At 50.3% G+C, this 230,686-nt stretch carries 168 protein-coding genes, 3 tRNA genes and 3 rRNA genes (1 of these 174 cut by a window edge); 62 read left to right on the top strand and 112 right to left on the bottom strand.

Annotation, left to right across the window (positions count from 1 at the left end):
• Window positions 1-339: 339 nt before the first annotated feature.
• From IEV98_RS19170 to IEV98_RS19195, 6 genes are all read left to right on the top strand, one after another.
• A 16S ribosomal RNA gene (locus IEV98_RS19170) occupies window positions 340-1,861 on the top strand.
• A 117-nt stretch (window positions 1,862-1,978) separates the two neighbouring features.
• Window positions 1,979-2,052: transfer RNA gene (locus tag IEV98_RS19175), tRNA-Ile, on the top strand.
• Between the two features lie 8 nt (window positions 2,053-2,060).
• Window positions 2,061-2,134: transfer RNA gene (locus IEV98_RS19180), tRNA-Ala, on the top strand.
• Between the two features lie 153 nt (window positions 2,135-2,287).
• A 23S ribosomal RNA gene (locus IEV98_RS19185) occupies window positions 2,288-5,166 on the top strand.
• 66 nt (window positions 5,167-5,232) lie between these two features.
• Window positions 5,233-5,344 (top strand): 5S ribosomal RNA (rrf, locus tag IEV98_RS19190).
• The 16S, 23S and 5S rRNA genes sit together here with 2 tRNA genes alongside, the layout of an rRNA operon.
• 159 nt (window positions 5,345-5,503) lie before the next feature.
• The gene (locus IEV98_RS19195; protein ID WP_229738854.1) at window positions 5,504-6,619 is read left to right on the top strand and encodes a formylglycine-generating enzyme family protein; all 1,116 of its coding nucleotides are present in this window, start codon (window positions 5,504-5,506) and stop codon (window positions 6,617-6,619) included.
• A gap of 104 nt (window positions 6,620-6,723) precedes the next feature.
• Here IEV98_RS19195 and cobA read toward each other — a convergent pair whose 3' ends face one another.
• The 3 genes from cobA to katG form a co-directional block, all read right to left on the bottom strand.
• Complete coding sequence (gene cobA / locus IEV98_RS19200; protein WP_188507664.1) at window positions 6,724-7,527, bottom strand: uroporphyrinogen-III C-methyltransferase; 804 nt, start codon at window positions 7,525-7,527, stop codon at window positions 6,724-6,726.
• A 333-nt stretch (window positions 7,528-7,860) separates the two neighbouring features.
• Window positions 7,861-8,547 carry a DUF2490 domain-containing protein gene (locus IEV98_RS19205; protein ID WP_188507665.1) on the bottom strand — a complete coding sequence of 229 codons (687 nt, stop codon included), beginning with the start codon at window positions 8,545-8,547 and terminating at the stop codon, window positions 7,861-7,863.
• Between the two features lie 131 nt (window positions 8,548-8,678).
• Window positions 8,679-10,964, bottom strand: coding sequence for a catalase/peroxidase HPI (gene katG / locus IEV98_RS19210; RefSeq protein WP_188507666.1), 2,286 nt, complete (start codon window positions 10,962-10,964; stop codon window positions 8,679-8,681).
• A gap of 276 nt (window positions 10,965-11,240) precedes the next feature.
• Between katG and IEV98_RS19215 the strand changes: the two genes are divergently transcribed.
• Window positions 11,241-13,190, top strand: a complete 1,950-nt coding sequence (locus IEV98_RS19215) for an alpha-L-fucosidase (protein ID WP_229738855.1) — start codon at window positions 11,241-11,243, stop codon at window positions 13,188-13,190.
• Window positions 13,191-13,224: 34 nt separating this feature from the next.
• Window positions 13,225-15,540, top strand: coding sequence for a glycoside hydrolase family 95 protein (locus tag IEV98_RS19220; protein WP_229738856.1), 2,316 nt, complete (start codon window positions 13,225-13,227; stop codon window positions 15,538-15,540).
• A 5-nt stretch (window positions 15,541-15,545) separates the two neighbouring features.
• Here the strand turns inward: IEV98_RS19220 and IEV98_RS19225 are convergent, their stop codons facing one another.
• From IEV98_RS19225 to IEV98_RS19255, 7 genes are all read right to left on the bottom strand, one after another.
• Window positions 15,546-17,012: a glycine--tRNA ligase gene (locus IEV98_RS19225; protein WP_188507668.1), complete on the bottom strand. Its 1,467-nt coding sequence runs from the start codon at window positions 17,010-17,012 to the stop codon at window positions 15,546-15,548.
• Between the two features lie 88 nt (window positions 17,013-17,100).
• Window positions 17,101-19,062: a hypothetical protein gene (locus tag IEV98_RS19230; protein WP_188507669.1), complete on the bottom strand. Its 1,962-nt coding sequence runs from the start codon at window positions 19,060-19,062 to the stop codon at window positions 17,101-17,103.
• Window positions 19,063-19,065: 3 nt separating this feature from the next.
• Entirely contained in the window at window positions 19,066-19,755 is a 690-nt protein-coding gene (locus tag IEV98_RS19235; RefSeq protein WP_229738857.1) for a hypothetical protein, read from the bottom strand.
• Window positions 19,756-19,858: 103 nt separating this feature from the next.
• Window positions 19,859-20,899 (bottom strand): AI-2E family transporter, encoded by a 1,041-nt coding sequence (locus tag IEV98_RS19240; RefSeq protein ID WP_188507670.1) that lies wholly within the window; start codon window positions 20,897-20,899, stop codon window positions 19,859-19,861.
• 38 nt (window positions 20,900-20,937) lie between these two features.
• The gene (locus IEV98_RS19245) at window positions 20,938-21,714 is read right to left on the bottom strand and encodes an enoyl-CoA hydratase/isomerase family protein (RefSeq protein WP_307726871.1); all 777 of its coding nucleotides are present in this window, start codon (window positions 21,712-21,714) and stop codon (window positions 20,938-20,940) included.
• Complete coding sequence (locus IEV98_RS19250; RefSeq protein WP_188507671.1) at window positions 21,714-24,254, bottom strand: DUF5686 and carboxypeptidase-like regulatory domain-containing protein; 2,541 nt, start codon at window positions 24,252-24,254, stop codon at window positions 21,714-21,716. The genes IEV98_RS19245 and IEV98_RS19250 overlap by 1 nt, the downstream gene beginning before the upstream one ends.
• A gap of 205 nt (window positions 24,255-24,459) precedes the next feature.
• Window positions 24,460-24,531: transfer RNA gene (locus IEV98_RS19255), tRNA-Arg, on the bottom strand.
• Between the two features lie 211 nt (window positions 24,532-24,742).
• On the opposite strand from IEV98_RS19255, the gene IEV98_RS19260 reads away from it, so the two are divergent.
• The 6 genes from IEV98_RS19260 (at window position 24,743) to IEV98_RS19285 (ending at window position 30,843) form a co-directional block, all read left to right on the top strand.
• The gene (locus tag IEV98_RS19260) at window positions 24,743-25,387 is read left to right on the top strand and encodes a peroxiredoxin (RefSeq protein ID WP_188507672.1); all 645 of its coding nucleotides are present in this window, start codon (window positions 24,743-24,745) and stop codon (window positions 25,385-25,387) included.
• Between the two features lie 109 nt (window positions 25,388-25,496).
• Window positions 25,497-25,811: a thioredoxin family protein gene (locus IEV98_RS19265; protein WP_188507673.1), complete on the top strand. Its 315-nt coding sequence runs from the start codon at window positions 25,497-25,499 to the stop codon at window positions 25,809-25,811.
• Entirely contained in the window at window positions 25,792-26,052 is a 261-nt protein-coding gene (locus IEV98_RS19270; RefSeq protein ID WP_188507674.1) for a DUF6952 family protein, read from the top strand. Before IEV98_RS19265 ends, IEV98_RS19270 begins: the two co-directional genes overlap by 20 nt.
• A gap of 327 nt (window positions 26,053-26,379) precedes the next feature.
• Window positions 26,380-28,818 carry a PIG-L family deacetylase gene (locus IEV98_RS19275; RefSeq protein ID WP_188507675.1) on the top strand — a complete coding sequence of 813 codons (2,439 nt, stop codon included), beginning with the start codon at window positions 26,380-26,382 and terminating at the stop codon, window positions 28,816-28,818.
• 12 nt (window positions 28,819-28,830) lie between these two features.
• Window positions 28,831-29,031 carry a YtxH domain-containing protein gene (locus IEV98_RS19280; RefSeq protein WP_188507676.1) on the top strand — a complete coding sequence of 67 codons (201 nt, stop codon included), beginning with the start codon at window positions 28,831-28,833 and terminating at the stop codon, window positions 29,029-29,031.
• A gap of 105 nt (window positions 29,032-29,136) precedes the next feature.
• Entirely contained in the window at window positions 29,137-30,843 is a 1,707-nt protein-coding gene (locus IEV98_RS19285) for a sodium:solute symporter family protein (protein WP_188507677.1), read from the top strand.
• A gap of 36 nt (window positions 30,844-30,879) precedes the next feature.
• Here IEV98_RS19285 and IEV98_RS19290 read toward each other — a convergent pair whose 3' ends face one another.
• From IEV98_RS19290 to IEV98_RS19345, 12 genes are all read right to left on the bottom strand, one after another.
• The gene (locus tag IEV98_RS19290; protein WP_188507678.1) at window positions 30,880-32,007 is read right to left on the bottom strand and encodes an endonuclease/exonuclease/phosphatase family protein; all 1,128 of its coding nucleotides are present in this window, start codon (window positions 32,005-32,007) and stop codon (window positions 30,880-30,882) included.
• A 3-nt stretch (window positions 32,008-32,010) separates the two neighbouring features.
• On the bottom strand, window positions 32,011-32,886 hold the full coding sequence (locus tag IEV98_RS19295) for a rhomboid family intramembrane serine protease (protein ID WP_188507679.1): 876 nt from the start codon (window positions 32,884-32,886) through the stop codon (window positions 32,011-32,013).
• A 78-nt stretch (window positions 32,887-32,964) separates the two neighbouring features.
• Window positions 32,965-33,699, bottom strand: a complete 735-nt coding sequence (locus IEV98_RS19300) for a rhomboid family intramembrane serine protease (RefSeq protein WP_188507680.1) — start codon at window positions 33,697-33,699, stop codon at window positions 32,965-32,967.
• 15 nt (window positions 33,700-33,714) lie between these two features.
• The gene (gene mutL, locus IEV98_RS19305) at window positions 33,715-35,538 is read right to left on the bottom strand and encodes a DNA mismatch repair endonuclease MutL (protein WP_188507681.1); all 1,824 of its coding nucleotides are present in this window, start codon (window positions 35,536-35,538) and stop codon (window positions 33,715-33,717) included.
• 14 nt (window positions 35,539-35,552) lie between these two features.
• Window positions 35,553-38,408: an excinuclease ABC subunit UvrA gene (uvrA, locus tag IEV98_RS19310; protein ID WP_188507682.1), complete on the bottom strand. Its 2,856-nt coding sequence runs from the start codon at window positions 38,406-38,408 to the stop codon at window positions 35,553-35,555.
• Between the two features lie 187 nt (window positions 38,409-38,595).
• Window positions 38,596-39,348 (bottom strand): zinc ribbon domain-containing protein, encoded by a 753-nt coding sequence (locus IEV98_RS19315; protein WP_188507683.1) that lies wholly within the window; start codon window positions 39,346-39,348, stop codon window positions 38,596-38,598.
• Window positions 39,349-40,446, bottom strand: a complete 1,098-nt coding sequence (locus tag IEV98_RS19320; protein ID WP_188508036.1) for a Nif3-like dinuclear metal center hexameric protein — start codon at window positions 40,444-40,446, stop codon at window positions 39,349-39,351. It abuts the gene before it with no gap.
• A gap of 2 nt (window positions 40,447-40,448) precedes the next feature.
• On the bottom strand, window positions 40,449-40,910 hold the full coding sequence (locus IEV98_RS19325; RefSeq protein ID WP_188507684.1) for a hypothetical protein: 462 nt from the start codon (window positions 40,908-40,910) through the stop codon (window positions 40,449-40,451).
• Between the two features lie 70 nt (window positions 40,911-40,980).
• Window positions 40,981-41,454 carry a GNAT family N-acetyltransferase gene (locus tag IEV98_RS19330; RefSeq protein WP_188507685.1) on the bottom strand — a complete coding sequence of 158 codons (474 nt, stop codon included), beginning with the start codon at window positions 41,452-41,454 and terminating at the stop codon, window positions 40,981-40,983.
• Between the two features lie 8 nt (window positions 41,455-41,462).
• Window positions 41,463-42,209 carry an alpha/beta fold hydrolase gene (locus IEV98_RS19335; RefSeq protein ID WP_188507686.1) on the bottom strand — a complete coding sequence of 249 codons (747 nt, stop codon included), beginning with the start codon at window positions 42,207-42,209 and terminating at the stop codon, window positions 41,463-41,465.
• A 54-nt stretch (window positions 42,210-42,263) separates the two neighbouring features.
• Window positions 42,264-43,880 carry an FAD-dependent oxidoreductase gene (locus IEV98_RS19340; protein ID WP_188507687.1) on the bottom strand — a complete coding sequence of 539 codons (1,617 nt, stop codon included), beginning with the start codon at window positions 43,878-43,880 and terminating at the stop codon, window positions 42,264-42,266.
• A gap of 3 nt (window positions 43,881-43,883) precedes the next feature.
• Window positions 43,884-44,591 carry an SAM-dependent methyltransferase gene (locus IEV98_RS19345; RefSeq protein WP_188507688.1) on the bottom strand — a complete coding sequence of 236 codons (708 nt, stop codon included), beginning with the start codon at window positions 44,589-44,591 and terminating at the stop codon, window positions 43,884-43,886.
• 116 nt (window positions 44,592-44,707) lie between these two features.
• On the opposite strand from IEV98_RS19345, the gene apaG reads away from it, so the two are divergent.
• The 6 genes from apaG (at window position 44,708) to IEV98_RS19375 (ending at window position 52,371) form a co-directional block, all read left to right on the top strand.
• A complete protein-coding gene (gene apaG, locus IEV98_RS19350) occupies window positions 44,708-45,094 on the top strand; it encodes a Co2+/Mg2+ efflux facilitator ApaG/CorD (protein WP_188507689.1) in 387 nt (128 codons plus the stop codon).
• A 298-nt stretch (window positions 45,095-45,392) separates the two neighbouring features.
• Window positions 45,393-46,145: a hypothetical protein gene (locus tag IEV98_RS19355; protein ID WP_188507690.1), complete on the top strand. Its 753-nt coding sequence runs from the start codon at window positions 45,393-45,395 to the stop codon at window positions 46,143-46,145.
• A 51-nt stretch (window positions 46,146-46,196) separates the two neighbouring features.
• Window positions 46,197-46,853: an oxidoreductase gene (locus tag IEV98_RS19360; RefSeq protein WP_188507691.1), complete on the top strand. Its 657-nt coding sequence runs from the start codon at window positions 46,197-46,199 to the stop codon at window positions 46,851-46,853.
• Entirely contained in the window at window positions 46,850-48,706 is a 1,857-nt protein-coding gene (locus IEV98_RS19365; RefSeq protein WP_188507692.1) for an ABC-F family ATP-binding cassette domain-containing protein, read from the top strand. Before IEV98_RS19360 ends, IEV98_RS19365 begins: the two co-directional genes overlap by 4 nt.
• 60 nt (window positions 48,707-48,766) lie before the next feature.
• Entirely contained in the window at window positions 48,767-50,626 is a 1,860-nt protein-coding gene (gene mnmG, locus IEV98_RS19370) for a tRNA uridine-5-carboxymethylaminomethyl(34) synthesis enzyme MnmG (RefSeq protein WP_188507693.1), read from the top strand.
• Between the two features lie 80 nt (window positions 50,627-50,706).
• Window positions 50,707-52,371 carry an Ig-like domain-containing domain gene (locus IEV98_RS19375; protein WP_188507694.1) on the top strand — a complete coding sequence of 555 codons (1,665 nt, stop codon included), beginning with the start codon at window positions 50,707-50,709 and terminating at the stop codon, window positions 52,369-52,371.
• 3 nt (window positions 52,372-52,374) lie between these two features.
• On the opposite strand, the gene IEV98_RS19380 is transcribed toward IEV98_RS19375, so the two are convergent.
• Together IEV98_RS19380 and nadB are read right to left on the bottom strand one after the other, a co-directional pair.
• Window positions 52,375-52,884 carry a gamma carbonic anhydrase family protein gene (locus IEV98_RS19380; RefSeq protein ID WP_188507695.1) on the bottom strand — a complete coding sequence of 170 codons (510 nt, stop codon included), beginning with the start codon at window positions 52,882-52,884 and terminating at the stop codon, window positions 52,375-52,377.
• Window positions 52,885-52,925: 41 nt separating this feature from the next.
• Entirely contained in the window at window positions 52,926-54,512 is a 1,587-nt protein-coding gene (gene nadB / locus IEV98_RS19385) for an L-aspartate oxidase (RefSeq protein ID WP_188507696.1), read from the bottom strand.
• Between the two features lie 448 nt (window positions 54,513-54,960).
• Here nadB and nadA point away from each other — a divergent pair, with 448 nt between their 5' ends.
• From nadA to IEV98_RS19400, 3 genes are read left to right on the top strand one after another with little or no spacing between them, the layout of a single operon-like run.
• The gene (gene nadA, locus IEV98_RS19390; protein WP_188507697.1) at window positions 54,961-55,956 is read left to right on the top strand and encodes a quinolinate synthase NadA; all 996 of its coding nucleotides are present in this window, start codon (window positions 54,961-54,963) and stop codon (window positions 55,954-55,956) included.
• A gap of 35 nt (window positions 55,957-55,991) precedes the next feature.
• On the top strand, window positions 55,992-57,032 hold the full coding sequence (thiL, locus tag IEV98_RS19395; RefSeq protein WP_188507698.1) for a thiamine-phosphate kinase: 1,041 nt from the start codon (window positions 55,992-55,994) through the stop codon (window positions 57,030-57,032).
• A gap of 41 nt (window positions 57,033-57,073) precedes the next feature.
• Complete coding sequence (locus IEV98_RS19400; protein WP_188507699.1) at window positions 57,074-57,886, top strand: tetratricopeptide repeat protein; 813 nt, start codon at window positions 57,074-57,076, stop codon at window positions 57,884-57,886.
• On the opposite strand, the gene acnA is transcribed toward IEV98_RS19400, so the two are convergent.
• The 6 genes from acnA to IEV98_RS19430 all read right to left on the bottom strand — a co-directional run bounded on the left by acnA (window position 57,875) and on the right by IEV98_RS19430 (window position 63,426).
• The gene (acnA, locus tag IEV98_RS19405; RefSeq protein WP_229738858.1) at window positions 57,875-60,595 is read right to left on the bottom strand and encodes an aconitate hydratase AcnA; all 2,721 of its coding nucleotides are present in this window, start codon (window positions 60,593-60,595) and stop codon (window positions 57,875-57,877) included. The two genes, IEV98_RS19400 and acnA, sit on opposite strands and share 12 nt — an antisense overlap.
• A gap of 100 nt (window positions 60,596-60,695) precedes the next feature.
• Entirely contained in the window at window positions 60,696-61,799 is a 1,104-nt protein-coding gene (locus IEV98_RS19410) for an AI-2E family transporter (protein ID WP_188507700.1), read from the bottom strand.
• Window positions 61,796-62,026 (bottom strand): 4a-hydroxytetrahydrobiopterin dehydratase, encoded by a 231-nt coding sequence (locus tag IEV98_RS19415; protein WP_188507701.1) that lies wholly within the window; start codon window positions 62,024-62,026, stop codon window positions 61,796-61,798. Before IEV98_RS19415 ends, IEV98_RS19410 begins: the two co-directional genes overlap by 4 nt.
• Window positions 62,027-62,116: 90 nt before the next feature.
• Window positions 62,117-62,839 (bottom strand): DNA repair protein RecO, encoded by a 723-nt coding sequence (gene recO, locus IEV98_RS19420; RefSeq protein WP_188507702.1) that lies wholly within the window; start codon window positions 62,837-62,839, stop codon window positions 62,117-62,119.
• 1 nt (window position 62,840) lies between these two features.
• Window positions 62,841-63,206 (bottom strand): diacylglycerol kinase family protein, encoded by a 366-nt coding sequence (locus tag IEV98_RS19425; protein ID WP_229738859.1) that lies wholly within the window; start codon window positions 63,204-63,206, stop codon window positions 62,841-62,843.
• Window positions 63,199-63,426: a signal peptidase gene (locus tag IEV98_RS19430; RefSeq protein WP_188507704.1), complete on the bottom strand. Its 228-nt coding sequence runs from the start codon at window positions 63,424-63,426 to the stop codon at window positions 63,199-63,201. The genes IEV98_RS19425 and IEV98_RS19430 overlap by 8 nt, the downstream gene beginning before the upstream one ends.
• Window positions 63,427-63,526: 100 nt before the next feature.
• Here IEV98_RS19430 and IEV98_RS19435 point away from each other — a divergent pair, with 100 nt between their 5' ends.
• Window positions 63,527-64,573 carry a LacI family DNA-binding transcriptional regulator gene (locus tag IEV98_RS19435; protein ID WP_229738860.1) on the top strand — a complete coding sequence of 349 codons (1,047 nt, stop codon included), beginning with the start codon at window positions 63,527-63,529 and terminating at the stop codon, window positions 64,571-64,573.
• Here IEV98_RS19435 and coaBC read toward each other — a convergent pair.
• The 3 genes from coaBC to IEV98_RS19450 are packed head-to-tail and all read right to left on the bottom strand — an operon-like array spanning window position 64,551 to window position 67,002.
• The gene (gene coaBC / locus IEV98_RS19440) at window positions 64,551-65,756 is read right to left on the bottom strand and encodes a bifunctional phosphopantothenoylcysteine decarboxylase/phosphopantothenate--cysteine ligase CoaBC (protein WP_188507705.1); all 1,206 of its coding nucleotides are present in this window, start codon (window positions 65,754-65,756) and stop codon (window positions 64,551-64,553) included. The genes IEV98_RS19435 and coaBC overlap by 23 nt on opposite strands.
• On the bottom strand, window positions 65,756-66,091 hold the full coding sequence (locus IEV98_RS19445; protein WP_188507706.1) for a DNA-directed RNA polymerase subunit omega: 336 nt from the start codon (window positions 66,089-66,091) through the stop codon (window positions 65,756-65,758). The genes coaBC and IEV98_RS19445 overlap by 1 nt, the downstream gene beginning before the upstream one ends.
• Before the next feature lie 20 nt (window positions 66,092-66,111).
• Entirely contained in the window at window positions 66,112-67,002 is an 891-nt protein-coding gene (locus tag IEV98_RS19450) for an outer membrane protein assembly factor BamD (RefSeq protein ID WP_188507707.1), read from the bottom strand.
• A gap of 190 nt (window positions 67,003-67,192) precedes the next feature.
• On the opposite strand from IEV98_RS19450, the gene IEV98_RS19455 reads away from it, so the two are divergent.
• Together IEV98_RS19455 and IEV98_RS19460 are read left to right on the top strand one after the other, a co-directional pair.
• Window positions 67,193-67,477: a NifU family protein gene (locus IEV98_RS19455; RefSeq protein ID WP_188507708.1), complete on the top strand. Its 285-nt coding sequence runs from the start codon at window positions 67,193-67,195 to the stop codon at window positions 67,475-67,477.
• A gap of 69 nt (window positions 67,478-67,546) precedes the next feature.
• Window positions 67,547-68,191 (top strand): hypothetical protein, encoded by a 645-nt coding sequence (locus IEV98_RS19460; protein WP_188507709.1) that lies wholly within the window; start codon window positions 67,547-67,549, stop codon window positions 68,189-68,191.
• 7 nt (window positions 68,192-68,198) lie between these two features.
• Here IEV98_RS19460 and IEV98_RS19465 read toward each other — a convergent pair whose 3' ends face one another.
• The 6 genes from IEV98_RS19465 to IEV98_RS19490 all read right to left on the bottom strand — a co-directional run bounded on the left by IEV98_RS19465 (window position 68,199) and on the right by IEV98_RS19490 (window position 73,725).
• Entirely contained in the window at window positions 68,199-69,419 is a 1,221-nt protein-coding gene (locus IEV98_RS19465) for an ABC transporter permease (protein ID WP_188507710.1), read from the bottom strand.
• A 3-nt stretch (window positions 69,420-69,422) separates the two neighbouring features.
• On the bottom strand, window positions 69,423-70,064 hold the full coding sequence (locus IEV98_RS19470) for an MBL fold metallo-hydrolase (protein ID WP_188507711.1): 642 nt from the start codon (window positions 70,062-70,064) through the stop codon (window positions 69,423-69,425).
• Window positions 70,065-70,100: 36 nt separating this feature from the next.
• Entirely contained in the window at window positions 70,101-70,685 is a 585-nt protein-coding gene (gene gldD, locus IEV98_RS19475) for a gliding motility lipoprotein GldD (protein WP_188507712.1), read from the bottom strand.
• Window positions 70,682-71,434: a shikimate dehydrogenase family protein gene (locus IEV98_RS19480; protein ID WP_188507713.1), complete on the bottom strand. Its 753-nt coding sequence runs from the start codon at window positions 71,432-71,434 to the stop codon at window positions 70,682-70,684. Before IEV98_RS19480 ends, gldD begins: the two co-directional genes overlap by 4 nt.
• 2 nt (window positions 71,435-71,436) lie before the next feature.
• Window positions 71,437-72,192, bottom strand: a complete 756-nt coding sequence (locus tag IEV98_RS19485) for a phosphosulfolactate synthase (protein ID WP_188507714.1) — start codon at window positions 72,190-72,192, stop codon at window positions 71,437-71,439.
• 129 nt (window positions 72,193-72,321) lie between these two features.
• Complete coding sequence (locus tag IEV98_RS19490; RefSeq protein WP_188507715.1) at window positions 72,322-73,725, bottom strand: tetratricopeptide repeat protein; 1,404 nt, start codon at window positions 73,723-73,725, stop codon at window positions 72,322-72,324.
• 339 nt (window positions 73,726-74,064) lie between these two features.
• Between IEV98_RS19490 and amaB the strand changes: the two genes are divergently transcribed.
• The 4 genes from amaB to IEV98_RS19510 all read left to right on the top strand — a co-directional run bounded on the left by amaB (window position 74,065) and on the right by IEV98_RS19510 (window position 78,547).
• Entirely contained in the window at window positions 74,065-75,612 is a 1,548-nt protein-coding gene (amaB, locus tag IEV98_RS19495) for an L-piperidine-6-carboxylate dehydrogenase (protein ID WP_188507716.1), read from the top strand.
• Between the two features lie 145 nt (window positions 75,613-75,757).
• The gene (gene kduI, locus IEV98_RS19500; protein ID WP_188507717.1) at window positions 75,758-76,600 is read left to right on the top strand and encodes a 5-dehydro-4-deoxy-D-glucuronate isomerase; all 843 of its coding nucleotides are present in this window, start codon (window positions 75,758-75,760) and stop codon (window positions 76,598-76,600) included.
• 16 nt (window positions 76,601-76,616) lie between these two features.
• Window positions 76,617-77,750, top strand: a complete 1,134-nt coding sequence (locus IEV98_RS19505) for a BT3233 family polysaccharide utilization protein (RefSeq protein ID WP_188507718.1) — start codon at window positions 76,617-76,619, stop codon at window positions 77,748-77,750.
• Between the two features lie 29 nt (window positions 77,751-77,779).
• Entirely contained in the window at window positions 77,780-78,547 is a 768-nt protein-coding gene (locus IEV98_RS19510; RefSeq protein ID WP_188507719.1) for an SDR family NAD(P)-dependent oxidoreductase, read from the top strand.
• Here the strand turns inward: IEV98_RS19510 and nadD are convergent, their stop codons facing one another.
• Genes nadD through dnaN form a run of 6 tightly spaced genes read right to left on the bottom strand, consistent with a single transcriptional unit; the run spans window position 78,548 to window position 83,041 of the window.
• The gene (gene nadD, locus IEV98_RS19515) at window positions 78,548-79,126 is read right to left on the bottom strand and encodes a nicotinate (nicotinamide) nucleotide adenylyltransferase (RefSeq protein WP_188507720.1); all 579 of its coding nucleotides are present in this window, start codon (window positions 79,124-79,126) and stop codon (window positions 78,548-78,550) included.
• A gap of 4 nt (window positions 79,127-79,130) precedes the next feature.
• The gene (gmk, locus tag IEV98_RS19520; protein WP_188507721.1) at window positions 79,131-79,709 is read right to left on the bottom strand and encodes a guanylate kinase; all 579 of its coding nucleotides are present in this window, start codon (window positions 79,707-79,709) and stop codon (window positions 79,131-79,133) included.
• A gap of 4 nt (window positions 79,710-79,713) precedes the next feature.
• Window positions 79,714-80,592, bottom strand: coding sequence for a YicC/YloC family endoribonuclease (locus IEV98_RS19525; RefSeq protein ID WP_188507722.1), 879 nt, complete (start codon window positions 80,590-80,592; stop codon window positions 79,714-79,716).
• Window positions 80,593-80,642: 50 nt separating this feature from the next.
• The gene (locus tag IEV98_RS19530; RefSeq protein ID WP_188507723.1) at window positions 80,643-81,236 is read right to left on the bottom strand and encodes a CAP domain-containing protein; all 594 of its coding nucleotides are present in this window, start codon (window positions 81,234-81,236) and stop codon (window positions 80,643-80,645) included.
• A 21-nt stretch (window positions 81,237-81,257) separates the two neighbouring features.
• The gene (locus IEV98_RS19535) at window positions 81,258-81,911 is read right to left on the bottom strand and encodes a DedA family protein (protein ID WP_188507724.1); all 654 of its coding nucleotides are present in this window, start codon (window positions 81,909-81,911) and stop codon (window positions 81,258-81,260) included.
• 5 nt (window positions 81,912-81,916) lie between these two features.
• Window positions 81,917-83,041: a DNA polymerase III subunit beta gene (gene dnaN / locus IEV98_RS19540; RefSeq protein WP_188507725.1), complete on the bottom strand. Its 1,125-nt coding sequence runs from the start codon at window positions 83,039-83,041 to the stop codon at window positions 81,917-81,919.
• Between the two features lie 115 nt (window positions 83,042-83,156).
• Between dnaN and IEV98_RS19545 the strand changes: the two genes are divergently transcribed.
• The 7 genes from IEV98_RS19545 to ybeY all read left to right on the top strand — a co-directional run bounded on the left by IEV98_RS19545 (window position 83,157) and on the right by ybeY (window position 90,002).
• The gene (locus tag IEV98_RS19545; RefSeq protein ID WP_188507726.1) at window positions 83,157-83,357 is read left to right on the top strand and encodes a hypothetical protein; all 201 of its coding nucleotides are present in this window, start codon (window positions 83,157-83,159) and stop codon (window positions 83,355-83,357) included.
• A 489-nt stretch (window positions 83,358-83,846) separates the two neighbouring features.
• Window positions 83,847-84,341: a T9SS type A sorting domain-containing protein gene (locus IEV98_RS19550; protein WP_188507727.1), complete on the top strand. Its 495-nt coding sequence runs from the start codon at window positions 83,847-83,849 to the stop codon at window positions 84,339-84,341.
• A 17-nt stretch (window positions 84,342-84,358) separates the two neighbouring features.
• Window positions 84,359-85,525, top strand: a complete 1,167-nt coding sequence (porV, locus tag IEV98_RS19555) for a type IX secretion system outer membrane channel protein PorV (RefSeq protein WP_188507728.1) — start codon at window positions 84,359-84,361, stop codon at window positions 85,523-85,525.
• Between the two features lie 36 nt (window positions 85,526-85,561).
• Window positions 85,562-86,008 (top strand): hypothetical protein, encoded by a 447-nt coding sequence (locus IEV98_RS19560; protein WP_188507729.1) that lies wholly within the window; start codon window positions 85,562-85,564, stop codon window positions 86,006-86,008.
• A gap of 30 nt (window positions 86,009-86,038) precedes the next feature.
• Window positions 86,039-89,095 (top strand): collagen-like domain-containing protein, encoded by a 3,057-nt coding sequence (locus IEV98_RS19565; RefSeq protein WP_188507730.1) that lies wholly within the window; start codon window positions 86,039-86,041, stop codon window positions 89,093-89,095.
• 18 nt (window positions 89,096-89,113) lie between these two features.
• Window positions 89,114-89,533, top strand: coding sequence for a Holliday junction resolvase RuvX (gene ruvX / locus IEV98_RS19570; RefSeq protein WP_188507731.1), 420 nt, complete (start codon window positions 89,114-89,116; stop codon window positions 89,531-89,533).
• Between the two features lie 34 nt (window positions 89,534-89,567).
• Entirely contained in the window at window positions 89,568-90,002 is a 435-nt protein-coding gene (gene ybeY, locus IEV98_RS19575; RefSeq protein ID WP_188508039.1) for an rRNA maturation RNase YbeY, read from the top strand.
• An 85-nt stretch (window positions 90,003-90,087) separates the two neighbouring features.
• Here ybeY and IEV98_RS19580 read toward each other — a convergent pair whose 3' ends face one another.
• The 3 genes from IEV98_RS19580 to IEV98_RS19590 all read right to left on the bottom strand — a co-directional run bounded on the left by IEV98_RS19580 (window position 90,088) and on the right by IEV98_RS19590 (window position 93,101).
• Entirely contained in the window at window positions 90,088-91,764 is a 1,677-nt protein-coding gene (locus IEV98_RS19580; protein ID WP_188507732.1) for an IPT/TIG domain-containing protein, read from the bottom strand.
• A gap of 12 nt (window positions 91,765-91,776) precedes the next feature.
• Complete coding sequence (locus IEV98_RS19585) at window positions 91,777-92,517, bottom strand: outer membrane beta-barrel protein (RefSeq protein WP_188507733.1); 741 nt, start codon at window positions 92,515-92,517, stop codon at window positions 91,777-91,779.
• Between the two features lie 161 nt (window positions 92,518-92,678).
• On the bottom strand, window positions 92,679-93,101 hold the full coding sequence (locus IEV98_RS19590; protein WP_188507734.1) for a nucleoside-diphosphate kinase: 423 nt from the start codon (window positions 93,099-93,101) through the stop codon (window positions 92,679-92,681).
• Between the two features lie 141 nt (window positions 93,102-93,242).
• On the opposite strand from IEV98_RS19590, the gene IEV98_RS19595 reads away from it, so the two are divergent.
• From IEV98_RS19595 to IEV98_RS19635, 9 genes are all read left to right on the top strand, one after another.
• Window positions 93,243-93,851: an RNA polymerase sigma-70 factor gene (locus IEV98_RS19595; protein ID WP_188507735.1), complete on the top strand. Its 609-nt coding sequence runs from the start codon at window positions 93,243-93,245 to the stop codon at window positions 93,849-93,851.
• 67 nt (window positions 93,852-93,918) lie between these two features.
• Window positions 93,919-95,079 (top strand): FecR family protein, encoded by a 1,161-nt coding sequence (locus IEV98_RS19600; protein WP_188507736.1) that lies wholly within the window; start codon window positions 93,919-93,921, stop codon window positions 95,077-95,079.
• A gap of 91 nt (window positions 95,080-95,170) precedes the next feature.
• Entirely contained in the window at window positions 95,171-98,386 is a 3,216-nt protein-coding gene (locus IEV98_RS19605; RefSeq protein WP_229738861.1) for a SusC/RagA family TonB-linked outer membrane protein, read from the top strand.
• A gap of 18 nt (window positions 98,387-98,404) precedes the next feature.
• Window positions 98,405-100,006, top strand: a complete 1,602-nt coding sequence (locus tag IEV98_RS19610) for a RagB/SusD family nutrient uptake outer membrane protein (protein ID WP_188507737.1) — start codon at window positions 98,405-98,407, stop codon at window positions 100,004-100,006.
• A gap of 160 nt (window positions 100,007-100,166) precedes the next feature.
• Window positions 100,167-101,690 carry a TPM domain-containing protein gene (locus IEV98_RS19615; RefSeq protein WP_188507738.1) on the top strand — a complete coding sequence of 508 codons (1,524 nt, stop codon included), beginning with the start codon at window positions 100,167-100,169 and terminating at the stop codon, window positions 101,688-101,690.
• 66 nt (window positions 101,691-101,756) lie between these two features.
• Complete coding sequence (locus IEV98_RS19620) at window positions 101,757-102,914, top strand: serine hydrolase domain-containing protein (protein WP_188507739.1); 1,158 nt, start codon at window positions 101,757-101,759, stop codon at window positions 102,912-102,914.
• Between the two features lie 26 nt (window positions 102,915-102,940).
• Complete coding sequence (locus IEV98_RS19625; protein WP_188507740.1) at window positions 102,941-103,789, top strand: 4-hydroxy-3-methylbut-2-enyl diphosphate reductase; 849 nt, start codon at window positions 102,941-102,943, stop codon at window positions 103,787-103,789.
• A 95-nt stretch (window positions 103,790-103,884) separates the two neighbouring features.
• Window positions 103,885-104,967 carry a ferrochelatase gene (gene hemH, locus IEV98_RS19630; protein WP_188507741.1) on the top strand — a complete coding sequence of 361 codons (1,083 nt, stop codon included), beginning with the start codon at window positions 103,885-103,887 and terminating at the stop codon, window positions 104,965-104,967.
• Between the two features lie 7 nt (window positions 104,968-104,974).
• Window positions 104,975-106,246 (top strand): metallophosphoesterase, encoded by a 1,272-nt coding sequence (locus IEV98_RS19635; RefSeq protein ID WP_188507742.1) that lies wholly within the window; start codon window positions 104,975-104,977, stop codon window positions 106,244-106,246.
• Window positions 106,247-106,248: 2 nt separating this feature from the next.
• Here IEV98_RS19635 and IEV98_RS19640 read toward each other — a convergent pair whose 3' ends face one another.
• The 7 genes from IEV98_RS19640 to IEV98_RS19670 all read right to left on the bottom strand — a co-directional run bounded on the left by IEV98_RS19640 (window position 106,249) and on the right by IEV98_RS19670 (window position 118,053).
• The gene (locus tag IEV98_RS19640) at window positions 106,249-107,424 is read right to left on the bottom strand and encodes an FG-GAP-like repeat-containing protein (protein ID WP_229738862.1); all 1,176 of its coding nucleotides are present in this window, start codon (window positions 107,422-107,424) and stop codon (window positions 106,249-106,251) included.
• A 45-nt stretch (window positions 107,425-107,469) separates the two neighbouring features.
• Window positions 107,470-108,984 carry a glycoside hydrolase family 32 protein gene (locus tag IEV98_RS19645; protein WP_188507743.1) on the bottom strand — a complete coding sequence of 505 codons (1,515 nt, stop codon included), beginning with the start codon at window positions 108,982-108,984 and terminating at the stop codon, window positions 107,470-107,472.
• Window positions 108,985-108,995: 11 nt separating this feature from the next.
• Window positions 108,996-110,645: a glycoside hydrolase family 32 protein gene (locus tag IEV98_RS19650; RefSeq protein ID WP_188507744.1), complete on the bottom strand. Its 1,650-nt coding sequence runs from the start codon at window positions 110,643-110,645 to the stop codon at window positions 108,996-108,998.
• A gap of 23 nt (window positions 110,646-110,668) precedes the next feature.
• A complete protein-coding gene (locus tag IEV98_RS19655) occupies window positions 110,669-112,393 on the bottom strand; it encodes a RagB/SusD family nutrient uptake outer membrane protein (RefSeq protein ID WP_188507745.1) in 1,725 nt (574 codons plus the stop codon).
• A gap of 88 nt (window positions 112,394-112,481) precedes the next feature.
• On the bottom strand, window positions 112,482-115,577 hold the full coding sequence (locus IEV98_RS19660) for a SusC/RagA family TonB-linked outer membrane protein (RefSeq protein WP_188507746.1): 3,096 nt from the start codon (window positions 115,575-115,577) through the stop codon (window positions 112,482-112,484).
• Window positions 115,578-115,742: 165 nt separating this feature from the next.
• Window positions 115,743-116,666, bottom strand: a complete 924-nt coding sequence (locus tag IEV98_RS19665) for a carbohydrate kinase family protein (protein WP_188507747.1) — start codon at window positions 116,664-116,666, stop codon at window positions 115,743-115,745.
• Window positions 116,667-116,724: 58 nt separating this feature from the next.
• Window positions 116,725-118,053: a sugar porter family MFS transporter gene (locus IEV98_RS19670; protein WP_188507748.1), complete on the bottom strand. Its 1,329-nt coding sequence runs from the start codon at window positions 118,051-118,053 to the stop codon at window positions 116,725-116,727.
• A gap of 276 nt (window positions 118,054-118,329) precedes the next feature.
• Between IEV98_RS19670 and IEV98_RS19675 the strand changes: the two genes are divergently transcribed.
• The 3 genes from IEV98_RS19675 to IEV98_RS19685 all read left to right on the top strand — a co-directional run bounded on the left by IEV98_RS19675 (window position 118,330) and on the right by IEV98_RS19685 (window position 123,351).
• Complete coding sequence (locus tag IEV98_RS19675; protein WP_188507749.1) at window positions 118,330-121,173, top strand: hybrid sensor histidine kinase/response regulator transcription factor; 2,844 nt, start codon at window positions 118,330-118,332, stop codon at window positions 121,171-121,173.
• Between the two features lie 130 nt (window positions 121,174-121,303).
• Window positions 121,304-122,044 (top strand): carboxylesterase family protein, encoded by a 741-nt coding sequence (locus tag IEV98_RS19680; protein WP_229738863.1) that lies wholly within the window; start codon window positions 121,304-121,306, stop codon window positions 122,042-122,044.
• Window positions 122,045-122,103: 59 nt separating this feature from the next.
• Window positions 122,104-123,351, top strand: a complete 1,248-nt coding sequence (locus tag IEV98_RS19685; protein WP_188507751.1) for an ABC transporter permease — start codon at window positions 122,104-122,106, stop codon at window positions 123,349-123,351.
• Window positions 123,352-123,373: 22 nt separating this feature from the next.
• Here IEV98_RS19685 and IEV98_RS19690 read toward each other — a convergent pair whose 3' ends face one another.
• The 6 genes from IEV98_RS19690 to IEV98_RS19715 form a co-directional block, all read right to left on the bottom strand.
• Window positions 123,374-124,078, bottom strand: a complete 705-nt coding sequence (locus IEV98_RS19690; protein ID WP_188507752.1) for a 3-keto-disaccharide hydrolase — start codon at window positions 124,076-124,078, stop codon at window positions 123,374-123,376.
• Between the two features lie 69 nt (window positions 124,079-124,147).
• On the bottom strand, window positions 124,148-125,512 hold the full coding sequence (locus IEV98_RS19695) for a Gfo/Idh/MocA family protein (RefSeq protein ID WP_188507753.1): 1,365 nt from the start codon (window positions 125,510-125,512) through the stop codon (window positions 124,148-124,150).
• A 10-nt stretch (window positions 125,513-125,522) separates the two neighbouring features.
• Entirely contained in the window at window positions 125,523-126,230 is a 708-nt protein-coding gene (locus IEV98_RS19700) for a 3-keto-disaccharide hydrolase (protein WP_188507754.1), read from the bottom strand.
• Between the two features lie 99 nt (window positions 126,231-126,329).
• Window positions 126,330-127,904 (bottom strand): RagB/SusD family nutrient uptake outer membrane protein, encoded by a 1,575-nt coding sequence (locus IEV98_RS19705; RefSeq protein WP_188507755.1) that lies wholly within the window; start codon window positions 127,902-127,904, stop codon window positions 126,330-126,332.
• A gap of 26 nt (window positions 127,905-127,930) precedes the next feature.
• Window positions 127,931-131,377: a TonB-dependent receptor gene (locus IEV98_RS19710; protein WP_229738864.1), complete on the bottom strand. Its 3,447-nt coding sequence runs from the start codon at window positions 131,375-131,377 to the stop codon at window positions 127,931-127,933.
• A 240-nt stretch (window positions 131,378-131,617) separates the two neighbouring features.
• A complete protein-coding gene (locus IEV98_RS19715) occupies window positions 131,618-132,790 on the bottom strand; it encodes a FecR family protein (RefSeq protein ID WP_188507756.1) in 1,173 nt (390 codons plus the stop codon).
• A 153-nt stretch (window positions 132,791-132,943) separates the two neighbouring features.
• Here IEV98_RS19715 and IEV98_RS19720 point away from each other — a divergent pair, with 153 nt between their 5' ends.
• Window positions 132,944-133,534, top strand: coding sequence for an RNA polymerase sigma-70 factor (locus IEV98_RS19720; protein ID WP_188507757.1), 591 nt, complete (start codon window positions 132,944-132,946; stop codon window positions 133,532-133,534).
• An 8-nt stretch (window positions 133,535-133,542) separates the two neighbouring features.
• Here IEV98_RS19720 and IEV98_RS19725 read toward each other — a convergent pair whose 3' ends face one another.
• The 20 genes from IEV98_RS19725 to dxs all read right to left on the bottom strand — a co-directional run bounded on the left by IEV98_RS19725 (window position 133,543) and on the right by dxs (window position 170,488).
• Window positions 133,543-135,102: an arylsulfatase gene (locus tag IEV98_RS19725; RefSeq protein WP_188507758.1), complete on the bottom strand. Its 1,560-nt coding sequence runs from the start codon at window positions 135,100-135,102 to the stop codon at window positions 133,543-133,545.
• A 5-nt stretch (window positions 135,103-135,107) separates the two neighbouring features.
• Complete coding sequence (locus tag IEV98_RS19730; RefSeq protein ID WP_188507759.1) at window positions 135,108-136,643, bottom strand: sulfatase family protein; 1,536 nt, start codon at window positions 136,641-136,643, stop codon at window positions 135,108-135,110.
• A 15-nt stretch (window positions 136,644-136,658) separates the two neighbouring features.
• A complete protein-coding gene (locus tag IEV98_RS19735; RefSeq protein ID WP_188507760.1) occupies window positions 136,659-138,182 on the bottom strand; it encodes a sulfatase family protein in 1,524 nt (507 codons plus the stop codon).
• A 7-nt stretch (window positions 138,183-138,189) separates the two neighbouring features.
• On the bottom strand, window positions 138,190-139,584 hold the full coding sequence (locus IEV98_RS19740; protein WP_188507761.1) for a sulfatase: 1,395 nt from the start codon (window positions 139,582-139,584) through the stop codon (window positions 138,190-138,192).
• A gap of 10 nt (window positions 139,585-139,594) precedes the next feature.
• Window positions 139,595-141,052: an alkaline phosphatase D family protein gene (locus IEV98_RS19745; protein WP_229738865.1), complete on the bottom strand. Its 1,458-nt coding sequence runs from the start codon at window positions 141,050-141,052 to the stop codon at window positions 139,595-139,597.
• On the bottom strand, window positions 141,039-142,628 hold the full coding sequence (locus IEV98_RS19750) for a sulfatase family protein (RefSeq protein WP_188507762.1): 1,590 nt from the start codon (window positions 142,626-142,628) through the stop codon (window positions 141,039-141,041). The genes IEV98_RS19745 and IEV98_RS19750 overlap by 14 nt, the downstream gene beginning before the upstream one ends.
• Entirely contained in the window at window positions 142,625-145,192 is a 2,568-nt protein-coding gene (locus IEV98_RS19755) for a DUF4962 domain-containing protein (RefSeq protein ID WP_188507763.1), read from the bottom strand. The genes IEV98_RS19750 and IEV98_RS19755 overlap by 4 nt, the downstream gene beginning before the upstream one ends.
• Window positions 145,182-146,963, bottom strand: coding sequence for a DUF1961 family protein (locus IEV98_RS19760; RefSeq protein ID WP_188507764.1), 1,782 nt, complete (start codon window positions 146,961-146,963; stop codon window positions 145,182-145,184). The genes IEV98_RS19755 and IEV98_RS19760 overlap by 11 nt, the downstream gene beginning before the upstream one ends.
• On the bottom strand, window positions 146,960-148,357 hold the full coding sequence (locus IEV98_RS19765) for a hypothetical protein (RefSeq protein WP_188507765.1): 1,398 nt from the start codon (window positions 148,355-148,357) through the stop codon (window positions 146,960-146,962). Before IEV98_RS19765 ends, IEV98_RS19760 begins: the two co-directional genes overlap by 4 nt.
• The gene (locus IEV98_RS19770) at window positions 148,354-149,700 is read right to left on the bottom strand and encodes a sulfatase family protein (protein ID WP_188507766.1); all 1,347 of its coding nucleotides are present in this window, start codon (window positions 149,698-149,700) and stop codon (window positions 148,354-148,356) included. Before IEV98_RS19770 ends, IEV98_RS19765 begins: the two co-directional genes overlap by 4 nt.
• Before the next feature lie 14 nt (window positions 149,701-149,714).
• Window positions 149,715-153,419, bottom strand: coding sequence for a GH92 family glycosyl hydrolase (locus IEV98_RS24535; RefSeq protein WP_229738866.1), 3,705 nt, complete (start codon window positions 153,417-153,419; stop codon window positions 149,715-149,717).
• A 113-nt stretch (window positions 153,420-153,532) separates the two neighbouring features.
• Window positions 153,533-155,173: a RagB/SusD family nutrient uptake outer membrane protein gene (locus tag IEV98_RS19780; protein WP_188507767.1), complete on the bottom strand. Its 1,641-nt coding sequence runs from the start codon at window positions 155,171-155,173 to the stop codon at window positions 153,533-153,535.
• Window positions 155,174-155,242: 69 nt separating this feature from the next.
• Window positions 155,243-158,440: a TonB-dependent receptor gene (locus tag IEV98_RS19785; protein ID WP_188507768.1), complete on the bottom strand. Its 3,198-nt coding sequence runs from the start codon at window positions 158,438-158,440 to the stop codon at window positions 155,243-155,245.
• Window positions 158,441-158,626: 186 nt separating this feature from the next.
• A complete protein-coding gene (locus IEV98_RS19790) occupies window positions 158,627-159,832 on the bottom strand; it encodes a FecR family protein (RefSeq protein ID WP_188507769.1) in 1,206 nt (401 codons plus the stop codon).
• Window positions 159,833-159,922: 90 nt separating this feature from the next.
• Window positions 159,923-160,510 carry an RNA polymerase sigma factor gene (locus tag IEV98_RS19795; RefSeq protein WP_188507770.1) on the bottom strand — a complete coding sequence of 196 codons (588 nt, stop codon included), beginning with the start codon at window positions 160,508-160,510 and terminating at the stop codon, window positions 159,923-159,925.
• 82 nt (window positions 160,511-160,592) lie between these two features.
• Window positions 160,593-162,530: a gamma-glutamyltransferase family protein gene (locus IEV98_RS19800; RefSeq protein ID WP_188507771.1), complete on the bottom strand. Its 1,938-nt coding sequence runs from the start codon at window positions 162,528-162,530 to the stop codon at window positions 160,593-160,595.
• Window positions 162,531-162,649: 119 nt separating this feature from the next.
• Window positions 162,650-165,454, bottom strand: coding sequence for an excinuclease ABC subunit UvrA (gene uvrA, locus IEV98_RS19805; RefSeq protein WP_188507772.1), 2,805 nt, complete (start codon window positions 165,452-165,454; stop codon window positions 162,650-162,652).
• A gap of 116 nt (window positions 165,455-165,570) precedes the next feature.
• Window positions 165,571-167,220, bottom strand: a complete 1,650-nt coding sequence (gene pafA, locus IEV98_RS19810) for an alkaline phosphatase PafA (RefSeq protein WP_188507773.1) — start codon at window positions 167,218-167,220, stop codon at window positions 165,571-165,573.
• A 113-nt stretch (window positions 167,221-167,333) separates the two neighbouring features.
• Window positions 167,334-168,449 carry an acyloxyacyl hydrolase gene (locus IEV98_RS19815; protein ID WP_188507774.1) on the bottom strand — a complete coding sequence of 372 codons (1,116 nt, stop codon included), beginning with the start codon at window positions 168,447-168,449 and terminating at the stop codon, window positions 167,334-167,336.
• Between the two features lie 110 nt (window positions 168,450-168,559).
• A complete protein-coding gene (gene dxs, locus IEV98_RS19820) occupies window positions 168,560-170,488 on the bottom strand; it encodes a 1-deoxy-D-xylulose-5-phosphate synthase (RefSeq protein WP_188507775.1) in 1,929 nt (642 codons plus the stop codon).
• 200 nt (window positions 170,489-170,688) lie between these two features.
• On the opposite strand from dxs, the gene IEV98_RS19825 reads away from it, so the two are divergent.
• Complete coding sequence (locus IEV98_RS19825; RefSeq protein WP_188507776.1) at window positions 170,689-171,435, top strand: segregation and condensation protein A; 747 nt, start codon at window positions 170,689-170,691, stop codon at window positions 171,433-171,435.
• Between the two features lie 47 nt (window positions 171,436-171,482).
• Window positions 171,483-172,775 carry an alpha-hydroxy-acid oxidizing protein gene (locus tag IEV98_RS19830; protein ID WP_188507777.1) on the top strand — a complete coding sequence of 431 codons (1,293 nt, stop codon included), beginning with the start codon at window positions 171,483-171,485 and terminating at the stop codon, window positions 172,773-172,775.
• A gap of 51 nt (window positions 172,776-172,826) precedes the next feature.
• Here the strand turns inward: IEV98_RS19830 and aat are convergent, their stop codons facing one another.
• Complete coding sequence (gene aat, locus IEV98_RS19835) at window positions 172,827-173,468, bottom strand: leucyl/phenylalanyl-tRNA--protein transferase (protein WP_188507778.1); 642 nt, start codon at window positions 173,466-173,468, stop codon at window positions 172,827-172,829.
• 5 nt (window positions 173,469-173,473) lie between these two features.
• Window positions 173,474-173,845 carry a 30S ribosome-binding factor RbfA gene (rbfA, locus tag IEV98_RS19840; protein WP_188507779.1) on the bottom strand — a complete coding sequence of 124 codons (372 nt, stop codon included), beginning with the start codon at window positions 173,843-173,845 and terminating at the stop codon, window positions 173,474-173,476.
• A gap of 308 nt (window positions 173,846-174,153) precedes the next feature.
• On the opposite strand from rbfA, the gene IEV98_RS19845 reads away from it, so the two are divergent.
• Window positions 174,154-174,609 carry a 3-oxoacyl-ACP synthase gene (locus tag IEV98_RS19845; protein WP_188507780.1) on the top strand — a complete coding sequence of 152 codons (456 nt, stop codon included), beginning with the start codon at window positions 174,154-174,156 and terminating at the stop codon, window positions 174,607-174,609.
• A 142-nt stretch (window positions 174,610-174,751) separates the two neighbouring features.
• Here IEV98_RS19845 and IEV98_RS19850 read toward each other — a convergent pair whose 3' ends face one another.
• Window positions 174,752-175,972, bottom strand: a complete 1,221-nt coding sequence (locus tag IEV98_RS19850) for an FG-GAP repeat domain-containing protein (RefSeq protein ID WP_188507781.1) — start codon at window positions 175,970-175,972, stop codon at window positions 174,752-174,754.
• 4 nt (window positions 175,973-175,976) lie between these two features.
• A complete protein-coding gene (locus IEV98_RS19855; RefSeq protein WP_188507782.1) occupies window positions 175,977-177,413 on the bottom strand; it encodes a sulfatase family protein in 1,437 nt (478 codons plus the stop codon).
• A 165-nt stretch (window positions 177,414-177,578) separates the two neighbouring features.
• On the opposite strand from IEV98_RS19855, the gene IEV98_RS19860 reads away from it, so the two are divergent.
• Window positions 177,579-178,136: a DUF4833 domain-containing protein gene (locus tag IEV98_RS19860; RefSeq protein ID WP_188507783.1), complete on the top strand. Its 558-nt coding sequence runs from the start codon at window positions 177,579-177,581 to the stop codon at window positions 178,134-178,136.
• On the opposite strand, the gene bshC is transcribed toward IEV98_RS19860, so the two are convergent.
• From bshC to rpmB, 6 genes are all read right to left on the bottom strand, one after another.
• Window positions 178,130-179,719, bottom strand: a complete 1,590-nt coding sequence (bshC, locus tag IEV98_RS19865; protein ID WP_188507784.1) for a bacillithiol biosynthesis cysteine-adding enzyme BshC — start codon at window positions 179,717-179,719, stop codon at window positions 178,130-178,132. The two genes, IEV98_RS19860 and bshC, sit on opposite strands and share 7 nt — an antisense overlap.
• A 48-nt stretch (window positions 179,720-179,767) precedes the next feature.
• The gene (gene rimO, locus IEV98_RS19870) at window positions 179,768-181,102 is read right to left on the bottom strand and encodes a 30S ribosomal protein S12 methylthiotransferase RimO (RefSeq protein WP_188507785.1); all 1,335 of its coding nucleotides are present in this window, start codon (window positions 181,100-181,102) and stop codon (window positions 179,768-179,770) included.
• 13 nt (window positions 181,103-181,115) lie between these two features.
• Complete coding sequence (gene ftsY / locus IEV98_RS19875; RefSeq protein WP_188507786.1) at window positions 181,116-182,078, bottom strand: signal recognition particle-docking protein FtsY; 963 nt, start codon at window positions 182,076-182,078, stop codon at window positions 181,116-181,118.
• A gap of 89 nt (window positions 182,079-182,167) precedes the next feature.
• Window positions 182,168-182,353, bottom strand: coding sequence for a DUF4295 domain-containing protein (locus IEV98_RS19880; protein ID WP_188507787.1), 186 nt, complete (start codon window positions 182,351-182,353; stop codon window positions 182,168-182,170).
• A 46-nt stretch (window positions 182,354-182,399) separates the two neighbouring features.
• A complete protein-coding gene (rpmG, locus tag IEV98_RS19885; protein WP_079718388.1) occupies window positions 182,400-182,582 on the bottom strand; it encodes a 50S ribosomal protein L33 in 183 nt (60 codons plus the stop codon).
• A gap of 49 nt (window positions 182,583-182,631) precedes the next feature.
• Complete coding sequence (gene rpmB / locus IEV98_RS19890; protein ID WP_188507788.1) at window positions 182,632-182,865, bottom strand: 50S ribosomal protein L28; 234 nt, start codon at window positions 182,863-182,865, stop codon at window positions 182,632-182,634.
• 199 nt (window positions 182,866-183,064) lie between these two features.
• Between rpmB and IEV98_RS19895 the strand changes: the two genes are divergently transcribed.
• Window positions 183,065-183,961, top strand: a complete 897-nt coding sequence (locus IEV98_RS19895) for a hydroxypyruvate isomerase family protein (RefSeq protein WP_188507789.1) — start codon at window positions 183,065-183,067, stop codon at window positions 183,959-183,961.
• A 181-nt stretch (window positions 183,962-184,142) separates the two neighbouring features.
• Here the strand turns inward: IEV98_RS19895 and IEV98_RS19900 are convergent, their stop codons facing one another.
• Complete coding sequence (locus IEV98_RS19900; protein WP_188507790.1) at window positions 184,143-184,442, bottom strand: Rdx family protein; 300 nt, start codon at window positions 184,440-184,442, stop codon at window positions 184,143-184,145.
• 132 nt (window positions 184,443-184,574) lie between these two features.
• Here IEV98_RS19900 and IEV98_RS19905 point away from each other — a divergent pair, with 132 nt between their 5' ends.
• Window positions 184,575-184,835 (top strand): hypothetical protein, encoded by a 261-nt coding sequence (locus IEV98_RS19905; protein WP_188507791.1) that lies wholly within the window; start codon window positions 184,575-184,577, stop codon window positions 184,833-184,835.
• Window positions 184,836-184,899: 64 nt separating this feature from the next.
• Here IEV98_RS19905 and IEV98_RS19910 read toward each other — a convergent pair whose 3' ends face one another.
• The gene (locus IEV98_RS19910) at window positions 184,900-185,799 is read right to left on the bottom strand and encodes an IS3 family transposase (protein ID WP_188507792.1); all 900 of its coding nucleotides are present in this window, start codon (window positions 185,797-185,799) and stop codon (window positions 184,900-184,902) included.
• Entirely contained in the window at window positions 185,796-186,347 is a 552-nt protein-coding gene (locus IEV98_RS19915; protein ID WP_188507793.1) for a helix-turn-helix domain-containing protein, read from the bottom strand. The genes IEV98_RS19910 and IEV98_RS19915 overlap by 4 nt, the downstream gene beginning before the upstream one ends.
• Before the next feature lie 168 nt (window positions 186,348-186,515).
• On the opposite strand from IEV98_RS19915, the gene IEV98_RS19920 reads away from it, so the two are divergent.
• A complete protein-coding gene (locus IEV98_RS19920; RefSeq protein ID WP_229738867.1) occupies window positions 186,516-187,778 on the top strand; it encodes an alpha/beta hydrolase family protein in 1,263 nt (420 codons plus the stop codon).
• Between the two features lie 84 nt (window positions 187,779-187,862).
• Here IEV98_RS19920 and IEV98_RS19925 read toward each other — a convergent pair whose 3' ends face one another.
• The 5 genes from IEV98_RS19925 to IEV98_RS19945 all read right to left on the bottom strand — a co-directional run bounded on the left by IEV98_RS19925 (window position 187,863) and on the right by IEV98_RS19945 (window position 196,200).
• Entirely contained in the window at window positions 187,863-188,837 is a 975-nt protein-coding gene (locus IEV98_RS19925) for a glycoside hydrolase family 43 protein (RefSeq protein WP_188507794.1), read from the bottom strand.
• 10 nt (window positions 188,838-188,847) lie between these two features.
• On the bottom strand, window positions 188,848-190,806 hold the full coding sequence (locus IEV98_RS19930) for a RagB/SusD family nutrient uptake outer membrane protein (protein ID WP_188507795.1): 1,959 nt from the start codon (window positions 190,804-190,806) through the stop codon (window positions 188,848-188,850).
• A gap of 5 nt (window positions 190,807-190,811) precedes the next feature.
• Window positions 190,812-194,120, bottom strand: coding sequence for a TonB-dependent receptor (locus IEV98_RS19935; protein WP_188507796.1), 3,309 nt, complete (start codon window positions 194,118-194,120; stop codon window positions 190,812-190,814).
• Window positions 194,121-194,323: 203 nt separating this feature from the next.
• A complete protein-coding gene (locus IEV98_RS19940; RefSeq protein ID WP_188507797.1) occupies window positions 194,324-195,499 on the bottom strand; it encodes a FecR family protein in 1,176 nt (391 codons plus the stop codon).
• A 77-nt stretch (window positions 195,500-195,576) separates the two neighbouring features.
• Entirely contained in the window at window positions 195,577-196,200 is a 624-nt protein-coding gene (locus IEV98_RS19945) for an RNA polymerase sigma factor (RefSeq protein WP_188507798.1), read from the bottom strand.
• Window positions 196,201-196,331: 131 nt separating this feature from the next.
• On the opposite strand from IEV98_RS19945, the gene IEV98_RS19950 reads away from it, so the two are divergent.
• The 5 genes from IEV98_RS19950 (at window position 196,332) to IEV98_RS19970 (ending at window position 208,086) form a co-directional block, all read left to right on the top strand.
• Complete coding sequence (locus IEV98_RS19950) at window positions 196,332-199,253, top strand: two-component regulator propeller domain-containing protein (protein ID WP_229738868.1); 2,922 nt, start codon at window positions 196,332-196,334, stop codon at window positions 199,251-199,253.
• A gap of 131 nt (window positions 199,254-199,384) precedes the next feature.
• Window positions 199,385-202,252, top strand: coding sequence for a TIM-barrel domain-containing protein (locus IEV98_RS19955; protein WP_229738869.1), 2,868 nt, complete (start codon window positions 199,385-199,387; stop codon window positions 202,250-202,252).
• Window positions 202,253-202,298: 46 nt separating this feature from the next.
• Window positions 202,299-205,520 (top strand): SusC/RagA family TonB-linked outer membrane protein, encoded by a 3,222-nt coding sequence (locus IEV98_RS19960; protein ID WP_188507800.1) that lies wholly within the window; start codon window positions 202,299-202,301, stop codon window positions 205,518-205,520.
• Window positions 205,521-205,531: 11 nt separating this feature from the next.
• The gene (locus IEV98_RS19965) at window positions 205,532-207,223 is read left to right on the top strand and encodes a RagB/SusD family nutrient uptake outer membrane protein (RefSeq protein ID WP_188507801.1); all 1,692 of its coding nucleotides are present in this window, start codon (window positions 205,532-205,534) and stop codon (window positions 207,221-207,223) included.
• A 20-nt stretch (window positions 207,224-207,243) separates the two neighbouring features.
• On the top strand, window positions 207,244-208,086 hold the full coding sequence (locus tag IEV98_RS19970) for a hypothetical protein (RefSeq protein ID WP_188507802.1): 843 nt from the start codon (window positions 207,244-207,246) through the stop codon (window positions 208,084-208,086).
• 127 nt (window positions 208,087-208,213) lie between these two features.
• Here IEV98_RS19970 and IEV98_RS19975 read toward each other — a convergent pair whose 3' ends face one another.
• The 13 genes from IEV98_RS19975 to IEV98_RS20030 all read right to left on the bottom strand — a co-directional run.
• Complete coding sequence (locus IEV98_RS19975; RefSeq protein WP_188507803.1) at window positions 208,214-210,547, bottom strand: hypothetical protein; 2,334 nt, start codon at window positions 210,545-210,547, stop codon at window positions 208,214-208,216.
• The gene (locus IEV98_RS19980; protein ID WP_188507804.1) at window positions 210,532-211,569 is read right to left on the bottom strand and encodes a hypothetical protein; all 1,038 of its coding nucleotides are present in this window, start codon (window positions 211,567-211,569) and stop codon (window positions 210,532-210,534) included. The genes IEV98_RS19975 and IEV98_RS19980 overlap by 16 nt, the downstream gene beginning before the upstream one ends.
• A gap of 51 nt (window positions 211,570-211,620) precedes the next feature.
• Window positions 211,621-213,489 carry a RagB/SusD family nutrient uptake outer membrane protein gene (locus tag IEV98_RS19985; RefSeq protein ID WP_188507805.1) on the bottom strand — a complete coding sequence of 623 codons (1,869 nt, stop codon included), beginning with the start codon at window positions 213,487-213,489 and terminating at the stop codon, window positions 211,621-211,623.
• A 12-nt stretch (window positions 213,490-213,501) separates the two neighbouring features.
• Window positions 213,502-216,906 (bottom strand): TonB-dependent receptor, encoded by a 3,405-nt coding sequence (locus IEV98_RS19990; protein WP_229738870.1) that lies wholly within the window; start codon window positions 216,904-216,906, stop codon window positions 213,502-213,504.
• Window positions 216,907-217,039: 133 nt separating this feature from the next.
• Window positions 217,040-218,173 (bottom strand): FecR family protein, encoded by a 1,134-nt coding sequence (locus IEV98_RS19995; RefSeq protein ID WP_188507807.1) that lies wholly within the window; start codon window positions 218,171-218,173, stop codon window positions 217,040-217,042.
• Window positions 218,174-218,276: 103 nt separating this feature from the next.
• Entirely contained in the window at window positions 218,277-218,858 is a 582-nt protein-coding gene (locus IEV98_RS20000; protein WP_188507808.1) for an RNA polymerase sigma factor, read from the bottom strand.
• Between the two features lie 209 nt (window positions 218,859-219,067).
• Entirely contained in the window at window positions 219,068-219,580 is a 513-nt protein-coding gene (locus tag IEV98_RS20005) for a TlpA family protein disulfide reductase (RefSeq protein WP_188507809.1), read from the bottom strand.
• Window positions 219,581-219,684: 104 nt separating this feature from the next.
• The gene (locus tag IEV98_RS20010) at window positions 219,685-221,448 is read right to left on the bottom strand and encodes a RagB/SusD family nutrient uptake outer membrane protein (RefSeq protein ID WP_229738871.1); all 1,764 of its coding nucleotides are present in this window, start codon (window positions 221,446-221,448) and stop codon (window positions 219,685-219,687) included.
• 13 nt (window positions 221,449-221,461) lie between these two features.
• Window positions 221,462-224,122 carry a SusC/RagA family TonB-linked outer membrane protein gene (locus tag IEV98_RS20015; RefSeq protein WP_229738872.1) on the bottom strand — a complete coding sequence of 887 codons (2,661 nt, stop codon included), beginning with the start codon at window positions 224,120-224,122 and terminating at the stop codon, window positions 221,462-221,464.
• 8 nt (window positions 224,123-224,130) lie between these two features.
• Complete coding sequence (locus tag IEV98_RS24540; protein ID WP_229738873.1) at window positions 224,131-224,724, bottom strand: carboxypeptidase-like regulatory domain-containing protein; 594 nt, start codon at window positions 224,722-224,724, stop codon at window positions 224,131-224,133.
• A 201-nt stretch (window positions 224,725-224,925) separates the two neighbouring features.
• Window positions 224,926-226,968, bottom strand: a complete 2,043-nt coding sequence (locus tag IEV98_RS20020) for a family 20 glycosylhydrolase (RefSeq protein WP_188507811.1) — start codon at window positions 226,966-226,968, stop codon at window positions 224,926-224,928.
• Between the two features lie 5 nt (window positions 226,969-226,973).
• Window positions 226,974-228,752, bottom strand: a complete 1,779-nt coding sequence (locus IEV98_RS20025; protein WP_188507812.1) for a RagB/SusD family nutrient uptake outer membrane protein — start codon at window positions 228,750-228,752, stop codon at window positions 226,974-226,976.
• 13 nt (window positions 228,753-228,765) lie between these two features.
• On the bottom strand, window positions 228,766-230,686 hold the 3' portion of the coding sequence (locus IEV98_RS20030; protein ID WP_229738874.1) for a SusC/RagA family TonB-linked outer membrane protein. The gene runs 1,307 nt beyond the window's last position; the window shows 1,921 of its 3,228 coding nt (coding positions 1,308-3,228); its start codon lies beyond the right edge, outside the window; its stop codon occupies window positions 228,766-228,768.

The raw sequence follows: 230,686 nt of genomic DNA on the forward strand, positions 1-230,686 counted from the left end.
CAATAACGAAAAAGGTTTCTACCTTTGCAGACCCAAACGGAACGGGGTTCAGCGATGAAGAGGTTCCGGCCCACCGGCGCGATGCGGGTGGGGATTGAAAGCAGAGAGTTTGGCCGGTATAATCTGCCGGTTGGATATAAGAGCCGAAGCGCGAGCGGATGGCGGGAGAGTTCTTGAAAGTTATTGATATTCATGTAGCGTAGCGAGTAGTCTGATTTGATCGGGCGAAAGCTTGAGAAGAGAAGACCTAAGCCGGTCGGGGTCGATAGACATAATTAATTTAAGATCGGTTCTAAGGATTGAGTTTTTTAGGGTCGGCGATCTTAACGATTCATTTTTACAATGGAGAGTTTGATCCTGGCTCAGGATGAACGCTAGCGGCAGGCCTAATACATGCAAGTCGAACGGGATCCACCAGCTTGCTGGTGGTGAGAGTGGCGCACGGGTGCGTAACGCGTGAGCAACCTACCCATATCAGGGGGATAGCCCCTCGAAAGAGGGATTAACACCGCATAAGATTATAAGATGGCATCATCAAGTAATTAAATATTCATAGGATATGGATGGGCTCGCGTGACATTAGCTAGTTGGTAGGGTAACGGCTTACCAAGGCGACGATGTCTAGGGGCTCTGAGAGGAGAATCCCCCACACTGGTACTGAGACACGGACCAGACTCCTACGGGAGGCAGCAGTAAGGAATATTGGTCAATGGGCGAGAGCCTGAACCAGCCATGCCGCGTGCAGGAGGACGGCCCTACGGGTTGTAAACTGCTTTTGCACGGGAACAAACCCCGGTACGTGTACCGGTTTGAGTGTACCGTGAGAATAAGGATCGGCTAACTCCGTGCCAGCAGCCGCGGTAATACGGAGGATCCAAGCGTTATCCGGATTTATTGGGTTTAAAGGGTGCGTAGGCGGCGCGCTAAGTCAGTGGTGAAAGACGGTGGCTCAACCATCGCAGTGCCGTTGATACTGGCGCGCTTGAATGCGGATGAGGTAGGCGGAATGTGGCAAGTAGCGGTGAAATGCATAGATATGCCACAGAACACCGATTGCGAAGGCAGCTTACCAAGGCGATATTGACGCTGATGCACGAAAGCGTGGGGATCGAACAGGATTAGATACCCTGGTAGTCCACGCCCTAAACGATGATGACTCGGTGTCGGCGATAGAATGCCGGCGCCCAAGCGAAAGCGTTAAGTCATCCACCTGGGGAGTACGCCCGCAAGGGTGAAACTCAAAGGAATTGACGGGGGCCCGCACAAGCGGAGGAGCATGTGGTTTAATTCGATGATACGCGAGGAACCTTACCCGGGCTTGAAAGTTAGCGACGGCGCCAGAGATGGCGCTTCCCTTCGGGGCGCGAAACTAGGTGCTGCATGGCTGTCGTCAGCTCGTGCCGTGAGGTGTTGGGTTAAGTCCCGCAACGAGCGCAACCCCTATGAATAGTTGCCAGCATGTAATGGTGGGGACTCTATTCAGACTGCCTGTGCAAACAGTGAGGAAGGCGGGGACGACGTCAAGTCATCATGGCCCTTACGTCCGGGGCTACACACGTGCTACAATGGGCGGTACAGCGGGCAGCCACCTGGCAACAGGGCGCCAATCCCGCAAAGCCGTTCACAGTTCGGATCGGGGCCTGCAACTCGGCCCCGTGAAGTTGGATTCGCTAGTAATCGCGTATCAGCAATGACGCGGTGAATACGTTCCCGGGCCTTGTACACACCGCCCGTCAAGCCATGAAAGCCGGGGGTGCCTAAAGCATGTTGCCGCAAGGAGCGTGTTAGGGCAAAACTGGTGATTGGGGCTAAGTCGTAACAAGGTAGCCGTACCGGAAGGTGCGGCTGGAATACCTCCTTTCTAGGGTACCCCATCGGTACTCGCCACGCACATGGATCATCAATTGACTTCAAAAAGGAAAAAAGAAGAATAGGACACCGTTCCCTTACACGGTATCCGACAGGCAAGAGATAAGCTAGTCCCGTAGCTCAGTTGGTTAGAGCACTACACTGATAATGTAGGGGTCAGCAGTTCAAGTCTGCTCGGGACTACCGATTTCGGGGAATTAGCTCAGCTGGCTAGAGCACCTGCCTTGCACGCAGGGGGTCAACGGTTCGAATCCGTTATTCTCCACGGTTTTCGTTGGATGTGCGGATGCACAGGTAAACGGAAAAAAAGTTCTTTGACATATTGGAAGAAAACAAGAAGAGAGAAGAGAGGGCAACAGAAGCCGTCCGCGCGAGCGGCGGCAAGAGCAGCCGCATGGTAGCAAAAGGCTATGCGGTGAAGAAAGTCAATAAGGGCACACGGGGGATGCCTAGGCTCTCAGAGGCGATGAAGGACGCGACAAGCTGCGATAAGCGCCGGGGATCCGCAAATGGGAATTGATCCGGTGGTTTCCGAATGGGGCAACCTGATGTACTGAAGGTACATCGTATAATACGCGAACGCGCTGAACTGAAACATCTAAGTAGGCGTAGGAGGAGAAAACAACAGTGATTCCGTAAGTAGTGGCGAGCGAACACGGATTAGCCCAAACCGGATATGTTACGGCATATGCGGGGTTGTAGGACCACGACATGGCATTTGCATAGCGAAGTGGAAACCGGAAGGGAAGCCGGTACCGTAGGGGGTGATAGTCCCGTACACGTAAGCGAAGCAAGCCTAGTGGTATCCTGAGTACCGCGGGGTCGGAGACGCCCTGTGGGAATCGAGCGGCACCATCCGCTAAGGCTAAATACTCCTGAGAGACCGATAGTGAACCAGTACCGTGAGGGAAAGGTGAAAAGAACCCCGAACAGGGGAGTGAAATAGAACCTGAAACCGTGTGCTTACAAGCGGTCGGAGCGGACCTGTTCCGTGACGGCGTGCCTTTTGCATAATGAGCCTACGAGTTACTCTTCATTGGCGAGGTTAAGTGGTTCAGCCACGCAGCCGAAGCGAAAGCGAGTCTGAACAGGGCGCACAGTCAGTGGAGGTAGACGCGAAACCTTGTGATCTACCCTTGGGCAGGTTGAAGGTGCCGTAACAGGTACTGGAGGACCGAACCGATAAACGTTGAAAAGTTTCCGGATGACCTGAGGGTAGGGGTGAAAGGCCAATCAAACTGGGAAATAGCTCGTACTCCCCGAAATGTTTTTAGGAACAGCGTGGCGCTTAGTTCCATGGAGGTAGAGCTACCGATTGGGTGCGGGGGAGTCACATCCTACCAAATCCAGACGAACTCCGAATGCCATGGGATATGCGCCGCAGTGAGGCTCTGGGTGCTAAGGTCCAGGGCCGAGAGGGAAAGAACCCAGACCATCAGCTAAGGTCCCCAAATACACGCTAAGTTGGACTAACGAGGTCCGGCTGCACAGACAGCTAGGATGTTGGCTTGGAAGCAGCCATCCATTTAAAGAGTGCGTAACAGCTCACTAGTCGAGCGGCCGGGCGTGGATAATGAACGGGCATCAAGCGTGTTACCGAAGCTATGGGGTAATTAATTACCGGTAGGGGAGCATTCCGGCGGGGGCGAATCCGCAGCGCGAGCTGCGGTGGACTTTCCGGAAAAGCAAATGTAGGCATAAGTAACGATAAGGGGGGTGGGAAACCCCCCCACCGAAAGACCAAGGTTTCCTGATCAACGCTAATCGGATCAGGGTCAGTCGGGGCCTAAGGATAAGCCGAAGGGCGATTCCGATGGACAACGGGTTAATATTCCCGTACTTTTGATGGTTGCGACGCGGGGACGGAGAAGTGACACCACCGCGCACTGACGGAATAGTGCGTTGAAGGGCGTAGGTATACGTATCCCAGGCAAATCCGGGATATGTGCTGAAACCCGATAGTACGGCAAACCTCCGGGGGCGCCGATAGCGTGGGTAATCAGGCTTCCGAGAAAAACCGCTAAGCTCCAGACCATCAAAACCCGTACCGCAAACCGACACAGGTGGTTGGGGTGAGAATCCTAAGGTGCTCGAGTGAATCATGGCTAAGGAACTCGGCAAAATGGCCCTGTAACTTCGGGAGAAGGGGCGCTGCCAGCAATGGCAGCCGCAGTGAAAAGGCCCAGGCGACTGTTTAACAAAAACACATGGCTTTGCGAAATCGAAAGATGAGGTATAAGGCCTGACACCTGCCCGGTGCTGGAAGGTTAAGAGGGGATGTCAGTCCGCAAGGGCGAAGCATTGAATCGAAGCCCCAGTAAACGGCGGCCGTAACTATAACGGTCCTAAGGTAGCGAAATTCCTTGTCGGGTAAGTTCCGACCTGCACGAATGGTGTAACGATCTGGGCGCTGTCTCAGCCATGAGCTCGGTGAAATTGTGGTATCGGTGAAGACGCCGGTTACCCGCAACGGGACGGAAAGACCCCATGAACCTTCACTACAGCTTAACATTGGGACTGGGTGCGTGATGTGTAGGATAGGCGGGAGGCTTCGAAGCGGGTTCGCCAGGATCCGTGGAGCCGACCTTGAAATACCGCCCTTTGCGTATCCGGTTCCTAACCCCGCTGAAGCGGGGGACACTGTTTGGTGGGTAGTTTGACTGGGGTGGTCGCCTCCAAAAAGGTAACGGAGGCTTTCAAAGGTAAGCTCAGTACGCTTGGTAACCGTACGCGGAGTGCAATGGCATAAGCTTGCTTGACTGTGAGGCATACAGGCCGAACAGGGTCGAAAGACGGACATAGTGATCCGGTGGTTCTGCATGGAAGGGCCATCGCTCAAAGGATAAAAGGTACTCTGGGGATAACAGGCTGATCTCCCCCAAGAGCTCATATCGACGGGGAGGTTTGGCACCTCGATGTCGGCTCGTCACATCCTGGGGCTGGAGAAGGTCCCAAGGGTTCGGCTGTTCGCCGATTAAAGTGGCACGCGAGCTGGGTTCAGAACGTCGCGAGACAGTTCGGTCCCTATCTGTTGCGGGCGTGGGAACATTGAGTGGGGCTGGCCTTAGTACGAGAGGACCGGGCTGGACCGACCGCTGGTAAACCAGTTATGCCGCCAGGTGTACCGCTGGGTAGCTACGTCGGGTTTGGATAAGCGCTGAAAGCATCTAAGTGCGAAACCGGCCACGAGATGAGTGTTCCATTGAGGGTCCCCGTAGACTACGGGGTCGATAGGCCGCAGGTATAAAGGTGGCGACACCAAAGCCGAGCGGTACTAATAGCCCGAAGCTTTCTCAAGCAGCAGAATCTGGCGCCCTCTCCGATCACTCCCTGTTTTCTTCCAGTAATATGTCATAATGATCTTCAGGTGCCTATATCGGCGGTGACCACCTCTTCCCATACCGAACAGAGAAGTTAAGCCCGCCAGAGCCGATGGTATTGCCGTAACAGGCGTGAGAGTAGGTCGGCGCCGGATTTTATCCAAAAGCCCCGTTGCAGCAGCAAACGGGGCTTTTTTTGTGCGCATCAATAAGAACCTTACCAGACAAATTCCGTAACTTGCAACCTTTATTAATCAAGTTATATTTTAACACTTTATCGGATTCTTAAAAGTCCGCTAGATAAAGAGAAAATCATGGCATTGGGTATGAATCGACAAAAGAACTGGTTTTCTGCTGGTATCACACTACTGCTGATAGCTGCCTGCTCATATCAAAACGAAAAAGGCCAATCAAATAACGCTTTTGACGTGGACAGCGCGGCTACCTGTGTAGCACATGGAATTCCCTCCCGTGCAGCCGCCATCGCAGAATCCAAAAATACTCATACCTTCCTTGGCGCTGATGACGCACCAATGGTCTATATTAAGGGTGGGACTTTTCGAATGGGTGCTGAGGGCCTTCCTGACGCAAGCCCAATACACGACGTGACTATAGACGGCTTCTGGATGGACGAACATGAGGTGACCAACACTCAATTCTCCCGTTTTGTGGCGGCTACCGGCTATCAAACTGTAGCCGAGCGTCCATTGGATCCCAAAGACTTTCCTGACGTACCTCTCGACGCTCTACAGCCCGGTTCAGCGGTATTTACACCTCCTAATCAAGCGGTAGGATTAAGTAACCACCTCCAATGGTGGCGCTATGTGGTTGGGGCAAGCTGGAGGTCTCCTGAAGGGGCCGGAAGCAGCATCGTAGGCAGAGAAAATGAGCCCGTTGTACACATCGCCTACGAAGATGCCCTGGCTTTTGCTAAATGGGCCGGCAAGCGGCTCCCAACAGAAGCCGAATGGGAATATGCCGCTCGCAGCGGCCAATCAGATACTAAATATTACTGGGGTAATGAATTGAAGCCTAGTGGGAGATGGGCGGCCAATGTGTATCAAGGCAATTTTCCTGTAAAAGATGCCGGGGAAGATGGATACAAAGGAGCAGCACCCGTCAAATCTTTTGCTCCAAACGCCTTTGGATTGTATGATATGGACGGTAATGTGTGGGAATGGTGTTCAGACTATTACCGCCCTGATTATTACAAAGACAGCGCGACCAAAAATCCCACCGGACCGTCGGACAGCTATGACCCTATGGAACCGAATGTGGTAAAACGTGTACAGCGTGGGGGGTCTTTCCTTTGTAACGAGCAGTATTGTGAACGATACATCGCCGGAAGCCGCGGTAAGGGAGAAGTGAGCAGCGGAAGTAACAATCTTGGTTTTCGATGTGTGAGTGACGAGCCGCCACCCAAAAAGTAGCCCTAGCCATTCAAAAAAGCAAGAACGCCCGTGGGGCGGGCACTCCTACTCACTAACCCAATTTGTAAACATTAATATGAAGGGAAAATCGTTATTCACTAAAACTAATCTTCATACTCGCGTAGCTCAAAAAATTGCCGTATAGGCTGAAACCTGCGATGTAATTCTACCGCAAAGCCGAATACAAGCAGTACAGGACCGGTGTTATCGATTTGTTGTTCTTCCGCAACCTCAACAATGGTATTTACCAAGCCGATTGCGACTTTCTCATTGACCATGGAACCATTTTGGATTATAGCGGCCGGCAACCTCCCCCTACCCGCTTCCTGATAAATTGCTACAATCTCCTGAAGCCTATCGAAACCAAGCAAAACTACTACTGTAGCCCTGCTCCGCGCGGCATCCTTTAGCTCACCGGATAATTTACCGCTCTCGTCAGTGCCCGAGAGTATCCACAAACTATCGCTCAGCCCACCATGGGTAACAGGAATCCCCTGCAAACCTGGAACGGAGATAGCGCTCGATATACCTGGCACAATATCCGTCTCGATACTGTAGGACTCCGCGAAGCTTAACTCCTCATATCCCCGACCGAAAACAAACAGATCTCCTCCTTTCAGCCTAACAACATGTCCAAAATTCAACGCGTAATCGACCATTAATTGATTAACTACATCTTGGGAAAAGTTTTCATCCCCTGATGGGTTCCCAACATACACCTTAATTGATTCCCGAGGAGCATAGTCCAATAACCTTTCATCCACTAGTGCGTCGTATAGGACAACATTTGCCGCCTTCAATGCGTTCACGCCTTTAATGCTAATTAAATCGGGATCTCCCGGTCCAGCGCCGACAATCGTGATCTTGGGATCAACATATTGCTTTTTAGAAGCGATTTCTACTGCCATGTCTATGTTCTATTATGTGTTGTCTTTAAAAAAAGCCTCTTCGATGTTTGATGTGTCGAAGAGGCTTCCTATCACTGATAATCCGTACAAAGCACCTTCGACAATATAGCTAACACATTGTGTTTTTGCGCATACACGCCGTGCTGCTGAACAATAGTCTATATGGATTTTTTGTTTGCATGATGCAAATATACACAAAGTCTACTTGCTAAGTAGATATTTTTTCCGGAACAACCTCAAATTCATCGTAAGTTTTTGTATATGAGGCGTATAAATTCGTATTGCCTCGAATTAAAGAAACAGCGTAGCTGTATGTAGTTCTTTTATTACCAGCTATAGTCGTGTGTATAGCGCGATTTGTGCAATATGCGTAAATGCATTAGGCATAGCGTTCCGTAGTAAAAATTGATTCATGTAGCCCGCCTCGATATCATACCGGCTCGAAATCCGAAAGCCAACGGATGCATATGCACGATTCTGGTCTAATAAACGTCCATTCAGGGCAGCTTTATTATGAATATTAAAGAAAAGTTCATTCTGCAAGGATATAAATGCTCCTCGTTCAAAGCGCTCGCCCAATGGCCGACTAAGTGGAATCATACCCCTGATAAAATACCGGGCACGTTGAGCAAACACGGTTTCATCCGGCCGTCTAAGGAAGCGCTGCTCCAACCGGAAGCGATGCTGTGTTGGCATACGGAGCAAATCGCCATTAATGATGTATTGTTGCCAAATGCGGTGCTCAGTCAGACGATTCCCGGCGACGGGCAGTTGGGAAGTCACTAGTGTCGCCGCGTATCCAACTGACGCAGTTTGTCGGGTGTTGACATAATAATTTACCCCAGGCCGTATAAGAAGGAGCGAGTTGGTATTCCAATCCTTGCCGGTCCTGAATTGGATATCATTATTCATCCCCCAGTTTTCGGAAAAACGCACATTGTTGAACCAGCCGGCCCAGCCGCCGAATACGTGATCTTGTGCATGACCAAATTCCGGTGTTAGCGATAGTGTGGTTAACACTAATAGATAGTTTAAGCGCAGATGTTTCATTTTATTTTCTTTAGTTTCGGAAATTTGCGGGCATAAGATAACAAAAAAGGAGGACTGAGGCCCTCCATGTTGGTTGATTCAATATTATTCGAACAAAAAAATTACACTAAATCAAAGCGATCTAGGTTCATCACTTTATCCCATGCTGACACAAAGTCCTTTACAAATTTTTCCTGTGCATCCGAACTTCCGTAAACTTCGGCAAGGGCCCTAAGCTCTGAATTTGAACCAAAGATCAGGTCTGCGCGGGTCGCGGTCCATTTCCGTTCGCCGGTTGCACGATCCAGTCCTTCAAACAATTCCTTGTATTCATCGGTTGCCTTCCAAACCATACGCATATCGAGCAGGGTTACGAAAAAGTCATTAGTAAGACTCTCCGTACGGTCAGTGAGTACGCCATGCTTGGAATTATCAAAATTGGTCTCTAACACACGCATACCTCCGATAAGGACCGTCAGTTCTGGAGCGGTCAGCGTCAGCAATTGCGCTTTATCAACCAGCAATTCTTCCGTCGATACCGTGTATCTCGTTTTCAAGTAGTTCCGAAAGCCGTCCGCTAGGGGCTCAAGCGGCCCAAAAGATTCAACGTCAGTCTGTTCTTGTGATGAATCCATACGCCCTGGCCTGAATGGCACCACCACCTCATAACCCGCATTCTTAGCCGCTTTCTCAACACCTGCGCAGCCAGCCAACACAATAAGGTCAGCAAGGGAAACCTTTTTGCCATTCGATTGTGCATGGTTAAACGCCGTTTGAATGCCTTCAAGTATTTCCAATACGTTCCTCAATTGGGGAGGGTTGTTGACCTCCCAATCTTTCTGCGGTGCCAAACGGATACGTGCGCCGTTTGCTCCGCCACGTTTGTCTGACCCGCGGAATGAGGACGCCGAAGCCCACGCAGTGGTCACCAACTGGGATACCGATAGGCCCGATTCCAATATCTTGGTCTTCAACGCAGCAACGTCGTGCTCATCGATCAATTCATGGTCTACTGCAGGAATGGGATCTTGCCAGATTAATATTTCATCGGGTACTTCAGGGCCCAAGTAACGTTCCCTTGGTCCCATATCACGGTGCGTTAGCTTGAACCACGCACGGGCAAATACGTCTGCAAATTGATCTGGATTTTCGAGGAAACGTCTTGATATTTTTTCGTAGATCGGGTCAAGCCGCAAGGCAATGTCTGTGGTTAACATAGCAGGTGCGATCCGCTTCGACGGATCGTGAGCGTGTGGCACGGTATCGGCGCCGCCGTTATACTTCGGCCGCCATTGGTGAGCGCCGGCTGGACTCTTTGTCAGCTCCCATTCATAGCCGAATAGGTTCCAGAAGAAGTTGTTACTCCATTTCGTTGGGGAAGATGTCCAAGTAACTTCCAGACCACTGGTGATGGCGTCTGCACCTACACCCGTACCGAAGCTGCTTCTCCAGCCAAGACCTTGTTCCTCAATGTCGGCCGCTTCCGGATCTGCACCTACTAAACCCGCATCGCCAGCCCCATGGGTTTTGCCGAAGGTATGACCCCCCGCAATCAGTGCAACGGTTTCTTCATCGTCCATGGCCATGCGTTTGAAGGTCTCACGAATGTCATGAGCTGCCGCAATCGGATCGGGGTTGCCATCAGGGCCTTCTGGATTAACGTAGATCAGCCCCATCTGTACGGCAGCGAGCGGCTTTTCTAGGTTGCGCGTATGGATATCACCATCCGCATTATCATCAGATACAAGTACTGCACCTTCCTTTTCGACCCCTTCGGAGCCCCGGGCATAGCGCTCATCACCACCCAACCAAGTGTTCTCTGACCCCCAGTAGACATCTTCCTCCGGCTCCCAGGTATCTTCACGCCCACCAGCGAAACCAAAGGTTTTGAAGCCCATCGATTCAAGTGCCACGTTACCTGCAAGGACCATTAGGTCAGCCCACGAGATCTGCCGTCCGTATTGCTGCTTTATTGGCCATAGCAGTCTGCGCGCTTTGTCGAGGCTGACATTATCGGGCCAGCTGTTGAGTGGTGCAAATCGCTGCTGCCCACCCCCAGCACCGCCACGGCCGTCGCCTATCCGATAGGTACCTGCACTATGCCAAGCCATGCGGATAAACAAAGGGCCATAGTGACCGAAGTCCGCTGGCCACCACTCTTGGGAGTCGGTCATCAGTTTGCGAAGGTCTTGTTTCACGGCCTCCAAGTCAAGGTTTTTGAATGCTTGAGCGTAATTAAAAGACGTCTCCATTGGGTTAGACAGCGAAGAATGTTGCCTCAATACACTTAATTTTAGCCGATTCGGCCACCAATCCTGATTTTTTGTGCCGCTACTGCCAACATGATGCTTTTTAACCGCTCCACTATGAAAAGGGCATTTACTGATGTTATTTGGATTATTCTCCATGGTTATTCGCTTTTAGTTTATTAAGTCTGTTAGCGCTTCTCGGTTATTCAAATATAAGCTTAATCAGTGGACAAAGTAAAATCACAAAAACCGATATCATATAGTTAAAACCTATAATGTACGATAACAGGATAACTTTGCCGTATAAACTGCACCTGTCGCTAGGTTAGTCTTTGTATTCACACCATTTACCAATATACTAAGCTATTTTTGCACGCGTTATTTAATATTGCGGAAACCGGTATCTTTACCGATAGTAAACCAACAGTTAGCACCATGTTCCATTACATCGTACAGTTTTCCATGTTTGCCGCCACTGCTGTGGCAATTGGCTGCAATCCCTCCGAAAAAGGACTGAAAAATGAGCCTGCCGCCTACGGCCCCACTCCTTCTGCAGCGCAGTTGAATTGGCATGAGATGGAAATGTATTGCCTTATCCATTTTACTCCAACCACCTTTCAAAACAAGGAGTGGGGGTTTGGCGACGCCCCTGCCGATTTGTTTAACCCGCAACACTTTGATGCCAACCAAATTGCCGAAGCAGCCAAGTCTGCGGGTTTCAACGGATTAATATCCGTTGCAAAACATCACGATGGTTACTGCCTTTGGCCTACAAAAACTACCGACTATAACATATCGAATAGTCCTTGGAAAGATGGAAAGGGCGATATGGTGAAGGAATTCATGGAAGCCGCCCATAAACAGGGGATGCAATTTGGCGTTTATGTATCGGCTTGGGACCGCAACCATCCGGAATACGGAAACGCGGAGTATGCTGAAAGTTATCGGGAGCAATTGCGGGAGCTGTACGGTGGTTATGGTGAATTATTTACCAGTTGGCACGATGGCGCCAACGGTGGCGATGGCTACTACGGCGGCGCCAATGAAGTGAGGCGTATCGACAGGTCTACTTATTATGAGTGGGAAGAAAAGACCTGGCCGATTACGCGAGAGATGCAACCCACGGCCGTAATTTTCAGTGACGTTGGTCCGGACATCAGGTGGGTGGGTAATGAGAAGGGAATTGCCGATGAAACTTCATGGGCCACATTCACACCAATAGGCCCAGATGGAGACAAAGCCGCTCCGGGCCATATTGACGACCAGTTCTTGGGCGGCGGACAGCGCGATGGCAAGTTTTGGATTCCCGCGGAGTGCGATGTGCCGCACCGACCAGGCTGGTTTTATCATCCCGAACAGGATCAACAAGTTAAAACGCCCGATCAACTTTTTGATTTATACCTCAAAAGTGTAGGCAGGGGCGCCGCGCTAAACTTAGGGTTGGCACCCAATACCGACGGCCTTTTGCATCCTAACGATGTAGCCTCACTGAAGGGGTTTGGCGAGAAGCTGGCAAAAACATTCGCTGAGAACTTGGCTGCGGGCGCTAAGTTTGAAGCATCGGACATCCGGGATGGCAATGAGCGGTATTTCGGACCAGCCAATCTGTTGGATGGCGACCGCTATAGTTATTGGGCTACAGCTGACGGCGTAACCTCTCCGGAATTGATCATCACGCTGGAAAACGAAGCCACGTTTGATCTTATCCGGCTCCGTGAGAATATCAAATTGGGTCAACGGCTGGACAGTGTATGGGTAGACCGCTGGGCCGATGAGTCTTGGGAACCTCTGGCCAAGGCTACAAGCGTCGGCTCGAGCAGAATTATCGCCCTGAACGAACCCATAACTGCCCAGCGTTTGCGCATACGGTTATTTTCTCCCGTAGCTGTGGCGTTGAGTGACTTCGGCCTGTTCAAGGAAGCCCAAGTAGAATATACAATGGCTGAAATCGAACGTCCGGGAATTGACCCCGCTATCTGGCGTGTTGTTGACAATGGTTTTGATGGTGGCGAACCCGCGCTGACAATAGATAAACGTAAAGAAACATTTTGGCTCACTGCAGAAACGGATCTACCAAAACATATCACTATAGATATGGGCAAATCACAAACCATTACCGGCTTCAGCTACCTACCCCGGCAGGATGGAAACACGGCAGGGCTTATAAGCCGTTATATGTTTGAAACCAGTGTAGACGGAGCGGTATGGAAGAAGGTGTCCACGGGCGAATTTGCCAACATCGTTGCCAATCCCATTGAACAAGTTGTGGATTTCGATAAGTCAATTCAGGCACGCTATTTCCGATTTACCGTAACGGCAGTGGCCAACACATCCGGCAACCATACCGTAGTATCCATAGGTGAGTTTAATGTTTATAGAGATTAAGTTGGCTGAGAAAGCCGCGAAAATTAAAGTTAATATGATGCGATATGGCGTAGTCGGGCTTTATTTAAGTATGGCCTCAAGTCTTTCTGCCCAAGAACCCCTACAGCTTTGGTACGACAAACCGGCAAAGATATGGGAAGAGACCGTGCCCTTGGGAAATGGCCGATTGGGGATGATGCCTGATGGCGGATTAACTGCGGAGAAGATTGTACTGAATGAAATTACCCTATGGTCCGGCAGCCCGCAGGATCCCAACAACTACGACGCTTACCAAAGTGTCGGGGATATCCAACGGTTGTTGCTTCAAGGCCGAAACGACGAAGCTGAAAAATTGGTGAATGCCAACTTTGTATGTGCCGGGGCAGGTAGCGGCCACGGTACCGGTGCCAATGTACCGTTCGGCTGTTTTCAAACGCTCGGAGAACTACACATCCAATTCCATCACAAACAGGCACAGGCGAACAATTACCGTAGGCAACTCGACCTGCCCACCGCCATCGCCTCCACATCGTACGAAATCGATGACGTCGCCTATCATCGGGAATATTTTACGTCGTTCGGCGGGGATGTGGGGATAATCCGGTTGACCGCTGACGAAAAAGAGGCCTTGAGCTTCTCAGTGATGTTGAGCCGAGAAGAAAATGCACAGGTGATCGTGGTAGATGATGAATTGCAGCTTTTCGGGGCGCTCAACGATGGCCGTGGCGGAACGGGAATGCAATACATGGCCCGTGTGCGTATTCAACATCATGGCGGCAAGCTGGCCGTGGAGGGAAACGCTCTCCGTTTGGTGGGCGCTAACGAAGCCATACTCTATTTTTCGGCCGCCACAGATTACAGAGGCAATGCCTTTGAAAAACAATCTGCCGAATTGTTGGAACAAGCCATCCAAACACCTTATGAAGGTCAGAAAGAAGCACATATATCGTCCTTCCAGCAATTGTTCAATCGGGTTTCGTTGGATATAGCAAGCCCGCAAACCGCGAATATCCCTACAGACGAAAGACTAAAGCAGTTCTTCAGATATCCGCCCGGCGATAATGGGATGGCGGCACTGTACTTTCAATATGGGCGCTACCTAAGCATTTGCAGTACGCGCCCCGGGTTGTTGCCCCCAAATTTACAAGGGCTTTGGGCACATCAGATACAGACCCCTTGGAATGGTGATTATCACCTCAACATCAATGCGCAGATGAACCACTGGCCGATTGAGGTTGGCAATTTGCCGGAATTGCACGAACCATTCATCGAGATGATCAAAACCATCGCCGAGGCCGGTAGAAGTACAGCCAAGGCCTACTACAATTCACCGGGCTGGGTGTGCTACATGATGACTAATGTATGGGGCTATTCGGCACCGGGTGAACAGGCTTCATGGGGAGCCAGTACCGCTTCGGGGTGGTTATGCAACCATCTTTGGGAGCACTACTTGTTCACACAGGATAAAAACTATTTGGCTAAAGTCTTTCCTGTACTACGAGACGCCGCTATCTTCTACCAACATACGTCGATCGAAGAGCCATCAAATGGCTGGCTGGTCACAGCTCCATCGGTTTCACCCGAGAACACTTTCCTTATGCCTGATGGCGCGCGGGCCAGTGTGGTGATGGGTCCGACAATTGACAACCAGATCGTCAGGGAATTGTATAGCAATGTCATCGCTGCTGCGGACGCGTTGGGCATTCGTGATACGTTTGTTGATAGCCTGGAGCAGAATTTGGTACGGCTACCCCCTCCCGTTCAAATAGGGCGTGATGGGCGTATCATGGAATGGCTGGAGGAATATAAAGAAGCAGAGCCTCAACACCGCCACGTATCCCACCTTTACGGATTATATCCAGCAGCATTCATCTCCCCGCAGACGACACCGGAATGGGCTGAAGCTGCTAAAAAGACACTGGAGTTGAGGGGTGACGCAGGCACTGGATGGAGCCGGGCGTGGAAAATCTTGTTTTGGGCAAGATTGCAGGATGGCAACCGTGCGCTGGAAATCCTTCGGCAATTATTACAGCCGGCATTCGGCAATGACACAGATTATAGCGGTGGCAAGGCGGGAACTTACCCCAACCTCTTCTGTGCTCATCCTCCGTTCCAAATTGACGGTAACTTCGGCGGAACCGCCGGAATCGCTGAAATGTTGTTACAAAGCCATGCCGGGTTCATCCACCTACTACCTGCACTACCAGATGCATGGAAGGATGGGGAAGTAAAAGGATTGAAGGCACGGGGTAACTATACCGTGGATATAAAATGGCAGGATGGAAAAGTGACCAATTACCACATCCATTCAACTACCGGTAAACCGGTTGATGTGCTGGTAAACGGAAATGTAGTGTCTGTTGGCGGATAGAAGACCTACAATACCGCCAACAAATTCTTCCATCCCACCAAATCACTGATGATTTTCTCCAGGTCGACCGCAGCAACCCGTTCTTGCTCCATGCTGTCGCGATGACGTAACGTGACCGTATCGTCTTCCAGCGACTGGTAATCAACCGTGATGCAAAACGGTGTACCGATAGCATCCTGCCTACGGTAGCGCTTGCCAATGGAGTCCTTTTCGTCGTATTGTACGTTATAGTCGATTTTGAGTCGGTTGAGGATTTCCCGTGCTTTGTCGGGCAAGCCATCTTTTTTGGTCAACGGTAGTATAGCTGCCTTCACAGGTGCTAATGCCGGATGAAAGTGCAAAACCGAGCGTGAATCCTTTTTATCTTCAGTGCTCAAATCCTGTTCCTCAAAGGAGTTACATAGCACGGTAAGGAAAAGGCGATCGAGTCCGATAGATGTTTCAATCACATACGGCACATAATTCTGGTTGATTTCGGGGTCAAAGTACTGCAGTTTCTTACCCGAAAATTTCTGATGCTGGATGAGGTCAAAGTCGGTACGTGAGTGAATGCCTTCCACCTCTTTGAAACCAAATGGAAACTCATATTCGATATCTACCGCGGCGTTGGCGTAATGCGCAAGCTTTACGTGGTCGTGATAACGGTATTTAGCGGTGTCTCCGCCCAAAGCAAGGTGCCATTTCAAGCGCGTTTCCTTCCATTTGCTATACCATTCGAGTTCAGTCCCTGGGCGCACGAAAAACTGCAGCTCCATCTGTTCGAACTCACGCATACGCATGATGAACTGACGGGCAATCACCTCGTTGCGGAAGGCCTTGCCAATCTGAGCAATACCAAACGGCACCTTCATACGACCACTTTTCTGTACATTGAGGAAATTGACGAAAATTCCCTGAGCCGTTTCAGGCCTAAGGTATACCGTATCGGCTCCTTCGGCTGATGCACCCATCTGTGTAGAAAACATCAGGTTGAACTGTCGCACCTCGGTCCAGTTTTTGGTGCCGGATACGGGGCACACGATGTTGTGTTCTTCAATAATCGTCTTCAGTCTCGGCAAGTCATCATCATTCAACGCAGCGTTGAGATCAGCTTGCAATTGCTGGGCCTTTTCGGTCTTTCCATCGGTCTCGTAACGAGCAATCTTGTCTTCGATAAGTTGGTCCGCACGATACCGCTTCTTCGAATCCTTATTGTCTATCATTGGGTCGTTAAAGCCATCGACGTGGCCCGAGGCCTTCCAAGTGGTAGGATGCATAAAAATGGCGGCATCGATACCCACGATGTTCTCGTGGAGCTGCACCATCGCTTTCCACCAATACTGCTTCAGGTTGTTCTTGAGTTCGGAACCCAGTTGTCCATAATCATAAACCGCACTGAGGCCGTCATATATTTCGCTCGAAGGGAATACAAAACCATATTCCTTGGCATGCGAAACTACATTTTTAAAGAAGTCGTCCGTCTGTTTGCTCATAAGACGGCAAACATAGATAAAAAGCCGTTGATATGCAAAAGCAAAACCCCTCAAATGAGGGGTTTTGCTTTTGCCGAATTTTAGCCTCCTACCGCTGTTCAGTGGCGTAGTCAACCAATGCAAACAAATACTGGATGGCGTTGTCAAAGCCTTCGGGCGTTTGCGCTACAAACTCGCCCGAAATGGTATTCCTTTTTATTCCGTTGGATTTGAAATAAAAATCACCCATGGAACCAAACATTTTATGGAATGCGATATAACGATCCAATGATGCCAGTTGCGCTGTCGGGATTTCTGCCGACAACTTCTTGGCACTCAGTAAACCTACAAACTTATTCTTGGTAAGCAGTTTGCGGGAATAGCGGTCAACCTTGCCTCGGTATTGATTGGAAGCGATGGCGGATAACTGATCTACAGACGTGCCGATAAAGATAATTCCGTCTTTCCGGGCAAACAGTAAATCGAATGGCAACTCCGTGTTAACCAACTGATAAACACCATTTTCCTCCAACAAATATCCCTTATTGCTCACGTATGACATTACCCGGTTGTAAAGAGCAGCATCATCAGATGAAAACATAAATAGGAAATCCGGGATGGTTTCCATTTTGGTTTTTTCCACCTCCTGATAGTTGTAGTCATCGTCATATTCATAGCTGATGTAAGGAACCTCCTTTTCAGACACGCCATTCAATACAAACAATGCATCGCCTTTGGCCACTTTTGCCAAAGCCTCTTCATCCAGCATAAGCGACAGCAGCTCGGCTCCCAAATCAATATCATCGGCATACTGTGAAAACATCCCCCCGTAGGTGTCTTTCATTAATGCCGGCAACTCTTCCAGGTAGGCTTTTGTATCCATGACGAGGGAAAAGTAGCCAATGGCATCGTCAGTATTCAGATATCTGAGAAACTTTTTGTTCAGTTTGCCCCCATACATCCGTTGGAAACTTTTGGCCATATTACCATCTACTTCCATGGATGATTTCAGCTTAAACCCTTCGTCGTCAGCAAACAATCCAACTTGTAGGCTGCCATAATAACTGAATAACTTCCCGGCAGAGCGGAATTCCCCAAGTTCTGGCAGCAGTGCCGTGTAGATGGATTCAAAACTTGGTATCCAGACGGATACCAGCGCATCCTTGTTTAGGCTAGCCACATATGAGCTATTATTCAACACACTCTCTGCTAATGGGCTGTCAAACAAAGCCGAGGAATAAGCTCCTGCCCATTCCGATACGAGTTGCTGTTTGACAGCCTGATCTGCCGCATAGTATGAATCATAAGGGTTACCGTCATCTTCAACAGAGTCTACTGCATAATCTTCATAGCTGTACGCGTCATAGGCCGAGTCGAGTGCTGCCGTATCTGCCGCCCCCCAATCCAATTCCCATTCACTGGTATCGGCAGGGAGCACCGGTGGGGGAATATCAAAATCCACTACACTTGCTGTATCTTCTTCTGCGTACCAATCATCCATGTATACGCTATCAGCGGCTTCCGTAGCAGCTTCCTCATAATAATCGTAGTAATTGTAGTTCATGAGGCCATACCGTTGGGCCACATCCGGTTGTTCAAAATAGTTGCTTACGAGCGTGGCACTGGTGATGGTAAGCGTACTATTATCCCAGGCAAAGACCGCACTGTCGCCAGAGACCTCCTTAACGAAGCTTTTGTAGCTTCCGTGGTCCTGTACGTTTTCGTCTTTGGCGAAATGCTTTTCAAAGTTGTTTACGTTGGCAATGGGCAACAGGAAATTAAAGTAGGTAACGCTATCCGTAAGTTTCGCATAAAAATAGGTCGTGCGATCCAATGCAATTCCAAAGTCGGCGATTCCTTGAACACCATCGAAGCCTGCTTCATTGGCTTTTTCACGGACGGCCTTCCCGACGGTTGTGGTATTGAATTCATCTACGCTCATCAACTCAAAAAAATGAGCGGTCTGGATGTTCACGACAGCGAAAGCGTCATGCGGTATTTTACGGGCAAGGTCCTGTGCATTTGCCGTCGAAGCGATCAGTATGCCTATGGTAATAAATAGTTTATTCATGTGTCAATTTGCTAATTTAATATGATTGGTGATATTGTTTTTCCCATTGATCAAGTCGAGCACGGAACCTTGGAGCATTACCGCCTTTTTGGAAGATGCTAATTTGGCGGAAGTATTGCTTTGCGAAATCACTTGTCGATCGAACCGGTAAATACTCGTATAAGTGGCCGATTTGAAAATCTCCTTGTCGGCCTCCTTCATTTTATCAAACTCCAGCTTAGCCTTCGGTTCATGCATATATATTCTACTGAATGTCCGTGTGTCATTACGGTATGCATAGGAAGATTTGTTGGCGGGAGAAATCTTCATTTCTTCAAAAATGTTGTTGGAAATACGGTTCAGTTTGTCAACGTCCGTAAAGGAAAACCGTATGGTGGCAATAAATTTATCGAAGTCTACCGAGTGTGTGACATTGGATATCCCTTCTATTTCCCTCAGTTCTCCTTCCAGCTTGATCAACTGGTTGCGAATGTCTGCTCTGGAGGGTACTTTGTAGCCATTAACACTATCCAACAGCATGATGGAGGCCAACTTGGTTTTACTCTGACTGAGGTTAGCCGTAAAAACAGCATCCCCCGAACCATCCTTTCTCACCGTCACGTCTTCAACGATTTGGAAACAAGAGGCGAAGACCAAGAGGCAAGGCAAGAAAACAATCAATAGCGCCCTCCCCTTCTTTATTTGTTTTAACATTCCACATGAATCAGGGAGCAAAGATATGGCTATATCATCAAAAACAGCACCCCTGTTTTCAGGTATTTCGACATCCGCTATTCAAGCTGGCGCGTCAGGCGCGTCAATGACCTGCTTCTCCCTTGCCAGAGGAAACTTTTCGCTTACTTGCCTCGTAGATGCGTATCGTAATAAGGAAGTAGGAAAGCAGAAGCGGTCCATACACCAGCCCCATCATACCAAATAAAGGGATACCGATAATAACGCCAACTACGGTAATGATCGGGTGGATATCGCCCACTTTCTTGGCAATAATCAATCGCAGCACATTGTCGATATTGATAACCACCACAAAACCATATACCAAAAGACCGATGCCGGCCAAGTTATCACCCTGTGTAAATGCATATACCGCAGCGGGTACAAAAATGAGTGGTGGGCCCAGCAGCGGAACAAAGGAGAGAATAGCACATATCACGCCCCAGAACAACGCGTCATTGAAGCCGAATATCCAAAAGCCCAACGCCAATGCTCCCCCTTGTACCAACGCAATAAACGTTTGGCCGATAACATTGGAGTATGTGATGTTACGGAGCTCGTGCCCAAAACGCACAGCGTTTTCCACTTCGAACGGCGAGTAACGGAGCAATCCCCGCTCGAAGGTCCTGAAGTTGACCAACAGGAAATATAATAGGAAATACATGACGGTAATGTCCAGAAACAAGCCAGCGGCACCGCTGAGCAGCGAAGTGAACATGCCGCCAAAGTAGGTCGCACTTTTCTCTAACTGCTCCTGGAGTAAATCCGGTTTACCAATTTTGTCTCCTGCGTATTCATTGATCGTATCGACAGCATTTTTTATCCATTCTGGGTTTTTTACCAATGCCACGATCTTGTTCGTCAACAGGGTACCGATTCCCAAAAACGGCAAGACGATGATCACAAAGGAGATGGCAATAATGACCACTGCTACGATGGGTCTCCGCCATTTCAGTCGCTCCACCAGCCAGATATTCATGGGCCGGAATATGGTGTACATGACCATCGTGCCCAGGAGCGCACCAATAATGCCCCTCACAGCGTAGGCTACAACGGCACCCAGCAAAATCAAGAGCACAAGCGTAATGATATTGCGCTCTTTTTGAGTGAATACGGAATAGGACATAGACAATACAGATTAGCAATTAACCTTTAAACAGCAAATCAGAAATTTGGTTTTCGCTTCTCCAAGAAAGCCGCTACGCCCTCGCTGAAGTCTGACGTGCCGAAACATCGGCCAAATTCATTGATTTCCGTTTCGAATCCCTGGTCGTTAGATCCCAGGCTGGCATTGACTGCCCTAATCGCACCCGCTACCGCAGTCTGCGAGCGCGCCGTCATGCGGTGGAGGATTCCTTCCGCTTTGGCAAGTAACTCTGTGGATTCCACTACATGGTTTAAGATACCATATTCCAGTGCTTGCTCCGCGGTGACCATATCGCCCGTGAGTATCATTTCCAGCGCGCGCCCCCGTCCCACTAGCTGCGTAAGGCGCTGCGTACCACCATATCCCGGTATCAGACCGAGCGATACTTCGGGTAAACCTAGTTTCGCGTGGGTGACCGCTACGCGGATATGACAAGCCAATGCCAATTCAAGACCGCCCCCCAGTGCATAGCCATTGATGGCCGCAACGATGGGTTTATTCGCATGATGTATCAAATTAAACACCCGAGTCTGGCCGTCTTGAGCAAGCGCCCGTCCTTCTTCCGAATTGAGGCCGGCAAATTCGGCAATATCCGCACCGGCCACGAAGGCCTTGTCGCCCGCGCCGGTAAGTACAATGCCCCTGATTGCTGCGGTGGCTAGTGCATCCCCGATAGCGTTATTCAACTCCGTCAAGGTCGCCTTACTTAATGCATTTAACTTGGCCTCACGGGCAACGGTAATCCGGCGAATATATCCGTTATCATGGATTAGTAAATGCTGGTATGTCATCATTAAAAGTCTACTTTCACGCTAAAACGTATTCCGCCCCGATCGACATCGGGATGGTTAAGATACGACAATCGCCGTACATATTCAACACGCAGCACATTCAAAATATTTTCCACCCCCGCACTCACCTCCATATAGGGTCTGCGAGCCAACATAAAGGTTGTCGGGTTGCCCAATGCATCCGTCGGAAGGAGATACGTCATAGGGTTGTGTGTTGGTCGATTCTCTGGTCGCACATCGCCATAGAGCAATTTGAACCCCGCCAGTTCGCGAATCTTCAGCTTTTTCAACAGGGGTATTTTGTTTAGGATAAAGCCGTGGAGTCGATATTCGATGTTTAACTTGATGTAGCGATCGCTCACAAACTCAAGATCATTCATCAATGCATAGGAGCCTTGCGCCAGTGCATAGGTTCTGCTTGCATAAGGAATATCGAGTAAAGGAAAGGGTACCGCCCCGAATATATAACCTGTTCCCAAATTAATATCAGCCAACCCCAACTGCGAAAGAAATACGCGTTTCGACACATCAAGCCTCAACGTATGATAATTGTATTCCCCGCCCAAGAAGCCTTTTAATCCCATGTTGTAGCGCAGGTTGAATACCGGATATTCATTGATGATCGGCGAACGTTCCAGGTTCCGCTGAAAAAACTCCTCATTAGGTGCCCAGCGGAGGTCAATGCCCAGCTCTGCTGTTCGCAGCGATCGAATGGTGTCGCGATCGGCTGCCGTAATAAAATAAAGCTGGGCCGCCGGATCCTGTCGTTGGGAGGCAAATGAGGTTTGGAGCATCACATGATTCGCAAACTCAATCACGTGATTAAGCTTGAAAGCTTCGTAATAGGACCATTTATCCTGCTTTCCACTGCGAAAAGACCCGATAAAACTATCGCCGTTGCGATAGGCCATTTGTTGGCCCGGCTCCCGCGCGTCTTGCTGGTACATGACATGTACATAATGCGATGGGTATTCGCCCACCCGCCGTCCATTGAGCGAATATGCTGCGCCGCCAAAGAATTTCAGTCGATCATCCCGGACACCATAAGCCGCATAGGCTTCTGCATAAAGCTTTTCAGAAAATTGGCGGGTCGTGCGCCCACTAAGCCGTATGCGACTCCCTTCCAGATCGTTGAAGCTATAGGTGTACTCAAATGGGCCGAACTCCACGGGGCCGGCATTCACGTAGCCCTGTGCCAACAAATACCCCAGTTTTAAAGATCGCTTGAACGAGCGGTTGTGCCGCAGGCTATCCAGGTTGACATAGGTTTTTTCTTCCGCTTCGGTCAGCTGTACTGGTCGTTCCCTTTCCCAGTAGGTGTCTGTCTGTTGGTCTGCATCTTCCAACTTTACCCATTGTTGTCCGTTAAATGCACTCCCCGGGATGGGGGTCTTTATATCATAATCCGAAAAAACCAGTGTCCTTTGTCCGAATGCCCCGCGCTCACTTTCGAATAGTCCGAAGTTAATTTTTACATCGGAATAGGCCGGAAAGTAGATTCCATTACCATGCCGGCTAAAGCGCAGAGCTATATTTACATCATTTACCCAGTTAAGATTGGCACGGTGGTCTATCCAAATATCAGCCCGGCGTATCCCATAGTTGCCATCTAAGGTGACCTGCAATTTCCCGGAGAACAAACGATCTGTTTCATTTCTCGGCACGAATGTCAACTCTACGAATTGACCTTCGGCGTTTGAGATTGTGTCCGTGATAAAAAACTTATAAAATAGCGGAGCCGCATCAGCCGTTGGGCTAAGAAACGGCTTGTTTAAGATTAAAATATTGTTCTCATAGATATCTACATCGGTATGGATAAACCTGAAATAGCTTTCTATGTTTTCGTTATTTACATACCGTTGGTCGAGCTGCGTTTTTTTGTTGGCGGTAATGATGGTTTTAGCAGCCTTCGGTTGCAATCGCAGGTACCTTTTTGACAGGTTTTCTTCCAAATAGATGGGCAGTAGGGGCCTGCCGGGCACCAAGATTGTATCCACATTTTCAAATACATATCGGTATCCCTTAGCCAGTGCACTATTGGTCACAAACTTGGGCACATCACTCACCGCCATCATGATCTTTTCATAGGCACCGAATGATACATAATCGAAGCGCGTCAAACGGTTCACGTGCTTATGCTCGATGACCTTGCCAATAAGTGCCACCGCCGGGTTATTTCGATTGCGGTACCGCCCCTTTCCTTGGATAACCACCTCATCAAGCGTCTGTAAACCCTCCTCCAGTTCCACGTCAATGATCTGCGATCGGCTTGTATCAATCGGCTTCGTAACCGTTTCATAGCCCAGCGCACTAAATCGGATATGTGTAGCCGCCCTCTCGGAGGTCAGCGTATAGTTGCCAAGGCTATCGGTAGAGGTACCATGTGTTGTATGTAGCAATAATACCGTGGCACTGGCGATGCCTTCACCTGAAACGGCGTCAACCACCCTTCCCTTGATAATCGATTGCGCAAAAAGCGATGAAAAGGCGATCGTCCCTACCAATGTTAGCATTTCTTTCAAAGCAGCGAATCGTATTCTCATAGCGGCCCGTTCCGTTTCATACCTAACGTGTATAAACGTTCACAAGATACAATTTGTTGAGAAGTTTAAAAAGATTGTCATACCGGCAGGCCAATTGTCTTATTTTTAATTAGCTCCAAAAAGAAAGCCCCAAAACGGGAGAATCGAGGCTGTTTACAGTTACATTCCAAAAATAAAAAACCCCGCGGTACCATACGCGGGGTCGTAGCCTCGACGGGAATCGAACCCATATCTAAAGTTTAGGAAACTTCTATTCTATCCGTTGAACTACGAGGCCAGAAATTCCGCATGCAAACATACGATTTTACGCAAATAAATTGAAAATGAATGACGAAAATCATAATCATCACCCAAAGGCCGGTGAAATAGAACGCCATTTTCGAAAGGGCAATCGATAGCTATTCTATATAGCGCATCGATAAAAACGATAATTCTTCCACGCAATAAACCGTACCTTTGCAGCAACAAATTTTAAAGGATACAACACTATGAGTTTTACAGGAAAAAAATTCCCTAACGTTACGGTTGATGCAATTGACTACCTCGGTGACAATTTGTCCATCAACATTTTTGAAGAAGCTACAAAGAACGGAAAAAAAGTATTATTGTTTTGGTACCCCAAGGACTTCACGTTTGTATGTCCTACAGAATTACATGCTTTTCAAGACGCGCTACCCGAGTTCGAAAAACGCAATACCATTGTCGTCGGCGCGTCATGCGATACGAATGAGGTACACTTTGCCTGGTTGAATACAACCAAAGATAATGGTGGTATCGAAGGGGTAACCTATCCCATCCTTGCCGACACCAACCGCAATCTTTCCCGCATATTGGGTATCTTAGAAGGCGAAGAAAAGGAAAGCGAAGAATTTGGCTATATTTTCGAAGGTTCTAACGTAACCTTCCGCGCCACATACCTCATCGATGAGGATGGCAAAGTATTCCACGAAAGCGTAAACGATATGCCCGTAGGCCGGAACGTGAAGGAATACATCCGGCTAATCGATGCATATGCGCACGTGCAGAAATTTGGTGAAGTCTGCCCAGCGAACTGGGAAGAGGGCAAAGATGCTATGCACGCCAACCGCGAAGGAGTAGCGGCATACCTTTCCAGCCAACCGGCAATGAACTGAAGTTCGTTATAGATTTTCAAAGGCCCGTGGATGACCGCAATGGATTGCTCACAGGCCTTTGTAATGAATCGACCTAAGTCAATCTGTTGGTTTTAAAACGAAAAGAAAAATGTTACAGGAATTAGAAAACGACAACCTAGCCGATATCGTAAAAAGCAACGACGTCGTATTGGTTCAATATTCTGCCACGTGGTGTGGCAATTGTAAAATCATGAAACCGAAGTTCAAGAAATTGGCATCGGAAAATGACCAAATCTCATTTGTCATCGCGGATGCCGAGCGCTTCCCGCAGTCGAGGCAACTGGCAAATGTTAGCAACTTACCCACCTTCGCCGCGTTCAAAAACGGTCAGCTGGTAAATCAGGTGCAGACCAATAAGTTTGATCCATTAATCGATTTACTCAATGAAGTTGCCCATAATTAAACACCTAGCCGAATTTATTGAACAGAACGACCAGGATTATATCCTCGAAACCATTGAAACCCTCGAATCGCTCACCGAAGTTCCTTCTCTGAAGGATGAGGAGCTGGATGTCATTGGCGAACTCATTTCAAACCTATATGGTGCTATTGAAGTAGATAAGCTGGTGAAAACCGGAATGGAGCGGAAGGAAGCGCTCAATGTGTTTATGAAGCGTGTGCTGGGGTCGATCGACAAGGTTTGATCCGGCACGATGTTTTCTGCCTGCATTGTTTAAAACACGCCTTTTGTGGAAAACTTGCCAAAGCCCCCCGGTCGGGTATTCTTTGCTTTGTCGTATCTTTACCGTTGTTAAAGGTTAATTTCTTAAAGCCGAGCTTTTGAATTTCTTTGATAAAGGCAGTCGCCCCTTCCTGATAGCGCTTGTCAAAGCGAGGGTTTTAAGATTTAAATGATTTTTTAATTGTTAATTTGCAAAAGCCGTCCCGGTGCTCTTCGGGACGGCTTTTGTTTTGTAAAATTTATGTGAGCGGTGCAGATTCGTAAACATTTTAAGCGTTATCTTTAGGCCATGGACATAAAACGACTCGTATTACCCCCGTTTATACTATTAATAACCACGCTATCCCTTGCCCAGGCATCGCATCCGCAGCACGCCGGCGAAATCAAACAGGCCATCAAGAAGCTGAATACGTTGGGTTCGGTGTTATATTTTGCAGCGCATCCCGACGATGAAAACACCCGGCTGATTGCCTGGCTCGCCAAAGAAAAGCTTTACCGCACAGGCTATCTTTCACTGACACGGGGAGACGGTGGACAAAATCTCATCGGCACGGAGCAAGCCGAAGAACTTGGGCTTATCCGCACCAATGAATTGCTCGCTGCAAGGCAGGTGGATGGGGGAGAGCAGTTTTTCTCAAAAGCCCTCGACTTCGGCTTCTCGAAAACGTGGGACGAGACCTTTCATATCTGGGGACGAGACGAAATCCTCGCCGACGCCGTGTGGGTAATCCGAAAATTCAGGCCGGACGTGATCATCACTCGCTTCCCGCCCGATGAGCGGGCAGGCCACGGACACCACCAAGCTTCTGCAATACTAGCTATTGACGCCTTTAAAGCAGCGGCCGACCCCAACCGGTTCCCCGAGCAGTTAGATGAGGTGGAAACATGGCAAGCCAAGCGTCTCCTATGGAATACGTCGAGCTTTTTTCAGGGATCTCCGCCTTCCGCAGATCATTTCCTCATGAATATCGGCGATTATAACCCTTTCATCGGCCAATCTTACGGTGAGCTCGCCGCCGAGAGCCGATCGAACCATAAAAGTCAAGGGTTCGGAGCTGCACGCCAACGCGGAAACAGTGTCGAACGGTTTGAAGTACTGCTGGGTGATGCTCCGGAAAAAACATTGTTTGACGGCGTTGAAACCTCTTGGAAACGGGTCAACGGCGGTGCCCATATTACACAACGGATTGCCTCAATCGATAGCGCGTTCGATATGGAGCATCCCGAAAAATCCATCGGCGGTTTGATGGATTTGTTAGATGCCGTCGCGAGCACGGAAGACAGCTACTGGAAGGAGCAGAAGACTGCCGAAATCAAGGATCTCATTTTAGCTTGCGGCGGAATATGGTTTGAAAGCTACGCGCCCACAGCTAAATTTGCCGTAGGCGAACAGATACCCATCAATACGGCGTTCATCGTGCGACGGCCCGGTATAGCGGTCGCGGTCGGGGATGATTTATTAACGTTTAATGAACTGCACGAGCAGTCTTCTCACTTCACTGCTACCACCATTACACAGCCGTATTGGCTACGTCAGCCTCACGGACTGGGCCGTTTCGTAGTGGACAACCAAGCAGATGTCGGTCGTCCGGTAAACAATGACGCTCCAAAAACCTCCATTACCTTGCAAATCAATGGAAAGGCGCTCCTATTCGAACGCCCTATCGTATACAAATACACCCACCCCGTTAGGGGCGAAGTATATGAGCCGCTAACTATTGTCCCACGGATTACGGCCAATCTGGGTCAAAAGGCCCTTGTATTCAATGGCAATGGGCCCAAAACGCTGGAGGTGCTCTTCACCGCGCACACGCAAGAAGAAATTTCGGCGACGGCCTCCTTACAATTACCGCAGGGATGGCGGGCCGAACCCAAACAGGTCATGTTAAACTTTTCAGCCAAGGCGGAAGAATCCGTTTCCCGGTTTACCCTCTATCCGGCAGAAGACCCATCGCTTTCGGATTCGCTGAGCATCGTATTGCAGTATGCGGATTCGGCGGAAGCGGCCCGCGCTATTCAGTCCATCACGTACGAGCACATCCCAAAAATTACCTGGTTTCCACCGGCGATGGCCCGTCTAACCAAGGTGGAAACAGGCGTATCGGCCACCCGCATCGGTTATTTGCCCGGTGCCGGAGACTTGATTCCCGAGGCCTTACGAGAAATCGGTCTGCATGTGACTGTGCTAAACGAGCAAGACCTATTGTCGGGCAATTTGTCCCAATACGATGCGATTATTACGGGCATACGGTTATACAACACCAATCAACGGATGTCACATATCCAGCCCCGCCTGCTGCAGTATGTCAATGATGGTGGGACATTGCTGATACAATACAATGTAAGTGGCGGGATGCGCACGCCCGAACTCGGACCCTATCCCTTAACGCTTAGCCGGAGCAGGGTAACCGATGAGGCGGCCCCCGTTACCATCCTCAATCCCGACAGCCCGGTGTTGAATTACCCCAACAACATCACAGATGCCGACTTTGAAGGATGGATACAGGAGCGCGGGCTGTATTTCGTGGGGGAGGCTGCCCGGCAATACGACAGACCCCTCAGCATGGCCGATCCCGGTGAGTCGCCCAATGACGGCTCACTATTGGTAGCACGTTACGGCAAAGGTAACTTTGTTTATACATCGCTTGCTTTTTTCAGGCAATTGCCCGCGGGCGTGCCGGGCGCATACAGATTATTCGTAAATTTGCTAGCAAAACCCAAAGATTAAACGGACATTCATATGGAAAAACACATCGAAGAGCATTCCAACGGACAGCGTATCAGCAATTACTTCTATTTACTTGGTGCCGTATTTGGCGGGTTGACGGGCGTGCTCGTGCAAGAAGGCTTCATCGGTGCCGTCATTGGAGCAATAGTCGGATTGCTGTTTGCCGGCTTTTTTGTTGGCACCTTGCTCAAAGGCCGCGAGCATGACCGATAAAGGGCTGCCTCCCTTTGTCCGCAACTGGAAACGGTTCTATTGGATCGTGGTACTCTGGTTGCTGGTATTAATCCTGCTGTTTTACTTATTTACCAAATATTTCGGATGAGTAATACGGATTGGATTGTCCTTTTCTGCACCCTGCTTTTGATTGTTGCCTACGGTGTATACAAAAGCAGGGGTATTCGAAATATCGACGGATACCTGCTGGGCAATAAATCCCTACCCTGGTACCACGTCGCCTTGTCCGTGATGGCCACGCAAGCCAGCGCCATCACCTTTCTGTCGGCACCGGGGCTCGCGTATTCCTCGGGCATGAGTTTCGTCCAGTTTTACTTCGGCTTGCCGTTGGCCATGATTGTACTGAGTATTTCTTTTGTACCCATGTTCCATCGGTTACGGGTATTTACCGCCTACGAATTCCTGGAAAAACGCTTCGATGTGCGCACCCGGGCATTCACCGCTTTGTTATTTCTCATCCAACGGGGCTTGTCTACCGGCATCACCATTTATGCGCCGGCAATCATCCTGTCCAGCATTTTGCAGATCAATGTGGTGTACACCACACTATTCATCGGTACACTCGTCGTGTTGTACACCGTATATGGCGGCACAAAAGCGGTATCCTACACACAGCTACTGCAAATGACCATTATTTTTGGCGGGTTGCTGGTGGCGGGGGTGTTGGTTGTCTACATGTTGCCCAAAGACATCGGCCTGATGAAGGCGCTGCACATTGCAGGCAAGTCCGGCAAGGCCAATGCCATCGACCTTTCTTTTGATTGGAACAATCAATATACGCTATGGAGCGGCCTCATCGGCGGCTTTTTTTTACAGCTTTCCTACTTCGGTACCGACCAAAGCCAGGTAGGGCGCTACCTCACAGGTTCATCCATCCGCGATAGCCGGATTGGCCTGCTTATGAATGGCTTGCTGAAAGTTCCTATGCAATTTTCCATATTGCTCATTGGCATATTGGTATTTGCCTTCTATCAATATAACAGCCCTCCCATATTCTTCAATAAATACGAACTCCATAAAATCGAACAAAGCAGCTATGCTGCGCAGGTAAACGAGTTAAAAGCTGAACACAACCTGATCTTTGAGGGCAAAAGAGAACAGATACACCGCCTTACGGAAGCACTTGACCGCGGGGATGATGCGATGATTGCCGATGTACGCGAAGAGCTGCAAAGCGCCGATGTTCGAGCCAAAGAAGTGCGAGCGGACTTAGTCACGTTGATGCAGGAAAACGATCGCCTCGCAGACACCAACGACAACAACTACATCTTTTTGACTTTCGTAACGGAAAATTTTCCCCGGGGGCTCATCGGACTCTTGGTGGCTATCGTCTTTATGGCCTCCATGGGGGCCACGGCCAGCGCAATCAACTCACTGGCATCCACGACGGTGATCGACATCTACAAACGCTTTGTAAGCAAGGCGGGCAGTGAGCGCGGCTACCTCTCCGCATCCCGGCTATTTACGTTCGTATGGGGGATATTCTGTGTAATCATTGCCCTTTATGCAAGTAAACTGGGCAATTTACTGGAAGCGGTCAACATTTTGGGTTCACTATTCTACGGCACCATTCTCGGCATTTTCGTGGTAGCATTTTACGTCAAGCGGGCAGGCGGTCGTGCTGTGTTCCAAGCGGCGGTGCTCACGGAGGTCTTGGTAATCGCATTGTGGTGGTTTGATGCGATGGCTTTCCTTTGGCTAAACCTGGTAGGATGTACGGGCGTTGTGTTGTTTGCCCTTTTGTTTCAAGGCATCCCACATAATCGTACCACTCAGACCCCAACAGCCTAGTGGGAATCAATCATTCCCAGCGTAGACAAATCCAAGCTAATCGAGCCGAAAATCCGCCCATACCGGATAGTGATCGGATAACTTTGCTTTGATGATCTGATAATGGGATACGTCAAAATCCCCGGTCGAAAGGATATAGTCGATTTGAAAATTGGGGAAGTCCCCATTGTAAGTGACCCCCCAACCATGTCCCTTTTCACGAAAAGCGTTTCGCAATCCAGACGAAACCTTATTTACCGCATATGACAAAGGCGTGTCATTGAAGTCGCCCGCGATAAGGTATGGGGTTTTGCATGTGCGACTATGTTCACGAAGCGCTTCGGCTTGGGCACTTCTGGCGGTGAAAGCACGTTTCAGGCGCGCACCAATACGCTTAGTAGAAGCGGCGTCTTTCTCGATGGTCTTCGACGGGCTGTTGATAAAGTCGTAGTCTTCCTTTTGAAATCCGAACGAACGCAAGTGAACATTGTAAACTCTGAAAATCGAACCGTTCTTTTCGATATCCGCATAGATAATCCGGTTTACACCATACTCATGGTCTGGCACGTAACCCGAGGCCACAATAGGGTATCGAGAGAAAATCGCCATGCCATAGGCTTCGTAGTCGTTCGCTGCGGTCGGAGAAATATAATGGTAGGCCATCCCGATTTTCTTTTCAAACTCCTTGGCCATATTATATTTGCCTTTTTGCCGTGTATAATACTCCTGGATACAGATCACGTCCGGAGATACACTGTCCATCAACCGCATGGCCTCCGTCCTGATCGTTAGTTCGGTATCCTTTTGCTCAAAAGCTCTGAAAAAATGTACATTGTAAGTAAGCAGGCGAATGTGCGCTGTATCCGGCGAAGCAACCACGCTTTCGGGCACCTTCCCGCTAAACCCAAAGTGGTTGTTCAGCGTGCTCCATCCCAACAAGATAGCCAGGAACGAAACCACGGCGTAGCGCGGGTTCTTCATCAACCAGTAGACAACAAATAAACTATTGATAACCAGTAGGGGTAGATAGGCAATGCCAAAAAAAGCGATGGGCCAAAACACCTGCGGGTTAATCACCGGAGCCAGGTAGCTCAATAACAATCCCACAACAGCAGAAATGTTCGCCAATAATACCGCTTTACTGAAAAAACCCAGTCGCTCTTTACGCCCCGATTTCCTTGCCATCAGTCAATATTCATTTTGACCTTGCTTGCTGGCTTTAAAGAGGGCCTCTTTTTCCGCTTTCGTAAGGCTATCATATCCCGATTGCGAAATCTTGTCCAAAATACGATCAATCACCTCTTGGTTAGGCACCAATGGCTCTTCGTATGAGGGGGTTTCATTGCGCACCACCCGGAGTTTCCGTCTTCTTCGCTCACGGCCCAAAATACGGCTCCAATCCTGGCCACTTTGCAACCGCTTGATGTAAATAAAGCCAAACAGCGCGCCACCGATATGTGCAATGCTTCCCCCTGCGTTCAGTCCCGCAATGGCCAGAACATCAATCACAATAAATGCCAGCGCCAGGTATTTCAACCTAACGTTACCGAAAAAGAGCAGCCGGATGGTATAATCCGGCAGCAATGCTGCTGTAGCAAACACGATGGCACTCACACAGGCAGACGAACCAATCATCACCGTACCGAAAGCCGTCGCTTTAAACACAGGAATCAGGTTGTATGCCAATAGGTAGAGTACACCCCCGACAATCCCCCCTGCAAGGTAAACAAATGTAAATTGTCTTTTTTTGAGGAAATCAAGGAAAATGATACCTATCCAAAACAGCCAAAGCATATTGAATAGGAGGTGAAACAACCCCTGCTGGGTAAACATATAGGTGGCCAGCGTCCAAGGTTTGTAAAGCCAGCCGGATACCGATGCTGGCAACTGTAGCCAAGACAGCAGATAACCCGCCAAGTGAATGTCGGTAAATCCAAGAGCAGTAATCAACGAAAGCAGGCTCAACCCCACGAACACGAGGATGTTGATGGCAATAAACAGGTATAGCGGACTTCCCGAACGGAAAGCCTTATGCCATAAATCGCCAACCCATGACTTTTTCATCGCTACGCTTCCTGTATAACTACCTGATAACAGTTGCTAATATATGAATTTTTTTTAAACCTGCGCTCACCGTTATCGCTACCAATAATTAGGACGCTTCACGCCCCAAAGCTTAATCAACAAAAACCCAAACAACGCGCCGCCAATGTGTGCAAAATGCGCGACGGAAGACCCGGTACGCGACACGCCCAGAAACAGTTCGATAAGTATCATTACCGGGATAAAATATTTGGCCTTGATGGGTACCGGTAAAAAAATAAGCATCAATGGCGTATTGGGAAACAGGTATCCGAATGCAATTAACAGACCGTATATTGCGCCCGAAGCACCTACCATGGGCGTGGTATACACCGATAGGAGTGTTTGCCGGCTTTCCAGCGGGAGGCTACTTGCAATCCTTGCGCTCCGGTTGGCGACGTCGACCTCCGAGAGGAACGCTCTTGCCGAAAAAGAATCCACAATCATATATACCTCCAGTGCCTGGACTGCAAATTGCAAAACCAATGCCCCGAGGCCTGTAATCAAATAAAAATTCAGGAAACGCTTTGATCCGAATACCTGCTCCAATACGGGCCCAAACATGAACAGGGCAAACATGTTGAAAAAGATATGGGTAAACCCGCCATGCATAAACATGTATGTAATGACCTGCCAAATGTGAAAGCCAGGCGAGTCGGGGTAATACACGCCGAACAGGTCATTCGCGCGAGAGAAGATAAGCGACCCCCCAACAAAGCAAATGATGTTAATGATGAGGAGGTTTTTTACTACCGGAGGTATTCCAGAAAACGGGGATGCGGTATTGTTAAACATATTTCATTCGATAATTTAGCGCTCAAAGCGTTCTGTCAGTTCGCGCAATGTAAATGTAAGGATTATGGGTTTGCCATTCAAGGACACATTTGGCATTTCACATGCAAACAGGCGATCGATCAGTTCGGCCATATCACCTGCCTCTAATACCATGCCGGGCTTGATGGCCGCATGCCGAGCGAGGCTTCTGGCCAACTGCTCATGTCTAGGCAGCTTCAGCTGTGCCTGATTGTTTTTATAATCTTCGAGCAACCGCTCCAACACTTCCCGTTCGTTTACCCCCGCCGTCAGGTCCGCAGGAATACCCTCCACCACAAAGGTATGTTTTCCGAACTCGCGGATCTGGAAGCCCAGCGCCCGTATGTCCGGGAGCAAATCGGTTATCAACTGAAAGTCCGAACCGTTGAGTGTCACGGTCTGTGGAAACAGGCTTTGCTGGCTGGCACCTTGCCGACTCTCCTGTTGTTGACGGAATTGTTCAAACAGAATGCGTTCATGTGCGGCGTGCTGGTCTATCAGGATAAAACCCGAATGGATTTGCGACACAATGTATCGATTATGCAGCTGAAAAGGCCTTTTTCCTCCAGACGTCATATGCTCACCGGAATGGGCGGCATCCGATCCATGGAGGTCCAATTGCTCGCTTTGCGACTTTTGCGTAATTTGGTAAAGGGTATCCCATTGCTGGGGGATAGCCGCAGATTGCCTTCCGCCACCGGATCTGCCGCCTTCAAAAGGATTGTAGTCGGGGTTAAACGTGATAGACGGCGGAGTGATTTCCTCCAATGGCTTCGGGCTTATCATTTGGCTAAACCCCGTTTCCTGGTTGAAATCAAGAGTAGGGGTAATATTATACCGTCCTAATGAGCGCTTTACAGCCGACTGCAGGATGGCATAGATCGCACGCTCATCCTCATACTTGATCTCTGTTTTCGTAGGGTGCACATTGATGTCGATCTTTGCCGGATCAATCTCAATAAACAGCACATACAAGGGGAAGCTGTCGGCAGGCAGGATGCCTTCATAGGCTTTTACGACCGCATGGTTAAGATACGGGTCTTTCACGAAGCGGTTGTTTACAAAAAAATACTGTTCGCCTCTGGTCTTCTTTGCATATTCGGGTTTACCGATAAACCCGTTGAGGTTGATGATTGTTGTCTCCTCTTGCACGGGTACCAGGCGTTGGTTATAACTGTTGCCAAATACGTGAACGATACGCTGCTTAAGCGTTTCCCCTGGCAGGTGAAATAGCTCCTGATCTTCACTATGCAACGTAAAAAACACATCGGGATAGGCCAGCGCCATCCGCTGAAATTCATCCACAATGTGGCGCATTTCCACCGGATTACTTTTAAGGAAATTACGCCGGGCTGGAATATTATAAAATAAATTTTTGATGCTGATACTGGTTCCCGCAGGCAAAGCTTCCGGCTCCTGGCGCACGACATCCGACCCTTCGATCACGATACGGGTGCCCAGTTCATCTTCTACACGCCGCGTCTTCAGTTCAACGTGAGCAATTGCGGCAACGGAGGCCAGTGCCTCACCACGGAAACCCATTGTACGGATGGCAAATAAGTCTTCCGCTTTCCGAATCTTGGACGTCGCATGGCGCTCGAAACAAAGCCTTGCATCGGTCACGCTCATCCCGCATCCATTGTCGATTACTTGAATAAGCGACTTTCCTCCATCCTTCACAATCAGCCTTATCTTGTCGGCTCCAGCATCAATGGCATTCTCTATCAGTTCCTTTACTGCCGAAGCCGGCCGTTGTACCACTTCCCCCGCAGCAATCTGGTTGGCCACGGCATCGGGCAACAATTGGATAATATCTGACATATGCCGCAAAGTTACTAAAACGTCCCTACACCACGCATTTCCGTGGCGAGAAAACGCGCCGTGTGGCTTTGCTCGCATTTGATAAGGTCTTCCGGGGTGCCGCTGAAAAGAATATATCCGCCCCCGGCACCACCTTCGGGCCCAAGGTCAATCACCCAGTCCGCCACTTTGATTACATCGAGGTTATGCTCGATTACCAGTACCGTATTTCCGCGATCCACCAACCGATCGAGCACATCGAGCAATACCCTCACATCCTCGAAATGCAGCCCCGTGGTGGGTTCATCCAGGATATAGAACGTCTTGCCCGTGTCTTTTTTGGAAAGCTCCGTAGCCAGCTTCACGCGCTGCGCCTCACCGCCCGACAGCGTCACCGAAGATTGCCCCAACGTGAGATAGCCCAGCCCCACGTCCTGCAGGGTCTTGATTTTGCGGTAGATAGCGGGGATGTTTTCAAAAAACGCAACAGCTTCATCGATACGCATGTCGAGGACATCACTGATGGACTTGCCCCGGTAGCGCACTTCCAATGTCTCCCGATTATAGCGTTTGCCATTGCAGGTTTCGCAGGGCACCTGCACATCCGGCAGGAAGTTCATCTCGATAACTTTCATCCCCGCACCTTGGCAGGTTTCGCATCGGCCGCCCTTCACATTAAACGAGAATCGTCCGGGCTTGTAACCCCTTATTTTGGACTCAGGCAGCTGCACGAACAAGGCTCTGATGTCCGAAAACACACCAGTATAAGTAGATGGGTTAGATCTTGGCGTACGGCCAATGGGACTTTGGTCGATCTCGATAACCTTGTCGATATGCTCAAGCCCGGTTACCTTTTTATAGGTCAACGGTGTTTTTTTAGCCCGGAAAAAATGATGGTTCAGGATCGGGTAGAGCGTTTCCGTTATGAGGCTAGACTTTCCGCTGCCCGATACACCGGTAACAAGGATCAACTTCCCCAAGGGAAATTCGGCCGTAACATCCCGTAGGTTGTTGCCCGAAGCGCCTAAAAGATGCAGGCTGTGGCCAGTACCTGGCCGGCGCCTGTCGGGCACGTGGATTTCCTTTGTCCCGTTAAGATAAGCAGCCGTAATTGTATCGGCAGCTTTGATAGCCTGGGGTTTACCCTGTGCCACCACCAGCCCACCATGCGCCCCGGCTGCCGGCCCCATGTCGATTACATAGTCGGCGTGCAGGATCATGTCCTTATCATGCTCTACAACCAGTACCGAATTACCAATGTCACGAAGGTTCTTAAGGGCTTTGATAAGTCGCTCGTTGTCACGTTGATGCAGCCCAATGCTGGGCTCGTCGAGGATATACAGCACATTGACAAGCTGCGAACCGATCTGCGTGGCTAAGCGGATGCGCTGCGCCTCGCCGCCGGAAAGCGTTTTGGCGGTGCGATCAAGTGTCAAATAATTGAGCCCCACGTCCAAGAGGAAGCCAAGCCTTGATCGGATTTCCTTAAGGATCTCCCTTGCAATAACCTGTTGGCGTTCGTCCAATCGCTGTTCGACGTTTTCAAACCAAGTCGCCAGCGTACTAATGTCCATTGTAGCCAGCTCATGAATGTTCTTTCCCGCTATTTTGAAATGGAGCGACTCCTTTTTCAGACGCGCACCCTGGCAAACCGGGCATACCCGTTGTGCACGATAATCGTCCAACTGCTGCCCGTTGAGGCCGAGTCGTTCATTTTGGTCTTCAAGCATTTTGAAAAGACCTTCGAACGTGATCTTGTAATCCTTCGTGTTCCAGCTGCTGTAAGAGACGGGCACGGTCACTTCTTCTTCCGAACCATTCATCAGTACCTCGAGCTGTTCACCCGTCAGCTTCCCTATGGGTGTTGTCAGTGAAAAGTCGTATTTCTTTGCGACGGCTTTCAGCACTTGGAAATTCCAGGTATCCCGATATTCACCAAGGGGTGCCAGTCCGCCTTTCATGATACTGAGTTTCGGGTCGGGCATAACGGCCTCACGGTCTATTTCATAAACATAGCCCAATCCACCGCACCGATCACAAGCACCATATGGTGAATTGAAGGAGAACGTATTGGGTTGCGGCTCGTCGTAGGAAATGCCCGATTCGGCATCCATCAGATAGCGGCTGTAGAAATGTTCATTATTGGCCTTATCGCTGATTTTGATAATGCCTTTGGCGGCTTTCATTGCCTGCATCACCGACGTATAAAGCCGCTTTCGGTCCTTCTCAGATACCATCAGCCGATCAACGACCATTTCGATGTCGTGGATCTTGTAGCGGTCTGCTTGCATCTTGGGCACAATATCCAATAGCTCGCCGTCCACCCGTACCTTTACATAACCCTGTTTACGAATCTGCTCAAACAATTCACGGTAATGTCCCTTGCGGCCCTTTACCACAGGCGCCAACACATTGACGGCCTGTCCTTCAAATTGCGCGATGATACGGTCGACCACCTGATCTTCTGACATCCGCTCCATCCGCTTCCCGGTAACATAGGAGAATGCGGCCCCGGCTCGGGCAAAAAGCAAACGCATGAAATCATACACCTCGGTAATTGTCCCCACCGTAGACCGCGGGTTTTTGCTCGTTGTTTTCTGTTCAATGGAGATTACCGGACTTAGGCCCGAAATCTTATCAACATCCGGCCGTTCCATTCCGCCCAGAAACTGGCGACTGTACGCGCTGAACGTTTCCATATACCGCCGTTGGCCTTCGGCATAGATCGTATCAAAAGCAAGCGAAGACTTTCCACTGCCACTCAGCCCCGTTACGACCACCAGCTCATTACGGGGAAAGCTTACATCGATGTCTCGGAGGTTATGTACACGCGCACCAAATACTTGTATCTCATTTTGCTCGCCCAGGTCAGGCGTCATTTGTTCAGTCATTTACAAGTTATCAAAAATAATCATGTGTTAAGCAAACTTAGCTAAACTTGCGCTGATATGCAAGTTCGCGGGCCGCTCATTTGCCGCTAAAGATAATGGTTTTTTGTCGAAAATTGCTAAAAATATTCGACAAAAAACGCCCGGTATAGATTTTACCGGGCGTCCCTGTTTTGAATGTTTTTGCTTACTACGCGAGTGTAGAAGACTCTTCTTCCTGTGCCAGCGCCTCGTCAACGAGTATACGGCCACAGTGCTCGCATACAATGATTTTCTTGCGTTGCCGGATTTCCAGTTGCATTTGAGGCGGTATTTTGTTGTGGCAACCCGAGCAGCTGTCGCGATCGATGGAAACCACCGCTAAGCCGTTTTTATAGGACGTCCGCAACCTGCGATAAACCCGAAGCAACCGCTCCTCGATATCCGTTTCTGCGCCGTCTGCCTGTTTTGATAAATCGTCTTCTTCTTTCTTGGTTTCCGCGGTGATTGTATCCAGCTCACCTTTTTTTATCTCCAAGTCATTCTTGGCATTTTCAAGCGTTACAAGGGTACCATCGTAAGCCTCGGTCTTGTTCTTGATTTCAAACTCAAACTCGCGGATCTTTTTCTCGCTCACCTGAATATCCAGCCCCTGGATTTCAATTTCCTTGGTGATCGCATCGTATTCCCGGTTGTTCTTTACTTCGTTGAGTTGTCCTTCATACTTCTTGATTGCCGCCTGTGCATCCCTGATCATATTGCGGCGATTGACGATAGAATCCTCCAATTCGTCCAGCTCGCTTCTAATTTTCTCGATACGGGTTTCCAAACCTGCAATCTCGTCTTCCAAATCACCCACTTCCATCGGCAACTCACCCCTTACCTGACGAATCTTATCTACCTTGGTGTGTATGGTTTGCAGCAGCCAAAGGGCCTTTAGCTTTTGTTCTATGCTCTGTTCCATTTAACTATAGTATTTTATCGGGTTTGTGTCTATTCCCGTCAAACGGACTGCAAAGGTAGGAAATTTTTTCTGAATAATTTCCAACAATAATTGTGGTGTAAATTGTTCGCTTTCAAAATGTCCGACATCCGTTATCATGATTTTCCCTTCCGCATCGAAAAACTCGTGGTACTTGTAATCCGCCGTCACGAACACGTCTGCACCGGCCCGGATGGCCTGGCTGAGCAAGAAGCCCCCAGCCCCTCCGCAAACGGCAACATGGGCGACCGGTTTGCCGAGCTGGTCGGTATGACGGATCACTTTTGCTTTGAGCCGCTCTTTCAATAATCCCAGAAACTCAGCTTCCTCCAGGGACTGCCCCAATTGGCCGATTACTCCGCTTCCTACCCCTTGGTGGCTATTTTGCAGCGGGTAGACATCATATGCCACCTCCTCATAAGGGTGCGCTTCAAAAAGCCCACGCAGTATATCGCGTTCCATAGGAGCTGGAAAAACGACTTCCACGCGCACTTCTTTCTCCCGGTGGAGTTCTCCTGGGGCGCCTACAAACGGATTAGCGCCTTCGCCTGCTCGGAACGTGCCGTACCCGACCGTATTAAAACTGCACTCGTCATAATTTCCAATTGCTCCTGCACCGGCTTTAAACAAAGCCGCCCGCACTTGCTCTGCATCGTCCTGCGGCACGAATACCACAAGCTTGCGGAGCACCTCGGATTTCGGGCTTAATATCCGAGTGTTCTGCAGTCCCAGTCGTTCTGCGATTTTGCCGTTTACCCCGCCCGTTACGTTATCGAGGTTAGTATGGATGGCATAGAGGGCGATGTCGTGCTTGATAGCCTTCATCACCACGCGCTCTACGTAGTTGCTGCCGGTGAAGCGCTTAAGCCCCTTAAAGACGATGGGATGATGGGAGATAATCACATCGCACCCCAGCCCGATGGCTTCTTCAACCACCGCCTCCGTGCAATCCAGCGACAGGAGTGCTTGGCGCACCTCCTTGTCGGGATTACCCACCAACAGTCCGGAATTGTCATACGGCTCCTGATAATCCAGTGGGGCGAAAGATTCCAAATGGCTGGTCAATTCATTGAGTCGCATAGTCAATCGCGTTGGTTCTTTTTGAATTTTTCATGTTCCGCCAGCAGGTTTCTGAAGTTATTTACCTTTACCCAATAGCCTATAAAGTAGACAAAGCTCAGCAAACCGATGGTGATTAGGATAAACGCAGGCAGCGGAATGTTGGACAACAGAAAAAGCCAGGCATACCACATGCCCGCCATCCGGCCGGGGTCCTCTTCTTCAGCGATCTTACGATCATAAAATTCATTGGTCAGTGAGTCGGCAACCCGGGCCGCAACCACAAAATTCCAATAGATATTAAAAAGGGGAATCGCCAGCAACCAAGCTTGATTGGGAGTTATCAACCGGTTTTCGGGTGATATGAGCATCAATGTCTTTCGGACCGTATTGGCATAAAACAACCAAATGATTAGCCTAATCAGGAATACAGCAGCTACCAGCTGTATCATTTCGGGCGAGAGGTTTTCGTAATCAATGTTCATCGGTGCTAAAATACGGCGAATTGACCATAAAATCGAGTGTTTTGGTAAATGATTGACTGCGGATTTTATATCATCCGCGTTCCGCCAGGGGCCTTGTCATCTCGATATGCAAAATACCAGCATCCATATACGGATCGCTGCTCTGTTCAAAACCCAGCCGATTGTAAAAGCCCCTGAGGTGTTGTTGTGCTCCTATTTTTATCGTGCCGCGACCAAACAAGGCTTCTGTTTCATCGATACTACGGAGCATCAGCTCTTCGCCGATACCGCTGCCCCGGAAGTTGCCTGCTACAATCACCCGCCCAATGCTTGCCGCATCCGCATAGGATATCCCCGGTGGGATGAGTCGCGTATAGGCTGCTAGTGTGTTTCCTTGCCACCCCATCAGGTGGAAAGACTTTTGATCTTTATTGTCCAGATCGCTGTACACACACGCTTGCTCCAAAATAAAAACCGCCTGCCGTAGTTGCAGGATTTTATAAAGTTCGTCGAGCGAAAGCGTATCGAAAGATTTTGTTTTCCACGTCAAGGTTGCTTCCTCCATGGTTCTGTTTATTGGGCTCCGCTAACCTGCTCTAGTAATTCCGCCAGTTTATCAGGGATATCCATCTGCGGGTTATGACCTGCTTGCATGTTGACGGTTTTCCACCCATGTCCCTGTGCCCGCCTGGCGAAAAAGGCAAATGCGTCTTTTTCGGGATCATCGCCCTCATAGGTCAGGATATATGTGGTTGGTATCTTCAATCGGTCCTTATTTTTTAGTACAAGTGGCTGGGAAAATGTCTTTGCTGGTTGCGGCACGTCCCGTGGTAAACCCTCGCCATCCGTATTCCAAAACGGATAAATCAAGCCATCTTTTGATGGCATCTCCCTGCCTGCATTTTGCTGTCCGTGTGCCGTGGCCACGCTTTGTCCATCTTCCGGCACAAAGGCATCCAAATAAATCAGCTGCCCGATCCGTTCCGGAATGCTGTCAGCCACACCGGTTACCACCATTCCGCCGTAACTGTGCCCCAGTAAAACGACATCGTGCAGATTCTCAAACAAGATGGAGTTAACCACATCGGCGATATGTGTGCTTAAATCTATTTCCTGCGATGCCAAATGCACCCGTTCGCCTAAACCCGATAGGGTAGGACGGTATACCGTATTTCCCTGCGAACGGAGCAATGAATCCGTTTGTTTGAATGACCATCCGCCCCCCCAAGCACCGTGGACCAACACGTAGGTCTTTTGTTGAGCCATAGCCGCAGCTGATAAAAACATACCGGCCAACAACATATAAATCAATATTCTCATATATCTTTTGCTTTTCTTGCACGTTTATTTTGCTACCTGTATTTTATTACATAGTTAGGTGTTTTCCGGTAAATAACCAAAAAACTCCCATCCAATGACTTCTTCCATATAGGTGTCGATAAGGCTTACATTCAGCATGTCATTGATATACCCGATATGCATATCGGGGCGCACAAGTACACTTTTCGTGCCCTCGGGCTTTACTTCAAATAGGTCGAACACCGCCTGGTTTCGGGGCGAATAGGGTAGGTAGTAGAGGTGCATTTGCCGTGGGTATTTCTGCCGCATCCATTGCCCGATGATATGGAGGTGGTGATGACTGATCGTTCCCAGCACCAACAGCACAAATCCCGACTTCTCGCACCAACGGTGCAAATCCGTCTGGGTTTTCGTTTTTTCATCGAATACCGGAAGAAAAGGTAGCCGATCACCCGCCTGAATACGCACGCCCGTAGCATGGTGTACCGCAAGCCCGCCCTTTCGATAGTGGGTGCTGAGCTGACCCTGCCGGGCAAATAATGCGTAAAGCCTCGCTGGTTCGTTACCGACGTGGCGCAAGAGTTTAGTCAACAGCACATCCCGCAGCGGCTTTAACCATCGGGGCAGGCCCGTCGCCAATTCGAAACCCTTGTCAACCATCCGGGATATGTTTTTTGCAACAGGCATCCGCTCCTGCTGATAAGTGTGCAGTAAGTGCGGTTGTGTCCGGCCGTCGATCACGCCAGCCAATTTCCACGCTAAGTTTATCGCATCCTGTATACCCGCATTCATCCCCTGTCCCGTTATGGGGGAATAGACGTGTGCTGCATCCCCAATCAAAAAGCAGCGTTGACGTGCAAATTGCTCGGCAATTCCTTGGTGTATTATAACCTCGCTGGCCCACGTACACCGGTCTACCCGAAGCTCAATACCTAATGCACCGTCTACCACTGGTTTGATGTGCGTATACTGCAGTTCCTCTTTTTTTTCCCACCCTTCGGGAAGTTTCCCCGCCAATCGATAATGCCCGCTTGTGCCGAAGGGAAAAATCCCCAAAGTTCCTTGCCTGGACAGAAAAAAATGAATATTCCGTTGGTGTGCATCCTGGACGTGCACATCCGCCACAAAAAATCGCCCGGCATACGGCTTGCCATCGAATCGTATTCCCAAACTTTTCCGCACCCTACTGTTAGCGCCATCTGCACCGACAACCCACTTGCACCTCCAATGCTGAATCACCCCGTTATGCTCCAACGCCGCCGTGGCACCCTGATCGTCCTGCTGGAGTTCCACGAGTTGCGTTTCCCAAGCAACGGGGCACGCATTTTCCGCAAGCCGTCTGATGAGCAGTCGTTCCGTCTGATCCTGACCGATGATATGGATGAAGGGGAAGGCTGATCCGGGGTCATCCAGTGATGTCAAATCGATGTTGCCCAACGGTCTATTTATTCCCTGTACCTGCACGCCATAACAGGGAAGGCCTTGGGCCGATATTTGGTCGGCCAGACCCATTTGCCGGAAAAACTCTAACGACCGGGCCTGGACAACGATCGCTTTGGATGTCCGGTCGGGCCCCGGTTTCGCGTCGATAATCGTTGGTGTAATACCATACCGAAGCATTTGTGCTGCCATCATCAACCCTGAAGGGCCGGCTCCGACGATAAGGACATCTGTATATTTGGCAGGCTCCAACGTTTAGAATATCAGGAAAATTGCCGGCTTTTTATGAAAATCGAACTTCCCTTTCATCCAAAGATGAAGCGGTTGACTGATCACCTGTTCATCCGGTGCGGTGAGGTTGCATGCCACGCAGAGGCGTGTCTGTGGCTTACCCGTGCGGAGGATCTCCGCCAGCAATTGGTTATTTCGGAAGGGCGTTTCGATGAATATCTGCGTCTGCTTTTCCCGTTGCGCAACCTGCTCCAGTGCTTTAATCCTTTTCGTCCGCTCGTCCTTGTCGATGGGGAGATACCCATGGAAAACAAAGCTTTGCCCATTGAACCCCGAAGCCATCAGTGCCAGCAGGATAGAACTCGGCCCTACGAGTGGGGAAACCTGGATCCCCCTGCGGTGCGCCTCGGCGACAATCTCCGCGCCGGGGTCTGCCACCCCGGGGCATCCTGCTTCGCTCATGAGACCGACATCTTTACCGGCAAGCAACCCGCGGAAAAATACCGAAGGATCGACAGCGTTCCGGGCATGTTTCCCATAATCATGCAAAATCAACTCCTGTTGCGGTTTCCGGAGACCTGCTTGCCGGAGGAATCTGCGAGCAGTCTTTTCGTTCTCAACAATATATTCATCTATGGCGTTGATTACCTCGCCCAAATAAGGTGTAAATGAAGCCGCTGCGGCCTCATCCGTCAGGGGCACGGGAATCAGGTAAAGCTTTCCGTAAGGCATGCACAAACGTAATAAAAAGGTGTCGATAATTATTTAGTACATAAGCGAATAATATAACTTCCGGTTTTATTTATTCAAACACATTTGTTAAATTGGCCCCAAAATCTGCTAAGCGCATGGCCACACAAATCACTGACGGCGTAAAAGTTTCGGTTGAAACGGTGTACCAGCCAGAGTACTCCAATCCCGAAAACGAGCACTTCATGTTTGCGTATCGAATCACCATTGAGAATCTGGGCGATTACAGTGTACAGCTGCTGCGCCGCCATTGGCATATCTTTGATTCAAACGGAACACACCGGGAAGTCGAAGGGGAGGGCGTCGTTGGCCAGCAACCCATTATCGAGCCCGGCGAACAGCACGAATATGTATCGGGTTGCAACCTCAAAAGTGATATGGGCACCATGGGCGGCACTTACCAGATGCTCCGGGAATTTGATGGATCTCTTTTCGAGGTCAATATTCCAAAATTCGATTTAATCGCGCCGCACCGGCTGAACTAACTCCACGCTCGGCTTTACGCTTTTTTGATCTTATTCACCGCGCTTTGCCTGCGCTCCCCTGTGCATTAGGGTTCGCTGTCCGATCTTACGTGTTAATCATCTGGTAAATCCGGTAGACTGCCAGTAACTACCCAATGAAAAGCTAGTATTAACGAAGTGTTATGTACTGGATACTAACTGGGCTACTACTGGGTATCTACTGGAGTACTACTGGATATTTATCGGGTAAATGGTAGCTAACGCTTGTTTAAAAGTCCTGTGTTCCGTAACTTTACCTTTGCATTTACCTAATATCATCATGGCTTACCAGAAAAGTGAAATCAAGCTTGAAGGACAAATCGGGGACCTCGTCTTTTACAAGCAAAGCAACACCTACCGCGCACGGACAAAGGGTGGGGTAGACGCAAAGCGTTTCGCCACCGACCCAAAATTCGAGCGGTCCCGTGAAAATAGCCGGGAGTTTGGCCGAGCATCAGCGATGAGTAAACAGATACGGCTGGCGCTGCACGAAGTACTTCCGCTTTTTCATGAAGGAACTATGCAAACACGGCTGAACAGCCGACTACGCCAAATTATCCTGGGCGATGCTATAAATGGCAGGGGAGACCGCGGTGTACAGCCCGAAAGCCTGCCCTTGTTTATTGGCTTCAGCTTCAATGGCGGTGCTGCTTGGAAAGACGTTTATTATGCACCTTTTGAGCGCGAGTTCAATGCAGTCACAGGAAAACTAACCGCCTCTTTTGCAGAACACTGGGCCCCAGCTGTACTGTCCCCACCCAAGAAAGCGTCGGGAGTCCGGTTCACCGTGGCCGCAATTGCTGTCGATACCGAAGCTGGTATGTGCTACGGCGTACACGAACATTCCCCCGTATTGCACACCGCTGGGCATTTGCCGCAACAGTTTTTTGAACTCGATATCGAATATCCCCAACTTCCCGTTATCCTATTGGCAGGGTTGGCCTTCTTCACAGAGAAGGGGGGCTACCAAATCCCCATCGAGCAGCCGCTGGGCAATGCGCTTGACGTGGTCGATGTTTTCGTAGGCACGTAAGCTACTGACAGTATACCAATATTTTCCGTATTTTTGCACAAAAATATAACGGTGCAAAAATCAGCGATTATTTTTGGGGCGACCGGACTTATCGGCGGTCACCTGCTAAGGCAGTTATTGGACAATCCTGTTTACGGGAAGGTCATTGCTGTCGTACGTCGCGATATCGACTTCAAGCATCCAAAATTTCACCAGCATATCGCTGATTTACAGTCACTTCACACGATAAGGCCGGAATTGATTGGCGACGATGTATTTTGCTGTTTGGGTACCACGCGGAAGAAAACGCCGGATCTAACGGACTATTATCAGGTAGACCACGATTACCCGGTTGCCGCCGCGGCGACCACCAAGGAAATGGGGGCCACTACGTTCTGTTTGGTTTCCGCCGTCGGTGCTGATCCGGACTCGTCGAACTTCTACCTCCGGATGAAGGGTGAGGCTGAGCGGGATATCCGTGCTGTCGGATTCGAATCCCTTCACCTATTTCGGCCTTCTTTGCTTACCGGCAAACGCCATGAGCGCCGTCTAGTGGAAGCCTTGTCCGAAAAGGTTCTTTGGGCGATTAACCCCCTATTAATGGGTTCTTTAAAACGATACCGGAGTATCCCGGCAGCTTCCGTAGCCACGGCAATGAACAGCATAGCCCAACGAGGGTCTAAAGGAGCGCATATCTATTATTGGAATCATATCAACATGCTGGCGTGAGTATACTATCAACAGAGCGACTGGGTCACAATTACCACGATAAGTGGCTATTCAAGAATCTGCATATCGGATTGCATCGGGGGGACCGGATTGCATTGGTGGGTGCCAATGGTGCAGGCAAGTCGTCTTTACTCCGTATCCTTGCCGGGGAGCTCAATCCCACCGAAGGATCTGTCGTAAGAGAAAGGGGTGTACGTATTGGATATTTATCACAAAACCCTGGTTTTGAGTCGCTTAATTCAATAAATGACTTCATTTACAGCGCTGATAATCAACAGCAAAGCCTCATCCGGAAGTATGAGGAATTGGTTTCCTTGCCAGATGCCGAGCCGCGGAAACTAGCCGAATTAAGCGATCAAATCAGCGCATTGGATGCGTGGGAATACGAGCATAACATCAAGGGTATTCTATCGCGTTTACAGATTACCGACTTCGCTCAGGAAATAAGCAAACTCTCAGGCGGGCAACGCAAACGCCTGGCTTTGGCCAAGCTGCTCATCGACGAGCCAGACGTTTACATCCTCGACGAGCCGACCAACCACCTGGATATAGAAACCATCGAGTGGCTGGAAAAGCTGCTCACCACAGGTCGCAAAACGGTACTGTTGGTCACTCACGACCGGTATTTCCTAGACACCGTATGTACCGAGATACGGGAACTGAATCTGGGTAAAATGACAACCTACGCAGGCCGCTACAGCTACTACCTGGAGAAGCGGGCCGAGCAGGAGGAAGAAGCTGCCGCTACACTGAAACGCGACCGCAATTTACTGCGCAAGGAATTGGAATGGATGCGAAGGCAGCCGCAGGCTAGAGGCACCAAGTCAAAGGCCCGTATCGACGCTTACCATGCTTTGGAAGAAAAAACCAAAGGGTTGGCGACAGACGGCGACCTGCAACTAGCCATAAAAATGAGTAGGCAGGGCAGTAAGATTCTGGAACTCGAGAATATATCGAAGCAGTTCGGCGCCCATCGCCCTATTCACGACTTTTCCTACGTATTTAAGAAAGGGGATCGTATCGGGTTGGCGGGCCGTAACGGTACCGGTAAATCGACGTTTTTAAATTTGGTTACCGGCTCAATAACTCCGGATCAGGGAAAAATAACATTGGGCGAGACGACGGTCCTCGGCTACTACCAACAGGGAGGGCTTGATATCCAGGACAACGAACGGGTTATCGATATTGTCAAAAATGTGGCCGAGCACATCAATATGGCCAATGGAGAAATGCTTACCGCATCCCAATTGCTCACGCAATTTCTTTTCCCGCCGGAAAAGCAGTTCGGATTTGCTAGCAAGCTGAGTGGTGGCGAGCGGAAGCGGCTCCAGTTGATGCGCATATTGATGCAAAATCCTAATTTCTTGATTTTAGACGAGCCTGCAAATGACCTGGATATTGATACGCTCAATATCCTTGAAGACTTTCTGGTGAATTTTCCAGGCATCCTGCTCCTCGTTTCACATGATCGTTACCTGCTGGACCGGCTCACCGATCAGTTGTTTGTGTTTGATGGCCATGGTAAGATTACCTTATACAACGGAAACTATGCAGACTACAAACTGGAACACGAAGAAGAGCAGAAGGCCATCACCAGTAATTCTCAAAAAGTCACACCGGCTCTGCTGGAAACAGACGCCCGCAGAAAGCTAAGTTACAAAGAGCGCAGGGAACACGATCTCCTGGGCGAAGAAATACCAGTTTTGGAACAACGCGTCTCCGAAAAAACTAACGCGCTCAACAACACCAATGATCACCTCGCGCTGGCGGACATTGCGGCCGAAATTGAGCAATTGAATCAACAACTGGACACGAAGATGGAGCGTTGGATGGAACTCGGCGAATATATATAATGAACGTTCCACGTGGAACATGATAATCGATGTTCCACGTGGAACAGAAAAACAAAACAGATGTTTAATAAATATAACATTATCGTAGTGGGAGGGGGGCACGCAGGGTGCGAGGCAGCCGCGGCAGCGGCTAACATGGGCTCATCCGTTCTCCTAATTACCATGAATATGGCCACCATTGCACAAATGAGCTGCAATCCGGCCATGGGCGGGGTTGCCAAAGGCCAGATTGTGCGCGAAATCGATGCAATGGGCGGCTACTCAGGCATTATTGCTGACAAAACAACGATCCAGTTCCGCATGCTTAATCGATCAAAAGGTCCGGCCATGTGGAGTCCTAGAACGCAAAACGATCGGATGCGCTTTGCGGAGGAATGGCGCTTGCAGCTCGAATCCATGCCAAATGTCGATATCTGGCAAGACACGGTGAAAGAAATCCGTGTATATAATGGTAAAGCTTGTGGCGTAGTGACCTCCCTCGGCTTAACCATTGACAGCGACGCCGTAATTCTCACAAACGGAACCTTCCTCAATGGCACCATCCATATCGGTGAAAAGCGGCTTGGGGGAGGAAGAACCGCAGAAAAAGCTGCGACTGGACTTACCGAACAATTAGTTAGCCTTGGATTCGAGTCCGGTCGAATGAAAACAGGTACACCGCCAAGGGTAGACGGCCGGAGCTTGGACTACACCCGAATGGAAGAGCAATGGGGAGATGAAGATCGGGGACGGTTTTCATTTACCGATGTCGAGCTACCCACCGAACAGCGGTGTTGCTGGATCACCTATACCAATGAAGCGGTGCACGAGACCCTCAAAGAGGGTTTTGAGAAGTCTCCCATGTTTACGGGGCGAATAAAGGGTTTGGGACCCCGCTACTGCCCATCCATTGAAGATAAGATCAATCGATTTGCCGAGCGGGACCGCCATCAAATCTTTGTAGAACCGGAAGGATGGAAGACCGTCGAAATCTACGTAAATGGCTTTTCTACTTCCCTGCCGGAGGATGTCCAGCATAAAGCGCTCCGCTTAATACCCGGCTTCGAAAAAGCCAAGATGTTTCGTCCGGGCTACGCCATAGAATACGACTATTTCCCGCCCATGCAGTTGGACCTCACGCTGGAAACACACCGTGTAAAACACCTGTTTTTTGCCGGTCAGATCAATGGCACCACCGGGTACGAAGAGGCCGCAAGCCAAGGCTTTATTGCAGGAGTCAATGCCCATCAGCGCATAAATGACCTCCATGAACTCATCCTTAAACGATCTGAATCATACATCGGTGTGCTTATCGATGACCTGGTAACCAAAGGTACGGAAGAGCCCTATCGCATGTTTACCTCCCGCGCAGAGCACCGCTTGCTCCTTCGCCAGGACAATGCTGATGTACGACTCACACCCATTGCGCATCAACTCGGACTGGTATCGGACGAACGTTTAGACCTTGTAAAACAAAAGGCTGCTGCTGCTGATCATATCGTGGAATACCTCAGGAAACAATCGGTTGGATTGGACGAAATGAATCCCATACTCGCCGAGCTCCAGTCAAGTCCGATTACGCAGAAGAATAAACTCTTTACCATACTTACCCGGCCACAAGTGAATATCTATGATCTCGCCAAGGCCGATACGACATTGGCTCAGCTGATAGCGCGGTCCGATAAAGATATTGTGGAACAAGCAGAAATAAAGGTGAAGTATGAAAGCTATTTTGAGAAAGAAATCGAAATCGTCAACAAGATGAAACGCATGGAAGATCATGAGATCAATCCGTATTTTGACTATTCGACCTTGGTATCATTGTCCAAAGAAGCACGGGAAAAACTCATTAAAGTAAAGCCACGCACAATCGGCCAAGCCTCACGTATTTCAGGCGTTTCGCCTTCGGATATTTCGGTTTTGATGGTTCATTTAAGTTAAATATCTGATTTTCAAACAATTATTATAAAAATAATTCGGCGCTCATAAATCAAGTTTAAGACACTTTCTCAATTTTTCCGATGCAAGACTTATCAAAAACAAAAAAGCGCCCAAATCGCCTAAAAAATACCCCAAATCCGAAATGGCTGGTTTTGCTGTCTTTCATCGGACTTATTTTACTCACTTGGCAATGTGCTAGTATCCAGCAACCCCAAGGCGGGCCGAAGGATTCCATTCCGCCAAAAATCTTGAAGGAATCGCCACCTAATCTTACCCGGAACTTTGATGCCGAAAAAATAGTTATCGAGTTCGATGAATATATCAAGTTGTCCAATCCCTTCAAAGAAGTCAGTATATCACCCGATGTCCAGCAGCCAATCAATCCACGGGTACGCCGAAAAACCATCGAAGTGGCATTACCCGATTCGCTGGAGGAAAATACAACATACACCATTAACTTTGGAAAAGCCATCGGGGATTTCAACGAAGGGAATCCAATATTGAATTACAGCTACGTATTCTCCACCGGCGATATCATCGATTCTTTGGTCATATCCGGAAACGTAATCAATGCACTTACCAAGCAGCCGGAAAAGGAAATAACCGTGATGCTGATCCCAACCCGCCAGGATTCGATTTTCGGCAAACGAAAAGCTAGCATCTTCACACTCACCGACACAGCGGGGAACTTCCGGTTACAGAATCTTCGCGAGGACGCCTATCGGATATATGCATTAAAAGAAGAAAATAACGATCGCGTATATAATGCCCCAGATGAACTTATTGGTTTTCTAAACGATTCAATTGTGGTGAATAAAGATACCACAGGCCTCCGCCTGGAAGTGTCGAAAGGCATCCCTAGGGATTTTCGTTTGCTCGATCGCAAGATAGAACCCAATGGAAAGGTGCTATTCGCGTTCAATAAACCACTTCAAGAGCCGACCATCACCATTCTCCATCCGCCCCAGCTGGATGAGAACAAGGTCATCGAATATACACCAAACCAAGATTCTGCGTCGGTGTGGCTCTCCAATCTGGATTTCGATTCCCTGAAGGTGCAGCTTGCAGACGGCGGCACCGTACTCGATTCGATTACCATGCGACGGGGCCGAAATGATAAATATGACCGCGATTTTATCATCACAGACAATCTTACCGGAAACAAGGTAACCCGAATACGCCACATCCAATTTACCGCCGGGTCACCGGTCCAATCCATCGACAGGAGTAAAATCGTCCTCACTGAAGATTCAATACCAAAAACCAATTTCCAGTTGGCTAAAGATACCTTAGTACCTAGACGCTATATCCTCCGATACAATTGGCGACCGAAGCGAAACTACCAACTAACCCTGGAAGAGGGCGCGTTCCAAGGCTTTTTCTCGGATAAAAATAAGAGCGTAAGCAAATCCTTTACCATGGACGAGGCCGAAAACTTCGGCGATATCGTGCTGAAGGTGACCGTTCCTGACACGATTCACCAATACTTAGTCCAACTGATCAACGAGAAAATGGATTTTGTTCACCATAGCGTTCCCATACAGAAATCCGCAAGTATTCCTTTCAGGCAATACCCCGGCGGCAAGTATACCCTCCGGATCGTATATGATGAAAATAACAATGAAAAATGGGACCCCGGCGATGTTTATAACCGAAAACAACCCGAGCGGGTATGGTATCTCGGAAAAACGTTTATCATCCGTGCCAATTGGGAACAGGAGGAAAACATCACTATACCGGAATAACGTTCACGAAAACCAACCGGAATACATAACATAGCGATCCGGCAATTCGTCGAGCATCCTGCGTTGCTCTCCGGTGATCGGTTTTATCTTCCGCGCAGGGACTCCCGCGTATAGATACCCACTTTCGCATACCATATGCTCCAATACTACGGCACCTGCAGCGATGATTACATAATCCTCCACCACTGCATGATCCATCACAATAGCGCCCATGCCGATAAGTATCCTATCCATCAACATACAGCCATGTACCAATGCGCGGTGACCGATATTCACATAGTCACCTATTGTCGTCGGCGCGGTTCCGTAAGTGCAATGTATGACTACGCCATCCTGAACATTGGTATATTTACCAATCCGAATATGGTTGACATCGCCCCTTACCACCGCATTGAACCATATCGAGCAATTTTCGCCCATCACTACATCACCCACAATCGTGGCATTATCTGCAATAAAGCAGTCGGACGGGATATCCGGATAAATCCCCTTCACCGGCAAAATCAATGACATATTTCTCTACTAAAATAAAAACTAGCTACCCAAAAGAAAAATCAGAAGACCGTATCTATTCGTCTTTCCGATTGCTTAGGATAATCCGTGGTATAATGCAAACCTCGACTCTCTTTACGAGCCATTGCCGATTTAATAACCAAATATGCAACCTGAATAACGTTTCTGAGCTCACATAATTTTACAGACAATCGCGTATTCTTATAGAAACTCTCTGTCTCGTCATAAAGCAACCCAAGGCGCCTCATGGCGCGCTCCAATCTAAAATCCGAACGCACAATACCTACATAGTCACTCATCACCTTTTGGGTTTCACGAAGGTTGTGCGTTACCAAAATATCCTCATTCGATAGCGCTGTATCCGAGTCGTCCCAATCCGGTATCCCTGTCGGAATCTTTATTCCGCTAAACAATCTAATCGCATCTTCATAAATCCGATGTGCAAAAACAGTAGCCTCCAATAATGAGTTGGAAGCCAATCGATTAGCACCATGAAGTCCTGTAGAGGCACATTCTCCGCATGCATAAAGATTACGGATGGAAGACCTTCCGTATTCATCCACCAATATTCCGCCACAAAGGTAATGAGCGGCCGGTGTTACCGGTATATAATCCCGCGACATATCGATACCTATTGATAAACACTTCGCATAAATATTCGGAAAATGAGTTAAAATATCTTCTTTCTTTCGATGTGTAATATCCAGAAATACGAAATCATCACCCGATTTCTTCATTTCGGAATCGATAGCACGCGCCACAATATCCCGCGATGCTAGCGCACCCCGTTCGTCATACTCCTCCATGAACGACTCGCCGGTCTTCCGCAGCAGCAACCCACCAAACCCCCTTACCGCTTCCGAAATAAGAAATGCCGGATATTCGCCAGGATTATAAAGCGCTGTTGGGTGAAACTGTATAAATTCCATATTCCTCACTTTTCCCTTCGCCCGGTAAACCATTGCAATCCCGTCGCCCGTCGCGATCACTGGATTTGTTGTGCTCGAATAGATATGACCCGCTCCACCAGATGCTAATACGGTAACTTTACTTAATATCCGTTCTACCTTATTATCCACTGTATTCAATACATAAACACCGTAGCATGTAATATCAGTCGTACTTTTATCCACAAATACCCCTAAATGGTGCTGCGTAATCAAATCCACTGCAAAATAATGGGTCAATAGCTCGATATTCGGATTCTCGTGAACCTTCTGGAGCAATGCACGCTCGATCTCAAATCCCGTTATGTCCTTATAATGTAATACGCGATGCTCCGAGTGCCCTCCCTCTCTAGCCAGATCATACACACCGTCGGTCTTCTTATCGAAGTGCGTACCATAATCAATAATCTCCTGGATGCGCTTTGGACCCTCCCTAACAACGTTTTCCACAACGTTTACATCACACAATCCATCCCCAGCAACCAGTGTATCAGCAATATGCTTCTCAAATGAATCAGACTTATCCACAACAACGGCGACGCCGCCCTGCGCATATTTCGTATTCGACTCGTCTTCGTTCGCCTTCGTGATAATCATCACCCTACCCTTTGCGGCAGCCTTCAACGCAAAGCTCAATCCAGCTATCCCCGACCCGATAACTAAAAAATCAACATGATGCATAACCAAAAAACAAAGGGTAAAAATTGAATAAGTAGTAATACGTATATAACCTGTGAATAACTTGTCTACTAACCGTTGAATAAAAATGAAAAGTTGTCAATCCAGCATACGCTAGCTGTTTCTAAACAAACTCCGATTAAATATCCCCAGAAATAGACTACAATATTAACAAATACAAAGCAATAAATACTATACAAATAATTGTGGTCAACAATTCCTTCAAATCTAAAACTCTTTGTAAATCAATCCTAAAACATTAAATTAATGTTAATAATTTGTTAGAAAATAACATGTACTCAAAAATCAAAATAAAAGACCACGATATTTTTCACAACACCAACACCTTAACAAACAATAAGAATATGTTATATAAATAATTATTATTCCTTATTGAGGCTGTGGGAATCTTGAAAACCAAATCAATTTGTTTAATTACCTTTGTGTTGTCATGAACGCATATCTAACAGAACTGGACACAAAAGGGTATATCGATGAACCGATCGATCCAACATTGGATTTGGTCGAAGAGATAAACAGACTCAAAAGAGAAAAGAATGCTGTGCTACTGGCACACTATTATCAGGAGCCAGAGATACAGGATATCGCTGACTATATCGGTGACAGCCTGGGTTTATCTCAGCAGGCTGCCAAAACAGAGGCAGACGTTATCGTATTTGCCGGTGTGCATTTTATGGCCGAAACAGCAAAGATCCTTTCGCCCCAAAAGAAAGTGCTGCTCCCAGATTTGAAGGCCGGTTGTTCACTATCCGACAGTTGCCCACCGCATCTTTTCGCCAAATTCAAAGAACAGTATCCCGATCACATAGCGATTACCTATGTGAATTGTACTGCCGAACTTAAGGCGCTCAGTGATATCGTCTGCACGTCAAGTAATGCGGTACAACTTGTAGAAAGCCTGCCCCGCGACCAGAAAATCATTTTTGGTCCGGATAAAAATCTAGGTGATTATGTGCAGCGGAAAACAGGACGCGACCTTGTCCTCTGGAACGGTGCCTGTATGGTACATGAGATTTTCTCCCAGGAGCGTATAACGCAATTGAGAAGGGACCATCCCCAAGCCAAATTTATTGCGCATCCAGAGTGTGAAAAGGAAATTCTGGATGCGGCCGATTATATCGGCTCGACATCCGGCCTGTTGAAATATACCAAGGAGAACCCTGCGGATACGTTTATTGTAGCTACAGAAAGCGGCATTATACATCAGATGCAAAAAGCGAATCCGCATAAAACGTTCATTCCGGCGCCGCCAAATAATTCCTGTGCCTGCAACGACTGTCCATATATGAAGCTTAATACGTTAGAAAAGCTATACAACTGCATGAGATTTGAGCTTCCAGAAGTGGTGTTACCAGCTGACGTAATAGACCGGGCGAGACGACCAATCGAAAGGATGCTGGAAATTTCGGCACGACTTGGGCTATAAGACCGAACTAGGAATGGGAAGATTAATAGAAAGCGATGTTTGACAATAAAGAACGGACAGATTTGGACCATCTAGGTGAATTTGGTCTGATAGAACACCTTACCAAGGCCGTTGAACTCACGGAGAAGTCAACAGTAAAAGGTATCGGCGACGATGCCGCAGTTCTGGATTTTTCGGGAAATAAGGCACTTGTTTCTACCGATTTGCTTTTGGAAGGCATCCATTTCGATTTGCGGTATGTACCGCTAAAACACTTGGGATATAAGGCTGTACAGGTAAATCTAAGTGACATCTATGCCATGAATGGCATGGCAACGCAGATTACTTTTTCCATAGGCTTATCGAGCAAATTTCCGCTTGAAGCCGTGGAAGAATTGTATGCCGGTGCGCTACTGGCATGTACGAAGTATCAGGTGGATTTGGTGGGTGGCGACACCTCTGCATCGAAACAGGGGCTGGTAATCAGTGTTACTAGCATTGGATATGCCAAGGCAGAAGATATTGTATACCGGAATGGCGCACAAGAGGGCGATTTGGTTTGCGTATCCGGCGATTTGGGTGCGGCTTACGTCGGTCTGCAGCTCTTAGAACGCGAAAAGCGTATATTTTTGGAGAATCCCGATATTCAGCCCGATCTGGAAGGAAAGGATTACATCGTGGAACGCCAACTTAAGCCGGAAGCGCGGCGCGATATTGTGCAATTACTGGCAACGCTGGGCGTAAAGCCCACGGCAATGATAGACGTATCAGACGGTTTGGCTTCCGAAATTCTACACATTTGCAATGCTTCGGGGAGAGGGTGCAAGTTATATGAAGAAAAAATTCCTATCGATCCAATGGCGTATGATACGGCACGCGAATTTGCATTGGACCCAACGGTCTGTGCGTTGAACGGTGGGGAAGACTACGAATTACTCTTTACCATTAACCAGGCGGATTACGGGAAGCTGGTAGGCCAGGCCGACATCAGTGTCATTGGTCATATCACCGAAAAAGAAGCCGGATGCGAGTTGATTTCAAAGTCCGGGAATGTACATCCCATCAAAGCACAGGGATGGAACGCGTTTTCAAGTTAGGTATACATTGGCGTCAAGTCTTTTTAACCAATAGCTATGTCATGGATAAAAAATTAGGGCTAGTCGGGTTGCTTTTCTTACTGCCTGCTCTTACCATTGCCCAAACATATAGTAAGCGTTTTGAGGAAGTTTTCAATCGGCAAGACAGCGCTGGCCAGCGACAGCTATTAGCAGAGTGGCAAGCAAATAAACCGCTAGATGCAGATTTGCAGGTTGCTTATTTCAATTTTTATAAGCAACGTTACGAACAGGAAGCTGATTCGCTGATTCAAGAGGGATTGGTTTCAGAGGCATTTTCCCATATCGATAGCGGTATAAAGGCTTTTCCAAATCGCCTCGATATGCGTTTTGATAGGATTTCGTTGCTTTGGAATCTTGGCAACTATTCGGATTACAAGGAAACAATATTGGCATTACTGGAACAGCATGATGTCATTAAGGACGGCTGGTTATGGAAAAATAATTCGTCGTTGATCAACGCGACGGATTTCCTGCTAAAATATGTGGATAATTATGTCGTTCAGCTGTATAATCTCGACGATGAATCACTTCACCCATACATGGATGAAATTGCCAACCGTGTATTGATATCCCATCCACGGCATGTACCGAGTCTTTCCAATTTGGCAATTACGGCATTGTATCACGAAGACTATCCGACGGCCATCGAACATTTAACTAAGGCCTTATCTATTGAAGCAGAAAATACCAGTGTGCTCAGTAACCTGGCTTTTGCGTATGTACAGGTCGGCAACACGGAAAAAGCAATAGCTTATTACGAACAAATGGCGAAATACGGCGATAGCCAAACGAAGGCTTACGCAGCGGAGCAGTTGGAGAAGCTAGTTCGTTAAAAAGCCACGAAGCACATAATGCAGTATCCCGCCATGGCGGTAATATTCGATTTCGATGGCTGAATCAAACCGAGCCTTCGATTGGAACCTTACCGCTTGTCCATCGGCTTTGGTCGCTGTGACGTCTAGCAGCTTATGAGGCTTTAAATCAGTTGAGATACCCGTTATAGTAAATGTTTCGGTGCCGTCCAGACCTAATGATTCCGCATTTTCGCCTACCGGAAATTCCAATGGTACGATGCCCATACCCACCAAATTACTACGGTGTATACGTTCAAAACTTTCAGCAATGACCGCTTTTACACCAAGGAGGTTGGCTCCTTTCGCAGCCCAATCGCGTGAAGACCCGCTACCGTACTCCTTTCCCGCAAGAATGACCAAGGGGGTCTCGGTCTTGATGTATTCCATGGCTGCATCGTATACCGATAGCGTTTCGCCCGTTGGAAAATACGTGGTATAGCCACCCTCTTTTTCGGTTATTTTATTACGGATACGTACATTAGCGAAGGTGCCCCGCATCATCACTTCATGATTGCCCCGACGCGAACCGTAAGAATTGAAATCCTTCAGTGCTACTCCCATTGAAACCAAGTATTGACCCGCCGCGGAATCCGCTCTGAATGAACCAGCCGGTGAGATGTGATCCGTAGTGACGGAATCACCTAAATAGAGTAGAACCCGTGCATTGTTAATGTCTGTGGTGGGCAAAGGCTCGTTGCTGATGTTTTTAAAGAAGGGTGCTTCCTGGACATAAGTGGATTGTTCTTTCCATTTGAAATTTTTACCCTGTGGGGCCACTAGCTGTTTCCAGTCGTCACCACCATCGAATATAACGTCATACACGTTTTTGAAATCCGATACACGCATGCATTGGTTGATGGTATCGACGATTTCCTGTTGCGTAGGCCAGATGTCACGCAGGTATACTGGATTCCCGTTGGGATCGAAATCCAGCGGATCATTAAGTAAGTCTACATCAACGCGGCCCACTAAGGCGTAAGCAACGACCAACATCGGCGACATCAGGAAATTCATTTTAACCTGCGGATGAACGCGAGCTTCAAAATTTCGGTTTCCAGAAAGGACAGAAGCCACTACCAGGTCACCCTTGTCCACCGCTTCCGCAATATGAGGGGGCAGTGGTCCACTATTTCCAATACAAGAGGTACATCCGTAGCCGACAGTATGGAAACGCAAAGCTTCCAAATCTTCCAATAGGTTTGCGCGCTGCAGGTATTCGGTTACGACTTTCGATCCAGGGGCTAGACTGGTCTTCACCCAGGATTTCGTTCGTAGGCCCCGTTCCAGGGCCTTCCGAGCAACCAAACCGGCGCCTACCATTACCGCAGGGTTTGAAGTATTCGTGCAGCTGGTGATTGCGGCAATTACAATACTGCCATCACTAAGTACATATTCCTTGTTCTTTATCTTTATCCGTACCGATCGGATATCATCCGTTGCCACTTCTATTTCGTTGGGTTTACTTAGCCGGTTTTCATACGTAAATGCGCTGCCCGATCCGCCTTCGGAAAGCCAAGCTTGTTCCTGCCGATTCTTGATAGGCAAGTAGTTACGTTGGTATTCTTTTTCTAAGAGCAGTGAGAATTGGGAGGATAAGTCCTTTACCAAAATCTTATCTTGGGGACGTTTTGGACCCGATACGGTCGGTTGTAGGGTATCCAAATCGAGTGCTAATACGTGGGAATATTGAATTTCCTCCTTACCGGTACGCCACAGTAAATTCTCCTTGCAGTAGTCTTCTACCAAATTGATATGCGCTTCCGGTCGGTTGGTTCGCCGCATGTATTCCAATGTTTGGTTATCTATCGGGAAATAAGTTACCGTACAGCCAAATTCTGGTGACATATTGGAGATGGTGGCACGGTCTGTCACACTTAGGTGGTCCAATGCGTCGCCGAAGACCTCGACAAATTTGCCGACAACACCGTAATCGCGCAAGAGCTCGGTAATCGTCAGTACCATATCAGTAGCTGTACAGCCCGCTGGGATTTTACCAGTCAGCTTCAATCCGATCACTTGCGGACATGTAAAATAGATGGGCTGGCCGAGCATAGCGGCTTCGGCTTCTATTCCACCGACACCCCAAGCGATTACGCCGATGCCATTGACCATCGGTGTGTGCGAATCCGTTCCAACCAACGTATCAGGAAAGGCCCAGCCATCGCGGGTAATGATGCCCTTCGCTAGGTATTCGAGGTTTACCTGATGGCATATACCCATACCGGGGGGCACCACGGTGAAATTATTCAGGGCCTGTTGACCCCATTTGAGTAACTCGTACCGCTCGGCATTGCGTTCATATTCCAACTCCACATTGCTTTGGTAAGCGTAGTTCGTACCAAAATAGTCTACTTGCACAGAATGGTCGATGACCAAGTCGACGGGGATAGCCGGATTGATCTTACTTCCATCTCCCCCCTTGCGGATGATTTCTGCACGTATAGAAGCCATATCTACGACTGCGGGTACGCCCGTAAAATCTTGCATGAGCACGCGGGCAGGTTTAAACGGAACCTCTTTGTCCGTCCCCGAAGGGTCCCAATTGATTAGCGTATCGAGATGCTCATCTGTAACCGAAAAGTTGTCATGGTTTCGCAAAACATTTTCGAGTAATATGCGAATGGAAAAAGGAAGCTTTTCAACCTTACTATTTTCCAATTTCCTCAAGGAGGCTATTTGATGATCCATGATGTTTAGTTAACATTAGTTTGTGATAATATACGGAATCTTTTTGAATTGTAAACAATGCGCCAGACAAGTACATCAAGTGCTAAAATAACAAAAATAATCATACCCCGCCGTCTCGATGTTTTCGAGGCGGTTTTTTTGGCACGTCTCGATCTCCGATGAGGTTTCCATAAGGTTTAAGGGAGTCAACATGGTCAAAAATGACTTTTGCCGCGCCTAAAAATGGTATAAAGAGAATCATGCCTGCGACACCCCAAACTAAACTACCCAAGAGCAGGGTCATAATTGTAAACAGCGCATTCAATTGAACCTTGCTGCCCGTGATTTTTGGCGTAAGGATATAACTGTCTATTTGCTGCATAACAATAAAGAATACGGCAACAATGATGGGGGTCACTAACGTATCACGTGTGATGAGCGTATATAGGACTACAATGGAACTTCCCGCTACCGATCCGATATAGGGAATGATGTTAATAAAGGCAACCATTACCCCGAAAAACAACGCGTTTTCGATACCGATAATCGTAAGACCAATGGTATTGACGACCGAAAAAATCAGGGCCACGATGCATACACCCGCAAGGTATGCGCTGGCTACATCCGTGGTTTTATCGACAACCCCTCGCGCTTCTTCCAGGTTGGCCTTACCGGCATAGTAAACAACAAGGGCGAGCACAAAACCTTTTATCCGTCCGCGATAGATAAGCAAGAGGACGGTATAGGCCGTAATGATCAATAGATGGACTAAGAATGAAAGTACCGATCGGAAAATATCGCCTACGAATTTTCCGGTGAGGTTAGAAAAGGCGTCTATTTGCCGCTGCAGATATTCCTTCTGCTTGTCAACCGGTAACTGAAAATGCTCGGAAATGAAGGCGTGACCCGAGTTGAGCAAATCATTTAGTTTCTCATCAATTACCGGCATATCCTTTGCCAAGGCAATTACTTGGTTGATCAGCAGGTAAAAGACCCCCAACAGCAGGACCAAGGTGAAAAATGCACAGAGTGTCGATGCCAACCCCCGAGGTATTTTCTTGCGTTCTAATCGACGGCAGACAGGCACCAAAAGCATAGCGATCAGCCCACTGATGGCCAATGGAATTAGGAAAGGTTTTGCGAAGTAAAGGATACTGAAAGCCAACACGATGAATAGCAAAACTTGGTTGAACCGAGCGATCGGGTTGCTTCCTGTTTGCATCATAGTAGACGGTCTATCTCGCGGGCAAGCTTTCGGTCTTTTTCAGTCACGATATTGCCTGCATCGTGTGTGGATAACCAGATTTCCACTTTGTTCCATGTGTTGGTCCAGGTGGGGTGGTGGTTCTGCTGTTCAGCCAATAAAGCGACCCGAAGCATGAAGGCGAAAGCCTCGGAAAAATCATTAAAGTTAAATGATCTGTAGAGCGTATTATTCTCTTCTTGCCACATCAGTATAGGAAATTTTGGTTGTCACGAAATTTATGAAACATATGTCTAATAAAACAAAGAATCGTTGTTTTTGTTTGCTCGGAATACAGCTCAGCCGAGCACCTCTTCCAGCACCCCATGTGATTTTATTTCGCCCATGTTTTCTACGTGAAATCGATAGAAATCAATGAGTTTTTCGAGGAGGAAACGTCGATCTGCCAGCGAGATTTGCAGCGACCCCAAACGATCGAAAGAACAAGCCAGCAAAGCGGCCAGCTGCGAGGTGTGTGGCTCTTGCAAAACCAGGGCGTGTGCTGGCAGGCTGCTACAGAAAACACCGTCTTTCAAATCAAAGAACGTTTGGCTGCTTTTGGGCAAAGCGGGGTGAAACCCCAAGTAGCGGGATAGCTTGAGCAGGAAGAGGAGGTGAAAATTGGGCGGCATTTTTTCCAAGGAATCTAACCACGATACGGCATTGAATACGTAATCGAATAAGGGTTCGTCGGTCGATTGCTGACGGAGGCATTTGTAAAGTATTTCGTTTAGAAATAGCAGAACAGCGCTTTTAGCGATGTCATAGGGTATGGTTTGGAAGGGAGGCTGCTGCCGCGCCTCGGAAATCCGCTGTAAAGAAGTGTTTTCACGGTGATATACCACCATATCGAGCAAATGCAGCGGCTGTAAGATCGTTACGCCGATTTTTGCTTTCGGTCTACGGGCGCCATTGATAATATAGGACTGCAAGCCGAACTTTTCGGTGAAAATCTGGGCTACTACACTGCTTTCCGAGTAGTTGGTAGATTTCAACACAATACCGCGGGTTTTATGCAACATGTTATCCGAAAAACAACGACCATAATTTTGGACAAAAAATCACGCAGCCAATAATAGCAGAAAAAACCGCGGCAATCAAAACCGCTCCTGCGGCGGCATCTTTGGCCTTTTTGGCTAGTGGATGGTAATCGGGCGACACGAGATCCACCAGGGCTTCAACAGCCGTGTTCAATAACTCAGTAATCAATACAATAGCGATACATCCGATTATCCAGCGCCACTCTGTGTAGGTCACGTTTAGCCAAGTTGCCAAACCAACAACCGCTAGGGCCGCGACAACATGTATCCTGAAATTCCGTTCACCGCGGAAAGTGGTGAAAATCCCGTTAAGTGCAGGGAGGAATGGATTTTGGCGTGAATTACTCATTTTTTTGTTGCTCTTTTCGTTCATCCAAGAGGCTACGACGCTCGATTTTCCGGATAAGGCTATATAGGGTTGTCAAAAAACCCATGCCGAATACGATGACTCCAACCACCATTGCCCATTTATAGAGGGGGCGATCCTGACCCATGAGGAAAAGGCCAATTATGCAACAGGCTAACCCCACTATAATGCCAATGAGCCCTCGGAGTAGATATTTATTCATAATCCATGTTGGTGATGTACACAACAAAGATAACGTTTTTGCCCATGATGCTATTTACATCAGGAATACTTATCTTTATGCATTTATTTTATCCCGCAACATGCCTAATATGACACTACGTGATATTGCCAATGCGTTGGATTTGTCTGTTTCGACGGTATCCAAGGCGTTGCGTGATAGTTATGAAATTGGCTACGAAACCAAGAAGCGGGTAATGAACTACGCGCGGGCAAACCATTACCTACCCAATCGTATGGCTAAAAGCTTGAAAGAGGGCAAAAGTGGTTCCATAGGCGTAGTGGTCTGTTCCATCGACAATAGTTTTGTTTCCCGTATGCTCGATGGAATCGACGGTGCCTGTACAGCGGCAGGATACGATATCATTATCATGCAGAGCAAAGAATCGTTGGCTCAGGAAAAATCGTGCCTTAAGCAGTTGGAAGCACGTGGTGTGGAAGGGATCTTGATATCGCCCGCTGCTGAGACCATCAATCTGGATCATATTGTTGGCCTGCGGGCCATAGGGATGCCAACCGTGCTATTTGACAGGATCAGTGAACGCTTTGACTCCTATCAGGTCGGCGTCGATAACCGTGAGGGCGCTTTTTTGGCTACACAACACCTGATCGCCAACGGGTATATGCGTATTGCCATGCTCAATATTGGCCCCGATATCCATTTTGCATCATTACGGGGCAAAGGATATCAGGATGCGCTGCGCGCAAACCACATTCCTTATCGGGAGGAGTATGTCCGCTTATGTAATCCATCAAGCAGGGACACGCTAAAAGACTGCGTCAGTACAAACATCCGATCACTTTTGGAACTACCGACGCCTCCCGAGGCCCTTTTTACAACCACTGATCAGTTGTCTACCCACAGCCTGAGTGTTATGCACCAGCTCGGCTACCAAATTCCTCAAGACATTGCACTTATTGGATTCAGCAATACGGAACTGGCCGATATACTTACTCCCCCGCTTTCTACCGTATATCAGCCGGCTTTTGAAATTGGTAGGAAGGCTGCGGAGAAACTTATTGCTTTGATCGTTGGAAAGGAAGAGCCGGAAGAATATGAAACAGTGATGCTGCCGGTACAGTTGGATATTCGCGAATCTAGCCGAACTAGGATTGAACCAAAGCGATAATACGCGTACAAATATCTCTTGCAACTTCTGCTTTGGATTTCAGCTCGAACGATTCGATATTTCTTTTTTGATCAATGATGGTGATTTTATTCGTATCTCCAGCAAATCCTGCACCTTCATCGCGCATGGAATTCAGCACGATGAAATCGAGGTTCTTTTTCTGAAGTTTTTCGACGGCATGGATCTGTTCGTCATGCGTTTCCAGCGCAAAGCCGACGAGGATTTGCTCCGCGCGTTTTCGTTGGCCTAACGTGGTTAGGATATCGGTGGTCTTAACGAGCTCGATTGTAAAGCCCTGTCCCTCGTTTTTCTTGATTTTTCGTTCGGCAGCAACTTTCGGTTTGTAGTCGGCCACAGCTGCGCTCATCACTGTGATGTCCGTCTCGGCAAAGTTCGCTAGGCAAGCATCGAGCATTTCGGCTGCAGAGGTAACAGAAACGCTTTTTACACCAGCAGGCGTGGATAATACGGTGGGTCCACTCACTAAGGTCACATCGGCTCCCAAGTCGGCCAGGCGAGATGCAATGGCATATCCCATCTTACCACTGGAGTGATTGCCGATATACCGTACCGGATCAATGGCCTCATACGTAGGGCCGGCTGTGACCAAGGCCCTCTTCCCTGACAAGGGGAGCGCCGTGGAAAAAAAAGTATGGAGCACAGCAAGTATTTCTTCGGGTTCAGCAAGCCGGCCCGTTCCCGTCAGCCCACTCGCCAGCTCCCCATCGCCCGGTGGAATGATGTGGTTGCCAAATGATTTGAGCCGGGCGATATTAGATTGTGTACTCTCGTGTTTCCACATATCCAAATCCATGGCGGGAGCGAGAAAAACCGGCGACTTGGCGGAAAGATATACCGCACAGAGCAAATTATCGCATAGGCCATGTGAAAATTTAGCCAAGGTATTTGCACTTGCCGGCGCTACAACGATAGCATCAGCCGCCAGTGCGAGGTGTACGTGATTGTTCCATTCGCCAGAAGCCGGATCGAAATAGTCAACCCGTACCGGATTGCCCGAGAGCGTGGAAAGCGTGAGGGGTGTAATGAAGTTTTTTGCATCGGGGGTCATGACAACCTGTACCTTCGCTCCCGCTTTGACCAACAGGCGGGTCAAATGGGCCGATTTATAGGCAGCGATGCCACCGCAGACGCCCAAAAGCACATGCTTTCCCCGAATGCCCACTATTCGCCGTCTTTTTCCTTCGTTGGGTTTCTGAAGTATACCTTATCGTGTAGGAACTCGTCTATGGATACCAAACTGGGCTTGGGCAGGCGTTCGTAATGTTTGGAAATCTCGATTTGCTCGCGGTTTTCAAACACTTCTTCCAAATTATCGTTGGTCGTTGCAAACTCAGCCAACTTGCCATTCAGTTCTTCTTTTACATCTACAGCGATTTGGTTAGCCCGTTTGCTGATAATCACGATGGACTCATAGAGGTTGTCCGTTTTCTTATCCAAGTCCCTCAAATCACGGGTTATCGTCGTATTTGGGGTGGTTTTGTTTATTTGAGTACTCATATCTTTTGAAATCTATTCCTTCAATTTGTTGGTTCTTCGGCTTTCTCAGCAGTTTGTGCGGCGGTTGCTGCAGCAACCTGGGCCATGTATTTTGTTGCTTGCTCAACGCCCTTTTCAGCATCTTTATTAAGCTGGTCTGCCTCTTTGCGAAATTTGCTTTCCGGATAGTCGACAATAAAATTAGCATATAAATCCAAGACCTCGCTGAAACGTTCCTCCTGCCTTCTCGGGTGGCTTTGGTTGGCGTACAGGTATTGCGCTTTTATACTAAGGAACTCCATTTCTTCGGCGTATTTCGTGTCTGGAAATTCACGCAACACATTGTCGAAGGCAATCACCGCCGCCCTGTAGTCGTCCTGTAGCCCCATATCCAGATAGAGCTTGGCATTGGCAAACGCCTTGGCTTCCAATTTATCCCGAAGCTGTTGGATAAGGCCCGAGGCTTCTTTGGCGCGCTCGCTATCGGGATAAAGGTTAATAAATAGTTGGAGTGCTTCGATTGCCCGATAGGTATATTCCTGATCAAGCCCGGCTTTGGGCGATTCGAGAAAATAGCAATATGCACCCATATAACGGCACTCCTCGGCACGGGCACTGTTTGGATAGGTATCCGTAAATTGCTTGAAATGGAACCGCGCCGTGGTATAGTCGCGGAGGTTGTAGTTGGTATATGCCGTATAATAATACAGGTCTTCCGCTTCTGACTGGCCGCGGTATTTCACCATCAGATCATCGAATAGAATCAGTGCTTTGCTGTATTTTTTCTTGTTGTAATACTTTAACGCTTCCTGATATTTCTGAGCGATGTTATTGCTGGCTCGTAACTTTTCAAACTTGCTCTTACACCCGACAACCATCACGACCAAAAACAACCCGGCAACCCATGCCGCTATTCGCCTGTTTATAAACATTCTGCAAAGATAAGTGAATTTAAAATACCTGTCAATTAAATTTTTATGGTGCAAGATAGGGCGAAAATGACGGATGGCCAAGTGGTTTAACAGAGTTTAACAGATTGTAGAGCCGTTTTGAGAGACACGCCATTTATGATAAATTAAGAAAATATCCGTATCTTTACAGCTTTGTAATAATCATAAGGTTATGGAAATACGGGAAAGAGTAGAACAGGCTTTGGAGTCTATCCGGCCATATCTCGAGACAGACGGTGGTAATGTGAGTATTGAAGAGATTACGGCAGAAAACGTGGTGAGACTAAAGCTCTTGGGTTCCTGTGCTTCGTGCGCCATGAGCATCATGACATTCAAAGCGGGCTTGGAGCAAGCCATCAAGAAAGCCGTTCCGGAAATCACAGCCGTTGAGGCCATCAATATTACCGATATGGATGATCCGAGCGCGACAATGCCCATTCCGAGAATGAACGGGTAGGCATCCGGGGGATTTAACATTATTTAACGGGATGAAGAACTTCCGAATGTGTAGTTTTGTTGAATAATTATGGGGACAATCCGCAACATATTGGTTTTTTTGTTTACCATTGGGATGGTCGTGTCATCGTTGGCGCAGCAGAAAAAGCTCGTGCAGTTCAGTGGCGTCATCCACAACGCGGATACCAATGTGATCGTACCTTATGTAACGGTTACCAACCTTTCATTCGAAAACTACACCGTTACGGCCAATCATCAGGGGTACTTTTCATTCGTGGCGCATGAGGGCGACACGGTCCTTTTTACGTCCGTTGGCTACCGATCTACCCGTGTCGTTATTCCAAGGGTCAGGGAAGATAAGTACACTGCGATGGTAGACATGACTGCGGAAATCAAGGAGCTGCCTATGGTAACGCCTTATCCTTGGGCCAGTATCGACGAATTCAATATGGCGTTCATGTCGCTCGAGATCGCAGATGATGACATCGTTGTGGCGAAACGGAACCTTTCGCCTGAATCGTTGGCTGCACTGGCCGCCGTGACGCCCCGCAGCGCGGAGGAGATCCAGAGCTTCAGCGCCACGCAAAACCATATCAGCCTAAGCAACCAAGCCGTGAATCAGCGCATGGCCAATCCCTTGTTAAGCCCATTCGCTTGGGGTAACCTGATCAGACAGATTACAGAGGGGACTAAGAGCCGACAGCGGGGCAGGTGACGCTCAATTAAGACAAGCGCGCGGTCTGCTTGACGCTGAGTCGCGATGATACCAGTGAAATGACTGTAGAAATTGCAAAAACAGTCAGGAAAACCAGCACAAAGTCGCTTAACCGGATGTCCACCGGATAGACGTCGGTCACCAGGTTTTCGCCTTCGCCGAAACGGATCCAACCGAAATACTGTTGGGAAACACAGAAAAGGAGACCCAGAATCAGCCCGGCGAAACACCCTATCAGTGAGATCAACAAGCCCTCGTAAAAGAAAATCCGCCGTATAAGGCCATCGTTTGCGCCTAGACCCATCAATACCGAGATGTCTTTCTTCTTGTCAATGACGAGCATTGTAAGTGATCCTACGATATTGAAAAGCGCAATGATTCCAGTAAACGCAATGATGAAAAACACCGCCCATTTCTCTGTACGAACAATTTTATACAGCGTGGGATTCTGTTGTTCACGGGTTTTTACGATGTAAGCATCGCCTAGTCGTGCAGAAAGCTCGCGCTGTACGACAGCTACGTTGCTACCCTGCGCGAGGTTGATTTCTATGGCGGATACCTCTTCAAATTCGCCCAGGACTTCCCGCGCAAAATCCATGGGCACGATGAGCAGGTCGTCAAACTCCTGTTGGTATTCCAACACGCCCGCAGGCCGTATGGAACGCATGGTGAACTCTTCGGCCGGATTGATGCTTCCCGTTACCCCTTTGCGAGGAGAGAAGACCTCAATCATACGCGAACCATCGTTTATCGAAATACCCAATGTTCCCTGTACACGTGCACCGATTACCGCATAATCGGTGTCCCCATAGTGTAACGCAAAATGACCGTCCTGGAGCAAGGTATCCATCGATTGCGGCAGCGCATCGGCAATGGTAATGCCTTTGATTGTCGCAATATACTGGGCATCTCCATAACGCAGTAATACCCGCTCCTGCAGTACCTCGCGGTATGAGGTAACGGCGGGATGCTTCTTCAGGGCCAGCGCCGTAGTCGAATCCGACAAAAAGCCTTTGCCTTTTGCGGGCTCTATGCGGAGCTCGGGAGTGAATGCACTGTACATCGAAAATATCAGGTTTTCCAGACCATTATAAAACGACAAGATAATGATGAGTGACGCGCTGCTAACCAAGACACCAAGCACGCTGATGCCTGAAATGATATTGACGGCATTGACGGTCTTCTTGGAAAAAAGGTAGCGTTTGGCGAAGTACAAAGCAATGTTCATAGGCTACCCCCTTATAAACGGATTGGTGTTTTTTTCATGACCGATGGTTGTCTGCGGTCCGTGGCCAGGGTAAACGACGGTTTCCGCTGGTAGCAAATAGAGCTTATAAGCAATGCTATCCAGCAGTTGCTGGTGATTGCCCCCGGGTAAATCCGTACGGCCAATGCTCCCCTTGAAAAGCACATCGCCGCCGATCAGGAAATTCGCATCTCGGCTATAGAAGCACAGGTGAGCCGGGGAATGGCCCGGAGCAAAGATAAGTTCCAGGCCATGCTGGCCTAAGGAGACTGTGCCGGAAGACGGAAGGAATGTCTCGGCAATAGGCGATACGTCGTAGCGTATCCCCATTTGAGGCGCATAGTTTTGGACTTCCATAAGGAGCGGAAGCTCGCCCTCATGGAATTGCGGCAGTAAGCCGTATTGGTCGTAACAATACCGGTTGCCAAGCACGTGGTCGATGTGGCAATGGGTGTTGAGCAGCAACTCCGGCGTTAGGCCTTCTGCACGAATGAAATCGCTTAGTTGCTGTTCTTCATATGGGCCGTACATTCCAGGGTCTATGATCGCCGCGGAACCGGTATCGTCGTATAACAAATAGGTGTTTTCCTGATACGGATTGCAGACGAACGATTTGATATGGATCATAGTCGCAAAGGTAACGGTTTTTAGTTTGGAACCACTTTATTTCCAGCGTATGGATTGAATAAGCGTATCGATATCAGCCTTTATGAAATCCAGCACGGGCTGTATCGAATCCAGTCGAGGCTTTTCGTGGAAGTACAATGCGCCCCGCAGGTAATGACGGGTGCTATCGGTCACAAAAAACTGAATATTTGAGGCCGTATTCCCCTTAATGTCATATTTCAGTCCATATACATCGGCATCCGGACGGCTGATTCGCTGTTGATCGATGGCCGTAGCCCTAACCGTGTGGTTGAACGCAAATGTGCGGGCATCTTCTACCAATTCATTAAAGTTGTCGCGACCCGAAACCGGCATATAACTCAGGTGGATTCTGGCATTGAATTGCGGAAAATTGATATCCATCCAACACGGTTGGGCTTCGGCTGAACGGTCGGGCTCCTGCTGTGCATAGGCGGGAACGTCAAACACGAAGGGGCAGCCCGAGGACAAGGTGTCGTATTCTTTTTCGGGAAGTACAACACGGAAATAACCCCGAGGTTTTGGTGAGTAGTGTTGTGTGCATCCCCATACGCCGAACGTGAGGACCAAACTGAATAGGGACAATTGTTTGAAGCACCTCATTTGGTAGCCGTCCAAATTTCCCAGTTGCGCTCCGCCTGTAGCTCCAGCATTTCAAGACCGTTTTTAACGAGGGCTCCTTTTGCCTGTCCCCGCTTCAGAAATTCGGTCTTGGTAGGGTTATAGACGAGGTCGTAAAGGAGGTGGCGCTCGCTGAGGTAATCATAGGGTATATCGGGGCAGTCTATTACTGCCGGATAGGTACCCAGGGGGGTAGTATTGATGATGAGCGGATGGCCTTCGATGATACCCGCGTCCAATTGTGTGTAGGTATACTGTCCTTTCCCTGCCGACCGCGATACGATTGAGTGGGCGATTCCCAACTGGGTAAGCGCAAAAGTAACGGCTTTTGCCGCCCCGCCATTGCCAAGCACAAGAGCCGTATCATGTTCTGGCCGGAGGAGTGGCTTCAACGATTCCGCGAAACCGTACACATCGGTGTTGTACCCCGTCAACCGAGGTTCTCCGTTGGTTGGTCGATCGATACGAATGCAATTAACCGCAGCAATGGCTTCGGCCTCGGCAGACAGAGAATCGAGGAAATCCATGACGGCAATCTTGTATGGGATAGTCACGTTAACCCCCATCAACAGGGGGTTGTCGGCAATCAACCGTGGAAAGTCCGCAATGGAGGGGATGGCATATAATTCGTAGTTTACCCCGGTAATCTGCTGCCGGTCGATTTTGGCATCGTAGTATTTCTTTGAAAAGGAATGTGCCAGCGGAAAACCGATCAACCCAAATTTCTTCATGGTCAGATAAAATTGTGAAAGGTGTCGCCGCGCAAGCCCATGCGAGTGGTTTCCAACGCAATGATTTCGTTGGTATTGATGTTGCCCAGGTTGACGTTGGCTCCCACCAGATTGATGAAATATACTTGTTGCGATTTAAGGGGGGCCTCCCAGATAATTTTCTCGTTGGGGATTTCGTTGAGGATTTCGTCGACCAGTCCCTGCCTTACTTCGCCAGATTCGCGGTAGAGCCCCACGTTGCCACTTTCGCGTGACTCCGCAATCAGTCGCCACGATCCAGCCTCCAATTCAGCTTTCATGAGCGAGATCCATTTGTAAGGAGCCATTATCTTGGTGTTGTCCTTGGACCCCACCTCGGAAATCACGGTTACATGTTGCGATAGTTTGGCGATATATTCGCATTTTTCTTCATGGGGTAACGTGATGGAGCCATCCGATATTTCGGCGTACTCGAGTTTGTATTTTTCGATCACCCGGAGAAAATCGTCGAATTGATCCCGTACCACAAAAGCTTCGAACAAGGTACCGCCAAAATACGGGTGGACACCTGCTTCGTGATAAACAGCCAGTTTCTCTTCCAACTTGGGGATGATATAGGCGGTGGTCCACCCCAATTTCACGAAATCAATGTATTCGGCGCCCACAGCCACGAGGTCTTCTGCTTGCCTTACGCTTAACCCCTTGTCCATGACCATAGTTAACCCATTATTTCTTGGCTTTTGCGTTCGTGAAGGAACATTATTCAGCTGAAAATTCATCTATTTACTAATTGTTGTTGTCCGGCTAAAATGGAATATTATGGGCAAAAAAGCGGATAAAATCTGAAAAATTTCTGAAATCATGGCCCAATGCGCCCTGCTGAGTGTTCACACTTGCGGGGGTGCGGATTAGGGCATATACTTCTTGATAACCTCAGTAATCGCTTTGTTATCCCGCAGTTGCGGCAGGTATTCAAATAATACGGAATGCTTCCGAGGGTCCGCGGCAAGCCCCAGCTCGAGGTAGTTCAATGCCTCGTTGTATTTTCCTGCGGCGATCAGATAAGCGACCATGCGGTAATATAATTCCGCTCCGTCGGGATTGTTTTTGATCGCCTCGGCGATGGTTTCAATAGCCTTGTCCAGCTTGGCGCGTTCGTACAAAATAGAGGAATAATCAAGCCATGCCTCTAGGTCAACGGGATTGAGCTCCACGACTTTTTCATAAGCCAGTTCTGCCTCATCCAGCTGCTTGAGTTTATACCGCGCATCGGCGATGGCAAACCAATAGTCGGGGTTGTCCTGTTCGAGGTCGAGTGCTTTTTTATAAAAGTGCAACGACTCGAAATACCGCTCTTCATAGTCTAGCGTGACACCGATTCCAAACCAAGCATCCGCCAGCGTTACATCGATTTTGACCGCCTTTTTGTAATAGGACCTTGCCTCGTCCATTTGTTCCAGCTTCTCGTAGCATTCGCCTATGGCGCAGTAAGTCTCTGCTCCCGGCGGCTCATATTCAAAAGTCTGCCGGTATACTTCAATGGCCTCGCTGTATTTATCAAGGTTTACCAAGGCGTTTCCCTTATTGAAATAGGCAGAGGCAAAATTATCCTTGATCAATATCGCATAGTCGTACGCATCGATTGCCTCTTCGTAACGGTTTAATTTATGGTAAGCATTTCCCAGGTTGTACCATCCAGCATAGGAATAGGGATCATTATCGATATACTGCTTATAAAATCCGATGCTTTCATCCTGCTGGTCTAGCACATCGTAGCAGAAAGCCAACTCATATAGGGCATCCTGGTTTTCCATGTTTTGTTCCAGGCAGTGTTTGAGGTAGTGGATAGCCTGTTCGTAATCACCCTTGTTTTGGTGTAAAAGGGCGATTTGTAAATAAATATCGTCTGGATTTTCAGCAAGTTCCAGTGCTTTGTCGAGACTACGGAAAGCTTCGTCGTAGCGCTCCAAATTACCCAAAATACCGCCTTTGATGAGGTATATGTCACCCTCTGAAGGCTCCAGGGTCTCCGCTTTGTCCAACGCATCTAACGCGCGGCCAAACTGGTTGGTCACCGCAAAGAGCTGTGCCTGTTTGAGGTAAAAAACGGCCGCAAAAGGGTGTTGACTAACGGCATAATCGACTACCTGAAGGGCTTTGATGGGATCATTCTTATCCATATAGTAGTCAATAATCCCTTCGAAAGCCTGCGTATCAAAAAAGTATTGATCCTTATTGCGAATCATTTCTTCGTAACGTTCCACCGAAAATTTAGGATCCTCGGCAGGCCCATATTCGAAATCGTCTTCCATCTATACTCCTAATTTTAAGAACTAACACTTAGGCTTCCACCCTCATTTATCACAGCTACGTTTTGATGATAACAAAATAGGACTTGTTGGATGATATTGTCAACACAAGTTTTCAACAATTTAAAAAATCCGCCCGAAATCCATAGATAATCAACCAATTGCAATATAAATCGTTGTAGATAATCCGGCCAGATTCCGACAACGTTAATCTAATTTTTTGCCCGTTATCTACCATGTTGGTATCAAATAATGATGCAAAGATACACAATACTAATCGAAAAGCGTACCTTTGGGACACTGGACGTTTGATACCAGATGAACCAAAGAACCCCTTGAAGCATGAATCACCACATTGACATTTCTGGGATACTTGAGCGGCTATCGGTAAAGGCTGGGCATCGGGCATGCAGCACGGGAGCTGAGGCGGATAAGGTTGGCGGGGAAGTGAACATCGAGAGCGTATCGCCCGTTGATGGGATGCGGATAACGTCGGTGAAGCAAACCGCTACAGAAGATTACGATCGAGTGGTGACCGAGGCCACGGTCGCTTTTGCAAGTTGGCGCAGCGTCCCTGCTCCGCAGCGGGGTGAAGTAGTGCGGCAGTTCGGAGAGGCGTTGCGCAAGCAGAAGCAAGATTTGGGCACACTGGTTTCTTATGAAATGGGCAAAAGTTTACAAGAGGGCCTGGGCGAAGTGCAGGAAATGATTGATATCTGCGACTTTGCGGTGGGATTGAGTAGACAGCTTTATGGTCTCACGATGCCGTCCGAACGACCAAACCACCGGATGTATGAGCAATGGCATCCGCTTGGCGTAGTAGGTATTATCTCTGCATTCAATTTTCCTGTGGCGGTGTGGAGCTGGAATGCAGCCATTGCGTGGGTTTGTGGCAATGTATGTGTATGGAAGCCGTCGGAAAAGACACCGATTACGGCGGCGGCCTGCCAAACCATCATCGCGCGTGTTTTGGCCGAGAACAACCTACCGGAAGGAATATCGTCTTTGGTGCATGGAGGGAAGTCGCTGGGCGAACGGTTGGCTAATGATCACCGGATTGCACTGGTATCGGCCACCGGCTCTACACGGATGGGTAAATCGGTTTCTACCGCCGTGGCATCGCGATTGGGCAAAGCCATTCTGGAATTGGGGGGAAACAATGCAATGATCATTTCCGAGCACGCCGATCTCGACATTGCCTTGCCCGCGGCGGTCTTCGGTGCGGTAGGTACGGCTGGCCAACGCTGTACCTCTACTAGGCGACTGATCATCCACGAAGCGGTGTATGAGAAATTCAAAGCCCGACTCGTGAATGCCTATAAGCAGTTACGCATAGGTAATCCGCTGGACGAACACAATCATGTAGGCCCATTAATCGATCGGGACGCCGTGGCGAATTACGAAGCGGCCATTGCGAGATGCCAACGAGAGGGGGGCAATTTCGTCGTGAAGGGCGGTGTACTGGAAGGCGATGAATACGGTTCGGGGTGCTATGTCCGACCATGTATCGCCGAGGTGCCGCCCGATGCGGCCATCATTCAGACCGAAACTTTCGCCCCCATTCTATACATCATGAAATACCGCTCATTGGACGAGGCCATCCGTATACAGAATGATGTGCCGCAGGGCCTTTCTTCAGCGATCATGACGCTCAATCTTCGCGAGGCGGAGCAATTCCTCGCGGCCGGCGGATCTGATTGCGGTATCGCCAACGTAAACATCGGTACATCGGGAGCGGAAATCGGCGGTGCATTCGGTGGAGAGAAAGAAACCGGCGGCGGCCGTGAATCCGGATCGGATGCATGGAAGGCTTATATGCGCAGGCAAACCAATACCATCAATTATTCCGATAAGTTACCGTTGGCGCAGGGGATTAAGTTTGATTTTTAAGAATATAATCCGCTATTCCTGTGACTTGCCGCCAGCACCAATGTAAACGTTTGCATGATTGATAAAATGTTCTTACCTTAGCCTTTCCCCTTTTGAAGTAGATGCCAAATCGGGAGTAAATGCTAACAATCAACTTTACAAACGAATGAGTATACATTACGAATCCCGTTATGCGCTGGGGCCGACGGAAACCAAGCATTTGGATACAACGACACTGCGGCAGCATTTCCTGATTGAAACGGTTTTTACTGACGGTGAGATCCAGTTGGTATACACCCATTACGACCGTTACATCGCCGGCGGAGCGAAACCCGTGGACAAGCCGTTGAGGCTAGAAACCATTGACGCGTTGAAGGCGCCTTATTTTCTCGAAAGGCGCGAGCTGGGTATCATCAATGTAGGGGGCAATGGCCGAGTAACCGTAGATGGAACGGTATATACGCTGGGTTTCAAGGAGGCGCTGTATGTAGGCAAGGGCAGCGAAGAAGTCGTTTTTTCCAGTGATGACCGCGCGAATCCGGCCAAGTTCTACCTCAGTTCGGCGCCAGCGCACCACGCGTATCCCACCAAAAAGGTGACCAAAGCAGACGCAGAAGTCGTGGAACTGGGTAGCCTGGAGACCGCAAACCACCGTGTAATCAATAAATTACTAGTGGCCGGTGTAGTGGATACCTGCCAATTGCAGATGGGCATGACGGAGCTGAAAGCCGGGAGTGTCTGGAATACCATGCCTGCACATACACACGATCGCCGTATGGAGGTTTATTTTTATTTCGAGGTGCCCGAAGGACAGTCGGTGAGCCACTTTATGGGTCAGCCCCAGGAGACGCGCCACATCTGGATGCAGAATGAGCAAGCGGTCATCTCCCCACCGTGGTCGGTGCATGCCGGCGCGGGTACGAGCAATTATACCTTTATTTGGGGCATGGCTGGCGAAAATATGGATTATGGTGATATGGATGGCTGTGCGATTACCGAACTGAAATAACGAATAAGAAACGGCTATGAATCGGCTTTTAACAACACGCTGCGTGCTTCCATTGACGATCCTGGCGGTTGCCTGTGGTAACGACGAGCAATCCAAATCTATTGTCATTACCAATTCACTGGGTGTCGAACGACAGGAGCTGGTTGCAGTTCCGTATGCTGCGTTTGTGGACGCTTTCGGGTTGGACAGTGTATTTAAGGTTGTAGACGAGGCAAGCGGTACAGAGATTCCGTACCAGTTGGAAACCAAAGGGACCTCTGCCCCGCAGAACGTCCTGCTCTACGTATCGGTACCTGCTTCAGGTGATGCCGTTCTGATGGTTGAGAAATCAGCCCCCAACCCCACGGTTTCAAAGGCCTATGCGCGCTACGTGCCTGAACGCTATGACGACTTTGCATGGGAGAATGACGTGGTTGCTTTCCGGATGTATGGGAAGGCGTTGGAAGGTCGACCAGATGACGCGCAAGGTATTGACCTGTGGTCGAAACGAACCACAGGCCTGGTCGTCGATAAATGGTACGCCCATGGCGACTACCACACCGATCACGGTGAAGGTATGGACTATTATTCGGTCGGGATGACGCTGGGCGCTGGGGACATCGCACCTTTCCACGATGGGGAAGTTATTTACTCCAAGCACTACCGGGTACACGAGGTGTTGGATAATGGCCCGCTACGCACGACATTCCGTCTGGACTACGAGCCGTGGAATGTTGACGGAAAGACGGTCTCGGTAAGTAAGTTATACACCTTGGATGCTGGCTCGCAGCTGAATCGGGTGGAAGTGACGTACGCCATCGATGGAGACGGAACGCTTCCCGTGGCTGTTGGTATCTCGCGCAGGGCCGGAGAAGGCCGGCTTCTCCAGGAACAAGGCAGCGGGATACTCGGTTATTGGGAGCCTGAACAGGGCGAGTATGGTATAACGGGTGTGGGTGTGTTGCTGAGTGACGGACAGTTCGATCACTACGTCGACCAGCCGACCCAATATTTGGCATTACTCACAGCAACTGACGGCGAGCCCATTACCTATTACAATGGCGGAGCGTGGAACAAGGCCGGTAAAATCACCTCGTCCGAAGCATGGTTTGCTTATGTACGGGGGTTTAAAGAAAGACACGCATCGCCGTTAAACATAGAAATAAAATAACGGACGGATTTAAGAGTAAGGACAGTATAATGACAAATAGTTTATTCGATTTGACGGGAAAAGTCGCGCTGGTTACGGGTTGCAAACGCGGCATAGGTAAGGCGATAGCCGAGGCGTTGGCTGCTGCTGGCGCCGATATCATCGGTGTTTCGGCTTCGCTGGAACTGCAGGGAAGCGAAGTCTCCAAGGCAGTGGAAGCCACCGGACGGCGCTTTCATGCCTATCAGGCTGATTTTGGCGATCGAAATGCATTGTATGCATTTATCGAACAGGTAAAAGCGGCACACCCTCGCATCGATATCCTATTCAACAATGCCGGAATCATATTGCGTAAGCCTGCAGCGGAGCACCCGGATGATTATTGGGATCAAGTAATCGAGATCAACCAGAATGCCCAATTTATCCTTACGCGCGAGATCGGCAAGGAGATGGTAGCCCGCGGATCCGGAAAGATCGTATTCACGGCTTCCCTGCTCACGTTCCAGGGCGGCATCAACGTGCCGGGATATGCAGCATCAAAAGGCGCGGTTGGTCAGCTCACCAAGGCATTTGCCAATGAATGGGCATCCAAAGGTGTGAATGTGAATGCGATTGCGCCGGGCTATATCTCCACCGACAATACGGAGGCGCTACGTGCGGATGCAGACCGGAGTCGTTCGATTTTAGAACGCATTCCTGCCGGGCGTTGGGGCGAGCCGAAGGACTTCAAAGGGCCGGCGGTATTCCTAGCCTCTGATGCTGCGGCCTATGTGCATGGAACCACCCTGACCGTAGACGGCGGCTGGATGGGAAGGTGATTACCGGTATAACCCTTTATTTTCGATAAAGGCCAGCACACTGTCGGGCACGAAATAGCGAATATTCTTTCCGTTCTTCACGGCGTCGCGGATAAAGGTAGAAGAAAACTCCATCAAAGGGGTATCGGTTATCGTTATGGCAGGATGGTTTTCCAATTCGGGCGGCACTGGATAATCTGGCCGTGGATATACGAGGATTTGGTAGTCGCGTAAAATGATCTCGTAATTCTTCCACTTTTTCAGCGAGACGAGGTTGTCGGACCCCATAATGAGCACAAATTGTTTTTCAGGGTGTTTTTCGCGGAGGTTGATGAGGGTATCGATGGTATATGAGGGTTGCGGCAGGGAAAACTCAATGGTGCTACTGCGGATGTTTTCGGCATGTTCGAGGGCCAGGTTTGCCATCTCCAGCCGATCATACATATTGATAATCGTGTCTTTTTTCTTCAACGGATTATGAGGGGATACCACCAGCCACACCTCATCGAGGTCGGTGTGATTTGCCATATAATTGGCAATGATCAGATGACCGGTATGTATGGGATTGAATGACCCGAAAAACAATCCAGTTTTGGGCATGGCGTCAGTTATTTTTTTCAGACAGAAAGTCTACCATGAGTTGCTCGGCCGTTGCACAAGCTTTGTTGAGATCGTCGTTGTTAAGGATAACGTCAAACCGGTCGGCATATTGAAGTTCTTTTTGCGCCTTAGTAATGCGTTCCTGCAACTTTTCTTCGGAATCCGTACCTCGCCCACGTAGGCGCTCCTCCAGCACCTCCAATGATGGCGGCTGTACAAAAATCGCTAAAGCCTGCTCCCCAAATTTGCGTTTCAAATGCAGCCCACCCTCTACGTCGATATCGAAAATGACGTGCTTGCCGGTAGCCCATATACGTTCCACTTCGGAGCGTAGCGTACCATAGAACGTTCCAGAATAGACCTCTTCAAACTCGATAAATTCTTTTTTTGCTATCCGGTGCAGGAATTCTTCCTGGGATATGAAGTAATAATCTTTCCCATTCACTTCACCTTCGCGCGGGACACGTGTACTGGCAGATATCGAAAAGGAGATTTTTTCGGGATGTTTAGCCAACAGGTACTTTACAATGGTGGTTTTACCAGCACCCGACGGTGCAGAAAATATGATGAGTTTTCCTTCCATAGACTTACAGCACGTTCAGGAGTTGCTCCTTGATTTTCTCCAGTTCTTCCTTCATGCCCACTACCACTTGCTGGATCCCGGCATGGTTGGCTTTGGATCCCAACGTATTGATTTCTCTACCCATTTCCTGAGAAATGAAACCAAGCTTCTTCCCGTTCGCATCGGCCGCTTCGAGGGCTTGGAGGAAGTAATTGCAATGGCTGCGCAGGCGTACTTTTTCTTCCGTGATGTCCAACTTATCGATATAGAATATGAGTTCCTGTTCAAACCGGTTTTTATCCACATTTTCCTTGCCAACCGTTTCGTTTAGGTAATGGCTTATTCGATCACGGATAAGCGGAATCCGGTCGGTTTCTACCGACTCTACCTCGGTAAGTAAGCGCAAAATATCCTGGGTACGTGAAGAAAGGTCTTGCCTGAGCACTTCGCCCTCGTCGGCCCGGAACTGGTTGAGTTGCTTGACGGCCGCTTGGAATGCACTTAGGAGTAGCGCAGCCTCATCCTCATCGGCCTCATCTTCATTGTGTGTGACCACTTCAGGCATGTTGAGGGCAAGCTCAAAAAGGTTGCCGTTATTGTCGGTTTTCAGATCCTTCGCTATGGCTTCCAGTTGGCGGTAGTAGTTTTTGAGTAACTCTGCATTGATGGTGGCTGCAGCGGCCGTCTGGTCAACATACTCCACACTTACGGTAATGTTTACTTTACCCCGTTCGATTAACCTCGAGCACTCGCCCCTTAGCAGGAGCTCCTTGTCAGAAAACGCTTTTGGCAGTCGCAGGTTGAGTTCCAGGAACTTGGAATTCAAAGATTTGATCTCGACGGTATATTTTACCTTTTGGTTGTCTTTGGCACCTAAGCCATAGCCGGTCATGGATTTAATCATGCGCAAACTTAGATAAATTTACTCAAATTTTGCTATCGGACGGTCATTCCTTACCAATCATGCTTCGCGATAATCACGCACAGATAGGATTGGTAAGTACTGCCGGAAGGGGCGCGGACGAAGCCGATACCGATATCCTGCAGCGATGCATTCCACTCGTCCATACCGAGTAGATGCTTGCGATGACCAAATCCCGGGGAGTTCCTGCCGATAATCATTGCCTTTATCCCGTTGACAGCCGAAGAATGATTTGCACCTATGGATTCGAAATTGTTGGCATTCTTTCGTTTGAGCCAGTCGGGATTCAGGGTATAACCTGCGCGGCTGATGTGGTAATTCGGACCAAGGCCATCCGGATCCGTGTGGTCGAAATAATTACGCCGCGCCATGTCCATCGCCTTCGCCTCGGCTACGCTGGCAAGTTTAGCATTCCATCTTAAGGCAGTATGGGATATTTGGGAGCGGGAATTTAGGTGGAGCTCCCGTTGATATGCACGTGGATTCTGCCGGATCTTATTGAGTATTAAGAAGGCAGACCTGGCTTCCCCGCGGTCTATCTTCGGCCGATTTGGAGTAGGAATCGAGAAGGCTGAGAAAAGCCAAAAAGTAACGGCACATATCGCTATCCTTATTGTTGTAATCATTGTTATGATTACAGGCAAGGACTATGCCGATTTCCTGAATTTCTCTTTCGCGAATTCAAAAATAATAGGCAGGATAGAAAGGACGATAATCAGTAATACGACTTTGGAGAAATTATCCCGGATGATGGGTATATTACCCAGGAAATAACCAGCTAGGGTAATGCCTACAACCCATAAGAATGCCCCGACCACATTATAGGTTAGAAAGGTGCCGTAGTGCATTTTGCCAATTCCGCCGACAAATGGCGCCAGGGTTCTAACAATAGGGACAAAGCGGGCGATTACAATGGTTTTACTGCCGTACTTTGCGTAGAATGAATGCGTCTTTTCAATCTGCTCGTCTTTCACAACCTGTCTGCCGAAAAGCTTGAATTTGGTAATCCGCATCCCAAAGCGCTTTCCGATAGCATAATTGAGCGAATCCCCTGTTATTGCCGCGATCAACAAAATGATGATCATCAACCAGACATTTAATTCATTGGGTTGTGCAGCAAGCATTCCTGCGGCAAACAGCAATGAATCTCCCGGAAGGAAAGGCATCACGACCACACCGGTCTCTATAAAAATAATCAGGAATAGGATGAGGTAAGTCCACGTTTGGTAGTCATTGACAATCTCCAACAAATGCTGGTCGATGTGGAGAATGAAATCGATCAATGAGGTGATGAATTCCAACGCTATTAACCCATATTATTCAACATGACGGGCATCACCAACATCAGGATATCCTCATTTTCTTCGGATACGGCGGGGAGCAGTAGCCCGGCTCGGTTTGGTGTGCTCATCTCGATGACCACCTCCTCGCTATCCAGGTTGGTTAGCATCTCCACCAGGAATTTGGCGTTGAAACCGATTTCCATATCGTCACCTTCGAACTGGCAGCTGAGCCGCTCGTGCGCTTCATTTGAGAAGTCTAGGTCTTCGGCAGAGATATGGAGCTCGCTTCCCGAGATTTTGAGCCGTACCTGATGCGTGGTTTTGTTAGCAAAGATGACCACGCGGCGGAGCGAATTCAGGAAAACATGGCGGCCCAGCGTGAGCTTATTCGGGTTTACCTGAGGGATGACTGCTTCATAATCGGGGTAGCGCTCATCAATCAGCCGACAGATCAGATGGATACTGCCGAATTTGAAAAACGCGTTTGTGCTGTTATACTCCACGGATACAGCGGTGTCTTCCATGGGTAACGACGACTTTAACAGCGACAACGCTTTTTTCGGTAAAATCAACGACGTTGGTTTTTGGCTGCTAATGTCATTGCGGCGATAGCGTACCAATTTATGCGCATCGGTAGCTACGAAGGTGGCTGACTGTTCGGACAATTGTACCAGCACGCCAGACATCGCCGGGCGTAGCTCATCATTACTTACCGCAAAAATGGTTTTGTTTATAGCCTCGGCCAAAACAGAAGCAGGTATCGTTACGGATGAAGCATTATCCACTACGGGAATTTTAGGAAAGTCATCCGCATTTTCGCCACTGAGCTTGTATTTGCCATCTCCGGCACTGATCTCAATCGCCAGTGTGGCGGTATCTACCGAAAAAGCGACGGGCTGATCAGGCAGTGTCTTAAGCGTTTCTATCAGTATTTTGGAGGGCATGGCTACGCGGCCCTCTTCCTTGGCTTCAATGGGTAGCGAGGTAACCATGCTGGTTTGCAGGTCTGTGGCTGAAATGGTCAGGACATTGTCCTTGATTTCAAACAGGAAATTTTCCAATATTGGGAGCACGGTACTGCTGCTTGATGCTCCGCTGATTGCCTGTAGTTGTTTTAATAATATTGAAGTAGAAACAATGAATCTCATGTCCGAAATAATATTACGTGCAATGATAAGGAAAAGATTTGGGATTCGGGAAATGAGTTTTTAAACAAAAAGCCCAATTATTTTGTTATTAACATAGGACAAACGATTTTGCGCTATGGAAACGAATGGTCACCACACGGATAAGGAGGGGAATCCCCAACCGGAGGAAAATTATGCGGCTCACCAGGAGAATCCTGCCCCGTCACCAGAGGCGATAAAGGAACCGAATGACAGGCCCGCCAGCAATATGATTTGGCTGGCGGTTATCTTGGCCATCGTCATTATGGGCCTTATTTATTTCTTTTTTATTTTTTAGGTAGACCGGCCGGGTTTACTGGGTTTAACGGTAAGATGTTGGCTAAGGGCAAGGCTTGAGAATGGCTTTGGCTACGACTCCGGTCTGGAGGTCTGTAGCTTCCATGGTTATGTCTTACGTGTATGTGCACGGTACCCAATTTTTGTTCCTGACTTTACCGTTAGCAGGCTTTACTCAGAGAAGGTCAGCTTTCGGACAATGAAACAGCCCATTCACTCATTTGAACGCTGCCCGCTATCCAAATAACTATTTTTGTAAACTAATTGCAATGTATATAAGTTTATAGTTAACTTTGGGCGCCGACAAATTTACGTTATGAAAAGCATCTCCTTGCCTATGTGGTTCGTCAATGTTCCTCCGGTCTGGTATTTTTCGGGGACTTGCCCGGTAAGTTGCATTCGTGCTGTGGCTCATCGTAAAAATATACCTGTTTTGGTGTATTGTCGATCTGTTCTGTGTTTCGGACATTAGCCTTAAATATTGACTGCTATGAAGACAGTTTTACTTGCCTGTGGCTTTTTTTGTTGCGCCGTAATTCCAGCACATTCACAGGACCTTGTTCGTCAGGCTGTAGCCAACGCTGGCCACAGCGCGACGGTTGGCTATACCATCTTTCAATATACGATCGGCGAGCCGGTGGTGGCTACGCTAAGTGCCGGCGATTTACTGCTTACGCAGGGCTTCCAGCAGCCGGAAGTGGCCGGGCCGATCAAGGCACCGGAGGCTCCTTTTGTTTCGGACCTTATCGTCTACCCCAATCCCGCTGCTGAGTTTACGAACTTGGAGTTCGATTTGCTCCAGGATGGCCGGGTGGTGTTCATGTTGGTCAATAATGCCGGGCAAGTGGTGTTTACCGAAACAAGCCAGATGCTGGCCGGCCGGCTGAAATACACTATGGCGCTCAGCAACTATGCTTCAGGCCTGTATTACCTGGTGATCCGCACGGCGTATCGGACCTATACGGAAAAATTAGTTATCCAATAACCACAAGCGAGACAATCATGAGCACCCTCCTCCCAAAACCAGTGTATGCGTTGTTGGTTGTTGTGTTGCTTCCCGTTTTTGCGATAGCCCAGATTGGGCGCAGTACGATCGCCACGGGAGCGTCTTTTCTTTTGCTGAGCCCGGATGCCCGGACCACTGGAGTAGCCGAGGCGGGAACCGGACTTATACCGGATGCCAATTCGGTATTCACCAATGCGGCGAAGCTGAGCTTTGCCGGTGAGAAAGGATTGAGTTTTTCCTATACGCCGTGGATGCGGCAGCTCGTAAAAGATGAACATCTCGGCTACCTTACCGCTTTCCATCGGCTTAGCCAGCGTGAAGTACTCGGGCTTTCCGTAAAATACCTCGATATGGGGGAAATCACCTTCCGGGATGAAACAGGGAACCTTTCGCAACGCTACAACGCGGGGGAGATTTCCATTGATGCGAGTTATTCGCGCCTATTGGGCGAGCATTTTGCCATGGCCCTGACCGCGCGCTATATCCACAGTAACCTTGGTTCGGGCGCTTACAACGGTCTGGACATGGACCGTGCCAATGCCTTTGCGGTCGACCTCGGACTGTATTCGGAGAAGAGCTACATGAGCTCGAGGCAGTTCAGCAAGCGTTTTGCCTGGGGGATCAACCTGACCAACATCGGCACGAAACTTAACTACACGAATGCGAAGGAGAGCTTTCTGCCGATGAACCTGCGGATGGGTGCTGGTTACGGGCTGAATAACAACCCGGATAACCGGCTGACTCTGCTACTGGATGTCACCAAACTGATGGTTCCCTCGCGGCCACAATACCGTGTAAATGAGCAGGGTAATGCGACCACTGAGATTGAAAAGGGCAGAGACCCCGACCGGAGTGTGCCTTCGGCATTATTCACTTCTTTTTTTGATGCACCGGGCGGATTTTCCGAAGAACTGTCGGAATTCACAATATCGGGGGGGCTAGAGTTCTGTTATTACCGGCAGTTTTTTCTGCGCACAGGATATTTCTATGAAACCCCCGAGAAAGGCAACCGGCAGCATTTCGCCGCGGGCGTGGGCTTCCGCGTGAGGTCGCTGCAGATCGACATTGGCTACCTGGCCCCAATGGCCCAGCGATTCACAGTTCGAAATGAATTGAAATTCACGTTGAGTTTCCATCCGGGCAATATACTGGATATGGATTGAAGCGAGAACATAACAACATCAACAAATATCAAACATATGAAAAGACAGACAATCTACCCCCTGTTCATTGCAGCATTGACGCTGATTATCGTACTGGATGTGAATGCACAGACCAAAGAAGGTAACGTGTCGGAAGCGCGTATCCGGAGGCTCCTATCGCAAGACGGAAACGATAATAAGGCGATTCAGTTCAGTGGGGCTACTATGACTAGGGCGCAAACGCTATCGGTCAACCCCAAACTTGAGGTTTCCCCGAATTCGCCTCAAGAATTGCGGGCATTGATTTTCGAGAACTATACGCCTCCCGGAGCCAAGGGCGTAGCCTTGAGAAGCGCGGCAACGCCGAAACAGGCTACCGGTGGCGCCGGGGCCGGTAAACTCCCGTCTGAAATGGCGGCAGCAGAAGCCGCCGAGGTTCAGCGAACCGCGGCTCCGGTTCAGGTGCCACCGACACAGGGCGAAGCAAAAGAAGAGCAGCAGTAACCTTTTAAGTAACCAGAAATACATAAGTATATGAAGCGGTATTTTCCTTATTGCGTAGTTGTATTCCTGACACTAGCAAGCCACATGGCGCAGGCACAATCGGGATTGACTGGCATCAATTACCAGGCCGTTGCCCGCAATCTTGACGGGACGGTTATGGCTGGCAAGGATGTCGATGTGCGTATCTCCATTATTGGTGGGTCGGCCAACGGAATGGTACAGTATCAAGAAGAGCACCGGGTAAAAACCAATGCGCTGGGTCTTTTCACCCTGCAGATCGGGAAGGGAACTCCCTCACAGGGAACTTTTTCGGCGATACCCTGGCAGGAGGCCAACCAATTCGTTAAAGTAGCGTTGGCCGTTGACAATGGAAGCTATACGGATTTGGGCACGACGGAACTGATGAGTGTACCGTTCGCATTGTACGCGGCGGGAGGTAACGCTGGTCCTGCTGGTCCCGCTGGTCCTGCCGGCGCCAAGGGGGATACCGGTAATACGGGACCCGCTGGATTGGAAGGCCCCATGGGCCCTATCGGCCCCGCTGGTCCGGCTGGCCCGCAAGGCGACCCGGGCGCTTCCGGTGCACAGGGCCCTGAAGGTCCCGTTGGCCCTGAAGGTCCACAAGGTCCAGCAGGCGCAGATGGGCTAGACGGAGCAGCAGGCCCAGTCGGTCCGGCAGGCCCCGAAGGTCCACAAGGTCCAGCAGGTGCGGATGGGCTAGACGGAGCAACAGGCCCAGTCGGTCCGGCAGGCCCCGAAGGTCCACAAGGTCCCGCGGGCAGCGACGCCACGATAAACGGAGTGGCGGCGGGGGGTGATCTTTCAGGGACTTATCCCGACCCGATGGTCGCTAAAATCCAAGGCATGCCGGTAAGCAATGCGGCGCCTTTGGCCGGTCAATGGCTGCGATTTGATGGCACAGAATGGGCGCCGGCGGCGATCGGTGGAGGTGCATTCGTACTTCCGTATGCCACGGTTGAAAATAATGCGGCGACGTTGTTTTCCATAGCGAATGATGGTGATGGGGTCTCCATAGAGGGGATCAACAATACCACGACATCCAATATCGCCGCCTTGAGGGGGATTGTGAGCTCGGCGTCGCCGGGGGGATTTTCCGCAGCTGTCCGAGGAATTAATAATGGCACAGGGGGGTTGGGCGTCGGTGTATGGGGTTCGCAGGGCGGGTCCGGTTGGGGGGTATATGGGTCTACACCGAATGGTCTAGGTGTGTATGGCAACGCCTCGGCCAATGGGACCGGTGTATATGCCAACAGCAATACCGGTACCGGTTTGACGGCCACCAGTAACAACGGGGTTCCAGCAAGTATTTCAATTTTCAACAATGCTAATAACAACCCTGTGCTTCAAGCAAACACGGTGGGCAACGGAACCGTGATCAATGTCACGACAACCGGCAACGGGGCTGGTGTACGGGCATCAACGGAAAGCGGCTTCGGTGTCCATGGCATTACAACTAGTCAGACCTCCGCGGGTATCGTTGGCGATAACAATGGCGGTGGCGAAGCGGTGGTAGGTCGTACTACCAGCGATATCGCCGGTGCCGTAGTAGGTCGTAACGACGGCGGGGGATATGGCGTGCGGGGGTTTGTTGCAACAAATACGGCGGGTACGGCTGTCGGCGTGCTGGGACAGGTTGGCTTGAACAACAGTACCGGTCGTGCGGGCAGGTTTGAGAACTTCAATCAAACGAATACGCAGGGCAATACATTGGAAGTTGAAACCAATGGTAACGGAAACATCCCTGACAATACGCAAGGCAATGCTGCCTCTTTCTTCGTCAACAATAGCAATAGCGTAGGCGCAGCCGTACGCGGTGAGGTGAATACGATTTTTGGCAATTTCGGTGCTGCGGGCATCTTTGGTGTATCTTCGGGTACTGGCGGCCGCGCCGGTCTGTTTTATGCTTCCCATCCCGACGGCAACGGAGCGGCTTTGATCGCGCTTACCGACGGCAACGGCAACGCGCTTACGGCGAATGCGGGCAAAGATGGTAACGGTGTAGAGACAAATATCGACGGTAGCGGCAATGCACTATATGCATGGGTGCCTACGTTTGCGACTGGCCGGGCAGGCCGATTCAATATTTATAACGAAAGCAATACAAGCGATGTGATTACCGTGACCACCGTGGGCAATGGAACGGCAGGAAATTTCAAGGTAGATCGGATAACCGGCACCTCGCCGGCTGTCAGGGGCGAGGTCAATTCACAGTTTGCCAATTTCGGCACGGCAGGCGTCTATGGCGTTTCCTCCGGAACAGGGGGATACGCCGGACTTTTTTATTCGTCCAATGCTGGTGGTAACGGCCCAGCAGTACTCGCGCTCACCGAAGGAAACGGAAACGGGATTACCGCCAATGCTGGGGGAAGTGGAGATGGAGTCGAGGCGACAGCAGATGGCGGAGGTAATGCCATTTTTGGCTGGACCCCTAATTTTGGTACAGGTAGGGCTGCTCGGTTCGCGAATTTTAATAGTGCCAATGGTCAGCCAACAGTCCAGATCAACTCGAACGGCACAGGCAATACTCTTTTGGTAAACCATACGGGGGTATCGGGCAGTCTCGCGGTATTCCAAAGCGGTGGTGCAAATGTGGCGCGAGTCAACAAAGCTGGTCGTGGGTTTTTCAATGGCGGCACGCAGAACAGTGGTGCCGACATCGCGGAAGCCTTCGACGTGATGGGCGACTTCGCGGCGTACGAAGCCGGCGACGTACTGGTCATCTCGTTGGATGAAGACCGCACGGTGGAAAAATCAAGCGAAGCTTACTCCACCCTGGTCGTTGGCGTATATGCCACCAAACCAGGTGTGCTGCTTACCGAGGAAACGATCGATACGGATATTTCGGACAAGGTGCCGATGGGCGTGGTAGGGGTTATCCCGACAAAGGTGTGCCTCGAAGGCGGTGCGATCAAACGCGGAGACCTGTTAGTTACGTCCTCACAGGCCGGTGTGGCGATGAGGGCCGATCCGGATAGGGTAAGGGTTGGCCAAGTGATCGGAAAAGCCCTGCAGGAATATGACGGCAATGGCATAGGCAAAATAAAGGTACTCGTGAACGTCAAATAGTGTACCTTTGCCCGCACGATGCGTATCTTAGCTTTTGACTACGGAACCAAGCGGGTAGGCATGGCCGTGACCGACCCGTTGCAACTTATCGCTACAGCGCTGGATACCGTGCACGCCAAAGATGTGCTGGATTATGTGAAAAGCTACCTTGATCGCGAAGTTGTAACGGCTTTTGTAGTGGGTATGCCCCGTCAAGTGGACGGCACGGAGTCGGAGTCAGCCCAGCATGTGCGGGGTTTTGTCCGTACGCTACGGCGCGTTTTTCCGACAATTCCGGTGGAAACTATCGATGAACGCTTTACCTCCAAGATGGCCTCGGCAAGCATTGCGCAAAGCGGCATGGCAAAGAAAAAGCGGCAGGACAAAGCGCTTGTCGACCGTGTATCGGCCGTGCTTATCCTCCAATCGTATCTGGAGCGGCGCGACTTTCAGCGATAAACTTCATACCTTTACTGGCTGTAATGCTTCAATGATGCGAAACATCCATTTTTTTTCGGAAGACACCGATCATAAACCCAAACACAAGACTGCCCTGCGGGCGTGGATGAAGGAAACCGTTAGCACGGAGGGCTATAAAACCGGTGAAATCAATGTCGTTTTATGCAGTGATGCATATTTGCTTGATATTAACAAACAATACCTCCAGCACGATACCTATACCGATATTGTCACCTTCGACAGCAGCGAAACCGCAGGCGTCATCGCCGGCGATATCTTCGTCAGTATCGACCGCGTGCGTGAGAACGCGGCAAAATTTGATGTACTTGAGGCGGATGAGCTGCACCGCGTCATTATCCACGGTATCTTGCATTTATGCGGCTATGGCGATAAGAAGAAAGAAGATAAAGCGCGGATGACAGAAAAGGAGGATTTCTATTTGGCGATACGTAATCGCTTTTTCCTATAAGACTTTCAGCCAAGTTATACACAATGCCCGTGGCAAAATATTGTCCCCAATAATGCGATATGCGAAGGGTGAGTAACTATGTCGATTATTGGTTCTTCACGGTGAAATCATCTTTGCTGGTGACTATTTGACCATTGGTTTCGACGTTTATCTTCATGGCTCCTGCGGTAGCGCCGGAGGGGACGAGTACTTTTATCTGTGTTTCGGTTAACGAAATAATGGATGACGCCTCAACCGTGCCGAACCGCACTTTCGTAGACCAAGTATCTGGAGAAAAGCCTTTTCCGTTGATGGTGATTACGCTACCGGGGATGCCCGATGTGGGGCTGAAGGAGGTAATCTCGGGCCCAAAGACCTCGAAGGTTCCGGACAGGGTGACATCGCCACTGGCGAAGTGGACGGTCACTTTATGTTTGCCGACAGGCGTGCCATGGGGGACATACACCTGAAGTGTTGTCGTGCTCGTGGAGTACGTGGTGGTTCGGGTAGACCCGAAACTAATGTCGTAATACGTATCGGGAAGAAAATGCCCCGTTATATTCACCGCTGTATTGATGGCGCCGTTATTCGGACTGAACCCGGAGGCTGTGGGGCCGTTCACCTTGAAATCAGCTGTAGCGGTCACTGTAAATGGTCCGGATACAACCGTTAGTGGATAGGTTCCTGCTGGAACATTGCCCGGGATCGAAACACTTAGCTGGTTTTCGCCGATTGAATGCATGTCCAAGGTATAACTTCCCAATTTTACAGTAGGGTAGTAATCTCCGCCGCCGTAGAGACCACTGCCGCTGATTTCGAACGATTGGCCGGGCAGGGCTGCTTGTGTGGAAACGGATGAAATGACCGGCTTTATAAGGCTGAATTCTCCGGGAAGCTCCGTTTTGACATTATTCAATAATACATATACCTTCGACGCTTCGGTAATATTGGCCGGCACGAAGAAAGCGGGTGATTCATAATAGTAGCTAGCGTTAGCTTGTGTATCGCCAAAGTATAACTTGAGGTTTTCGTTTCCGTAGTAGCTATTGGGAAGGTTTTCGCCGACAAGCGTCACGGTAGATCCGATCAGCCCTGTCTTGGGCGTGAAATCCGTAATCAACGCCTGTATCTGGAATCCATAATTGACGGTATAGCGTTGCTGGCCTATCTGTAGTGCAATCTCAATGGTATTGTTGTGCCCCGCTCGAATACCCGAAGGCACTTCAACCACTATTTTTGTATTATCCAAGGTTTTGATGATCGCTTCAACATCGGCAAAGTATACCGCCACCTCATCTGGATTGGCGGTATAGAATTGGCCACTGATGGTAATCTCATCGCCAACTTTTCCCATCATGGGGACTACTGAAGATGCGGATGGAATTGGCAGGGTAGCGGTTTTGACTGCCCCGTAGACCGTACCGTTATTATTAGTGATATAGGAGCGTACATAAATGGTATTGCCGAAACCCTGGTCCAAGAGGCCATTTACGACCGTGCTATATTTCCCGGTATTGACATCCCGACCCATGGAAACCCGTATCCCTGTCTGGGTATCGATATTGCCGTAGGTACCATAGACAAAACCATAATCCGATATGTCAAAGTCTCCTATTTTTATGATCTCGCCCTTAAACTCCATGCTGTTTACACTGATTACCACCGGATCTTCAGTCGTGATCTGTGGATGTTCATCTAACTCTTTTTTGCAGGACCCGATGCACAGCACAGCAAGGCAGAAAAGCAGCCCATAGCGACTTTTGGTTGATCTATTGTTATTCATCGTCTGATGAGTTTAAAAAATATAGCCTATCCGAATCCCATTAGTTAGGCGCGGGCCGAAGGAACTATCGGAATGGTCCGTATAGTGGTTCTCGTTAGCGGAACCCGTCCCTTTTTGTTGCTCCTCTACCTCATCATAGACCGTCTTGGCAAAGGCAATGTTGAATTCGTAACCAAAGAAAAAGTTCTTTGCCATGTAAAAATCAAAACCAGTGAAGGCGGCTACGCCAAAACGGTTATAGCCATATTCCAGTACGGACCTGTAGTAATTGCCGTTGTTGTAGACCGTTTGGTACCAGCCACCGTCAATTTCCAGGATAGATTCGCCTTCTATCAGTTCCTGATTGAGCGATCTGCGCGTAAACGTGAGGTCGGCCCCTATGTAAGGAGATAAGCGAAGGGTTCCTCTGAAATGCTTTTCTATCCCCGCATTCACGCCATACGTGCTGCTGCTTTTCTCGTCCTTGAACCTAAAGCTATTCGTGCCGTACGGCTGTTGGTTGTCGTTTAGTGTTTTTTCCATACCGACAACAAAACCCAGGCGCAAGGCCAAATCCTCCTTCGCAAAGTAGCGGAACTTGATCTGATTTAGCGAATTATTGAGGTTTATCTGGCCGTTGAACGGATTGAAATTTAATTCCGTGCCGAAGGTTTTTGCTGCTGCTTTCAGTCTGGACGTATCCTGTTGTGCGGTTTGGGCAAAAAGGGCATTGCAGGCAAGTATTGCCAAGATTAAGGTTGACGTTTTTCTCATTTTAAGTTATAATTGTTTCGCGCAAAAATAAACTTAAATTCAAATATAACAATGGTGTTTGTGATAAGTCTGTTTTTTTGTGTAACCAAAGACAAACCCAAGCCTGTGGACTTGGGTTTGGTCAAATAGCCTTTGGAGCTTTTTCTTCAGCTTGTAGCCTTTTAAAACCGCTCGAATTGCGAAAAGAAGAAGTTGCCTTCAATTTCGGCATTTTCATCTGAGTCGGAGCCGTGGATGGCGTTCGCCTCGATGGATTTTGCATATTTGTTGCGAACGGTACCGGCTTCGGCTTTGGATGGGTCGGTGGCGCCAATCAGTTTTCGGAAGTCTTCCACCGCGTTATCCTTTTCCAATATTGCCGCGACAATAGGGCCAGATGTCATGAAATTCACCAATTCGCCATAAAACGGACGTTCGGCATGTACCGCATAAAATGCGCCGGCGGTTTCCTTCGAAAGGTGGATGTACTTCATCGCCACGATTTTGAACCCGCCCGCAATAATATCGTTCAGGATAGCGCCGGTGTGGCCATTGCCCACTGCATCGGGCTTAATCATGGTGAATGTTTTAGTTGTTGTTGCCATTTAAATTTTTTTTGCAAAAGTAACAAACCTAAGGTTCTGTACAAATGGGAGAAATTTTGGAAATGTACGGAAGTTATAGAAAACATGGTGTACATTTGACTTATATGAGTGCATGGTAGAGGCAAAATAATAGGAGGCGAATTGGCAGCTCAACCATTCAAAGAGGAACACAAATTGCTGAAGCGGATAGCGGAAGGCGACGAGCGGGCTTTTTCACAACTTTTCGACAATTATTATCGGACCCTAGCCGACTTTGTCTTCCGGCTTACCGGTTCTTTGGAGGTCGCCGAAGAAATTGTTCAGGAGGTCTTCGTTAAAATATGGGAGAAGCGTGATGAGTTGCTAAAGATTAAAAAAATCGGCGATTACCTGTTCATTCTTTGCCGAAACCGCGGTGTGAGCTATTTAAGACAACGGGCCCGTGACTATATGCGATTGCGGGCTTACGCTCAATCGGAAATAAATGAAATCGAACTTGAAAACCACCACTTGGCTCGCACCGAGCGACTATATGTGATAATTGAACAAGCTATCTGCGCATTACCCTCGCAGCAACAGAAGGTGTTTCGACTGGCCAAGTTAAATCACTTCAGTCACGCCGAGATAGCGAATCAACTGTCTATATCCGTTGAAACGGTAAAAAAGCACATGAAGCTCGCGCTGCGATCAATACGAGAATCGGTAAAGGAAAATGAATATGCTATAAACAGTATATTGATACTCTTTCTTTGGTTTTTTTCTTGTATGTAATAAAAAAGTAAAAAGCACTTACCCCTTATGAGTGTTTCTGGCGTCTTAATACCAAAAAGCCGCCGGCATGAACGAAAAAGACCGTTTAGAACAACTTTTTTCGCTGTTCTACAGCCAAAATGCTTCCGCCAAGGAAATTGATGAGTTCTTTCGTCTTATTGAAGATGTTCCGAACGAAGTATTGGAGGCACTAGCCCATAAGTATTTTGAAGCTGGAAAGGAACAGGAGCTGTTGTTCCCTTCTCAATTGCGGGAAAGGCTTTACGCTAAAATTATCGATGTCGGAAATATCCCCGCCCCAGACGGAGACAGGAATAATTTTATCAGACATTTTGCAAGGTTCGGTTGGGCGGCTGCGGTTATTGCGGCTATACTTATCGGCGTTTTGCTTTACCCTTGGACCGGCCGGCAAGGGCGTGACGGAACACTTGCAGACGCCGCGAACAAACACCAGCATTACCTAAAAGACACGTCGGCCGTGCAGGTGCACGGGACAGCGGACACGGTAGGGTCGGCCCTGGCGGAATCGGTCATCAACGTGGCAGAACTTACTCGGCTATCCGGGGTAACTGATGGATTCAGCACCATCACAGTTCCTTATGGAAAGCGGAGTGAGCTGATGCTGCCAGATAGTTCTAAAGTTTGGCTAAACGCGGGGTCGCAATTGACCATTCCAAACGAATTTGATGCAAGTAATAATGAAGTTTTCTTGATTGGCGAAGGATATTTTGAAGTCTCAGAGAGAAAAACCACTCCATTTTACGTTCGCACCGCCGACATGTATATTAAAGTAATGGGCACTTCGTTTAATGTAAGCGCCTATCCAGATGACGGCTATACGTCAGCGGTATTGCTATCGGGCAAGATTGAGATCGAGCCTGCCTCAACGTTGGATTTTCAGAACATTGCAATTGCGCCCGGTACTTCAGCGATGTTAAATCGGACAGATAAAAAACTTAAGATCCAACGCGTAACTGCAGAAGACGAGATTTCCTGGACGAAACGACAACTGATCCTGAAAAACACGCAGTTGTCTGAGATTTTGACCCGATTAAGCAGGATATACAATGCCGAAATTGTAGACGATTTTGGCCGGGACTCGGCCGTGACTTTTTCTGGCAAATTGGATTTAACCATGCCATTGACCGATGTTCTTAAAATTATTTATGATTCAAACGGTGAATACCAAATCAATCAAATCGAAGGGAGGTATGTGATCAGCAAATAATCCGTACATAAAAAAACAGGCAGGTGTTCCAGCACCTACCCGTTTAGTTGTCTAAAAACCCAATTTCAAAAATTTAAAGACTAACAAAATTATGAAAAAAAATTTTGGAGTCAGCTATCTCTTTATCGGGAAGTGGACTACCATTCGAATGTGTTTAGTGACCGTGAAAATTATCTCGTTTCTTTTAGTGATTTCCTTAATGTCTGTATACGGAAAGAGCTACTCGCAGTATGTTTCTGTCGATTTAAAGCGGAGCAAGCTCACGGACCTGTTTGACGCGATTCAAGAACAAAGCGAGTTTATTTTTTTCTATAAGGACAATCTGGTTACCGATAAACAAATCTCCATTTCGGTACAAAACGAAAATATCGTCAGCGTCTTAGATCGCGCACTGCGGAAGCAAGGGCTCGGTTATTCCATCTCAGGTAAACAAATAACGATCAAAGAGCAGCAGCCGGTTCAGCAAAGAACAATAACAGGCAAAGTTACGGATGGAGAAGGGCTATACCTGGCTGGTGTAAATGTGCTGGTAAAAGGTTCAAATGTGGGGACAACCACGGATGGAGAGGGAGACTACGAGCTTACGATCGCGGATGATGTTACATTAATCTTCAGCATGGTCGGTTATAGACCGGTCGAAGTGAATACCAAAGGTCAGCACACCATAAATGCCGTGCTCGAAGAAGAGAGTAGGTCGATCGAAGAAGTTGTCGTGGTGGGCTACAACGCGGTGGAACGTCAGCATATTGCTTCATCGATCGCCCAATTGGATATGCGGAACGTTAAAAGCAGGCCGATCGTCAAACTTCAGGAAGCATTCAGCGGCACTTTGTCCGGCGTAACCGTCATGCAAACGTCCAACATGCCCGGAGACGCTCCGGGGCCTATTCAAGTCCGGGGCATTAGTACATTGCAGAATGCGGAGCCACTAGTTATCGTGGATGGCATGGAACAGTCACTTTCGGATATTGATCCCAATCAGATCAAAAGCATCAGTGTGCTAAAAGATGCGGCATCCGCATCGATGTATGGTTCGCGGGGTGCAAATGGCGTAATTATCATCGAGACGGAACGCGGGGAAACCGGCCAGTTTAAGGTCGACCTCCATGCATGGTCGGCGCTTAGTAAGCCGATCGACCTACCCGATTTTGTGGATGCAGCGGAGTATATGCTGCTGAATAATGAAGCCCGTACTTTGCAGGGACAGACTCCCGTCTACACCGCAGAAGACCTTTCTAATGCGGAACAGGGCCTATCTCCAAATGTCGATTGGCTGGATGTAGTAATGGAGCGCCCGGCAATGTCCCACAATACCTCAGCGAACATCTCGGGGGGTGGGGGTGTCGGTACGTTTAATCTGATGCTTGGATATACCCAAGAAAATGGACTGAATGCAGGTGAAGGGACGGACAAATTTTCGGCGAGGTTTAACACAAACATCAATATTGCTGATAAATTTGTTTTACTTGCTGATTTTTATGCACATAGACTTCAGGTAGACCGTCTTTATGCGAACGATGACGGACATGGTTTATATAAGCGCACCTGGTGGACGAATCCGACACAGGCGGTTTATTATCCCGATTCGGAGCTTCCTGATCATTTTATGCTACATAACAATGAGAATCCACTAGCAAGGATCCGTCACGGCGGCTACCAAAATAACATGCACGACCGGAGTACCATCAACTTACGCCCCCGGTATTACATCACACCTAACTTGCACATTGATGGTAACGTATCGTACATGATTAATAAATCGGCAGAGAAATACAAAAGAGAGACATTCAAATTTTTTGACGGAGATGGCAAACCTGTAACGACGTGGACCAATGCTGTCGGCTCTTCGCAGGGTGTCAGCGTCAGCCAGATAACGGCTCGCGCCACGGTGAATTACGAGCAAAACCTACGCCGGGATCAGGACAAGTTGTACTTATTAGCCGGAACAGAAACCATGAATAATACCTATACCGACTATCGTGAGATTGCAAAGGCTTCTTTTTTTGGAAAGTTAAACTACGCGTTTGCGGATCGGTATCTATTGGAGCTCACAGCACGTGCGGATGGGAGCAGCAAGTTTGCACCCGGCAACCGCTGGGGCTTCTTTCCTTCTGGAGCTATTGCATGGAACCTTCATAACGAATCTTTTCTGTCTGATGTAGTGGAAAGGGGGATCATCAACAACTTTAAGATCCGTGTTTCTTATGGGTTGATTGGCAACGAAAACGTCGATCCCTATTTATGGCAGGAGGTCGTCAATACGTGGGGATGGACCATGCGGGTACCCAATTTGGACTTCTCTTGGGAGAAACAACAACAAGGAAACCTCGGTATTGATCTAACGATGTTAGATAACCGCCTTAACTTTACCGGGGAAATCTATAGAAAGCATTCTTATGATCTGATCTATTCGAATTTTCCGGTACCTCCGCTCACGGGTTCTTATTACTTGGAGTCATCTGTTAACATCGGTGAAGTAGAAAACAAAGGTTGGGAGCTCTCTGCAAATTGGAGTGACCAAATGGGAAATGTTTCCTATACCGTTGGCGGGATGTTGTTTGACAACACCAATCGCGTACTCAAAGCGGGGTATAGCAGTGCCGATACGTTGATTTTCAAAGATAACAATGACAAAATCTGGTATCGGGGTATTGCACTAGACAACTATTATGGCTATCAAAGCAACGGTTATTTCAATTCCGTTGAAGAAGTAAACAATACCACTGCAAAATTGCCCAACACCATCCCTGGGGACATCCGTTATGTCGATCAGAATGGTGACGGTGTGATCAACGATGGCGATAAAATAAACTTAGGAGATCCATTTCCACATTTGAATTATGCTATAAACTTAAGCGCAAGCTACAGAAAATGGGATTTTAGTTTACTTGGTCAGGGTGTCGGCCGCAGGACGGGCAGACTTAATGGAATGGAAGGATATCCAGTATTGGTAGACGGTGCTGACAACAATCTGGGCTCGCCCAGGGTTGAGTACGCGGAGAATCGCTGGACGCCCGGCAATCCAGACAGCCGTTTCCCCCGCGTATGGACTGGAGCCAGTTCAAATGCCGTGCTGAGCGATGTATGGCTCAGTGATGCTTCATTTTTCCGGATTAAAATGCTTCAGCTGGGATACACATTTTCCGGAGCCGGGAAATCGCTCCGTAACATCCGTATTTATGTTAACGCGCAGGATGCTATCACCTTTACGAAATGGGAAGGGCTTGAACCAGAAAGAGACGGAGGTGACGGCAGCTATCCGAGAATGGCAGTATATAGCCTTGGACTCAAAGCAACCATTTTGTAGTCAACAATAGATTTAGAAATGAAAAGAAAAACCTTGTTTGTTTTTTTCGCAGTTTTGGCGTTTACTTCCTGCGAAAGTTTTCTTGATAAAACCGATCCTACGGCAACTTCATTTGATGAGTTTTTTAACGATGAAGAAGATTTGCGCCGTGTGGTGTACAGCAGTTACCTAGATGTCTTTACTTCTCCGGGAGAGCGGCCGATCTTATTTTATATGGAAGATGGTAAATCGGACAATGCGTACAGCCGCGTTGAAGGAGATCATCATCAGCGGATTGCGAATGGAAATATCAACAGTAATACTCAGGCATTCCTGTACTATTATGAGCTTCAGATGAAGCATATGGGACGGCTGAATACCTTTATTGCCAATGCGGAGATTCCTTACGTCGAAGACGAGTCTGTACGCATAAAATATAAAAGCGTCTTGGAAGCGCTCCGCATATGGCATTACTTCAAACTTACCACGCGTTGGGGTGCGGTACCCTTTTATCTGGAGCCCGCCACCATTGAAGATGCCCAACAGCCACCGACTCCCAAAGAAGAAATACTGAATACTATTTTCCCGTTGGCGGAAGAGATTGCAGAACGGCTTCCTGAAGAGGAATATACATCGGACAAATACATGTTCAATCAGTATTCCTTAAAAGCGTTGATCATGCGCTACGCCTTATATAATGGCCGGTATGAGCTTGCGGCACGGATGGCAAAAGAAGTCATGGAAAGCGGCAACTATAACCTCCATCCCAGTTATGGTGATCTCTTCCAATACGAAGCGGCGTCCGACAACAACGAATTCGTCATCCACTTTGACATGGCCAGCCATGCAAATAGTGCGACTAATAGTTTTCAGCACCTTGGCCCACATTACCGAACCGGCAACGGCCAATCTTATTTGGTGCCATTAAAGTCACTTGTCGATACGTATTGGACCAAACAAGGCCGCCTTATCGATGAATGCCCGATTCACACCAAGCAAGCGTATGAATTAGATCCTACCTTAAACCGGGATCCACGGTATAGTGCCAGCATTATGGGGCATGGGGATCAGTTTTATGGGGAAACCATCGATATTTACAACGAAAATAACCCGATGTACTATGAAAACCAGCGTGCAAGCAGATCCGGTTATTGGTTTCGGAAATTTGTTGATGAAACAGACGCCTTCCGGGGCGGGGGCAATATGGATTTTCCGTTGTTGCGCTACGCCGAGGTTTTACTGTCATATGCGGAAGCCAAAATCATGATGGAAGATTTTGATGATTTGGCTAAACAGTGTATCAATGACATACGTCGTCGGGCTGGCTTGGATATGACTGTGGCTGATGTCACCTTGCCCGAATACGACAGCTATACGCAGGATCAATGGATTGCGCTTATCCGCAACGAACGGCGCATAGAATTGGCCGGGGAGGGCGTCCGCTACGATGACATTATACGCTGGCGTATTGCCGAAAATGTACTGAATCAGCCAGCTTTGGGGCATACACGCTTGATCAACGGACAACCTGTTTCCCTGAAAATCGAAGATCGATCATTTGCCCCCCACAATTACCTTTGGCCATTTCATGAAAACAGTCTAAAGGTTGAACCGGGTCTTATTCAAAATCCCAACTATTGATCAGTTGGATTAGTTGTAAAGCCATCTCGCGTTTTCCTAAATAATGAAGAGTTTTATGGAAAACGCGAGGTGGTTTGAGCGGCCACCACCTTTGTCTCGCAGGATAATTATGATCGGGATGGATTTGCGCTTACAGCAAATTTAGGTAAGTTTGAATTCGATGATCGAAGCATCGCATAGATATCAAGGGCGCGTTGGAGTGCTTATCTGCTTGTTGTTATCAATTGTCGCCAAGCAGACAATAGCCCAATATCAGGTCGGCACCATTCCTTCGCCAAAGGCGCAGGGACAGAGCTACTATGTGAGTAACCCAGTTCGGATACTGAGTGCCTCTGTAGAGGATTCATTAAACCGGATGGCACGAATAGTGGAGGCCAAGACATCGGCCGAATTGGCCGTGGTCGTGGTGGATGACTTCGCGGGCGATGATGACTTCCAGTTTGCGCTGGACCTATTCAATACCTGGGGTGTAGGCAAGGCGTCGGCGAATAACGGGTTGTTGCTTTTTGTTTCCACCCATGAGCGCGCCTATCGCTTTATAACGGGCTATGGCATGGAGGCTGTATTGCCCGACGCGTTGCTGAATCGTATCGGTGAAACACTGTTGGTCCCGCGGTTCCGTGAAGGCGATTATGACGGTGGCGTGCTCGCAGCGATGGATGCTGTGAAAACGGTTGTACTTAATCCCGATGCTGCGGGAGATCTTCGCCGGAGCTTGCTGCGTGAAAGCTCGTTTTTCTACAAGCACCAAACATCATTCTTTTTCTTTGGGCTTGCTTTGGTTATCTATTACCTGCTGTGGAAACTTGCTTCCCGTGCTTTTAACCGTATTCCGACACGAAGCGGACGAAAGCCAACGAAGACGTCAACGGGGATATATCTGGTCTTTGGCGGCGTGGGGCTCTTTCTTTGTGGTTTTTTCTCCATTTTTTTCATTGTTTTCCTGGAGATACCCTTCTCGTGGCTTTACCAATGGTCGTATCTGCCTGTTTATGTGGCCATCTTTTTTGGATTAGGCATCACCATACTTTATTTCAAAGGCGTGTCGCTCATCCGGAAAACGTTTGTAAACGCAGCTAATCGGCTCCAAGCAACGGCCGACTTCAACAAACGGATGGCGCTGCCGATACTTAGCATGCCGTTTACCTGGGTATTTCTTTATGGTGCGCTTCGGCGACGGCAAGTTGATCAACTGCGGCTCGTGCCGCCGCAGGGGAATGGCTGGCAGCGGATAGACCGCGACAAGCAGAAAGATGTTTCGCGATACCTTGATAAGGGACAACGCAAAGAGGAAAGTGTGGGCGCGCTCGCTTACGAAATATGGACGCGTGATGGCCCAGGGGGCATCCATCCGGTTTCGTTTCCGGGCGAATACTTCTCAAAATACCGAGCTTGCCCTTCGTGCGGCTACCTAACATTTTCAAACACGTTTTTGAAGGTGCTGAAGCGGCCGACGGTGATTGATAAGGGTGAAGGGGAGCGCTTGCAGGAATGCAGCAATTGTAAGCATTCCGTTTCGCGTGGCAAGGTCGTACTCAGTCGAACAAAGCCGATCAGTTCTTCATCCGGTAGCAGTCGATCGAGTTCCAGCAGTAGCTCGGGTAGCAGTAGTTCCAGCGGCTCGAGTAGTGGAAGCTGGGGTGGTGGCAGCAGTGGTGGCGGTGGTGCTGGGGGAAGGTGGTGACTGTAATTAGTTGAGTGCAAGCAGCCAAAGAGAAAAACAACTCAATATATTGGTATATTTACATACATGAAAAGGATAAATTTATTGCACTTACCTCTTATAGCGGGGTCATTGCTCCTTATGACTGGGGCTTCCCGTGCACAGACCTTCCCACAGGCCGAGGCAGAAATCGAGGCCATCATGGCCAAATATCAAGCTATCGGTAGTGCGATAGCGGTGGTGAAAGACGATGATGTTATCTACAACCATTCGTTTGGCCTGAAGCATGTCGAGACCGGCGAAACCTTGGAAAATGGCGATGTCTTCCGTATTGCTTCCATTTCCAAATCATTTGTTACCACCGGTATTATGCAACTTGTCGAGGCAGGAAAGCTATCATTGGACGATGATGTAAGTGATCTTATCGGTTTCCACGTGCGCAACCCCAATTTTCCGGATTCGGTGATTACCCTACGGCTGATCCTCTCCCATCGTTCAAGCATCAGCGATAAAAACGGCTATTTTACGCTGGACGCCCTCAACCCGGATAAAAATCCAGATTGGACCAAGGCATACAACGCCTATGCCCCCAACGCGGGCTACCAATATTGTAACCTGAATTTTAACCTTGCCGGAGCCATTCTTGAAAAATACTCGGGCGAGCGCTTTGACCGGTACATTTACGAACATATCCTGAAACCACTGGGTGTATACGGAGGTTATAACGTTGACGAGTTGGATAGTAGCCGGTTTGCCACCTTATATGCCTATGATAGCGAATCCAAAAGTTTCAAGGCTTCGCCCGAAGCTTACCGATCGCGCTCGGAGGAGCTGAAGAACTATAAGAAGGGCTACAGTACACCCATTTTTTCGCCAACGGGGGGTATGAAAATGTCTGCGGAAGACCTTGCCAAAGTGATGATCATGCACATGCGGTATGGTACGGCAAACGGAGTCCCTATTATTTCAGCAGCGAGTAGCCGTGCGATGCAGACGGTGCGAACTGCGGAATCGGGTTATGGAATGTCCCTGCGAACCATCGACGATCTTATACCCGGAAAGGCCATGACGGGCCACGAAGGAGTCGCATACGGGCTGTACAGTGCTATGTACTTTCAACCCGAAGAACAATTCGGTATCGTGGTCATCACGAACGGATGTAACACGGAGTTTTCGCATGGCGATGTCATCAACGATTTTCTTCTTGAGTTATACCAGAGTCTGTATAAGAACTTCTTGCAATAGATTTTTATGCGTAAGTTTGCAGTGAGATGGAGCTTGATTTACAGGTAACGATCGATAAGGATTCCGGATTCTGCTTCGGGGTGGTCTATGCCATTGATATGGCAGAAGAAATTCTCGAACAGGATGGCTACCTGTATTGCTTAGGTGATATTGTACATAATGATGAAGAAGTAGCCCGGCTTAAGGCGAAAGGACTGCGCATCATCGGCCACGATAAGCTCCCTGAGTTGAAAGATGAAAAAGTGCTGATCCGTGCACACGGCGAGGCACCCGAAACCTATCGCATCGCTTTGGCGAACAACATTACGTTGATCGATGCCTCGTGCCCGGTAGTGCTTAAGTTGCAAAACCGGGTGAAAACATCCTTCGATCAACAGGAAAAAATCCTGATTTATGGCAAGCATGGGCATGCAGAGGTGATTGGTCTGCAGGGTCAAACCGGCGGCGATGCGATCGTCTTCCAGGATATTGCCGAATTGGATGACGTAGAGCTTCCCGATAGCTTTACGCTTTATAGCCAAACCACCAAGAGCGTCGATAAGTTCTATGCGATCAAGGATGAGCTGCTCAGGAGGGGATATGACGTGAAAGCAAACGACACCATTTGCCGGCAGGTGTCTAACCGATATGAAGATCTAGGTGACTTTGCGCGCCGATATGACAAGATCGTATTTGTATCCGGCAAAAAATCGTCTAACGGGCGGGTGTTGTATGAGGTTTGCCTGAAACATAATCCTAATACCTATTTTGTGTCGGACCCATCCGAACTGAATGTCAATCTCTTTAATGCGGGCGATACCGTTGGCGTATGTGGCGCAACATCCACACCGATGTGGCTGATGGAGCAGGTAAAGGCAGCGCTTGAACGCTATTGATGGATCGAGTGTGGCGTCCTGTCAACGTCATCTAAACTTCAAATTATTACTACTTTACGGCATATAGAGCTACAAATGCGTACTTTTGTGGACAAATGAGTAAACCAAATAAAGGGATTTTATTAGTCAACCTGGGCACACCGGATAGCCCCTCCGTGTCCGACGTACGGCGCTACCTTAACGAGTTCTTAATGGATGGGCGTGTGATTGATATTCCGTCATTGCGCCGCTTGTTCCTTGTACGGGGAATCATCGTGCCTTTCCGGGCACCTAATTCGGCTAAGCTATACCGCGCAATCTGGGACAAAGAAACCGGGTCACCGCTACTGCATTACAGTTTGCTCCAACAACAGCTGCTTCAAGAACGCTTGGGCGACGAATACCATGTGGAACTGGCCATGCGGTATCAGAACCCGTCTATCGCCTCGGCGTTGGCGAAACTGAGGCCGATGAATCTCGAAAGCATCCGTATCATACCGCTTTTTCCACAATATGCCTCGGCCAGTACGGGATCCGTGATTGATAAGGTGATGGAGCTTATGCGTACTTGGCATACCTTTCCCGAGATTTCGATAGTCAATGATTTTTATGACAATGGATTGATGATAGACGTATTTGCTGAAAATGCGTTGAAACACAACCCGCAGACGTATGACCACATCTTGTTTAGTTACCATGGTTTGCCCGTGCGCCAACTCACCGATGTGGAGCCATCCCATAAACACCATTGTGAAACGGCTGGCTGCCGCGAGCAGATCAGTGAGCACAGTCGCTATTGTTATCTTGCGCAATGTTATGCGACGACTCGGCTGCTCGCGCAAAAACTAGGGTTGCAGCCGGACCGATACACGGTGTGCTTCCAGTCGCGGTTGGGCAAGACGCCTTGGGTGCAGCCCTATACCACAGACGTGCTTAAGGTGCAGGCCGCCAAAGGAGCGAAAAGGCTACTGGTATTTTGCCCGGCGTTCGTGTCGGATTGCCTGGAGACAATCTATGAGATTGGCACAGAATATGCAACAGAATTCAAGGCGATGGGCGGGGAACACGTGCAACTGGTGGAAAGCCTCAACGACCACCCACTATGGATAACGGCTTTGGAGAAGCTGGCCATAGCGGGAAAGCACGATTCCGTTCTGCATCCCAACCCGATCGATAAGTTGGGCGTGGTAGCAAGATAGGCGATCAATGGTCATTTTTAACACGATAATACTGCTCTTGATAGATTTTTACATCTACAAGGCTTTGCGCGCTACCCAATTGCGGTGGGCGTCTTCCCGGCTCTTTCCGAAAATCTGGTGGGGATATAGTCTATTCATGACGATCTGTGTTTTTATCAGTATTTATTTTAGTATCCCCTTGTTCTTTCGCTCCATCATATTGGTGGCTTTTTTCCTGACCTTTATCAGTAAATTCACCTTTATCCTGATATTACTTGCCGATGACATCCGACGGGGAGGCATATGGCTGAAGCGATTGTTTATACCGAAAAAGGCACAAGTCGCGCCGGCTTCCGATATTGGAGACCCTTTACCCGAACAGCCCGTAAAGGGAATTAGCCGCTCCGAGTTTTTAACCAAGGCGGGCATCCTCGTTGCGGCGGCGCCGCTGGCTCCCCTAGGCTGGGGCGTTATATCAGGCGCTTACGATTATAAAGTCCGTCGGGAAAGGCTTTATCTCCCTAACTTGCCGCAGGCGTTCCATGGCATGAAAATCGGCCAACTGTCCGACATCCACTCCGGTAGCTTCTACAATAAAACCGCAGTACAGGGCGGGGTGGATATGTTGCTTGCGGAAAAACCTGATGTTATTTTTTTCACGGGCGATCTGGTCAACCATCTTGCCAATGAGATGCGCGACTATCAGGATATTTTTACCAAGGTACGGGCACCACTAGGGGTGTTTTCCACATTGGGGAACCATGATTACGGGGACTATCACTATGGCCCTGAGCCGTCTGTGGCGAAGGCCAAAAACCTGCAGGACGTGAAGGATACGCATAAGGTAATGGGCTGGGATCTGCTGCTTAATGAAAACCGTAAACTCCGGGTTGATAACGGAGAAATTAGCATCATCGGCGTAGAAAATTGGGGCACTGGCCGATTTCCTAAACACGGCCGTCTGGAAGAAGCCTTGCAAGGCACTGATGACATGCCCGTAAAGCTGCTGTTGTCGCATGATCCCTCACATTGGCGTGCTCAGGTACTGGCCAGACCGGACGTGGATGTGATGTTTGCGGGGCACACGCATGGGATGCAATTCGGCGTACGTATGGGCAAGGTGAAGTGGAGCCCGGCACAGTACATCTATAAAGAGTGGGCTGGCCTTTACAAGGAGAATGGGCAGCAACTCTATGTCAATACTGGATTCGGTTTCCTTGGTTATCCGGGTCGCGTTGGCATTTTGCCGGAAATCACCATTTTCGAGCTGGTCAAAGGCGAGCGGCCCAGTCGGAGTTAGAATCATTCACCGCTGCGATTCCAGTAAATTTTTAGGTTGTGTGTTGATCGGCCGGAAGCCACGATATCCGGCTTACCATCTCCATTTAGATCGGCCACGGCAAGATCCTCACATGCCATATCGCCGATATCCACTGCGCGTGTTGTCCAAGCTTCCCACAGTGCGTTAAATGGAATGTACAGTTTAATACCGGTATGACCCTTATCGGTTGGGCTACGCCATCCTGCGACAATCTGATCACGGCCTGATCCGGTAAAATCGGCTGTGGCCAAGGCATGACCTTGATTTAGCTCCTCGTCCAGGACAACACGCTCGGCAGTGCTGATTTTAGGTACCCCTGCCCGTGGTACATAAACGGCGACGACGTTGCCGTGCAGGGGTCCGATTGCTGCGAGCATAGGCGTGCCCTTTCCCGCATTTCCAACGCGCAGTTCGCTAAATTCCTGCCCTTTGATCAGCCATTTGTTCCGCCACCTGTTTTTGGAATAGGAGAATACTTTTACTCCTTCCTTGCCGCCTATATAAACTGAATCGCTTGTGCCTTTCCCGTGTACGTCAAGGTTATGTGTAAGGTGCATTGATTCGTCGATGACCCAATGCGACCATGGCTGGGTAAGGTCTTCCGGTTTTTCGTAAGCAATTACTTTTACCCCTTTTCCTTCCCCGTTCGTATTGCCCCGCCCATGAAGCGGCAAGACAATCAGGTGGTATTTACCTTCTGCGGCTTTAGCCCAGCGCATGCGATGCACGGTAGGTTCATGGTGTAGTTTTACGGGTGTCCACGGTTCGGTGGGGTCATCCGGCCGGATTAGGTAATGGACCGAGCCAGACTGCGCGGTATCCGATGTCTCCCCGGGATTCCATTGTGCACCTACCGCCACTTCCACCTTCCCATCGCCGTCGATATCTCGGGCGGCGATGCACACGTTGTCGTGCTCGGTTAGGTTCTCTACCATGGCGAATCGCTTCCAATCACCGTTTCGATACCACACAAAGGCCTTTTTATCTGCTAATAGGATGTCGGGTTTACCATCTCCATCGACATCCCCGATGGCAAGGCCATAACCAATGGACACGCGGTCATCGATCGTTTGTTGTTCAAATGATGGATAGTGCTGCGAGGTGGCCAGGAGCTGGAATACGGGAAGCAGGAAATACATTGCAGTTTGCCCTAACATACGTATTGAAAAGATGTCCGTTCCGTAAAGATAGGATAAAAAAAGCTATTTCCATATCGATGTCATACGGCTGATCCTTAAATCTGTAAATACTTGGTCCGTTTCGCCTTGCAATACTACATCGTTAAAGTCGGTTGTCGGAAAGAACGTTTCAGTCATCACGACTAGGCCCCCGTCTGCAAACGCTTCCAGTGAAGCGACATCTACCAACAGCGAAACCTCGATATAGTCGGCAGTATCTATGCGCGACGCGCTGTCTATACTGGCAAATCTGTCGCTGAACGAATGATCGCCGGAGGATGTACGGTCGACGAAAAACTGCCGGTCAGTGGCACGGTATCCAAAGTCGGCCCATTCCTTGTTGTCGTTTTTCAGCCTGACAGTGAAATCCCGATCTGCCCGCGCTGTAAAGTCCAGGCGATATGTTGCTGGCAGTGATCCGGTTATGCTTTTGAGTGAGGCGTTGCTTCTGACGACCTGTTGGGGCACTTCATGCAGCAGCTCGGTGATTGCGCCTAGCTCGGCTACCGGTTTGGATGCAACGTACCAGTTACCCTCGATTTGGCGGATGGTCAAATCACGCGCTACCGTGGCTGCACCCCGCCATGTTTTTGTAGGCACCACGTTGGCATAATCCCAATTGTTCATCCAGCCGATGAAGATCCGCCGATCATCAGCATTGGACCAAGTGACGCCGGCATAGTTGTCACGACCGTAGTCCAGCCATTTGGTGTCGGTCGTATAGGGGGTAAACGCGGTGCCATCGAAGTCACCCACAAAATACTGGGTGGCCGATCCGCCATTGGGCCCACCCGGATTGATACTGACCAGCAACACCCATACATTCTCGCCGTTGTGGTCGAAGCGGATGAGATCGGGGCATTCCCATACGCCGCCATGCGCGCCGATGCCGACCCCGAATTCGCTCAGCTTTTCCCATTCTTTCAGGTTCGGCGACGCATAAAAGGTGATGGTCTGCTTGGTAGCAAGGGTCATGATCCATTGGTTGGTTTCTTCATGCCACATCACCTTGGGATCGCGGAAATCCTGGATGCCGGGATTGGGAAGCACGGGGTTGCCCGCGTACTTGGCCCACGTCTTTCCATTGTCGGTACTGTAAGCGATGCTCTGGTATTGGTGGAGACCGGTTTTTTCCCGCTCGATCGTGTGGTTGTGATGCGTGAATATGGCGATAAGTGCATCGTTTCCAAATCCGGCGGTATTGTTCTTATCTACGACCGCACTTCCGGAGAAAATGGTACCCAGGCTGTCGGGATAGAGTCCGATGGGCTGTTCCTCCCAGTGGACGAGGTCGGTACTCGTGGCGTGACCCCAGTGCATCGGACCCCAGACGGTACTATCCGGATTGTGCTGGAAGAATAGGTGGTATGTCCCGTTGTGGTAGACCATCCCGTTGGGATCGTTCATCCAACTTGTTTTTGGCGAAAAGTGGAAATGGAGTCTGTGCGCTTCCAAGGGTGTATTTTCGGACTGCCGGGCCGGGCCGGAGCATGCGTACAGGGCAGCTGTTGCGATAACTAGGACGATAGGTGTCTTCATGTTGGTACGGTTTATTTCCAGATGGACTGGGCGCTGAATACCTCCAGGTTTTTCACCTCGATGTTGTTGCCCCAGAAGTGGAACCCTTCCTGGTTGTCGGCATGGGGTTTCCGCTCCATGGAATAGGAGAATGCCCCGCCGTCGATAAATACCTCGATACTCGTCCGGTCAATGTAGATGTCGGCCGAAATCTCCATGCTCGTAGGGTCTTCGGGCGAATAAAAAGTCCCGTTCACCGTATTGGAATTGAGGTCATAGTCAATGATCCGTTGGCCGAAAAGATTGAACCCGGCATTGGTGGCGTGCGATAACTTGAACGTGGTCTTTATCCGCAGTCCGTCTGCGCGGTCAAATTCATCCAGCAGTTCGTTGGCTTGGTCCGAAGTCCGGCTTTCCCATCGGCGTACAGCTGAAAACAGCTGTTCGGTTTCTTTTATGGGAACGTTGAACAACCGTGGGCCGTCTTTTGTCGTGCGGAGGGTCAGCTCGGTGGGCAGTAGCATCATGCCATTGAATGGCATGCCCGCGTGGCTTATCCGGCCCCAGCCGACCTGCACCCGGCGCCCGTCGGGCATATTGGTAAACGTCTGTGCGGCGTATATGGAACCCGTCGTATATTGGTATTTGCCCGCCTCTGGCGTAAACACCTTGCCGTCGAATGCGCCGAGCATATACGTTCCCGAAGCGCCGTACATCACCCATTTGGTGTTTTCCGGATTGCCATCTATGGGCAGTTCGAAAAGTTCGGGGCACTCCCAGAAGCCCGTTACGTGGCTTTCGTATTTCCAGTCCTTGAGGTTGGCCGACGTGTAGATGGAATGCCCGTCTCGCTCGTTGAGGGCCATGACCCAATGGCTGCCCGGTTCGTACCAGAACACTTTTGGATCGCGGGTATCCTTGCTGTTCCAAATGTGTTTCGAGTCGATCACGGGGTTTCCTTCGTATTTGGTAAATGTGCGCCCGTTGTCCAGGCTATATGCGATACCCTGCACCTGCTTATCCGGGCTATCTGCGGTATAGGCCGCAACCATTGCCGGCGTCCCCCCCGTATTGAAACCGGCGGTGTTGTCGTAGTCGATGACCGCCGACCCCGAAAACATGGTTCCCAGCTCGTCGGGGTACAACGCATCCGGCAGCTCTTGCCAGTGGATCAGGTCGTCGCTGACGGCGTGCCCCCAATGCATGTTCTGCCATTCGCGCTCATAGGGGTTGTGTTGGTAAAACAGATGGTACTGGCCATCGTGGTAGACCAATCCATTGGGGTCGTTTATCCAGCCGCGCCGGGTGGTGAAATGGAATTGCGGGCGGTTGCGCTCGCGGTACAGACTATCCTGGCCGGTTAGGGTATCGGCCTGGTAGATGCGGGCCAGACCGGCGTCATTTCCGCGGTAGGTTATCTTGAGGGTCTTGCCCTTCAGGTCGGACACATCCTTGAATACCCAATAGTCGGCCTGATCGGGTGCAAGCCGGATTACTACGGACAGGTCAGGTTTGCCATCCACTTGGAAGACCATCTCGGCCCGGTCTACCTCGTGTGACACCGGAAAGTTGAGGTACCGCTTGCTGATGTTGATTTCAATTTCCCCGGCCTTCGAGGAAAGCCCGCCCAAGAGCAGCATCAGTACGCAGGTTGTAGCTGTTTTAAACGTTTGTAAGTTCATCTTTCTTTTTTAAGGTTCGACCATTATTCCCAGCCGTAATTCTGTTCATACAGCTTTTTGCTAAAATTAATCTGTGCCAAGGGGATGGGGAAAAACTCATCCCTGTTTTTCTCGAATGTAGATGCTGCCAGATACGTCCGCTTGGCCTTTTCGGCACTAAGGTACTCGTTTACGTAGCTATCCGCAATTCCCCAGCGCACCAAATCGAAAAACCGAGATCCCTCCATGGCCAGCTCCAGCCGTCGCTCCCAGCGAAGGGCTTGGCGGGCAAAGGCTTGCGTCCAATTGCAGTTTACGCCGTTTTGATAGGTAACCACACGGAAATTGCCCGTTGGCTGCCCATCGGCGTCGACCAACCTGGACGTACTTTCGGCAGCCCGCTCGCGGAGGCGGTTGATGGTGGGTAGCGCCTCCATGTGTCTGCCCAGCTCGATCAGCGCCTCCGCTTTCCAAAGTAATGCATCGTCATAGCGGATAATATCACGGTTTTTGCTGCTGCTCATAAATGGATTTACCTTTTTGAAGCAGGGGCTATCGTAAAGGACAACCTCCTTGAGCGACATGTAATAGCCATAGGTTTCGATTTGCCGGATCCAGCTGTTTTCGAAGATGAAATCCGGTTTATACTTGTAGGGCAGGCCGGGAATGGCGACAGTGTGGAGTAGCCGGGGATCGATGGATTGCGTCTTCAACTGGGCGGCGGAGGCCATGTCGGTATTGTTGAAACCGTCAAAAACGGGCAATCCATTATCACCGGTTTTATAGGCATTCACCAGGTTTTGGCTCGGTTGGTGGAATCCGCAGCATCCATATTCGGCATTCATCGGATAGTTGAGCATCGCGCTCCAGTCCAGCCTACCGAACTCGGTGCCGTCATTCAGCGAGTTTTGTACAGCAAAGATGGATTCAGGACCGTTTTCATATTCGCACAGGAAGTTATAGGCAAAGTCTTCGGCTAAGTCATAGCGGACGGCGAGCTCGTCGACCAATGCGACTACTTCCTCCAGTTTCTGCTGGTTAATGTTGGTGACCTCGTGCTTTTCGTTTTGCTCGTAAGCCGCATAGAGCAGCGCCTTGGCTAAGTATGCCTTGGCCATGTACTGGTTGGCCCGACCGAGCTGGCCATCGTTGTCCGGGGGCAGATTATCCGCCGCAAAACGAAATTCTGCAATGATTTTTTCCCAAAGTTCAGCATCCGTATACTGCACATTCGATACGTTGATGTATTCTTCGGGTGGCAGCGTCTCGTCGATGAAGGGGATCTGCTTGAACAGCAGCTTGAGCTCGAAGAGAAAGTGTGCCCGCAGGAACCGCATCTCCGCCGCGCGGATGGTTTTCTTGGGATATTCCTCCTCACTTAGGGCATTGATGCGTTGCAGGGCATTATTGGCCCGGGAGATGGCCACATATTGCCGGTACCACTTCTGATCCAGCCCACCCACGTCCACACGCATGGAAACGAACGTTTCATACAGGTTCCATTCGCCCATGTCGCCGGTTCCCGCACCACCTTTGTACGCATCCCCGCTGCGGAGATCGCCGTAGGGCCATAGGCTGTTGGTTTTGTTGTTGTAATTTTCATTACCCAGACTGGAATAAGCGGCAATGACCAGGTTCTCCGCATTTTCGGGCGTAGCGATCTGGCTTTCGCTCAATTTGCTCTTGGGATTCACATCCAGGAAGGATTCACATGCGGTATAGGTGAGCATGTTGAGGATGACAAGTGATGTCAAGATAAATTTTTTCATTTGAATGATTGTTTTTTAACGGCAATGAAGCTGTCATGATGTAATCATTGTGTTCTTTGGAGATCATGACGGTTTCATGGCTTACTTTTTAAAACGAAATAGTTGTACCGAACGTGAGTGAAAAAGGAATGGGATAACCCGAATTCGGTGTTTCCGGATCCACGCCCGTATATCGGTTTTCGCCCCAACCCTTCTTGAAGGTCACGAGGTTTTCGCCGAGGGCAAATACCCGTACGCCTTGTAGGCCGATGCGCTGCAAAGCTGTCGGGGAGACCGTGTAACCCACTTCTAACGTGCGTAGCTTGAAATATGAGGCGCTTTCGATGAAGTAGGTCGAGAAGCGCTTTTCATCGTTCAGGTCATTGAACGAGAGGGCAGGGATGTCTGAGTCCGGGTTTTGCGGCGACCAGGCACCCAATACCCGCGTACCGTAATTCTCGCCACCGAAGAAACTGATGAAATCGGTATAGCCCTTGGCGCCGTTGTTTACCAAACCACCATATAGGCCATTCCAAAACATACCGGCATCCCACCGCTTGTAGGAAATGGAGAAATTGATCCCGTACACAAATTTCGGATCGGCAACGCCAAGCCACGTGCGGTCCTCATCCGAGATGGTGCCGTTGCCATTGACATCCACATAACGGATGCGCCCCACCCCGCTACCAATTTGGGTGGCGTGGTCTGTCACATCTTCCGGTGTGCGGAACAGCCCGTCAGCCACATAGCCAAATAGGGAATTGAGTGGCCTGCCCAGGATGGTCTGGTCGACCCCATTTCCGGGGTACGAATTGATAACGTCCTCAGGAAGCTTGGTCACCTTGTTGCGGTAGCCCGCCAGGTTGCCGGTGATGGTGTAGCGCAGTTTTTCGGTGCCATTGGCGTAAGTAAGCAGGAATTCGTACCCCTTATTGGTCATGCTCGCCCCATTAACCCAACGGTTGCCGCCCTCGCCCAGCGTAGCGATGAAAGGCGGCTGGATCAGGATGTCATCGGTGTTTTTGGTAAAGTAGTCGAACGATCCACTTATCCGTTGCCCGAACAGGCCAAAGTCGACACCGAAGTTGTTTTGCGTCGCCGTTTCCCAACGGAGGTTGGGATTGCTCTGCTGAATGCGCCGATAGCCGGAGGGCAGTGTACCTGTTCCAGTTCCATTGATGTCGTACGCGGTACCGTTGTCCGGGTCCCAGGTTGGATTGGTCCCATATCGGGCCTCGTACATACCATAGGAAGCAAAGTCGCCAATCTCCTGATTCCCGGTCTGGCCCCAGCCAAAGCGTAATTTGAAGTCAGAAACGAAGGACAGGGACGATTTGAAGAAGTCCTCTTCGCTGATCCGCCATCCGAGTGAGAACGCGGGGAATAAGCCGAAAGGATTGTTGGAGCCGAAGCGCGACGAGCCATCGTACCGTGTGGTGACCGATGCCAGGTATTTATCGGCAAAATTGTAATTGATTTTACCGAAATAGGACAGCAGCCGGTATTCCGTGGCCGAACCGCTGTTGGTTTGTGCGCCTTCACCGGCATCCAGGTACATGTAGTCAGGATCTTCCGAAGTAAACTCACGCCTTCCGGCCTGCAGGTTTTCGGAATAATAGCTGATCAACTCTTGTCCGGCTAGAAAGTCGAAATGGTGTTTGTCTTTGAGGTCGAGCTTGTAGGTCAGCGTATTGTTCCATACGTAATTTCCCCAGCGGTTATTGTAATTGACCAGGCTGGCGGTAGGTTCCGACATGAAGCCCGAGGTGTAGGTTTTTTGCATATTCCGCTGCCATGAAAAGGAGTAATCCATGCCCAGCATGCTTCGGAACTTTAGGTTTTCAAGAAGTTGCAGGTCCAGGAAAACATCCCCGAATAACCGCAGCATGTGATTGTTGTTCTGTTTGTTGTCTTCGATCAACCGCACAGGATTCTGACGGTCGCTCATACCGGCTACCGGTCCGCCCCAACCCACGCCATCGACGGTATGCACCGGCACGATAGGCTGGATATTCCGGGTAACGCCCAGGGTACTCCCCAGCACGTCGTGGGTTGCCTTGGTGATGGAAAAGTTTTCTCCGAGGGTGAGTCGCCCCTTTAACAGCGAGAAATCCGAATTGATGCGTGCCGATAGCCGGTCGAAATAGGTACCCCGTACGGTACCGTCGCTATCGAAATAGTCGAGCGAAAACAGGGCTTTGCTGTTCTCGCCGCCGGTAGACAGGTTGAGGTTGTAATTTTGTATGACCGCATTGCGGCCGACCTCGTCTACCCAATCGGTATTGGCGGCGCGCATGGTTTTCGCAGCATCGATAAATTCGGGGATGATAACCCGATCGAGTACCCAGTTGCCCTGCGCGTCTTGGTGGTCCTCGAAACCGTAAACCCCAAAATTCGGATCGGTACCATCATTGCGTGCAGCCTGCCACTGGACGTATCCGCGCTGCTCGGTGTCGAGCCATTCGAGGGACTTTGCATAGTTCTTGATGCCGGACGAAATCCGGGCTTCGACCTTGGTGCTTCCACGCTGCCCTTTTTTGGTTGTGATGATGATTACCCCATTGGCAGCCCTCGAACCGTAGATGCTGGCCGATGAGGCGTCCTTTAAGATTTGGATGGACTCGATATCCAAGGTTGCGATTTCATTCATGGATTTGGTACTGGGCATCCCATCGATGATGTAAAGCGGATTGCTATTGCCCAGGGTGCCGATACCCCGTATCCGCACGTCGGCTGCGCCATCCGGAGAACCGCTGGTTGTGATGAACGTACCGGGGACACGCCCTTGCAATGTTTTCATGATGTTACCTGTGGGTTGGGTCGTCACTTCGTCCATTTTGACTACGGAAACCGCACCGGTCAAATCCGCTTTTCGCTGGGTCTGATATCCAGTGACCACCACCTCTTCGAGGTCGAAGTTGATGTCGAGTTGAACATCGACTGGCCGCGTATCAACAATGGCAACGGTCTTGGCCTCCGCCCCGACCAGTGAAAAGCGGAGGGTTTGCCCTACCGAAGCGTTAATGACGAACGCCCCATCACCGCCGGTCATCGTGCTTGCACCGGTTTCGGTGACGGCAACGGTGACCGCTTCCAGGGGAATACCGTTCGTGTCTGTGACCCGCCCTTTGATGGCTGATTCCTGCGCACAAACTATGCTGGTCAGCAAACTGCAGCAGCATAGCGTAAAAACTATTTTCTTCATCTGATTCATGGTTTTAATTGGTGATAAAGCCTGCATAGGCTCATATCGGGTATCTACTCGGGTTATCAATTTCGCGGCATACCGCTTCCTGCGGCTATGTTGGAAAGTGAGGTTGGATAGTCAGTGGGTTCATTTGTCAATTGGTTTTGTGTGAAATTCTATTAATTATTGCCTCCAAGCATTTCCTTCGAGGTATTTCTGCCACATGAACCGGTTTAAGTCTGTACGGGAATACGGCGGGCAGGCACCGGATTGCGTGGTTACGTAGGCACCCAGTGCCGCTGCAAATTCCAACATGTTTTCGTTGGGCTCCCCGCGCAGCTTCTGCGCGAGGAAAGCAGCAAGGAACGAGTCGCCGCTCCCCACGGTGTCTCTCACCTGCACGGGCACAGCGGGATAATCATACCGCGCGGAAGGGGTGTAATAAGAAGCCCCCCGCTCCCCCTTGGTCACGATGATTTCTGCCAGGTTATACTGGTCCTGCAACAGGCCGATGCCCGTGTACTCGTTGCCCGAGTGATTTCCAAACCAACGGGTTACTTCGACCAACTCATGGATATTCAGCTTAATGGCATCGGCATTTCTTAATAGCTGGTCGATGACTGCCGATGTGTAATGCGGCGCCCGAAGGTTGATGTCGAACAATCGGTATTCTGCTTTTTCGAGCAGGGTCAGCAGCGTATTCCGGCTGGTTTCATTCCGGGCTGCCAAGCTGCCGTATACGAGGACACCGGTTTCTTGCATCAGCGCTTCCAAACGTGTTTCATAGTGGATGAAATCCCAGGCCGTGGGGGCGACGATATCGTAGTTTACCTCGTTGTCTTCGCTCATGGAAGCCAAGACCCTGCTGGTCCGCTGCCGATGGTCTATTTGGATGTAGGCCGTTGATATACCGATTCCGGCTAAAAAACCGATGAGGTCGGCACCGTCTTCATCGTTGCCTATCCGGCTGATGACGGTACTGTGGATACCCAGGCGATGGAGATGGTACGCGACGTTCATCGGTGCTCCCCCCGGTTTCCTGCCTGCGGGGAGCATATCCCAGAGCACCTCTCCAAAGCATGCGACGGTATTTTTCTTCCTGCTCATCCGATTTAGTTTTATGCGCCAAAAATTGGGTTTCCTGATCCCAACATCATTTTCCTAATCAGTGCATCATATGGCCGCCAATCTGTTCCAACGATTTCCCCTTCGTTTCCGGCATCACTTTCCATACAAAGATTAACTGCAGGACCATGAATCCAGCGAAGATCAAGAACGTCGTTCCCCCTCCCGCCCATTCACTGAGCATGGGAAAGAAGAAGGTGATGATGGCCGCCATCACCCAGTGGGTCAAACTGCCCAGCGTCTGCCCTTTGGCGCGTACCTCATTGGGGAAGATCTCGGCGATGAACACCCAGATGACCGCGCCTTGCGAAAAAGCGAAGAACGCGATGTAAACCATCAGGTATGCCGTCACGGCCAGCCCATTGGGGGCGGCGGAATAAAACGAATGCGACACGAAGCCCAATGCAGCGATGAGGCCGAAAGAGCCGATGAGCATCAGTTTCCTTCTGCCGACTTTATCGATGACGTTGATGGCAATCAAGGTGAATGAAAAGTTGACCAGTCCGATACCTACAGTGGAGAGCAGGGAGCTTTGGGCACCCAGCCCGGCCATTTCGAACACGCGGGGGGCATAGTAGATAATGGCATTGATGCCAGATACTTGGTTGAAAACTGCAAAAATAATCGCTAGGAATACCGGGAAGCGGTATTTCTTGCTGAATAGTGATGTCGTGCCCCCATTTTCCTTTTCTGCTTTTACCGATGCAAGGATGGCCTCCAGCTCATCCAGGTAATGTAAGGGATTGATTTTTTTGAGTACCTGCATCGCGGTATCCCGATTTTTGCGGTGCAGGAGCAGCCAGCGTGGGCTTTCGGGTACGAAGTGGATCAGAATGTAGAACAGCAGGGCGGGGAAAGCCTGTACGCCCAGCATCCAACGCCATGCATTTTCACCTCCTTGCCCGATGAGGTAATTGGATAGGTACGAAACCAGGATGCCCAACACCACATTGAATTGGAATAATCCGACTAACCGGCCCCGCTTGTTGGCGGGCGAAATTTCGGAAATGTATATGGGCGCTGTCACGGACGATACGCCGACCCCGATGCCACCCAGAAACCGGAATAGGATGAATACCGACCAATCGTGGGCCAACGCCGTGCCAAGCGCCGAGAAGAAATACAGGATCGCGATCAGGAATAAGGTGCGTTTGCGACCAAATCTGTCGGAGGGATAAGCCCCCAGCAGTGCTCCTGCCACCGTACCCAATAGCGCAATAGCCATCGTCACACCATGTTGCACTTCACTCAGGTTCCAATGGACTTGGATTGCCTTCTCTGCCCCGGATATCACGGCGGTGTCGAAACCGAAAAGGAAGCCTCCCAAAGCCACCACAAACGACCAAGCTATTACGGTATTTTTTGTCATGCGAAATTCAACTAAGTTTTTTAATCGGTTATCGTAAGGGACAAATGTCGTCCCGCCGTGCATTCCGGTCGTTCAGAATTAGTTCAAAAGTGTGTAGTATTGTTTCAAAACCACAATTGCCTTAAAATCAAGGCGTTTTGTGTTTTTTGGAAATGCGGGATTTCGATTTTATAACGGAACCTTTCGATAAATGGACACGCCGAATGGCTGAGTTGCTAAATATTTGCCGTGGATAAACCAAGGGACGGGGTATTTTTGGTAAATTCACCTAGAATTATGAACCGGAGCGATGGCGGCATCCCCACCATCGCTCAGATTAGGTTAACTGCGGCGATGAAAAAACATTGGATTATTTTTATGCTTTCCCTAGTGGTAAGTGTACAGGCCTGTAACTTCGTTGAAAAGAAACCAACGATACGTATTGCCTTTTCCCAATGCGTGGGTTCGGATGCTTGGCGGCAAACGATGCTGGAGGAGATGCGACGCGAACTGTCCTTTCATCCCGATGTCGAATTTATTTACCGTGATGCGGACAACAGCAATGAGCGGCAAATCGAGCAGTTGCATGAACTGCGCAGTATGCGCCCGGATCTGATCATCGTGTCGCCCAATGAGGCCGAGCCCTTGACGCCTGTGGTGGACCAGATTTTCCAGCATGGGATTCCGGTGATCGTGACTGACCGCAAGACCTCCTCGGGGCTATACCATGCGTATGTGGGGGCGGACAACTATGAGATCGGTTATATGGCAGGTCAATACCTGGCGCGCCGCCTAGGCTATGTCGGTACCATCAGCGAAATAACCGGCTTGCCGGGATCATCCGCCACCATCGAGCGTCAACGGGGGTTTCATGAGGCATTGAAATCCTATGCCGGAATACGGTTAAAGACACAAATCAATGGCCAATGGTTGATCGATGTGGCTAAGCGACGGGCAGCGCAGCAAATGGCCGACCTGTCCCAGTCGGATGCCATATTCGCCTACAACGACCAAATGGGATTCGGCACGTATCAGGCGCTGCGGAAAGCCGCGCTTAAGCATCCCATAAAAATCGTAGGGGTAGATGCTTTGCCGGGGGATAACAATGGATTGCAATTTGTGTCTGAAAAGGTATTGGACGCCTCCATGCTTTATCCGACCGGTGGCAAAGAGTGTATCCAAACGGCGATGGCGATATTAACTGGGCAACCCTATCAGCGGGAAAATACCTTAAGCACCTTGGTAGTGGACTCTTCCAACGTGCAACTGATGAAGCTGCAAACGGACAAGATCATCAGCCAGCAGGCGGATATCGATAAGCAGCAGGGGCTGTTCGCCGAGCAGCAGCAGATTTTTAGTAATCAGCAACGCGTACTCAACATTTTGGTAGTCAGCTTGGTCCTCGCTGTGGTGTTTGCCGGGATCGCTTTTTATTCGTTGAAAGCCAACTGGGAGAAAAATAAGCAGTTGGAGCACCAAAACCACGAAATACTAGACCAGCAGCAACGGATACTGGAGATGACCAACGAGGTCGAGCAGGCCACCGAAGCCAAGATTAATTTTTTCACCAATATCTCCCACGAGTTCAAGACACCACTATCGCTGATCTTGGTGCCCCTTGAAGAGTTGCAGAAAAATAGCCGATTGGGGGAGGAACCCCACCGGCTGCTGGCACTTATCAAGAGGAATGCCTTAATCTTGCAGCACTTGGTTTCGCAACTGATTGATCTACGGCGGGTGGGATACGAAGGACTACATATCAAAGCAAAACGGCAAAATATGTTACTGTTTTGCCACAACGTGGTTCAATGCTTTCGCCCCTTAGCGCAACAGCGGGCCGTCAATCTCCGCCTAGAAAATCAAGTGGCTGACACCACGTTGTGGTTTGACGAGGATATGATCGAAAAACTGCTGTACAATCTACTATCAAATGCGTTTAAATTTACACCTTCCCAAGGTGAAGTTGTGCTGAGAATAGGTCGCCCATCTGTAGCGGAGAACATGCTTGAAATCCAAGTGGCCGACACCGGTGAAGGGATTGCCGAAAGGGATATCGTTCACCTATTTGAACCGTTCTATCAGGGTGAAAACCACGCCAAAGGATCTGGTATTGGACTCGCATTGTGTAAGGAAATTGCGGCGCTACATCACGGCACGATCACCGTACACAGTAAGCAGGGAGCAGGAACAACGGTTACGGTTTGTCTCCCAAAGGGCGATGGGCATCTGAATGCGGAAGAGCGTGCCACATTGCCACCCACTGAGACGATGAACAACGTACGTGAGGCCGAGCCACTTTTGGCTACTTTAGACCCTGAGATCGCCTTAGTGAAGGAACACGGTTTGTACGGTGCTACGGATTTTGACACGGTAAAGCCACATTCGGTATTGATCGTGGAGGATCATGCAGAAATGCGGAAATTTCTCGCTGAAAAACTGGCTGAACAATTTACGGTATTTACGGCTTCCAATGCCAAGGAAGGGCTCGACCAAGCGTATGCACAGGTACCAGACCTGATCATTTCTGATGTACTGATGCCGGGCGAGCTCGGCACCGTATTTGCCAAGAAACTTAAGGCCGATGTTCGAACCGCCACCATACCGATCGTCCTACTAACAGCGAGAGGTTCGGAAGAGCAAGTGCTGACGGGATTAGATACGTTGGCAGATGCCTACCTGACCAAGCCATTTAACATGGATTACCTGCTTGGTACGGTAAGCAACCTGATTAACAATCGAATGTTGTTGCACCACCATTTTAGCAGCGATGCAGTCGAACTTCGACCGAATGCGAAGGCTGCTCCTGCAGACCGGCGATTCCTGAATGAGCTGGCTGCATTGGTGGAGGAGAATATTTCGAACAGTAAGTTGAATGTAGATTTCATCGCTGAACGACTTGCAATTTCCCGCATTCAGTTGTACCGCAAAGTAAAATCGTTACTAGCATGCAGCATCAATGACTATGTTTCGATTCGACGGCTTCGGAAGGCAAAATTATTACTTCAGCAAGGTATACCGATCAACCATGTAGCCTATCAGAGCGGCTTCTCATCCCCCGCTTACTTTTCGACAGCCTTCAAAGGGAAGTACGGTATTTCACCCTCTGTTTTTAAGAAAAATCTCCTGGAAGCAACCCCGTGACCGAAGATATGCTACTTTAAATTTGGCGGGAAGGAATAAAGTAGTATTTTTATGGATTGGTGAAATGAACAACCTTATTTATCGTATGAAACAAAACCTATTGATTGTCTCTGGTTGTCTTTTCTTATCTATGACAGCATACACACAAGACTTTTCAGCCTTTGAATCCAAACAGCTCATCCACCGTGGCGATACGCTGCCTTACCGGATTTTGTATCCGGAGAATTATGACTCGCAAGGGAATTATCCGGTACTCTTCTTTCTGCATGGCGCTGGTGAGCGAGGAAACGATAATGCAAAGCAATTAACACACGGAGCCAAATTATTTTTGACAGATAGCATGCGCCATTCCTTCCCAGCTATTGTCATTTTTCCGCAATGTCCTGTAGATTCGTATTGGAGCAACGTAGACATCCAATCCCAGGTGGAGGGCAAACGCGAATTCTATTTTCGCACGAGCGGAAGGCCGTCAACAGGAATGGCATTATTCCTGAAGCTGATGAAGCATACCCTGAAAAATGAAGCAGTCGACGAAAACCGGATCTATATCGGAGGCTTATCAATGGGCGCCATGGGTACATATGAGGCCCTGCGGCGTAAGCCTAAGGTTTTTGCTGCGGCATTCGCCATTTGCGGCGGTGACCATACGTTCAATGTCAGAAAATACGCACACGTACCGCTATGGATATTCCATGGGGAGCAGGATGATGTGGTGCCACCTACGCACTCCCACGCCATCGTGGCGGAATTGAAGCGCCTGGGCGCGAGCCCGAAGTATACGTTCTATCCGACAGCCAACCACAATAGCTGGGATGCTGCTTTTGCGGAACCTGAGTTGTTGCCTTGGTTGTTTAGCCATATCAAGCAGTAAACATTTTACTGTAACACTTGGCTACCGGTGGGGTCTAAATGTTCATAAAAGGGTTTGAGATGTCGGTCAAAATGTCCAATAGTGAAAATGTGAAGCTGTCGTTGCAATCGATCAGCAGCAACAAATTGCGCACGTTTCTGACGGCGTTGATCATTGCTATCGGCATCACGGCGCTGGTGGGTATCCTCACCTCCATCGATGCCATCAAGAACTCGCTGACCGATTCGTTTTCTGCCATGGGATCCAATTCGTTTAATATCCGCAATAGGGGATTAAATGTGCAGATCGGAGGTAGCGGTACCCGGCCCAAGCAATTTCCGCAGATCAGTTATTACCAGGCAAAGGCATTCAAAGACGAATTCGACTATCCCGCCATTGTATCATTGAGTACCTACGCTTCCTTTGGCGGTACGGCGAAATACAAGAGTGAGCAAACGAACCCCAATATCAACGTATTGGGTGCCGATGAAAACTACCTGCAAACCGCTGGGTATAATCTATCGATTGGTCGTAACTTTTCGTTGCGCGAAATCGAATATGGCAGTAATGTGGTCATCGTCGGTTCGGAGATTGTTGCTCGGCTGTTTAAGAAAAACGAGGATCCGCTCGACCAATTCATCACGATAGGAAATTCCCGGTATGCTATCATTGGTGTTTTGGAAGATAAAGGGTCGAGTGCTGGTTTCGGCGGTGATAAGGCGTGTATCATTCCGTTGCTGAAAGCGCGTGCTGTGATGGCTTTAGGACACCCTTCCTATACCATTACAGTAATGGCCTCCAATCCACAGCAGATTGAATCGGCGATTGGCGAAGCTACAGCGTTGTTTCGTAATATCCGGGGAGTTCGGGTAGGACAGGAGACTAATTTTGAGGTGACCAAAAGCGATGCTGTGGCCCAAATACTGATTGAAAGTTTGACGTACGTTACCTTCGGGGCAATTGTCATCGCCCTGATTACGCTCATCGGTGCTTCTATCGGACTGATGAACATCATGCTGGTATCCGTGACGGAGCGTACCCGAGAGATTGGCATACGCAAGGCGATTGGGGCAACTCCGACTGTTATCCGGCGGCAGTTTCTCACTGAAGCTATAGTAATTTGTCTCATGGGAGGTTTTGCCGGCATTTTTTTGGGGATATTGATTGGCAACATACTTGCTGTCGTGATGGGCGCAAGTTTTATTATCCCGTGGAATTGGATTATCCTGGGTGTGGTGGTTTGTGTGGGCGTGGGTATGATATCCGGGTATTATCCGGCCTCCAAAGCCTCAAGGCTTGATCCTGTAGAGGCTTTGCGGTACGAGTAATCCCCGTTCATAACAACGGCTATCAGCGTAAGCGCTTCAGTTTTATATTACGGAATGAAATGGGTGTGCCCTCGTTCTGAAAAAGAAGATGGCCTTTTTTTGCTTGACCAAAGCCATCCAGATCTTTATACTTACTGGACTCGATTAATGTGGCAAATCGAGCCGTACTTCTGTCGTAATGTACTACCCTGTCTCCATTTAGCCAATGACTGATTTGGTTACCGTTAACAATAATCAGCGCCTTATTCCATTGCCCGAAAGCTTTTACGTCTTTTTTTGCGTCGGCTGCTATCAAATCATAAAGCGAGGCGATTGAGCGAAGCTGACCGCGCTCCGGGTACGTGTAGTTGATGTCGTCCAGGATTTGATACTCCAGCCCTAGGTAGACTCCCGGTTGATTTGAAAAATCGTTGGTCACTAAATACTTTACGCCACTATTCGTCTTTTCCGAAATCGTAAATTCGAACGTCAATTCAAAGTTGTCGAACCGTTCTTTCGTAATGATATCCATTTGTTTGCCATGCGGAATGGCCGTAGCTGAAAGCGCCCCATCTTTGATTTCCCAACCGCCTTCCGCCAGCTTTTCCAGCCCATCAAAACTTTCACCGTCGAAGATCAGTTCCCAACCGTCGGCTTTTTCTGCTGCTGATAAGGTATTTGGCTCTTGGGCGAGCATGCAAAAAATGGAGGACGTGAATATGAAAAATAAGCTGGTCAATGTTTTCATCGTTTATCTATTGGATTTGATTAATTGGCTGCAAGAAGAACATCGGTGTTCTTCTTGCAGCGCTTCTATTTATATTTTGGGCTCCCAGCCGGGTTCATATGTACGGCTCCAGAGCTTTTCGGCTTCGGGATCGCCGATGATATGGCCGTTTTTGGGATCTAACCTGAGGTCGCGCCCCACGCGCCAGGCGATATTACTAAGCAGCATCGCTACGGTACTTTTGTAACCAAGCTCGATGTCGCAATTGGGGCGACGGTCGTTGCGGATCGCATCCAGAAAATCAGCCGCATGCATGCTGTCCATTCCGAGGCTGGGGCTAGCAAGATTCCGTCCCTGCATGGCATTTCCATCGGCAGCCGCTTTTTCTTCTTTGATCAGTTTTCCTTTCAGGTCGTATATTTGGTAAGCATCTTCCCCGGTGTCCAGGCTTCCATTTTCACCGTAGAAGATGATGCCCCGGTCCTTGCCTTCCACGTTTCGCCCATTGCAGCTCCTGCTTTCCCAAAGGAGAGTGGCCCCTGGATATTCGAGGGTGACGACCTGTGTGTCCGGTGTTTCCCAGTCGTCCTGAAACTGATAGCGGCCACCGATGGAACTGACCCGCGTGGGGAAGTCGACCCCAAGTCCCCACCGTGCTACGTCCACTTCGTGGGTACCGTTGTTGAGCGCTTCACCGGTGCCCCAGTGCCAAAACCAATGCCAATCGTAGTGAATCAATCCATCCTGGTAAGCCACGCGTGGTGCCGGCCCCTGCCATAAATCATAATCCAGCCAAGAAGGGACGCTGCCCGGTTTGAGGAACGTTTCCTTCCGTGTATTCGTATACCAGGTTTTAGCCATGTACACCTTGCCGATGATGCCGTCGTGCAGCAGCTCGATGCCTTTGGTGAGGATGGGCGCTGAACGGCGCTGGGCACCCATTTGCACGACGCGATTGTACTTTCGGGCGGCAGCAACGGCCATTTCGCCCTCGGCGGGGTTATGTGCCATGGGTTTTTCTACGTAGACGTGCTTCCCTGCCTGGCAGGCCATGATGGTGAGGGGGGCATGCCAGTGGTCGGGCGTCGCCGTGTAAATCGCATCGATGTCTTTGTTCTCTAAAACATTACGGAGGTCTTTTTCCGATTTCGGTGTTTTGGTTTGACCGGCTTCTGCCACCCGTTTGATGGCTTTCGGAATGGCCCGTTCATCCACATCGCATACACAAGAAACTTCTGCATTCTTCTGGCGGGCGAAGGTTCCGCTCATGCTGGCTCCTCTGCTGTTTACACCAATCATTGCCATGCGGATCCGGTCATTTGCGCCGATGATGTTACGGTAACTTTTGGCCGAAGCGGCCATGGCGGAATTGGTGAACAGACTATTGCCCAAGGAAATAGCGGCCGTGCCGATACCGACTTTTTTGATGAAATCTCTTCTGGAATTTGAGGTCATGATTTTTGATTTATAAGGATTTGATTTTTATATTTTTAAAGAACACCACATCGCCATGATCCTGAAGTAGGACGTGGCCGGTATTGATGGTTCCAAAGCTCGGTTTGACGTCTTTGAATTTGCTTAACTCCCGGGCCTGTTTAAATTCAGGGCTTTTCCGGTCGTACGTCAATACTTCCTGACCGTTTACGTAATGAGTCACTTTGGAGCCCTGGGCCACAATCCGAGCCTGGTTCCATTCGCCGACCTTGATTGCTACCTTATTGGTTACGGGGAGCAGGTCATACAGTGTGCTGAGTTGGCGATTTCCGTGTAAGCCCAGTTTGGCATCGGGATGGTTTTGGTTGTCGATAATCTGGTATTCGGGCCCCAGCCAGCCGCCTTCCTCGTAATTGGTAAAGAAATACTTGATGCCGCTATTAGCGCCTTCGGTAATCTTGAAATCAATCCGCAAATCAAAGTCGCTGTACTGCTCGTCAGAAATGATATCCCGGTGATCTTTGGTTTCGGGACGGACAGACAGCACGCCGTCCGTTATCTGCCAGTCTTCATCGGGGGAAATGCCCCGGGTTGTTTTCCATCCCGTCAGGTCTTTTCCGTTGAAGAGCAGTTGCCAGCCATCGGCTTGCTCTTGGGTGGTCAGCATGTTATCGCGGGTTTGGCCATGTACCCCAACTGCCAGCAGGAGTACGGATACAGATAAAATGAGTTTGTTCATCAGAAATTGTTTGTTTTTAATGGTCTGATGGAACCTGCATTTTCAGCGCCTGTTGTAAAAGACGCTGACATGGCAGGTTTCATTCCTATAAAGTTAACATTACATTTGTGTATATCCATTGTTTTGAATGATTTGTTGGGGATTGGACTGCATGACGGTCATCGGGATCGGATAAGCCAGCATGTCGTCACTCCAGGTGAAGGGGTTAAAGCCATCGGCCTGTTGTTCGGCAACCATTACTTCCTCGGCACGTCCGGTGCGTACGAGGTCAAACCAGCGGTGGTTTTCGAATGCCAGCTCCACGCGGCGTTCCTTTTCAATGGCAAGGAGAAACGCCTCGTCATTACTGAAATCGGTCAGCTCGTAGTCTGCAAGCAGATCGGCCGGTTTTTCGATAGCCGGGTCGCCCGGCGTATTCCGTGCACGCTCCCGGATCTTATTGACGTACAGCAAAGCGGTCGTTTTATCCCCGCCTGTCCGTACCAGTGCTTCGGCATACAGCAGATAGATATCGGCTAACCGCAGTTCGATCCAATTATTTCCATTGTCGGATCCGCTGGTCGCCACATCGTAATATTTCTGTACGTATTTGTCGCGTTCAAACGCACCGGTCTGTGCATTGGTCCATCCGTCGCGCATGGACAGGTATTTCCGGGGGTCGCCTGTTTCGTAGGCGTTCGACATGTCCTGCGTAGGGGCGTTTTCGCCACCTTTGTTGCCGACGAGCACCACTTCTTTGTCGGAAAACCGAGGAGCAAAATTGTTGTTCCACGGACTACCTGTTTGGCCGTCTGGCGAACCTTTCATGTATTGGATTTCAAACAGGGATTCCGCGTTGTTTTTGTTATCCACGTCAAACAAATTGCCATAACCCGCAACGAGCGAATAGGCGCTATTCCCAACGGTTTCCTGAAATTTTTCGATGGCTAGGTTGTAATATTCGTTGCCTTTATTCAGCGGATATCCGGCCATGGTCATGTACACTTTTCCCAGTAATGCGGTGGCCGCACCTTTGGTTGCCCGCCCGATATCACTCCCCGAATACGAGGGTGGCAGGTTGGCTTCCGCAAACTGGAGGTCGGCGATAATAAGCGCATAGATCTCCTCTAAGGGGGCGCGACGCAGTTCATAGGCTTCATCAGGCGTGATTTCTTTGTCAACCTTGATGACACCCAGCAACTCGCCATTCTGTGCGGCACCGCCGAATATCCGGTTTAACCAGAAATAGGTCAGCGCCCGGATGAAGCTGGCTTCCGCCTTGTACTGGTTACGAAGCGGTTCGGAATCGCTTGTGAAGGTGGCGGCATCGCTGCGGCCAAGGACAAGGTTGCACCGTAAAATGGTGATATAGCCATCATCCCAACAGTCTTTGAGAAAGTTGTTTTCGGGGAGTAAAGGGGCGGCAAATTCATCGACCCCTTTTTCGTTGGCGGGATTTCCCGCCAGCCATGAATAGGTAGTATTATCCGAACGGATTTCACCCAAGCGATAGAACGATCCGTTGTAAAGCGTACGAAGACTTGCATATGCAGACAACATAGCCTGATTGATGTCCTGTTGGGTTTTGTAAAACGTACTGGAATTCAAATTGGAAGTGGGTGCCAAATTGATAAAATCGTTGGAACAGGACCCCAGTATAAGTGTGATGACGAGTGATAAGATGATCTTTTTCATAATCCACATGTTTGATTGAGTAAACATTACAGCGTGAGGTTTATACCGAAAATAAAGGACCGGGCGGTCGGGTATCCCAGGTAATCTCCTCCTTTGGTCAGGCCCGCCCCTTGTTCGCTTCCCGTTCCCTCACTGCTTGTTTCGGGATCGTAGCCCGTGTAATTGGTGATCGTAAACAGGTTGGTGCCTGTCAGGTATAACCGAAGTTCACTTATATGCAGTCGATCCAACAAGTTTTGACCCACGTTGTAGGCAAGATTGACGTTTCGTAGGCGTAGGTAGGAAGCATCCTGTACCCAAGCCGAAGAGGGGTCCCGTTGCCAGCCCGTCGGATTGCGGGTGGCCCGGAAGTGGATACCATCACCGGGATCTTCCGATGAACGCCAGCGATTGACCTGTTCAATCATGCCATTACGGTCTCCATGGTAGATCCCTACCATACGTTTGAAAAAGCTGAACACTTCGGCTCCATATGAGGCCGTAAACTGTACGCCTAGGGAGAAGTTTTTGTAGGAAAAGTTGTTCGTCATGCCCGCAATGAAATCAGGTTGATTGTTTCCCAAGAAGGTTTTATCATTTTGATCTAATATGCCGTCGCCATTAATATCGGCATATCTGCCATCTCCTATTTGGTCTGCAGCAAGGTGCGGATACCGGTCCAGTTCTTCCTGCGACATGAAAACGCCTTCGTATTGATACCCAAAGAACGTGGCAATTGGGTGTCCGATCGTCGTGATAAAGGCATTATTGGCATTTGGGGCGCTTCCGAAGATGGGCCGCTGATCGGGGCCTACTTCCAACACTTTGTTCCGGTTGACAGAGATGTTGAAATTGGTGTTCCATTTGAAATCATGAATCAAATTACGGGATGTAACTGCAAGTTCTACCCCTCTGTTCTGTACCTTTCCGATGTTTTGCAGTTGACTGTCATAACCGGTAATGGTGGGTACCTGCACATCGAGCAATAGATCGATCGATTGGCTGTTATAGAAATCGGTTTCCACCCGGATGCGATCGTTAAACAGCCCCAGCTCTAAGCCAAGATTGATCTGTTGGGTTTTTTCCCATCCGAGGTCTTCATTGGGTATCGATTCGGGGTCGACCGTATTTTGCAGTGTACCGCCACCGGGATAATACCCAGGGCTTAGGAGTCCAATGGCGGAATAATTGCCGATGCGATTGTTTCCCGAAATCCCAAAACCGGCTCTGATTTTCAGGTCGCTGATGGCGCCTACACTTTGCATGAATTCCTCCTGGGATATCCGCCAGCCTATCGAAGCTGACGGAAATGTTCCCCATTTGCGGCGTAGACCAAACCGGGAAGACCCGTCACTGCGCAGCGCAGCTGTAAAGAGGTAGCGATCATCGTAGATGTAATTTACCCGGCTCAGGTACGAGATCATTGAGTATTCGGAGGCGGAGCCGGTCAAGTTATACATATTGCCGGCATTTAGCGTTTCGATCTCGTCGTTTGCAAATCCCCGGGCCTCACCCTCTATCTGACTATCCGTGTGTTTTTGTGCGGTATATCCTACTAACGCAGTCAGCTGATGTTTATCCGCGAACGTCTTCGTGTAGTTGAGGGTATTTTCGATGACCCAGTCGTAATCTGTTTCCCGTTCTTCCCTTGATAGGGCCGGCCGGGGTGCCCGGGATGCATCCAGATCCACCGTTGAGGGCTCAAACCGATTGTCTTGGCTGTTTTCAATGCCGCCGTTAATGCTCACGCGGTACTTGAGGCCTTCGATAATTTCCCAATCGGCCGAGAGGGTACCCAGCCAGCCATATCTTTTGTTATAGAGTTTTACCAAATCGGCGACACCCATGGGGCTGGCCACATCTCCGCCCAGTATATCCGGATTCCTGACCATGGAGCCGTAACTGCCATCTGCGTTCCGGATCGGATAGATGGGCGGCAGCTGGAGCGCATACATCACGGCGGAGTACTTGCCTTGATCCTGTTCGCGCCCGTTTGCGGAATAGGCCATGAGGTTCATCCCCAGCTCAATGGTTTTAGTTACTTTTGAAGTGACGGAAGACCGGAAGTTGAACCGTTGGTAGTCCGTGTTGATGACGATACCATCCTGCTTCGTATAACTGCCCGAAAAATTATATTGCGTATTTTCGGATCCGCCGTTTACCGACAGTTCGTTTTGCTGGGTAAGTGCATTCCGGTACAGGAGGTCCTGCCAGTTGTTGTCGGGCATCTGGGCGACCGAGGTAGGGTCCAGGAAGTTATAAAGATAACCACCCGTGCCATCGGGGATGATGTATTGGCCCGTGGCACTTGGATAAAGGCTCCGGCGGGAGTTTGGATCGTTGATGGTGTGTGGGCCTTGGTTGGGGTCACCGGGAATAACCGCTGCGTTCAACCACGCCTCGTTTCTGCCATCGATCAGCCACTGGACGAATTCGTCCCGGTTCATCATGTCGACCTCTTTACCACGCTGCTGGAACCCGACAAATGAATTTACCGAGACTTGTGGGGGGCCTACGTGTCCTTTTTTGGTGGTGATAACGACAACGCCATTGGCACCACGTGACCCGTAAATGGCCGTGGATGAGGCGTCTTTCAGGACCTGGATACTTTCGATGTCGGAGGGGTTGATGAGCCGGAAGGCGTTTCCTTCCATGGGGTATCCATCAACTACATACAAGGGATCGCTGGATTGTGTGATCGAACCGGTACCCCTGACACGGATGGATAAGCTCTCGCCGCCCGGTGCACCGCTGGTTTGCTGCACCTGAACACCAGCCATCTGGCCGGCTATCGCCTCACCAAAATTCTGAACGGGACGATTTTGGATGTTCTCTGCCGATACCGATGCGACGGCAGTGGTGACGTCGGCCCTTCGCTGGGTACCATAACCCACGACCACCACTTCATCCAGGTCGCTGACGGACTCTGTCATCATCGTGTTGATAACGGAAGAGCTGCCAATGGAAACTTCCCGGTCCTCGTAACCAATGATGGTAAATACGAGTGCTTTTTCTTCGGGCGACAATGAAATGCGGTAATTCCCATTCGCATCGGTTGTTGTGATCGCGGAAGTGTTTTTAGCCGATACCGTGACTCCCTCCAAGGGTTCGCCCTTGCCATTGGTGATTCGGCCGGTAATCTCGCGTTGCTGTATGGAGGCACGCACCGCTATCTTTTCTTCCCTTACTTTTTTCATCGATGGACTGACGAGTATGGTTTTTTCGTTGATCGTGTATTTGAGGGACTGCTGCTCCAATATCGCATCAAGGAAATCGGTCAGCGGCATTTTTGTGGCCCTGAAAGTAACCGGGGTAGCGGATCGTACAACCCGGGCATTGTATAGGATATAGTATCCGGTTTGTGATTCTACTTCTTTGAATACATTCGCCAGTGATTGCTTCTTTACATCCAAACTGACCGTTTGGGAGAGCGAGGTGGCGCTGAGGTGCATACAGCTCAATAGTACTAACAATGTCGTAATGTTTATGTGCATGATCCAGCGCTTAACACCGCATAATGGGTTTCTTCGCATGGGAGTTTGAACATCCCATGGACGTACTAAGTTATTTTTCATTAACTTTGATTGTTTTGGATAGTTTATAACGTCGTTTTATAAAATTGGCCATCAATTGGCACATCCGAACAGGTGCAGGGGAGTGCTGGAACCACTTCCCTGTTTTGTTTTTTTTTGATTTATATGGGTTTCATGGGCATACGTTTAAAGGGTTCTTAACTACATTGATTGACTGCTCCCAACAATTAATTGCCGCCCCTTGATGCGGGAATGGACACCTGAGTCTTTCAGGAAATCGACAAAGATCTGCAAGTTGACATTTTTGCTCATTTTGCCTGAAAAAAGTTCTTTAGGGACTGCACCTTGATAGTGAACGTCGATATCGTACCAACGGTCTATTTGCTTCATCATCTGTTCAAAAGGTGTTTCTTCAAAATAAAAGATTCCATTTTTCCATGCAATTACCGTTTCTGTATTCACATTACAGATTTCGGTTTCGGCATTTCGGATGATGCTTTGTTCACCGGGCTTCAGTTGATTAGCCCGATTGGTTTTTAAATTGAGGACCTTAACCGCGCCTTCCACAAGGGTTGTCTTGGTTTCGGGCTCGTCGACATAGGCGGTGATGTTGAACTCAGTTCCTAAAACTTCGATCACCTGACCTGCGGTCAGGACTTTGAAGGGTATGTGGGGCGAAGTTACTCCTTTGCGAGGGTGCGAATCCGCGACTTTCCGGCTTCGCGTCACTTCGAAATACGCTTCGCCTTCCAGTTCAACAATGCGTGCGGAATTATCAAACCGTGAGGGATATCGTAATGTACTGGCGGAATTGAGCCATACCTTGGTCCCGTCGGGCAACGTAATTTGGTACGTACCCCCTCTGGGAGTAGAAAGGGAAAGTGGTTTTGACGTGTCCAACGATTGCTGCCGTTCGTTCAACACAGAACTTCCATCTGCGTAGGTAATTTCATTACCGATGATTACCCCGGTTTGTTCGGTACTTAAGTTGATTGTCTGTCCATCTGCCAATGTGAGGGTGGCCTTGTTGCCTCCCGGTTCGACATCCTGCGCAATTGCTGTAGCCGGTTGGGGCGGTTTGCGAGGCGATGATAAATAATAATACGTGGTACCCAAAGCCGATAAAAGCAGCGCTGCGGCAACATAAGGCAACCACTGGCGAAAAAGTCGAGGCGGAGTCCTTGTGGTTGGGGATTCGTTTTGCAGCCGATCGATAATGCGGCTGCCCAATGCTTCCAGTTGATCGGGGCTCCAGTGCGAAGGTTCCGTATCGCCGATTGCGTCAAACCATTGATCCAGCAAGGCCCGCTGTTCGCCGGTAAGCTCGCCGCTTTGGTATTTCTCAATGAGCCGTTTGAATTTTTCTGTGTTCATATGGTCAGCGCGCAGCTTGTGGGGCCGCTTTATTAGGAAGTCGCTCAACCCTCGTCCTACACACAGCCCGATTTGATTTTTTAAAAAAATTAGTAGAAAAAGTTGCGATCACATCAAAAACACCTAAGTTTGATCCGGTAGTAACCAATTGCCATGACCCCAGATACCGATAATACGCAGTTGTTGGAGGCCTTACGAAGTGGGGAGGTGAGCGCTTTTGAACAGATTTATTCGCGGATGGGTGGGCAATTGCTTCACTATGTGCACAGTAGAATTCAAAATCGGGCGGTCAGTGAAGAAATCATTCAGGAAATATTTATTTCCTTATGGACGCGCAGGCGCGACCTTAGCATCCGGACAGCGTTGGAACCTTATTTATTCAGTGCAGCGAAGCACAAAATTTTGAGCCATATCCGATCGGAGAAGGTACGCCGGCGGTATGCCGAGCATTTTGCCTTGTTCGTTGCCCAGCATCACGCGAATATGACCGCGGATTTACTGGACGCGGCAGATTTGGAAGCCGTGATCGAAGAGCGGATTTCCACATTGCCTCCCAAATGCCAGCAGGCTTTTCGCATGAGCCGGTTTGCACACAAGTCGATTGCAGAAATTGCCGAAGAAATGGGTATCTCTGCGCGGACGGTCGAAAATTACATTACAAAGGCACTGAAATATTTACGGGAGGCCTTATCCAGGGGACAGTGGACGTTCGTGTTAATCGGGCTGTTTTTATCCTGTTTTTAGTTAATCCGTCAACGGGCTATTGGTTTGATCTTTCGATCCAACGTGTCCTTCAGCGCATGCATTTTTTGTGGGTAAGTAGCACTCAGATCCTCGGACTCCGTAGGATCGTTGGCCAGGTTATACAAAGCCCAAGCAGGATCTTCCTTGTCTTTCACGAGTTTCCAGTCGCCAACCCGGATAGCCCTATTCCCTTCGTGTTCCCAATAGAGGCTGCGCACTTCCGGGGAATCGCTGATGCGGTTTTGTCTCAGCAACGGTAACAGGCTGATGCCGGGCAAGTGGCTGTCGGCGGTCGCTCCGGATAACTCCCGTAGGGTGGGCATCAAATCGATGATGTGACCCACACCGTCGGTGAATTCTCCGGGTTGTTTGATTCCCTGCGGCCAGTACCAGATAGACGGCGTCGCAATGCCGCCTTCGTGCATGTATTTCTTGTATTTTTTGAAAGGCGTATTCGATGCGTACGCCCAGGGAGCTTCATAAGCGGTGTAGGAGCCGCGTTCTCCGATGCGCTTGGTAGCATCGTTAAGACCCCTCCGTTCCACGCTTTCGGCACAGGCACCGTTGTCCGAAAGGAACACGATGAGCGTATTCTCCAACACCCCTTTTTCTTCGAGTTGATGGACCAATCTTCCGATGTTCTTATCCATAACTTCGATCATCGCTGCGTAAACAGCCATTTTTCTGGCCCATTGCTTTTTGTCAGGAATCGAGTCCCACGCCGGGATGTCTTCGGGCCGGACACCGGGTATGTAACGGTCGTCTATCACTCCGCTTGCCTTCATCTGCTCAAATCGCGATGCGCGTATCGCATCCCAGCCGCGTAAGTAACGCGTTTCATACTTCGCCACGATGGAATCGGGCGCATGCAGCGGCCAGTGTGGAGCTGTGTAGGCAAGGTAAAGCAGAAAGGGCCGCTTTGCGGTGTGGCTGTCGGCATAATGCTCGTTAACGAACGTGAGCGCAGTATCAGTAAACGCATCGGTCATGTAAAACCCTGCTGCTGGGGGATTCCAAATGGCGTCGTCCCGTACCATCACCCGCTTGCGCTTTTCGTCTACTAATTCATAGTAGCTACTCGCGCCCGAGATGAGCCCGAAATACCGGTCGAAGCCCCGTTTCCGGGGCCAGTGTTCTGGTCGCTCGCCCACATGCCATTTTCCGGCCATGTAGGTGCTGTATCCCGCTTCACGCAGCACCTCGGCAATTGTCGGCCGGTCGGTGCGGAGAAATCCCTGGTACGGTCCGGGGGTGATGGGTTCATCGGCGTAGCTGACCATATGACCCATGCCGGCATCGTGCGGATACTGGCCCGTCAGTAACGAGGCGCGCGTGGGGCAGCATCTTCCGGCATTGTAAAAGCTCCGGAACCGCATTCCTCCTTCCGCAAGCTTATCGATGTTCGGCGTATGTATTTCGCCGCCGTAACAGCCGATATCCGAATAGCCCATGTCGTCAGCGAGGATAATTACGATGTTGGGGCGATCTGCTGTGCCCCGTTGGGCGAAACTTGGGTTGCAGCAACCGGCAAGTAGCAGCATCAAAATTGGGAAAATGGTCGTCTTCATCGGTTTCAATCGGTTTGGTGCATTCCTTTTATTTCGGCGAGCAGCGCCTGCAATTCCGTTACTTTAGCTGGAAATTGCTGGTATAGATTGGTGGTTTCCTGCGGATCCTTTTCAAGGTTGTACAGCTGCCCGACGGGCCCGCCGGGCACAGCTTCTTCACGTTGAGGTTCGGAAAAGCCGCCGGATCCCAGTCCGTCTATCAATTTCCACGGACCTTTGCGGATGGCAAGATAACCGTTTGAAGCCTGATGGATCACGGCGCGCTGATCGGGAATGTCGGCTGTCTCCCCCTTCAATACGGGCAAGATACTGTAACTGTCGGGAGCAGCATCTGCCGGTATTCCGGTTTGCAGGATGGCAGCACAGGTAGCCGAAAGGTTGGTCAACGTCGTCAACGCATCACTCGTTGTACCCGGCTTCACCGCAGCGGGCCAGCGCACGATAAAGGGGATGCGGTGGCCGCCTTCCCAGGCATCGCCCTTCATTCCGCGATAGGGACCGGTTGCGCGGTGGTGAAAACGTTCGGCAAATTGCGGACGCCAGTAGGGACCGTTGTCGCTGGTGAAGACGACCAGTGTATGCTGTGCGATGCCAAGGCTGTCGATTGCCCGTAATACGCGACCTACGGCATCGTCTACCATTTGTACATAATCACCATAATCCCCGGCGTTGGAGGCTCCGCGCTGGTCACCGGTAGGTAACCACGGTGTATGGGGTGCGGGAAGGGGAAGGTACAGAAAAAACGGCTGCGGCTGCTTTGCTTGCCGTTCGACGTATTGCACGGCCTTGTCGGTAAACGTCGGCAATACGCGGTCAAATTCAAACGAAGAAGCCATTTTCCCCGCGCGCCAAAAGGCACCAGTATACCCCGTATTCAGGTCGTTGCCCGGTGTGTGGGCGGTGGGAAGCTCAATCAGCGTATCCCGCTCAAGGTAACAGTAAGGCTCCATGTCGAGCGAGGCCGGGAGTATAAAGGAATAATCGAATCCAAGGCTCAACGGCCCTCCCGTTGGCGGTTTGGTAAAGTCGATGTATTCGGGATTCATGTCTTTCAATAGCCCAAACTCGTTCATTTGCGGATTGCTGGGATCAAGCACGTCGCGATGCGCTTCCTTGACCGCCCAATCCAACCCCAGATGCCATTTGCCGATGACGGCGGTGTGATAGCCTTGTTGTTGGAGTAAAGTGCCTACCGTAAAATTACCTGGTGGGATGAGGGCGCGGCCATATCCCCGGAGTACGCCGACAGGTAAACGGCTTCTCCAGGCGTACGTACCCGTCATAATCCCGTATCGGGTGGGTGTACAAACTGAGGTGGGAGCATGGGCATCCGTAAACCGCATCCCTTGCCTGGCCAGACCGTCGATGTGGGGTGTATTAATCCGACCGTTGGGATTATAGATGCTCACGTCGCCGTAACCCAGGTCGTCGGCAAGAATGTACACGATGTTGGGTTGGACTTGCTGTGCCTTGATCGGTTGGACGCCGGGTCCAAGCCCAATTAGGCATAGCAGGATATTCTTAAAAAGGGAGTTATTCATGAGAGCTATTCATCATTAGTTCAAACGGTTGTAATGGCTTGTAAATTGTACGTACACATTTTCCGGAATGGAGAGGTGATCGTCCGTCTGTTCCATATGTGCCCGGAGGCAAGTCAACAGTTCGCGCACCCGGCGTTCGTTTTCCCGTTGGAAAGCGAGGTTCATTTTTTCCTGCGGATCTTCGGTTACCTGGTATAATTCGAGGAATACCTCGTCACCAAATAGATCGACGATCAATTTATACCCATCCTTTACGACTGCCCGCTGGAAGTTTCCCAGGGAACCGTTGCCGTCGTATTGCAGGAATATCGGTCGTGCCTTGTTTGGCTGCTCGTTACGCACCAACGGGAGTAACGACTGGCCATCAAGGTCCTCCGGAACGGGCACACCCGTATAGTCCAATAAGGTAGGCAATACGTCTACCAGGCTCACCGGCTCAACAATGGCTGTACGGTCAACCGGAAAACCAACCGGAAACCGGATATACAACGGTACGCGGACGGACTCTTCATACATGCAGTTTTTCTGCCAGAGCGAATGGCTGCCGAGCATTTCGCCATGGTCGGCGGTGAAAATAACGATGGCTTGCTCGTAAAGGCCTTCTTCTTTCAGTGTTTGGACGATCCGGCCGACCTCGTCGTCCAGCAGCTTGACCAGACCAAGGTATTTTGCCCAGGTGTCCCGCCATTCGTCGCGGGTGTATCGGGTACCCAAAAATCCGGTAATGTTGTACAATTGCAGGGGAGATTGCCCGGGGTACCACTGGCCGACATTGTCCGGCAAATCCACCTGTTGGCTGGGGATTACTGAAAAATAAGGTTCGGGGATATGGAAGGGTGGATGCGGAGCCAGAAACATGCAGTTGAGCAGCAACGGCTTGGTTTTGTCGCGCTGTCGGATGGCCCGCTGTGCCTCGTTGCTGAAATACCGGTCTGTAAAGTAGTCGACGCCCGGGGCGTAGGGTGCGGCAAAAGGCGTTGAATAATACCGGGCGCCGGTATGGCGTCCGGATACCTGTTCAGGAACCAATGCCTTGAAAGCACGTCCTCCGGGCTTGTCCACACCTTCTGATTTCATCCACTGCGCATACGTCTGCTGGGTAATCCAGTGCGTCTTACTTTCCGGATCCTTTTCAAGCGGGTCTTCGGTAAAAAGGTGTTGCTTGCCCACATGCCAGCTGTCCCAACTATCCTCCATCAGGGTATATAGGTTGGGAATGCCCGCACTTACATACCCATAATGGGCATCCTGTGGCGCCCACGGGTTAATCAGCGAATGCGTGCGATTGGGATAAAGCCCGGTGAAGAAAGAGGCCCTCGAAGGCGCACAAAGCGGTGAGGCCGCATACGCGGAAGTAAACGAGACGCCGGCCTCCGCAAGTGCCGAAATATTCGGTGTCATTTCGCCGATGACATCGGCCCGCAACTGGTCGGCCATGATGATGATAATCGGCGGGGAAGCTTTCTGCTGTCCGGATGACCGGGCAGCGAAAAGCAGCAGGTACCCTACGAGCAGAAAGGATAAAGAACCGTACTTCATGGTTTTGCTATTGATAACGCGTTAATAATTCGGGATTCACCTTCTGGAAATAGGCAGTCATTTCGGCTTCTAATTCCTTGACTTTTCCGGGATTTTTATCGGCAATGTTATGCGTTTCACCCCGGTCTTCCTTGAGGTTGTACAATTCCACCTTGCCGGATTTCCAGAATTTCAACAGTTTGTAGTCGCCACTGATCACCGCTGAATGGGGATACCCGTCGTTGTAGCGGTGGAAAATGAGTGCGTTGTTTGTGCGCGCAACGGGTTTGCCCGTTTCGCCCCGGAGCAGGCTCACGAAGCTGCCGCCATCGGTGTCCAGGTTACTGGAAGCGGGGTTTCCACCGGCCAGCTCGGCAAACGTAGCCAGCAGGTCCCAACCGACAATTGGGGCGTCACATTGGCTACCGGCCTCAATACCGGGACCCATGACCAGGAACGGCACCCGTATGCCCCCTTCGTAAAGTGTCCATTTTCCGCCGCGAAGGGGATAATTCCGCATCGGCTTGGGAAACTTCGACGGGTGATCCAGCCGGTTCCGCACGGCAGGCATGAATTCGGTGGCGCCATTGTCGGCCATGAAAAAGACATAGGTGTTTTGGTCAATGCCCAGCCGTTCGAGGGTATCCAACACGGCTCCGATACTGTGATCGAGGTCTTCCAGCATACCTGCGAACGCAGGATCGTCATGCTTTTTTCCCCTAGGCTTTTTCTGGTATTTTTTATACGATTCGGCAGTCGTCTGCTTCTCTATATGCGTGGCATAGTGCGAGATTTGCAGGAAAAAGGGGACCCCGGCTTTCGCCTGGCGCGTCATGAAGTTGGCGGCCCGTGCCGCGAGTGTATTCGCCCGTTTCGGATCGCCCGTGATGAAATAATCGGTCCACTTGTCCGTTCCCTCGATGGCAAAATTGCCGTTTTTGTTTCCGGTATCGCCGTCGCTTTCATCATAGCCCGCATCTTCGGGGGAAAATCCGGCACGCATATCCCACTTGCCGAAATGAGCCGTCTGATAGCGGCTGTCGATGCCTTTGAGTACTTGGGGCAAGGTTGGGTAGTTCCCTGTCGTTGGCTGGTAATTTGCTCCAAACGACTCATCTCCCTGCCGGACGGGGGTATGGCCGAAGAGGATGCTTCGCCTGGAAGGCGAACAGATGGACGCGGAGGCATAAGTCCGGGAAAAACGCATGCCTGCGGCAGCCAACCGATCCAGGTTGGCGGTTTCGTGGTAATCACTGGCCGACTGCGGGTCGGCTTTGTCCATCGGTATGGAGAGCGATGACCAACCGAGGTCGTCGGCCAAAATGAATACGATATTAGGCAACGTAGGTTGTTGTGCGCATAGTTCTGTTGGAACTCCGGTTAGTAACGTGGACACCACTAAAAGAAGGGCTGTCCGGATCATGATTGATGATTTATGAGTAAGCATAGTGTGTATGGGTATTAACGATGTTGCCATCCACATCGTAGTGATTGAATTGAATGCAGGGATTTTCTTCTTCTCGGAATATCCGGACCTGCAGAAATCCGCCTTTGACACGCAGGAAACGGTGTTCCGGCCGCACATCGCCCGGTTTCCACCCCTGTGCATGGAAGTCGCTGACCGGGCCGGATCCGAACTCCAGCAGGCCTGTTTCAAGGTCTTCGGAGAAGTACTGCCAATGCCGGTCGCCGCTGACGACAAATAGCTGGTCTACCGTCGATAGGTACTGCCGCAACCAAGCTCCCTCTGTGTGGAAGTTTTTATTGGCGTGGTTATCTTTTTTGGTGTCCCGGTCGGGGCCCACAATCGGTGTGGGTGAAATGAGCAGTTTGAATGTTGCTGTGGAAGTAGCGAGGGTTTCCTTGAACCACGTTAGCTGCTCATCGCCCCAGATGGTTTTACCCGGGCCGTCGGGTAGGTCGTTGTTGGACCGGTATTCACGCGCCTCGATGAGCCAGATTTGTAGGTCTTTACCCCATTGATACGTCCGGTAGGGTTTTCCACGGAGCGCCACTTGTTCCGTCCATATCTTCATGCCGTCGGCATAGGAAAGCTCGCCGTAGGGTTGTGCAGTCGGGTCGACATCATTTTTCAGGAGGTCGTGATCGTCTTTGAGCATGTAGATGGGTACCTCACGGCAGAAATCACGGATAGCTGGCCTTGAATTCATGGCGTGCCATTTGTGCCGTGCCTTTTCCTGCGTCGTAGCCAGCGGCCCGGGTTTATCATAGTAGACATAGTCACCCGTGTGGACATAACAATCCGGCCGCAGCCGGCGCATGCTGTCGTACACCTTAAATCCCCGTTCCTTGTCGTCGTAACTCCAGAAGTACTGGCAGGTGCAGGCCACCAAATTCACTGCGGCGGGTGTTCGCGGGTCCGGTGCCGTCCGGAACGAACCGCCGATATAGGCGGAGGCGCCCTTCATTGACGCACGCGCTTCGACTTCAACGCGGTAATTTGTGCCGCTTTTCAGGTTGTCTATCGGGATTTTAACGGTATAATCGTCGTCAGCTGCGGCTGTGTACCAATCCGAACGGAACGTTTGTATACGACCGTTAAAGAGCGTAATCCGCACAAATCCCGAGGCACCGGCAACGGCACCGTCCATGTTGCCCACCGGCTGGTTTTCATCGAAATCGATAGGATGCCTGAATACCTCTTCCCGCCGGCTGTGCCGGATGGGAACGGGTGCTTCCTGGCGGCATAATCGGGTCCAGAAGATGGCCGACCGGTCGGTCACTTCGGAGATTTTAAATCCCGTTGTAAAATAAACCGGGAGCGAAATCGCGGCGGCGATTTCCTCGAAAGCAGGGAGCGCCATCATGCCAAGCCCCGTTTTCTTCAGGAAGTTCCTTCGGCTCTGTGTGTGCATGTTATTCTCCATCATGTTGCTCCTTATTTTGATAGGCGGGATTATACGCTCCCTGCTCGCGGAAGCCGGGGAATGGGCGCATTCTGCCAAACCGCGGATAGCTGTCAAATACATCGCTTCCCGAAATCATCCGCGGATCTCCCTGCTCGATCAGGAGTTGTTCGAGTTGGGTACGGAGCCTAGCCAGCACGTCGGTGTAGTGGCTATCGGCTGCCAAGTTTGCTACGCAGGCGGGGTCTTCGCGGATCGCGTACAATTCTTCGGCCGCCTGCTTGGCGGTAGCTAAGCCGTATTGCACCGGCCAACGGTACCGATTGGCGAGCAGGAGTTCTTTCGTGGGCGAATCGTCGATATCCTCAAAGCCCAACACGATCGGTTTCATACCGGTACCGACGGCACCACTGTCCGGGTTATCCGGCGGCGGATCGCCCATGGGCCACCGGTCGGGTTTAAGGTTGCGTATGTACAGGTACTCGGCGGTACGGATGGCTCGGGCGGGATAACCGAGGTTGTCCGGCCGGGCATGCGTATGCCGCTCCCTTCCGGTCAGCACAAACCGGTTGGCCGTATCAGCTAGGTTGCCGTTTAATAAAGGGATAAGGCTTTTCCCGGCGATTGCAGACAGGGGCTCCGCAGCGGCCCAATCGAGGATGGTAGGTGCCAGGTCAATGAGACTCACCGGCGCATCGACCAAGCGTTGCCCGGTGACTCCGGGACCGCAAATGGCCAGGGGCACGTGGATGCCATACTCATGCAGGCTGGCCTTGGCATGGGGGAAGGCCATGCCGTTGTCGGCTGTTACGACGATGATCGTATTTTCCAGTTCGCCCCTGCGCGCCAGCAGGTCGAGCATTTTCTTAAGGTGTTGGTCAAACCAGCTGATTTCCAATGCATAGTCCAATAAGTCGGTCCGTATCGTATCGTGGTCGGGCAGGAACGGGAGAACGTCCATTCCCGCCGAGTCCAATCCTTGGCGAAGGCCCGATCCGTATTCATATACCCGGTGTGGCTCATGGCAGCCAAACCAAAAGAAAAAAGGCTGTCCATCGGGCTTTTCCTCCAGGAAGCGTTCGAAATTAGCTGCGTAGTTTGTGGGATTGATCCCGCTGGTGGGTAGGCTGGTATATTTTTCGTTGTTATATTCGGGGCCTACGGGATTCTGCTTCCACCCGGCATCGCGCCAGTTGCCAGGCCCCCAAGCCTTGCCGGTATAGCCGGTAACATAGCCGGCCGATGCCAGTGCATCGGTGAACACTGGGAATTTCTTGGGGAAATAGCTGCTGTGTGTGCCCGCCTCTTCCAATTGCCAGATGTTGCGGCCGGTAAGGATGGCTGCTCTGGAAGGGCTGCATTGGGGGGCGGCGACAAATGCATTGCTGAACAAGACGCCATGTGCGGCCACGCTGTCAAACGCCGGGGTTTTAAACAGGGGCATGCCGTAGGCCGAAGCATGCGGAAAAGACTGGTCGTCGGCGATGGCAAACAGGATGTTTGGGGGCCGCTGAGACTTCGGTTTATGGGGTTGCTGGACACAGCCACCCCAAGCGACCAAGGATCCAATCAGTACGTTATAGATCAAGAACTTGTTCATTTTTTCTTGTTTTTGGTGTCGATTAGTAAACGTTGCTGCATGGCGTAGGGCAATTCATCCGAAGCCTCCACATAGCGGATATGACTACTGAGCATTTCGGCAAGTTTTGCACTGCCTTCTTGTTGACCGAAGGTTTTCCCGGCCAGCGAGAGCTGAGCGGCGTGCGTGGAAAAGGCGGTTGTGCCCGAGCGGTTCGTGACGGATAAGCCCGGTGAACGTGCGGTGTCCAATTGCGCACGGATATCCCAATCACCCAAAGAGACGGTCAGCACACCATCGCGGTAGGTCTCTTCAGCCGCTTCGATGTTGACGGTGGGGCCAATCTGAAAGACGGCGAGGAAACGTGTGGAGCGGATCTTGGCAACGTTGATCGCTTTGAGGTGCCATTGTTCATCGTCATAACGCTTCAGCTCCCCAAACTGATTGAGGCTTCCGCGCCAATTTTCTGCCCGTACTTCAAACGTATCGGCCAAACTCCAGGAAACTGCCGAGGGCGCCCACAGCTTACCTGCGCCGGAGAATCCCTCGAAGCGGGAAGAAAAGCGATTGGTTGCCGTATCGATGTGGATTTTGGCCATGCTATGGAGCAGCCACGACCAGCTTGCGGGATGGTCAGCCTCCAGTTCATCATACACCACGATAATATCGGGTTTAAGCAAGAGCAGGTGTCGGTGGAACTTTTTCAGCCCGTAGTCTTCGCCGGTTTCGGCACTGCTGTACGCGGCAGACGCATCCCCCATCACATAGGCCATTTCTTCCCCTTGCAGGAACCGGGGCATCCAGCCATATGCTTCCACACTATAGGGCTGGCCGGCACCATCGATCAACAGGCTGTTGTTGCTTTTGGTGTGCTGATACCAGCCCGTGCGGTGCGGGTCCTTCATCGTTACCTTATAGCCCGTGCGAAAGAAAGCACGTTTGCCGCCGTATAAGATGTTGAACGCATTTTGATCCGAAAGGAAGTGTCCGTACGAACCGAAGGGGCTCGACCGCATCGCTACCATGAGATTTTCAGGCGTATTGCCCGGATTGGAATGCAGTGCTGCCAGGCCGATTTCCCGGAAGATCTTTCCGGTTTCCAATTGCGCGGCGGCAGCCGAGCTGGCGATGGCCGCGTCTTCCGTCCGGGCCAGCCGGATCCACCGCAGGGACCGATCGGTAGCGATGTCCGGATTTTCGTATTGCCGGCACAGTTCCACATACCGCGCGGCTTTGGGATTTCCGGTCACTCTGGCGAGCATGTCTGCATAAGCAATATACGCCACGCCCGGCGAAAAGACCTCTTCGGTATTGTCTCCAAACCCGTCTGCCGCCGACCCGGGGGGGACATGGTATAGCAGCCAGTCGATGGTATGCGTATACCAGGGGTGTGTGTTGATAAAATCAAAACCGGTATACTGCTTGATGGTCAGGGGAATATCGATGAGTGTCGCCATATTCATCCGGAAATACGATGCCCCCTCAATCCATCCACCATCCACGCCACCCAATATGGGTGCGCGGGCAAGGAATAGTTCATACGCATATTCCAGCCATTGGGCAGCTTCAGGAACTTCCCCATATACGGCGATGCTGGTCTGAAAAAAATAATGCAGGATGTGCTGCCATACGTGGCCGCTCAATATTTTTGCCTCGACATCGTTCCGCCAGCTGGTGTAAAAGCTGGTGGCACGTTCGGCGATTGATCGAAGTATGTGGGCGCGGTCCGCGCTGGTCAGCGACCCGTGAAAGGTATCGAATACGAGCGCGAGGGCCAGCATGCAGCGTGCATCGCTGAAGTCGCTGATCCGGGATACCCCTTTGGGGTCCCACGTGGCAATTTCCCGGGCAATGCGTATCGCATGGAGACGGTACCGGCTGTCGCCGGTGAGGAGGTACGCCTGGCACAGCGGCAGCGTGGTGCCATAGGCGAAATCACCCAATCGCTTGCTGGCATCCTGCTCCTGTTTGCGATTCCGCTCGGCGTCGTCGTGCCGCCTTTTCGGCAGGCCGTCGCGCTCCGTCAAGATGGGCTGTTTCAGGGCCATTTCCGCTTCCCGGATAATCGCCTGCACATCACCGTCAGCAGCGAGGGACCGGATGCGGGTCGTATCTGCCCCATCTGCGAGTAAACGTGGATGAACTGCCGGTATTCCATCGAGGAACCGGTTTGCGGGTGGAGACACCAAGGAGATGGCGGAGGGTGTGATTTGAAAAGTCTGCAATGCAGACCAGGTTCCGCCGGATATCCGGTACTGCCAGTACCACGTTCCCTCTGAAAGGCGCTGGTGCGGATTGAACAGTGCCCAGGGAATGCCTTCGCGATGCAGTGTCTGTCCGTTTGCAAACAGCGAATCGGGTGAGAGACGGACGTCGTAACGCGCCGTCTTTTCCTTTTCTGCGGGCCAACGGAGGACAGGCGCATTGAATTGTGCCGCAATACCGGCCGTCGGTTCAGGGACGGAAAGGTACCGCGAGTAGACCGCATCGGGATACGACGTCGGCTGCGTACGTGGGCCTCCGCATTGAATGAGGATTGATGCGGCCCCGACCGCAAACAAGCGCATCAGTTGCTTACGAATCATGGCTTGTACGGTTTTGATGGGTGAGGTGCCAAACCCGGAAGTTCCGGTAGCGGAAGTGTGACCATTGCATTTGGCGGAAACCGATCTTACCTGCACCTAGGACAGGACCTTGTGTATTCCCATCGTCTGTCCAGTCAATGATTTTACGGCCATCGATAAAAAAGCAGATACGGCTTTGGTCTTTGACCAGCTTGATGTGGTGAACGGCAGGCGATGTCTTTGGGATGCCCTCTGGGCCGGTTTGTACCAGCGCGAAGCCACTATTCTTGCGTAAGTGGGCGAACTCGCGTGTCGGATTCTTGGGATTATTGGCGTAATAGGAGATGTGGTAGCTGTTGATCTGATCTTTTGTATAATACTTGAATGTGCCCTCGCGCGGAGGAAGCGCGGGGTCGAAGAGGTCTTCGCCGTTTTTTCCGGCCGCTGCAAAGAAGGTAATCAACAGGCCGGCCTCGGTGTGGAGGTTTTGCACTTCCCATTCGGCGACGAAACTGCCTGGAAAGGTTTCGGGGCACCAGAGCACGTGATGCCATTGCTGCTGTTCGGCCGATAGTTCCATCCAGCCGTTCTTAAATTCCATCTTGCCGGGTCCTTCCATCACCCATCCGCGGACAGCGGCCGGGTCTGACAACTTGTTTTCGTAAAGCAGTTCCCCCTTTTCATAGGTCACGGCAGGACCGGATTCTTCAAGCAGCCGAATAATTTCACATCCCGCTAGCAAGAACGCCCCCGTTCCATACGATTCCCAGTTTTCTTCGGAAAATGCCTTGGGTTCAATACCCGGCGGCTGCACAAAGCCCAGCCGTCCTTCCGCGTTGATGTGGCTACTCAACCCGGCCCAAGCCTTCTTGACGACAGGTAGGTAGGTGTCGGCGTCGAGTAAGCCGGTACGGATCCCCCAGGCAAACGCATAGCAAAAGAGCGCCGTGCTACTGCATTCCGGCTCTGGGAATGCGTCGTAGTCCAACAGGTTTGCCCGCCAAAGGCCGTCGGTTCCCTGGCGCGCGCGGATGGATGCGGCCATCTCCACAAATTGCTTTTCGAATCGGGGGCGGCCTTTAAAATCGACCGGTAGTTCACTTCCTATGCGCGCGATCGCTGCCAACACCCAGCCGTTGCCGCGGCTCCAAAAGACTTTCGCACCATTGGGACTTTTGGCGTCGAAGAACCGGTCGTCGCGGTAAAAGAGGTTTTCCGGTTGGGCATAGAGGTATTCCGATGTTTTCCACCAATGTTCGGTCAGGTAGTTGAGGTATTTTTCATCCCCTGTCAACCGGTAGTACTTTGCAAAGGCAGGTGGAGCCATGAAAAGCGCGTCGCACCATGACCACCATTCCCTGCGATAGGGGTTGTCTGTAAACTGTACGTCGGCTTTGGGTCGTCGGGCCAAATGGGCATCCAGCATCCATTTGCTGTGCTGGATACGTTGGCTGTCGGGTTGGTGCCGGAAGAGGTCCAGGTAAGTCTGTACCACCATTAAGCGGTCGGCATCATACACATCGGACATCCCCTGCCAATGATGGCTGGACGCGATATTGCAAAGGTAATCGTCGTAAATGGAGTCGCGTGTGGTTTCGTAAAGTGCCATTAAGCCTGCATACCACGTCCCTTCGTGCCAGTCGAGCTTCGGGTATTTGGCCGGCTGCTGCATCTGCCACCGTGCCGTTTTGTTCATCAGGTTGAGTATGTTGTCTTTTTGCCAGCCATCCTGTGCACTGACGGTTTGTATGGCGGTACTAAAAAGTAATAGCGTAAAAATCAATCTAATCATGGTAATAACGTATGAATATCAGCAATAAACACTTGCCTGTTTCCTTCGGGTGCTCCATTGAAGCAAATCTGGGTATAGTCCCTGTTCCAGGCAGGGTGAGGGTCCAGTTTATGATGGCTTCCGCCGGTTATGCGATCGGGAGGTAAATATTGGTTGCTGCCGCCGCCCACATCGGTCGGTAGGGTGCAGATAATCGTTTCGGTGTCGTATTTCAGATCAATGAGCCGAAGGGGGATTTCCCCGCTTTCAGGCACCACATAGGTTTGTTTGGGATAGGCATCCGCGAGCAGGTACCGCGAACCGGGGTGCATGGTGGGGTGGCCGCTGCCGAGGTGTTTTTCGGAGAGAACCGTAAACTGACCTCCCCTATAATCAAAGGAGCAAAACAGCATGTCTTTATACCCCAGCCAGGTCGGGATACAATTCATAATCACCCGTTCCCCATCGGGATGCCAGTTCGGGTGATTGCCGGAGCCACCCAATCGGGCACGCTGGTTCCACTTTTCGGCCGACAAACACTGGGTCAGCTCTTTTCCGTTGGTGTCCATCGAGAACAAGGAAGCATTGCGGCCCTCGCCGTCGACCTGCGCACGGAAGACCTGCAAAATACGGGTATTCTGCCGGTTGAATTTGGAATGGAAGAGGTAGCCGATGCTGCCGATGTATCGCTGGCGATCATTTTCGGCCACGGCGTCGAAAAATTGATCGATGGTGGCGAGCAGTGTCGTCTCGTTTCGCTCAAGCTCGGTTTTCCACAGCCCTTCGCGCGACATGTCTTCCGGTCGGAAGGGCTGGGGTTTGCCGGGAGGAGGATCGGGCACCGCATAGCCATATTGATGGATGTTCATGTTCAGGAGGTTCGGGCTGATTACCGATTTATCATCTGGCGCGATGTCGTATTTGGCCCCGGAGAAGGCCTTAATGTCTCCGGCTATCAGATCGATGCGTACACAGACGGGAATACCGTTGATGAGATCGTTGGTATACAGGTATCGGTCGGTAGCATGGCCCCACTGCACGTTTGCACCTACCTGGAAAGACCAAGCCTTGGTCTGGTAAACCGTGCGTATGGCTTGTTTTTCCAGATCGACCACACAAACAGCTGCGGTATCCCCCCAAACCGGTTTTTTGCGTTGGTACGGTAGCTTGGTTACGGCGAGGTACCGTCCGGATGGGCTCCAGGGGCATACATCATAAAAGGTATGCAGGTAAAACCCATCATCCGGTGTTACCTGCATAACCGGCGCAGCGGTGTTTCCACTCCGGAATGGGCGGAAATCAAACGGCGTCCAATTTTCTTCGCCTTTCGGGTTGTGAAAAGCCCAGACGCCCGGTAGCGTCAATACGGCGGTAAATCCCGCCGTTGTTTGGTATATAAATTCCTTTCGGGTCATTTATTGCGTAGTTTTGTCCGGTTCATTTCCATTTCGTTCAGCAAGGGATCATTTTGTGATTTCATCCAGTCTTCCAACAGCTGATACATTTCCCTTACGGTGCCGTTCAGCGCTTCGTCATGCGCACGGTTATTCAATTCATACGGATCTTGGAAGAGGTCGTACAGCTCAATAGGCGGCCGGCTCCGGTAATAACGGGCACGTTGGATAGCATTGGCATCGCCACTCGACAGCCACGAATCAAGCACCTGCTTGGCATCGATAACCGCCCGTTCGTCCGGTTCGTCCATCGCTTTCAACGAAAAGTGATTGCCTGAACGTAGGTTCACGATCAGTTTATAGCGGTCGCTTACCACCGTCCGTATGGAGTATTCATTGGCGCCCTGCACACCCAGATTGGTATAGCTGCCGTATACAGCGTGGTGCAGGGCCGTTGCCTGGCCCTGCAGGACGGGGGTAAGAGACTTGCCGTCCAGCGGTTGGGGAGCAACGCCTGCCATATCGAGTAACGTGGGGAGGATATCGACCATGCTCACGAGAGCATCGGAAACGGTACCCGGTTGCACCACGCCGGGCCACTTGACAATGAGTGGGATGCGTATGCCTTGTTCATAAAGCGTCCACTTGGCGAATGGGAAGGCAGGGCCGTGATCGCTGAGGTACAGCTGGATACTGTTTTCATTGAGACCAAGCCGCTCCAGCCAATACAGTACCGATCCGATTTCCTGATCGGCCAATGTCACGTGATCGTAGTAAGCCGCGGTATATTGCACGGTCTCCGGTGTATGGGGTAGCCATCGCTTGGGGGTGACCCGACCATGCCCCCCTTTCAGGTTAAAGTAGGGCTGATGCGGTGCGTTCAATGAAACGATCAGGCAAAACGGGCGTTCTTTCCGGCGGCTCAGGTACTCGGGTATCTGATACCGTTCCATATAGGTGAACGGAAACACTTCTTTTGGCTTGATGTGTTCTTTCCCGGCCAGTATGACTTCGTATCCGGCCGCGGCGAGGTAATGGGGCAGTGACTTGATACCCTCGAATACCGATCCGTGGTTGCGGGAGCACCCGTTACGGTGGGGGTATAAGCCCGTAAACAATGCCGAACGGGAGGGGGCACACACGGAAACCGGTGTATAGGCCCGGGTAAATACCATGCCTTCCCGCGCAAGCTGATCAATGACAGGTGTCAACACGTCCGTGTTTCCATAGCATCCTGCATCTTCCTGCCCATGGTCGTCCGAAAGGAAAACCACAATGTTTGGTTGAGGCTGAGCGTAGGTATCCAAGGAAGTGGTCAGTACCCACACCGCGAAGAAGAGAACCGGATAGCCAATCTTTCGCATCGTCACTCCTGTTTTTATTCGTTGGTCTTACCGGTAGACATGGACGGCGGAGCCAGTTTGGGCGACGCCCCCCAATGCTTGTTGGGTTCATTCCCCATGTCCAGCCGGAGCGTCCCACCTTTTATCATCGTATCGTGGGGTATCCAAACCCGATCCAACGGGTTTCCATTTAACGTGGCGGACTGGATATAATAGTTTTCGGGGCTATTATGACGGGTTTCGATGACGAATTTCTTGCCGGGATAATAGTCCGGATTGAGGCGGAGCGTAATTTTATCAAATATGGGACTGCCGATCTCGTATACAGGCGTAGTCGACACACCGCCGTCGGTAGTAAAAAGCCCGATCTTGAAAAGTACGGCCAACGCGCCCATCAGTCCTTGGTCTTCATCACCGCTGTACCCATAGTCGGGGGATATACCGCTGTAAACGTCCTTGATAACCTGCCTTGACCAGTATTGGGTAAGGTAGGGCGCACCGGCATAATTGAACAGGAAGGCGGTGTGTATGCTGGGCTGGTTGCCATAGTTAAGGTAGACCTCCCTGTTTTGGGCGTGTGTTTCCACGGAGTGTGATTTGCCCGATGTGAAATGATGGGACTGGGCCACTTGGAATACGCTGTCGAGTTTTCCGCGGAATCTATTAGCACCTCCCATCAGATCGATCAGTCCGGCAACGTCATGGGGAACAAACCAGGTGTATTGCGCGGCATTGCCTTCTACCCATCCGTTTTCATACGTCAGGACATTGGCGGGCGACCGCCATTGGCCGGTGCTATCCTTTACCCACATCCAGCCCAATTGGTTGTTCCAAAGGTTTTTGTAATTTCCGGCGCGTCGGCGGAATGACTGCTCGTCGTCCGCCTTGCCCAGCGCATGCGCCAATTGCGACAGGGCGAAATCCTGGTAGGCATATTCCAGCGTTTGTGCCGCGCCGTTTTGGTGATAGCCGTACCGGGTGTCACTGAGTGGATAAGGCACGTAGCCTTTCTCGATGTATGGTTCGATGCCACCGCCTTTAAACGTATGGTGTTCATATCCCGCTTTGCTCATCAATCCGCCCGGTAAGTGATTTTTACGCAGGCCTTCGTACGCTTTTTCCACGTCGAAATCGCGGATACCTTTCATGTATGCGCTTACGATAAATGGAGTGGATGAGGCACCGGTCATCACGAACGTATAATTACCTCCGGCGGGTCCGCGAGGAATCAATCCGCCATCGTCATACATCAGCAGCATGGAGTTGACAAACGAATGGGTGACCTCGGGATAGACCAGATGCCACAGCGTGTTGATCGTCCATTGGGCACCCCAGAAGGAATCGGAATTGTGGTGGTTGAATTTGGGTTTGCCATTTTCATCAAGCGGTATCTGGCCGATCAGTGGGTTTGCTCCGGTCATATCGCAGTATTTTCCGTTCACATCGCTGATGATTCGTCTTCCCTGCAAGGCATGCCACAGGTCGGTGTAAAACCGCTGGCGCTCTTCGAGGGTGCCTCCTTCCACAGTGATCCGGCTAAGCCATTGGTTCCATTCTTCCCTCGACTCACGGACCACCCGATCAAAATTCCAGTGGGGCAGCTCGGCATCCAGGTTGAGACGTGCTTGTTCCACGCTGACGTAGGAGATGGCGACTTTTAGCTGTATCTCCTCGTCCTGCGTGGTCGGAAAGCTGATAAAAATGCCGGTATGCTCGCCATCCACTTCATCGATTCCGTTTACCAGTTCCCCGTTCTGCCAGCCCGCAAATTGCTGGAAAGGTTTATCCACCTGAGCCGCAAAGTATACCGTTATGGGTTTAGGGCGGCGTACGGTTGCTCCCATGACGGCATAGCCTTCGATTTCCCGATCATTGATCTTTCGGGCATAGCCCCTATCGGTCTTTGAGGGCCCTAATGCCGTCGTGAAGTCAAAGAGAATGTGGCTTTCGCGGGATTTGGGAAAGGTATAGCGGTGGAATCCGACCCGTGTGGTGGACGTCAGTTCTGCCGTGATCCCATAATCATCCAGTACGATTTTGTGATAACCCGGCCTGACAATTTCCTTTTGATGTGTGTAAGCTGATCCATACGCATGCGGGCCTAAATGCCCCCGGAATGGCCCCGTTGTGGGCAACACCGGAATACCTGATAATTGCCAGCCGTGTACATGGCTGAAACAGCGGATCGTATCCTGGTGATACCGATAGCCGGTTCCCCAGTCGCCATCTACCTCCATATCGGGACTTAGGTTGACCATCCCAAAAGGCCGTGTTGCCGAGTTGAAAAAGAACCACCGGGAATTGGCTGCATCGACCAGTGGTTGTACGAGGTCAACGGGAGCTGGGAGTTCCTTGATTTTAATGTTTCTGAAATACGCTAAATCACCGTGGTCCTGCAGGAGGATATGGCCCGATGGAGCCTGTCCGAAATCCGCCACTTCGTGAAACTTGCTTCTCGCGACCAAAGCCTTGAAGGCGGCTGACCCGCGATCATACTCCACCACTTTGATGTGATTGAGCCAATGCTCCACATGGTTACCGTTTACGACAATCTTCGCCCGGTTCCATCTTCCCGGCTTGTTGGCCCGCTTGTTTTTTCCGGGTTCGCTTAGGTTTCCTGCTGTGATCAGGTCATAGAGCGATCCCGCCGTGCGGTTTCCATCGATGCCGTTTTTGGCATCGGGATGCCGTTCGTCGTCGAGGATTTGATATTCAGGACCGAGGCCCGTTCCCGGCCGTTGTTTTCGGAGTTCTTCCACCACCAGGTATTTGATTCCGCTGTTGCCCCCTTCGGTAATCAGAAAATCCAATTCAAGCTCGAAATTTGCAAACTCACGATCGGTAATGATGTCGCCACCTTTGTTAGGGTCTCCTTTTTCCGATGGCAGTACCTTCAGCAAGCCATTTTCAATTTGCCATCCCGTGGGGGGAAAATCCTTGGCACTTGCCCGTCGCCATCCTTCCGTGGTTTTACCGTCCCAAAGCAATTGCCACCCTTCGTCGACTTGGCGCTCGGTCAGCTGATTGGCTAAGTAGCTTACTTCTTCTACGTCGTTATCCGGCTTCCAGCGATCGGCGGCGAGGTCTTCGGTCTTGATCCGGATGTTGCGCCATTTGACCGTGAGCCCCTCTTGGTTTTTCTGTTTGATGCCATGCACTTGCAGGGCAATAAACCCTTCGGACGTTAGATCGATGATCAGGTTGGCACACTGCACACCGTTGACCCAAGTCCGGATGGTGTTGCCCACGGCCTCGATGTGGTAGCGGTTCCATTCACCGTTTTTAAACGCTTTTCTGCCTTTCTCGTTGATAGACAGCGGATACAACCACCCTTGGCGGGCTTCGTCGTAGATGCCTCCGCTCCATGCGCGTTCAGCAGGGTCGATTTCCACTTGGTAGCCGTGCACGCGGCCGTTGTCCACTTCGGGGAGACTCAGGCTCCGGATCTGTATACCGGAGTTGAGGCCGGCGTCAATCTGTACATCCATTTCCAGGATGAAGTCCGCATACGTTTCTTTCGTGCAGAGAAACGTATTAGGGGTATTCAGCTGCGAAATACCAACAATGGCACCGTCACGTATTTCGTAATTTGCCGTTCCGTTTTTCTTTTCCCATCCATCCAGATTCTGACCATTGAATAGCGCTTGCCACCCTTTTTGGGCAAACGTAGGTTGACAGCAGCATACAAAGATTACACTTACTAAACCAGCCAGAAATCCATCCATTTTTAATCGCATCATTCATCAATTTTAGTCTGCCGGCTTGCCGGACGGTAAGCACGGCTTCGCCTGCTGGCGGAATCCGTCGGACTGCCACCAACCGGCGAAGCCGCGTGTATGTGGTTATCTATCGGTTAATAGCCTATATTTTGCGGAACGGTGTTCGATGAGCGCTCGATCTGTGACAGTGGTATCGGCCGTAGCAAGTGAAAATCCTTGATGGTATTAGCTTCCGAAGCCCGCTCGTTGTACAGTTTCACGCGCTCGATGAGCTTCCCTGTCCGTTTCAACTCTGTCCACCGGGGTTCCTCACCGCAGAGCTCGCGGGCCCGCTCGTCGAGAATGTCGTCTAGCGTTACCGAGGAAAGTTCCATTTCGTCTTTCATCCCCGGAGTACCGGCCCGCCGGCGCACCGCGTTGATGTGTTCGAGGGCCTTGGGTTCATTCCCGGCCTTGAGATACGCCTCTGCGGCAATGAGATGGGTCTCTGCCAAACGGAACACAAATAGGTCGCGGGTCCCTTTGTCATCGCCGTAGGGTAAGCCGGCTTCGAAGAATTTCCACAGTGGCGGAAACTGATTTTGCTTGGCTACATTCATGTAGTATTCATCGTAGTTGACGACGAGGTAGTCTGCGGCGGCCATCCGTTCGGCGGCCCAAGGCTCGTCCCATTGTGGAAAGTAGAGTACGGTATCCCCTACTTTTACATCGCCTTTGTCTACGGTAGCGTAGAAAATCCGTAAAAACGTAACGTCGTAACGTGAATCCATATCCGTATCATAGAGGCTTGATAGGTATCTCGTGGGAACGTAGGTTGCTTGCTGCCGGTTATACGTACTCGACCGATCCATGCCGATCAGTCCGTCCACTCCCTGACCAAAGAGCGAATGGGCGTCGTTGCCATCGCCTTCATTGCCGTCGCCATTTAATACGGTATTGGCACTGTACTGGACGGCAAACAGAATTTCATTGTTTTCTTCATTGCCCTGCCGGAAGACCTCACCGAAGGTGTCAAGCAATTGATACTCGCCAGAACCGATAACCTCAGTAGCTAGGCTCGCGGCTTTTGCGAAATCATCGAATCCCGCAAAATCGCGGTATCCGCGGGTCAGGTATACCTTGGCGAGCAAGTGTTGGGCTGCACCTTTTGTAACCCGCCCATATTCTTCCTGCGCGGGTGGAAGAACAGGAATAGCCTTCTCCAGATCTTTGATAATCTGATCGTAAACCTGTGCTTCAGGTATCCGTTCGGCGGTAGTCACCACTTCGGTAATTTCGTTGAGTGGCAACGGGATATCACCAAATTGCTGCACCAGGTAAAAATAATAAAGGGCCCTTAGGAATTTGATTTCAGAAATCCGTATTGTTTTGGTTGCTTCATCCATGGATACCTCCGGAGCACGATCTACAGCGGTGTTGGCGCGAGCGATTGCCCGGTACAAAAATGCCCAATAAACAGCCACATTCCCATCTTGGGGGTTGATAGCCTGTCCCGAGTATTCATTAAACTCGTTCAGCCCACCCAAGGCCGGGTCACCTGGCCGCGTAAAGATGTCGGTACCCAGTAGTGTCAAGCCCCGTAGCTTGTGAATCTCTCGCAACGGGCTGTAGGCTGATTTTACGAGGTCTTCATACCCCTGCTCGTCTACATAATAGTTGTCGGTCGTGCGGTCTGAGATGAGTTCCTCATCCAAAAAGCCGTTGCAGGAAACCGCGGTTAAGATTACCCAGGCCACGATTGCAATGCCCCATATGTTTTTTATAATCGATTTCATATCATTTTTCTTTGACGGCTCCATCGTTACATGTAACGAGTCCGTAGTTAGTATTTCCGTCACTGGTTATCAAAAAGATATATTTGCGCCAAACAAGTAAGTAGCTGAGCTTACGCCCATATTAAATGTGTTTTGTCCGCTCCACTCCGGATCAAACCCTGCATAATCCGTAAATATCAGTGGGTTATTTGCCGTCAAGTATAGTCTTAGCCCCGACATCTTCAGACGTGATAGGATGTTTGGCGAGAACGAATATCCCAATGTAATATTCTGCACACGCACAAAAGAAGCATCCACATAGGCTTTCAGCTCTTCGCGGGCCCTGCCGCCGGTGTTGTTGGGCGCAGGCCACTCATTGGAAGGGTTGGTCTCCGTCCAATAATTCACATAGAGTTTGTTATATCGACCGTTCCATTCCCGCGCAAAATTAGAGTGATGAAATGGACTGAAAACCATGGATCCCTGTCGAGCGTACAGCATGAAGGAGAAATCAATTCCTTTATAGGCGAAGGTGTTGGTCATGCCACCGATCCACTTCGGGAGCGGGCTCCCGATGATTTGTCGGTCCAATTCCGTAATCTGACCGTCGCTATTGAGATCTTTTACTTTTACATGGCCCGGCTCTGCACCGTATTTAGTGGCTTCTTCGGCCTCGTCGAGCTGCCATATCCCATCAAAGACTTCGGCATAATGTACTTGTATGGGCTGTCCGATAAACCATTTATTTCCGATATCATCCTTCTTGTCTCCGTAGAGTTCTACGATCTCGTTGTGATTTTTGGCGAAAGTAAGGGTCGTTTTCCATGAGAAATTGCTGGTGTGGATGTTTACGGTATTGAGCGCGGCTTCTACCCCCTTGTTGGCCGTCGAGCCGACGTTGGCCGTGATGGCGCCAAAGCCTGTATGCTGGGGGAGTGCCCGGCTCAGGATCAGGTCTTCCGTTTTTCTGTTGTAGATATCGACCGACCCGGAAATCCGATTCTTGAGAAACCCGAAATCGATACCGAGGTTGATTTCCTTGCTTTTTTCCCAGCCAAGGGATCTGTTGGCAATGGCACCGGGCGCAAAGCCCAGCGCGGCATTGCCTCCCCAATCGTACATCGTTTGCAAGATGGATGCCTGGGTCGAATACGGAGCAACGGCATCGTTGCCCACTACACCGTAGCTCAGGCGAAGCTTGAGGTTGGAAAGCGGTTTTACATCGCGAAGGAAATCCTCTTCGCTTACCCGCCAAGCGATCGCCGCTGAAGGGAAGAAAGCCCACTTATGCCCCGCTGCCAGCTTTGATGAGCCGTCGGCTCGCCCGGTAAGTGTCAACTGGTATTTGTCATTGAAAGAGTAATTGAATCTTCCCATATAGGAGAGGAGTGCCCATTCAGTCAGGTAGCTCGATACCCCTTCGATGTTGCCCGCGGATCCGGTGTTGTACCAAAAGGAATCGTACGGTAGGTCCAATACATTTTGGGCAGCGCCCTCATTTCGGTTGACAACCACACTATTGGCGAGTATACCGCCGAAGGAATGGGATTTGATGGTTTTGTTGTAAGACAACATGTTGTCTAACGTGTAGGAGAAATTAAGTTGGCTACTGTATCCGCTTCTTCCATTTCGGGTTCCTGTGTTTGCTTTTGAATATTTTCCAGCAAAAGTTCCATTGCGCACACTTTCCAAATACGGAGAAATGGTCGATCGGAACGACAGCCCCTCTATGAGGTTCAATTCTACGAAAAGATTACCGAATACCCGGAAGTTCCGGAATTCATTTTTGACGTTTAGTGGATCAAAAAGTGCGTTCGGGGTTTGGCTGTCGCTGGTAGTCGGCCAAAAAAGCAGCTCGCCGGCCTCGTCATAGGCATCGCCAGTTGGCCGCAGTCGATAGGCGCTCCGGAGGGCCTCATTAGACCCTTGGTCTTGTATACTATAAGAAACATAAGTGGATGTACCAGCATTGATCCAGTTGTTTATTTTGCCGTCGATATTAGCTTTTAACGTCAATCGGCTGAACTCTTCTGCGGGGACATTCCCCTCTTCCTTTAGGTAACCTGCAGAAAAGAAATGCTTGGAATTTTCACCCCCTCCCGAAAGGGATACATTGTGGCTTGATTGCATGCCATTCTGCAGCAGCAGGTCGACCCAGTCGGTATACTTTCCATTGGCAATGTTTTGTTGTTCCTTTTCGTCGAAAAAACGAGTGCCGCCATTTTTTAAGATTTCATTGAAATTTGCGACAAATTGGGGGCCGTCCATTAGGTCAGGGAGGTTCGTTGGGGTCTTCATCCCGACATAGCCATCGTATGCGATCCGGTTTTTTCCGGGTGCCCCTTGCCGGGTGGTTACGATAATTACACCATTCGATCCCCTAGATCCGTAAATCGCCGTAGCTGAAGCATCTTTTAGTACATCGATTTTTTCGATATCAGCCGGATTCAGTGAGTTCAGCGACCCGCCCATTACACCATCGATGACTACGAGGGGTGCATTCCCCTTTCCAATGGAGTTCAATCCCCGTATTTCGATGCCGTAATCGTCTCCGGGTTTTCCGTTGACTTTGAGTATATTAACGCCGGCCACTTGTCCCTGTATGGCTCCGGCAGCCTGTATGTTGGCCGTACGCACGATGGCATCGCGATCGACGGATCCGATAGCGCCGGTTACGTCGCTCTTTTTTACGCTTCCGTAACCGATGACCACGACCTCATCGAGGTCGCTGAGCGAGGGCGACAAGGCCACATTTATCTCGTTGGAACCGTCAATGGAGCGTTCACTTGATTCGAATCCCATCAATGAGAAGACCAGCGTAGCTGCCTGACGCGGAATTTGTAGGGAAAACCGACCTGACGTATTCGTGGTGGTTACAAGGGGCGAACCCTTTACGGTAACCGTTACACCCTCGAGGGGCTTTCCTTCGTTGTCCGTAACCCGTCCTGAGATTTCTGTTTGCTGAACTTCTACATCGACTGGCGTTGCATTTTCCTTTTTGCGGCGCACGAGTACCGTTGTGTTTTCTATTTGGTAAGTAAGGGGTTGACCTGAGAAACAGGCTTCGAGAACCTCGTTCAACGGGGCATCCTTGAAATTCAGGTCAACCACGCTCGTTCCCTTCAAATGGGCACTGTTGTACAGAAAATCATAACCCGTTTGCTGTTGGATTTGTTCCAATATAGCGGCGATGGATGCTTTTTTTACCTGTATGGTTACCTTCTGTGCATAGCCCATGGCCCCGGCTTGTAGGAATGTAACGGTCAACATTAGGGTAACAAGTTTCATGGTCAGCAACAATTTGAACAGATATCGCCTGGGGAGGCGAAATACAATAGAATTTTTATACATTTGACAAAATGTTTGGTTAACAATTGGTTACTTTTTTAAGCGAATGGAGTCAATGCCAGCATTGTGCCGGGTGCGCCGCGAACGCCTCCGGCTTTTTTGTGGTCATTGCCGATACAAGTATAGCTACTTCATGATGACCACCCTCCTTTCTTTGATTTCAAAGCGGATAGGCGCGAGCTTTTCCAAGTAGCTGAAAAGCTGCGCGATATTTTTTGAGCGCTGGAAGGTTCCGGTAAATCGTTCGTTGAATTCACCCTCATACTCCACAGCGTCGATGTCGTACCAGCGTGATATTTTGTTGATGATACCTTCGATAGACTCGTCGTCAAACCGGAAATAACCGTTTTTCCAAGCCATGACCGAGCGGACATCTGCATCAGACTGACGGATTGCTCCTGTTAGCTCATCAACCACGGCTTGTTGATTGGGCTTTAACAAAACTGTCTTTCCATTTTTAGATACATTTACCGACCCCTCCACCAACGTTGTCGTTGTCCGATTTTCATCCGCATAGGCGGATACGTTGAAATGTGTGCCCAACACCTGTATCGTGCTGCCATTTACTTCTACTGAGAATGGTTTCGAGGCATTATGGGTGACTTCGAAATATGCTTCCCCCCTTAATAGCGATACATGGCGCTCTTCCTCAGTGAAGGCCACGGGGAAGCGGATGGAAGTGGCTGTGTTTAGCCATACCTTGGTTCCATCCGGAAGCAAGATCTGATAAGAGCTTCCTTTCGGGGTGCTGAACGTATTGTAGTTGATTGTCCCATCGGCGACGCTAGCCTGCTTGGCCTCATAAAAGATGCTGCCGTCTTCCGCCTTTCTGATTTCAACACCCGATTCGTGAGCCAGAATACCATTCAGTGAATCGTTCAATAAGATCGTACTACCGTCTGCCAGGGTGAGTATTGCTTGGTTATGTTCAGGCAACGTGATACTGTTTTCACTTTCGGATGCAATGGATGAAGTATCGGCGCCAGACTGTTGGTTTTCGTACAATAAAATACCAACAATAAGGGCTGCCATAAAAAGCGCGGCTATTTTCATCCAAGGAAAGGTATACAGCTTATGAGGGGTAGCCTGTTGGGTTGGTGTTGTTTGAAGAGCATGAATTTCGGAAACAACCCGGCTATATACGTTTTTTTTTCTGTCAGGATTAAACGATGAACCTGCTGCTTTATTGGTCTCCAACGCTTGGTCAATAGCCATAGCTACGATTGAAGGGCTTCCCTCATCCAAATAGTTCAACAAATCCTCGCAATCCGCTCTCGCGATGGTGTTGTCGAAATATTGCGTCAGTAACTGTTGTAAGCGAGTATCGTCCATGTCTTGTTCATAATTGGCCTCCCGTGTAGGGGGCTTACCTAGATAGAACACCAAAGTTTGGGGGGTAGGACTAGTTTACTGTTTTTTTTCTTAGTGTGCCATCAGGCTAGAGGAGACTATGGCCACCAAATAGGTATAACCGGATTGTCCGAGGGAGCTTTTCAACGTCTTTAATGCTTGTACCATGTGATTTTTCACTGTGTTGGGCGAAAGCCCAAGCTTTTGTGCAATCTCGTTGTGGGTGAGCCCGTCCTCCCTACTGAGCTTGAATATCAGCTGTTGTTGCTTGGGAAGACGAGCAATCAACTGTTGGGCATGACGTTCCAGTTCTTCGGCCATGAGCTGTTCGTCCGAGCGTTTACTTTCAGCTTCTATATTCCGTACGAGTTGTTCAAACAGTGCCGTGGATTTACGGATTTCTCTTAATTTGTTCAGACATAGCCGCTTGGTTATCACGTAGAGGTAAAGCCACATATTCCCTTGGTCGTCCAACCCCTGGCGATTCAGCCATAATTTCAAAAATACGTCCTGTACAATTTCCTCACTCCAAGCCGTATCCTTTAAAAATCGGAAAGCCAACTGATACACCTGCTCACTATGTACATCATAGATAAAGCTAAGAGCTGTCTCATCGCCAGCCATCAGATGCTGGATAGTCGAGGAATCAATACGAGACATCGGTGTAAGTTTATAATTGTGTTAATCAGTTACAAACCTACTATAAAATTGTAACAAAAGAAAGGAACTTTTTCGCTGGCGTTTACCATCCTATCCCATAGTCTTCTCCATTGTTGCTACTTCCTCCCCAAAGGGAGCCATGTTCATGATCGATAAAGATCGCATTGATCGGACCGCTTGTGCGGTTACCTAATTTTACCGCATACCCCATTGCTTTCAATTGTTCCACGACATCTTGCGAGGTATCATGGCCTAGCAGAATACTTCCCGGTCTTGGCATGCGGTCCTTAAATTGGGTACCACCGAGCGACAGCCACAATTGGTTGCTATTGATATTTGCCGCTTCGGTGGCGCGCTGCACCGTCATATCAAATTCGACTGCATTGAGGAAAAATTGTAGCAGGTTTTGGTCTTGCGTATCGCCGCCCTGCACGGCGAACGAAAGATAAGGCTTACCCGCTTTCATGGCCAGTGACGGTGTCAGTGTCACCCGTGGCCGTTTGCCCGGAGCTACCACATTGAATGGGTTGATAAGGGAATCGAGCACGAAACTCTGCATGCGTTGGCTCATACCGATGCCCGTACGTCCCGCTATACAGGCTGGAAGCCAACCTCCGCTCGGCGTAATGGATACCACCCAACCCTCGGCATCAGCGGCTTCAACGGTGGTGGTGCCTCGTAATAGGCGATCGTTGTACAGGCTTTCAGCCGTTTCGGATGTGGCTAGGTCGAATTCCAAAGTGCCTAACTGTCCTCCGGCGGCATCATGTTTGGGTACAAAATTATCGAGCTCCTGTAAGCCTGCGGTATCGGCAAGAAGACGATCACGTTGGCTCAACAGCGTCTTGAAAGGGTTCGACTTCCCCTCAAACGGATAGGGATCGCCCGGTTGTGGACGGGGTTCGTTTTGCTGCGGGTTGATCAGCTTAATGCGCTCTTTCGCATACGCCTTGCTTAGCAATCCCTTGATGGGCGACTGCGGATTGAAATACGGATCGCCATAATAGAAGTCGCGGTCGGCAAAGGCCAGATTCATCGTTTGGTAAATCGTGTGGATGTATTCCGGGGAGTTGTATCCCATTTTTTTAAGGTCAAAATTTTCAAGCATGTTCAATGCCTGTAGGAGCACGGGGCCTTGGGTCCACTCCCGTAATTTATAGACGTCAATCCCTTTATAGTTCGTCTTCAATGGTTCCTCTTGGATGGGTTTCCAATTGGCTAGATCTTCCATCGTGAATAGCCCCCCTTGCTCACGATTCCCTCTCACGATTTCTGCTGCAATATCGCCGGTATAAAACCGGTCATATGCAGCCATAATGGCTTGCTTGCGTGTTTTTCCCGCTTTGAGTGCTGTTTGCTCGGCGTCCACCATTTTCTGGAGTGTAGCCAATAGGTCTTCTTGCACGAAAATTTCACCGGCTTCTGGGGCTTCGCGCTCCTCGCCCAAATGTGGTAGAAATACAGCTTTGCTGTATGGCCATTGCTTGATACGCTCCTTGCCCCGCTCTATACTGTTGGCGGTCTGAGCATCTATGGGATACCCTGCCGCCATTTCCATGGCGGGAGCTAGGACTTCCTTCAAACTCAGTTTGCCGTATTCGGCCAACATGTAGCAGATTCCGCCTGGCGTACCTGGCGTAACAGCAGCTAATGGACCATATTCTGGTGGGAAATTGTATCCTTTTTCTTTAAAAAATTCAGGAGTGGCGCCGGTGGGGGCGATGCCCAGCGCGTTTATGGCAATTACTCTTCCCGTCTTCGGGTTGTGGATAAGCGCTTGGGTTTCACCACCCCAACTTAATACATCCCACATCGTGCAGGTAGCGGCCAGCATCGCACACGCGGCATCTACGGCATTTCCTCCACGATCAAAAATCATTGCCCCCGCCGTCGCGGCCAGTGGCTTGCCCGTGATGGCCATCCAATGTTTGCCATGCAAGGGTGGTTTTTGGGTGGGCTGGGCTATAACTGCGCCAGCTAGCGAGGCGCATAGTATAACTAAAGACAGCTGACGTTTCATTTTGTAAAGGCTTTATATCTGATAAAAATAAGATTAATCCTTTATATGCCGCAACAACAGACTGTAACGAGTTGGTTAGGTAGCGAGACTTGACCAAATGCCAACGGCTTGGTTGCCATCTACGGTTGTAGATAAGCCTTCAGAAACCGGGCCGTATGTGTATCTACGTTCTTTACCATTTCTTCCGGTGTTCCTTCGAAAACCAGCTCACCGCCATTTTCACCCCCCTCTGGCCCAATGTCGATAACCCAATCAGCACTTTTGATCATATCCATGTTGTGCTCGATTACCAGGATGCTGTTGCCCTGGGCGATAAGCGCATCGAATGATTTCAGGAGTTTTTTGATGTCATGGAAATGCAGCCCGGTCGTTGGCTCATCGAAGATAAACAGTGTGTTTTTGCTATTATTGCCCTTGATGAGAAATGATGCCAGTTTGATGCGCTGGGCTTCGCCGCCGGAAAGGGTGCTTGATGATTGGCCGAGTTTCACATAGCCGAGGCCTACGTCAGCAAGCGGTTGCAATTTGGCCATGATTTTGGGTTGGTCAGCAAAAAAAACCAATGCTTCGTCCACACTTAGGTCTAGGATGTCGGATACATTTTTTTCCTTCCAAGTGACGTCCAAGACATGTTGCTTAAAGCGTTTGCCTCCACAGGCTTCACAAGGAAGTACGATGTCGGCCATAAACTGCATTTCGATTTTGACTTCGCCCTCGCCTTGGCATACGTCGCAACGGCCACCCTCGACGTTGAACGAAAATGCAGCCGGTTTAAGTCCCGCGGCCTTAGCAATAGACTGTGAACTGTACAGTGCACGGATTTCGTCCCAAGCTTTAACATAGGTAACGGGATTCGAACGCGAGGAGCGGCCAATGGGGTTTTGATCGACTAACTCCACTTGTTCCACACGTTGGATATCACCATCAATACCATCATAGCGGCCGGTTTGCTCACCGGAATAATTGCCTAGGGCTTTCTGCAAAGCGGGATAGAGGATTCGCTTTACCAAGGAGGTCTTGCCCGAACCAGACACCCCGGTCACCACGGCAAAAATGTTTAGCGGGAAGCGGACATCGATGCCCTTCAGGTTGTTTTCGCGCGCACCTTTCACCACGATCGCATCATGCCATTTGCGCCGGCTGGTTGGTACTGGAATACGGTCTTTGCCGCTTAAATACCGACCTGTAAGACTTTGTTCATCCTGTAAGATTTCGGCGTAGGTGCCGTCAAAGACCAATCTACCCCCATTTACGCCCGCTTCCGGCCCGATGTCAATTAAGTAATCGGCGGCCTGCATCATCTCCTGCTCGTGCTCTACGACCAGTACGGTATTCCCTACATTTCGCAGGGATTGCAATACCCCAATCAGGCGCTGGGTATCCCGGGGATGCAGGCCTATACTCGGTTCATCCAACACGTAGATGGATCCAACCAGCGAACTTCCGAGCGATGTAGCCAGGTTGATGCGCTGGGATTCGCCCCCTGAGAGTGTATTTGACAAACGATTCAGGGTAAGGTAACTTAGCCCTACATCGGTGAGAAACTGCAAACGGTTGCAGATTTCGGTAAGGAGCCGATTGGCGATCTTTGCTTCGCTTGTTGACAATTCGAGATGCCTGAAAAAGGCCAAAGCCATATCCAAGGGCATCAACACAGCGTCTGAAATGGATTTACCGTTTATTTTCACATAAGTTGCATCCTTACGAAGGCGTGTTCCTTTGCATTCGGGACAATCGGTCTTCCCCCGATAACGGGAAAGCATTACCCGGTATTGGATTTTATAGGTTTGTTCTTCCAGTTCTTCAAAAAACCGGTTTAATCCCTTGAAATAGCTGTTCCCTGTCCAAAGCAAGTCTTTTTGGGCGGCCGTCAGATCGGTATAGGCGCGATGAATGGGAAAATCGAATTTGGAAGAATTGCGTATCAATAACTGCAACCATTCACCCATTTTCTCTCCCCGCCAAGGGGCAATGGCACCATCGTATACGGAGCGACTTTTATCGGGAACAACCAAATCGGGGTCGATGCCTATGACTCGACCGTAGCCTTCACAGCGTTTACACGCTCCATAGGGATTATTGAAACTGAAGAAATTAGGAATGGGTTCCTCAAATACGATTCCATCCAACTCAAAGCGATCGGAGAACGTATGCACGACACCGCGCTCCTCTACGTAGCAATCGCCCTTACCTTCAAAAAAAGCGGTTTGCACGGAATCTGCGACACGATTTGCCGTATCCTCCTCGCCATCTACTGCGATGCGGTCAATCACAATGTGCAAATCCCCAGTCTTGGCCACCCGGTTTTCTAACGTGGTATCGTCCAATAAGGATTCGATTTTTTGCAGGTTATCTTGGTAGATCACCCGTACAAATCCCTTTTGTAACAGGATGGCCAGCTCTTCCTTAAGTTTCCGGTTGTTACTCGGATGCAGGGGAGCGCTGATGGTAGCTACCGTGTCTTGCGGGAGTGCCATCACGAAGTTGGCCACCGTGGTGACGGTGTCTTTTTTTACTTCGTCCCCGGATATCGGAGAATACGTTCTGCCAATACGTGCGTAAAGCAGTTTCAGGTAATCGTAAATTTCTGTTGAGGTGCCCACCGTAGAACGGGGATTACTGGTAATGACCCGTTGTTCGATGGCTATGGCTGGAGCGATTCCTTTGATGTAATCTACCTCTGGTTTGCTCATGCGGCCCATAAACTGGCGGGCATAGGACGAGAGGCTTTCGACGTAACGGCGCTGGCCTTCGGCGTAGAGGGTGTCAAAAGCCAAAGATGATTTTCCAGACCCCGACATGCCCGTTATGACTACGAGCTTACTTTTGGGAATGGCCACATCTATATTCTTGAGGTTGTGTACCCGTGCGCCTTTGATGATGATATGGGTTTTGGGATCGAGCGTTGCTATTGCTGTATTCATATATGGCATAAACCAATCCGCGGAGTAATTAAGCGGAAGAATACAAAAGTACGGATAATTTTTTTAGTATCAACCTCGCATTTCAAAACCAAATCCAGCTAACATTTCCATGCGGGCTAGTTGCCCAGGAGTTCTGCAACGGGCTTACCAATGTTGCCATTTGGCTCCTCGATATGGAGCAGCGCGGCTAGGGTAGGCGCGATGTCGGTCATATGCGTCTCGCGGTTGGTGGTACCGTGTTTAATGCCCCAACCCATCATTACGAACGGAATATGCGCATCGTAAGAAGCCCATGTGCCGTGGGTTGTTCCCCTGGAGCGTGGCGATCCACTGTACCATTGGGGTTCAAGAATGATTTGGATACATCCACTACGTTTGGGGTTATAGCCGTTGACGATGCGTTCGCGGATACGGGCTGGGATGCTGGAAGCTCCGGCCTTTTCCATATCGGTCACAAATGCAACACCTTCCAATGTCCGCAGGAATTTGATGGATGCTTCTTTAATAGCTTCTTCATCCAGGTCGTTAGCGCGAATGGTCTCGTAATCGAGGTGCACTTGGTAGTTCATTAGGCTCCGCACGATTTTTTCCTGCCCAAATTCGTTCTGGAGCAGGGCATTGAGCCCGGAGAGGGCATTGCGTTCGTCAAAGTAACCCGCATTGCCTCGCTTGTCCATGAAAAACAGCGGGTTGTGTGACGCCCCGTGGTCTGCAGTGATAAAAAGTGTATAGTCGCCTTTGCCGACCTGATTATCCAAATAGGTAAAAAATGCCTCCAACTCCTTATCCAGTCGTAAATAAGTATCTTCTATCTCAATAGCGTTGACCGAAAACTGATGGCCAACATAATCGGTAGAGGAAAGGCTTACACAAAGAAAATCTGTGAAACCTCCTGGATTATTTCCTAGTTGTTCATTACTGATTGCGGCTTTGGCTAAATCGAGTGTAAGCGTATTGCCAAACGGAGTAGTGCGGATGAGCCCCAATCCATTATCGTTAACCAAAGCACTTAGATTTTTAGGGAATACAGCCGATTCTTCCCCTCGGAAAGTTGCTTCGTAAGGATTGTCATCATCAATACTTTGCGTGTACGTTTCGATGGGATATAATGTATTCCATTCTTGCTGGAGGTATTTGGCCGCTAATTTTTTGGCGTTGAATTGATCGACCCACTCGGGCAAGCGCTGCATGTAGAATGTGCTTGAAATCCAATTGCCTGACTTGCTTTCAAACCAATAGGCGGCGTCGGCGAAGTGACCCGCCGGTAGGATACCACCCCGATCTTTTATGGCTATTCCAATGACCTTCGAGCGGAAATTGGTAGCCAGCTTGAGCTGATCAGTGATGGTTGATGCCAGTAGGTTGCGGGGGGATTGCTTACCTTCACTTTCAACTGTGCCTACACCACTTACATGATCATCTTGGGTACAGTACATCCGTTGTCCGGTCTGTTGGATGATGAAATCGTTGCCAGCGATACCGTGTATAGCCGGTACACTGCCCGTATAGACCGTGCTGTGTCCGATTGCAGTATACGTGGGCACATAAGGAATGTACGTGTTTTCACAGGAAAAGCCATCATGTAATAATCGTTTAAACCCTCCCTCGCCATAACGATCATAGAAGCGGTACAGATAATCCCAACGCATTTGATCAACCATAAGTCCAACGACCAGCTTGGGTCGTGGAATCGGCTCCTGCCCTTTTAAGTGGCCGAAAAATAGACTTAACACGAAAATAGCTAAGAGTGATTTTTTCAATTTCATGATATATCGTTGAGAATGGATGTCAATTATCCAGTATGGTATTGGAAGGCTAAGTTAGTAATTCCTGATACGAAATGAAAAGCAGAATGTAACAAGCGCGTTGCAGAGAAACATTAAATCCGCAGAATCAAACCCCAATTGGTGTAGTCGGCTTGTACACCATGCAGGTTGAGGGTGGATTGTATGCCAATGTTTGGTGTGAAGAAATAACGCACTCCATATATCCAATACCACTTGACGTTATGGTAATTCCGATAGTGTAAATATTTGCCATACATGGCATTGACGACAAACCGGCCCATAGTGAGATCCGCGCCCGCGGCAATCCCCCATCGTATGGGATCTAATGAAGATCCGTAGTATTGGAAGGTTTCATCAAATCGGTTGGGATCGAATACCGTGTGGTAATATACCAAATGTGACCCGGCTTTGAGGCTGATTGCCCGGTTGATGTAGAAATTGTATCCGGCATAGGCGCCGGATCGGAAGAACTTTTCATGCCTTTCGCGATACCGGCCGCGTAGCCCAGTCCCAAACCATATCTCGGCACTATTGCCTTGGATGTGGGGATAGATTTCCGGTCCTTCGGGGGCATCGACAGGTTTGTTGAGTGCCGTTTTTACACCTACCGAGCCCGTTATCATATTCCAACCACCGTTCGGCACAATGATACCGGCATTGGAGTAATGGAGGATATTGCCGGCCGCGGTGAGGCTGGTATTTCGGCCCACCGGAATGTCCAAGCTCAACTCTCCAGTGAGCATGAGATTGATATGACTGCCCACCGTGGAAGTGGCGGGTTGAGTAAAGATATTTTCAGTGATGTATGCGAGCCCCATGCCCGGAGTAAACAATAATTTAGCGCCTCCCAGTTTGAGCAACTGTAAATCAACCTCAGCCAACGCGCCGAAGGCCTGCCCCCCCGGGTAGGCCACATCTCCCACCGTCTCTTTCATTGGATCGAGGTTATGCCATGTTAAACCGAATGAGAGGTTCTTGGCATTGACAATCTTTACCCATTCGTTGTTGGAGAATGAAATATTTTTGTCATAGCTGAAGTGTAGGCCATACAGGTAGTTGCTTTTCCTGTTGGGATTGTCGGTGTTGACATCCACGCCATATTGTGCTTTTACGGAAATCGCGTTTGCCGCCCTATCCAGTTGGGCCGTTGTCGTGGCGGGGAATGTAGTGACAAAAAACAAAAAGCCCACGAATAACTTGAGCCTCAATCGGGTTGCAGTAAAACGAATAATCATTATTTGGGAAAATAGCTAGCCAGATCCTAACGGATATACGTATTAATCGTAGGTGCAAACATACACATTTGTTGGCTATTTTTCTAGCCTGCTAGGCTATCGGTTTTGCGGCTTACCGCCATTTTCCGAACCGTATCCACGATCGCCGAGCTGTCATAGCCGCATTGCGTCCAAAGCTCGTGCTGTTCGCCATGTTCAACCACTTCGTCAGGTATGCCCAGGCGTACTACGGTTGCTTGATAACCATGGTCTGCCATAAACTCCAATACTGCGCTTCCCATACCCCCTTGTATGCAACCATCCTCAACAGTTATAATTTTTTTGAACTTCCCAAAGGCTTCGTGCAGGAGAGGTTTGTCGAGCGGCTTTACAAATCGTAGGTCGTAATGAGCTGGAAATATGCCTTCCTGGTTGAGGGCAATGCGGGCATTGGTCACCTCATTGCCGATGTGGCCAATACTTAGCAATGCAACTTCTTCGCCGTCGCATAGCTTACGACCTTTGCCCACTTCTAAGGTGGTAAAAGGCCGCCGCCAGTCTGGCATTACACCCTGCCCTCTTGGATATCGTATAACGAAAGACCCCTTACCTTCTTGTTGCGCGGTATACATGAGGTTGCGCAGTTCTTCTTCGTTCATGGGTGCTGCAACGGTAAGGTTGGGAATGCAGCGCATGAAGGCCAGGTCATAGGCACCGTGGTGTGTTGGGCCATCTGCCCCCGCGATACCCGCGCGATCAAGGCAAAAGACCACGTGTAGATTCTGGATCGCTACATCGTGGATCACCTGGTCATATGCGCGTTGCATAAAGCTGGAATAGATATTGCAAAATGGTACCATGCCCTGCGTAGCAAGTCCAGCGGAAAAGGTAACAGCATGTTGCTCAGCGATACCCACATCAAACGCTCGGTTTGGCATAGCCTTCATCATGATATTCATGGAAGAACCTGAAGGCATGGCCGGTGTGACGCCGATGATTTTGTCGTTCTTTTCCGCAAGCTCTACCAGCGTGTGCCCAAATACGTCTTGGTATTTTGGCGCAACAGGTTTATCGTTTTTGGACTTCTTGATTTCGCCGGTTATTTTATCAAACAGGCCCGGTGCGTGCCAAGTGGTTTGGTCCTTTTCGGCCAAGGCATAGCCTTTGCCTTTCACGGTGATGCAATGGAGGAGTTTAGGGCCGGGTATACCGCGCAGATCATCTAACGTATTGATAAGGCGTTTTACATCGTGGCCGTCCACAGGGCCAAAATAGCGGAAATTGAGGGATTCGAAGAGGTTACTGTTTTTTAGCAGTGTGCCTTTGATGCTTTTCTCTATTTTCTTGGCGATGCCCAGTGCATCGGGACCCAGTTCTGAGATTTTGGTCAGTACAGCAGCAATATCATCCCTAAATCGATTCCATGATCGCGACGTGGTGATGCTTGTAAGGTATTCCTTAAGTGCACCTACGTTTGGATCGATAGACATGCAATTGTCATTGAGGATGACCAGCAGATTAGACTTTTCGATGCCTGCATGATTGAGCGCTTCGAAGGCCATGCCGGCCGTCATCGCGCCGTCGCCTATGACGGCCACATGCTGGCGATCAGTTTCTCCTTTGTAATGTGAGGCAACAGCCATGCCCAATGTGGCTGAGATGGATGTGGACGAGTGACCCACGCCAAAAGCGTCGTATTCGCTTTCACTCCTATTGGGAAATCCGCTGATTCCGCCTAATATGCGGTTTGTATGGAATACTTCACGCCTGCCTGTGAGGATTTTATGACCATAGGCCTGATGACCCACATCCCACACCAATTGGTCGTAAGGGGTGTTAAGTACATAATGCAATGCTACCGTCAGCTCCACTACGCCGAGACTGGCCGCAAAATGCCCACCATGGATCGACACCGTATCGATGATGTATTGGCGTAGCTCACCACACAGCTTCACCAAATCAGCATGGTCCAGCCGCTTTAAGTCTACAGGTGTATTTATTTTTTTCAGCAGTTCTCCGGCGTCAATCTCCATAGTGTCCGGTTTGAAAAATCGATACAAAATAACTAATCGAGGCAAAGTAACTAATAATTATTGATACCACGTGTCGTAAATTTTTTACATCCCTTGGATTTCCAATCCTTATTGGATGAACAACCTATCCGGTAGATTGTTTAACGGTGTTGACGTCTGGAAAAGGGAATATCGCGGTCAAATGTTTACCTTTGGACCATATGCAGTCCAGCGGATATGAAATAAAGCTGCCTCAATTTGAAGGCCCCTTTGATTTGTTGCTGTTTTTTATTGAGCGTGACGAACTGAACATCCATGACATTCCCATTGCAAGGATTACCAATGACTTTCTTGATTACCTGGTGCATATGCAGGCGCTCAATATCGAGCTGGCCAGTGAATTTATCTTCGTAGCCGCTACATTGATGCGTATCAAAGCCAAAATGTTGCTGCCAAGACCCGAGCTGGATGAGGAGGGCAACGAAATCGACCCCAAGCAGGATCTCGTACAGAAGTTGGTCCTCTATAAGCAATTTAAGGATGTATCCGAGCGGTTGCGTGCATTGGAAGAACATCGGCTGCTGCAGGCCAAAAGGGGTAATATCGCCATGGACTTGCGTGTGGCTGGAGACCATTCCGGTCAAGGCGAGGAGTTGACCACGTTCGACCTGTACAAGTTGATGTTGGTGTACGAAAAACTCATGGACCTTTATGCGGCGCGCAGTACAGACATACGACATACCGTAGTCAAATATCCGTATACCATTGAGCAGCAAAAGAGCGCTATCGCTTCATTGGTGGCTATCAATGAGAAGTTGGATTTCAGCACAATTGTTAAGCATTCCGAAAACAGAGTGCAGTTCGTTTACAATTTTCTTGCCATCCTCGAGCTGCTCCAGCAGCAGCTACTGGATTTGCAGAGCGGCTTGGGCTTCAATAATTTTTACGTAATGGCGCGGAAAAATTAGCCGAAGTTTATGTAACTTTAGATCATTGTTTGACCAATGACAAACCAATGCCCTATATTAATGCATTGCAACGGCAGAAAGCGATTTTTCTGGCAGGTATGTCGGGCAAGCGGCCCGCAGTTCCGTTTCAGGCTGTCGAACTTCGGAGAGCTGCTCAACAACGATTATCGGCACGGGCGTGGGCTTATATCGATGGTGGCGCAAGTGACGAAGTAAGCATCACAGCCAATGTAAACGCGTTTTCGAAAGTTTCAATTCTGCCGCGTATGATGCGGGGCGATGCTTCTTCAGATTTTTCCACCCGGTTATTTGGACAGGATTTGGCTTTTCCCCTCTTATTGGCTCCCATCGGTGCGCTCGACCTGATTTGCCCCGGGGCGGATCGTGTGGTAGCCCGTGCATGCCGGAATGTCGGCATTCCGATGATATTCTCCAACCAGGCAGGTACGCCCATGGAAACCTGCGCACAAGATCTCGGCAATACCTCACGTTGGTTTCAACTTTATTGGAGCAAGTCGGATGATTTGGTGCTGTCGTTCGTCCGTCGGGCCGAAACCTGCGGTTGCAGTGCTATTGTGCTTACGGTAGACACCACGTTGTTAGGTTGGCGAAGTCGTGATCTAGCGTTAGGTTACTTGCCTTTTTTAAGGGGGCTGGGTATTGCACAATATACTTCGGACCCTATATTTAATGCATTGATCGAACATGGCGAAGGAACAGCCGTCAGCGGCGCGCCGAAACCAAAGGTGACGCTAGCCACCATCCGTAATCTGCTGCAGCTAAAAGCAAACTACCCCGGTGGTTTCGCCCAGAATCTTTTCCGCAAAGCGCCGTTGGAGGCGGTGCGGTTGTTTACCAATATTTACTCCAATCCAGCACTAAGTTGGGAGCAGGTTATTTGGCTTCGCCGGCAGACCAAGCTGCCTATTCTCATCAAGGGTATTTTACGTCCAGACGATGCGCTTAAAGCGATGGATGCAGGAGCCGACGGCATTGTCGTGTCCAACCATGGTGGCCGACAGGTAGACGGGGCGATTTCCAGTTTGTCTGCCCTGAAGGCCATCCGGAAAACGCTTCCAAAGCCTTTTCCGATACTACTTGACAGTGGCATACGCAGCGGCAGCGACATATTTAAGGTGCTTGCCTTGGGTGCTGATGCGGTGCTGCTCGGACGGCCGTATGCCTATGGGCTGGCCGTGGGCGGGCAGCTCGGTGTGGAAGAGGTAATACTCAACATGCTCAACGATTTTGAGCTTACCGCTCGGTTGGCTGGTTGCCGCAATGTGCAGGAGATTGATGAAAGTATGATCGACGACCAAAGTCTGACAGGCCCTGTTTGATTGGTCGGTACACAACGGATAATTCCATGCGTGAAATCACGGAAGGGGCATTTAATGTGAGCTTTTAGTCACATATTCCATGTATTGCCAGCGCGGTATCATTCGAGCTCCCAGTGAAGCAAGGTGATCCGTGTATACTTGGCAATCAATTAGCTTATGGCTGCCTGTTTGGCACAGCGAAGCCAATGCCATTTTCGAAGCATTGGCTTCGCTGCTGAACATGCTCTCCCCGCAGAAGACGTGCCCAATGGCAACGCCGTAGAGCCCACCCACTAATTTGGTTCCAGACCAGACTTCCACAGCATGTGCATAACCCAGTGCATGCAGGCTGATATAGGCTTCTTGCATATCCTTGGTTATCCAGGTTCCGTCTTGTCCCGTCCGGGGTTGGCTGGCACATGCAGCAACCACTTCGGTAAAAGCGCGGTCATAGCTAACATCGAAGTGAGCTGATCGGATAATTCGTCGCAAGCTTTTGCTGATTTTCAATTCATCCGGAAAAAGCACAAAGCGTTCGTGGGGCGAATACCATAGGATGGGCGTATCATCGTTGTACCAAGGGAAGATACCCTGCTTATAAGCCTCCAAGAGCCGAGCGGCCGTTAAGTCACCACCAACGGCCAACAGTCCATCCGGCTCAGCCAAGGCCGGATCGGGAAAACGAATATCGTGCGGGTCCAATTGGAAAATCATCCGGGTTATTCCGGTTGGCGGGGCTCCTTGGAGATTTCATCAAACAGTTTGTCCATGTGCTCCACATATTCATTGGTGTCATCCAAGAAAAACTCAAGGTGGGGGACGATCCGCGCTTGGTTTTTTATGCGCGCGCCCAATTTATAGCGGATTTCGTTCGCATGCGATTTGATGTTGGCCAGATCGTCCTTAGCCTGCTTGGTATTAAGGAAACTTAGGTATACCCTCGCAATCGCCAGATCGGGCGTCATCCGCACACGGGTTATCGTTATAAATGCTCCCGGAGCCCATGCACCGCCCTCACGTTGGAAGAGCTCACCCAAATCCTGTTGTATAACTCCTGCAAATCGTTGCTGTCTTTTGCTTTCTGTATTCATGGTGTGCAGTGCTTATGATCTTAAACGAAACGCCAATACTTGCTTACTTGCAAAGGTAGCAATTTTTTGCCTAACCTTAGTCACCAGAGGCCATGGATGATCGTAATGTAAAATAACTGTTAAACCTCGTAATTCTTTTGAAACGTACTATCGAAAGCCTTATCTTTGTTGCATCATAATTTAGGTTTATAATTGGTTAGTAAAGGTTTCCATTCTCCCCGTTTGGAAACCTTTCGTTTTTAGAAGGCACGGAAGTCGTGGCCGTGCTGAAAGGTGTATATTTGAAGTGTGATTTTCATCCCGACCATATGCTCAATGAAATCAAAGAATCCATATTAGTTGCTTGCCGGCAATACGTAGACCAGCGGATAGTCAATGCACGGCAAGCAATCGCCTCCGCAAATGAGGCGGCGATAGGCGACGGCAAAAGTAGTGCTGGTGACAAGTTCGAAACTACTCGCGAAATGATGCAGCAAGAGATCGCTAGAAACCAGCAACTGTGGATGGATGCATTACGGATGGAGCAGGTACTGGCTGCGTTAGATGCGCGGTCACATAAGGGAACCGCTAAGCTGGGTAGCCTTGTTGCGACCAATCACGGCACCTTTTTCCTAGCAATCAGCATAGGGCAGTTGATTGTAGGCGATGCGAATTATTGGGTAGTATCTACTGCCTCCCCCATTGGGCAACAGCTTGTAGGCCGGGAAGCCGGACAGGAGTTTACATTTAATGGTGTGACCTATGCAATAGGCCATGTGACCTAACCGCCATAAAAAAATGAAATAAAATTTGCATAGTGTAAAAAATACACTATCTTTGTTGCATCATAATTTAGGTTTATAATTGGTTAGTAAAGGTTTCCATTCTCCCCGTTTGGAAACCTTTCGTTTTTTATCCGTTTTTCAGCTATTTTTTAGTTTTCCCCAGCAATAATCGCCCTTGTGAAGCCCAGCCGCCGATAAATGCATCGGCGATGCCATCGCCATCGAGGTCACCGATCGTGATGTTCCAATTACGGCCCACAACGGACTGGGGAAGAACTTCCTCCGTCACATCGTTGAAATACCCCTTTCCATCATTGCGGAAGGCGCGCAACCGTTCCTCGTTAAACCCGGGGACTGCGACAGCACTCAACAGCAAATCGATATGTCCATCATGATCAAAATCCAGCTCCCGTGCCGAATAGGTGGAAAATTTATAGGTAGGCATACGTTGAGCGGTTTCGTCTGTAAAGCGTGCTTGCCCGTCGTTGATCAACACGCGTGCCTGCGGATTTTTGTCCCAAGTACCTGCATTACTCGTGATGTTGGCAAATACGATATCCAGATCGCCATCACCATCTACATCGAATACCAGCACCTCACGCGTTTCGAGCGGTTCAGGCAAGTCGAGCTGCTCAGCGTACTCGGTAAATAGGCCTTTCCCATCATTCAGCAGCAGCCGATTGGGGGGAACTTCGTTGCCCACGACCATATCCACATGTCCATCCCCGTTGAGGTCGGCCAGCTTGATGCTTTGGGTGGCGTCATTTATTTGGGGCAGACTTTCTATGGAGCAGTCCATAAAGAAACCTGGTCGGGCCGGATCATTTATCCAGAGGAAGTTCTGCCCCGCTGTTCCGGAGTTCCCAACCACGATATCGGGCAGGCCATCGCCATCCACATCGCCCACGTCCAGCCCGTTGCCTTCGCTCATTCCAAGAAGACGGTCGCTCACATCACGGAAGGTACCGTCACCATTACCGAGGTAATATTCATGGGTTTGATCGTCTTCCGCCACGAACACGACATCCAGGTGGCCGTCACGGTCGAAGTCGACTACACGAACGTGCTCGGTATCATGTTTGGCTGCTTTGAATACACGCTTTTTCCAGGTAAGCTTGCCACTGCCGTCATTGAGGTAAAGCCTGTTTTCGTCGGCCTCCAACGCTGCGATAACATCCAAATCACCATCGCCGTCTACATCGGCAAGGGCGACTTCCAATATATGGGCTTCGGGGTCATGGGGTACATGGGTAGCTGTGACATCATGGAAATAGTCGGTTTCTACATGCTGTGGTGGTTCGCACGACCAGGAGGCGGCACCCATGGCGATCCACGCAAACGTCTTGCTGTTCTTCAGATTCATCGCATCACTCGTCTAACCTGCCCGGTTGCCGTAGATTCTTTCCGGGTACTCCCGTTAAAGCGTCACCTAGGTCTTCCCGGGCTTGTTGTGCCAACCCGAGTATCTTGGCCACCACTTCAGGATGATCCCCTGCCACATCGGTAGTCTCGCTGATGTCCGTTGCAAGGTGATACAGTTCCGGTGTTTCTACTTTGGTCATCTCATATTTGATGGGTGTGCCATCATCGCGGTAACCCTGCCCGGCCTTGATGGTCCGATAGGTATGCGGCAGGTAGAGCTTCCAATCGCCCATCAATACGGCCTGTAATTCGTTTCTGTTGTAATAGATATAAAACGCTTCGTGTGGGGATGTCGCACCTTCCGCCATGCGGATGAGTGGCCAGATATCCAGGCCATCTATCGGATGTTCGGGTAGTTTCCCGCCAGTCAGACGGGCAATAGTAGGAAGCAGGTCGATGGTCATTGCCGGCTCGGTTTGTGTTTTGCCCGCCGGGATGTGTTCCGGCCAACGCATGATGCAGGGTACCCGTATACCTCCTTCCCACGATGTGCCCTTCCCTTCGCGTAATGGTAGCGCCTCTCCCGAATGCCCGCTATAGGAAAGCCAGGGACCGTTGTCTGAGGCAAAAATGACCAGTGTGCGGTCGTCCAATCCGTATTTTCTAAGGGCATTCAAGATTTCACCTACGGACCAATCGATTTCCATGATGACGTCACCGTATAATCCCCTTTCGGATTTGCCGCTGAATTTGTCCGAAACGAACAGCGGCACATGGGGCATGCTATGCGCTACGTAGAGGAAGAATGGATGGTCCTGATTCCGTTCGATAAAATCCAGTGCCCGCTCGGTGTACCACGTGGTCAACATGTGCTGTTCTTCCAGCGTGTCGATGACCCGTTCATTTTCATACAGGGGCAATGGCGGATAATAATTTTTGTTTTCGGGGTGATGGGGCCACATATCATTGGAGTAGGGAAGGCCAAAGAACTCATCAAACCCCTGTCTTGTCGGAAGGAACTGCGGGTGGTGGCCCAGGTGCCACTTCCCGATAGCGGCGGTACGGTAGCCGAGTGGCTTGACTACCTCGGCAATGGTAATCTCGTTGGGGTTAAGCCCATGCTTTGCGGTGTGATCCAACGCACCATGGATTCCAACCCGGTTGGGATAGCTCCCCGTCAGCAACGCAGCGCGCGAAGCAGAGCAAACCGCTTGCGCAACATGGAAATTAGTGAATCTGACGCCTTCCGCAGCCATCCGATCCAAGTGAGGGGTCTGGATATCGGGCGATCCGAACGCACCTACGTCTTGGTAGCCCTGATCATCGGTGAAGATGATAATGATATTGGGACGCTCTTCACGTGGTTGTTCGCGTGCTTGAGAAACTACGGGGAGCAAGCACCATATGGATAACAAGTGGGAAAGGATGGGTCGTATAGCCATATAATAGTTAATTAATAGCGTAAGATGGGATACATCCGCTAATGTAGGAAATATTTTCTGATCAGTACACGTTAAGGTCGTAAGAAGCTGGCCAACTGACTTTAAAACCTGGTATGGAAAAATTCGTTATCTTTGAAAAAAGGAGGGCGTTTTATGCATTGTGGTATGCTTAAGGGCAGTATGGGTGTTGTGCTTTTCTTGTCGGGTTTCGGCCTTGCCGCCCAGGAAACAACTTTTGACAAGAAGGTAACAGTAGGTGACCTCCCCATTCCCAACGAAAAGAGGCAGCTGTTCTATCTCCAGCGGGATCCGGATGCAAACACGGTAATTTACCAGCTGAATGTGATAGATGGGGTGGTGGATGCGGATGAGCCGGTGAATGTGTATTGGATTCGCTATGCGGAGGGTGGTACACGTAAAAGCCTGAGCTTCGTGCAGCGTACTATGGCCTATGGTGTTAGCCACAAATTGCTCGATAATGGCGATTTCGAATTGCGTCTTGCCGCTTATAAAAGCAGGCCTCTGCGCCTTTCCTATTGTGAAAAGAGTAAAGAATATAAGGTATATGCCTCAATCAACAACCGGGAGGCCAAGCTCGACCGTATTTTCGTGCGCATTGACGGAGGCAGTATGTTTAGCCCGGATATTGCGTATTTTGAACTAAGTGGCCGCGATACGGCTACTTTGGCGGGCGTAGCGGAACGGATCGTTCCCGATCAGTAGATAATCGTAAACTTGAAAGCTAACGGGTCGAAATGTTGGATGAGCTCGTTGATCAGCTTGTCACCATATTTAACATACAGCAACCCAAAATTTTCCGATCGTTCTTGCAGAACGCCGCCCGGAAAAAGCTTTTCCTTGATCCGGTCTATCTGTATCAATGCATCCTCGTGATTACGCTTATCAGCTTTGAGTAGTTTTTTTTCCAAGTTGTTGACGGCCTTTTTAAGCCTAGCCTTCACGGCATCGGTGCTTGGCCCCAAGCTTGGATCTATTTTATGAGCCCGTAATCGCAGCTTGCTGAAGATGGCATTCAGCTCCATCCATTCGTCGTTGAGCGTTAGTCGGTGCTTGGTATGCCTGCGCACATACTCCTTTTTCAGATCGTCGGTGTCCTTGAAAATGCTTTTAAAGGTAAGATTGAGCCTAAGCACTTTTACGGCCATGCTGTCATCGGTGATCATTGCCGAGTTACGGGGTACCAGTATAGGGAAATCCACACCGTAATGTTGAAAGCTTCCTTTCAATTGCAGCCAATAGACCATTTCGGCGCCCCCACCGATATACGCTAAATTTGGCAAAATCACCTCTTGGTATAGCGGTCGCATCACGACATTAGGGCTAAATCGCTCTGGGTGATGGGCTATCTCCGCTCTCAATTCGTCTTCGGTGAAAAAAATTCCGCGGTGAAGTACCTCATACCGCCCGTCGCCGAGCTTTACAATACGTTCCCGGAATTTATCGGTGAGGTAGAAGAAATTAATCTCGCGGGCATGTACCTGGGTGGAGAAGCCGACCTCCTTAAGAGCGGCCGATGTTTCCTCGATCGCTTTGTGGCTGTATTCACCTAGGATGTCCTGCTCGATAAAAGGGGCAAAACATTGCTTTAGCGAGGCGTCATCCGCATCGATGACCACCAATCCATGTGAGCCAAATAGGCTATTGGCCAAGTGTCTGGTGGCGGCGGCAAGATTGTCGTGTCCGAGATAAGCTTCTTCAATCAGCTTGGACAATTTTGACGAATTGTCCGAGAGACCGAGAAAACTCTGATATTGACGCACGGTGTCCTCCATTCCTGCGGTCTTCATCCTACCGGTAGCCCCCTGTGCAGTAGTTTCCCATACGATTTTCTTGCCATGAAGCCGGGTGTGATTGATTTCGGCAAAGTCGTGGTCTTCGGTCGCCATCCAATATACGGGTACAAAGGTGTATTCGGGAAAGGCATCTTTGAGGTCGTGGGCTAGGCGTATGGTACTGGCAATCTTAAAAATGAAATATAGCGGCCCGGTAAAGATATTCAGTTGGTGTCCCGTTGTGACTGTAAACGTGCGCGTATCCAGCAAGGCATCCACATGGGAGGCAACTTCGGTTTGACGTTGCAGCAAATCGCCGTATTGACCCCGCAGGCTTCTCACCAATCGTTCCCGGTCTGTCTTTCCGGCCTTGGCTTGCAATTGCCGGGCAAAACCGGCTAGATCCGGCCTATTGCCCGCGAAAGGGGCAATAGCAGGTGTGTTATCCAGATAAGCCAGCAGTGTCTTGGAAAAGCTGTTGGTATCTTTATAATCTATATAGGTTGCCTTCATTGATAAGCAAAGATAGGGGTTGCCAGCAATAACGGAGATTGATAACGATTATTTGACAATCGTTCCATACAGGTCGAAGTCTTCCGCACGGTCTATGCGTACGTTAGCAAAGCGGCCGAGGGTAAGGTAATTCCCTGAGGTAGGTATGAGCACCTCGTTGTCTACTTCGGGCGAATCATATTCTGTACGGCCAATGAAATGCTGCCCTTCTACCTTATCTATCAACACGTTATAGGTACGTCCTACTTTAGTTTGGTTGATGTCATATGAAATCTCTTGTTGGATGGCCATAATCTGCTCTACGCGGCCGGCTTTCACGTCTTCAGCTATGTCGTCTATCAAGCTGAAAGCGTGCGTCTTCTCCTCGTGTGAATAGGTGAAGCATCCCAGGCGGTCGAAACGTGTTTCGGCTACCCATTGCTGAAGCTCCTGGAAATCCCGTTCGGTTTCGCCTGGGTAGCCACAGATCAACGTGGTACGTAGGGCAATGTCTGGCACGCGGTCGCGGATGGCCTTGATTAAGTCTATGGTCTTTTGCTTGGAAATCCCTCGCCGCATCGATTTAAGCATCTCATCACTGATGTGTTGCAGGGGCATATCAAGGTAGTTACAGATGTTGCTGCGTTCATGCATGGCATCGAGAATCTCCATCGGAAATCCGGAGGGATAGGCGTATTGTAGGCGTATCCATTCAATACCCTCTACATCCGATAGGCGGCGGAGCAAATCGGCAAGGTTGCGCTTTCCGTATAAGTCGAGACCGTAATAGGTAAGGTCTTGCGCAATGAGGATGAGTTCCTTGGTTCCATTTTTAGCCAAGTACTGAGCTTCCTTTACCAGGCTCTCCATGGGTTTGGACACATGCTTGCCCCGCATAATCGGGATGGCGCAAAACGAGCAGGGGCGGTTGCATCCCTCTGCAATCTTGAAATAGGCGAAGTGCGAAGGTGTGGTCAGCATCCGTTCGCCAAGCAGCTCATGTTTGTAGTCGGCACCGATGGTGCCCAGCAGGTCCTGTAGGTCATTGGTGCCGAAGTAAGCGTCTACACCGGGGATTTCGGCTTGCAGCTCGGGCTTGTATCGTTCGGATAGGCAGCCGGTCACGATTACTTTGTCTACCTTTCCTTGGTCCTTAAGGGCGCTATATTGCAGGATCGCGTCGATCGACTCCTGTTTGGCATTGTCTATAAAACCGCAAGTATTGATGACTACGATGTCGTCGGCTTGCACATTAGCCGCTTCGTGTACTACCAGCATGTCGTTGCCGCGCAATTGGCCCATCAACACTTCACTGTCGTGTATATTTTTTGAGCAACCCAGTGTCACTACGTTTATGCGGGGCTTATGCGACGCCGCGACCGGTTTAACTTGTTTCGTTTTCATCCTATCCCTATCATCACTTAAACAGTGAATCCACAAATTCCTTTTTATTGAACAATTGGAGGTCGTTTGTTTTTTCTCCTACGCCGATGTACTTCACCGGGATTTTAAACTGATCAGATATGCCGATAACCACCCCCCCTTTGGCAGTGCCATCGAGCTTGGTAAGGGCCAGCGCATTCACGTCCGTAGCTTGGATGAATTGCTTGCACTGTTCGATGGCATTCTGCCCAGTGGAAGCATCAAGCACCAACAGGATTTCATGCGGCGCACCGGGTACGATCTTCTGCATCACCTGTTTGATTTTGGTCAACTCATTCATCAACGCTACCTTGTTGTGTAGTCTTCCGGCTGTGTCGATGATGGCCACGTCATCCCCATTGGCCACGGCAGATTTGACCGTGTCGAATGCCACGGAGGCGGGATCTGAGCCCATGGCTTGTGCAACCACGCGCACGCCTACCCGCTCGCCCCAAAGCTTTATCTGGTCTACAGCCGCCGCCCTAAAAGTATCGGCTGCTCCCAGCACCACGTTATTTCCGGCTTCCTTAAGCTGATGGGCAAGCTTGCCGATGGTGGTGGTTTTACCCACACCATTGACACCTACCACCATGATGACGTAGGGTTTGTGATCACCATATTCGAAGCGGTCAAAATCCGCACTGTTGTTTTCGGCGAGCAACGCTTGGATTTCGTCTCTCAGAATGGTGTTGAGTTCGGAGGTGTTCAGGTATTTGTCGCGAGCTACACGTGCCTCGATACGTTCGATAATCTTGAGCGTGGTGGTCACGCCAACGTCAGAGGTGACAAGCACCTCTTCCAACTCATCCAGCACTTCATCATCAACGGTAGATTTGCCTACGACAGCCTTGGTGATCTTGGAAAAGAAACCTTCTTTTGTTTTCTCCAATCCCTTATCCAGTGCTTCTTGGGCCTCGGGTGTCTCCTGCTTCTTCTTGAAAAAATCAAATAGTCCCATAGCTTATTTCTGCTCAGTTGCAAACATAGCAAAAAAGCCCTTCCGGTAGACCCCCGAAACGGCTTTTTGAAATATCATATGCACAAAAATTACTGTGCTGCCGACTCTGTAACGGCTTCTTTTGCCGCCTCAACGGCGTCCTTGATGTGATCGTTGTGTGCAATCAGTTCCTTAAAGGTATACGCACCGGTCTTTGGGGATTTAACAGCAGTGATTACCTTGGTGTAATCTTTGCCTTTTCCCGTCTTGAGTGATGCTACTGCTTTCTTTGCCATGTCTCTCTATTAATTTTGCAAATTGCTGCTTGAAAGCAACTGCGGATTATTTAATCTCTTTGTGAACGGTCACTCGCCTCAATACAGGATTGAATTTCTTCAATTCCAGCCGCTCGGTAGTGTTCTTCTTGTTTTTCGTGGTGATGTAACGTGACATCCCCGGAAGACCGCTTTCTTTGTGCTCGGTGCATTCCAAAATCACCTGCACCCTATTTCCTTTTTTTGCCATTTGCTTATTGTATTATGATCCGTCGAAGTGGCACGGATAGCCTTCCTGATTAAACGTATCCCTTTTTGATAAACTTGTTGATCACGGCCGTGATGCCATTCTTATTGATGGTCTTTATCGCCGAGGTGGATACTTTCAAGGTAATCCAGCGGTTTTCTTCGGGAATGAAGAAACGCTTGGTCTGCAAGTTGGGATAAAACTTACGCTTCGTTTTCGCATTCGAATTGGAAACGTTATACCCGTTCATCGCCCCTTTTCCTGTTAAATCACAAACTCTTGACATGATTGTATGCTGTTATATCTATTTTAATATGCCTTTTCGCAAAGAGCTTGCAAATATCAGCATTTGTTTTTTATTATACAATTATTTTTTTGTTTTGGTTTTTTGCCACCGACTGCCCGTACCTTATTGAATTACTGAGCATTTTTAGTAGGTTTGGCAGATCAACGATGTACGTTACATGATTTCAATAGCGATGCCCATGAAACCCACACCACAAGTTTTTTCCAGAAGAAGCGTATTAAAGGCGGTAGCCGCCACGACTACCGCCATGCTGGGAACGGATTTATTTCGTCACGTATCTGCCGCCGAAAAGGCGTTGCCCAATCCGTTGAAGGGCAAGATCAACCATTCGGTATGTCGCTGGTGCTACCCTTCCATTCCCTTAGATGACTTGTGCAAAGCGGCAAAAGACATCGGGATCGCAGGTATTGACCTCGTTGGCCCAGACGAGTGGCCTGTGTTGCAAAAATATGGACTTACCGCCGCACTTACTCACGGGGCAGGGCGTGGCATTACTGAAGGGTTTAATGATCCCAGATACCATGACGAGCTGGTAGCGAGTTACGAACAACTGATTCCGCAGGTCGCAGCCGCAGGTTACAATCAGTTAATCTGCTTTTCGGGCAATCGAAATGGGCTGGCCGACGAGCAAGGTATCCAGAACTGTGCAATCGGCCTCAGGAGACTCTTAGAAACCGCCGAAAAATATGGTGTAACACTGGTGATGGAGCTGCTCAACAGCAAGGTGGACCATGCTGACTATCAATGTGACCATACCGAATGGGGTGTGGCCCTGTGCAACGAGGTGGGGTCAGATCGGTTTAAACTGCTTTATGACATCTACCACATGCAAATCATGGAAGGGGATGTAATTGCAACGATCCGGAAACACCACAAATATATTGCACACTACCATACTGGGGGTGTGCCGGGGCGGAATGAAATCGACGAAATGCAGGAACTAAACTATCCGGCCATCATGCGGGCAATCGTCGAAACCGGCTTCAAAGGTTATGTTGCTCAGGAATTCATTCCCAGCCGACCAGAACCGCTGGCTTCGCTGGAACAGGCCATCCAAATCTGTGACGTTGCGTAGGTGTCGCGTTCCAATGTGAGATACAGTAGTGTTCTTGAGTCTTCGTGCATACCGGCGAGGGAATTACCTGAAAAAACGAAAGGTTTCCAAACGGGGAGAATGGAAACCTTTACTAACCAATTATAAACCTAAATTATGATGCAACAAAGGTAGTGTATTTTTTACACTATGCAAATTATTTTTAACTTTTTTGTATTTTTCCATCGCCCTTCTCGGAGTGCCCCAGTGATTTATTTGGCGCTACGTGATCTCGAACCAAGCGCTTCAAAGCGGTTATCTCTGGGAATCCGCCATTTATTTTGCGGTCCACCATCAGTTTCCCGTCGAGCAGAATACAGAATTTTCCCGCAGTATCCGAAGGGTGCAACAGCACGCCGTTGAGCTCTTCAGCGAAAGTGGTAAGCAATTCCGATGCAAAGTATACCGATCGCAGCATCCAGCCGCATTTGGGGCAATATTCAATAGTAATTGTTGGTTTCATTGTCTGTCGTGTTACAAAGATGACACAAAGTACGCAAAATACTGTCACGGGCACAAGGCGCAACGGACATAGTACCTCATTAAACGCGGATAGATGACAGCTGCATCGGTAATATACAATGCTTAAAACGGGGTGCTACACACGGGAGCGGGGCCGGATTTCCCCTACCTCAGCGCGCTGGATGAAGAACGGAAGGAAAGCAAGCGGCAGAACCTGACCACTGACCGGGATGGGTTCGAAATTGGCTATTCCCTGGTTCGGATTTTCCCCGTGTGTCCTTCGGCCAGGCTTCGGTTTGTTGCCGAAGGCCTGCCGAACACGGGTCGAAGGATTGTCGAAGCCGTGTCGAACAAGTCTCGAACAGCACTCGAACAATGTCTTGTCCTGAAATAGCTATACAGGTTAGCTAATAAATTCTGATTTGGTTATACACTGCAATTTGTAAATTCTGCATGAGCTATACAACAGCATTGACCTGTTTTTTTATATTTTTATTTTTCCACCGTTTAGCCAGATCCCCTGTTCTGAGGTGTGCCTGTTCGGGCGTGAGGTAATCGCAGCTGGCATGGGGCCTGATTTCATTGTAGGCGCGGATGCTTTCAGCGATTTTTTTGCGGGTATCGTCAAAGCCCGTCCCGGAATGGTGCAGGCTGAACTCTTCTTTGATGATACCGTTGACCCGTTCGGCCAGGGCGTTCTCATAGGGGTCCCCGTTTTCGGTCATGCTGATTGCAATTCCGCTGGCCAGCAGCGTTTCCACGTATTCCCTGCTGCAATACTGGGACCCGCGGTCGGAATGATGGATCAGTCCCTGATTGTACATCCGGTTTTCCAGTGCTATTTCCAGGGCCCGCAGGCATCCCCGGGCGGAAAGGTCCTTATGGAAGCAATGCCCCATTATCTTCCTGGAATACGCATCGGTGATCAGGCTGAGGTATCCCCATCCGTTGTTGATGCGGATATAGGTGATATCGCTCACCCAGATCTGCTCCGGCCGGTCCGCCGGTACCCCTTTGATGAGATTGGCGTATTTATGCATCCAGTTCCGGGAATCGGTGGTCACCACGCGTCTCTTCCTGCGCCGGACAAGCAACCCGTGTTCGCGCATAAGGTCAAACAGGTAATCGCGGCCCAGGCTGATGCCATGCTGTGCCAGCATGGGGCTGATCATGTGGTGTAATTTCAGGGTGCCCGTCCGGGGCAGTGACCTGCGGATATCCATCACATGCTGTATGACGATGTCTTCCTTTACGCCCATATCCCGGGAGCGCCATTGGTAATCGTACCAGGCGTGGCGCGTCTTGCCAAACAGTCTGCACAGTGTTTTTATCCCCAATGAGGGGTAGTCCTGTTTCATTTGGGTGACTGTTTGGCACCAGACTTTTTTCGGATATCGATTTTAAGCTGCTCCTGGGCGATATCGATCATCGTTTCCAGTGCCCGGATTTTCAGCTGCGCCCCGGCCAGCTGCTGTTCCAGGGCTTTGCGCTCATCAGTCCCGTATTCTTCCTTTGGCTGCATAACCGGTGTTTGGGGGCTAAGTTCGGCATTATTCCCCGGACTCGCGCTCTTCTCCAGCCGCAGCCAGCGGTCCACGGTAGACCTGCTTCTCACACCGAAGGCCACGCATGCCTGCCGGACGCCCATGCCCGATTCCACCGCCCGCAGGATGGAGCGTCTCTCCGATGGACTGTAGCAACGGGGTCTCTCACCCCGGTAAGCAGGCGATCCGTGACGGTTCATCCAATAGGTCAGGGTGGAATGATGCATCCCATACTGGCTTAAGATCTCCCTGCGGGGGACCCCCGACTCGATCATCCCTACTATCTTCATGATTTCCCGCTTGTCGAATGGGATATGTTTGTCCGCTCTCGACGACTTCCCCTTACTTCTTTTGTCTTCCATACACAGTTAAATTGTGTATAGCTTTTTTAGGAATCGACAATTTGTGCCAGTTTGTGCCAATCGCTGCCATAAGTTGAACAGGACGGCTCACCTGCCTACGTTTGTGCAAAGAAGCGAGCTATGGGCAACGCTTAGTATTGGAATAAAATAAATTCTTAACTTTAAACCATGATGAAAACCTTCTATATCGCCGCAACGGTGTTGATCCTATTCAGTACAGTTAGGGCACAGCCCGGCAGCGTCAACTATGACGAATCGAAGGTGCCCGTATATACGCTGCCGGCATTATTGGAAACGGCGGATGGGCTGCAGGTAACCAACACAGTGCAATGGGAGCAACAGCGGCGCCCGGAAATCCTGGAGTTATTTGCCAGACAGGTCTACGGCCGTACACCGAAAGATCCGATAGCCGTTCGCTATGAGGTACTCACCGAAAACCCGCATGCATTGGGGGGCAAAGCAACGAGTAAACAGATTAAGTTTGTCTTCCATAACGGAAAGAAGGAAATTGAGGCTATACTACTGCTTTTCCTGCCCAATAACGTACAGGGTAAATTCCCACTATTTGTAGCTTATAATTTCAAAGGTAACCACAGTACCACATTGGATACCACCATCCTGTACACGAAAAACTTCGCGTTGGTGAAGGAACCGAACCATCCGGATTGGGAGCGCGGCTGCCAGGCCAGCCGGTGGGCTTATGATGATGTTATCGCGCGCGGCTATGGCATCGCTACGATGTGCTATCACGATATCTTTCCAGACAAGCCAGATTTGAAAGATCATAGCGTAGTATCCCTTTTCCCTGGTTATGGCAAGGGTGAAGACGCCGCCGATGAGTGGCAGGCCATCGGTGCGTGGGCTTGGGGTTCTAGCCGTATACTGGACTACCTAACTACCGAACCCAGCGTAGATATGGACCGCATTGCCATTATGGGTCACTCCCGGCAGGGCAAAGCCGCCCTATGGGCCGGCGCGCAGGATATGCGATTCAAAATTGTCATCTCCAATGATTCCGGTGCTGGAGGCGCAGCCCTATCCAGGCGCAAGTATGGCGAAACCATCGCCATTGTGAGCAACATCAAGCCCGCATGGTTCTGTCGTGCCCTAGATCGATATCATGGAAGAGAAGAGGATATGCCTGTCGACCAGCATCAGCTGCTCGCATTGATGGCGCCTCGGCCGGTGTATGTCGCGAGTGCCGAAGAAGACCGCTGGGCAGATCCCAAAGGCGAGTATCTGGCAGCATACCACGCCAGTCCAGCATATGCATTATACAACCTGAAGGGGCTTCCGTCCGCGACTCCACCACCCATTCACCAACCCATCATGAACGACGTGGGTTATCACATCCGTGCTGGTAAGCATGATGTAACGCGGTATGATTGGCTGGCATTCCTGGACTTCGCCGATAAACATTTTAGAAAATAAGGACTTTCTTGTTTTAACGGCAAAGAGACACCGGATGAAAGTGATCTTCCATCCGGTGTTTGCATACCGCCACAAAGGCTTTCGCTATTTCATGATAGTCAGTTTACCATCGTTTTCCACCACTTCGTACAACACAGGATAGGACGGTGCATCGTTAGGCGCGTGGTAGGAGATCATCAACCTGCCCGATGCGCGAAAAAGCATGGCATGGCCGCCATGGTCATCGTTGATTGGCGTATCATCGAGCGTCCATGGGCCAGCTAGGTTTCCACTTTCCGATCGGGCAATGCCAATAGCGTATTTCCCCGCTTTGGTAAAGCTGGACCATAGCATCAGCAGCTGGCCATTCATGGCTTTATGCACAAATGGGGCATCGGTTACATAGCCAGTCGTGCCATGGGCGGTGATGGTACCGGTCCATGCCGCCGATCCCGCATTGAACAACAGTATCGGCTCGCCCACGGTTGTCTTCAGGTCTGTCGAAAGCTGTTGCAGGTAGATTTCGCCATTGCCTACCTCCAACCATTCGCGGCAGAATAGCAACCACGGTGTACCCGCCTCGTCTACGTGCAATGAACCATCGAGAGACATCCAATTGGTCGGAGTAATGGGGCTATTTACAAGCGGTTTAAAACCACTGTCCGGTCTGTCTGAAACTAAGATGGAAGTGCCTCGCTTTTTGCCGGGCGCACTGAAGGTCGCAAACAGGTAATATTTCCCCTGATAGTTGTACACATCCGGTGCCCAGAAATCTTCCTTACCCCAGAAATCGGCACCGGCCACAAATGCGTTGCCTTTGTCTTTCCACAATTTCAGGTCCTTACTCTCATATACCTTGAAACCTGGCTTGTTATTCACATGCAGGTAGTACAGGTCGGTTTCCGGATCCTGCACGATAAAGGGGTCTCGCGCTTGGAATGATCCGTAGGGAATGGTATATTCTTCTTGTTCTGGCGGTGTAGTGTCTTTGGGTTCGCCGGATGATTTCGAGCACGAGCAGGCGGCTGCGAAGCAAAGTATGATACCGGATAAAAATAGAAAATGCATTGGATTCTTCATGGCTTTCAATTTAATTATAACCGTCGTTTTGGATGATATTGGGATTTTCGATCAATGCCCAATTGGGTATCGGAAACAAGAGATTCTTGGATGAAGCGTTACTGCCACCATGTTGTTTGGCAACATCTAGGTAGGAGCCATGGCGCAGTAGGTCTTCCCGGCGCACACCTTCCCACCACAGCTCCCATCCGCGTTCCAGCAGGATGCGGTCCCGCAGTGCCTCTTTACCGGCGTAGTCCGCTAATTCGAGCCGGTAGCCACCACCACCGCCGGTAGCCGCGTTCTTTTTGACAACGAGATCATCGATCCAAAGGTCGTAGTCCGCGGCCGAATTGCCGAGGGCTAGAAATAGCACACTGCCACCGGTAGCGTGGGGCGTCGAGAGCTCGAAACTTACTTCGGTTACTTCGTTGGCTTTTAGCGTGATATTTTGGGTATGTGCTATGGAGCCTTCGGCGCGGAAGCTGAAGCTGACGTCTTTATCAGCCAGCGCTTTGAAGCTTACTGAATACGATTTCCCTTCTTCCACCTCGATATTATCCGCGCGTACCTGAATAGCCCACCACTCCGTACCCGGGTTGGCAATCGACAGGTTCACTGCTTTCGAGGCCGACAATGCATCGTTAGTCGCGGTCCGGTAGCTGAGCGATGCCTGATCTTCTTGGAAATTGTTTACCGTGATAGCACCAACGGCGTTGTCGGTAAAATTACCTTCGAATTGCTCATCTACCACGATCACTTCCGGCGACTGTCCACCCGCGCCAAAAGCTCGATCGCGCACTTGGTTGATGAGGTCTATGCTCTCTTGGTTTGGACCGTTAAGTTCATTGAGGATTTCCGCACGGGCAAGGAGTACGTCTGCATAGCGGAAGATTACCTGATCATTGCCTGCCCATTGACCCGGATTGTTGGGGTCTTCGGGATATTTGAAGGAAAGCCCTCCCGGTTCACCAGCCGCGCGCATATCCACTTCGCCGCCAGCCTTGGAGGGATATTTGGTCAGGATACGGTCGCGTCGCTTGTCCCCCGGCTCGAAACTATCGTAAAAAGACCAGGGTACGCGCCACCCGTTCCATGCCGCATAGTCTACACCCACCGATGAACGGTAGTCCGGCGGTAGCATATTCGAAAACAAAAGTAAACCGAATCCTTCGCGCGGTTCACTGGTCACCACGAAGATCAGCTCGCTGTTCCCTTCGTTTGCCGCTGAAAAAATCTGTTGGTAGTCTTCTTGCAGCGCATAGCCAAGGCCCATCAGCTCACTGCTCACATCCCGCGCTTTCTGCCATTCCTTCTCGTTCATATAAAACTTCATGAGTTTCATCAATGCTGCGCCCTTGGTGCAGCGGCCGTAGTCTTGCTGGGTTACCGGGAGCATATCCGCAGCTTCGCGTAGTTCCTGTTCGATGAAGCCCGTCATCCATTCTTTGCTGGGGCGCTCGGGGCGGTAGTCCGGTGAAGGGTTGTAGGCCAGTTCACGGTCTACAATGATTGGAAGAGGGCCGTAGAAATGGTAAAGATCTGCTGCAAAAAAGCCACGCAGGCACTTCAGTTCGGCGATATACTTGTTTTTGACCGCGTCATCCACAGGCGACTCCTTGATACGCTCAATCATGTAGGTCGCACGGGTCACGGCCGGCACGATACTCTCGTAGAAGCCATAAACCATCTTCTCGCCGATGATCCAGTTGAGCGACTGGAAGGCGTCCCAGCTCCACTTGGTCATCCATTCGCCGGTAGCCCCTTCATTCATGATGAAGGCAGATCCATCAGATACCCGATAGGGCCCCCAGCCGTTGGTCTTCAACTCCCAGTAGATGCTGGTCGTGGCGGCACGCAGATCGTTTTCGTTCTGAAAGAAATTGTTTGGTGCGATGCGGTCGTAGATGATGGGATTGAGGTCCTTCTCGCAGGAAGAAAGCACAAACCCCAGGACCAACATCAGTGTATAGTTCAAAAATGTCTTCATGTTTTTTAAAGTGTTAGGTTCAATCCCAGTGAAAATGCACGTTGTAGCGGATAAGGCGCGCTACTGTCCTCAATCTGCGGATCGAGGCCCGAAAACTTCGTAATGGTAAACAGGTTCTGCCCGGTTACATATATCCGGAGATTGCTAATACCCTTCAACCCGGCAAACTGCTGTTTCAGGTCGTAGCCAAGCGTCACGTTTCGCAAACGCAGGTAAGCGCCATCTTCATGGCCATAATTGCCATCCAGTAAGTAGGGATTGCGAAATCCGCCAGGGGTTTCCGCTGAGGTATTATCATGCGCCCATCGGTCCTTGATGGTGGTTAGGAAGTTGTTGCCATCCTTGATTTTGAGCAACTCGTTTTGCGCACCATACCAAAAGTTGAGGTGTGACCAGCGCTTGGCTCCCAGCGCCGCATAGAAGAAGACCTGCAGGTCAAACCCTTTGTAAGCAAACTGGTTACCCAGTCCCATGGTAAATTTGGGGTCGTTCGAGCCGACGAGCACCATATCATTCACGTTGATTTTGCCATCGCCGTCCACATCCCTTATTTTCATCATGCCCGGTACGGCCTGTGGCATATGGGCCACTGTTTCACCCGGCTGGATGATTCCTTCCGGGATGAATTCGAAGATCGCACGGATGGGATCTTTCGCTGATTGGTAGGGTGCGAGTATGACATCGGGGCTCCGCTCCAGCCATTTATCACGAAAAGAGGTGAGGTTGAACGATGTATTCCACGTAAACGGCCCATCGATGTTCACACTGTTCACGGCGATTTCAAGTCCCTTGCTTTGGGTGCGTCCTAAGTTAGCCGGCACCGAGCCCACAATCGAGCTCGACATCAGCCTGCGCGATCCCAACAAATCGTGTATCTCTTTGTAAAATACGTCTACGCTTCCCGAAAGCCTGTTTTTGAAGAATCCATAGTCTACACCCAGGTTGTATTCGGTGGTCGTTTCCCATTTGAGGTTGGGGTTGGCCAGTTGAGAGAGGTTTACACCGGTATTTTCCAGGCCGGAGAAAATGTAGTTGCGGCCTGAGGCATCGTAGTATTCATATGCGTTGTTGCCGATGTTGCTGTTGCCGGTTTGTCCGGCACTCACGCGGAGCTTCAGGTCAGAGACTCCTGTGGCATCTTGCATGAAAGGCTCATCCACTAACCGCCAAGCAAAGGCAGCTGACGGGAAGAACCCATATTTGTTGTTGGCGCCAAACTTATCACTTCCATCTACGCGAGCCGTTACCGTAAAGAGGTACCGGTCGTTGATACCGTATTGAACACGGCCGAAATAAGAAGCGAGCACGGATGTGCCACGGTATGAGTCGATGCCCGCCAAACCTTCACCTACAGACATTTTATTGAATAAAAATGCGTCGGTGAAGAAATCATAAGCATACAAGATCAAACCCTCGTTATTAAAATGCTGGTAGGAATACCCCAAAACGCCGCTCAGGCTATTCCGGTCATCGTTGAAGCGCCGATTGTAATTGAATGTTGCCTCAAAGAGGTAATCGGTTTTTTCAATCTCATTGATATTCGCCACACCGTTCTGCCCTTTGCCGTACATGAACGTTTTCGGCAGGTAGTTTTTTCGGATTCCCCGGTCATTGTCAAATCCCACGGATACCTTTACGGCAGCGTAGGGGTCGATCTGCGCTTTGGCGAAGGAATTCATCAGCCACCGCGTATTATCCGAAAAATCGATGACATCCAGGAAAGACAACGGATTGGGGATGAGTGCTTGGGTCGGATTGATGAGGTATTCGCCATTGGCTTGCCGCTGTGTACCGATCATCGGGCTGTAAATCATGGCCGACTGGATAATGCCGGAATTTTCATTCATACCGCCGCCTAGCGCCGCATTTTTATTGTGGATTTTGCTGCCCAGTAACGATACGCCGTAGTCCAGCCAGCGGGTTACCTGATGGTCCAGGTTGAGACGGGCCGAATACCGGCGTAGGCCGGAGGTGCGCAGCACACCCTGTTGGTCGAAATAGTTACCCGAAAGCATCAGTTTGATTTTATCTGTTCCGGCTGTGAGCGAAGCATTATGCTGATTAACCAGCCCCTGTTGCATAATCGTGCTGTACCAATCTGTGCCGGCTCCCGTGGCTGCGATATCGGCTTCCGAATAACGGGGTATAAATGGACTGACCACGGATGGGTCGGTCCCACCGTAGGGATAGATTTTGTTGGCTAGCAGGTATTCTTCATGCAGGTAGCGATTGGTTTCAGTTTTCAGTTCGCGCGCACTCAGCAATTCCGGCCGCTTGGCGATTTGCTGCACCGTATAGTCGCCGGCATATTCAAAGCGGACGGTATTCGCTGCGCCGCGCTTAGTGGTGATAAGGATCACCCCATTCGCTGCCCGCGCCCCGTAGATGGCGGTGGCCGACACATCTTTCAGGATTTCCACCGAGGCAATATCATTTGGATTGATGGTATTCAGGATATTGCGTGATCCCATGCTGTAACGGTTTCCGCTTCGGGGTTCGGTGTTATTATTGGATACCGGAAAGCCGTCGATGACGATCAGTGGGTCATTTCCGGCTCCCACAGACGCTGCACCACGGATCAGCAACGTGGTACCGCCTCCGGGTTGTGCGCTGTTTTCCATCACGGTGAGGCCCGCCGCCCGGCCCTCCAGCATCTGTGCCAATGATGGATTGCCCGTTTTGACCAACTGGTCTGGCTTTACCGACACAATGGCCGCGTTTACATCGCTTTTGCGCTGCACGCCGTAGCCCACCACCACAATCTCGTCCAGCCCCGTATTGCTCGCTTTTAGTACGGCCTTCATCTCGGTTTGGTTGCCTACTGGCAGCTCCAGCGTCTCAAAGCCCAGCATGCTGAATACCAGTATGTCCGGTACCTCCGTAAGCGGTAGTTCAAAGGTTCCGTCGCGGCCGGTCTGCGTGGCTGTACTACCTACCGCCTTGCCGCGCACGGTGGCGCCTATCAACGGTCGTCCCTGTTCGTCCGTTACCCTGCCAGTGAACTTCGTTTGCACGTTGTCAGCCCGTTGCCGCATGATGACCACATTGTTGTCTACGATGCGGTAAGCCAATCCTTGTCCGTCCAGACATTCCGCAAGCGCCTGTTGCAATGACGCGTCTTTCAGGTTTAAGGTAACCGGTTTGGCACGATCCAGTAGTTCTGGAACAAACAGGATGTTGAATCCACTTTGTTTTCGGATTTCGTTGAACACCTGTTCCAGCGGAGCGGCTTGCTCTTTGATGGTTATCTGCGCCAGTGACACCGCGTGCACGTGGAGTGCGGTGACCAACATCACAAAGCAGACGATTTTCATATACATGACTATTCGTAGTAGGAGGCGGCAACGGCGTGCCCCTCCCATTCCCGTAAATTTTTTATACATTTGGTTTATGGAATTTAAAATTGGATGCTCTTGTTCAGTTTTATTCTTCCGGACTAGCTACGGCTACACTACCTGGGGGCGCGCCAACGCCTCCGGTAGTTTTTCTTGCCATGGCTATCCACTGTTTGCCTGTGTTATTCCATGACAATGATCCTCCTTCCTTCGATTTTATAGTTGAAGTTGCCCGTCAGGGCCAATACGTTCAATAGTTGTTCAACCGATTCATAGCGCGATACCGTACCGCCGAGTGTCCGGTCTTCAAGGCTACCTTGCAACTCGATGTCGGCATCGTACCATCGGCTGATGCGTTTCATCACATCGGGGATCGCATCGCGGTCAAACATGAAAAGGCCAGTGGTCCATGCGGTGGCTGCTTCCGCGTTTACGCGCTTTACGCGGATCGGTGGCTCGGCATTGCCATTCACGATAGCCGCTTGGTCGGGTCGTAACATCACCTGTTCCGTACCCTGGCTTACGCGTACGGATCCTTCCACCAAGGTGGTCACCATCTGGTTGTCGTCGGGGTAAGCACTCACATTGAACCGCGTACCCAATACCGTCACTACGGCATTACCGCATTGCACCAGAAACGGCCGGGTCGGGTCTTTCGACACTTCAAAATATCCTTCGCCTTCCAGTATTACCTGACGGTGTTCATCGGCAAATCGTACCGGATACTGCAGTGACGACCCGGCATTGAGCCAAGCGATGGTTCCATCTTCAAGGGTGATTCGGTATTGCCCGCCACGGGGCACGCGGAGCATCAACGTTTCGCTCTGCTGTATCTGTCGGTTTACGTCGTTGCCGAGCACAGCGCCATCGCCGTATGCGGCTGAGCCGCGATCCATAGCGATACCCGTTGGCACGTCATCCAATTCGAGCTCCCCGCCGCCGGCCCATTCCAGCGTTGCTCGATTACCACCGGGCTCCAACACAGGCGCACTGTGTATCGCTGCCGATTGTATTGGCGCATCCCGGTCTGCACGGTTTAAATAAAGCCAGGTAGCTAACGAACAGCACAGCACGAAGAGCGCTGCTACAGCCGCATACCGTCGTAGCTGCCTGAACAGTGGGCGTGGCCGGGAGCTACGGTACCGGGGGTCGTTTTTAATTCGATCAAACAGCTCCGCGCCGTTCGCTACGGGGCGTTTTTCGACATTTATATCGTCCCAGATCGTTTCAAGCCCGGGTACTTGCTCCCCGTCAGCGTGATGCAGCCAGTCAAACAGCTCGTCAAATTCTTCCCTAGTCAATTGGCCCTGCGCATAGCGCTGCAACAGTTGCTGGATACGTAGATTGTGTACGTCCATTTATAAATGATAAAGCGACTGGCAGGAAAACAGTTCCTGCCTCAGGAAGGGATTACGGATAAGCCGGGGTAATAGGACTAGTCATATAGCAAAAAAATGAAAAAAAACATTAGAATGGGAAAGCCGTGTCTTGCCAGTTTGCGTTTCAAGGTCTTTAATGCGCTGACCAGGTGGTTTTTGACCGTGTTTTTCGAAATTCCCAGCTTGGCCGCAATTTCCTCATGGGTCAATCCTTGTTCGCGGCTTAGTTTGAAGATTAGCTGTTGCTGGGTGGGGAGCTGGGCGACTACTTCATTCACCAAGTCGGCGAGGTTACTTTCTAGGATGGCCTCTTCAGTAGCGTGATCTTCCTTTTGCATGGATGACCAAAGGTTATCGCGCAATGCGGCAGTGCTCGTTGCACTCCTCATGATATCAATGACCAGCCTACGGGCTATCGTAAATAAGAAAGCATCCAATGAGCGGGAGGCGTCGATGTCCGCGCGATGAAGCCAGAGTCTTAGAAAGGTTTCCTGCACCACTTCCTCACTTTGATCGCGGCGCTTGGTAAGCGTAAAGGCAAAACGATAAACCTTGGCGTATAGCCCATCATAGATGATGCGAAAGGCACGCCCATCTCCGCTGTTCAACCGACGAACCAAGCTCCCGTCTATCGATTTTTCCTTTCCCGACTCCATGAAATTCCCGTTGTTCCTGCCCAAGGTTTATAAAGTGAGCTTACTAACCACGCTTCTTGCGGCAAAGCTAACACAAAAAATGAAAAGCTGGTGATGGCAAGACCTTCCAGCCGGGCACTGACAGAAAATGCACCGAAATTCGTAGCTTTGGCTGAATGCATAAGCCGATGTTGCGTATACTGATGTGCTGTATGGTGGTGGGTTGCCTGTTACCCTTTCGGGGAGTTTCGCAGGCGGTCCAGTTCCAGCAACTCAGCGTGGAGGAGGGATTGTCGCATAACCACGTTACCGCTATCGTGAAGGACAAGCGTGGCTTCCTTTGGTTTGGTACACCCGCGGGGCTCAGCCGTTATGACGGGCATGAAGTCAAGGTATTCCGGCATGCTGCAAACCAACCGTACAGTATCGTCGACAGTGATATCCTGGATTTGTTTGTTGGGCCGCATCGTCAACTGTGGGTAAAGACGAAACTGGGCATGAACATATACGACGACCGTCGGGAACAATTCATACGCAATGTAGATAGTGTCTTGCAGTCGATGGGACTGCCGATAGCGGAAATAATAGCTATCCAACGCAACGATCAGGGCAAATGCTGGTTTTTGCAGGCAGAGGGGATGGTGTCCAGCTACGACGAGCAAAACGGCGTGGTTTCTTCCTATCCAAGAGCAGACCCCGCGGCCCCCGTTACCGGGATTGCGCTCGATCGGTCGGGAAAAGCCTGGACGGTCGATCAACAGGGTACAGTCTGTCAATTGGAGGGCGGATCGCGGGTTGCGTATCGGTTGCGCGACCGCGATGGCGGCGATCAGGGCAGCGCAGATTTCCAGCTGTTCATTGATCGCAATGGGTATCCGTGGGTATATGCCGCCAGTCTGCCGGTGGGCGTTTATTGGTGGCCCGATGAGCAGGGCCCGCCCCTGCACCTAACGACCGAGTCCGAAGGCATGTCGTTGAACAACCAGCTTATTTTCGGGATGGCCGAAGACCCCGACGGAAACATCTGGATTGCCACGGATCACGGCGGGATCAATCTCGTTGACCCCAAGAATCGGCAGATTTCCTATTTGCTACACGATGAATACAACGACCGGACCATAAGCCAGAACAGTGTCATGGCGATTTACTGCGATGTAGACGGCATCCTATGGGCCGGTACGTTCAAGCGCGGTGTCAGTTATTATCACCCCAGCCAGATTCAGTTTGCGCTGTACCAACGGCAGCGGGGTAGGGGTGAGTCCGTGCTGCCGTTTGATGACATCAACCAGTTTGTGGAAGACGAGAAGGGTAATGTATGGATCGGTACAAATGGCGGCGGACTGATTTATTTCGATCGGCGGGCCAATCGGTTTACGCAATACCGCCACAACCCCAAAGATCCGCACAGTCTCGGCAGCGATGTGATTGTCAACTTGTACATCGATCGCAAAGGTGTGCTCTGGATCGGTACATATCACGGAGGGCTCAACCGTTTCGATGGCCATCGATTTGTACGTTATACACATGATGCGCTTAATCCGGCTTCCATTCCCGACAACAGTGTTTGGGAAATCTATGAGGACACCCGCGGGCGGTTTTGGGTGGGTACACTCAAGGCCGGATTGGCTCAGCTCAATCGTGCCACAGGCCGTTTCACCCGGTTGGGTTTTGGTGAGCAGGGATTTACGCAATCTGCCTACATCTCGGCCATTACCGAAGACCAGCGGGGCGGAATTTGGTTCGGCACGGCTACGGGTGTCGAAATGCTCACGCCGGAAGGCACATTCAAACTGTTTTCCTATCGAGGAGATCAGCCGGGGGCACTGAGCAACGATCATGTCAACGAGATTATCGAAGATGGCCATCAACGCATTTGGGTGGCCACACGCGAAGGGTTGAACCTCTATGACGCAGCTACCGGTACATTCCGGGCTTTCCGTATGGAAGATGGACTGCCGGACAATACGGTGCTGGGCGTGGTCGAAGACCGGGAAGGAACGATTTGGGTCAGCACAGCCCGGGGCATTTCCGCCATCCGGGAGGAGATAAGCAACCCCGGGCAATGGCGGTTTTGGAACTACGACCGTCGGGACGGATTGCAGGGCAACGCATTCAATGAAGATGCCATCTGTCTGCTATCAACTGGAGAATTGCTTTTCGGCGGCCCTTCCGGATTCAACGTCATCGACCCGGCACATATCCAGTCGCCACCTTCAACGCAAACGCCGCCCGTGCTCACCGATTTCCAACTATTTAACCGCAGCGTAGACGTGTCGCAGTGGCTCGGCCGCAAGGAGGTAACGCTTTCCCATGAACAGGATATGCTGGGATTCGTGGTCGCCTCGTTATATTTTCTCAATAAAGACCGCGCCTATTTCCGTTACAAATTGGAGGGGTTCGACCAAGATTGGGTGGCGATGGATCGCCGCACGCGCAAGGCCGCGTTTACCAACTTGGATCCCGGCAACTACCAATTCCGCGTGATGGTATCTGAAGACGGCGAAAACTGGAGTGTACCCTATACGCTGGCATCCATTACCATCATGCCACCATTTTGGAGAACGGGTTGGGCGTATTTCCTATATACGGTCTTTGGATTAGGTAGTATATTGTTGATCCGGCATATCGAACGGACGCGCGAAAAGACGCGTTTTGCATTGCAGCGGGAACGCCAGGAGGCTCGCTCCAAGCTGGAAAACGTGCTGAAGCAGCAAGCAACGATGGAGCAGGTTTATAAAAAGAAGCTTGATGTTTTTCCTTCCGAAAAGCCGGTGATGACTGCCGACGAATCATTTTTAAGGAAAGCGTTGGATACGGTAGAGCAGCATATGGCTGAAGCCGACTTTTCCGTAGAATCCTTCGCCCATGCGATGCACGTTAGCCGGGTCAGCCTGTACAAACGCATTCTTACATTAACAGGCCACACGCCATCGGAGTTTATCCGCAATATCCGTTTACGGCGGGGTGCGCAACTGTTGGAGCAGTCGGGACTCACCGTCGCCGAAATTGCCTATGAAGTCGGGTTCAGCAATCCCAAGCCGTTCAGCAAATATTTCAAAGCACTTTACGGTGTAGCCCCTTCTGCCTACCGGAAATAGACTTGTAGTGGCAGGTAAGTTAACCAAAATACCCGCATTTATTAACATACTTATCCCCTCATATCCACCCGTCGCTCCTATTTTTGATGCCGATAACCAATTGCGTTAACCAGCTACCGTTATTACTTTTTATGATGAACATGAAACTTGCGTTTGTTGCTGCTATATGTTTTGGCAACCCGTTGGTGCCGGCGATGGCAATAGCGGAAGACCATCCTCAAATAACCCGAACGGCTACCGGCGTATCCGTTACGTTCAGTGGCTCGGCCACCGCGATTGATCAGGAAGTAACACTGGATGTCATTACCGATCGGATTATTCATGTCGTTGCCAAGCCATTGGGCGGGCATGTAGCGCCCAGTGAGTCGCTGGTTATCGTCGATTCCCTTCGCCGTACGGCAGGCCCGTGGACGCTCGAAGAGGCGAGCGATTACCTCCGGTTGAAGACCGCGGCACTCACGGCAAGGGTGTCGTTGCTTTCCGGTGCGGTGGATTTCCTGGACGGGCGCGGGCAGCCGCTGTTGGCCGAAGAACGGCGGGATGCGACCACATTTGAGTCCGACGCGTATGATGGCGATGCATTTTACCGGATCCGTCAGCATTTTTCCGTATCCCAAACCGAGGGCCTGTATGGGCTGGGACAACATCAAAAGGGGGTGATGAACTACCAGGGCCGGCAAGTGACCCTATTGCAGTACAACACAATGATCGGGGTTCCTTTCCTGCTGTCCACCAACAATTATGGCATCCTCTGGCACAACTATTCAATCACGAAGGCCGGCGATATCCGGCCGCTGTTACCGCTTTCGGCCTTCCGCCTGTATTCCAAGGAAGGGCAGCGTGGGTGGCTTACGGCAACCTATCGGGATAAGGACGATCCCGAAACTATTCGTTTATCCCGACCGGAGTCGGAGATTGACTACCGATACCTGAGCGACCAACCCCGGTTTCCGGATTCGGTAAATCTAGCAAGTAGCTTGGTTACCTATGAGGGGCAGTTGGAATCGCCCTACAGTGGGCTGCATCGCCTGCATTTCACCTATTCAGGCTACGTCAAGGTTTGGGTAGATGACCAGTTGCAGGAAGATCGCTGGCGTGAATCGTGGAATGCCGGTTCTTTTGAGCTCGCTTTGGCTATGGAAGCCGGCCATCGGCACGACATACGGATCGAATGGCTACCAGACGGAAGCCAGTCCTATCTCGGTATCGCGTGGCAACGACCCATCCCCGATACAGTCAAGGGCACGTTTTCGTTTGATTCGGAGGCCGGAGCGGGGGTAGACTACTATTTCGTCACTGGCGATAGCATGGAAGATGTAATTGGCGGGTACCGCCACCTTACCGGTCGGGCGCCCATTATGCCGCGCTGGGCATTCGGTTTCTGGCAGAGCCGCGAGCGTTACAAAACGCAGGCAGATTTAGAAAGTACGGCGATGGAATTCCGCCGCCGGAAGATTCCCATCGACAACATGGTACAGGATTGGTCCTATTGGCGTGAGCACGATTGGGGGAGCCACGATTTTGATCCCGCGCGGTTTCCCGATCCGGAGGGGATGGTGGATCGACTGCACAAAAACCACTTCCACCTTATGATTTCGGTTTGGCCCAAAATTAACGAGGCGTCTAGCGTGTATACGCGGTTTCGTGACAATGGCTGGCTCTATCCCCGGAATATTTACGACCGTCGCAAGGATTGGATCGGTAAGGGCTATACTTCCACATTCTACGACCCGTTCAACGCCCGTGCCCGTATGGGCTTTTGGGAGTTGATGAACGAGAAATTATACCAAAAGGGTATCGATGCCTGGTGGATGGATGCCAGTGAGCCGGATGTCCATTCCAACATCAACATCGACGCAAGAAAATCCGTCATGCAACCTGCCATCGGCTCATCGGTGCGTTATTACAATGCTTTTCCCTTGGAAAACGCGCGGGGCATTTACGAAGGGCAACGGGATACGGATCCCAACCAACGGGTATTCATTCTCACCCGCTCTTACTTTGCCGGCCAGCAGCGCTACGCTGCAGCGGCTTGGAGCGGCGACATCTCGTCGCGCTGGCACGATATGAAAGACCAGATTGCTGCCGGGGTTAATTTCTCGATGTCTGGCACGCCCTATTGGACGATGGATGCCGGGGGCTTTTTGGTGGAGCGGCGTTTCCACAATCCCAGTGCGGAAGATCAGGAAGAATGGCGCGAATTGAATGCCCGGTGGTACCAGTATGGTGCTTTTCTGCCCATCTTCCGTGCACATGGGCAGTTTCCCTACCGTGAGCCGTTCAACATCGCTCCGGAAGGTCATCTTGCTTATAACAGCATGCGCTATTCCATCGGACTGCGTTATCGGCTATTGCCCTACACCTATTCGCTGGCCGGCGGCATTTACCTGTATAATGCCACGATGCTCAGGGGCTTGGCGATGGACTTCCCTCACGACACCCAAACGCTGAACGTCGGCGACCAGTTCCTATTTGGCCCCTCGCTGCTCGTCAGCCCGGTAACACAGCCCGGTGTTACCTCACGCGAGGTTTATTTGCCACAAGGAGCGGGGTGGTATGATTTTTACAGTGGCGAATACCATCGTGGCGGGCAGAGACTTGCGGCGGCGGCGCCCTACGAGCGTATACCGCTTTTTGTAAAGACTGGCAGCATCATTCCACTTGGCCCGGAGCTGCAATACACGGATGAGAAGCCAGCCAGGGAAATCACGCTTTTCGTTTATGCAGGTGCAGATGCCTCATTTGAGCTGTACGAAGACGAAGGGACCAATTATAATTACGAGCAGGGAAAATTCAGTACCATCGCCTTTACGTATCAAGACGGCACCGGAGTGCTGCATATCGGTAATCGGAAAGGTTCGTTTGAAGGGATGCTGGCACGTCGTATCTTTCGCATCGTCTATGTACAGCCAGAGAGGCCTCAGGGTGTGGATACATCCATTAGCACCACGCAGACGGCGACGTATTCCGGAAAGGAACAACGGATCAAATTGAAATAAATCAGTACGTACAATTGTTTAATCCTTCAATTATAAACAAAAAACCATGCAATTCAATTTTTACAAACAGTACACGCGAAGGCTGCTGCAGCTCACCATGGGTTGCGTCGCCTTGGGCATTTCGGTGCCGCCCGATGTCGCTTTTGCGCACGGATCTTACGGATACCTAGCCGGGCGCTCACACACGGCGCAAACTACGGTTAGCGGCACAGTCATCGATGATTCAGGCCTACCCTTGGCGGCTGTCACCGTTTCCGAAAAGAACACGAACACATCAACGACCACCGATGGCGAGGGGCACTTCCAGCTGTCGGTCTCGTCCAGCGATGCCATTTTGGTGTTTTCGTCGATTGGGTATACCCCGCAAGAGATTGCTATTGGCAATCGGCAGTTAATCAACGTTACGTTGGAAATGTCCGTCAATACCCTTGAGGAGCTGGTGGTGGTAGGATACGGTACGCAAAAGAAGAAGCTGACTACCGGAGCTACGGTACAGGTAAGCGGCGAAGACATCGCCAAGCTCAGCACGACCAATGTGGTCAATGCCCTGCAGAGCCAATCCCCCGGCGTACAGATTACCCAAGCCTCCGGTATGCCTGGCCAAGGGTTCAAGGTTAATATCCGCGGTATCGGTACCATAGGCAACTCACAGCCCCTTTACGTTATCGACAATGTCATCGGCGGCGATATCAACAGCCTCAATCCGTCGGATATCGAATCCATCGATATCCTGAAGGATGCTGCTTCGGCAGCGATATACGGATCGCGGGCTGCCAATGGCGTGGTGCTGGTTACCACCAAGCAGGGCAAAGCCGGCAAGGTTACACTCAACTACGATGCGTTTGTGGGCTGGCAAAACGCCTATAAGTTGCCGTCTTTGCTCAATGCCAAGGAATATATGGCCATCCAAAATGAGCGCCGTTTCAATGAAGGACAGGCGCCCTATGATTGGGCCTACGAGATACCTGTTCAGTACCAGCAAATCCAGGATGGTACCTGGAATGGCACCAATTGGCTCGAGGAAATTCACAATCCCAATGCGCTGACGCAAAACCACGCATTCAACCTTACCGGCGGTACTGATCGGTCTACATTTGCCTTAGGCTACTCGGTTGCGTCGCAAGATGGTATTTTCGGCAAGCCGGTGGCCCCGCACCTCAACCGGCACACCGTCCGGATCAATTCAAACCATGTTATCCTCAAAACGGACGACTTCGATGTGCTTAAGTTCGGCGAGAATCTCACGTATACTTACCGCAACAACTCCGGTATCGGCATCGGCAATATTTATTGGAACGATGTCAACAACATGCTCAAAGGCAATCCGTTGATGCCGGTATATAATAGTGAAGGCGGCTACTACGATTATGCCAGTAAATTGGCCGATGGTTGGCGCCTTGACGGGATGACCGCCAATCCCATAGCAGACATGGTGTATAGGCGCGGGCAAAACGAGAGCAAAAACCATTCGATGATGGCCAATGCCTACGTGGAAATACAGCCGATTAAAGACCTGCGGTTCCGCAGCAACTTCGGTTACCGACTGAATGCCTCTTCTTACCGGTCATATACGCCTACCTTCAGGTTATCTGACAATTCTGTCAATGACATCGACGATATCTCGCAAAACCAGAGCGTGGGTTACGGTTGGTTGTTGGAAAACACCGTTTCCTACCAGCGCACGGTCGGTACGGGCCATCATTTTGATGCGGTGCTCGGCCAGTCGATGGAGCGTTGGGGGCTGGGCGAAAATCTCAGTGTCACCACTTCCAATTCGTCATTTCCGGGTAGCTGGCAGCATGCCTATGTGGGCAACTGGATGGCATTTGCCGGATTCACACCAACCATCGGTGGCAGCCACGACCTCGAAAATAATTTTGCCTCATTTTTCGGCCGGATCAATTACAACTACAAAGAAACCTACATGGCTACCGTCATCCTGCGGGCAGATGGTTCGTCCAATTTTGCCCGGGGCCATCGTTGGGGTTATTTTCCATCGGTTTCTGCAGGCTGGAACGTCAGCAACGAGGCTTTTATGGAGTCTGTTGATTGGCTCGATTTCTTGAAGCTGCGCGGCAGCTGGGGCCAGAATGGGAATGCCAGCATCGATCCGTTTCAGTACCTGGCCACCATTGCGCTCGACAACCACAACGGCTACTATTTCGGTAATGACAAAAATACGCTGATCACCGGTGCCTACCCGGATATCCTGCCCAACGAGGTGGTCTCGTGGGAAACTTCCGAACAGCTCAACATCGGGCTCGATGCCCGCCTGGCACAGGGTCGGCTTGGTGTCGTTTTCGATTGGTACCGCAAGTCGACCATCGATTGGTTGCTGAGGGCACCGGTATTGGCCATTTTTGGCACCGACGCACCGTTCATCAATGGGGGCGATGTTGAAAATCGCGGGTTCGAACTCGGGTTGAACTGGAATGAAACCCGTGGTGACTTTACCTACGGCATCAATCTCAACGGGTCGTATAATCGCAACCGCGTAGTGCGGATTGCCAACAACGAAAAACTCATCGAAGGATTTCCCAATGTGCTCAGTCAGGGTACGTTGCCGATGTACCGCGCGCAAGAAGGCTTCCCAATCGGCTATTTTTATGGGTATAAAACAGCTGGTATTTTCCAAAATGACCAACAAATTGCTGATTACCGGACACAGGGACATGGCGTACTGGCCACGGCCCAACCGGGCGATGTAATCTTCGTTGATACCAATGGCGATGGCGCCATCACCGATGCAGACAAGGTGCAAATAGGCAATCCGCATCCCGATTTTACGGCGGGGCTCAATCTTTCGCTTGGCTATAAAGGGATAGATCTTAGCGTTACCGCCTTCGGGGCCTTCGGCCATCAGATTGCGAAGTCATACCGGTCATTTGCGGATAGCCCATTGCAGAATTATACCACCGAGGTATTTCAGCGCTGGCACGGCGAAGGTACTTCCAACCGCTATCCACGGCTTACCAATGGCAGCCATACCAATAGCCAGTACGTTTCGGATATCTACATTGAAGATGGCGATTTCGTCAAGATCCAGAATATCACATTGGGCTACAGTTTCAAGTCGTTGTTTCCGAAGTTGCCACTTGGGCAAGCCCGCCTTTACGTATCGGCGCAAAACCTCTACACCTTTACCGGCTACTCGGGCATGGACCCCGAAATCGGCTATGGTGATGAGCAGGGCTGGGTATCTGGCATAGACCTCGGGTTCTATCCAAGCCCACGAAATTTCATCATTGGACTGAATGTCAACTTCTAATACGAAAGAACATGAAACGAATTACAGCAATAACAGCATGCGTCATGCTATTGTCTGGGTGTGAAAGCTTCCTGGATACGACGAGCTATGATAAGAAAAATACGGGCAATTTCCCGATGAATGTGGCCGATGCCGAGCAGATGATCACCGGCATCTATTCTACCATGAGCAGAGCGATCTCTGATGCCGCGCACACCCATTTTTATGCGGCTGAGCTCGCTTCCGACGACCGCTTTGGCGGTGGCGGTGAAAACGACCGCGACATGCACGGGCTCGATCACCTCATGAATACCCAGCCTAATCGGTTTCTACCGTTTTGGCGGGCACGCTATCAGGGCATTTTCCGGGCCAATACGGCCATTGCCACGATGGATAATGTGACCGGATGGACCAACGAGGCGCAGCGCAACCAGCTTATGGGCGAAGCCCATTTCCTACGGGCGCTCTTTTATTTCGAGCTTTCCCAACTATTTGGCGAAGTGCCACTGGTCATCGTACCGGAGGCCGAAAACCTGCCCAAGGCACCAGCAGCTGAGACCTATGCACAGATTGCGTACGACTTACAGCAGGCAGTCGCGCTACTGCCCGCAGTGCCCTATACCAGTGTTGCTTCCGGCCATGCCACCAGATGGGCGGCTCAGGCACTCGCGGCCCGTGTATTCCTGTTCTATACCGGTTACTACGAGCAAAGTTCACTTCCCGTGGCCGGTGGCGGCGAGCTCAACAAAGCCCAGATCGTCACCTGGTTGGATGAATGCATTGCCAGCAGTGGCCACGACTTGGTGTCTGATTTCCGCAACCTCTGGCCCTATACCAATGAGCATACTGCCGAAGATTACGACTACACTGACGCTAATGGACTATCCTGGGAGGGCGACGGAAACAAAGAGACAGTTTTTGCGGTCAAGTTCGGCACATTGGTAGACTGGGGCGACAGTTACACCCTCGGTTATTCCAATCAGTACGTACTCCATTTCGGCATGCGGTCAAACAATGGGCAGGCGGGTACATTCCCCTTCGGTGCCGGCTGGGGTGCTGGGCCGGTCAATACCAGCCTGTGGACCCAATGGCGTCAGGCCGAACCTACGGATATCCGACGCACGGGATCCATTATCGATGCTGAAAATGACCTGGAGAACTATCTCTACGGCGCCGACTCACAAATGGAAGAGACTGGTTTCTGGCAGAAAAAATACATGCCCGTCACTGCCTATCGGGAAGGAACCCTGCTGCCTTCTTACGCGATTTTAGCAGACGGCGCGCCTACGGATATGCAATTGGCTCACACACAAGATTTGGTATTGATCCGTTTTGCCGATGTGCTGTTGATGCATTCCGAGCTCACCGAAAGTGCAACGGGTTTAAACCGCGTGCGCACACGGGCCAAGCTGGGCAATGTGGCCTATTCGTTGGATGCTATTAAGCGTGAGCGCCGGTGGGAACTTGCTTTTGAAGGCCTGCGTTATTTCGATCTCATGCGTTGGCACGATGCAGCCAACGCGCTTGCAGCACAGGAAGGCGTAGCGATCAAAAACAAAGGCCTAGATACGCAGATGCGGGGATTCGGTGGCGGCTACCGGGCGAGGTATGAAGCCACGGGCGGCTTCTGGCCGATTCCGCAAAATGAAATCGCGCTATCCGATGGCGTATTGACGCAGAATGCCGGATGGGGTACACCTGCAGATGAATTTCCGGGATGGTAAAACTTAAAAGGAAGAATACGATGAAAACCTTTATAAAACACTGCGCTAAGTGGGCAGTTCTATCAATCATGGCGGTTTCGGCCTGCGAGCCCATCGAAGACCGCATGGAAATGGGCGGCGCGATCACCGCTGAGCAACTCGATATCACGGCCACCCTTATCCAAGTGGATGGTAAAAACTCCAACAAAGTAGTGCTGGACAATCGAAGTCCGGTGCTTTCTTCGTGGGATTTCGGTGTAGGAACCACGCAAAGGAAGACTGATACCGTGTTGTTGGTGACCGAAGGCGAAAACGAGATCATCTTTACCGGGCTCAATCCCAATGGCACGAAAGTCACGAAAACACTGACCGTCAATGTCGACGAGCTGACATTCGACGTACCGTTGGAATGGGGATACCTCACCGGCGGATCCGAGAAAACGTGGGTGTGGGATGACACGCAGCCGGCGGTATGGGGCAATGGTGGATACCTCGCTAGCACCAAACCCGAGTGGTGGATGCTCCAAGTGAAGGATATCGAAGACCAAGCTGCCGGAGAAGGAGCGGGGGCCAAGATGGTATTCTCCCTTCGCGGTGCCAAACTTACGAAGGTGAAAGCTGACGGACAGGAGGAAGCCGGTGGTTTTTCATTCGATATGTCCAAAACCATCGTACAGGATAACGGCACCGTATGGGCCAAAGGAAAGCTCACCACACGGGGTGTTACGGTTTTATGCGGCAAGTCACCGGATGAGGGCAGCATCCCGGTCTATGAATACGACATCCTGTTGTTGGATGACGGCCGGATGGTACTGAGCTATGCCCCTCCGGGTACCGGCGCTTGGGGAGCTGCTTATTTCTGGGTATTCCGGGCGGTAGAATAATAAAAACCTGTTTCGTAGCATGCCAGCTGCTTAAACTGCGGCTGGCATGCGTACCGAATAGGACATTTTTGAAGGGCATTTGAGACAACGTTAATCTATGATTTATGCTGCTGTTGCCGATATGGGCTCAAAAGGCGTCCCTCCCGTCCAAGTAATCCACGCCATTCAGTAATAAGACAAAGTCGATCAACTGAGCCATTCCGAAAATCGAAGGCCTTACGCCATCGCCATGAGGCGGCGAGTCCAGTGTGTATTGCTCGGCAAACACGGCACCCGAACGCATCACATCACGGATATTGCATTCGATCAGCTGAGTTGCGCGGTTTTGATAGCCTTTAGCCAATAATCCCCTCACGGTAAACGCCACGTCCGGATACTTAGGCATCCTAAACCCCGCGAAACTTTGGTCCGGATCAAAATACCGGTCAAACAGGTCCATCATACTGTTTAGGTGGGGGGCCTTCAACAGATCGATAGCGAGTCCGCTGGTTACCCACACAGGATGCCCCGCCGTCCGCAATCCCGATCGCGTATTGTAAAGCTGTACCGGCAGCTCGTCGGAATCGCTCCAAAACCAACGCAGGTAATCGTCGAATAAGGCCAGCCTGTTTTTTACCCATAGTTCGTGATCATCATGCAGTTCCAGTATAGTCGCAATGGCTGCCAACGCTTCCATATCTACAATGGCCGAAACAACGAAGTCTGCGTCTTTCTGATACTCACTAAGGATGCTGACGTCTTTGTATACCCACATCGGATAACGGATTCGCCACATCATGTAGCGTTTCAATGCCGGGTAGTTCAAGGCGAGCTTTTCTTTATCTCCCGTGAGCCGATAGAGGAGCAGTGCGGTCTCTGCCTTTCGCGATGGCAGGCTTTCGCCGCCGAGCACCCCCTCTTCATCCACGAGCGACATCAGCCCGCTAAAAGCATCCCAGGACACTTCAGGAGCTAGGTAGCCGTATAGTTGTATGGCAATGAAACTCTCCCATGCTGCGGAAAACGGCGCGTTTGGATGACCCTCACCCCACAGCGAGGGTTTTCCGGTCACGATTTGCGGATAAGGAAAATGCGCGGTATCCGGCGGCAGAACATTCATCGCGAGAAATACCCACGCACGGTAATATGCTTTGCGCATGGCTGTGTCGGTAACCCCTTTGGGATTGACATGGTTCAATCCGAATCGGGTCGGATGGGGAACCTTCGCCAGTAAACTGTTCCAATAATTCCTTCGTTCGCGCAGCTTTGTCGTGACGCTCGCCGGATTTAGCGCTGGCCTTTCTGCGCGTTGGACGAGCGCCGCCACCGGCAGCGACAATTCGGCAAAGCTGCAGGCAATCAGGGTAGGCTTGCGGGTGGGGTCATTCCCGGCCGTCTGCACGGACCAATACCCCACTTCGGGGGGAATATCTAGCGGATTCTTGCGGGCAAGCAAGTCGGTATACGTACGGTAAAACGTAATCGGCGACGCGAATGGAGCCTCGAAAGAAACGGCATATTGGATGTCGCACCCTTGAATTACCAACGTGCGTTGGCCAACAATCGAAAGCTTGCCCTCGTATTTTCCGCTGTAAACCAAGGCCGCCCTTTTATCGCTGTTGAATTGCCTTACTATGGTTTCTTCGTCGTAGAAAAAATCAAAACCGCGGAGACGCACGTCGCCAAGGTATCGCCCTTCGAATGCAAGGCGGTGCGGTTCCCAGGTATTATCCATGGTATCAGACGCCACCAGCGTGGCCTGCACGCCCCGTATCGACAGCTCCGTGACGCGGAGTGACGTTCCCTTGCCCACCAGGAAGATTGTCAGGTAAAATGTCCGTTTACCGCGCCAACCCGTCGCTGTGCGCAAGTCAAAGGTATAAGCGCCGGTACCGGTGTTCTCGTGCCGGATCGTACGGTCCGAAGGCTCGTCCTGTCCATGTACTTTTACTGCCCAGAGCGTCGTCCCATCGGGCACCGTGATGTTGAGGTAGGGCGCCTCGTCCAAGTTGGTGGTAACGGCGTCCTTCAGGCGAATTGACTGTACGTCGCTGCTCGCCTGTGCATCAGTGCTGGCAAAGAGGCTACCGTCGGCAGCGGGTAGGATGCGAGCGCCATCGCTTGGCTGCCACGCTGAGGCATCGCTTAGCGGAGCCGACCATGCCGAAAATGAGTGCCCCTCTTGCTTGGTGTCCACATGTAGCATGATCAGGTCTTCAAACGATCGGTTCGCCATCTTTGTGCCCAAGTAACCCACGTTTAGCGGAAGTGTTGGCCGCGAGCTGTACGCCATCGGAGTTCGTTGCCCTGGCGGTATCCGGAAATTGTACGGGTTCAGCACGATACGCGACCCCGGAATGCTCAGATCCCGACGCTGTTGCGCCCCTGTTTCGAGCAGATCGTTACTCAACGGAAGTTGCGCATACGTTTCGATACGGATGGCGTAAATCAGGATACACGCGAGGATTATTCGGATACGCATTGTAAAATGATCTCTTGTTCTTGATACGATTTTATCCAGCCATACGTCAGTGATTCCCCGTTCGGCCCCTCTATAACGACCTGGATATTGCTGTTTAGTTCGCCGGTCCGCCCGGTTGCTTCAGCCAAATTCCAATAATAGATCCGTGAACCATCTTCGAGCTCCTTATAAGCACCGTTCTCCGGCCGGATTACGTGGTCCGTTTGCCCGTCGTATAATTTCAGGAGCCAGGCACCGTTGGCGGGCGTATCGTATACGCGCATGGCCAAATACGGATAGTTGTCCAGGTTGAAGGATTGGTCCCATTTTACAGCGATTCCATAGCCATCGTCGTTATTCCGGGTGATGGTCACCTGCTTTTCACCTTGCTGACCTGGCGAGAGCCCGCCATATTGCCAAGCGTTGATGTCATCGGCCGTTTCAAATGGAATAAAAATACGACCAGGGGCTGGGGCGTCGTCCGGGCAGAATATTCCCACCACACCGCGGTAATTGACCAGTACCACCAACGTTGCCAAGTCCGGGTTAATGGGGTACTTTGATGCAGACTCAAGCCTTACGGCGAATGCGAGGATATCGTCGTCAAAGCCACCCAGCGCATCCATGTCTAACGCGACTTGCGCCAAAGCGCCTTCCTCGCCTTGAGCAACCGTGGCCGGCGGTGGCAATTCGATCACCTCGGGCGCCAGCTCAATTGCGTGGTTCAGGCTGCCTTGCTCCTGTAGGCTCCCGATCGCCTCGCGATCGAGCGTAAAGTTGACGGTAAATGCGTCTCGATCGTGCAATCCGGACGAAGAAAAGCCCAATGTGATGAGAATCCGTTTGTTTTCCTCGTCTACAACAAACGGGTAGCTATTCGATTCGGGTATACGGGCGAATTCACCATTACCCGTCCAATAGATCTGCGGAACCGGATAATCATCGTCAATGATGCCGCCGGTTTCCGTACACGATAAGATCAGGCCCAACCCGATGCTAAGGGCGGCGAGATAAGGATATTTAAATGATGTTAACCATTTCATAATGACTCAGCTATTTGGCTGTTAAATAAATAAACGATGCTGATTTGCGGCCTACCAAAACGGGTTTTGAACACACTGCCGATTTCGTTCCACTTCGGTTTGTGGAATGGGCCACAAGTAGTGTCTCCGTTGAAATACACGGTTTTCGAAAGCGATCCGTTTGTATAATTCAGGATCGGATAGTTGGTTGCCTCCTCGGATGTTAATTCCATAAAAAGGCCCGTTGTCTGTCTGCTCCGCGATTTTCCATCGGCGGCAATCCCAAATCCGAAAATCCTCAAAGACCAGTTCCACCCGTCGCTCGGCGCGGATCGCTTCACGCATGGCTTCCTGCGAAGCCGGTTCCGCCACCTGCCCCGACTGGTTGCCGTAGCCCGGTATGCCCGCCCGTTCCCGAACTAGGTTTACGTAACGGAGAATTTCGCTTTGGTTGGCGTTAAAATCGTACTCATTGAGTGCCTCCGCATAGTTGAGGTACACCTCACCCAATCGGAAAAAGATGTCTTGCATCTGTTCCACGTTGACGTTCGCCCAATTGGGGTTCCATATGGTGCTTGGATGGATAAATTTTCGGATCGCATATCCCGTTTTACTGTAGTTTTCACCCACAAGGTCGGCACCGCCCATCCAAAATTCAAACCGGTAGGATTGATTATTGTCTGACCCTTTGTTTACCCACGATGCCCCGTTAAAGCTGATGGTGGCATAGAAGCGAGGCTCACGCTCTACATACATGTTCGATACGCCCTCGTTCCAGTAGGCGGTATTTTCTTCCGCGAACCCCTGTTCGGAGTAGCCAGCGCGCGGGTTGATAATCGGACTGCCGTCTGAATTGTAGCCTATAACCGGCCGCTCGCCGTTCGCCATAAAAAACGCATCGACCTGTTGCTGTGTTGCTCCATACACCGATTCGCCTCCGGCTTGGCGGGGAGCACAATGTTGCCACCAATGCCAATTCAGGAGGTTTTCCTTGGGTTGTCGGCCCCAGATGATTTCCTGGTTCCACCGGTCTAGAAACACATCGCGGTACGAGCGCAGCGGGTCAATGGATCCAGACTCGTCTGTTTTTCGGTACAAGCCGGCGGGCATGCGGTCGATGATCACTTTGGCTGCATCAGCGGCAGCTTTCCATTTCTCCCGGTCGTACACCGTGTTGATAAGCGGTGTATTGTCGGGGTTAGTGAAAGCCGCATAATCGGTATTGCCGTTAAACAGTGGGCTAGCCGCATAAAGCAACATTCGCGCTTTCATCGCCTGCACAGCCAGTTGATCGATTCTGCCCAGCTGTCCCTGGTCTGTGATACGGTCCGGTAAGTCGGCCATCGCCTGGTCAAATTCCGCTACCAAGTAATCCACACACGCATCAAACGGCGTGCGCGGCAGTTGCAGCTCGGCAGGCGGCGTATTAATTTCGAACGGTGTTTCCGGAAGAATCACAACCGGGCCATATTGCCGGAGCAATAAACTGTAGTAATACGCGCGTAGCGCCCGCGCTTCGGCCTTCCGCTGTGTTCGGAGGGTGGCAGACATGTCTGCACATTCATCAATGCGCGCAATGAAAACGCTTGCCGACCGGATTCCCTGGTACAGATAGGTCCAGAAATTAAATACCGTGGTAGACGGACCCCAATTGCCGATATTATGCATATGGTTCGCATACATAAAGGACGCCCCGAAATCCGCCTCGTCAGCGATGCTGATAAAGCTGCTCTCGAAACCATGATTTCCGTCGCCCAGCGGTGGTGTATAAGAATACACATTGGCCAGGTACCGCTCGGCTTCCAGCGCCTGAGCAAACACCTTGTCGAGGTCAAGCATATCATCGGGCTGGCGATCCAGAAAGTCTTTGTTACATGCTGCAGCGGCAAGTATCGCCAAACAAGCGATCGTTCGCCGGATATGAAAGAAAAATATGTTCATGATCGATACAGATTAAAAGTTAGCGTTTATACCGAGGTTAAACGTGCGTTGGATGGGGTACTTTGCGCCGGTGTTTCCAGATGCCCCGGCTCCCAGCTCGGGATCCCAGAAGGTAAAGTCGCTAAACGTCAGCAAATTGAATCCCGATAAGAAAACACGGAACGTGTGGATTTTCAGTCGTTCCGTCGTCTTTCGCGGCAGTGTATACCCCAATTCGGCCGTACGCAGACGCAGGAAGCTGGCATCGCGCTGCCACCAGGTAGACGGCTGGACATTGTTTGTCATCCCGCTGAAGCCCAGGTTGGGAAACAAGACGTCTTCGCTGGGATTATCCGGTGTCCAACGGTTCAGGCCATGAACCTGCAAGTTTCCATTTAGCCCATCCATAAACGGGTACCAACCGCCTCCAAAGAGCATAAAGTCCATTACCGCACTCCCCTGGAAGAATGCGGAGAGGTCAAAATTGGCGTATCCGAAGCTCATGCCAAAGCCATACACGATACCCGGATTTGTCGGATTCCCTATGGCGACATAATCGTCGGGGTTGACGACGCCATCACCGTTTACATCCCGATACTTGATATCGCCTGGAGAAACTCTGCCGAAGGTATGTGCCGGTATATTGGGCGCTAAGGTACCCTGTTGCGCATCTACAAAGTCTTCGGTGCGGAACAGTCCATCAGCAATCAGACCAAATGGTTGGCCGAGCCGTTTCCCCTTCTCCGCCCGATAGGGCCAAAGCGGCGTAGGCTGATCATTTTCGACAATACGGTTTTTCGCATAAGTAAAATTACCACGGGTTGTCACCTGCAGCTTTCCAAAAGTTCGCCGGTATTCCAGCGAGGCGTCCACACCCTGATTTTCCATGATGCCGATGTTTCCCCACGGATTCTGTCTCACCCCGAAAATGGCAGGCAGTGAATTTCGCTGAAGGAAGATGTTGCGTCGGTTGCGCTTGAAAAAGTCGGCCTGAAGGTAGAAACCGTTAAGGAACCGTGCTTCTACGCCCGCATTGATTTCGCGTTCGCGCTCCCAGGTCAGGTCCGCTCCCCACTCTTCCTCGCCACGGCCCGGAATGCTTACGGTATAATCCCGGCCGAACGTCCATCCGCCATTTCCCCCGCCTACGGTGGTCAGGTAGGCGAATCGACGGCCGCCGATCTGGTCGTTTCCTTTCTCGCCGATAGACCCTCGGATTTTTAAATAAGAGACAGCATCCGGCAATGCGCTCCGTTGGTAGAACGGTTCTTCCGATAGGATCCAACCCGCCGCGATGGCGGGGAAAAGTCCAAAACGACTGCCCTTCGCAAAGTTCTCCGAGCCGTTGTATCCGGCGCTAGCCTCAAGGAAGTATCGATTTTTATAGTTGTAAGAGAGCCTGCCCACATAACCTTGAAGCCGGAATGGTAGGGCGGCGATGCTATTGTCGGTGTCTGCGTTGACCAAGTCTTGTTGGTTGTAGAGCAGCAGACCGGTCAGGTTATGATCGCCAAATTGGCGATTATAATTCAGGTTCGCCTGAAAGTAAATCCTTCTGTTTCCACCAGCGCCTTTGCTGAAGGCAAGGTCCTGAATTCCCTCCACGGTTTGTTCCAGGATCAACCGGTTGTCGCTATCCCTACCCCTGGCGATGTATAGGTCGCCCATATCACGCGTTCGTTCGATGTTATGCCAGTTGTACGCATCGAAAGCAAACAAGCCCTGTACGCTCAGCCCATCGATCAGATAGGAGAGGTCATGCCGTGCGTTGATGTTGGACTGGATAGAGCTATTCCAGGTCGTCTGAAATCCACGGTTCACCAGGTCGTGGTAGGGGTTTCTTACCACGTTGCCACTTCCCGCAAACAGCTTTTCCGATTCGTTGTCCGGATTGGGATACCACGCAGGAAAGGTGATGCCATTGGTTTTTGAAATCAGCTCCCAGAGCCTATCGCTTGACGTTCCGGGATAATTAACGGTTACAAGGTACCCACCGAGGTTTAAGCTCATATCCGTGTACGGACCGAGCTTCACGTCTGTATTTGCCCGGAAGTTGTATCGGTTCAGGTTGGTTGTGGTATTGTACGCATTGAGGTTATCCTCATTCCACATTCCCTGTTCGTTCAGCAACGACCCCGATACGTAATATTTCGCCACCTCGCTACCCCCCGTCACATTCAAGTTTGCGCGGTTGCTGAAGGTGTTTTTTTTAGTCATTAGGTCTAGCCAGTTGACATCAGGATACAGCAGCGGATCGGTTCCCGACCGCGTATTATCAATACGTTCCTGACTGAAATACGGTTCGCTTCCCGGGTTGGTGGCGAGGAAGGCTTCGTTGTAGAGCTCCATAAACGTAGCGCCATCGGCGTATTCAGGCCAACGTGTTGCGCCTTTCAATATGGTCTCGTACTTGAAATCAATGGATGGCGCCTGGCTTGCACCGCGTCTGGTGTTGATCAGGATAACGCCATTTGCGCCACGTATGCCATATATGGCTGTTGCGGCGGCATCTTTGAGCACCGAAAACGTTTCGATATCTTCTGGTTCGATGTTATTGAGGGGGCGTTCCACTCCGTCCACGAGCACCAATGGGTCGGACCCGGCGCCGAATGTACTCACGCCACGTATCCAGAACTGCGCATCGTCGTTGCCCGGCTCGCCAGATCGTTGTACGGCAATGACCCCGGCTACCTGCCCGGCCAATGCGTTATTCAGCGACCTTGGCACCGCAGTCTTGATGTCTCTCACACTTACCGTGGAGATTGCCCCCACTACACTTTCCTTTTTCTGCGTGCCGTAAGCCACGACGACCACTTCGTCGATATCGCTTACCTGCCGTTGAAGGGTCAAATTGATGGTGTCTTCGTTCTGAACAACGACCTCTTGAGGCTGATAGCCAACAGCTGAAAACACCAGCACACCTGTTGGGTCCGGAAGCACGATGCGGTACGTCCCGTCTTCGTCGGACGTTGTGGCAACCGTGGTGTTCTTTAGGTTTATGGTAACCCCCGCTACCGGGTCGCCATTTTCGTCAACGACCCGCCCAATTATAGGCCGCTGTTTCAGTACCTTCCTGTCACCCGTTCTGCGGATGAGAACGGTGGTGTTCGTTACGCTATAGGTCAAGGATTGCCCGTCGAGACACGCTTCGATGACATCGGTCAATGCTGCCCCTTTCATATCCAACGTCACCTTGTCGGCGTGGGCCAGATCGTCGGATGCGTATAGGAAGTCGTAACCGGTCTGTTGCTTTAACTGCCTCAGCACCGATTTCAACGTGGCGTTTTCAACCTGAATGCTTACGACCTGAGCATCCGCTACCGCATAGACCTGTATAAATGAAATAGTCAACAGCAGCACGATTAATTTCATGGCACGTATAATACGGAGTCTTGTATACTTGGTATTGCCACGCAATACCGTAAAATTTCTATACATTTGCATGTTAGGTAAATAATAGATTGTTTTTATTACACGATGATCAAGTATTACCTAATCCGGCATATCGTGCCGGCGAACCGGGAATGCCGCAAACATTTCCGGTTTTTTAAGGTATTGTATGGAGTATCATTTACTTCATAACCGTTACCCTCCCTTCCGCTAGCTTAAAGCGTATCTCACTCAATGATTCGAGATGATTTAGCAAGTCTTGTATTCCCTTGTTCCGGGTATATGTGCCCCCAAAACGCTTCGAGGGTAACGGCTCTTGATACACTACATCGACGTTGTACCAACGCTCCACGTACTTCATGATTGTACGGATATCTAAATCCTCAAAGAGGAAGTCGCCATGCACCCAAGCAATAGCCAGTTCTGCATCCGCGCTTTTTTTCACGGTCGGGCTGCCTTTCGAGGTTACCGCTTGCTGGCCGGGCGAAAGTCTTACCGTTGCGCTGCCATCACCGACATCGAGTCCGCCTTCTACCAAGGTGGTTACCACACGCTGTTCATCCCCATAAGCCATCACATTAAAACGCGTTCCCGTGACGGTGATTTCGGTGCCGTTGGCGATTACTTTAAAAGGCTTTTCCGGATTTTTAGCGACTTCAAAATAGGCCTCTCCGGTCAGTGAGACCAAGCGCTCATCTCCGACAAATGCCATGGGGAAGACCAATGTTGTCGCCGAATTGAGCCACACCGCTGTGCCATCGGGCAGCATAAACCGGTAATTGGCGCCCCTAGGTATGCTAATGGTATTATTACGGGGCCGTTCGCTCGGAAGCGACTCATCCACGAGGTATTGTATCGATCCATCGGCGAGCCGAATCAGTTCAATCCCATCGATTTCGACGGGCTGCCCCGTGGGCACTTGATCAAGCCAGACGGTTTCATTGTTTGGTAAGGTAAGTCGTGCCGTATTGCTTCCAGGAGTGACCGCTTCCTCGATATAGAAACGCGCTATGGCGTCTGATGGCGATTGCCGTATCAAATACCAAAACAACGAACCCAAACAGAGCAGCAGGCAGGCAGCTATGCCCGCTCGCATGAGCACAACGTTCCATTTCTTTTCCGGCGCAAACAACTGATTGTCGACACCGGTCTTTATGAGTACCTTAAATCGATTGCGCTGTTCCGAATCTTTCCAGTCCCAATTGAGGCTTCGAAATCGGCTACGAAGCCAATGCTCCACCCAGGCCCGTTCATCAGCACTGCAGTCGCCGGTTTCGTAGCGTTTCAATAACGATTTGATCTCCTCCTCGGTCATGCTGTTGGCGTATAATTGTGTAGTAGTGCCCCAGCGAGCCTGTTGGTAGTAGATAAAAAATGAAATAATTTATATGTAGTTTATTGTCAGCAAAATACGTTTGCTATTGGAGTAAAAGTATGACAGCTAGGAGAAAACTGTTTCTCACTTTCTTCCTTAATATACGCAGCACATTGTTTATTTGCTTTTTAACCGTTTTTTCCGAAATCTGCAGTTGGTGTGCAATTTCTTTGTGAGAGAGGTTTTGTGTGCGGCTCAGCAAAAATATCGCGCGCATTTTTGCCGGCAAAGATGCCACTTCAGCATCGACGATATGCAGCATGTCTGCAGCGTCGATGCGATCATCGATGTTTGATGTGTCATTTGGCTGAAATCCGCTTAGGGAAGCGAGGTAGTTCCTTGTTCTGATGTTACGTCTGATATATCGCAGCGCCTTGTATTTTGCAATCGAAAACACGAAATGTTCAATTGAAGTTATTTCGCTCAGTTCTTTCCGTTGCTGCCAGAGCGATACAAATGTATCTTGGACCACATCAACAGCGTCGTCCGGCTCATGGAGTATGGCCAGAACATACTTGAATACCCGCTCCCAGAGCGCATCATAAAACACGGAAAAGGCTTTTTCATCACCTTCTTTCAGCAAACGTATATATAAATCGTCCTCGTGGGCCGCCATGTTCAGCATTCAAATCGTATTGCCTGGATTGGTTTTAATCAGTCAAAGCGCTAGGCTGTGCAAGGGCAAACTTAGTGTTTTTTTCAAACAAAAGGGCCTTGTATCTGAACATCTGGTGTGGATTTTCAAAAGCAGTACGGAAATCGTTGGGCAATCGGTTCCGTACATTGTCTGGGGTTTTTAGTGGGCATCGAGCATGCACGCCATAGCGGGCAAACTTAACGTAATGCATCTACAGCTTCCTGCAGCGCCGGGTCGTCCGCTTTCACGGCATAGTATTTTGCGATCTGCCCATCGGGGGCGATGATCAGGTAACGCGGTATCCAGTTGAGGTCTATGGCATTGGTAAAGTCGTTTTTCCAGTCGGTCTTAAACCAATAGTGTTCACCTTCCAGTTTGAACTTCCGGATGCCATCTTGCCATTGCTGCTCCTGCCTGTCGAGGGAAAAATATACAACCGCTACATCAGGATTGGCCTTTTGGAAGGCTTGAAGTTCAGGAAAACCTTTCAGGCAATCCGGGCACCACATCGCCCAGATGTATAATAATACCGTTTTACCTTTATTGGCCTCCAGTACCGCACCAGCGGTTGTCTGCTCGCCGTCCAGTCCGAATAGCGGCTGCTGGAGTGCGGAGTCCGGAAATTCGGTCTTGGAAACGGCGGGAGGCTGTTGCCCCCAAGCCCAATGTGCGACCACTATACTCAGTACGATGCTATAAATAAATTTCATGGGATAAAGTTACGCTTTTTTGAGCAATTAGCAGCCAAGAAGCCTTCCAAGGCTGCCAATTGCACACGATAATCCCACGCTTGGGAGCGTTACTGATACGCTATTTATTCGAGGGTAGGATTAAAAGGGCCTCCCCAGTTATTATTCTGTTCAATATTCGGATTGCGGTCGATGACACTTTCCTGGATCGGGAAGAAATAGTACGTCTCCGGCAGGGAATTCACGCGGACGCCGGATAGCGGCACCTGTAGTAAACTGTATTTGAAATCATCTTCCTGCAGCGCATAGGCCGAAGCCTTGGTCCGCGCTTCGGTGATGGATAGTTCCGTACCGTCTTCCGCAACGGCAATCGCTTCCACACCGTGTTTGGTCGTTCCATCCAAGCGTTCCAGCATGCGCAACCGCCTCAAATCCCAAAACCGGTGCCCCTCAAAACAGAATTCAATATTCCGCTCCGCCAAAATCGCTTCACGCATTGCCGCTCTCGAAGTAGCGGTGATGCCGTAATTGCCATCTGCGCCGGGCTCGATAGCGGCCCGTTGCCGTATTTGCTTTAGAATGGCCAGGGCCTCATCCAGGCGGCCCGTTTCATTGGCTGTCTCCGCATAATTCAGCATCACCTCCGCAAAACGCATCAACACAAAGTCCACGTCGTATTGCTGCACTTCTTCCTGCGTGAGCCGCAACAAGCTGTTCTTAACGATAAAAAATCCGCTGTACCGATCAAGGTTCGTGGAATTAACGCCCGCACGCGGATTCACCCCGAAATCATCCAGCTCATGGGCTACACCCAGCGCCGTATACTGCCGGCGGCCGGTTTTGCCGGACACTTCATACGATTTGCCATTCCAAACGACCGACTTTTCAAACCGGGGATCGCGGTCTTCCCAGTAGCTTTGCAGTAATTCATCCTCGGTTTTGTAATAAGCACTGGAGGGATCGTCAAACGCTTTCCCGTCTTTCATCGGAAACATCTTGACATACTCCCACGTCGGGCAGGCGTTGGCAGCACCGCGGCTTTCCGATCCCGGTCGTACCCCGTGATCCCACACGGCCACTTTGTTGGGATAGGCGTTGATTACTGCAAATACGACTTCCGGGCCGCGCTCTACGAGCGCAATGTCTTCATAATTCTCTGCTAATGCATAGCCGTTGGCCAGCAATGTCTCGTACGCTTGCTTATTGATTTCATAGGCATCCTGCCAATGCGCATTGTTCCAGGGATCGGAAGGATGGAACTGGGGTGATGCCATGTAAAGCCGTACTTTGGCTTTAAAGGCCAGGGCAAACATGCCGTCTATCTTTCCGTAGTCACCAGCGCTCTTCTCAATCTGTTCCGGCAATTTGACGATCGCCTCATCGAGGTCAGCAAGAATGAATTCGAAGCATTCCGCCGTCGAGTTGCGTGGCACATACAGGTCATCTTCGTATCGGTCTTGCGGCACCGTTACATAGGGCACCCCACCGTGATACATCACCATCTGGAAATAGGCATACGCGCGCATAAACAAGGCCTGCCCAATGATGTTATCTTTTACGGATTGGTCCAACGAACCTGCGCTGACGTCTTGGATGGCTTGATTGATCAGCCGGATGCGGTTATAGTCCCACGATTTATACTCGCCGTTTGAAATGGTAATCCGGTCGGGGTAAAAATGTATACCAATCAATTGCTCACTGCGCTGTTCGGCCGTTGTGCTCCAGTTGCCGAATAGTTCATAAATGTTGGCCATGTAGGCATTGGCCAGGTTGGCATCGTTCCACACCTGGTCTGGGTCATAGCTCGTTAAATCTTCGATGTCCAATACATCCTTACAGGAAGCAAAGAGACTTCCCGCACCGATAAGCATATAAATTATCTTTTTCATCATCATATGGGGTTTAGAAGCTAACATCCAGTCCGAAAGTAAACGTCTTCATCACCGGGTATGAATCGTAATTCTTCTGTTCCGGGTCATGGAATTCGCGCATGGCAGAAAGGAAAAACAAATTGGTACCGTTGAAGAAAATCTGTGCATTGTTGAGCTTTAAAGCAGTTATCCAGCTTTTGGGCAATGCATAGCCAACATTGAGCGTACGTAGCCGCAGGTAGGCCCCGTTCTGGATCCAGAAGGAGGACGCGCCGGTGCCAGACTCGAACCAATTCTGCCCGATAGGCCGGGGGTATTTTCCATCCGGATTTTCCGGCGTCCATACATCATCGGATGCCCATATCGGATAGTACGGCCGAATGGCCCCGCCATGCTGGCGCATGCCCGGCCCTTCCTGATTGCTGATGATGCGATCGTAGCCCATCACACCCTGGAAATGGGCTTGCAACGAAAAATTCTTGTAATAGATATCAAACCCGAAGCCATAGTTCATCATGGGAGTTGCTTTCTTCGATAACAGCTGAATGTCGTTGCCGTCGATTTTCCCGTCGGGCCCTGGCGCAAACCCATCGCCCCGCACATCTTCGAAGTACAGGCCACCAAGGTAGGGATCACGGCCATATTGCTTAAGGCCCTGCGCCAGCAATTCATCCAGTTGCTCCTGGGTGCGGATGATGCCCAGTGCTTTCAACCCGATGATCCGTTCGTGGGGCAGTCCAATGCGCGATTCGAAATGCCGGTTCCCACCGGGGGCATAGGCGGCGCTTTCATCATAAATGTCCCAACGGTCTTTGGCAAAACCGAGGTTGGCATTCACCGCATAGCGGATTTCATTATTCGCGGCCAATTGGTCATTCCATTGTAAGGCCAACTCCCCACCGCGCCATGATCGCGCTGCGTAGTTTTCCGGGGCCAATGCCTGGCCGTAGTTGTCTGGCACGGAAACCAGCCGGGGGCCCAGGATATTGGTTTCTTCCCGGAGGAAGGCATCCAGGGTTGCAGTCAGCTTGCTGTTAAAAACACCTACGTCCAATCCCACGTTATAGCTGGTAGAGGTTGCCCACGTCAGGTTCGGGCTGGGTGTGGGACCGGGTGCAATCGCACCGTAATAGCGGTCGCCAAACATATACCCGCCAGAATTGATGTAACGATTCATATAAGAGAAAGCCGGTATCCGATCGTCCGTGCTGATCATGAGGTCGTTACCCGTCGTCCCATATGAAGCACGGATCTTCAGGTCGTTGATGGCCGTTTCACTATTTTGGAAAAACGCTTCCTCAGAAATCCGCCATGCGGCAGAAACGGAAGGGAAAAATCCCCACCGCTGATGCTCTGGGAAAAGCGTATTCCCATCATACCGGAATGAAAACTCAGCGATGTAGCGGTTGCCGTAATTGTAGTTCACCCGGCCGATAACCGATTGCCTTGATCCGATTTCCTCCCATCCATTCGCCTCCCGGAATTGGCGATCGGTGGGGTAGGCAAACATCTGGTCATAGTTGGTAATCGGATTTTCACCCCGTGCATAGGCACCAAACAGGCCGTCCTCCGCTTGTTCATAAACCGCCAATGCGTCGATGGAATGATCTCCGAATGTGCGGGTATAATTAAGAAACCAATTAAACTGGTACGCCCAGTTGGTACGGATTTCATAATCCAGAAACGGCTGGTTCTGGCTGAAGTTAAACGTATTGGTGCGGTTCGGATCGGGGGCAGCCGGGATAAACCGGTTGCCATCCGGGTCGGCTGGGATAAACTGATAATTGGTTTGGAATGTCAGGTATTTTTTCCGCATGAAATCTTCCCCCAGGTAGCTGCCCACCACTTTGGTCGATAGGCCGGGCGTCACTTTATCCAGCTTGATATTTACCGATAAGATGGGGTTGAATTGCCGCTCGCGGGTTTTGATATAACGATCGCCGATTACCTGATCGATAACACTCCAGGCCAACCAACTTCCCATCGGCGTCTGTACGGGAAAATCCGTCACGTAATCCGCCGGTGTACCGTCAGCTTCCGTGTAAAAGGGATAGGTCTTTGGCCAATTGAAGGTCACGCGGTATAAATCCGACACGTCGAAGTCCTCATCCGGGGTAAATGGCCAATAAAACCGATCGCCGTTTTGCTGGTAAGCCGAGAGGTTGAGATCAATGGATATGCTTTCATTGATCTTTGCCGATACATTGCTGCGCAGGTTTACCTTACCGTGCTCCAGCGATTTATAGGATCCCTGCTCGCCGCGATAGCTCAACAGGGAATAATAGGTAATCCGCTCCGATCCGCCGTTTACACTGAGCGATTGCCGATGGCTAACTGGATTGCGCCAGATAAAATCATGCACATTATAGCTCCGATTGCGGAAGTAGTCGAACTCTTCGTCGCCATTGGGTAGCGGCGTGCCGTTGAACTCTGCCACCCGGTTCTGGTAAATCAGTTCATCAGTAGCGGTGGTCAAATCCGAAAGCAATGGCATGGTAGGTTGCCCCAACGTATAATTGGACTGGAAATTAAACGTCGGCTTTTGCTGGGTTCCTTTTCTAGTGGTTACCAGCACTACGCCATTCCCCGCCCTCGAACCGTAAATCGAAGCGGTTGCCGCATCCTTCAAAAAGCTCATTTGATCCACTTCGAAGGCTTCCAGTGCATCAAAGGCCCCTTTATCGCGCACCACGCCATCAATCACATAGAGCGGTTCGCCGAAGCCCCCCGTATTCGGATATTCGATGTTGCACCGCTGAGCCCCGAGGTGTTGGTCACGTTTACCCCCGGCGCCCTGCCTGCCAGCGTATTCGATAAATTGGAAGGCGAAATGTTGGTGAGTTCCCGGGCGTTTACGGCAGACACCGCGCCGGTCAGGTTTGACTTTTTCTGTGTACCGTACCCTACAACCACCACTTCTTCCAAATCCGTTGCGCCAGCCACAACCAGTGTTTCCGTGATTGGATCAGCACTTTCGATGACTCGGGTAGCCGGTTCATAGCCCAGAAAGGAAAATTCCAGCGTATCGCCGATTGAAGCCACGAGTCGGAAATTTCCGCTTTCATCGGTTACGGTCTGCGCAATGCCCGGCCGCACGGTTATGGATACGCCCGTCAGCGGTTGGCTGTTTTCATCCAACACGATACCCGTGATGTTTTCCTGGGCAAAACAGGGTGAGTACCCCCCAATGAAACCGATCACCAATGCAGCGGCAAAGCCGATTACGAAACGAGATAATCTGGATACATACGGATTCCGCTTTGCGCGGAAATCCCTAACAATAAGTAACGACATCTTTTCAAATTAGTTTGTTTTTCTGTAGATGTAGCCCGGAAATGTGTGAAAACACGGGCAACAAATTCATAACAGTGTTCTATTGAAAAAGTTTTTTGCTTAGAGCATAATTTCTTGCAGCGGGGCTAGGAGGGGGTAATATAAAAAATCCCCGGCAGTTTTTACCACCCGGGATTTTTCATAAAAAGGCCGACGAGGAGCCTACTTGATTTTTTTCAACGTGTACATATACCCACTTCCGTCCGGATAGCCGGCTACGTCAAAACACTGGATATGGAGAAATCCACTTTCGTTGAATGTCATTTCGGCTTTGAAGTCGGGCGACGCCATTGTCGGTTTTTCGCCATTCCACGTGTACTTGATGGCGTGTACCGCACGGAGCGGCTTCACACTTACCCGCAGGCTTTCCCTGAAATCCGCAGACCCGTCCCTTGGGCTTTCAGGGTCCACGTGCGCTCCTGAAAGGTGGATCGTGATGGGGCGTTTCTCAAGCACTTCGCTTTTGTAGCTTACCAGCTGACCTGCTTTGTACAAGCCCACGCGCAAGGTAGTGGTGTTCGTTATATGCAGTGGGCGATCCCATTTACGATCATTTGGAAGCGGCACTTCCCCATTGGTGGTATACCGGATATCCATGCCCGGCAGCCTGCTGGATATGGTAAGGGTGAGCGTATCGGTAAAGTAGTTTTCCCGGTTATAAAACCGCTCATGTGCCCTGCCATAGGTGAGCCCCGCTTTGTGTATCTCGGCCGGAAAGAGCAATTGCTCAAGCTTGCTGGTTGTAGAAGTCATACGTTTGCTAAAGGCATCATAGTCACGCGTTCCATGCGGGTCCCATCCGTGCTCACTCAACGGGGGTACGCGGGGTAAAATCGCGGGGATGTTCATTTCTTCGGTCATCTCCCAGGCGCATAGCTGTACCCCCACTACCTTTTGCTGATCTTCCGGTCCAAATTGGATGGGCTCCCATGCCGGGGCGATGTTGAGGAAGTGCTCCCAACGCCAGATGTTCCACCGGTAAATCTGTTCGGTGGTCCATCTAAGACTTGGGGTGATGTAAATGGGTTTCCATGAAGCGTTGAGAATGGTGTATCCGTTTTTAATCAGGTCGTCGGGCCGCTGGTACATCGTTTCCCAGGCAAATACCAGAATGTCTGTCGGGATTTTCACCTTTTCACTCCCATTGCCTTGGAAACTTTCCCACATCAAGGTCTTTTTCCCACGGCTTTTAACATAACGGTGCATTTCCACGATATAGTTGAGGTACAGATCGTGCGGCTCATCAAAGCCGTGTGCCTTCACCGCCTTGGCGGTAGCCGGGCGTTTCTTAAATTCACCCATAAACACCTCGTCCGCACCGATATGGAAATAGGGCGAAGTATAAAACACATCCATCATCTCACCGATAAGGGTCTTGCAGGCTTCCATTGTTTCGGGATTAGCTACATCCAGCATGCGGAGCTCCTCAGCACCGAATAATTCGGGATAGGCCCTCCGCAACGAACCGGTATGTCCCGGAGCATCAAACTCGGGTACGATAACTACGCCCCGCAAACGGGCATACTCCACCAACTCTTTCATCTCGGCCAGGCTGTAGTTTTTGCCTGGAGTGGGCATATCCGGAAATGCGGTGGTGGGGAAAACGAACAACTGGTCGTCATTGAGATGGAGCTGGAGGTATTTGATTTTATACCACCGGCAAATATCGATAACCTGTTTGACCGATGGTACGCTCTGGAACTCCCTCGCCACATCCAATAATACGCCACGGTAGTCCAGGCTCGGCCAATCACGGATGGTACATTGGGGTAACTCCCCTCCACCGTCACTTTCGCGGATAAGCTGGAGCAACGATGTCCATCCGTGCATCAGCGCATCGCCATTTGCCCCGTTGATGGTAATACGCTCGCCGATGGTGAGTACATAGCCATCGCCGGTTAGGCCTTTATCGATCGTAAACGTAATCAAGGCATCGGAATTTACAGGGTGTACCGCCCGCTGGTGTAACTGATACGCATCGTGCTGCAAAACAGGTAAGCGGTCATTGAGTGAATCAGGCAGGGCAACGGTCATCGCCATGCCGGCCAGCTGGAGCACGCCATTTACTTCTGATATCTCCTTTGGCAGGGGCACGATTGTAATCCTTCCGCCTGGATCTTGTGGCTGTGCCACGGCAGGGATAGCCCACAGGTGGAGCGCGCTAACGAGTAGCAGGGAAAAAGAAAAAAGGTTACTTAACATCATGTTCATTAGTTATATCCTGGGTTCTGAATCAGTGTCGCATTTCCCGAAGCATCAATACTCCGGTCGATTTGAATCTGTGGGATGGGAAAATACTCATTTTTATTGGATTGGAAGTGCCCGTCGCTGATATCGGTTGTGATCGCACTTTCGTAGGCGAAGAAGTCATTAAGTGTTTGCTCTGCATCGCCCCAGCGTACCAAATCAAAAAAACGGTGCCCTTCCATGGCCAGCTCGATACGCCGCTCGAAATGGATTGCGGCCTTCGCGCGGGCTTTACCCCAACCGGCAAAGGTGCCCGCCGGGTATTCGCCGATCCGGTAATTAGCTGCCGGTGTATTGGAAAAGCCGTCCAACGGGTTTTTCGCGTCCGCGTACGCATGCAACCAACCCGATGGATTGGCCGCTCTGGCCCGGATGAGATTCACATACGATTGGGCTTTCTCCAATGATCCAGCTTCGGCTTCCGCTTCAGCGGCCATGAGCAGCACATCTGCAAACCGGATGATCATCACGTTATTTGCCGTGCCCGGCGCCCAAGAGCTTTGATCGGCATATTGCTCTTGCGTAGCCTGCCAATAAATGTTTTTCTTCGAATTATACGGCCCGCCGTAAGCCTGGTCGCGGAGCCAGGCCACGCCGGGATGATGGCCCCAATCCAGATAAGGCACGCCCCTCCGGCCAACGGTCCAGTCAAGTCGGGGGTCCAGCGGGCCCGTGTATGGTGTAAAAGGTGCATCTGCGGCAATCCGCATGTCGTTTTTAACGGGGTTCTGGTTGTAATTAGTCAGCTCGGGCAGTCCAGTGGTGGCATCAGTCTTGAAGGAATTGACGAGGTCTTGCGTAGGCTGGTAAAAGCCGCAGCAGCGGAAAGGGCTGTAGAATGGGAAATTCAGCATGTTGCCGTTGTTGGCGTTGGTGATGTCGTTCGTGCCATCATTTACGGCCATCTGCACCGCAAAAACGGATTCACGATGATTTTTCCACTCCGCATAGAAAACTTTGTAAAATTCATCGACCAATCCATACGGCTGGCCGTCAGCCGTATGCCCTTCAGTGATGACTTGGTCAAATATCGCCTTTGCCTCCAGGTATTTGCTTTGGTACAGGTATGTTTTGCCCAGGTATGCCGCGGCAGCCCACTTGTTTACCCGGCCAAGCTGCGTTTGGAGCGCCGGTAGGTTATCGAAGGCGTACCGGAAGTCCTCTTCTATCTTTGGCCAGACGGCTTCTTGATTGGGTTGCCGCAGCTCGGTGGTCTGTTCGTCGATCCAGGGAATGTTACCGAAGATTTTCCGCAGCTCGAAATAATAGTGCGCCCGGAGAAACCGCGCCTCCGCTGAGACTCGCTGCGCAGTTGCCCCGTCAATCTGCCCCTCGGGCACCTGCTCAAGTACCTTTAGCACGTCGTTTGTGCGTGTAATTCCTTCGTAGCCGGCGGTCCACTTCGCATTGAGGATGCCATTGCTTGCGTCAATCGAAAAATTGGCCACACCGTTGATGCTCGATTGGTCACCGCCAACGGCCCCCTTATGTGCGTCCGCGCCGGCTACATCGCCGAATATCCAGTTCATGGGCGTGGTCACCCACGGATCGAAACCGATGGCGCTTCCGTCAAGCGCTCCGTAAGCGCCTAATAATAGGCCGTTTACACCCGCTTCCGTCGCCAACACGTCTTCCGATAATGAGCCAACAGCCGGCTGCTCCAAAAATGCCTCCTTGCAAGCATTCAGCGATAATGCCGCAGCAAATAATAAGGTAGCTAGTTTTATTGTTGAATTCTTCATGTCTTTTCGTGGTTTAATACGTAAACGTTAGACCAAGCAGGTACTGCCGCTGGGCGGGATAGATGCCTTCGTCGATTCCAAATGAGGTATTGCCCCCGGGAATTTCCGGATCGGTACCCGAATACCCGGTGATTGTAAACAGGTTGGTACCTGCTACGTATAACCGGAGGTTTCGGATGCCCAATCGGCTGCACGCACGGTCTGGCAGGGTATAGCCCAGCTGTGCATTTTTGGCGCGGAGGTAAGATCCGTTTTCAACATAATAGGAGTTGGGTACCTGGCTGGTGCTAAACGTAGCATTTACCTCCTGTATGGGGGCGGTGGCCTGATGACGTGTAGGTGTCCAGGAATCATGGAGCGCCGTACGGCTCTTCGCGCCGCCAAAAGTCGGGTAGAAATCATGCCACCACTTCAACTGGTTCCATACGTCATTTCCAGACACGCCGAATAAGAACATGCTGAAGTCGAACTGACGGTATTCCACGGCAAGATTAAGACCATAACTGAAGTCGGGGCTTGGGTTGCCCAGGAATGTCCGGTCGCTGGCATTGACCAGTCCATCGTTATTTCGGTCGGCATAGCGGAATCGGCCAAGGCCCATCCCCGCTTGGTAGGTGCCACCGGGAGCTCCGGCATTGGCCGCCGTAATTTCCTCTTGGGTATTCCAGAATCCGTCGATTTGGTAACCATAGAATTGCCCGATAGACGTACCCACCCCGTTGCGCACGATGTACGCCCCGCTGAACCGCCGCGAATCCTGCTCGAAATACTGCGCATCATCCGACACTTTGACGATCTCATTGCGGTATGTGGTGAAGGTGAGTTGGCCATTGAACTTTACCTGATCTCCGATGGGAAGGGAAGTGTTTACCGCAAGGTCGATACCTTGGTTTGTCATCTGGGCAATGTTTACGAAGGGTGATGTTGCCGTGCCTGCCGTACCCGGTAGCTGCGGATTGTACAAGAGGTCTACCACGTCCTTGCGGTAGTAGTCTGCTGTCACATCCAGTTTACCACCAAAGAATACGGCGTCGAAGCCGATATTGGCGTTAATATTCCGTTCCCACTTAGCGTCAGGGTTGCCTACCCTGCCGCGCTGAAAACCCATTTCGATGCCATTACCGGAGCCGTTGATGTCGTAAAACGAGGCATATCGGTTGCCGGTAAAGGTCGTAAAGGCGTTGTCGGGCGCTACATTCATCTGATTGCCCATCACACCGTAGCTGCCGCGCAGTTTAAAGTCGCTCATCCACGCAATATCCCAAAATGGTTCTTCTGAAATACGCCAGGCCGCGCTGGCAGCCGGAAACCAGCCGTATTGGTAGTTGAGGAAACGCGAAGAACCATCGCGCCGTATCGTGGCGCCGACGAGGTACCGCTGCATCAGGTTATAATCCACTCGGGCGAACGTCGAGAAAAGCGCGTCAGCCCAGCGGCTGCTTGCATTGGTCTGCGTGCCCGATCCGGTTGATAGCGTGGTAAAATCGGGGTCGAATGAGAAGTATCCCTGGGTGGATCCCGACAGGTTCCGCCCTTCATTTTTGTATGACTCGACACCGGCCACGGCAGTAAGCTGATGGATATCCGCAATGGTGGCTTCATAACGTAAGGTATTGGTCCAGGTCCAGTTGTAGCCGTACGAGCTCTGCTCGGAATAACTGTTTACCGTATTTTCGTTGGCAGAGTTTTCATATTCCGGATAGCCAAACTGGTGGCTATAGCCGGCGTACAGCTCCCCACCGAATTGGGTGCGGAAGGTAAAGTTGGATAATATATCCGCTTCGAGGTGCATGCTGCCGAGGAGGCGATTGCCTTTATTGCGATTGTTTTTTGTGCGTTCCTGTATGGCCACGGGATTGAGGGCGTTGCCCAGATCCGAGCCAAAAGACCCAGCGTAATTGCCCATGATATCCCGTACGGGTATGATGGGTTGC

Origin of the sequence: Parapedobacter pyrenivorans (assembly GCF_014636865.1) — a bacterium.
Taxonomy (GTDB): Bacteria; Bacteroidota; Bacteroidia; order Sphingobacteriales; family Sphingobacteriaceae; genus Parapedobacter; species Parapedobacter pyrenivorans.

Coding starts and splice junctions, on each gene's coding strand:
- IEV98_RS19960 (WP_188507800.1), top strand. CDS start 202,299: ATGCAATTCAATTTTTACAAACAGTACACGCGAAGGCTGCTGCAGCTC.
- IEV98_RS19730 (WP_188507759.1), bottom strand. CDS start 136,643: ATGAATAACTCCCTTTTTAAGAATATCCTGCTATGCCTAATTGGGCTT.
- IEV98_RS19655 (WP_188507745.1), bottom strand. CDS start 112,393: ATGAAAAAATTTATCTTGACATCACTTGTCATCCTCAACATGCTCACC.
- IEV98_RS19650 (WP_188507744.1), bottom strand. CDS start 110,645: ATGAACTTACAAACGTTTAAAACAGCTACAACCTGCGTACTGATGCTG.
- IEV98_RS19320 (WP_188508036.1), bottom strand. CDS start 40,446: ATGCGACTCAATGAATTGACCAGCCATTTGGAATCTTTCGCCCCACTG.
- IEV98_RS19230 (WP_188507669.1), bottom strand. CDS start 19,062: ATGAATAAACTATTTATTACCATAGGCATACTGATCGCTTCGACGGCA.
- IEV98_RS19485 (WP_188507714.1), bottom strand. CDS start 72,192: ATGAATTTTCAGCTGAATAATGTTCCTTCACGAACGCAAAAGCCAAGA.
- IEV98_RS19720 (WP_188507757.1), top strand. CDS start 132,944: ATGACCCCAGATACCGATAATACGCAGTTGTTGGAGGCCTTACGAAGT.
- IEV98_RS19765 (WP_188507765.1), bottom strand. CDS start 148,357: ATGACCCGAAAGGAATTTATATACCAAACAACGGCGGGATTTACCGCC.
- IEV98_RS19490 (WP_188507715.1), bottom strand. CDS start 73,725: ATGGAAGACGATTTCGAATATGGGCCTGCCGAGGATCCTAAATTTTCG.
- IEV98_RS19995 (WP_188507807.1), bottom strand. CDS start 218,173: ATGACCGAGGAGGAGATCAAATCGTTATTGAAACGCTACGAAACCGGC.
- IEV98_RS19410 (WP_188507700.1), bottom strand. CDS start 61,799: ATGATGCAAACAGGAAGCAACCCGATCGCTCGGTTCAACCAAGTTTTG.
- IEV98_RS19245 (WP_307726871.1), bottom strand. CDS start 21,714: ATGATGACATACCAGCATTTACTAATCCATGATAACGGATATATTCGC.
- IEV98_RS19265 (WP_188507673.1), top strand. CDS start 25,497: ATGTTACAGGAATTAGAAAACGACAACCTAGCCGATATCGTAAAAAGC.
- IEV98_RS19275 (WP_188507675.1), top strand. CDS start 26,380: ATGGACATAAAACGACTCGTATTACCCCCGTTTATACTATTAATAACC.
- IEV98_RS19675 (WP_188507749.1), top strand. CDS start 118,330: ATGAACCGGAGCGATGGCGGCATCCCCACCATCGCTCAGATTAGGTTA.
- IEV98_RS19785 (WP_188507768.1), bottom strand. CDS start 158,440: ATGAAACTTGTTACCCTAATGTTGACCGTTACATTCCTACAAGCCGGG.
- IEV98_RS19705 (WP_188507755.1), bottom strand. CDS start 127,904: ATGAAAAAGATCATCTTATCACTCGTCATCACACTTATACTGGGGTCC.
- IEV98_RS19760 (WP_188507764.1), bottom strand. CDS start 146,963: ATGATTAGATTGATTTTTACGCTATTACTTTTTAGTACCGCCATACAA.
- IEV98_RS19680 (WP_229738863.1), top strand. CDS start 121,304: ATGACAGCATACACACAAGACTTTTCAGCCTTTGAATCCAAACAGCTC.
- IEV98_RS19465 (WP_188507710.1), bottom strand. CDS start 69,419: ATGAACATTGCTTTGTACTTCGCCAAACGCTACCTTTTTTCCAAGAAG.
- rpmB (WP_188507788.1), bottom strand. CDS start 182,865: ATGTCAAGAGTTTGTGATTTAACAGGAAAAGGGGCGATGAACGGGTAT.
- IEV98_RS19935 (WP_188507796.1), bottom strand. CDS start 194,120: ATGAAAATCGTCTGCTTTGTGATGTTGGTCACCGCACTCCACGTGCAC.
- IEV98_RS19315 (WP_188507683.1), bottom strand. CDS start 39,348: ATGGAACAGAGCATAGAACAAAAGCTAAAGGCCCTTTGGCTGCTGCAA.
- IEV98_RS19290 (WP_188507678.1), bottom strand. CDS start 32,007: ATGGCAAGGAAATCGGGGCGTAAAGAGCGACTGGGTTTTTTCAGTAAA.
- amaB (WP_188507716.1), top strand. CDS start 74,065: ATGAATCACCACATTGACATTTCTGGGATACTTGAGCGGCTATCGGTA.
- IEV98_RS19445 (WP_188507706.1), bottom strand. CDS start 66,091: ATGAGTACTCAAATAAACAAAACCACCCCAAATACGACGATAACCCGT.
- IEV98_RS19195 (WP_229738854.1), top strand. CDS start 5,504: ATGGCATTGGGTATGAATCGACAAAAGAACTGGTTTTCTGCTGGTATC.
- uvrA (WP_188507772.1), bottom strand. CDS start 165,454: ATGAATACAGCAATAGCAACGCTCGATCCCAAAACCCATATCATCATC.
- IEV98_RS19430 (WP_188507704.1), bottom strand. CDS start 63,426: ATGAATAAATATCTACTCCGAGGGCTCATTGGCATTATAGTGGGGTTA.
- porV (WP_188507728.1), top strand. CDS start 84,359: ATGAGCACCCTCCTCCCAAAACCAGTGTATGCGTTGTTGGTTGTTGTG.
- IEV98_RS19990 (WP_229738870.1), bottom strand. CDS start 216,906: ATGTATAGAAATTTTACGGTATTGCGTGGCAATACCAAGTATACAAGA.
- IEV98_RS19975 (WP_188507803.1), bottom strand. CDS start 210,547: ATGCGTATCCGAATAATCCTCGCGTGTATCCTGATTTACGCCATCCGT.
- IEV98_RS19335 (WP_188507686.1), bottom strand. CDS start 42,209: ATGAGAATATTGATTTATATGTTGTTGGCCGGTATGTTTTTATCAGCT.
- IEV98_RS20010 (WP_229738871.1), bottom strand. CDS start 221,448: ATGAAAAAGATAATTTATATGCTTATCGGTGCGGGAAGTCTCTTTGCT.
- apaG (WP_188507689.1), top strand. CDS start 44,708: ATGGCCACACAAATCACTGACGGCGTAAAAGTTTCGGTTGAAACGGTG.
- IEV98_RS19505 (WP_188507718.1), top strand. CDS start 76,617: ATGAATCGGCTTTTAACAACACGCTGCGTGCTTCCATTGACGATCCTG.
- IEV98_RS19325 (WP_188507684.1), bottom strand. CDS start 40,910: ATGAACATTGATTACGAAAACCTCTCGCCCGAAATGATACAGCTGGTA.
- IEV98_RS19715 (WP_188507756.1), bottom strand. CDS start 132,790: ATGAACACAGAAAAATTCAAACGGCTCATTGAGAAATACCAAAGCGGC.
- IEV98_RS19860 (WP_188507783.1), top strand. CDS start 177,579: ATGCTTAAGGGCAGTATGGGTGTTGTGCTTTTCTTGTCGGGTTTCGGC.
- IEV98_RS19300 (WP_188507680.1), bottom strand. CDS start 33,699: ATGTTTAACAATACCGCATCCCCGTTTTCTGGAATACCTCCGGTAGTA.
- pafA (WP_188507773.1), bottom strand. CDS start 167,220: ATGAAATTGAAAAAATCACTCTTAGCTATTTTCGTGTTAAGTCTATTT.
- IEV98_RS19685 (WP_188507751.1), top strand. CDS start 122,104: ATGTCGGTCAAAATGTCCAATAGTGAAAATGTGAAGCTGTCGTTGCAA.
- IEV98_RS19695 (WP_188507753.1), bottom strand. CDS start 125,512: ATGACCTCAAATTCCAGAAGAGATTTCATCAAAAAAGTCGGTATCGGC.
- IEV98_RS19590 (WP_188507734.1), bottom strand. CDS start 93,101: ATGGCAACAACAACTAAAACATTCACCATGATTAAGCCCGATGCAGTG.
- IEV98_RS19755 (WP_188507763.1), bottom strand. CDS start 145,192: ATGATTCGTAAGCAACTGATGCGCTTGTTTGCGGTCGGGGCCGCATCA.
- gldD (WP_188507712.1), bottom strand. CDS start 70,685: ATGAGGTGCTTCAAACAATTGTCCCTATTCAGTTTGGTCCTCACGTTC.
- nadD (WP_188507720.1), bottom strand. CDS start 79,126: ATGCCCAAAACTGGATTGTTTTTCGGGTCATTCAATCCCATACATACC.
- IEV98_RS20005 (WP_188507809.1), bottom strand. CDS start 219,580: ATGAAATTTATTTATAGCATCGTACTGAGTATAGTGGTCGCACATTGG.
- dnaN (WP_188507725.1), bottom strand. CDS start 83,041: ATGAGATTCATTGTTTCTACTTCAATATTATTAAAACAACTACAGGCA.
- IEV98_RS19850 (WP_188507781.1), bottom strand. CDS start 175,972: ATGAATCTGAAGAACAGCAAGACGTTTGCGTGGATCGCCATGGGTGCC.
- mutL (WP_188507681.1), bottom strand. CDS start 35,538: ATGTCAGATATTATCCAATTGTTGCCCGATGCCGTGGCCAACCAGATT.
- IEV98_RS19660 (WP_188507746.1), bottom strand. CDS start 115,577: ATGAAGAAAATAGTTTTTACGCTATGCTGCTGCAGTTTGCTGACCAGC.
- IEV98_RS19780 (WP_188507767.1), bottom strand. CDS start 155,173: ATGAAATCGATTATAAAAAACATATGGGGCATTGCAATCGTGGCCTGG.
- nadB (WP_188507696.1), bottom strand. CDS start 54,512: ATGCATCATGTTGATTTTTTAGTTATCGGGTCGGGGATAGCTGGATTG.
- IEV98_RS19285 (WP_188507677.1), top strand. CDS start 29,137: ATGAGTAATACGGATTGGATTGTCCTTTTCTGCACCCTGCTTTTGATT.
- IEV98_RS19435 (WP_229738860.1), top strand. CDS start 63,527: ATGCCTAATATGACACTACGTGATATTGCCAATGCGTTGGATTTGTCT.
- IEV98_RS19790 (WP_188507769.1), bottom strand. CDS start 159,832: ATGGACGATACTCGCTTACAACAGTTACTGACGCAATATTTCGACAAC.
- gmk (WP_188507721.1), bottom strand. CDS start 79,709: ATGGAAGGAAAACTCATCATATTTTCTGCACCGTCGGGTGCTGGTAAA.
- IEV98_RS19215 (WP_229738855.1), top strand. CDS start 11,241: ATGTTCCATTACATCGTACAGTTTTCCATGTTTGCCGCCACTGCTGTG.
- IEV98_RS19970 (WP_188507802.1), top strand. CDS start 207,244: ATGAAAACCTTTATAAAACACTGCGCTAAGTGGGCAGTTCTATCAATC.
- IEV98_RS19645 (WP_188507743.1), bottom strand. CDS start 108,984: ATGAAGACACCTATCGTCCTAGTTATCGCAACAGCTGCCCTGTACGCA.
- cobA (WP_188507664.1), bottom strand. CDS start 7,527: ATGGCAGTAGAAATCGCTTCTAAAAAGCAATATGTTGATCCCAAGATC.
- IEV98_RS19610 (WP_188507737.1), top strand. CDS start 98,405: ATGAAAAGAAAAACCTTGTTTGTTTTTTTCGCAGTTTTGGCGTTTACT.
- IEV98_RS19355 (WP_188507690.1), top strand. CDS start 45,393: ATGGCTTACCAGAAAAGTGAAATCAAGCTTGAAGGACAAATCGGGGAC.
- ruvX (WP_188507731.1), top strand. CDS start 89,114: ATGCGTATCTTAGCTTTTGACTACGGAACCAAGCGGGTAGGCATGGCC.
- IEV98_RS19460 (WP_188507709.1), top strand. CDS start 67,547: ATGGGGACAATCCGCAACATATTGGTTTTTTTGTTTACCATTGGGATG.
- recO (WP_188507702.1), bottom strand. CDS start 62,839: ATGTTGCATAAAACCCGCGGTATTGTGTTGAAATCTACCAACTACTCG.
- IEV98_RS19235 (WP_229738857.1), bottom strand. CDS start 19,755: ATGTTAAAACAAATAAAGAAGGGGAGGGCGCTATTGATTGTTTTCTTG.
- IEV98_RS19830 (WP_188507777.1), top strand. CDS start 171,483: ATGCCCTATATTAATGCATTGCAACGGCAGAAAGCGATTTTTCTGGCA.
- mnmG (WP_188507693.1), top strand. CDS start 48,767: ATGTTTAATAAATATAACATTATCGTAGTGGGAGGGGGGCACGCAGGG.
- kduI (WP_188507717.1), top strand. CDS start 75,758: ATGAGTATACATTACGAATCCCGTTATGCGCTGGGGCCGACGGAAACC.
- IEV98_RS19425 (WP_229738859.1), bottom strand. CDS start 63,206: ATGAGTAATTCACGCCAAAATCCATTCCTCCCTGCACTTAACGGGATT.
- IEV98_RS19375 (WP_188507694.1), top strand. CDS start 50,707: ATGCAAGACTTATCAAAAACAAAAAAGCGCCCAAATCGCCTAAAAAAT.
- IEV98_RS20020 (WP_188507811.1), bottom strand. CDS start 226,968: ATGATGTTAAGTAACCTTTTTTCTTTTTCCCTGCTACTCGTTAGCGCG.
- IEV98_RS19940 (WP_188507797.1), bottom strand. CDS start 195,499: ATGGACGTACACAATCTACGTATCCAGCAACTGTTGCAGCGCTATGCG.
- uvrA (WP_188507682.1), bottom strand. CDS start 38,408: ATGACTGAACAAATGACGCCTGACCTGGGCGAGCAAAATGAGATACAA.
- IEV98_RS19710 (WP_229738864.1), bottom strand. CDS start 131,377: ATGCACATAAACATTACGACATTGTTAGTACTATTGAGCTGTATGCAC.
- IEV98_RS19545 (WP_188507726.1), top strand. CDS start 83,157: ATGGAAACGAATGGTCACCACACGGATAAGGAGGGGAATCCCCAACCG.
- IEV98_RS19640 (WP_229738862.1), bottom strand. CDS start 107,424: ATGTTAGGGCAAACTGCAATGTATTTCCTGCTTCCCGTATTCCAGCTC.
- IEV98_RS19880 (WP_188507787.1), bottom strand. CDS start 182,353: ATGGCAAAGAAAGCAGTAGCATCACTCAAGACGGGAAAAGGCAAAGAT.
- hemH (WP_188507741.1), top strand. CDS start 103,885: ATGAGTAAACCAAATAAAGGGATTTTATTAGTCAACCTGGGCACACCG.
- IEV98_RS19950 (WP_229738868.1), top strand. CDS start 196,332: ATGCATAAGCCGATGTTGCGTATACTGATGTGCTGTATGGTGGTGGGT.
- IEV98_RS19620 (WP_188507739.1), top strand. CDS start 101,757: ATGAAAAGGATAAATTTATTGCACTTACCTCTTATAGCGGGGTCATTG.
- rbfA (WP_188507779.1), bottom strand. CDS start 173,845: ATGAATACAGAAAGCAAAAGACAGCAACGATTTGCAGGAGTTATACAA.
- IEV98_RS19240 (WP_188507670.1), bottom strand. CDS start 20,899: ATGTCCTATTCCGTATTCACTCAAAAAGAGCGCAATATCATTACGCTT.
- IEV98_RS19635 (WP_188507742.1), top strand. CDS start 104,975: ATGGTCATTTTTAACACGATAATACTGCTCTTGATAGATTTTTACATC.
- IEV98_RS19930 (WP_188507795.1), bottom strand. CDS start 190,806: ATGAAGACATTTTTGAACTATACACTGATGTTGGTCCTGGGGTTTGTG.
- IEV98_RS20025 (WP_188507812.1), bottom strand. CDS start 228,752: ATGAAGAATTCAACAATAAAACTAGCTACCTTATTATTTGCTGCGGCA.
- nadA (WP_188507697.1), top strand. CDS start 54,961: ATGAACGCATATCTAACAGAACTGGACACAAAAGGGTATATCGATGAA.
- IEV98_RS19795 (WP_188507770.1), bottom strand. CDS start 160,510: ATGTCTCGTATTGATTCCTCGACTATCCAGCATCTGATGGCTGGCGAT.
- IEV98_RS19220 (WP_229738856.1), top strand. CDS start 13,225: ATGATGCGATATGGCGTAGTCGGGCTTTATTTAAGTATGGCCTCAAGT.
- acnA (WP_229738858.1), bottom strand. CDS start 60,595: ATGGATCATCAAATAGCCTCCTTGAGGAAATTGGAAAATAGTAAGGTT.
- IEV98_RS19510 (WP_188507719.1), top strand. CDS start 77,780: ATGACAAATAGTTTATTCGATTTGACGGGAAAAGTCGCGCTGGTTACG.
- IEV98_RS19690 (WP_188507752.1), bottom strand. CDS start 124,078: ATGAAAACATTGACCAGCTTATTTTTCATATTCACGTCCTCCATTTTT.
- IEV98_RS19955 (WP_229738869.1), top strand. CDS start 199,385: ATGATGAACATGAAACTTGCGTTTGTTGCTGCTATATGTTTTGGCAAC.
- IEV98_RS19740 (WP_188507761.1), bottom strand. CDS start 139,584: ATGATCCGGACAGCCCTTCTTTTAGTGGTGTCCACGTTACTAACCGGA.
- IEV98_RS24540 (WP_229738873.1), bottom strand. CDS start 224,724: ATGTCGTTACTTATTGTTAGGGATTTCCGCGCAAAGCGGAATCCGTAT.
- IEV98_RS19560 (WP_188507729.1), top strand. CDS start 85,562: ATGAAAAGACAGACAATCTACCCCCTGTTCATTGCAGCATTGACGCTG.
- IEV98_RS19565 (WP_188507730.1), top strand. CDS start 86,039: ATGAAGCGGTATTTTCCTTATTGCGTAGTTGTATTCCTGACACTAGCA.
- IEV98_RS20000 (WP_188507808.1), bottom strand. CDS start 218,858: ATGCTGAACATGGCGGCCCACGAGGACGATTTATATATACGTTTGCTG.
- IEV98_RS19745 (WP_229738865.1), bottom strand. CDS start 141,052: ATGATGGAGAATAACATGCACACACAGAGCCGAAGGAACTTCCTGAAG.
- IEV98_RS19525 (WP_188507722.1), bottom strand. CDS start 80,592: ATGATTAAATCCATGACCGGCTATGGCTTAGGTGCCAAAGACAACCAA.
- ybeY (WP_188508039.1), top strand. CDS start 89,568: ATGCGAAACATCCATTTTTTTTCGGAAGACACCGATCATAAACCCAAA.
- thiL (WP_188507698.1), top strand. CDS start 55,992: ATGTTTGACAATAAAGAACGGACAGATTTGGACCATCTAGGTGAATTT.
- IEV98_RS19450 (WP_188507707.1), bottom strand. CDS start 67,002: ATGTTTATAAACAGGCGAATAGCGGCATGGGTTGCCGGGTTGTTTTTG.
- IEV98_RS19965 (WP_188507801.1), top strand. CDS start 205,532: ATGAAACGAATTACAGCAATAACAGCATGCGTCATGCTATTGTCTGGG.
- IEV98_RS19855 (WP_188507782.1), bottom strand. CDS start 177,413: ATGGCTATACGACCCATCCTTTCCCACTTGTTATCCATATGGTGCTTG.
- IEV98_RS19750 (WP_188507762.1), bottom strand. CDS start 142,628: ATGAACAAGTTCTTGATCTATAACGTACTGATTGGATCCTTGGTCGCT.
- IEV98_RS19530 (WP_188507723.1), bottom strand. CDS start 81,236: ATGATTACAACAATAAGGATAGCGATATGTGCCGTTACTTTTTGGCTT.
- IEV98_RS19605 (WP_229738861.1), top strand. CDS start 95,171: ATGAAAAAAAATTTTGGAGTCAGCTATCTCTTTATCGGGAAGTGGACT.
- IEV98_RS19800 (WP_188507771.1), bottom strand. CDS start 162,530: ATGAAACGTCAGCTGTCTTTAGTTATACTATGCGCCTCGCTAGCTGGC.
- dxs (WP_188507775.1), bottom strand. CDS start 170,488: ATGGAGATTGACGCCGGAGAACTGCTGAAAAAAATAAATACACCTGTA.
- IEV98_RS24535 (WP_229738866.1), bottom strand. CDS start 153,419: ATGATGCGATTAAAAATGGATGGATTTCTGGCTGGTTTAGTAAGTGTA.
- IEV98_RS19330 (WP_188507685.1), bottom strand. CDS start 41,454: ATGGAGGAAGCAACCTTGACGTGGAAAACAAAATCTTTCGATACGCTT.
- IEV98_RS19225 (WP_188507668.1), bottom strand. CDS start 17,012: ATGAGCAAACAGACGGACGACTTCTTTAAAAATGTAGTTTCGCATGCC.
- IEV98_RS19295 (WP_188507679.1), bottom strand. CDS start 32,886: ATGAAAAAGTCATGGGTTGGCGATTTATGGCATAAGGCTTTCCGTTCG.
- IEV98_RS19985 (WP_188507805.1), bottom strand. CDS start 213,489: ATGAACATATTTTTCTTTCATATCCGGCGAACGATCGCTTGTTTGGCG.
- IEV98_RS19825 (WP_188507776.1), top strand. CDS start 170,689: ATGCAGTCCAGCGGATATGAAATAAAGCTGCCTCAATTTGAAGGCCCC.
- IEV98_RS19925 (WP_188507794.1), bottom strand. CDS start 188,837: ATGAAGAATCCAATGCATTTTCTATTTTTATCCGGTATCATACTTTGC.
- IEV98_RS19845 (WP_188507780.1), top strand. CDS start 174,154: ATGCTCAATGAAATCAAAGAATCCATATTAGTTGCTTGCCGGCAATAC.
- IEV98_RS19910 (WP_188507792.1), bottom strand. CDS start 185,799: ATGAAACAGGACTACCCCTCATTGGGGATAAAAACACTGTGCAGACTG.
- IEV98_RS19915 (WP_188507793.1), bottom strand. CDS start 186,347: ATGGAAGACAAAAGAAGTAAGGGGAAGTCGTCGAGAGCGGACAAACAT.
- IEV98_RS19980 (WP_188507804.1), bottom strand. CDS start 211,569: ATGAAATGGTTAACATCATTTAAATATCCTTATCTCGCCGCCCTTAGC.
- IEV98_RS19480 (WP_188507713.1), bottom strand. CDS start 71,434: ATGAAGAAATTTGGGTTGATCGGTTTTCCGCTGGCACATTCCTTTTCA.
- ftsY (WP_188507786.1), bottom strand. CDS start 182,078: ATGGGACTATTTGATTTTTTCAAGAAGAAGCAGGAGACACCCGAGGCC.
- IEV98_RS19895 (WP_188507789.1), top strand. CDS start 183,065: ATGAAACCCACACCACAAGTTTTTTCCAGAAGAAGCGTATTAAAGGCG.
- IEV98_RS19415 (WP_188507701.1), bottom strand. CDS start 62,026: ATGTGGCAAGAAGAGAATAATACGCTCTACAGATCATTTAACTTTAAT.
- IEV98_RS19470 (WP_188507711.1), bottom strand. CDS start 70,064: ATGATCCATATCAAATCGTTCGTCTGCAATCCGTATCAGGAAAACACC.
- IEV98_RS19380 (WP_188507695.1), bottom strand. CDS start 52,884: ATGTCATTGATTTTGCCGGTGAAGGGGATTTATCCGGATATCCCGTCC.
- bshC (WP_188507784.1), bottom strand. CDS start 179,719: ATGAAGGCAACCTATATAGATTATAAAGATACCAACAGCTTTTCCAAG.
- IEV98_RS19665 (WP_188507747.1), bottom strand. CDS start 116,666: ATGAGCAGGAAGAAAAATACCGTCGCATGCTTTGGAGAGGTGCTCTGG.
- katG (WP_188507666.1), bottom strand. CDS start 10,964: ATGGAGAATAATCCAAATAACATCAGTAAATGCCCTTTTCATAGTGGA.
- IEV98_RS19670 (WP_188507748.1), bottom strand. CDS start 118,053: ATGACAAAAAATACCGTAATAGCTTGGTCGTTTGTGGTGGCTTTGGGA.
- IEV98_RS19580 (WP_188507732.1), bottom strand. CDS start 91,764: ATGAATAACAATAGATCAACCAAAAGTCGCTATGGGCTGCTTTTCTGC.
- IEV98_RS19900 (WP_188507790.1), bottom strand. CDS start 184,442: ATGAAACCAACAATTACTATTGAATATTGCCCCAAATGCGGCTGGATG.
- IEV98_RS19585 (WP_188507733.1), bottom strand. CDS start 92,517: ATGAGAAAAACGTCAACCTTAATCTTGGCAATACTTGCCTGCAATGCC.
- IEV98_RS19625 (WP_188507740.1), top strand. CDS start 102,941: ATGGAGCTTGATTTACAGGTAACGATCGATAAGGATTCCGGATTCTGC.
- IEV98_RS19260 (WP_188507672.1), top strand. CDS start 24,743: ATGAGTTTTACAGGAAAAAAATTCCCTAACGTTACGGTTGATGCAATT.
- IEV98_RS19725 (WP_188507758.1), bottom strand. CDS start 135,102: ATGAAGACGACCATTTTCCCAATTTTGATGCTGCTACTTGCCGGTTGC.
- IEV98_RS19550 (WP_188507727.1), top strand. CDS start 83,847: ATGAAGACAGTTTTACTTGCCTGTGGCTTTTTTTGTTGCGCCGTAATT.
- IEV98_RS19770 (WP_188507766.1), bottom strand. CDS start 149,700: ATGCGAAAGATTGGCTATCCGGTTCTCTTCTTCGCGGTGTGGGTACTG.
- IEV98_RS19455 (WP_188507708.1), top strand. CDS start 67,193: ATGGAAATACGGGAAAGAGTAGAACAGGCTTTGGAGTCTATCCGGCCA.
- IEV98_RS19250 (WP_188507671.1), bottom strand. CDS start 24,254: ATGAGAATACGATTCGCTGCTTTGAAAGAAATGCTAACATTGGTAGGG.
- IEV98_RS19615 (WP_188507738.1), top strand. CDS start 100,167: ATGATCGAAGCATCGCATAGATATCAAGGGCGCGTTGGAGTGCTTATC.
- IEV98_RS19600 (WP_188507736.1), top strand. CDS start 93,919: ATGAACGAAAAAGACCGTTTAGAACAACTTTTTTCGCTGTTCTACAGC.
- IEV98_RS19345 (WP_188507688.1), bottom strand. CDS start 44,591: ATGCCTTACGGAAAGCTTTACCTGATTCCCGTGCCCCTGACGGATGAG.
- IEV98_RS19735 (WP_188507760.1), bottom strand. CDS start 138,182: ATGAAGTACGGTTCTTTATCCTTTCTGCTCGTAGGGTACCTGCTGCTT.
- IEV98_RS19280 (WP_188507676.1), top strand. CDS start 28,831: ATGGAAAAACACATCGAAGAGCATTCCAACGGACAGCGTATCAGCAAT.
- IEV98_RS19270 (WP_188507674.1), top strand. CDS start 25,792: ATGAAGTTGCCCATAATTAAACACCTAGCCGAATTTATTGAACAGAAC.
- rpmG (WP_079718388.1), bottom strand. CDS start 182,582: ATGGCAAAAAAAGGAAATAGGGTGCAGGTGATTTTGGAATGCACCGAG.
- IEV98_RS19700 (WP_188507754.1), bottom strand. CDS start 126,230: ATGAACAAACTCATTTTATCTGTATCCGTACTCCTGCTGGCAGTTGGG.
- aat (WP_188507778.1), bottom strand. CDS start 173,468: ATGATTTTCCAATTGGACCCGCACGATATTCGTTTTCCCGATCCGGCC.
- IEV98_RS19400 (WP_188507699.1), top strand. CDS start 57,074: ATGGATAAAAAATTAGGGCTAGTCGGGTTGCTTTTCTTACTGCCTGCT.
- rimO (WP_188507785.1), bottom strand. CDS start 181,102: ATGAAAACGAAACAAGTTAAACCGGTCGCGGCGTCGCATAAGCCCCGC.
- IEV98_RS19920 (WP_229738867.1), top strand. CDS start 186,516: ATGATGAAAACCTTCTATATCGCCGCAACGGTGTTGATCCTATTCAGT.